The sequence below is a fragment of the Mesorhizobium sp. BR1-1-15 genome, assembly GCF_020165475.1.
Lineage (GTDB): Bacteria > Pseudomonadota > Alphaproteobacteria > Rhizobiales > Rhizobiaceae > Mesorhizobium.
In genome coordinates this window covers 57128-279249 of record NZ_JAIUIF010000003.1, presented here as the reverse complement: position 1 = coordinate 279249, position 222122 = coordinate 57128, and the positions used below count along the sequence as shown (strand labels likewise).

231 protein-coding genes, 1 tRNA gene, 1 other RNA gene and 2 pseudogenes (2 of these 235 running past the window's edge) are annotated in these 222122 nt (G+C 64.1%); 128 read left to right on the top strand and 107 right to left on the bottom strand.

Annotated features, from left to right (window positions below; genetic code table 11):
* The 6 genes from LB541_RS07565 to LB541_RS07540 form a co-directional block, all read left to right on the top strand.
* Positions 1 to 691 carry the 3' portion of a glucan 1,4-alpha-glucosidase gene (locus LB541_RS07565; RefSeq protein WP_140650142.1) on the top strand. Its footprint begins 1730 nt before the window's first position, so only the last 691 of its 2421 coding nucleotides appear in the window; its start codon lies off the left edge, out of view; its stop codon occupies positions 689 to 691.
* Between the two features lie 42 nt (positions 692 to 733).
* Complete coding sequence (gene gnd, locus LB541_RS07560; RefSeq protein ID WP_140492606.1) at positions 734 to 1750, top strand: phosphogluconate dehydrogenase (NAD(+)-dependent, decarboxylating); 1017 nt, start codon at positions 734 to 736, stop codon at positions 1748 to 1750.
* 22 nt (positions 1751 to 1772) lie between these two features.
* Complete coding sequence (gene zwf, locus LB541_RS07555) at positions 1773 to 3149, top strand: glucose-6-phosphate dehydrogenase (protein WP_140492609.1); 1377 nt, start codon at positions 1773 to 1775, stop codon at positions 3147 to 3149.
* A 16-nt stretch (positions 3150 to 3165) separates the two neighbouring features.
* Positions 3166 to 3870: an ROK family protein gene (locus LB541_RS07550; protein WP_140492612.1), complete on the top strand. Its 705-nt coding sequence runs from the start codon at positions 3166 to 3168 to the stop codon at positions 3868 to 3870.
* A gap of 216 nt (positions 3871 to 4086) precedes the next feature.
* The gene (locus LB541_RS07545; RefSeq protein WP_140492615.1) at positions 4087 to 4548 is read left to right on the top strand and encodes a MucR family transcriptional regulator; all 462 of its coding nucleotides are present in this window, start codon (positions 4087 to 4089) and stop codon (positions 4546 to 4548) included.
* 110 nt (positions 4549 to 4658) lie between these two features.
* On the top strand, positions 4659 to 4853 hold the full coding sequence (locus LB541_RS07540) for a hypothetical protein (protein ID WP_224618118.1): 195 nt from the start codon (positions 4659 to 4661) through the stop codon (positions 4851 to 4853).
* Positions 4854 to 4894: 41 nt separating this feature from the next.
* On the opposite strand, the gene LB541_RS07535 is transcribed toward LB541_RS07540, so the two are convergent.
* From LB541_RS07535 to LB541_RS07525, 3 genes are read right to left on the bottom strand one after another with little or no spacing between them, the layout of a single operon-like run.
* Positions 4895 to 5302: a lysozyme inhibitor LprI family protein gene (locus tag LB541_RS07535; protein WP_140816392.1), complete on the bottom strand. Its 408-nt coding sequence runs from the start codon at positions 5300 to 5302 to the stop codon at positions 4895 to 4897.
* Between the two features lie 33 nt (positions 5303 to 5335).
* On the bottom strand, positions 5336 to 5761 hold the full coding sequence (locus LB541_RS07530; protein ID WP_140554826.1) for a hypothetical protein: 426 nt from the start codon (positions 5759 to 5761) through the stop codon (positions 5336 to 5338).
* Positions 5762 to 5796: 35 nt separating this feature from the next.
* Positions 5797 to 6132 carry a hypothetical protein gene (locus LB541_RS07525; RefSeq protein WP_140625404.1) on the bottom strand — a complete coding sequence of 112 codons (336 nt, stop codon included), beginning with the start codon at positions 6130 to 6132 and terminating at the stop codon, positions 5797 to 5799.
* Positions 6133 to 6975: 843 nt separating this feature from the next.
* Here LB541_RS07525 and LB541_RS07520 point away from each other — a divergent pair.
* On the top strand, positions 6976 to 8214 hold the full coding sequence (locus LB541_RS07520; protein WP_140580174.1) for an MFS transporter: 1239 nt from the start codon (positions 6976 to 6978) through the stop codon (positions 8212 to 8214).
* A gap of 85 nt (positions 8215 to 8299) precedes the next feature.
* Positions 8300 to 8530 carry a hypothetical protein gene (locus LB541_RS07515; RefSeq protein ID WP_140492627.1) on the top strand — a complete coding sequence of 77 codons (231 nt, stop codon included), beginning with the start codon at positions 8300 to 8302 and terminating at the stop codon, positions 8528 to 8530.
* Positions 8531 to 8551: 21 nt separating this feature from the next.
* On the opposite strand, the gene LB541_RS07510 is transcribed toward LB541_RS07515, so the two are convergent.
* From LB541_RS07510 to hemC, 6 genes are all read right to left on the bottom strand, one after another.
* Positions 8552 to 9289, bottom strand: a complete 738-nt coding sequence (locus LB541_RS07510; protein WP_411961444.1) for a glutamine amidotransferase — start codon at positions 9287 to 9289, stop codon at positions 8552 to 8554.
* Positions 9290 to 9302: 13 nt separating this feature from the next.
* Positions 9303 to 9782, bottom strand: a complete 480-nt coding sequence (locus LB541_RS07505) for a TerB family tellurite resistance protein (RefSeq protein WP_140492633.1) — start codon at positions 9780 to 9782, stop codon at positions 9303 to 9305.
* 36 nt (positions 9783 to 9818) lie between these two features.
* Positions 9819 to 11420 (bottom strand): heme biosynthesis protein HemY, encoded by a 1602-nt coding sequence (locus LB541_RS07500; RefSeq protein WP_140739134.1) that lies wholly within the window; start codon positions 11418 to 11420, stop codon positions 9819 to 9821.
* Positions 11421 to 11430: 10 nt separating this feature from the next.
* Positions 11431 to 12909 carry a COG4223 family protein gene (locus LB541_RS07495; RefSeq protein WP_224618117.1) on the bottom strand — a complete coding sequence of 493 codons (1479 nt, stop codon included), beginning with the start codon at positions 12907 to 12909 and terminating at the stop codon, positions 11431 to 11433.
* An 89-nt stretch (positions 12910 to 12998) separates the two neighbouring features.
* Positions 12999 to 13718, bottom strand: a complete 720-nt coding sequence (locus tag LB541_RS07490) for a uroporphyrinogen-III synthase (protein WP_263488019.1) — start codon at positions 13716 to 13718, stop codon at positions 12999 to 13001.
* Positions 13718 to 14644 (bottom strand): hydroxymethylbilane synthase, encoded by a 927-nt coding sequence (gene hemC / locus LB541_RS07485; protein WP_140625408.1) that lies wholly within the window; start codon positions 14642 to 14644, stop codon positions 13718 to 13720. Before hemC ends, LB541_RS07490 begins: the two co-directional genes overlap by 1 nt.
* Positions 14645 to 14746: 102 nt before the next feature.
* Between hemC and tsaD the strand changes: the two genes are divergently transcribed.
* From tsaD to LB541_RS07455, 6 genes are read left to right on the top strand one after another with little or no spacing between them, the layout of a single operon-like run.
* The gene (gene tsaD / locus LB541_RS07480) at positions 14747 to 15835 is read left to right on the top strand and encodes a tRNA (adenosine(37)-N6)-threonylcarbamoyltransferase complex transferase subunit TsaD (RefSeq protein ID WP_224618116.1); all 1089 of its coding nucleotides are present in this window, start codon (positions 14747 to 14749) and stop codon (positions 15833 to 15835) included.
* Positions 15832 to 16869, top strand: a complete 1038-nt coding sequence (locus LB541_RS07475) for an NAD(P)H-dependent glycerol-3-phosphate dehydrogenase (RefSeq protein WP_224618115.1) — start codon at positions 15832 to 15834, stop codon at positions 16867 to 16869. The genes tsaD and LB541_RS07475 overlap by 4 nt, the downstream gene beginning before the upstream one ends.
* A 23-nt stretch (positions 16870 to 16892) precedes the next feature.
* Positions 16893 to 17189 (top strand): YciI-like protein, encoded by a 297-nt coding sequence (locus LB541_RS07470; protein ID WP_140492651.1) that lies wholly within the window; start codon positions 16893 to 16895, stop codon positions 17187 to 17189.
* 28 nt (positions 17190 to 17217) lie between these two features.
* Positions 17218 to 17643: an EVE domain-containing protein gene (locus tag LB541_RS07465; protein ID WP_140492656.1), complete on the top strand. Its 426-nt coding sequence runs from the start codon at positions 17218 to 17220 to the stop codon at positions 17641 to 17643.
* Positions 17598 to 18311, top strand: coding sequence for a class I SAM-dependent methyltransferase (locus LB541_RS07460; protein WP_263488018.1), 714 nt, complete (start codon positions 17598 to 17600; stop codon positions 18309 to 18311). Before LB541_RS07465 ends, LB541_RS07460 begins: the two co-directional genes overlap by 46 nt.
* 51 nt (positions 18312 to 18362) lie before the next feature.
* Positions 18363 to 18779: a DUF1761 domain-containing protein gene (locus LB541_RS07455; RefSeq protein WP_224618113.1), complete on the top strand. Its 417-nt coding sequence runs from the start codon at positions 18363 to 18365 to the stop codon at positions 18777 to 18779.
* A gap of 32 nt (positions 18780 to 18811) precedes the next feature.
* Here LB541_RS07455 and gcvA read toward each other — a convergent pair whose 3' ends face one another.
* A complete protein-coding gene (gcvA, locus tag LB541_RS07450) occupies positions 18812 to 19744 on the bottom strand; it encodes a transcriptional regulator GcvA (protein ID WP_140492662.1) in 933 nt (310 codons plus the stop codon).
* 165 nt (positions 19745 to 19909) lie between these two features.
* Between gcvA and LB541_RS07445 the strand changes: the two genes are divergently transcribed.
* On the top strand, positions 19910 to 20155 hold the full coding sequence (locus tag LB541_RS07445; RefSeq protein WP_140524660.1) for a hypothetical protein: 246 nt from the start codon (positions 19910 to 19912) through the stop codon (positions 20153 to 20155).
* A gap of 44 nt (positions 20156 to 20199) precedes the next feature.
* Here LB541_RS07445 and LB541_RS07440 read toward each other — a convergent pair whose 3' ends face one another.
* Positions 20200 to 20796: a L,D-transpeptidase gene (locus LB541_RS07440; RefSeq protein ID WP_140492667.1), complete on the bottom strand. Its 597-nt coding sequence runs from the start codon at positions 20794 to 20796 to the stop codon at positions 20200 to 20202.
* Between the two features lie 84 nt (positions 20797 to 20880).
* Between LB541_RS07440 and LB541_RS07435 the strand changes: the two genes are divergently transcribed.
* On the top strand, positions 20881 to 21564 hold the full coding sequence (locus tag LB541_RS07435) for a response regulator transcription factor (protein WP_091576052.1): 684 nt from the start codon (positions 20881 to 20883) through the stop codon (positions 21562 to 21564).
* Between the two features lie 121 nt (positions 21565 to 21685).
* Entirely contained in the window at positions 21686 to 22141 is a 456-nt protein-coding gene (locus tag LB541_RS07430) for a cyclic nucleotide-binding domain-containing protein (protein WP_140524662.1), read from the top strand.
* Positions 22142 to 22263: 122 nt separating this feature from the next.
* Here LB541_RS07430 and LB541_RS07425 read toward each other — a convergent pair whose 3' ends face one another.
* The 7 genes from LB541_RS07425 to tesB all read right to left on the bottom strand — a co-directional run bounded on the left by LB541_RS07425 (position 22264) and on the right by tesB (position 30311).
* Entirely contained in the window at positions 22264 to 23070 is an 807-nt protein-coding gene (locus LB541_RS07425; RefSeq protein ID WP_140492674.1) for an exodeoxyribonuclease III, read from the bottom strand.
* 130 nt (positions 23071 to 23200) lie between these two features.
* Positions 23201 to 23881 (bottom strand): outer membrane lipoprotein carrier protein LolA, encoded by a 681-nt coding sequence (locus LB541_RS07420; RefSeq protein ID WP_140513951.1) that lies wholly within the window; start codon positions 23879 to 23881, stop codon positions 23201 to 23203.
* A 136-nt stretch (positions 23882 to 24017) separates the two neighbouring features.
* A complete protein-coding gene (locus tag LB541_RS07415) occupies positions 24018 to 26684 on the bottom strand; it encodes a DNA translocase FtsK (protein WP_224618112.1) in 2667 nt (888 codons plus the stop codon).
* A gap of 213 nt (positions 26685 to 26897) precedes the next feature.
* Positions 26898 to 27173 (bottom strand): hypothetical protein, encoded by a 276-nt coding sequence (locus LB541_RS07410; RefSeq protein ID WP_140492681.1) that lies wholly within the window; start codon positions 27171 to 27173, stop codon positions 26898 to 26900.
* A gap of 304 nt (positions 27174 to 27477) precedes the next feature.
* Positions 27478 to 28659, bottom strand: a complete 1182-nt coding sequence (locus LB541_RS07405; protein ID WP_411969768.1) for an ammonium transporter — start codon at positions 28657 to 28659, stop codon at positions 27478 to 27480.
* A gap of 203 nt (positions 28660 to 28862) precedes the next feature.
* The gene (locus LB541_RS07400) at positions 28863 to 29201 is read right to left on the bottom strand and encodes a P-II family nitrogen regulator (RefSeq protein ID WP_013528889.1); all 339 of its coding nucleotides are present in this window, start codon (positions 29199 to 29201) and stop codon (positions 28863 to 28865) included.
* Positions 29202 to 29450: 249 nt separating this feature from the next.
* Entirely contained in the window at positions 29451 to 30311 is an 861-nt protein-coding gene (gene tesB / locus LB541_RS07395; protein ID WP_140524665.1) for an acyl-CoA thioesterase II, read from the bottom strand.
* Between the two features lie 99 nt (positions 30312 to 30410).
* On the opposite strand from tesB, the gene LB541_RS07390 reads away from it, so the two are divergent.
* A complete protein-coding gene (locus tag LB541_RS07390) occupies positions 30411 to 31670 on the top strand; it encodes a ubiquinone biosynthesis hydroxylase (protein WP_140670632.1) in 1260 nt (419 codons plus the stop codon).
* Between the two features lie 13 nt (positions 31671 to 31683).
* Here LB541_RS07390 and LB541_RS07385 read toward each other — a convergent pair whose 3' ends face one another.
* Complete coding sequence (locus tag LB541_RS07385) at positions 31684 to 32040, bottom strand: YciI family protein (protein WP_140492691.1); 357 nt, start codon at positions 32038 to 32040, stop codon at positions 31684 to 31686.
* Positions 32037 to 32264 (bottom strand): hypothetical protein, encoded by a 228-nt coding sequence (locus LB541_RS07380; protein WP_140554839.1) that lies wholly within the window; start codon positions 32262 to 32264, stop codon positions 32037 to 32039. The genes LB541_RS07385 and LB541_RS07380 overlap by 4 nt, the downstream gene beginning before the upstream one ends.
* A 213-nt stretch (positions 32265 to 32477) precedes the next feature.
* On the opposite strand from LB541_RS07380, the gene LB541_RS07375 reads away from it, so the two are divergent.
* Positions 32478 to 32903, top strand: a complete 426-nt coding sequence (locus tag LB541_RS07375; RefSeq protein WP_140492697.1) for an OsmC family protein — start codon at positions 32478 to 32480, stop codon at positions 32901 to 32903.
* Between the two features lie 48 nt (positions 32904 to 32951).
* Here the strand turns inward: LB541_RS07375 and LB541_RS07370 are convergent, their stop codons facing one another.
* The 5 genes from LB541_RS07370 to sdhC form a co-directional block, all read right to left on the bottom strand.
* Positions 32952 to 33578: a YceH family protein gene (locus LB541_RS07370; RefSeq protein ID WP_140559263.1), complete on the bottom strand. Its 627-nt coding sequence runs from the start codon at positions 33576 to 33578 to the stop codon at positions 32952 to 32954.
* A gap of 105 nt (positions 33579 to 33683) precedes the next feature.
* Positions 33684 to 34463, bottom strand: a complete 780-nt coding sequence (locus LB541_RS07365) for a succinate dehydrogenase iron-sulfur subunit (RefSeq protein WP_140563951.1) — start codon at positions 34461 to 34463, stop codon at positions 33684 to 33686.
* Between the two features lie 39 nt (positions 34464 to 34502).
* The gene (sdhA, locus tag LB541_RS07360; RefSeq protein WP_224618111.1) at positions 34503 to 36338 is read right to left on the bottom strand and encodes a succinate dehydrogenase flavoprotein subunit; all 1836 of its coding nucleotides are present in this window, start codon (positions 36336 to 36338) and stop codon (positions 34503 to 34505) included.
* A gap of 4 nt (positions 36339 to 36342) precedes the next feature.
* Entirely contained in the window at positions 36343 to 36738 is a 396-nt protein-coding gene (gene sdhD, locus LB541_RS07355; RefSeq protein ID WP_224618110.1) for a succinate dehydrogenase, hydrophobic membrane anchor protein, read from the bottom strand.
* A gap of 2 nt (positions 36739 to 36740) precedes the next feature.
* Positions 36741 to 37160 (bottom strand): succinate dehydrogenase, cytochrome b556 subunit, encoded by a 420-nt coding sequence (sdhC, locus tag LB541_RS07350; RefSeq protein WP_140518100.1) that lies wholly within the window; start codon positions 37158 to 37160, stop codon positions 36741 to 36743.
* A gap of 444 nt (positions 37161 to 37604) precedes the next feature.
* Here sdhC and LB541_RS07345 point away from each other — a divergent pair, with 444 nt between their 5' ends.
* Positions 37605 to 37967, top strand: coding sequence for a hypothetical protein (locus LB541_RS07345; RefSeq protein ID WP_140518099.1), 363 nt, complete (start codon positions 37605 to 37607; stop codon positions 37965 to 37967).
* Here LB541_RS07345 and LB541_RS07340 read toward each other — a convergent pair.
* Positions 37951 to 39153: a sensor domain-containing diguanylate cyclase gene (locus LB541_RS07340; protein WP_140518098.1), complete on the bottom strand. Its 1203-nt coding sequence runs from the start codon at positions 39151 to 39153 to the stop codon at positions 37951 to 37953. The genes LB541_RS07345 and LB541_RS07340 overlap by 17 nt on opposite strands.
* A gap of 188 nt (positions 39154 to 39341) precedes the next feature.
* Positions 39342 to 40538, bottom strand: a complete 1197-nt coding sequence (locus LB541_RS07335; protein ID WP_224618109.1) for a sensor domain-containing diguanylate cyclase — start codon at positions 40536 to 40538, stop codon at positions 39342 to 39344.
* 160 nt (positions 40539 to 40698) lie between these two features.
* On the opposite strand from LB541_RS07335, the gene LB541_RS07330 reads away from it, so the two are divergent.
* Positions 40699 to 41013, top strand: a complete 315-nt coding sequence (locus LB541_RS07330; protein WP_140492726.1) for a hypothetical protein — start codon at positions 40699 to 40701, stop codon at positions 41011 to 41013.
* 87 nt (positions 41014 to 41100) lie between these two features.
* On the opposite strand, the gene leuC is transcribed toward LB541_RS07330, so the two are convergent.
* The 7 genes from leuC to rplS form a co-directional block, all read right to left on the bottom strand.
* A complete protein-coding gene (gene leuC / locus LB541_RS07325; protein ID WP_140518096.1) occupies positions 41101 to 42510 on the bottom strand; it encodes a 3-isopropylmalate dehydratase large subunit in 1410 nt (469 codons plus the stop codon).
* 314 nt (positions 42511 to 42824) lie between these two features.
* A complete protein-coding gene (locus LB541_RS07320) occupies positions 42825 to 43460 on the bottom strand; it encodes a class I SAM-dependent DNA methyltransferase (RefSeq protein WP_140554845.1) in 636 nt (211 codons plus the stop codon).
* A 56-nt stretch (positions 43461 to 43516) separates the two neighbouring features.
* Entirely contained in the window at positions 43517 to 44329 is an 813-nt protein-coding gene (locus tag LB541_RS07315; protein ID WP_224618108.1) for an amino acid ABC transporter permease, read from the bottom strand.
* Positions 44330 to 44589: 260 nt separating this feature from the next.
* Positions 44590 to 45387: a transporter substrate-binding domain-containing protein gene (locus LB541_RS07310; RefSeq protein WP_224618107.1), complete on the bottom strand. Its 798-nt coding sequence runs from the start codon at positions 45385 to 45387 to the stop codon at positions 44590 to 44592.
* A gap of 178 nt (positions 45388 to 45565) precedes the next feature.
* Positions 45566 to 46075: a MarR family winged helix-turn-helix transcriptional regulator gene (locus tag LB541_RS07305; protein ID WP_140518092.1), complete on the bottom strand. Its 510-nt coding sequence runs from the start codon at positions 46073 to 46075 to the stop codon at positions 45566 to 45568.
* Positions 46072 to 46491 (bottom strand): organic hydroperoxide resistance protein, encoded by a 420-nt coding sequence (locus tag LB541_RS07300; RefSeq protein ID WP_140492746.1) that lies wholly within the window; start codon positions 46489 to 46491, stop codon positions 46072 to 46074. The genes LB541_RS07305 and LB541_RS07300 overlap by 4 nt, the downstream gene beginning before the upstream one ends.
* Before the next feature lie 154 nt (positions 46492 to 46645).
* Positions 46646 to 47185, bottom strand: coding sequence for a 50S ribosomal protein L19 (rplS, locus tag LB541_RS07295; RefSeq protein WP_140625663.1), 540 nt, complete (start codon positions 47183 to 47185; stop codon positions 46646 to 46648).
* Between the two features lie 305 nt (positions 47186 to 47490).
* Between rplS and LB541_RS07290 the strand changes: the two genes are divergently transcribed.
* Positions 47491 to 48243: a sulfite exporter TauE/SafE family protein gene (locus LB541_RS07290; protein ID WP_140492752.1), complete on the top strand. Its 753-nt coding sequence runs from the start codon at positions 47491 to 47493 to the stop codon at positions 48241 to 48243.
* Here the strand turns inward: LB541_RS07290 and trmD are convergent.
* The gene (gene trmD, locus LB541_RS07285) at positions 48225 to 48926 is read right to left on the bottom strand and encodes a tRNA (guanosine(37)-N1)-methyltransferase TrmD (protein WP_140492755.1); all 702 of its coding nucleotides are present in this window, start codon (positions 48924 to 48926) and stop codon (positions 48225 to 48227) included. The two genes, LB541_RS07290 and trmD, sit on opposite strands and share 19 nt — an antisense overlap.
* Positions 48923 to 49522, bottom strand: coding sequence for a ribosome maturation factor RimM (gene rimM, locus LB541_RS07280; RefSeq protein ID WP_140492758.1), 600 nt, complete (start codon positions 49520 to 49522; stop codon positions 48923 to 48925). Before rimM ends, trmD begins: the two co-directional genes overlap by 4 nt.
* Before the next feature lie 282 nt (positions 49523 to 49804).
* On the opposite strand from rimM, the gene LB541_RS07275 reads away from it, so the two are divergent.
* The gene (locus LB541_RS07275; protein ID WP_224618106.1) at positions 49805 to 50743 is read left to right on the top strand and encodes a tyrosine recombinase XerC; all 939 of its coding nucleotides are present in this window, start codon (positions 49805 to 49807) and stop codon (positions 50741 to 50743) included.
* A 174-nt stretch (positions 50744 to 50917) separates the two neighbouring features.
* Complete coding sequence (locus tag LB541_RS07270; protein WP_140492766.1) at positions 50918 to 51985, top strand: TraB/GumN family protein; 1068 nt, start codon at positions 50918 to 50920, stop codon at positions 51983 to 51985.
* 505 nt (positions 51986 to 52490) lie between these two features.
* On the opposite strand, the gene lpdA is transcribed toward LB541_RS07270, so the two are convergent.
* The 12 genes and pseudogenes from lpdA to mdh form a co-directional block, all read right to left on the bottom strand.
* The gene (gene lpdA, locus LB541_RS07265) at positions 52491 to 53894 is read right to left on the bottom strand and encodes a dihydrolipoyl dehydrogenase (RefSeq protein ID WP_140566666.1); all 1404 of its coding nucleotides are present in this window, start codon (positions 53892 to 53894) and stop codon (positions 52491 to 52493) included.
* Between the two features lie 26 nt (positions 53895 to 53920).
* Positions 53921 to 54676, bottom strand: coding sequence for an SDR family oxidoreductase (locus tag LB541_RS07260; protein ID WP_140662757.1), 756 nt, complete (start codon positions 54674 to 54676; stop codon positions 53921 to 53923).
* Positions 54673 to 55118: pseudogene (locus tag LB541_RS07255) on the bottom strand (hypothetical protein). The gene LB541_RS07260 and the pseudogene LB541_RS07255 overlap by 4 nt, the downstream one beginning before the upstream one ends.
* A gap of 86 nt (positions 55119 to 55204) precedes the next feature.
* The gene (odhB, locus tag LB541_RS07250; RefSeq protein WP_140566671.1) at positions 55205 to 56485 is read right to left on the bottom strand and encodes a 2-oxoglutarate dehydrogenase complex dihydrolipoyllysine-residue succinyltransferase; all 1281 of its coding nucleotides are present in this window, start codon (positions 56483 to 56485) and stop codon (positions 55205 to 55207) included.
* A 47-nt stretch (positions 56486 to 56532) separates the two neighbouring features.
* On the bottom strand, positions 56533 to 59517 hold the full coding sequence (locus LB541_RS07245; protein WP_140686688.1) for a 2-oxoglutarate dehydrogenase E1 component: 2985 nt from the start codon (positions 59515 to 59517) through the stop codon (positions 56533 to 56535).
* A gap of 138 nt (positions 59518 to 59655) precedes the next feature.
* Complete coding sequence (gene sucD / locus LB541_RS07240) at positions 59656 to 60558, bottom strand: succinate--CoA ligase subunit alpha (protein ID WP_140518080.1); 903 nt, start codon at positions 60556 to 60558, stop codon at positions 59656 to 59658.
* A 26-nt stretch (positions 60559 to 60584) separates the two neighbouring features.
* Complete coding sequence (locus LB541_RS07235) at positions 60585 to 61001, bottom strand: PIN domain-containing protein (protein WP_033838548.1); 417 nt, start codon at positions 60999 to 61001, stop codon at positions 60585 to 60587.
* Positions 60928 to 61233 (bottom strand): hypothetical protein, encoded by a 306-nt coding sequence (locus LB541_RS07230; RefSeq protein ID WP_140492797.1) that lies wholly within the window; start codon positions 61231 to 61233, stop codon positions 60928 to 60930. The genes LB541_RS07235 and LB541_RS07230 overlap by 74 nt, the downstream gene beginning before the upstream one ends.
* Positions 61234 to 61316: 83 nt before the next feature.
* The gene (locus tag LB541_RS07225; RefSeq protein ID WP_140518079.1) at positions 61317 to 61814 is read right to left on the bottom strand and encodes a DUF1579 family protein; all 498 of its coding nucleotides are present in this window, start codon (positions 61812 to 61814) and stop codon (positions 61317 to 61319) included.
* Between the two features lie 4 nt (positions 61815 to 61818).
* Positions 61819 to 62190 carry a cupin domain-containing protein gene (locus LB541_RS07220; protein ID WP_140686687.1) on the bottom strand — a complete coding sequence of 124 codons (372 nt, stop codon included), beginning with the start codon at positions 62188 to 62190 and terminating at the stop codon, positions 61819 to 61821.
* A gap of 4 nt (positions 62191 to 62194) precedes the next feature.
* Positions 62195 to 63388: an ADP-forming succinate--CoA ligase subunit beta gene (sucC, locus tag LB541_RS07215; RefSeq protein ID WP_140492804.1), complete on the bottom strand. Its 1194-nt coding sequence runs from the start codon at positions 63386 to 63388 to the stop codon at positions 62195 to 62197.
* Between the two features lie 30 nt (positions 63389 to 63418).
* Positions 63419 to 64387, bottom strand: coding sequence for a malate dehydrogenase (gene mdh, locus LB541_RS07210; RefSeq protein WP_140492808.1), 969 nt, complete (start codon positions 64385 to 64387; stop codon positions 63419 to 63421).
* Positions 64388 to 64623: 236 nt separating this feature from the next.
* Here mdh and LB541_RS07205 point away from each other — a divergent pair, with 236 nt between their 5' ends.
* Positions 64624 to 65052, top strand: a complete 429-nt coding sequence (locus tag LB541_RS07205; protein WP_140492811.1) for a GNAT family N-acetyltransferase — start codon at positions 64624 to 64626, stop codon at positions 65050 to 65052.
* A 21-nt stretch (positions 65053 to 65073) separates the two neighbouring features.
* Here LB541_RS07205 and zapE read toward each other — a convergent pair whose 3' ends face one another.
* From zapE to LB541_RS07190, 3 genes are all read right to left on the bottom strand, one after another.
* Positions 65074 to 66333, bottom strand: coding sequence for a cell division protein ZapE (gene zapE, locus LB541_RS07200; protein ID WP_224618105.1), 1260 nt, complete (start codon positions 66331 to 66333; stop codon positions 65074 to 65076).
* A gap of 27 nt (positions 66334 to 66360) precedes the next feature.
* The gene (locus tag LB541_RS07195) at positions 66361 to 66900 is read right to left on the bottom strand and encodes a protease inhibitor Inh/omp19 family protein (RefSeq protein ID WP_140492818.1); all 540 of its coding nucleotides are present in this window, start codon (positions 66898 to 66900) and stop codon (positions 66361 to 66363) included.
* 136 nt (positions 66901 to 67036) lie between these two features.
* The gene (locus tag LB541_RS07190) at positions 67037 to 67480 is read right to left on the bottom strand and encodes a VOC family protein (protein ID WP_140492821.1); all 444 of its coding nucleotides are present in this window, start codon (positions 67478 to 67480) and stop codon (positions 67037 to 67039) included.
* A gap of 129 nt (positions 67481 to 67609) precedes the next feature.
* Here LB541_RS07190 and LB541_RS07185 point away from each other — a divergent pair, with 129 nt between their 5' ends.
* The 8 genes from LB541_RS07185 to LB541_RS07150 all read left to right on the top strand — a co-directional run bounded on the left by LB541_RS07185 (position 67610) and on the right by LB541_RS07150 (position 74939).
* Positions 67610 to 68629 (top strand): MBL fold metallo-hydrolase, encoded by a 1020-nt coding sequence (locus LB541_RS07185; RefSeq protein WP_140492824.1) that lies wholly within the window; start codon positions 67610 to 67612, stop codon positions 68627 to 68629.
* A gap of 89 nt (positions 68630 to 68718) precedes the next feature.
* Positions 68719 to 68880: a DUF1328 family protein gene (locus tag LB541_RS07180; RefSeq protein ID WP_140492827.1), complete on the top strand. Its 162-nt coding sequence runs from the start codon at positions 68719 to 68721 to the stop codon at positions 68878 to 68880.
* A 72-nt stretch (positions 68881 to 68952) separates the two neighbouring features.
* Entirely contained in the window at positions 68953 to 69837 is an 885-nt protein-coding gene (dapF, locus tag LB541_RS07175; protein ID WP_140518073.1) for a diaminopimelate epimerase, read from the top strand.
* The gene (mtaB, locus tag LB541_RS07170; protein WP_140559282.1) at positions 69837 to 71162 is read left to right on the top strand and encodes a tRNA (N(6)-L-threonylcarbamoyladenosine(37)-C(2))-methylthiotransferase MtaB; all 1326 of its coding nucleotides are present in this window, start codon (positions 69837 to 69839) and stop codon (positions 71160 to 71162) included. The genes dapF and mtaB overlap by 1 nt, the downstream gene beginning before the upstream one ends.
* 12 nt (positions 71163 to 71174) lie before the next feature.
* Positions 71175 to 73007 (top strand): signal recognition particle-docking protein FtsY, encoded by a 1833-nt coding sequence (gene ftsY / locus LB541_RS07165; protein WP_224618104.1) that lies wholly within the window; start codon positions 71175 to 71177, stop codon positions 73005 to 73007.
* Positions 73008 to 73058: 51 nt separating this feature from the next.
* Positions 73059 to 73733 carry a septation protein A gene (locus tag LB541_RS07160; protein ID WP_140524974.1) on the top strand — a complete coding sequence of 225 codons (675 nt, stop codon included), beginning with the start codon at positions 73059 to 73061 and terminating at the stop codon, positions 73731 to 73733.
* A 24-nt stretch (positions 73734 to 73757) separates the two neighbouring features.
* On the top strand, positions 73758 to 74378 hold the full coding sequence (locus LB541_RS07155; protein WP_140518070.1) for a pyridoxamine 5'-phosphate oxidase family protein: 621 nt from the start codon (positions 73758 to 73760) through the stop codon (positions 74376 to 74378).
* Between the two features lie 30 nt (positions 74379 to 74408).
* Positions 74409 to 74939: an NADPH-dependent FMN reductase gene (locus LB541_RS07150; RefSeq protein WP_224618103.1), complete on the top strand. Its 531-nt coding sequence runs from the start codon at positions 74409 to 74411 to the stop codon at positions 74937 to 74939.
* A gap of 3 nt (positions 74940 to 74942) precedes the next feature.
* On the opposite strand, the gene LB541_RS07145 is transcribed toward LB541_RS07150, so the two are convergent.
* Complete coding sequence (locus LB541_RS07145; protein ID WP_013892236.1) at positions 74943 to 75149, bottom strand: tautomerase family protein; 207 nt, start codon at positions 75147 to 75149, stop codon at positions 74943 to 74945.
* A gap of 23 nt (positions 75150 to 75172) precedes the next feature.
* Positions 75173 to 76090, bottom strand: a complete 918-nt coding sequence (locus tag LB541_RS07140; RefSeq protein WP_140518068.1) for an SMP-30/gluconolactonase/LRE family protein — start codon at positions 76088 to 76090, stop codon at positions 75173 to 75175.
* 308 nt (positions 76091 to 76398) lie between these two features.
* Between LB541_RS07140 and LB541_RS07135 the strand changes: the two genes are divergently transcribed.
* Positions 76399 to 76566, top strand: coding sequence for a hypothetical protein (locus LB541_RS07135; protein ID WP_140492852.1), 168 nt, complete (start codon positions 76399 to 76401; stop codon positions 76564 to 76566).
* 115 nt (positions 76567 to 76681) lie between these two features.
* Here LB541_RS07135 and LB541_RS07130 read toward each other — a convergent pair whose 3' ends face one another.
* The gene (locus LB541_RS07130; RefSeq protein WP_224618102.1) at positions 76682 to 77275 is read right to left on the bottom strand and encodes a hypothetical protein; all 594 of its coding nucleotides are present in this window, start codon (positions 77273 to 77275) and stop codon (positions 76682 to 76684) included.
* A 44-nt stretch (positions 77276 to 77319) separates the two neighbouring features.
* Positions 77320 to 77937 carry a TetR/AcrR family transcriptional regulator gene (locus LB541_RS07125; protein ID WP_140524978.1) on the bottom strand — a complete coding sequence of 206 codons (618 nt, stop codon included), beginning with the start codon at positions 77935 to 77937 and terminating at the stop codon, positions 77320 to 77322.
* A gap of 74 nt (positions 77938 to 78011) precedes the next feature.
* Between LB541_RS07125 and LB541_RS07120 the strand changes: the two genes are divergently transcribed.
* Positions 78012 to 79295 (top strand): MFS transporter, encoded by a 1284-nt coding sequence (locus LB541_RS07120; protein WP_140880322.1) that lies wholly within the window; start codon positions 78012 to 78014, stop codon positions 79293 to 79295.
* 87 nt (positions 79296 to 79382) lie between these two features.
* On the opposite strand, the gene LB541_RS07115 is transcribed toward LB541_RS07120, so the two are convergent.
* Positions 79383 to 79610 (bottom strand): hypothetical protein, encoded by a 228-nt coding sequence (locus tag LB541_RS07115; RefSeq protein WP_224518939.1) that lies wholly within the window; start codon positions 79608 to 79610, stop codon positions 79383 to 79385.
* A gap of 253 nt (positions 79611 to 79863) precedes the next feature.
* Here LB541_RS07115 and typA point away from each other — a divergent pair, with 253 nt between their 5' ends.
* Complete coding sequence (gene typA, locus LB541_RS07110; protein WP_140492867.1) at positions 79864 to 81693, top strand: translational GTPase TypA; 1830 nt, start codon at positions 79864 to 79866, stop codon at positions 81691 to 81693.
* A gap of 61 nt (positions 81694 to 81754) precedes the next feature.
* On the opposite strand, the gene LB541_RS07105 is transcribed toward typA, so the two are convergent.
* Positions 81755 to 82381 carry a DUF1062 domain-containing protein gene (locus LB541_RS07105; RefSeq protein ID WP_140492870.1) on the bottom strand — a complete coding sequence of 209 codons (627 nt, stop codon included), beginning with the start codon at positions 82379 to 82381 and terminating at the stop codon, positions 81755 to 81757.
* Between the two features lie 398 nt (positions 82382 to 82779).
* On the opposite strand from LB541_RS07105, the gene LB541_RS07100 reads away from it, so the two are divergent.
* On the top strand, positions 82780 to 83394 hold the full coding sequence (locus LB541_RS07100) for a LysE family translocator (RefSeq protein ID WP_140654890.1): 615 nt from the start codon (positions 82780 to 82782) through the stop codon (positions 83392 to 83394).
* Between the two features lie 3 nt (positions 83395 to 83397).
* On the opposite strand, the gene LB541_RS07095 is transcribed toward LB541_RS07100, so the two are convergent.
* Together LB541_RS07095 and LB541_RS07090 are read right to left on the bottom strand one after the other, a co-directional pair.
* Positions 83398 to 83721 (bottom strand): hypothetical protein, encoded by a 324-nt coding sequence (locus tag LB541_RS07095; RefSeq protein ID WP_224618101.1) that lies wholly within the window; start codon positions 83719 to 83721, stop codon positions 83398 to 83400.
* 126 nt (positions 83722 to 83847) lie between these two features.
* Positions 83848 to 84411: a peroxidase-related enzyme gene (locus tag LB541_RS07090; RefSeq protein WP_224618100.1), complete on the bottom strand. Its 564-nt coding sequence runs from the start codon at positions 84409 to 84411 to the stop codon at positions 83848 to 83850.
* Positions 84412 to 84546: 135 nt separating this feature from the next.
* Between LB541_RS07090 and LB541_RS07085 the strand changes: the two genes are divergently transcribed.
* The gene (locus LB541_RS07085) at positions 84547 to 89379 is read left to right on the top strand and encodes an NAD-glutamate dehydrogenase (RefSeq protein ID WP_224618099.1); all 4833 of its coding nucleotides are present in this window, start codon (positions 84547 to 84549) and stop codon (positions 89377 to 89379) included.
* A gap of 254 nt (positions 89380 to 89633) precedes the next feature.
* Positions 89634 to 91010, top strand: coding sequence for an MFS transporter (locus LB541_RS07080; RefSeq protein WP_224618098.1), 1377 nt, complete (start codon positions 89634 to 89636; stop codon positions 91008 to 91010).
* A 40-nt stretch (positions 91011 to 91050) separates the two neighbouring features.
* Here the strand turns inward: LB541_RS07080 and purH are convergent, their stop codons facing one another.
* The 4 genes from purH to htpX all read right to left on the bottom strand — a co-directional run bounded on the left by purH (position 91051) and on the right by htpX (position 97124).
* Entirely contained in the window at positions 91051 to 92667 is a 1617-nt protein-coding gene (purH, locus tag LB541_RS07075; protein ID WP_140662786.1) for a bifunctional phosphoribosylaminoimidazolecarboxamide formyltransferase/IMP cyclohydrolase, read from the bottom strand.
* A 90-nt stretch (positions 92668 to 92757) separates the two neighbouring features.
* Positions 92758 to 94482 carry a heparinase II/III family protein gene (locus LB541_RS07070; protein WP_140518222.1) on the bottom strand — a complete coding sequence of 575 codons (1725 nt, stop codon included), beginning with the start codon at positions 94480 to 94482 and terminating at the stop codon, positions 92758 to 92760.
* Between the two features lie 249 nt (positions 94483 to 94731).
* The gene (locus LB541_RS07065; RefSeq protein WP_140518223.1) at positions 94732 to 96153 is read right to left on the bottom strand and encodes an RsmB/NOP family class I SAM-dependent RNA methyltransferase; all 1422 of its coding nucleotides are present in this window, start codon (positions 96151 to 96153) and stop codon (positions 94732 to 94734) included.
* Positions 96111 to 97124 (bottom strand): zinc metalloprotease HtpX, encoded by a 1014-nt coding sequence (gene htpX, locus LB541_RS07060; protein ID WP_140560732.1) that lies wholly within the window; start codon positions 97122 to 97124, stop codon positions 96111 to 96113. The genes LB541_RS07065 and htpX overlap by 43 nt, the downstream gene beginning before the upstream one ends.
* Positions 97125 to 97242: 118 nt before the next feature.
* On the opposite strand from htpX, the gene LB541_RS07055 reads away from it, so the two are divergent.
* A complete protein-coding gene (locus LB541_RS07055) occupies positions 97243 to 97461 on the top strand; it encodes a DUF1674 domain-containing protein (protein ID WP_140524986.1) in 219 nt (72 codons plus the stop codon).
* 60 nt (positions 97462 to 97521) lie between these two features.
* Here LB541_RS07055 and LB541_RS07050 read toward each other — a convergent pair whose 3' ends face one another.
* Complete coding sequence (locus LB541_RS07050; protein ID WP_140566723.1) at positions 97522 to 98196, bottom strand: HAD-IA family hydrolase; 675 nt, start codon at positions 98194 to 98196, stop codon at positions 97522 to 97524.
* Between the two features lie 213 nt (positions 98197 to 98409).
* Here LB541_RS07050 and LB541_RS07045 point away from each other — a divergent pair, with 213 nt between their 5' ends.
* From LB541_RS07045 to LB541_RS07035, 3 genes and pseudogenes are all read left to right on the top strand, one after another.
* Positions 98410 to 99279: a transglutaminase-like domain-containing protein gene (locus LB541_RS07045; protein ID WP_140524987.1), complete on the top strand. Its 870-nt coding sequence runs from the start codon at positions 98410 to 98412 to the stop codon at positions 99277 to 99279.
* 287 nt (positions 99280 to 99566) lie between these two features.
* On the top strand, positions 99567 to 101045 hold the full coding sequence (locus LB541_RS07040) for a TadE/TadG family type IV pilus assembly protein (protein WP_224618096.1): 1479 nt from the start codon (positions 99567 to 99569) through the stop codon (positions 101043 to 101045).
* Positions 101046 to 101411: 366 nt separating this feature from the next.
* Positions 101412 to 102673, top strand: a pseudogene (locus LB541_RS07035) (class I SAM-dependent methyltransferase).
* Between the two features lies 1 nt (position 102674).
* Here the strand turns inward: LB541_RS07035 and LB541_RS07030 are convergent.
* Together LB541_RS07030 and acs are read right to left on the bottom strand one after the other, a co-directional pair.
* Positions 102675 to 103415, bottom strand: coding sequence for an MOSC domain-containing protein (locus tag LB541_RS07030; protein WP_140624946.1), 741 nt, complete (start codon positions 103413 to 103415; stop codon positions 102675 to 102677).
* Positions 103416 to 103423: 8 nt separating this feature from the next.
* Positions 103424 to 105379: an acetate--CoA ligase gene (acs, locus tag LB541_RS07025; protein WP_140518231.1), complete on the bottom strand. Its 1956-nt coding sequence runs from the start codon at positions 105377 to 105379 to the stop codon at positions 103424 to 103426.
* A 303-nt stretch (positions 105380 to 105682) separates the two neighbouring features.
* Here acs and LB541_RS07020 point away from each other — a divergent pair, with 303 nt between their 5' ends.
* Entirely contained in the window at positions 105683 to 105955 is a 273-nt protein-coding gene (locus tag LB541_RS07020) for an usg protein (RefSeq protein WP_140492921.1), read from the top strand.
* A 237-nt stretch (positions 105956 to 106192) separates the two neighbouring features.
* Here the strand turns inward: LB541_RS07020 and LB541_RS07015 are convergent, their stop codons facing one another.
* Complete coding sequence (locus tag LB541_RS07015) at positions 106193 to 107227, bottom strand: aldo/keto reductase (protein ID WP_224618095.1); 1035 nt, start codon at positions 107225 to 107227, stop codon at positions 106193 to 106195.
* Between the two features lie 58 nt (positions 107228 to 107285).
* Positions 107286 to 108467, bottom strand: a complete 1182-nt coding sequence (locus LB541_RS07010) for an MFS transporter (protein WP_140649921.1) — start codon at positions 108465 to 108467, stop codon at positions 107286 to 107288.
* A gap of 124 nt (positions 108468 to 108591) precedes the next feature.
* On the opposite strand from LB541_RS07010, the gene LB541_RS07005 reads away from it, so the two are divergent.
* Positions 108592 to 109497 carry a LysR family transcriptional regulator gene (locus LB541_RS07005; protein WP_140492931.1) on the top strand — a complete coding sequence of 302 codons (906 nt, stop codon included), beginning with the start codon at positions 108592 to 108594 and terminating at the stop codon, positions 109495 to 109497.
* A 154-nt stretch (positions 109498 to 109651) separates the two neighbouring features.
* Here the strand turns inward: LB541_RS07005 and LB541_RS07000 are convergent, their stop codons facing one another.
* From LB541_RS07000 to LB541_RS06990, 3 genes are all read right to left on the bottom strand, one after another.
* Entirely contained in the window at positions 109652 to 110701 is a 1050-nt protein-coding gene (locus LB541_RS07000; protein ID WP_224618094.1) for an aldo/keto reductase, read from the bottom strand.
* 250 nt (positions 110702 to 110951) lie between these two features.
* Positions 110952 to 111128: a type II toxin-antitoxin system prevent-host-death family antitoxin gene (locus LB541_RS06995; RefSeq protein WP_224618093.1), complete on the bottom strand. Its 177-nt coding sequence runs from the start codon at positions 111126 to 111128 to the stop codon at positions 110952 to 110954.
* 46 nt (positions 111129 to 111174) lie between these two features.
* Complete coding sequence (locus tag LB541_RS06990; RefSeq protein WP_140624951.1) at positions 111175 to 111837, bottom strand: YggS family pyridoxal phosphate-dependent enzyme; 663 nt, start codon at positions 111835 to 111837, stop codon at positions 111175 to 111177.
* A 153-nt stretch (positions 111838 to 111990) separates the two neighbouring features.
* On the opposite strand from LB541_RS06990, the gene leuS reads away from it, so the two are divergent.
* The 3 genes from leuS (at position 111991) to LB541_RS06975 (ending at position 118005) form a co-directional block, all read left to right on the top strand.
* Positions 111991 to 114615, top strand: coding sequence for a leucine--tRNA ligase (gene leuS, locus LB541_RS06985; RefSeq protein WP_140518238.1), 2625 nt, complete (start codon positions 111991 to 111993; stop codon positions 114613 to 114615).
* On the top strand, positions 114602 to 115180 hold the full coding sequence (gene lptE, locus LB541_RS06980) for an LPS assembly lipoprotein LptE (protein ID WP_224618092.1): 579 nt from the start codon (positions 114602 to 114604) through the stop codon (positions 115178 to 115180). Before leuS ends, lptE begins: the two co-directional genes overlap by 14 nt.
* 263 nt (positions 115181 to 115443) lie before the next feature.
* A complete protein-coding gene (locus LB541_RS06975) occupies positions 115444 to 118005 on the top strand; it encodes a DNA translocase FtsK (RefSeq protein WP_224618091.1) in 2562 nt (853 codons plus the stop codon).
* 73 nt (positions 118006 to 118078) lie between these two features.
* Here the strand turns inward: LB541_RS06975 and fsa are convergent, their stop codons facing one another.
* Positions 118079 to 118735 (bottom strand): fructose-6-phosphate aldolase, encoded by a 657-nt coding sequence (gene fsa / locus LB541_RS06970; protein WP_140518241.1) that lies wholly within the window; start codon positions 118733 to 118735, stop codon positions 118079 to 118081.
* 90 nt (positions 118736 to 118825) lie between these two features.
* Between fsa and LB541_RS06965 the strand changes: the two genes are divergently transcribed.
* Positions 118826 to 121009, top strand: a complete 2184-nt coding sequence (locus LB541_RS06965; protein ID WP_224618090.1) for a primosomal protein N' — start codon at positions 118826 to 118828, stop codon at positions 121007 to 121009.
* A gap of 6 nt (positions 121010 to 121015) precedes the next feature.
* Here LB541_RS06965 and LB541_RS06960 read toward each other — a convergent pair whose 3' ends face one another.
* Positions 121016 to 121696 (bottom strand): hypothetical protein, encoded by a 681-nt coding sequence (locus LB541_RS06960; RefSeq protein WP_224618089.1) that lies wholly within the window; start codon positions 121694 to 121696, stop codon positions 121016 to 121018.
* 4 nt (positions 121697 to 121700) lie between these two features.
* Entirely contained in the window at positions 121701 to 121925 is a 225-nt protein-coding gene (locus LB541_RS06955) for a type II toxin-antitoxin system Phd/YefM family antitoxin (RefSeq protein ID WP_224618088.1), read from the bottom strand.
* A 72-nt stretch (positions 121926 to 121997) separates the two neighbouring features.
* Here LB541_RS06955 and LB541_RS06950 point away from each other — a divergent pair, with 72 nt between their 5' ends.
* From LB541_RS06950 to LB541_RS06920, 7 genes are all read left to right on the top strand, one after another.
* Positions 121998 to 122693 carry an aspartate/glutamate racemase family protein gene (locus LB541_RS06950; protein ID WP_224618087.1) on the top strand — a complete coding sequence of 232 codons (696 nt, stop codon included), beginning with the start codon at positions 121998 to 122000 and terminating at the stop codon, positions 122691 to 122693.
* A gap of 95 nt (positions 122694 to 122788) precedes the next feature.
* Positions 122789 to 123184, top strand: a complete 396-nt coding sequence (locus tag LB541_RS06945) for a DUF4345 family protein (protein WP_140518245.1) — start codon at positions 122789 to 122791, stop codon at positions 123182 to 123184.
* 235 nt (positions 123185 to 123419) lie between these two features.
* Positions 123420 to 123980, top strand: a complete 561-nt coding sequence (locus LB541_RS06940) for a F0F1 ATP synthase subunit delta (RefSeq protein ID WP_140492968.1) — start codon at positions 123420 to 123422, stop codon at positions 123978 to 123980.
* A complete protein-coding gene (gene atpA / locus LB541_RS06935) occupies positions 123980 to 125509 on the top strand; it encodes a F0F1 ATP synthase subunit alpha (protein WP_140492971.1) in 1530 nt (509 codons plus the stop codon). The genes LB541_RS06940 and atpA overlap by 1 nt, the downstream gene beginning before the upstream one ends.
* Positions 125510 to 125555: 46 nt before the next feature.
* Positions 125556 to 126440 (top strand): F0F1 ATP synthase subunit gamma, encoded by an 885-nt coding sequence (locus tag LB541_RS06930; RefSeq protein WP_140492974.1) that lies wholly within the window; start codon positions 125556 to 125558, stop codon positions 126438 to 126440.
* Positions 126441 to 126510: 70 nt separating this feature from the next.
* Entirely contained in the window at positions 126511 to 128097 is a 1587-nt protein-coding gene (gene atpD / locus LB541_RS06925; RefSeq protein ID WP_181165201.1) for a F0F1 ATP synthase subunit beta, read from the top strand.
* Between the two features lie 112 nt (positions 128098 to 128209).
* Positions 128210 to 128617, top strand: a complete 408-nt coding sequence (locus tag LB541_RS06920; protein WP_140492977.1) for a F0F1 ATP synthase subunit epsilon — start codon at positions 128210 to 128212, stop codon at positions 128615 to 128617.
* Positions 128618 to 128670: 53 nt separating this feature from the next.
* Here the strand turns inward: LB541_RS06920 and LB541_RS06915 are convergent, their stop codons facing one another.
* A complete protein-coding gene (locus LB541_RS06915; protein WP_140676221.1) occupies positions 128671 to 130161 on the bottom strand; it encodes a mannitol dehydrogenase family protein in 1491 nt (496 codons plus the stop codon).
* A gap of 364 nt (positions 130162 to 130525) precedes the next feature.
* Here LB541_RS06915 and LB541_RS06910 point away from each other — a divergent pair, with 364 nt between their 5' ends.
* The 7 genes from LB541_RS06910 to LB541_RS06880 all read left to right on the top strand — a co-directional run bounded on the left by LB541_RS06910 (position 130526) and on the right by LB541_RS06880 (position 136184).
* The gene (locus LB541_RS06910; RefSeq protein WP_224618086.1) at positions 130526 to 131503 is read left to right on the top strand and encodes a TRAP transporter substrate-binding protein; all 978 of its coding nucleotides are present in this window, start codon (positions 130526 to 130528) and stop codon (positions 131501 to 131503) included.
* A 79-nt stretch (positions 131504 to 131582) separates the two neighbouring features.
* Positions 131583 to 132134, top strand: a complete 552-nt coding sequence (locus LB541_RS06905) for a TRAP transporter small permease (protein ID WP_140550947.1) — start codon at positions 131583 to 131585, stop codon at positions 132132 to 132134.
* On the top strand, positions 132135 to 133415 hold the full coding sequence (locus tag LB541_RS06900; protein ID WP_140560745.1) for a TRAP transporter large permease: 1281 nt from the start codon (positions 132135 to 132137) through the stop codon (positions 133413 to 133415).
* Between the two features lie 8 nt (positions 133416 to 133423).
* Positions 133424 to 134200, top strand: coding sequence for a FadR/GntR family transcriptional regulator (locus LB541_RS06895; RefSeq protein WP_140670687.1), 777 nt, complete (start codon positions 133424 to 133426; stop codon positions 134198 to 134200).
* Between the two features lie 22 nt (positions 134201 to 134222).
* Entirely contained in the window at positions 134223 to 135074 is an 852-nt protein-coding gene (kduI, locus tag LB541_RS06890; protein ID WP_140670689.1) for a 5-dehydro-4-deoxy-D-glucuronate isomerase, read from the top strand.
* On the top strand, positions 135071 to 135835 hold the full coding sequence (kduD, locus tag LB541_RS06885; RefSeq protein WP_224618085.1) for a 2-dehydro-3-deoxy-D-gluconate 5-dehydrogenase KduD: 765 nt from the start codon (positions 135071 to 135073) through the stop codon (positions 135833 to 135835). Before kduI ends, kduD begins: the two co-directional genes overlap by 4 nt.
* Before the next feature lie 10 nt (positions 135836 to 135845).
* The gene (locus LB541_RS06880; protein WP_140676224.1) at positions 135846 to 136184 is read left to right on the top strand and encodes a cupin domain-containing protein; all 339 of its coding nucleotides are present in this window, start codon (positions 135846 to 135848) and stop codon (positions 136182 to 136184) included.
* A gap of 238 nt (positions 136185 to 136422) precedes the next feature.
* Here the strand turns inward: LB541_RS06880 and LB541_RS06875 are convergent, their stop codons facing one another.
* Entirely contained in the window at positions 136423 to 137844 is a 1422-nt protein-coding gene (locus tag LB541_RS06875) for a coniferyl aldehyde dehydrogenase (protein ID WP_140676227.1), read from the bottom strand.
* A gap of 187 nt (positions 137845 to 138031) precedes the next feature.
* Between LB541_RS06875 and recQ the strand changes: the two genes are divergently transcribed.
* Positions 138032 to 139873, top strand: a complete 1842-nt coding sequence (gene recQ / locus LB541_RS06870; RefSeq protein WP_224618084.1) for a DNA helicase RecQ — start codon at positions 138032 to 138034, stop codon at positions 139871 to 139873.
* 146 nt (positions 139874 to 140019) lie between these two features.
* Here recQ and LB541_RS06865 read toward each other — a convergent pair.
* Positions 140020 to 140109: transfer RNA gene (locus LB541_RS06865), tRNA-Ser, on the bottom strand.
* A gap of 573 nt (positions 140110 to 140682) precedes the next feature.
* On the opposite strand from LB541_RS06865, the gene LB541_RS06860 reads away from it, so the two are divergent.
* The 3 genes from LB541_RS06860 (at position 140683) to LB541_RS06850 (ending at position 142446) form a co-directional block, all read left to right on the top strand.
* Entirely contained in the window at positions 140683 to 141351 is a 669-nt protein-coding gene (locus LB541_RS06860) for a 50S ribosomal protein L21 (protein WP_140517511.1), read from the top strand.
* 100 nt (positions 141352 to 141451) lie between these two features.
* A complete protein-coding gene (rpmA, locus tag LB541_RS06855; RefSeq protein ID WP_140493012.1) occupies positions 141452 to 141721 on the top strand; it encodes a 50S ribosomal protein L27 in 270 nt (89 codons plus the stop codon).
* A gap of 137 nt (positions 141722 to 141858) precedes the next feature.
* Complete coding sequence (locus LB541_RS06850; protein WP_181173480.1) at positions 141859 to 142446, top strand: GNAT family N-acetyltransferase; 588 nt, start codon at positions 141859 to 141861, stop codon at positions 142444 to 142446.
* Between the two features lie 194 nt (positions 142447 to 142640).
* Here LB541_RS06850 and LB541_RS06845 read toward each other — a convergent pair whose 3' ends face one another.
* The gene (locus LB541_RS06845) at positions 142641 to 143510 is read right to left on the bottom strand and encodes an endonuclease/exonuclease/phosphatase family protein (protein WP_140517513.1); all 870 of its coding nucleotides are present in this window, start codon (positions 143508 to 143510) and stop codon (positions 142641 to 142643) included.
* Between the two features lie 128 nt (positions 143511 to 143638).
* Between LB541_RS06845 and obgE the strand changes: the two genes are divergently transcribed.
* The 5 genes from obgE to LB541_RS06820 all read left to right on the top strand — a co-directional run bounded on the left by obgE (position 143639) and on the right by LB541_RS06820 (position 149343).
* Positions 143639 to 144670, top strand: coding sequence for a GTPase ObgE (gene obgE / locus LB541_RS06840; protein WP_140649958.1), 1032 nt, complete (start codon positions 143639 to 143641; stop codon positions 144668 to 144670).
* A gap of 7 nt (positions 144671 to 144677) precedes the next feature.
* Positions 144678 to 145817, top strand: a complete 1140-nt coding sequence (gene proB, locus LB541_RS06835) for a glutamate 5-kinase (RefSeq protein ID WP_140517608.1) — start codon at positions 144678 to 144680, stop codon at positions 145815 to 145817.
* Between the two features lie 3 nt (positions 145818 to 145820).
* Positions 145821 to 147107, top strand: a complete 1287-nt coding sequence (locus LB541_RS06830; protein WP_224618083.1) for a glutamate-5-semialdehyde dehydrogenase — start codon at positions 145821 to 145823, stop codon at positions 147105 to 147107.
* Positions 147108 to 147355: 248 nt separating this feature from the next.
* Complete coding sequence (locus tag LB541_RS06825) at positions 147356 to 147943, top strand: nicotinate-nucleotide adenylyltransferase (RefSeq protein WP_140493506.1); 588 nt, start codon at positions 147356 to 147358, stop codon at positions 147941 to 147943.
* A 101-nt stretch (positions 147944 to 148044) separates the two neighbouring features.
* On the top strand, positions 148045 to 149343 hold the full coding sequence (locus LB541_RS06820; protein WP_224618082.1) for an MFS transporter: 1299 nt from the start codon (positions 148045 to 148047) through the stop codon (positions 149341 to 149343).
* Here LB541_RS06820 and LB541_RS06815 read toward each other — a convergent pair whose 3' ends face one another.
* Positions 149344 to 150195 carry a mechanosensitive ion channel family protein gene (locus tag LB541_RS06815; RefSeq protein WP_140525015.1) on the bottom strand — a complete coding sequence of 284 codons (852 nt, stop codon included), beginning with the start codon at positions 150193 to 150195 and terminating at the stop codon, positions 149344 to 149346.
* Positions 150196 to 150437: 242 nt separating this feature from the next.
* Between LB541_RS06815 and rsfS the strand changes: the two genes are divergently transcribed.
* From rsfS to LB541_RS06765, 10 genes are all read left to right on the top strand, one after another.
* Positions 150438 to 150815, top strand: coding sequence for a ribosome silencing factor (rsfS, locus tag LB541_RS06810; RefSeq protein WP_135902362.1), 378 nt, complete (start codon positions 150438 to 150440; stop codon positions 150813 to 150815).
* 83 nt (positions 150816 to 150898) lie between these two features.
* A complete protein-coding gene (gene rlmH / locus LB541_RS06805; RefSeq protein ID WP_140525017.1) occupies positions 150899 to 151381 on the top strand; it encodes a 23S rRNA (pseudouridine(1915)-N(3))-methyltransferase RlmH in 483 nt (160 codons plus the stop codon).
* A 166-nt stretch (positions 151382 to 151547) separates the two neighbouring features.
* Positions 151548 to 152957, top strand: coding sequence for a murein hydrolase activator EnvC family protein (locus LB541_RS06800; RefSeq protein ID WP_224618081.1), 1410 nt, complete (start codon positions 151548 to 151550; stop codon positions 152955 to 152957).
* Between the two features lies 1 nt (position 152958).
* The gene (locus LB541_RS06795; RefSeq protein ID WP_181165202.1) at positions 152959 to 154290 is read left to right on the top strand and encodes a S41 family peptidase; all 1332 of its coding nucleotides are present in this window, start codon (positions 152959 to 152961) and stop codon (positions 154288 to 154290) included.
* Positions 154291 to 154487: 197 nt separating this feature from the next.
* On the top strand, positions 154488 to 155663 hold the full coding sequence (locus LB541_RS06790) for a divergent polysaccharide deacetylase family protein (RefSeq protein WP_224618080.1): 1176 nt from the start codon (positions 154488 to 154490) through the stop codon (positions 155661 to 155663).
* A 30-nt stretch (positions 155664 to 155693) separates the two neighbouring features.
* A complete protein-coding gene (locus tag LB541_RS06785) occupies positions 155694 to 156215 on the top strand; it encodes an RNA pyrophosphohydrolase (protein WP_140517610.1) in 522 nt (173 codons plus the stop codon).
* A 92-nt stretch (positions 156216 to 156307) separates the two neighbouring features.
* Positions 156308 to 157447, top strand: coding sequence for an alanine racemase (alr, locus tag LB541_RS06780; protein WP_140880342.1), 1140 nt, complete (start codon positions 156308 to 156310; stop codon positions 157445 to 157447).
* 275 nt (positions 157448 to 157722) lie between these two features.
* Positions 157723 to 158145 (top strand): nucleoside diphosphate kinase regulator, encoded by a 423-nt coding sequence (gene rnk, locus LB541_RS06775; protein ID WP_140880343.1) that lies wholly within the window; start codon positions 157723 to 157725, stop codon positions 158143 to 158145.
* A 14-nt stretch (positions 158146 to 158159) separates the two neighbouring features.
* A complete protein-coding gene (locus tag LB541_RS06770) occupies positions 158160 to 158702 on the top strand; it encodes a nucleoside-diphosphate kinase (protein ID WP_140880344.1) in 543 nt (180 codons plus the stop codon).
* A 123-nt stretch (positions 158703 to 158825) separates the two neighbouring features.
* On the top strand, positions 158826 to 160082 hold the full coding sequence (locus LB541_RS06765; protein ID WP_140493047.1) for a D-amino acid dehydrogenase: 1257 nt from the start codon (positions 158826 to 158828) through the stop codon (positions 160080 to 160082).
* Positions 160083 to 160306: 224 nt separating this feature from the next.
* Here LB541_RS06765 and LB541_RS06760 read toward each other — a convergent pair whose 3' ends face one another.
* The gene (locus LB541_RS06760) at positions 160307 to 161188 is read right to left on the bottom strand and encodes a LysR family transcriptional regulator (protein WP_140517524.1); all 882 of its coding nucleotides are present in this window, start codon (positions 161186 to 161188) and stop codon (positions 160307 to 160309) included.
* 222 nt (positions 161189 to 161410) lie between these two features.
* Here LB541_RS06760 and LB541_RS06755 point away from each other — a divergent pair, with 222 nt between their 5' ends.
* Together LB541_RS06755 and LB541_RS06750 are read left to right on the top strand one after the other, a co-directional pair.
* On the top strand, positions 161411 to 162907 hold the full coding sequence (locus LB541_RS06755) for a CoA-acylating methylmalonate-semialdehyde dehydrogenase (protein WP_140493051.1): 1497 nt from the start codon (positions 161411 to 161413) through the stop codon (positions 162905 to 162907).
* Between the two features lie 340 nt (positions 162908 to 163247).
* On the top strand, positions 163248 to 163547 hold the full coding sequence (locus tag LB541_RS06750) for a hypothetical protein (RefSeq protein ID WP_140517526.1): 300 nt from the start codon (positions 163248 to 163250) through the stop codon (positions 163545 to 163547).
* Between the two features lie 85 nt (positions 163548 to 163632).
* On the opposite strand, the gene LB541_RS06745 is transcribed toward LB541_RS06750, so the two are convergent.
* The gene (locus LB541_RS06745; RefSeq protein WP_224518934.1) at positions 163633 to 164277 is read right to left on the bottom strand and encodes a GntR family transcriptional regulator; all 645 of its coding nucleotides are present in this window, start codon (positions 164275 to 164277) and stop codon (positions 163633 to 163635) included.
* Between the two features lie 116 nt (positions 164278 to 164393).
* Here LB541_RS06745 and LB541_RS06740 point away from each other — a divergent pair, with 116 nt between their 5' ends.
* The 13 genes from LB541_RS06740 to LB541_RS06680 all read left to right on the top strand — a co-directional run bounded on the left by LB541_RS06740 (position 164394) and on the right by LB541_RS06680 (position 179268).
* Positions 164394 to 165287 carry a dihydrodipicolinate synthase family protein gene (locus tag LB541_RS06740; RefSeq protein WP_140517527.1) on the top strand — a complete coding sequence of 298 codons (894 nt, stop codon included), beginning with the start codon at positions 164394 to 164396 and terminating at the stop codon, positions 165285 to 165287.
* A gap of 48 nt (positions 165288 to 165335) precedes the next feature.
* On the top strand, positions 165336 to 166628 hold the full coding sequence (locus LB541_RS06735; RefSeq protein WP_181181923.1) for an NAD(P)/FAD-dependent oxidoreductase: 1293 nt from the start codon (positions 165336 to 165338) through the stop codon (positions 166626 to 166628).
* A gap of 15 nt (positions 166629 to 166643) precedes the next feature.
* Positions 166644 to 167645: a 4-hydroxyproline epimerase gene (locus tag LB541_RS06730; RefSeq protein WP_140525023.1), complete on the top strand. Its 1002-nt coding sequence runs from the start codon at positions 166644 to 166646 to the stop codon at positions 167643 to 167645.
* A 335-nt stretch (positions 167646 to 167980) separates the two neighbouring features.
* Positions 167981 to 168883, top strand: coding sequence for a branched-chain amino acid ABC transporter permease (locus tag LB541_RS06725; protein ID WP_140493067.1), 903 nt, complete (start codon positions 167981 to 167983; stop codon positions 168881 to 168883).
* Positions 168884 to 168935: 52 nt separating this feature from the next.
* Positions 168936 to 170486: a high-affinity branched-chain amino acid ABC transporter permease LivM gene (gene livM, locus LB541_RS06720; protein WP_404928016.1), complete on the top strand. Its 1551-nt coding sequence runs from the start codon at positions 168936 to 168938 to the stop codon at positions 170484 to 170486.
* A complete protein-coding gene (locus LB541_RS06715; RefSeq protein WP_224618078.1) occupies positions 170486 to 171988 on the top strand; it encodes an ATP-binding cassette domain-containing protein in 1503 nt (500 codons plus the stop codon). Before livM ends, LB541_RS06715 begins: the two co-directional genes overlap by 1 nt.
* The gene (locus tag LB541_RS06710; RefSeq protein ID WP_140628060.1) at positions 171988 to 172716 is read left to right on the top strand and encodes an ABC transporter ATP-binding protein; all 729 of its coding nucleotides are present in this window, start codon (positions 171988 to 171990) and stop codon (positions 172714 to 172716) included. Before LB541_RS06715 ends, LB541_RS06710 begins: the two co-directional genes overlap by 1 nt.
* 17 nt (positions 172717 to 172733) lie before the next feature.
* On the top strand, positions 172734 to 173081 hold the full coding sequence (locus LB541_RS06705; protein ID WP_140493080.1) for a DUF6867 family protein: 348 nt from the start codon (positions 172734 to 172736) through the stop codon (positions 173079 to 173081).
* Between the two features lie 137 nt (positions 173082 to 173218).
* Positions 173219 to 174337 (top strand): branched-chain amino acid ABC transporter substrate-binding protein, encoded by a 1119-nt coding sequence (locus LB541_RS06700; RefSeq protein ID WP_140493083.1) that lies wholly within the window; start codon positions 173219 to 173221, stop codon positions 174335 to 174337.
* 266 nt (positions 174338 to 174603) lie between these two features.
* Entirely contained in the window at positions 174604 to 178062 is a 3459-nt protein-coding gene (pyc, locus tag LB541_RS06695) for a pyruvate carboxylase (protein ID WP_140685978.1), read from the top strand.
* A 165-nt stretch (positions 178063 to 178227) separates the two neighbouring features.
* Positions 178228 to 178488 carry a DUF2312 domain-containing protein gene (locus tag LB541_RS06690; protein ID WP_140493089.1) on the top strand — a complete coding sequence of 87 codons (261 nt, stop codon included), beginning with the start codon at positions 178228 to 178230 and terminating at the stop codon, positions 178486 to 178488.
* A gap of 32 nt (positions 178489 to 178520) precedes the next feature.
* Positions 178521 to 178961 carry a hypothetical protein gene (locus LB541_RS06685; protein ID WP_140566798.1) on the top strand — a complete coding sequence of 147 codons (441 nt, stop codon included), beginning with the start codon at positions 178521 to 178523 and terminating at the stop codon, positions 178959 to 178961.
* Positions 178962 to 178968: 7 nt separating this feature from the next.
* Positions 178969 to 179268: a hypothetical protein gene (locus LB541_RS06680; RefSeq protein ID WP_140525026.1), complete on the top strand. Its 300-nt coding sequence runs from the start codon at positions 178969 to 178971 to the stop codon at positions 179266 to 179268.
* A gap of 63 nt (positions 179269 to 179331) precedes the next feature.
* On the opposite strand, the gene msrB is transcribed toward LB541_RS06680, so the two are convergent.
* From msrB to LB541_RS06655, 5 genes are all read right to left on the bottom strand, one after another.
* Entirely contained in the window at positions 179332 to 179733 is a 402-nt protein-coding gene (msrB, locus tag LB541_RS06675) for a peptide-methionine (R)-S-oxide reductase MsrB (protein WP_140525027.1), read from the bottom strand.
* Positions 179734 to 179846: 113 nt separating this feature from the next.
* Entirely contained in the window at positions 179847 to 180644 is a 798-nt protein-coding gene (locus tag LB541_RS06670; protein WP_224618077.1) for an MBL fold metallo-hydrolase, read from the bottom strand.
* A 24-nt stretch (positions 180645 to 180668) separates the two neighbouring features.
* Positions 180669 to 181859 carry a vWA domain-containing protein gene (locus LB541_RS06665; RefSeq protein WP_140649970.1) on the bottom strand — a complete coding sequence of 397 codons (1191 nt, stop codon included), beginning with the start codon at positions 181857 to 181859 and terminating at the stop codon, positions 180669 to 180671.
* Positions 181860 to 181866: 7 nt separating this feature from the next.
* Positions 181867 to 182313 (bottom strand): GNAT family N-acetyltransferase, encoded by a 447-nt coding sequence (locus tag LB541_RS06660; RefSeq protein ID WP_140517536.1) that lies wholly within the window; start codon positions 182311 to 182313, stop codon positions 181867 to 181869.
* Between the two features lie 65 nt (positions 182314 to 182378).
* Positions 182379 to 183242 carry a LysR family transcriptional regulator gene (locus LB541_RS06655; RefSeq protein ID WP_140649972.1) on the bottom strand — a complete coding sequence of 288 codons (864 nt, stop codon included), beginning with the start codon at positions 183240 to 183242 and terminating at the stop codon, positions 182379 to 182381.
* Between the two features lie 143 nt (positions 183243 to 183385).
* On the opposite strand from LB541_RS06655, the gene LB541_RS06650 reads away from it, so the two are divergent.
* Positions 183386 to 184948, top strand: coding sequence for an MFS transporter (locus LB541_RS06650; protein WP_224618076.1), 1563 nt, complete (start codon positions 183386 to 183388; stop codon positions 184946 to 184948).
* Positions 184949 to 184988: 40 nt separating this feature from the next.
* Here LB541_RS06650 and LB541_RS06645 read toward each other — a convergent pair whose 3' ends face one another.
* A complete protein-coding gene (locus LB541_RS06645; RefSeq protein WP_140493116.1) occupies positions 184989 to 185828 on the bottom strand; it encodes an AAA family ATPase in 840 nt (279 codons plus the stop codon).
* A 159-nt stretch (positions 185829 to 185987) separates the two neighbouring features.
* Between LB541_RS06645 and ssrS the strand changes: the two genes are divergently transcribed.
* The 6 genes from ssrS (at position 185988) to LB541_RS06615 (ending at position 189186) form a co-directional block, all read left to right on the top strand.
* Positions 185988 to 186143: non-coding RNA, 6S RNA (ssrS, locus tag LB541_RS06640), on the top strand.
* Between the two features lie 95 nt (positions 186144 to 186238).
* The gene (locus tag LB541_RS06635) at positions 186239 to 186826 is read left to right on the top strand and encodes a 5-formyltetrahydrofolate cyclo-ligase (RefSeq protein WP_140517540.1); all 588 of its coding nucleotides are present in this window, start codon (positions 186239 to 186241) and stop codon (positions 186824 to 186826) included.
* A gap of 61 nt (positions 186827 to 186887) precedes the next feature.
* Positions 186888 to 187712, top strand: a complete 825-nt coding sequence (locus tag LB541_RS06630) for a YmdB family metallophosphoesterase (protein ID WP_140493122.1) — start codon at positions 186888 to 186890, stop codon at positions 187710 to 187712.
* 70 nt (positions 187713 to 187782) lie between these two features.
* Positions 187783 to 188550 carry a TerC family protein gene (locus LB541_RS06625; protein ID WP_140517541.1) on the top strand — a complete coding sequence of 256 codons (768 nt, stop codon included), beginning with the start codon at positions 187783 to 187785 and terminating at the stop codon, positions 188548 to 188550.
* Between the two features lie 80 nt (positions 188551 to 188630).
* Positions 188631 to 188918: a BrnT family toxin gene (locus LB541_RS06620; protein ID WP_140525035.1), complete on the top strand. Its 288-nt coding sequence runs from the start codon at positions 188631 to 188633 to the stop codon at positions 188916 to 188918.
* On the top strand, positions 188899 to 189186 hold the full coding sequence (locus LB541_RS06615; protein WP_140525036.1) for a BrnA antitoxin family protein: 288 nt from the start codon (positions 188899 to 188901) through the stop codon (positions 189184 to 189186). The genes LB541_RS06620 and LB541_RS06615 overlap by 20 nt, the downstream gene beginning before the upstream one ends.
* 6 nt (positions 189187 to 189192) lie before the next feature.
* On the opposite strand, the gene LB541_RS06610 is transcribed toward LB541_RS06615, so the two are convergent.
* The 3 genes from LB541_RS06610 to LB541_RS06600 form a co-directional block, all read right to left on the bottom strand.
* Positions 189193 to 189660 carry an SRPBCC family protein gene (locus tag LB541_RS06610; RefSeq protein WP_140554908.1) on the bottom strand — a complete coding sequence of 156 codons (468 nt, stop codon included), beginning with the start codon at positions 189658 to 189660 and terminating at the stop codon, positions 189193 to 189195.
* Between the two features lie 218 nt (positions 189661 to 189878).
* A complete protein-coding gene (locus LB541_RS06605; RefSeq protein WP_224618075.1) occupies positions 189879 to 190268 on the bottom strand; it encodes a VOC family protein in 390 nt (129 codons plus the stop codon).
* 17 nt (positions 190269 to 190285) lie between these two features.
* Positions 190286 to 190768 (bottom strand): SRPBCC domain-containing protein, encoded by a 483-nt coding sequence (locus LB541_RS06600; RefSeq protein WP_140493137.1) that lies wholly within the window; start codon positions 190766 to 190768, stop codon positions 190286 to 190288.
* Between the two features lie 51 nt (positions 190769 to 190819).
* Between LB541_RS06600 and LB541_RS06595 the strand changes: the two genes are divergently transcribed.
* From LB541_RS06595 to LB541_RS06585, 3 genes are all read left to right on the top strand, one after another.
* Entirely contained in the window at positions 190820 to 191143 is a 324-nt protein-coding gene (locus LB541_RS06595) for an ArsR/SmtB family transcription factor (protein WP_140566820.1), read from the top strand.
* 211 nt (positions 191144 to 191354) lie between these two features.
* Complete coding sequence (locus tag LB541_RS06590; protein ID WP_140493143.1) at positions 191355 to 192104, top strand: YebC/PmpR family DNA-binding transcriptional regulator; 750 nt, start codon at positions 191355 to 191357, stop codon at positions 192102 to 192104.
* Positions 192105 to 192116: 12 nt separating this feature from the next.
* Positions 192117 to 192413: a SelT/SelW/SelH family protein gene (locus LB541_RS06585; RefSeq protein WP_140493146.1), complete on the top strand. Its 297-nt coding sequence runs from the start codon at positions 192117 to 192119 to the stop codon at positions 192411 to 192413.
* A gap of 21 nt (positions 192414 to 192434) precedes the next feature.
* Here the strand turns inward: LB541_RS06585 and LB541_RS06580 are convergent, their stop codons facing one another.
* Positions 192435 to 192596: a hypothetical protein gene (locus LB541_RS06580; protein WP_181168316.1), complete on the bottom strand. Its 162-nt coding sequence runs from the start codon at positions 192594 to 192596 to the stop codon at positions 192435 to 192437.
* 63 nt (positions 192597 to 192659) lie between these two features.
* Positions 192660 to 193139, bottom strand: coding sequence for a DUF1772 domain-containing protein (locus tag LB541_RS06575; RefSeq protein ID WP_181167604.1), 480 nt, complete (start codon positions 193137 to 193139; stop codon positions 192660 to 192662).
* A gap of 221 nt (positions 193140 to 193360) precedes the next feature.
* On the opposite strand from LB541_RS06575, the gene LB541_RS06570 reads away from it, so the two are divergent.
* The gene (locus LB541_RS06570) at positions 193361 to 193996 is read left to right on the top strand and encodes a TetR/AcrR family transcriptional regulator (protein ID WP_140624972.1); all 636 of its coding nucleotides are present in this window, start codon (positions 193361 to 193363) and stop codon (positions 193994 to 193996) included.
* 208 nt (positions 193997 to 194204) lie between these two features.
* Here LB541_RS06570 and rpmE read toward each other — a convergent pair whose 3' ends face one another.
* Positions 194205 to 194426 (bottom strand): 50S ribosomal protein L31, encoded by a 222-nt coding sequence (gene rpmE, locus LB541_RS06565; RefSeq protein ID WP_006327661.1) that lies wholly within the window; start codon positions 194424 to 194426, stop codon positions 194205 to 194207.
* A 208-nt stretch (positions 194427 to 194634) separates the two neighbouring features.
* On the opposite strand from rpmE, the gene LB541_RS06560 reads away from it, so the two are divergent.
* Positions 194635 to 196434 (top strand): ABC transporter transmembrane domain-containing protein, encoded by a 1800-nt coding sequence (locus LB541_RS06560; RefSeq protein ID WP_140493152.1) that lies wholly within the window; start codon positions 194635 to 194637, stop codon positions 196432 to 196434.
* Between the two features lie 18 nt (positions 196435 to 196452).
* On the opposite strand, the gene LB541_RS06555 is transcribed toward LB541_RS06560, so the two are convergent.
* On the bottom strand, positions 196453 to 197940 hold the full coding sequence (locus tag LB541_RS06555) for a carboxypeptidase M32 (protein WP_140525040.1): 1488 nt from the start codon (positions 197938 to 197940) through the stop codon (positions 196453 to 196455).
* A gap of 142 nt (positions 197941 to 198082) precedes the next feature.
* Between LB541_RS06555 and LB541_RS06550 the strand changes: the two genes are divergently transcribed.
* Positions 198083 to 198436 (top strand): DUF1304 domain-containing protein, encoded by a 354-nt coding sequence (locus LB541_RS06550; protein ID WP_140493158.1) that lies wholly within the window; start codon positions 198083 to 198085, stop codon positions 198434 to 198436.
* A gap of 77 nt (positions 198437 to 198513) precedes the next feature.
* Here LB541_RS06550 and LB541_RS06545 read toward each other — a convergent pair whose 3' ends face one another.
* The 11 genes from LB541_RS06545 to LB541_RS06495 all read right to left on the bottom strand — a co-directional run bounded on the left by LB541_RS06545 (position 198514) and on the right by LB541_RS06495 (position 206987).
* On the bottom strand, positions 198514 to 198939 hold the full coding sequence (locus LB541_RS06545; protein WP_140493161.1) for a hypothetical protein: 426 nt from the start codon (positions 198937 to 198939) through the stop codon (positions 198514 to 198516).
* A gap of 250 nt (positions 198940 to 199189) precedes the next feature.
* The gene (locus LB541_RS06540) at positions 199190 to 200221 is read right to left on the bottom strand and encodes a peptidoglycan -binding protein (RefSeq protein WP_140493164.1); all 1032 of its coding nucleotides are present in this window, start codon (positions 200219 to 200221) and stop codon (positions 199190 to 199192) included.
* A 1-nt stretch (position 200222) separates the two neighbouring features.
* Positions 200223 to 201248, bottom strand: a complete 1026-nt coding sequence (locus tag LB541_RS06535) for a MotA/TolQ/ExbB proton channel family protein (protein ID WP_140493167.1) — start codon at positions 201246 to 201248, stop codon at positions 200223 to 200225.
* 105 nt (positions 201249 to 201353) lie between these two features.
* Positions 201354 to 202040 (bottom strand): PAQR family membrane homeostasis protein TrhA, encoded by a 687-nt coding sequence (trhA, locus tag LB541_RS06530; protein WP_140493526.1) that lies wholly within the window; start codon positions 202038 to 202040, stop codon positions 201354 to 201356.
* Between the two features lie 124 nt (positions 202041 to 202164).
* On the bottom strand, positions 202165 to 202965 hold the full coding sequence (locus LB541_RS06525) for an inositol monophosphatase family protein (RefSeq protein WP_140493170.1): 801 nt from the start codon (positions 202963 to 202965) through the stop codon (positions 202165 to 202167).
* 87 nt (positions 202966 to 203052) lie between these two features.
* On the bottom strand, positions 203053 to 203619 hold the full coding sequence (efp, locus tag LB541_RS06520; RefSeq protein ID WP_140493174.1) for an elongation factor P: 567 nt from the start codon (positions 203617 to 203619) through the stop codon (positions 203053 to 203055).
* A 112-nt stretch (positions 203620 to 203731) separates the two neighbouring features.
* Positions 203732 to 204049, bottom strand: coding sequence for a UBP-type zinc finger domain-containing protein (locus LB541_RS06515; protein ID WP_140525042.1), 318 nt, complete (start codon positions 204047 to 204049; stop codon positions 203732 to 203734).
* A gap of 1 nt (position 204050) precedes the next feature.
* Positions 204051 to 204224, bottom strand: coding sequence for a hypothetical protein (locus tag LB541_RS06510; RefSeq protein ID WP_181165380.1), 174 nt, complete (start codon positions 204222 to 204224; stop codon positions 204051 to 204053).
* A 36-nt stretch (positions 204225 to 204260) separates the two neighbouring features.
* Positions 204261 to 205301: a tetratricopeptide repeat protein gene (locus LB541_RS06505; RefSeq protein ID WP_140517548.1), complete on the bottom strand. Its 1041-nt coding sequence runs from the start codon at positions 205299 to 205301 to the stop codon at positions 204261 to 204263.
* 1 nt (position 205302) lies between these two features.
* Complete coding sequence (locus LB541_RS06500; RefSeq protein WP_140566831.1) at positions 205303 to 205950, bottom strand: thiamine phosphate synthase; 648 nt, start codon at positions 205948 to 205950, stop codon at positions 205303 to 205305.
* Positions 205951 to 206081: 131 nt separating this feature from the next.
* A complete protein-coding gene (locus LB541_RS06495) occupies positions 206082 to 206987 on the bottom strand; it encodes a DMT family transporter (RefSeq protein ID WP_140676675.1) in 906 nt (301 codons plus the stop codon).
* A 131-nt stretch (positions 206988 to 207118) separates the two neighbouring features.
* On the opposite strand from LB541_RS06495, the gene LB541_RS06490 reads away from it, so the two are divergent.
* The 3 genes from LB541_RS06490 to LB541_RS06480 all read left to right on the top strand — a co-directional run bounded on the left by LB541_RS06490 (position 207119) and on the right by LB541_RS06480 (position 209262).
* On the top strand, positions 207119 to 207559 hold the full coding sequence (locus LB541_RS06490; RefSeq protein WP_140525044.1) for an Lrp/AsnC family transcriptional regulator: 441 nt from the start codon (positions 207119 to 207121) through the stop codon (positions 207557 to 207559).
* 87 nt (positions 207560 to 207646) lie between these two features.
* Positions 207647 to 208375, top strand: a complete 729-nt coding sequence (locus LB541_RS06485; protein ID WP_224618074.1) for a class I SAM-dependent methyltransferase — start codon at positions 207647 to 207649, stop codon at positions 208373 to 208375.
* A gap of 116 nt (positions 208376 to 208491) precedes the next feature.
* Entirely contained in the window at positions 208492 to 209262 is a 771-nt protein-coding gene (locus tag LB541_RS06480; RefSeq protein ID WP_140493196.1) for a sulfite exporter TauE/SafE family protein, read from the top strand.
* Positions 209263 to 209283: 21 nt separating this feature from the next.
* Here LB541_RS06480 and LB541_RS06475 read toward each other — a convergent pair whose 3' ends face one another.
* Complete coding sequence (locus LB541_RS06475; protein WP_140525046.1) at positions 209284 to 209835, bottom strand: DUF2269 family protein; 552 nt, start codon at positions 209833 to 209835, stop codon at positions 209284 to 209286.
* Between the two features lie 321 nt (positions 209836 to 210156).
* Between LB541_RS06475 and LB541_RS06470 the strand changes: the two genes are divergently transcribed.
* The 7 genes from LB541_RS06470 (at position 210157) to ruvB (ending at position 214507) form a co-directional block, all read left to right on the top strand.
* Positions 210157 to 210537, top strand: a complete 381-nt coding sequence (locus LB541_RS06470; RefSeq protein ID WP_140493202.1) for a cbb3-type cytochrome c oxidase subunit I — start codon at positions 210157 to 210159, stop codon at positions 210535 to 210537.
* Between the two features lie 383 nt (positions 210538 to 210920).
* Complete coding sequence (locus tag LB541_RS06465) at positions 210921 to 211454, top strand: DUF1465 family protein (protein WP_140493205.1); 534 nt, start codon at positions 210921 to 210923, stop codon at positions 211452 to 211454.
* Between the two features lie 92 nt (positions 211455 to 211546).
* Positions 211547 to 212056: a crossover junction endodeoxyribonuclease RuvC gene (gene ruvC / locus LB541_RS06460; RefSeq protein ID WP_140560793.1), complete on the top strand. Its 510-nt coding sequence runs from the start codon at positions 211547 to 211549 to the stop codon at positions 212054 to 212056.
* Positions 212057 to 212111: 55 nt separating this feature from the next.
* Entirely contained in the window at positions 212112 to 212381 is a 270-nt protein-coding gene (locus LB541_RS06455; protein WP_140493211.1) for an AbrB/MazE/SpoVT family DNA-binding domain-containing protein, read from the top strand.
* The gene (locus tag LB541_RS06450) at positions 212359 to 212778 is read left to right on the top strand and encodes a type II toxin-antitoxin system VapC family toxin (protein WP_140493214.1); all 420 of its coding nucleotides are present in this window, start codon (positions 212359 to 212361) and stop codon (positions 212776 to 212778) included. The genes LB541_RS06455 and LB541_RS06450 overlap by 23 nt, the downstream gene beginning before the upstream one ends.
* A 27-nt stretch (positions 212779 to 212805) precedes the next feature.
* Positions 212806 to 213426, top strand: coding sequence for a Holliday junction branch migration protein RuvA (gene ruvA, locus LB541_RS06445; protein ID WP_224618073.1), 621 nt, complete (start codon positions 212806 to 212808; stop codon positions 213424 to 213426).
* A 43-nt stretch (positions 213427 to 213469) separates the two neighbouring features.
* Positions 213470 to 214507 carry a Holliday junction branch migration DNA helicase RuvB gene (gene ruvB / locus LB541_RS06440; RefSeq protein WP_140895984.1) on the top strand — a complete coding sequence of 346 codons (1038 nt, stop codon included), beginning with the start codon at positions 213470 to 213472 and terminating at the stop codon, positions 214505 to 214507.
* A 110-nt stretch (positions 214508 to 214617) separates the two neighbouring features.
* Here the strand turns inward: ruvB and LB541_RS06435 are convergent, their stop codons facing one another.
* Positions 214618 to 215886: a glycoside hydrolase family 5 protein gene (locus LB541_RS06435; protein ID WP_224618072.1), complete on the bottom strand. Its 1269-nt coding sequence runs from the start codon at positions 215884 to 215886 to the stop codon at positions 214618 to 214620.
* 57 nt (positions 215887 to 215943) lie between these two features.
* On the opposite strand from LB541_RS06435, the gene ybgC reads away from it, so the two are divergent.
* From ybgC to ybgF, 8 genes are all read left to right on the top strand, one after another.
* On the top strand, positions 215944 to 216414 hold the full coding sequence (gene ybgC, locus LB541_RS06430) for a tol-pal system-associated acyl-CoA thioesterase (protein ID WP_140517557.1): 471 nt from the start codon (positions 215944 to 215946) through the stop codon (positions 216412 to 216414).
* 267 nt (positions 216415 to 216681) lie between these two features.
* Positions 216682 to 217392, top strand: a complete 711-nt coding sequence (gene tolQ, locus LB541_RS06425; protein WP_140493236.1) for a protein TolQ — start codon at positions 216682 to 216684, stop codon at positions 217390 to 217392.
* Between the two features lie 11 nt (positions 217393 to 217403).
* Positions 217404 to 217856, top strand: coding sequence for a protein TolR (gene tolR / locus LB541_RS06420; protein ID WP_140493239.1), 453 nt, complete (start codon positions 217404 to 217406; stop codon positions 217854 to 217856).
* Between the two features lie 7 nt (positions 217857 to 217863).
* Positions 217864 to 219018 carry an energy transducer TonB gene (locus LB541_RS06415; RefSeq protein ID WP_140493242.1) on the top strand — a complete coding sequence of 385 codons (1155 nt, stop codon included), beginning with the start codon at positions 217864 to 217866 and terminating at the stop codon, positions 219016 to 219018.
* A gap of 41 nt (positions 219019 to 219059) precedes the next feature.
* Positions 219060 to 220370, top strand: a complete 1311-nt coding sequence (gene tolB, locus LB541_RS06410) for a Tol-Pal system beta propeller repeat protein TolB (protein ID WP_140493245.1) — start codon at positions 219060 to 219062, stop codon at positions 220368 to 220370.
* Between the two features lie 37 nt (positions 220371 to 220407).
* Positions 220408 to 220785 (top strand): four helix bundle protein, encoded by a 378-nt coding sequence (locus tag LB541_RS06405; protein WP_224618071.1) that lies wholly within the window; start codon positions 220408 to 220410, stop codon positions 220783 to 220785.
* A 245-nt stretch (positions 220786 to 221030) separates the two neighbouring features.
* Complete coding sequence (pal, locus tag LB541_RS06400) at positions 221031 to 221537, top strand: peptidoglycan-associated lipoprotein Pal (RefSeq protein ID WP_140493251.1); 507 nt, start codon at positions 221031 to 221033, stop codon at positions 221535 to 221537.
* A 212-nt stretch (positions 221538 to 221749) separates the two neighbouring features.
* Positions 221750 to 222122, top strand: partial view of a tol-pal system protein YbgF gene (ybgF, locus tag LB541_RS06395; RefSeq protein WP_140525051.1) — the beginning only. It continues 749 nt past the right edge of the window; only the first 373 of its 1122 coding nucleotides appear in the window; its start codon is at positions 221750 to 221752; the stop codon falls past the right edge of the window.

Sequence of the window (222122 nt, the reverse complement as noted above, 5' to 3'; positions counted from 1 at the left end):
ACTGCCGCAGGGGCCGCTCTGGTATCGCTACACCGGCGACGGCTATGGCGAGCATGAGGACGGCGCGCCATTCGACGGCACCGGCCAGGGCCGCCCCTGGCCGTTGCTCGCCGGCGAACGGGCCCATTACGAGCTGGCGGCCGGACGCAAGGACAAGGCGACCTCGCTGCTGGCGGCAATGGAGGGCTCGTCCGGACCGGGCGGCCTGTTGCCGGAGCAGATCTGGGACGGCGCCGACCTCCCCGAGCGCGAACTGCTGCATGGCAAGCCCTCGGGCAGCGCCATGCCGCTGGTCTGGGCGCATTCCGAACATATCAAGCTGCTGCGCTCGCTGCGCGACGGCGCGGTGTTCGACATGCCGCCCCAAGGCGTCGAACGCTATATCGACAATAGGACCGTCTCGCCGTTCCGGACATGGCGCTTCAACAACAAGATCCGTTCCATGCCGGCCGGCAAGACAATGCGCGTCGAGCTTTTGGCGAAGGCAACCGTTCATTGGAGCGTCGACAATTGGGCGACCGTGCATGACAGCGCGACCAGCGAGAATGCCTTCGGCGTCCATGTTGCTGATCTGCCGGTCGCCGGCCTGCCCGAGGGGAGCACGCTGATCTTCACTTTTTTCTGGCCCGGCAGCGGCGATTGGGAGAATGTCGACTTCTCCGTCATCATTGGTGAACAGGACAGACTGTAGATCCTTCCCGGCAGATCCTCTTCAAGACACAAGGATGAGACCATGCAGATCGGAATGATGGGACTGGGCCGAATGGGCGCCAACATGGTCCGGCGCCTGATGCGTGACGGCCACGAATGCGTCGTCTACGACATCAACCCGGCAAGCGTCGCGGCCCTGGTCGGCGACGGCGCCTCGGGGGCTGCATCGATGGCGGAATTCGTCGGCAAGCTCGCCAAGCCGCGCTGCGTGTGGCTGATGCTGCCTGCGGCCATCACCGGCAAGATCGTCGATCAGGTGGCGGCGCTGATGGAACCCGGCGACATCATCATCGACGGCGGCAATTCCTACTATCACGACGACGTCGACCGGGCCGCCAAGCTCGCCGCCAAAGGCCTCAACTATGTCGATGTCGGCACCAGCGGCGGCGTCTGGGGCCTGGATCGCGGCTACTGCCTGATGATCGGCGGGCCCGATGACGCGGTCCGGCATCTCGATTCGGTCTTCGCCACGCTGGCGCCCGGCGCGGATGCGGGTGCGCCCGCTCCCGACAAGACGGCCGGCACGGCGCCCTTCGGCTATCTGCATTGTGGCCCGAGCGGCGCCGGCCACTTCGTCAAGATGGTCCATAACGGCATCGAGTACGGCGTCATGGCCGCCTATGCCGAAGGCATGAATATTCTCAAGGCCGGCAATGCCGGCAAGGTCAAGCGCGAGGCCGATGCCGAGACCAGCCCGTTGCAGAACCCCGAATACTACCAGTTTGACATCGACCTTGCCGAGGTGGCCGAGGTCTGGCGGCATGGCAGCGTCATCGGCTCGTGGCTGCTTGATCTCACCGCCGGCGCGTTGAAGAGCGATCCCGGCCTGACCCAGTTTGGCGGCCGGGTGTCCGATTCCGGCGAAGGCCGCTGGACCCTGAAAGCGGCCATCGACACCGGCGTGCCGGCGCCGGTGCTGTCCTCGGCCCTCTTCGACCGCTTCTCCTCGCAAGGCGAATCCGAATTCGCCGACAAGCTCTTGTCGGCCATGCGCTATGCATTCGGCGGCCATGTCGAAAAACCGAAGGCCGGCAAGTGACGGCGGCAGGGGAGACGCGCTCATGAGCCCGGAACGGTCCGATACGCTGGTGCTCTTCGGGGCGACCGGCGACCTCGCCCACAAGAAGATATTTCCTTCCCTCTATGCCATGGTCGCCAAGGGAACGCTTACCGAACCGGTGATCGGCGTCGCCTTCGACGCCTGGGATTTGAGGAAATTGCAGGACCGCGCGCGCGACGGCATCGTCAATACGCTCGGCAAGATCGACGAGAAGGTGTTCGCCAAGCTCGCTTCGCTGCTGCGCTATGTCAGCGGCGACTATCGCGACCCGGCCACGTTCGAGAAACTGAAGAGCGCGCTGGGCACCGCCCAGCGGCCGCTGCACTACATGGCGGTGCCGCCGACCATGTTCGAGACGGTGGTCCAGGGCCTGGAGCAATCGGGCACGGCGCGCGGCGCGCGGCTGATGGTGGAAAAGCCCTTCGGCCATGACCTGCAATCGGCGCGCTGGCTGAACCGAGTGCTGCATCTGGTGTTCGACGAACAGTCGATCTTCCGCATCGATCACTATCTCGGCAAGGAGGCGATCCAGAACCTGCTCTATTTCCGCTTCGCCAATTCCTTCCTGGAACCGATCTGGAACCGCAATTTCGTCGAGAGCGTGCAGATCACCATGGCCGAGGATTTCGGCATCGATGGGCGCGGCCGCTTCTATGACGAGGTCGGCTGCGTCAGGGACGTCATCGAGAACCATCTGCTCAACATCCTCCTGCTGCTGGCGATGGAACCGCCGGTCGGCCGTTCCGCCGACGACCTGATCGACGAGAAGGTGCAGGTGCTGCGCGCGATCCGCACCCTGACCAAGGACGATATCGTGCGTGGCCAATTCGACGGCTATCTCGCCGAGCCCGGCGTGGCGCCCAACTCGCCGGTCGAAACCTTCGCGGCGGTGCGCTTCCTCGTCGACACCTGGCGCTGGCGGGACGTGCCGTTCTTCATCCGCGCCGGCAAGAACATGCCGGTGCATGCCACGGAGGTGATCGTGCGGCTGAAGCGGCCGCCGCTCGATGTCTTCGACCCGATTAAGCCGAACGACGCCAACTATGTGCGCTTCCGCATCGACCCGCAGGTGGCGATCTCGATCGGCGCCCAGCGCAAGGCAGCGGGCGACGACATGGTCGGCGAACAGGTCGAACTGACGGCGCTCGACGACAGCAAGGGCGATATGCCGCCCTATGAACGGCTGATCGGCGATGCCATGAACGGCAATGGCCAGCTTTTTACCCGCCAGGACGCCAGCGAACTTGCCTGGCGCATCGTCGGGCCGGTCCTCGGCGACACCACGCCGCCGCATCTTTATGAACCGAAGACCTGGGGGCCGGCAGCCGCCATGAACGGCTTCGGGCCGCCGAACGGCTGGATCAATCCATCGAAATAGGCTGGGAGAGGGCAGCATGGCCAGGACGGCAAGGCCGAAAGCGGCGAGCGGCGATCCGATCGTGCTGTCGATCGACATAGGCGGCTCGCACGTCAAGATCCTCACCAGCTCAGGCGGTGCTGAGCGCCGCGCCGATTCCGGGCCGGACCTGAGGCCCCAGCAGATGATCGATGCGGTGAAGGCGCTGGCCGACGGACTGTCCTACGACGTCATCTCGATGGGCTATCCCGGCCCGGTGCATCACAACAGGCCCTTGTTCGATCCCGCCAATCTCGGCAAGGGCTGGGCCGGCTTCGACTTCGCCGCGCAGTTCGGCAAACCGGTCAAGGTGGTCAACGACGCGCTGATGCAGGCCATCGGCAGCTATGAAGGCGGTCGCATGCTGTTCCTGGGGTTGGGAACCGGCCTGGGTGCGGCGATGATCGTCGACAACGTCGCCCAACCGATGGAACTCGCCCATCTTCCCTATAAGAAGGGCAAGAGCTTCGAGGACTATGTCGGTGAGCGCGGCCTGATAAAACGCGGCAAGAAGAAATGGCGAAAATCCGTTTTCGACGTCGTCGACCGGCTGCGCGCCGCCATGCAGCCCGATTATGTCGTCATCGGCGGCGGCAATGTCGACAAGCTCGGCGATTTGCCCGCCGACAGCAGGCGCGGCGACAACACACGCGCCTTCGAAGGCGGATTTCGTCTGTGGCGAGACAAGGCCCTGATCGTCTGATAGTATTACAGTTCAGTATAGTTATTCAAAATAATGTGTGACGCGGGGCCAAGTCGTTGCATTGCGCAGATTTGCCGACTAGGAATTCCGGCGCACTACATCGCGACGAACCGCGAGGGACGTGCAAAGACGCCGCCGCACTTTAACTTTGCGCATCATCCCATCCGAAACTGTGCCGATTTCGGGCCCCATACGCCATAGACGGAGGAAAATAGATTGACCGACGACAGCAACGACGCTCGCAAGGATATCGACCTTCTCGAGCTGACCGCCCATATCGTGTCGGCTTACGTCGAGAAGAACCGCCTGCCCGCCTCCGGCCTGGCCGACCTCATCGCCAGCGTCAGCGCTTCGATCAGCGGGCTCGGCCAGCCGGCCGTACCCGTGGCGGCGCCGCTCGTGCCGGCGGTCAATCCCAAGAAGTCGGTGACGCCGGATTTCATCATCTGCCTGGAGGACGGCAAGAAGTTCAAATCGCTGAAGCGTCATCTGGGCGTGCATTTCGGCCTGACGCCGGACGCCTACCGCGCCAAATGGGGCTTGCCGTCGGACTATCCGATGGTCGCTCCCAATTACGCGGCCTCGCGTTCGGAACTGGCTAAGTCGATCGGTCTCGGCCGCAAGGCCGTCGCCCCGAAAGCGCCGGCCAGGGGCAGGAAAGCCAAGGTCTCGGCCTGAGCGCGCATTCCGGCGCTGAGCCAATGGTTTGATTGAGGCCTGCCGGCGGTCCGTCTTGGCAGGCTTCATGCTTTTGTGGCTTGGATGTGCAGACAGGCCTTGGGAAAGCCATGAACTACACCAGGCTGGTGATCGAGAAAGAGGCGCCGCAGGAATACGGCTACGACCGCATCCGTTACAATCTCTCCGAAATTCGATCGCCGACCAGAAGCTATTCGACCTCGGCCTGTCGCTGCCCGATCTTGCGCTCTTCCACGGCGAGCGCGCAATTGCAGGGGGGCTCGACGCCATCTCCGCCGCGCTGAGGGAATGATTTTCCACCCCGCCTGCAGGCAGGCAGGAAAGCTCAGTTCGCTGCCGGAACGGAACAGCTCAGATCGCCTTCCTTGCAGTTCAGGTAACCGTCGAAATCCTTGACCCGGGATTGCGTCAGGCCATCCATGCACATCGAGAGGAGCATGGGGACCACGCTGCCTCCGGCCGCTCCCGCGGTCTGGAAATTGCACTCAGCGTCGCGGAACTTGATCCAATCCTGCTGCGCTTGGACAAGAAGCTTCTTGGTATCCGCGTCGTCCTTCAGGCGGGTTTCGATCTGCTTGTAAAGTTCGTTGAGCTTCTTGTCGGATTTCCTGAACGAAGCATCGGCGCACTGGTTCATGGTGGCCTGATCCTTGGCGCCGGCGCACTTGTCCTTGGCAAAAGCGAAAGCCGGCATGGCCAGAACCACGGCGGTGGTCAGAATTGCGGTTTTCATTGGTCTCGTCCTCTTTGCAGGTGAGCGGCATCGTCATTCCGTAACGGTTTCGGCGAAGCACCTGGCCAGCTTTTCCGGTGCTCCAAGCTTCTTCGCCCAGGATACCAGTCCAGGCTTTTCCGATGGATCGGCATAGCCGCCCCATACGTCACGAAACTGCTTCTTTCCGTCGACGGTCTGGAAGAACATCACGCCGTCATCGCTCACAGGCGTGGAGACATAAGCGGCGCTCCAGTTGCCGCTTTCCAAGATGGTGATGAACTTGGCGCGGGCGGGCTTGAACTTATTGTCCATCGCCGAAGCGACGAGCGGTGCATATTCCTGTTTGCGCGCCTTCGTCACTTCGACCTTGACGCCGTCGCAGGCATCGTTCGCGAAAGCAGATGTCGGTATCAACCCCGCCAGCCCGATCATGACGATTTTGGCGTGCCGTCGAACCAAGTCGCCGAATTCAGACATAGGTGGTTTTCCTCTTCCTTTGCGGAGTGTGGCTGTCAGTCGGAATCGTCGTCACCCGATGAATTGTCATCGTCAGGCGCATCGACCTGGCAGCCAATGCCATTGCACCCCTGATAGTTGCCCTGCGTATCGAAGTTTGGATTGCCTTGCCTGTCGTATTGCGGCCTGTCGTCGATGCTTTGATCCCCATCGCCAGGGTCATCGACTTTGCATCCGATCCCATGGCAGCCAATGTATCTGCCTCGCGTATCGAAATTGGGATTGCCTTGCTTGTCGTATTGCGGCCTGGTGTCGATGGTCTGATCGTCGGTGGTGCAGCCGGCGACCGCCAGTAAAACACTGGCGATGACCGAATAGACTATATGTTTCACGGTTTATTCTCCTCGCTCCCCGGCGGCAGCGATTCATCCGTCGATCGGGGGACGATCCGAAGAGGACAAAAGCTTCGCGGACCACGAAACGCCCGGGCTGTGGTCCAGGCATTCGACGACTTTGCTGCCGGCTGTCGCAATTCCTCAAGTCGAGGGGAACGCTCCCAGCGGGAGCCGCCTTGGCGAATGTCCATTTCCCTCTCCATGCCTAGCGCCCATCCGCCCAAGCATGCCAACGATCCGCCGGCGCGGTTGATGTATCCATAGGTTGTAGCCGATGTCGCCGGCTAGCAAGGGAAAATTGCCAGATCTTGAGTTCTGTTTTGAGAATGCTTAATAACCCAGTAAGCACCCTGCTTGATTTAGCAAGTACTTAAATATGATTGACAGAAAGGCTCCAGCAAAAAGATTGCTGGGTTACGCCTACGCTTTTCGACTATTCCAGCATAAAATGGTCTATTATTCCAATTCACAAGGGACGACGATATATAAGGGTGGAGTTACGCTCGACATTATCGCCAGAACCCCAATGTATTGGTAGGTTTCGGCCAGGCCAGTGGGCAGGCCGAAAGAATGCTGCTCACGGATCGGCTTTCAAGGTTATCGCGTGCACGATGGGGGGGCATGCGGTCTTCGAGACACCCGATAGGCTTTCCTGTCCCGCCGGGTCTTGGCGGGTGAGTTTCGTGTGCGTTCGATGGAACACGTCAGAAAATCCTTGATCCAGAACCTGTTTTTTGCGCGCGTCATACGTCGAACTGGGCTAAAGGGCTCCCCGGCCGGACCAGCGTCCATCGTGGAAGTGCCCCGCCGGCCTCCATCCTTCTAACGGGGCCTCGTTCCATGACCTCCGAACAGATATCACCGGACCAGCGCTATGCCGCGTTCCGCCATCGCTCCTTCCTGAGCTATTGGGCGGCGCGCTTCCTCACCACATTCGCCACCATGATCGTGTCCGTCGCGGTCGGCTGGCAGATGTACGATCTGACCCGCGACCCGCTCGATCTCGGGCTTGTCGGCATCGTCCAGTTCCTGCCTGCGCTGCTCCTGGTGCTGGTCACGGGGGTCGTTGCCGACCGTTTCGGCCGCCGGCTGATCATGGCGCTGGCGGTGCTGCTCGAGGCGATCTGCGCGCTCGCGCTGCTCATCCTGACCCTGCGCGGCATCAGTGGCCCGCTGCCAATCTTCATCGTGCTCGCCATGTTCGGCATCGCCCGCGCCTTCTTCGGACCGGCCTCGTCGTCGCTGTTCGCCAATCTGGTGCCGCCCCGGGATTTCGCCAACGCCATTGCCTGGAACTCGTCGGCCTGGCAGACGGCGACCATCGTCGGGCCGGTCGCCGGCGGCCTTCTCTACGGCGTATCGGCCGAGGTGGCCTATGGCACGGCCACGGCGCTGATGCTCGTCGCCGGGCTGCTGATCTTCACCATACCGAGGCCGGCACAGCGCAGCGAGACCGACAAGCCGACCATGCAGACCCTGTTCGCCGGCTTCGGTTACATCTGGGGCGAGAAGATCGTGCTTGGCGCCATCTCGCTCGATCTCTTCGCCGTGCTCCTGTCCGGCGCCTCGGCGCTGCTGCCGATCTATGCCCGCGACATATTGCAACTCGGTCCCTGGGGACTTGGTTTGCTGCGCTCGGCGCCAGGGGTGGGTGCCATCTGTGTCGCCATCTGGCTCGCTGGTCATCCTATCCGCAACCACGCGGGCCTGATCATGCTCGGCTTCGTGGCCGCGTTCGGCGCCTTTACGGTGCTGTTCGGCCTGTCGACCATCGCCTGGCTGTCGATCCTGGCATTGGCCTTCCTCGGCGCCACCGACATGTTCAGCGTCTACATCAGGGAAACCTTGATCCAGCTCTGGACCCCCGATCATGTCCGCGGCCGCGTCAACGCCGTCAATCAGGTCTTCGTCGGCGCCTCCAACGAGCTCGGCGAATTCCGCGCCGGCACCATGGCGGCGCTGATCGGCACGGTGCCGGCCGTCGTCATCGGCGGCGTCGGCGCCATCGCCGTTGCCGGCCTGTGGGCCTACCTGTTCCCGGCGCTCCGAAGGGTGCGGCACCTCAATGGACGAAACTGACGGGGCATCGAATTCAGGTCCACCGGTATCGGCGGGCTGCGAATCCGTGCTAAGCCGCCGCCCGACCAACCAAAGGACGATACCTGTGAGCGAACCGACCGTGGCTGAGGCAACCGAGAGTATCTATGTGTCGCTGCGGGCCGACAATGCCGATCTCGACGCCCATATCGCGACGCTTAAGGCAGCGCTGGCACGAGAGGGGATGAAGCAGGCGGTGTTCGATCCCACCAAACTGGCGCAGAACAACCGCTCGGGCCGCAAATTGATGCAGGCTTATTTTCGTCAGCGCGGCGTGAGCGTGACGTTTTCGAACTAGCAGGCGTTAAACGACCCGCCATCAGGGGATGGTTGTGCCGCGACCGCGCCGTCGGCCGCCGAAAATCAGCACCAGGAACTCGTCCAGCCAGCGCTTGAGGTGCATGTCCCAGATCAGCCTGCCGCCGAGATGGTCGCGGCCGGGCTGGGCGCCCGGCAATTCGAAGCGGTGCGCGCCGCGCACCACCCAGCGCTGCATCATCAGCCTGGTCAATTCGCCGTGGAACTGGATGCCCCAGGCATTGTCGCGGTAGCGGAAAGCCTGGTTGGGATAGGTCTCGGCGGTCGCCAGCAAGGTCGCGTCGCTGGGCAGCGAAAAACCTTCGCGGTGGAACTGATAGACCATTTCCGGCCAGCGCATCAGTTTCTGGCCCGCTTCCGTCGCCTTCAACGGATACCAGCCGATCTCGACAAGCCCTTCGCCATGCCCCTCGACCTTGCCGCCCAAATGGTTGACCAGCATCTGCGCGCCAAGGCAGATGCCCAGCAGCGGCCGGTTCTCGCGCAGCGGAACCTCAAGCCACTCGGTCTCGCGGCGGACGAACTCGTCCTCGTCATTGGCGCTCATCGGCCCGCCGAACACCACGGCCCCGGCATGGCCGTCGAGCGTCTCTGGCAAGGGATCGCCAAGCGGCGGGCGGCGGATGTCGAGATCGAAGCCCTCTTCGAGAAGCATGTGGCCGACGCGCCCGGGGCTCGAATTCTCCTGATGCAGCACGATCAGGATTCTCGGCTTCGAACGCGGCGGCATCGGCGGCATCGGCGGATGGATCCTATTCGTCGCTCGACGTTCCACGGGCCCCCGGCGCCGCGGCCGCCGCCTTGCGGCGCGCCTCGATGCGATCCTGGCGTTCGACGCCGATCAGCTCGGCAACGCGCCAGACCGTGTTGTCTTCCAACTCGTGCAGCTCGCCATCGGCATAGACGATCTCCCACATCAGGCCGATGAAAGCCTTGCGGCCTTCGGCATCGAGGTGGCGCTTCAGCACGCTGGTGAAGGCATAGAGGTCGATCGCCTCGTTGTCGGCGCGCTCGCCGGCGGCGGCCAGCGCGTCGAGCTCGTTGCCGCTGACCGAATAGGCCTGCGCCAGCACTGCCTTGAACCGTTCCCACTCGACGTCCTGGCGCACGCCGTCGGCGCTCATCACGTGGTAGAGCAGCGCCGAGGCTGCCACGCGCGGATCATCGGCGCTGGCGCGGGCGCCGGTGCCGGTCGGCAAATCCCTCAGAAACGACAAAACGCGTTCGAACATCGATCCATTCCCAAACGGCCGGGCCACCCAGCCAACTCAAAACAACCGGAACCGGCGCGGCGACTTTTCCGCCGCATCGTCCGGATCGACGCCGGGATCGTCCGGCAGGCGTGCCAGTTCCTGCGCCGGTTCGACGGCCTCGGCATCGGCGGGCACCGCGGCGAAAGCCTGCGCCGTCACCGGCCTGACGTGGTCCTGATCGTTCTCGGCCTGCTTGCCGGCCGTCTCGCCGCCCGGGCCAGCGTGATCGATCACCTCGACCGACTCTTCCTGCGCCGGCCTGCCCGGCGCCTCGATCGCCACCGCCGGGGCGTCCGGCGCATCGTCACGGCTGTCGATCAGCTGGCCGAGACGCTCCATCGGGGCGCGCCACTCGAAGGCGTCAAGCCGGCCGGTGACCGGCGATACCGGCGCCCAGCGCTCCGAGACGACGCCGTCGGCGACCCAGGCCGGGTCGCGCGGCGCCCGCACCGCCTTGGACAAGAGCTGTCGCACCTTGCCCTGGTCGCCCGTCTCGGCTTCTTCGATGTCGGCCAAAAGCAGATAGGCGCCCTCGCGGCGGTCCATCCGGATCGCCGCCTCGGCTTCGCGGCGGGCAGTCGCAAAATCCTGTGCATCGAGCGCGGCGCGCGCCACCGTCATCGAGGATTCGGCGTGGTTCTTCCTCATCTCCTGCAATTTCTTCGCCCGGTTGAGGCGATCGAGCACGGCGTCACCTGGCCTTGCATGGGTATAGAGCTCCGCTATCTCCGGATGCGGTTCGGCCCTCCAGGCCGTCTCGAGGATCTTCGAGCCCTTGCGCACGTCGTTTTGGCGAAACAGCAGCGTCGCAGCCGCGACCGCGGCCGGCGCGAACTCCGGCTGCAGCCGATTGGCCTCTATCGCCGCCGTGCGGGCGGCTGCGGGATCGCTGTCGGCGAGTGACTGCGCCTTGGCGGTCAACAGCACGGCGCGTCGGCGGTTGGCGGCGTCACGTTCGATCTGGCGGGTCGCCTTCTGCGCCTCGACCAGCTTCAGCGCGCCGTCCCAGTCGCCGCGCCCGGTCAGCTCTTCAAGCGTCGATTCGGCCGCCCAGGCCAGTTGCGGCGCCATGCCGGCGGCGCGCCCGGCATAGTGCCTGGCGGCATTGCGGTCCCCCAGGCGCTCGGCTTCGAGATAAAGCCCGCGCAGGCCGAGCAGCCGCATTTCGGGATCGTCGAGCATGCTCTCGAATTTCTGGCGCGCGCCTTCGTGGTCGCCTTCGAGCAGCGAAGCCTGGGCCTCGAGCAGATGGATCAATGGCTCCTGGTCGGAGCGGATCAGCTTGGCCGCTTCCTTGGTCTTCTTGCGGGCCAGCGCGCCGTCGCCGGCGCCGGCGGCGATCATGCCAGTCGACAGCGCCTGATAACCGCGGTCGCGGCGCCGCACCCGGAAATAGCGCGAAATGGTGTAGGGGCTGTTCCAGACCGACTTGATCAGCCACCACAGGATCATCACCGCCGCGACGACAGCGACCACCGCCACCGCCGCCACCATCAGGCTGACCTGATACTGGTAGCCGTTGAAGGTGATGACCATGTCACCCGGCCGGTCCGCCAGCCAGGCAAAGCCTAGGCCCAGCGCGAAGACGACGGCGAGGAAGAGCAGGATTCGGATCATCGCCAGTTCCTCACGCCTTCATCGCGCCTGATATCAGCGCATCGATCAGCGTCTCGACCTCGATGCGTGCCTTCAGCTTGCCGGCAAAATCGGCGCCGGCCGCCTTTGCAGGCGCGGGCAGCGTCTCATATTCGGTGAGCGCCTTGGCATAGTCGCCCTGATTGACCGCCACCTCCATGCGCGCAATGGTTTCCGGCGCGCCGGCGCCCTGGACAGCGCCGATCGGCCGGACCTTGACCAGCGATTCGGCGCTCGACAGAAGGTTCTGCAGCAGCCCGGCATTTTCGTCGACCGGCGTGGCCGCCGCGACCATGGCGTTGGCGGCGGCATCCATCTGCGATGCGATCTCGGTGCGGGTCTGGACGCCCTTTTGCGCGTAGGCACGCAGAGCCACAAGCTGCGGCGCGTCCGGCGCGATCGCGGCGAAGGTCTCAAGCTCGGCACCAAACGGCGCGCCACGGTCGAGCGCCGCCTTCAGTGCCGAAGCGGCGATGGCGAGCGCGACCTTCGGCTGTCCGGCCTGCGCCTCGACTTTCCCAGAAAGCTGCGACACCGACTGCTCCAGCGCGGTGAGCCGACTGTCCTGCTTCGCCGCCGCCTCGCCGGCCGATTTCACCAGCGCATCGAGGCCGGCCACCCTTTCATTGAGCGGACCGAGATCGACTGGGGCCGAGTTGCCGGCCTTACCGAGCGCCGTAACCGCCGTCTCGATCTGCCTGACCTTGTCGCCAAGCGCGGCCAGCCCGGCATTGTCGCCCGCTCCGCCTTGCTCGACCGCCGATTTGAGCGCTGCGACATCCGTCCTGACCTGATCCAACGCCGCGGACAACCCGTCGACCTTGGCCGACGCACCGCCGTCGCCGGCTTGCCTCAGATCCGCGATCTCGGTTCTGAGCGCGCCGATTTCGCCGTTGACGCCTTCGAGCGAGACGCTGGGAGCGGACCCCGGCGCGCCGAGCAGGCCGGCGAACTGCAATCCGCCGGCGCCGACCAGTGCGATGACACCGCCGATGATGCCGGCCGCGATGCCGTTGACCCGCTTCGGCGGCGGTGCGGATGCGGTTTTCCCGTTCCCCGCCGAGGCGCCGGTCACCCGCCCGGCCGGTTCAGGTTCGGCGCGCTTCGCCGAAGCGTCCTCGAAACTGTAGTCGAAGGCGCCGGCCTTGCCAGCGGCGTCCTCCGGGGAACCGGGGTAGGCTGCCGCCGGTTCGTCCGCCTTGGCGGCGCTTTCCGCGGATCGTTCCGATCGGGGCGCTGTCGCCTCGGCGTGCTCCCAGGGTTCTAGATCGGTCTGGTCGGCGTGCACAGGCTCTTCGGGCGCCTCCGGCTGCGAGGCGTTCGCGGCTTCCTCCGCCTTGGCCTCATCGGTTTGCGCCCCGGCCCTGGCGGCATTCTCGTCGGCGATGCGGGAAACGGCGCCGGGCTCAAGTTCGATGGTCACCGGCTCGCGGCGGCTTTTCGAATGTCGCATCTTCGGCGTCTTCACCATGCTTGGGCTCCGCAAATTCGCTTGGGGATGGTTCAAAGAGGGTCTAGCACATCACCAAGCGGTGAAAAGGGGCGGTGTGATGACGCGGCTCAGGACCCGGGCCGCAAAAGCGAAAGCAGCGCACCCTCGTCGGGCCGCGCGGCTATGTGGATGCGGTCGCCAGCGACGTCGCCAAGGACGGCGGCGATGCGATGCGACAGGGCAAAAACCCGCGTCTTGTCAAAGGCTTCATGCAGCGCAGGCCGCCTGACCAGGGCCTGCAGCGCGGTAGCCGCCCTGGCGGAATAGAGCAGCACCGCATCCGCGGTTTGCCCCGACAGACGGGCAAGCACGGCCTCGTCCGAATAGGTCACGGCGAGCGTGTCGTATGTCTCGACGGGGCGGACCCCGACGTCGGCAGCTTGCAGCCGCTGCTCGAATGCCGGGAAGCGCACGCGTCCGCAGAGATAGACAATGGTCTTGCCCTGGAATTCGCCGGCAAGACTGCCGGCAAGACCTTCGGCATTGCCGGGACCTTCGCTGACGGACAAAAATCCTGCTTCACGCGCGGCTTGCGCGGTCCTCTTGCCGACGGCATGGCAAGGCAAGTCCGAAAGCCGGGCGACGACCTCCTTAGGCGCAAAGCGCACGCCATTGGCGCTGGTCACCGCAACGGCCACGGCATTGCCGATGACGAGGTCCGCATCGATCGGCAAGGTCACCGTCTCGGTCAGCGGCAAAAGCACCGGTAGAAACCCCATGTCCTTGAGCAGTCGCGCGGTGCGGGAGGCGCTCGGTTCAGGCCGCGTCACCAGAACGCGCTGCACCATCAGGCCCAGCCGTCGAAGAATGTCTCGCCGGCCCTGGCCCGCACCGTCCTTGCCGCCTCTTCACCGATGCGGGCGGCATCCAGCGCCGGGCCTTTCATCTCGACCATGTGCGACTGCGTGCCATCAGGCGAGATGATCAATCCCGCGAAAGAAAGGTCCGCGCCGTCTATCACGGCATGACCGGCAATCGGCGTGCGGCAAGAGCCGTCGAGGGCCGCCAGGAAAGCGCGCTCGCAAGCCAGCGCCTGTCCGGTCGGCAGGTCGTGGATGGCCGCCAGCATCTGTTCGACGTCGCCATCGCCTATGCGGGTTTCGATGCCGATCGCGCCTTGGCCCGGCGCCGGCGGAAAGATGTCGAGCGGGATCAGATCGGTGACCACGTGGCCGAGCCCGAGCCGCTTCAGCCCGGCATGGGCGAGGATGGTGCCGGCGGCGACGCCTTCATCGAGCTTGCGCAGCCGCGTCTGCACATTGCCACGAAACATCACCACGTCGAGATCCGGCCGCATGCGGCGGATCAGCGCCTGCCGCCTGAGCGACGACGAGCCGACTTTGGCGCCACGCGGCAGGTCTGCAATCGTCTTAGCCGCCCTGCCGACAAAGGCGTCGCGTGCGTCCTCACGCGGCAAAAAGGCTGAGAGCTCCAGGCCGTCGGGCAACTGCGTCGGCATGTCCTTCGAGGAATGCACGGCAATGTCGATCGCGCGGGCGAGCAGCGCCTCCTCGATCTCCTTGGTGAACAGGCCCTTGCCGCCAGCTTCCGACAGCGGCCGGTCCTGGATGCGGTCGCCGCTGGTCGAGATGACGACGATTTCGAACGCTTCTTGCGGCAAACCATGCGCCGCCATAAGCCGCGCCTGGGTTTCCTGCGCCTGCGCCAGCGCCAGCGGGCTGCCGCGTGTTCCGATCTTCAAGATTGTTTGCATGGCGCGCGGTCCGTGATAACCCCCCGGCAAGCGAAGTCGCCTTTTCCGGGCGTCTCCTACCGGGGAATGCCCCGATACACAATCCTTGGGGACAGCGACCAATTGATCCGCGTTCTGGGCATTGAAACGAGTTGTGACGAGACCGCCGCCAGCGTCGTGGCGTTGGAGGGCGATGCCGCGCCCAAAATCCTGTCCAATATCGTGCTGTCGCAGATCGAGGAGCATGCCGCCTTCGGCGGGGTTGTGCCGGAGATCGCCGCGCGCGCCCATGTCGAGGCGCTGGACGGCATTGTCGAGGCAGCCCTTGCCGATTCGGGCGTGGCGCTGGCCGACATCGACGCCATCGCCGCGACCGCAGGTCCGGGCCTCGTCGGGGGCCTCATCGTCGGGCTGATGACGGCCAAGGCGATCGCGGCCGCAACCGGCAAGCCGCTGATCGCCGTCAACCATCTCGAAGGCCATGCCTTGACGGCGCGGCTGACCGATGGGCTCGACTTTCCCTATCTCCTGCTGCTGGTCTCCGGCGGCCACACACAGATCCTGGCCGTGCGTGGCGTCGGCGACTACCAGCGCTGGGCGACGACCATCGACGACGCGCTCGGCGAAGCATTCGACAAGACGGCCAAGATGCTTGGCCTGCCCTATCCCGGCGGTCCCAATGTCGAGAAGGCGGCGGCATCGGGCGATGCGGGTCGTTTTGCCTTCCCGCGTCCGATGAAGGGATCGGCGCAGCCCGATTTTTCGTTCTCCGGCCTGAAGACCGCCGTGCGCCAGGCGGCGAGCGCTATCGAGCCCTTGAGCGACCGGGACGTCGCCGACATCTGCGCGTCCTTCCAAGCGGCGGTGGCCGACGCGCTGGGCGACCGTGTCTCGCGCGCGCTCGCCCGGTTCCGCCGGGAATTCCCCGGCACGGCCGCGCCGGCGCTGGTCGTCGCCGGCGGCGTCGCCGCCAACCATACGATCAAGGCGACGCTGGAACGGCTGTGCGCCGAGGCGCGCTTCGCCTTCGTCGCGCCACCGCTGAAACTTTGCACCGACAATGCGGCAATGATCGCCTGGGCCGGCATCGAGCGGATGCGCGAAGGCCTGGCGCAAGAAAACGGCTTCGATTTCGTGCCGCGCTCGCGCTGGCCGCTGGACAGCATCTCCGCGCCGATGATCGGCTCGGGCCGGCGCGGGGCCAAGGCATGAACAAGGAGGGCATGAGCAAGGAGGGCATGAGCGGCATTGAGACCGCGCCAACCGGCTGGCGCGTTGCCGTGCTCGGTGGCGGGGCCTGGGGTACCGCTCTGGCGCTGGCCATGCTGCGCGCCGGCCATTTCGTCCGCCTTTATGCGCGCGACCCGGAGACCGTCGCCGCGATCGATCACGGCGAAAATCGACGCTATCTACCTGGCATCGCGCTCCAGGCCGGCATCGTGGCGACGAGCAACATCCAAGCCGCGCTCGACGGTGCCGATTGCGTGCTGGCGGTGACGCCGGCGCAATCGTTGCGGGCCATGCTTGCTCACGCCAACGGCCATATGCCGGCCGGCGTCCCGCTGGTGCTATGCGCCAAGGGCATCGAGCGCGATACCGGCGCCTTGCTGTCGGCGATCGTCGGGGAAATCCTGCCTGGGAATCCGGTCGCCGCTCTGTCCGGTCCGAGCTTCGCCACGGACGTTGCCCGGGGCTTGCCGACGGCGGTGGTGGTTGCCGCCCGGGACGAGGCGCTGGCGGCCAAGCTTGCCGCGCGCTTCTCGGCGGAAAATCTGCGCTGCTATTCGAATGATGATTTGATCGGCGTCGAGATCGGCGGCGCCTTGAAGAACGTCTTCGCCATCGCCGCGGGTGCCGTCACTGGCGCCGGGCTTGGCGCCAGTGCCCAGGCCGCCATGGTGACGCGCGGCTTCGTCGAACTGCGCCGCATCGGTGCCGCCTTCGGCGCCAGGCCCGAGACGTTGATGGGGCTTTCCGGCCTTGGCGACCTGCTGCTCACCTGCTCGTCCACGCAATCGCGCAACTTTGCCTACGGATTGGCGCTCGGCCAGGGCAAGCCGCTTGATGTGCTGCCGCTGGCGGAAGGCGTGCCGACGGCGGCGATCGCCGCCCGCATCGCCACCGAGCGCGGCATCGACGCGCCTATCATCGCCGCCGTCGCCGCCATACTGGACGGCACCATCACCATCCGGCAGGCTGTGGCGGCCTTGATGACCCGGCCGCTGAAGACCGAAACCGACGATTGATTCCAGCATCAGGAGACAGAGACATGTTGTTCGCGTTGATTTGCAAGGACAAGCCCGGAAGCACGCAAGTGCGCATCGATACGCGGCCGGAGCACCTCGCTTTTCTCGAAGGGCTGAACAGCGACAAGAAGCTGGCCTTCGCCGGTCCGTTCCTCGACGCCGACGGCAAGTCCAACGGCAGCCTCGTCGTCGTCGAAGCGCCTGACATGGCAGGCGCGCAGGCGCTGTCAGCCGCCGATCCCTATGCCAAGGCGGGACTGTTCGAAAGCGTCGAGGTCCGCCAGTGGAACTGGACCTTCAACAAGCCGGCGGCTAACTAATCGGCACAAGGCTGGAGGAGCAATACGAATGAACTACTGGCTGTTCAAATCCGAACCCTCGGTCTTCTCGTTCGAGGCGTTGAAGGCCAAGGGCAAGGCAGGCACGCAATGGGACGGCGTGCGCAACTATGCGGCGCGCAACAACATGAAGGCCATGCAGATCGGTGATCTCGGCTTCTTCTACCACTCCAACGAGGGGCTGAACGTGGTCGGCATCGCCGAAGTGTGCGCACTGGCTCATCCCGACACCACATCGGACGATCCGCGCTGGGAATGCGTCGACATCCGCGCCTTCAAGGATGTGCCGAACCCGCCGACGCTGGAGCAGGTCAAGGCCAATCCCAAGCTCGCCGACATGGCGCTGGTGCGGCTCGGGCGGCTTTCCGTGCAGCCGGTGACGCCGGCCGAATGGAAGGAAGTCTGCCGCATGGGTGGCCTGACGCCGGCTCCGTGACGGTTCTCACGAGCCGTAGCGCCGAACGCTTCATCCTCGAAAATACGGCGCTGATGGCGCCGCCGCATGTGCCCGAGATTGCGCTGTATCTTGCCGACGAGGCGCATGATCTGTGGCAGCGGACGGAGGACGAGCTGGTCGAGATCGGGCTGCCGCCGCCTTTCTGGGCCTTTGCCTGGGCCGGCGGCCAGGGGCTTGCCCGCCATATCATCGACAACCCGGCCATGGTGCGGGGCAAGCGCGTGCTCGACTTCGCCTCCGGCTCCGGTCTCGTCGCCATCGCCGCGGCCAAAGCCGGCGCGGCAGGGGTGACCGCCGCCGACATCGACCCGTTCTGCGCCACGGCGGTTCGCCTCAATGCGCAAGCCAATGGCGTCGCGGTCGAATTCGTCCAGAATGACTGCGTCGGAACGGATGCGGACTGGGACGTGGTTCTTGCCGGCGATGTCTTCTACGACAAGCCGTTCGCAGACCGGCTGACGCCCTGGTTCGCGGCTCTGAAGCGGCGCGGCGCCGATATCCTGATCGGCGATCCCGGCCGCTCCTATCTGCCGCGGTCGGGGCTGGAACCGCTTGGCGTCTACCAGGTGCCGGTGACGCGGGCGCTCGAGGATGCCGAAATAAAACGCACCACCGTCTGGCGGTGGAGCATCGCGCGCCCGGCTTGACGCCGCCACTGAACAGGCGTTTCCATGAGCTCCGTATCAGAGGGGGATATCATGGATTTTTCAGCGGTTAACTGGCTGGCGGTGATCGTCGCCGCAATCCTGGCGTGGCTGTTCGGCGCCGGCTGGTACACCGGTTTGAGTAAGCCATGGCTGAAGGCTGCAAAACTCGATCCGGCGACCATGAAGAGATCGTTGCTGCCGTTTCTCATCTCTTTCATCGCCGAGTTGGTCATGGCGCTTGTGATGGCCCTAGTCGTCGGCGCGGTGACTGGCGGCGAGCCGACATTGCTGGCGGGACTGGTCTTCGGTTTCGTGCTTTGGCTCGGCTTCGTCGCAACCACGCTGTCGGTCAATCATCGCTACGAGAATTTCGGCTGGGACCTGACCGTCATCGACGGCGGCCACTGGCTTGGCGTGCTGTTGATCATCGGCGCCGTGGTCGGCTGGTTCGGTGCCGCGGCGAGTTGAACGCAGCGGCGCCTGCAGGGTGGCGGCCTCCGCTACACCCTGTCCGCGGTTTGGGATTTTGCCATTTCCTCCAGAATCCACGTGCGAAAGGCAACGATACGCGGATCGTTCACCAGTTCCTTGGGATAGACCAGGAAATAGGCGAATTCCGGCGCGACCTTGATGCCGAGTTCGAAAGGCCGCACCAACCTACCTTCGGAAAGGTCGTTGGCCACCATGGCGAAATCGGCGAGCGCCACGGCGCTGCCCTCCATCGCCGCCTGGACCGCGTCGGCCGAGGTGCCGAAAACGATGGTGCGGCTGTCGTCGAAATCGTCGACGCCGGCTGCCGCCATCCACATGCGCCAGTTCGGCCAGGTCACGCCCTGACGCGCCCATTCGATATGGGCAAGCGTGTGATGGAAGAGATCGCGCGGTTCGCGCAGCGGCGGACCTGACGCCAGCAGGCTCGGGCTGCACACCGGGATGATGACGTTGTCGAACAGCCGATGCGCGCAAAGTCCCGGATATCTGCCGGCGCCGAAGCGGATGCCGACATCGACATCGTCAAGGTCGAAATCCCGCAATCCGTAGGCGATGTCGAACCTGAGTTCGATGCCTTCATGTTTTTTTCGAAAATCCTCGACCCGCCGCATCAGCCATTTCGTCGCGAATTGGGCGTCGAGCGTCACTTTCAGCAGCGTCGTGCCGCGCGTCATCTTCTGTGCCCGCGAGACGGCCTTGCCAAGCAGATCGAGCGCATCGGCAGAGGCCTCGAACAGCACCGTTCCGGCCTCCGTCAGCCGGATGCTGCGGCTGGAGCGCGTGAACAGGACGATGCCGAGCTGGTCTTCGATCTCCTTGATCTGGTGGCTGACGGCGGCTGGCGTCAGGCCGAGTTCGTCGGCGGCCCGGGTGAAATTGAGATGCCGGGCCGCTGCCTCCAGCGTCCTCAGCGCCCGGGTTCCCGGCACCAGGCGGGCCATCAGCGCGGCCCCAGAACAGACGCGGTCATGGCGTCCTGATCCTCAAAGAAAACTTGATAATCCGGAAAGAACTACTCGTTTCTCTCCAATCTTTCAATCGGGCATGATGCGACCATCGAACCAATATCAAACCGGATTTTATGTCCGGATGGAAGGAACCGTATCATGTCTCACATAGCTTTGAGAGCTCCCGCGAGCCGGCTGAACTGGCTGACCGCCGCGTTCGACTGGCTCCGCCAGGCCAAGGTCGCGGCAAGCCTGCCGCAGGACGACATCGAGGACCTGTCGGATCGCCAGTTGCGCGATGTCGGCGCCACGCGCAAAGACGTCTCCCGCGCCATGGCCCGCGAACTCGGCCGGCTGGGCCTGCTCGACATCGGCTGGCAGGTAAGGAAAGGGAATAGGAATTAGGAGTAGGCAATAGAAAGAGAACCCTACTGCCTACTGCCTATTCCCTACCTTACCACCCTCACCACCGTCCGGTCCGACAGCAGCGGCAAAAGGCGCGCCATCGTGCGTGCGGTCACCGCGACGCAGCCTTGCGTGGGCGTGAAGCCCGGGCGCGCCAGGTGGAAGAAGATGGCGCTGCCGCGTCCGCGGCGGCGCGGCGTTATATTCCAGTCGAGCACAAGGCAGGCATCATAGAGCCTGTCGTCGCGCCGCATGCGTTCGTGGCTGGCGCCGTAGGGGATCTTGACTGGCCTGTTATAGTTTCGGTCGTCGGGCACTTCGCACCAGCCGAGATCAGGCCCGATCGGCGTCATCGCCAGCCGGGTGATGCGGCCGCTGGAGAAGTGGTCTCCCCGGAAATAACCCGACAGGATCCGCATTTGGCCAAGCGGCGTGGCGCCGTCGCCTTCGCGCTTGCCCGCCGAGATGCCGCCACGCCCCAGCGCGCAGGCAAACACCGTTCTGCCCGCCTGCAGCAGCCCCTGGCTGGGACGGCCGGGCCTTGCCCGCACGGTCAGCACCCGCAGTCCTTTTCGCAAAATTGCGCCGGCTGCATTGCGATCGTGTTTTTTCTTGTATGATCGTGCCACGGAACAAATCATTGTGATCGGCTGTTGTGCCGGTCAGCTTCCGCATAAACAGGCAGCGGTCAACTGAATTTTCTTTTCAAAACAACGGATTGATCCATGACTTCACGAACCATCCTGATCGTCGACGACGATGACGACCTGCGCGGCACGTTGGTCGAGCAATTGTCTCTTTATGAGGAATTCGACGTGCTGCAGGAGTCCACTGCGGCAAAAGGCGTCGCCGCGGCGCGTGGCGGCCTCATCGACCTGCTGATCATGGATGTCGGCCTGCCCGACATGGACGGCCGCGAAGCGGTGAAGATCCTGCGCAAGGGTGGCTACAAGGCGCCCATCATCATGCTGACCGGCCACGACACCGATTCGGACACGATCCTTGGCCTCGAAGCCGGCGCCAACGACTACGTGACGAAGCCGTTCCGCTTCGCGGTGCTTTTGGCGCGCATCCGCGCGCAGCTGCGCCAGCACGAGCAAAGCGAGGACGCCACCTTCTCGGTCGGCCCCTACACCTTCAAGCCAAGCCAGAAGCTGCTGATCGACCCGCGCGGCGCAAAAGTGCGGCTGACGGAGAAGGAGGCCTCGATCATCAAATATCTCTACCGCGCCGACCAGAAGGTGGTGACGCGGGACGTGCTGCTCGAGGAGGTGTGGGGCTACAATTCCGGCGTTACCACGCACACACTAGAAACCCATGTGTATCGCCTGCGCCAGAAGATCGAGCGCGATCCTTCCAATGCGGAAATTCTTGTGACAGAAAGCGGTGGCTACAAGCTGGTTCCTTAAACATTTTATTATCCAATAAGCGGTCTGGGCGGGGCTGCTTTTGGGTGCGATCCTGTTGGAGCGGGATTCTGGATCGCACCGCAGAGGAGGGATTGGACTGACCGTTCGGGGACACAGCTAGATGGCGCTGGATGACGACATCCGCATCCTGTCAGCCGTGAGGCTTTTCGAGGGCTTCACGCAGGAACAATTGCGCCTGCTCGCCTTCGGCGCCGAGACCATGCTGCTGCAGGCAGACCACAAGCTCTATCGCGAGGACGATATGGCTGATTCGGCCTATATCGTGGTCAGCGGAGAGATCGTGCTCTACCGCGAACAGGCAGGCGGACGCATCCCTATCGGCACGGCCAGCCCCGGCACCATGCTGAGCGAACTGGCGCTGATCGCCGACACCAACCGGCTGACCAGTGCATCGGCCGCGGTCGATTCGGAGGTGATCCGGCTCAGCCGAAAGATGTTCCGCCGCATCCTGGAGGAATATCCGGATTTGGCGGCACAGCTCCACCAGCGCATCCTGGAAGACTTTCAGGCAATGATCCACCGCATCGAGAAGCTGGCGCCGCGCTTTTCCGAGTGAACGGGAGAGACAGGTGGAGTTCCGGCTGGTTCGCGCCACCGAAAATGACCTGCCCTTCATCATGGCGACCGAGCGGCTTGACGCAATTGTCGCCGGAGTGGGAAAAGCGCCGGCCCGGCTGATCAGTCCAGGTTGAACCGCGCGATGACCGGAACATGATCCGAGGGACGTTCCCAGCCACGCGCCGCCCGCAGGATTTCGTAGCCGGTGAAATCAGGCACCAGGTTCGGTGACGACCAGACATGGTCGAGCCGCCGGCCGCGGTTGGATGCCTCCCAGTCCTGCGCGCGGTAGCTCCACCAGGTGTAGAGCTTCTGTTCTGATGGCACGTTGAGCCGCATCAGGTCGACCCAGTCGCCGGCCAGCCGCATGGCCTCGAAACTCTCCGTCTCGACCGGTGTATGGCTGACCACGTTGAGCAGTTGCTTATGCGACCAGACATCGTGTTCGAGCGGCGCGATGTTGAGGTCGCCGACCAGGACCGAGGCGGACACTTCGCTGTGTTCGGCGCGGATTGCGTTCATCTCGGCGACGAAATCGAGCTTGTGCCTGAACTTGCGGTTGACCTCCGGGTCCGGTTCGTCGCCGCCCGCCGGAACGTAGAAATTGTGCAGCAGGATCGTCTTGCCGCCGGCCCGCACGGTCACCGACAAATGCCGGCTGTCGTCGATGTCGCAGAAGCGGCGCTTCTCGACCACCGCGATCGGCCGGCGCGCGACCGTCGCCACGCCGTGATAGCCCTTCTGACCGTGAAAGGCGATGTGCCCGTAGCCGAGCCTGCGGAAGGCCTTTTCGGGGAACAGCTCGTCGGGAACTTTTGTTTCCTGCAGGCAAAGCACATCGGGCGCGTATTCATCGAGCAGGCGCTCGATGATCGGCATGCGCAGGCGAACGGAATTTATGTTCCAGGTGGCGATGGAAAAGGGCATTTGGCGGGTCCGGCGAAAGATCGCCGAACTACTGCCAGCCCCGCGCCATAAAGACAAGCATTGCAGCAGTTGCGGAGGTCGGCGCCGCGCCGCCGAAACTGCACGAAAGGCTTCGCCAGCGCGAGGAAAGCTATCTGGTTTTCGTATTCAGCTCGCGATTGGCCGTATAGTCGATGGCAAACGTGTCGGGAGCGAAGCTGACGCCTTCCTTGGTGTTGAAGATCATCACCGTGGTGTCCTTGCCCTGCGCATCGGTGATCGTCCACTGGCGCAGATCATAGGTCTTCGGATCGAACATCATGGTGATCCGCGCATTGCCGAACACCGACTTGTCCGAGAGCTGGATGGTGGTGAGGTCGTCCTCTTCCTTGACGCTCTTGACGCGGTTTCCGGAGAGGTCGATCCGGTCGTCGAGCAACAGTTTCAGCGGCGTCTTCGACAAGGGATAAAGATCGGACGTGTTCAGTTTCTTGTTGAGGATGACCACCGACTTGCCGTCCGAAATCACCCGGAAATTCGAGGATCCGTCATAATTGAAGCGGATCTTGCCCGGCCTTTCCAGGAAGAACTTGCCGCCGGTCTGTTCGCCCTTGGGGCCGAACTGCACGAATTCGCCGCTCATCGACTTAACCGAGGAAAAATGATCGGCGATCTTCTGCGCGGCTGCCGGCACGGCCGCCTGCGCGGACGCCAGCAACTCGAATCCGGGCACCACGTTGAGGGCGGCAGCGCCCGCGAGCACCAGGCCGAGGCCAAGCAACTGGCGGCGCGTCGGGGCAAGATCGCCGAGCGCGGAAAGATCGTTTTTCATGTCGGTCACTCTCATCTTGAGTCCTGATTTGTTGTTGTCCTGAACCCCCAGTTGGGCTGAAGTTTGACGGCGCGAACACTGCTTGACCGCTTGAACGCGCCAGAAGGTTCAAAGTTGCCGCCGGTATTTGTCGCGATCAGAATTTGTCCTCTTCGGTCGGCACCAGGATCTCGCGTTTTCCGGCATGGTTGGCGGGGCCGACAATGCCTTCTTTTTCCATCTTCTCGATGATCGAAGCGGCGCGGTTGTAGCCGATGCCCAGACGCCGCTGGATATAGCTGGTCGAGGCCTTGCCGTCGCGCAACACCACGGACACCGCCTGGTCGTAAGGATCGTCGGAATCCTCGAAATTGCCGCCGCCGCCGCCCGAGCCGCCCTTGCCGGAGGGCTCGTCCTCGTCCTCATCATCGTCCTCGGTGATGGCGTCGAGATATTCCGGCACGCCCTGCAGTTTCAGATGCGCGACGATCTTCTCGACCTCGTCGTCGGAGACGAACGGGCCGTGCACGCGCTGGATGCGGCCGCCGCCGGCCATGTAGAGCATGTCGCCCATGCCGAGCAGCTGCTCGGCGCCTTGCTCGCCCAAGATGGTGCGGCTGTCGATCTTCGACGTCACCTGGAAGGAGATGCGGGTGGGGAAGTTGGCCTTGATGGTACCGGTGATCACGTCGACAGACGGACGTTGCGTCGCCATGATGACATGGATGCCGGCGGCGCGCGCCATCTGCGCCAGGCGCTGGACGGCACCCTCGATGTCCTTGCCGGCAACCATCATCAGATCGGCCATTTCGTCGATGATGACGACGATGTAGGGCATCGGCTCGAGGTCGAGATTCTCGGTCTCGTAGATCGCCTCGCCGGTCTGGCGGTCGAAGCCGGTCTGCACCGTGCGCGAGATCTTTTCGCCCTTCTTCTCCGCCTGTTGGACGCGTGCGTTGAAACCGTCGATATTGCGCACGCCGACCTTCGACATCTTGCGGTAGCGGTCTTCCATCTCCCGCACGGTCCATTTCAGCGCAACCACCGCCTTCTTCGGGTCGGTGACGACAGGCGTCAAAAGGTGCGGGATGCCGTCATAGACCGAGAGCTCCAGCATCTTGGGATCGATCATGATCAGCCGGCATTCCTGCGGCGTCAGCCGGTAGAGCAGCGACAGGATCATGGTGTTGATGGCGACCGACTTGCCCGAGCCGGTGGTGCCGGCGACCAAGACGTGCGGCATCTTGGCGATATCGACGATGACCGCCTCGCCGTTGATGGTCTTGCCCAGCGCCAGCGCCAGCTTGGCCTTGGTGGTCTCGAAATCGCGGCTGGCCATGATTTCCCTGAGATACACCGTCTCGCGCTTGGCGTTCGGCAATTCGATGCCGATGGCGTTGCGGCCCGGCACCACGGCGACGCGGCAGGCGATGGCGCTCATCGAGCGGGCGATGTCGTCGGAGAGGCCGATGACGCGCGATGATTTGATGCCTGGCGCAGGCTCCAGCTCATAGAGCGTGACGACGGGGCCGGGGCGGACATGGATGATCTCGCCCTTGACGCCGAAATCCTCCAGCACGCCTTCGAGCAGGCGGGCGTTCTGTTCCAGCGCGTCTTTCGAGAGGCTCGGGTCGCGCGCGATGTTCTTCGGTTCGGACAGGAAATGCAGCGACGGCATCTCGAATTTTTCCGAGCCGATCAACGAGGTCTGCGCCTCGCGCTGGACGCGCGCACCCGGAGCCGGGCGCGGCGCCGGCGCTTCAACGCGCGTGGCGGCATCCGAGCGGAACGGCTGGACCTTTGCGGTGGAAGCCGCGCGACGCTGGACGAGGGGTTCATCGTCGAAATCGACATCGCCATCGCCGGTGTCGAAGCGATCGTCGAAGACGTCATCGTCCGGATCGACGGAAACGCTGCGGTCGTTGACCATGGCGGCGAAGAATTCCGGTTCGACGCGGGCACGGCCATCCGGGCTCATCCGCTGCTCGGCGAACTCGGCCGATTCGACCCGTTCGGCGGCACGCCGCCAGGCGCTGGCGCGCGGCTCCATTCCCGGCTCGAATTCGTCCCGCCGCTGCCTGCGGCGCACGGCGCGGCGGTGCATCCACGCGCGGAACGAAAGCCACCAATGGGTCATTGCGCCGAGCGCCAGCATGCCTTCGTCGCCTTCATCCTCGTCATTGTCGAACAGCAGCTCATCCTCACGCGGATCGGCGGCGGCCGGTTCCTCCATGACGGCGAAACCGTTCTTGCGTGCGATCAGCGCCGAACCGTAGGCGAACAGCCATAGCGCCGGACCGGCCATCAGAATGGCGAGCACGCTGGCCACCAGCCCGGTCGGATAGCCACCGATGACGACGCCCGGAATCTTCAGTACCATGTCGCCGAACACGCCGCCGAGCCCGGTCGGCAGCGGCCAGGTCTTGGGCGGCACCACGCAGCCGGCGATCGCGGCGGCCAGCAGGGCAAAGCCGAACCAGAACAGACCGCGCCTGGGCAGCCTGTCGACGCCGCGCGCCGAAAACAGGAGATATCCCCAGATCACGGCCGGAACCAGCGCCGCCACGGCGGCAAGGCCGAAGAACTGCATGGCGATGTCGGAGAAGACAGCACCCGCATAGCCCATGGCATTGGTGATGGTGTTGGCTGTGGCGTGCGAGAAGCTCGGGTCGGCGACATTCCAGGTGGCCAGGCTGGCGACGCCGAAAGCGGTGAACGCGAACATGCCGGCGCCGACAAGCCGGCCGACCTGGCGTCGCGCGAATGCCTGGATGCCGTGCCCCGTATCGGTCAGCGCGAGCGGTGCTGAAGCCCCTGAACGCATGCTCTTCCCCGTCAGTGATTGCCTGGCCCGAGCGCGTGACGCACTTCGGCAGATTTGGCTGCCAGACTATGCGTGGGAAGGTTAAGGCCGCATTAACCATGGCAAGGGCCCCACCCGCCTGCCGCAAATAACAATGGCGAGCCTCACGGCCCGCCATTTCTGCATCGGCAACGGCAGGGTGATCAGGCTCGGTGGGCCTGATCCGCTGCGGTCTCAGTTGGCTCCGCCGAGCGCCTGGACGTTGGCGCAGAACTCGGCGTGCGGCTTGCTCATCGCCGCGTCCTGGCATTCCTTCTTCATCGTATCCTGTTTTTCCATTGGCATGGCCATGAAAGCGGTCTTGAATTCCGCCATTGGCTTCATGGTTTTCATGCTGGAATCGGTGAAGAACGGGGCCATATTGTCGGGTTCGTCGAGAGCCCCGGCAAATGCCATGCCGCTGACCATGGAAAGAGCGAGCGCGCCGAGGCAGATATTCTTGACGTTCATTGGATAGTTTCCTTCCCTATTGTTTGCAACGACCGCCGAACAGTGGTCGTGCCCGGGAGTTCGATGCCAAGACGTCCGATGTTTCCTCGAAAATCTCAATCACGCGAACGTGATTGCGCTCGTTCAATCAAACGGGCTCCAAAAAAGAGGCCCGGAGCGATCCGGGCCTCAAGGCGTGAGCACCTTGCGGAGCGTCACGACGGGATTTCAAGTTCCAGAAGACGTGCAGCGGTTTTCCGTACGCGATTACAGAAAGAGATGGGACCGGCGGGAGGAGGTCCGCCGGTCCCATGGCAAAGAGGCCTTACGGCACCACTTCGCCGTGCTGGCTGATGTCGAGACCCTCGACCTCTTCCTGGGTCGATGGACGCAGGCCGACGAGCGCCTTGACGATGTAGAGGATGACGAAGGTGGCGATTGCCGTCCACAGGATGGTGAAGACGATGCCGTAGAGCTGCTTGCCGATCGACGCGCCCGAGGACAGGCTGTTGATTGCCGGGTCGGCGAGCACGCCGGTCAGCAATGCGCCGACCACGCCGCCGACGCCATGGACGCCGAAGGCATCGAGCGAGTCGTCATAGCCGAACATGTGCTTTACCTTGACCGCCGAGATGTAGCAGACGACGCCGGCGACGATGCCGACGATGAAGGCGCCCGTCGGGTTGACGAAGCCGGAAGCCGGCGTCACCGCGACAAGGCCGGCGACGGCGCCGGAGATGATGCCGAGCACCGAGGGCTTCTTGGCGACGATCCATTCGGCGAACATCCAGGCCAGCGCCGCTGCCGCGGTGGCAACCTGGGTGTTGAGCATCGCGGCACCGGCGAGGCCGTCGGCGGCGAGTTCCGAACCGGCGTTGAAGCCGAACCAGCCGACCCACAGCAGCGAAGCGCCGATCACGGAATAGACCAGGTTATGCGGCGCCATGTTGGTGGTGCCGTAGCCTTCGCGCTTGCCAAGGACCAGGGCGCAGACGAGACCCGCGACACCGGCATTGATATGGACGACCGTGCCGCCGGCGAAGTCGAGCACGCCGGCAGCGCCGAGGAAGCCGCCGCCCCAGACCCAATGCGCGATCGGCGCATAGACGACCAGCAGCCACAGCGCCATGAAGATCAGCAGGGCCGAGAACTTCATGCGCTCGGCAAAGGCGCCGGCGATCAGGGCCGGGGTGATGATGGCGAAGGTCATCTGGAACATCGAAAAGACGAATTCAGGAATGTTGGCCACGCCCGGCGCCCACAGCGTCGAGGTGGTGATGCCGTGATGGAAGAACTTCGAGAAGCCGCCGAGATAGGCATTCATGCCGCCGCCGTCGGAAAAGGCCAGCGAATAGCCGAACATGAACCACAGCACCGTCACCAGGCAGGTGATGGCGAAGCTCTGCATGACGGTGGCAAGCACGTTCTTCTTGCGCACCATGCCGCCGTAGAACAGTGCCAGGCCGGGGATGGTCATCATCAGCACCAGCGCCGTCGAAGTCAGCATCCAGGCGGTGTTGCCGGTGTCGAGCGCCGGGGTGGGAGCGGCCGGCGCGGCGGCAGCCGCGGCCGGAGCCGCTTCCTGCGCGAAGGCGGCGACGCTGCCCAACGCTGCGAGAGCGAGCGAGCCAAAAAGGGCGGCGCGTCCCGTCTTCTTCAAGGTGGAAGGAATATTCATTGAACTCTCCATTGGAATACGTGTTCGCCGCTTCAGAGCGCGTCGGTGTCTGTTTCGCCGGTGCGGATGCGCACCGCCTGGTCGATGCCGAAAACGAAGATCTTGCCGTCGCCGATCTGACCGGTCTTGGCGGCTGCGGTGATGGCCTCCACGGCCTTGTCGACCATGTCGGCGCTGACCGCGACCTCGATCTTGATCTTCGGCAGGAAACTGACCGCGTATTCCGCCCCGCGATAGATTTCCGTGTGCCCCTTCTGACGCCCGTAGCCTTTGACTTCGGTGACGGTCAGGCCCTGGATGCCGACGGCGGTAAGCGCTTCGCGTACCTCGTCGAGCTTGAACGGCTTGATGATTGCCATCACGATTTTCATAAGGTTTCACCCTTTTGCTGTTGCGGTCCCCCGCGTTTGCACACCTTCACCGATCCCGAGGAGCCGGAGAGTGCCGACGAGGATTCAAGCTCCGTGCCAATTGCCGAAGCAGCGTGTTAACTGGTTGTAAACAAAGGAATTGACGCACCGGCGATCGCACCGTACCGATGAGCGCGGCACAGCTTCTGCTCAATAATTAAGCAGTTTTCAGAAAACGCCTATTTGGCGGGCTTTGGTCGAAAGGACTGCTCAACGCTTGAGCCGGATCAAGCCTTCCTGGGCCATCGAGGCGATCAGCGTGCCGTCGCGGGCATAAAGCGTGCCGCGGCTGAATCCGCGCGATCCCGAGCTCGAGGGGCTGTCCTGCGCGTAGAGCAGCCAGCCGTCGAGCGAATGCGGGCGGTGGAACCACATCGAATGGTCGAGGCTGGCCGCCTGGATGTCGGGATCGAACAGCCCGCGCCCATGCGCGAAGGTCGAGGTGTCGAGCAGCGTCATGTCGGAGAGATAGGCGAGCAACACCGATTGCAGCGCGCGGTCGTCTGGGACGGGACCGGCGAGGCGGATCCAGACATTCTGCCGGGGCGGCAGCTTGTCACGGCTTTCATAGTGCTGGAGATTGACCGGCCTGAGCTCCAGCGGTCGCTCGCGCGCCCAGAAGCGTCGCACCGCTTCCGGCACCCGGTCGGCCTTTTCGAGCAGTTGGCGCTGCGTCTTCAGCCCTTCCGGCGGCGGCACGTCGTCGGGCAAAGCGAACTGGTGCTCCAGCCCCTTCTCATCGACCTGGAACGAGGCTTCCAGCGAGAAGATCGCGTTCCCGTGCTGGATCGCCAGCACCCGGCGGGTGGTGAAGGAGCCGCCGTCGCGGATGCGGTCGACCTCGTAGATGATCGGCACCTTGATGTCGCCCGGCCGCATAAAATAGCCGTGCAGCGAATGCACGTAGCGGTCGGGCTCGACGGTCCGCTGCGCCGCCACCAGCGCCTGGGCGATGGTCTGGCCGCCGAACACGCGCTGCCACTCCACCTGGGGGCTGCGACCACGATACAGATTGTGTTCCAGCCTCTCGAGGTCGAGAATGCGCAGAAGCTCGTCCATGGCCGCCGTCATGTGTCGTGACCTCGCCTCAAGATTTCCTCGGCGGGTTTCCGACAGGAAGGACGGGCCGTCAAGAGCGGATGGCAGGCTGGCTTGCAAGGAGCGAAGACCATGGAAGGCAAGGCAGAGGCGAAAACCAGGTCCGGGCTCGATGTTCTGGTCGCCGGCGCCGGCTATGTCGGCCTGGCTGCCGCCGTGTCGCTGAAACAGGCGCAACCGGAGCTTGCCGTGGCCCTGGTCGATGCCGCACCCGCCGGCTCCTGGCAAAGGGACGGGCGTGCCTCGGCCATTGCGGCGGCCGCCTGCCGCATGCTCGAGCGGCTCGGCGTCTGGGCCGAGATCGCGCCGGAAGCGCAGGCGATCACCGAGATGATCATCACCGATTCGCGTACCGCCGATCCGGTGCGCCCGGTCTTCCTCACTTTCGACGGCGAGGTGGCGCCGGGCGAGCCCTTCGCGCATATGGTGGCCAACCGGGTGCTGAACGGCGCCTTGCGCCGCAGCGCCGAAAAGCTCGGCGTCGACATCATCGAAGGCGTTGCCGTGCAAGGGTTCGAAACCAATGGTGCGGGCATCACCGTGCATCTGGCCGACGGCGCGACGCTGAAGGCGCGGCTGCTGGTCGCCGCCGACGGCGTCAACTCGAAGCTGCGCGACATGGCCGGCATCAAGACGGTGAAATGGGAATACGGCCAGTCCGGCATCGTCTGCACCGTGGCACATGAACGGCCCCACAACGGCCGTGCCGAAGAGCATTTCCTGCCCGCCGGCCCCTTCGCCACGCTGCCGCTGAAGCCGGGCGAGGACGGCTCCAACCGCTCGTCGATCGTCTGGGTCGAGCGGTCGGAAGATGCTCAGACGCTGGTCGCCGGCGACGACCTCCTCTTCGAGCATGAGCTGGAACAGCGTTTCGGCCTCAAGCTTGGCGAGATCCGCGTCGCCGACAAGCCGCGCGCCTGGCCGCTGGGTCTTACCATCGCGCGCGCCTTCGTCGCGCCGCGCGTGGCGCTTGCCGGCGATGCCGCCCACGGCATCCACCCGATCGCCGGCCAGGGCCTCAATCTCGGCTTCAAGGATGTCGCCGCCCTGGCCGAGGTGATCGTCGAAGCCGACCGGCTGGGCCAGGATATCGGCGCGCTCGACGTGCTCGAGCGCTACCAGCAATGGCGTCGTTTCGACACGGTGCAGATGGGCGTCACGACAGATGTGCTGAACCGGCTGTTTTCCAACGATATCGGCCCGCTGCGCGCGGTGCGCGACATCGGCCTCGGCCTGGTCGAGCGCATGCCACGGCTGAAGGAATTCTTCATCCGCCAGGCGTCGGGGCTTTCAGCCGGCACGCCGCGCCTTTTGAAGGGCGAGGCGATCTGACCCGCCGCGCCGCTTATGACCCGGGCACGTCATAGATCGCCCGGACCTCGATCGTGCCGAGTTCGGCCAGCGGAATGCCGCCGGCGATGTCCAGTGCCTCCTGGAGGTCCTTCGCCTCGATCATGACGAAGCCGAGCAACTGCTCCTTGGTTTCGGCGAACGGGCCGTCGGTGACCAGCCGCTTGCCCTTGCGACGGCGCACGGTTTTCGAGGTCTTCACCGATTGCAGCGCCTGCGCGACGATGAGCTTGCCTTGTTGGTCCAAGGACCGGTCATAGGCCAGCGAATCGGCGTCGAGCTTGGCCGATCCTTCCGGGGTGAGCGCGTAGAGGTCTTTCTCCTCACCATAGACCAGGCAGACATATTTCATTTCGCGCTCCCTTGCTGCGATGAATCATAGGATGCGGTGACGAGCGTGTCAGCCTTGCCTTCGACCGCTGCCGCATGGTCGAGAAGGCATGCCGCGACCGCGATGATGGCGACAGCCGCCAGCAGCCTGCGGACGCCGGACGGCGGTGGCTCCAGCCAGAAGTCTTGCCGTCGTTGAGCCTTGCGGCCCGGGGTCTTCCATATTGCGAAAAACAGATTGTCCATGTGAACCTCCATCCGGCCACAATCCCGTGGTCGCCCGCAGGACGGCCGGGCCGAATGGAAGCCGACATTTTTGCACGCGGTTTTTTTTCTAAAGGAATGAACCGTCATCACGCCGTGGTCCAAACAGCGCAGTGGTCTTCGCGCATGCCCGCGTTATAGTTGGCCGGACGCTGGGCTCACCTGGACAAGTTCACGACAACCAAGGAGGAATTCATGGACCGCACCGCAACCGCCGTCTGGAAGGGCAATCTGAAGGACGGCAAAGGCACGCTCGACAGCCAGAGCGGGACCCTGAACGGCACGCCCTATTCGTTCAAGGCACGCTTCGAGGACGAGAGCGGCAAATCCGGCACCAATCCGGAAGAGCTGATCGCGGCCGCGCACGCCGGCTGCTACGCCATGCAGCTGTCGCATTTCCTGGCCGAGAACGGCACCCCGGCGGCCGAGCTCGACGCCAAGGCCGTGGTGACGCTGGTTCCCGGCACCGGCATCACGGGCAGCGCGATCACCCTTGTCGGCAAGGTGCCCGGCATCGACGCCGCGAAGTTCAAGGAATTGGCCGAGAAGGCCAAGGCCGAATGCCCTGTTTCCAAAGCGCTGGGCGCCATCAACGTATCGCTCGACGCCAGGCTCGGCTGAGACCACGGCATCCCGGCGCGCATGGTCGCGCCGGACACGCCCGACCGCTCAGGCGCCCAGCGCGTCGAGCCGGGCGCGAAGGGCTGCGACTTCCTGCTCCAGCGCCTCCACTCTCGCTTCGAGGTCGGAAGCGGGCACGGCCGATGCAGTGCGCTGCGCCGACAGGGCGGCAACGTCAACCGGCCCGGCGAGGAGATGCACATAGCGGTCCTCGCGTTGGCCTGGACCGCGCGGGATTTCCTGAACGAGCGGCGGTCGACGGCCGATCAGCATATCGAGTTCACCGCGCAAATCCTCGATCGATGAAAACCTTGCCATGCGCTCGCTGCGTGCCAACAATTCATGCGCCGTCTGCGGCCCGCGCAGCAAAAGCAGACCGACCAAGGCGGTCTGAGGCGTGGTCAGCGAGAAGCGCTGCGCCATCTGGTGCTCGTAGCGCTCGACGCGGGAGCCGAACATCTGCCGCACCAGCCCCTTCTGCTCGAGCAGCTTCAGCGCCCGGTGCACCTCTGTCTGCTCCAGCGCCATGACGGGCTCGCGCGCCGTCTTCTGGTTGGCGGCGGCAAGCGCTGCGTTGAGGGTCAACGGATAGACGTCCGGCGTCAGCTCCTTCTTCTCGATGAGGCAGCCGAGCACACGCGCTTCGGGAGGAGACAGGATGGGGAGGTCCGTCATTGGATTGCAATCCTTTTTGAAGCTGGCAAGACAGCGCCCCTTTTGTCCTGCCGGAGAAAGGGGGCGCGAAGGATCGCTGCGTTCAAGATTGCCGCGAGCGAGCGCCTAAACCCTTCTCTCCACCATCATCTTCTTGATTTCCGCGATCGCCTTGGCCGGATTCAAGCCCTTGGGGCAGGTCTGCGCGCAGTTCATGATGGTGTGGCAGCGATAGAGCCGGAAGGGGTCCTCGAGATTGTCGAGCCGCTCGCCCTTGGCCTCGTCGCGGCTGTCGATCAGCCAGCGATACGCCTGCAGCAGGGTTGCCGGGCCGAGATAACGGTCGCCGTTCCACCAATAGCTCGGGCAAGAGGTCGAGCAGCAGGCGCACAATATGCATTCGTAGAGCCCGTCGAGCTTCTCACGCTCCTCATGGCTCTGCAGCCATTCCTTGGCGGGCTGCGGCGAGACCGTCTTCAGCCACGGTTCGATCGAGGCGTGCTGGGCGTAGAAATTGGTGAGGTCGGGCACCAGGTCCTTGATGACGGGCATATGCGGCAGCGGGTAGATCTTGACGGCACCCGATATGTCGTCGCAGCCCTTGGTGCAGGCGAGCGTGTTGGAGCCGTCGATATTCATGGCGCAGGAGCCGCAGATGCCTTCCCGGCAGGAGCGGCGCAAGGTCAGCGTCGGGTCGATCTTGTTCTTGATCCAGAGCAGCGCATCCAGCACCATCGGCCCGCAATCGTCCATGTCGACGAAATATGTGTCCATGCGCGGGTTCTCGTCATCATCCGGCGACCAGCGGTAGATGCGATATTCCCTGAGATTGGTCGCGCCTTCCGGCTTCGGCCAGGTCTTGCCCTGCTGGATCTTCGAGTTCTTGGGGAGCGTGAGTTCGACCATTACCTCAGGTCCTTTCGGATGACGCGGCTGGACGTCATTTCAATACACCCTGGCCTTGGGGGCGATCTTGGCGAGACTGATGCCGCCGTCCTTTTCGGCCAGCAGCGGTTCGGTGTGCACCGGACGATAGGAGAGCGTCACCTCACCGGTCTCGCTCAGATGGGCGAGCGTGTGCTTGCGCCAGTTGGCGTCGTCGCGGGCCGAGAAATCCTCCCGCGCGTGCGCGCCACGGCTCTCCTTGCGGGCCTCGGCGCCGTAGACCGTGGTGATGGCGTTGGCCATCAGGTTTTCCAGCTCCAGCGTCTCCACCAGGTCGGAGTTCCAGATCATCGAGCGGTCGAAAACCTTTATGTCCTTGAGCTCGCCCCAGATCTGCGAAATGCGCTTGCAACCGTTCTCCAGCGATTCCTGCGTGCGGAACACCGCCGCGTCTTCCTGCATGGCGCGCTGCATCTTTTCGCGCAGAACCGCCGTCGACGTCGAGCCGTTGGCGTGGCGCAGCCGGTCGAAGCGGTCCATGATCTTGTCGACCGAGGCCTGGTTGGGCGACGGGATTGCCGATTTGCGGTCGATGACCTGGCCGGCACGGATCGCCGCCGCGCGGCCGAACACGACCAGGTCGATCAGCGAGTTCGATCCCAGCCGGTTGGCGCCGTGCACCGAGGCGCACCCGGCCTCGCCTACCGCCATCAAGCCGGGCGAGACCCGATCGGGATTAAGGATCGTCGGGTTGAGCACCTCGCCCCAGTAATTGGTCGGCACGCCGCCCATATTGTAGTGCACCGTCGGCAGCACCGGAATCGGCTCCTTGGTGAGGTCGACGCCGGCGAAGATCTTTGCCGATTCCGAGATGCCGGGCAGCCGCTCGTGCAGCACCGCCGGATCGAGATGATCGAGGTGCAGGAAGATATGGTCCTTGTTCTTGCCGACGCCGCGGCCTTCGCGGATTTCCAGCGTCATGCAGCGCGAGACGACATCGCGCGAGGCAAGGTCCTTGGCCGACGGCGCGTAGCGCTCCATGAACCGCTCGCCCTCGGAGTTGACGAGATAGCCGCCCTCGCCGCGCGCGCCTTCCGTGATCAGGCAGCCGGCGCCGTAGATGCCGGTCGGGTGGAACTGCACGAACTCCATGTCCTGTAAGGGGAACCCCGCCCGCGCGGCCATGCCGCCGCCGTCGCCGGTGCAGGTGTGGGCCGATGTGGCCGAGAAATAAGCGCGGCCATAGCCGCCTGTCGCCAGCACAACCATCTTGGCCGAGAAGCGGTGGATGGTGCCGTCGTCGAGGTTCCAGGCGACGACGCCGGTGCATGTGCCGTCCGGCTCCATGATCAGGTCGAGCGCGAAATACTCGATGAAGAACTGCGCGTTGTTCTTAAGCGACTGGCCGTAGAGCGTGTGCAGGATGGCGTGGCCGGTGCGGTCGGCGGCCGCGCAGGTGCGCTGCACCGGCGGGCCATCGCCGTAATTCATCATGTGGCCGCCGAACGGCCGCTGGTAGATCTTGCCCTCTTCCGTGCGCGAGAACGGCACGCCGTAATGCTCGAGTTCGTAGACGGCGGCCGGCGCTTCACGCACCAGATATTCCATGGCGTCGACATCGCCCAGCCAGTCCGAACCCTTGACGGTGTCGTACATGTGCCACTGCCAGGAGTCCGGGCCCATGTTGGAAAGCGAAGCGGCAATGCCGCCCTGCGCCGCCACCGTGTGCGAGCGGGTCGGGAAAACCTTGGTGATACAGGCGGTGCGCAGGCCCTGTTCGGCCATGCCCAGCGTAGCGCGCAGTCCCGCGCCCCCGGCACCGACGACCACGACGTCGAATTTGTGGTCGACATAGGTATAGCCTGCCGTATTGGCTTCTTTCGCGTCCTTGGCCAAAACGTCAGCCTCCGAATGCCAGTTTGAGCAGGGCGAAGAGCGAAGCCACGCCGACCGCTACGGTGAAGAAAGTGTTGAGGGCGATCAGCGCCAGCTTCATGCCTTCGCCATGCACGTAATCCTCGATGATCACCTGCATGCCGATCCGCATGTGATAAAGCGGCGAGATGAGCACAAGGGCCATCATCAGCGCCACGAGCGGGTTGGCGAGCGCTGCCCGCACCTCCGCATAACCGGCGCCGTTGAGCGCGACCAGGAACCCGCTGAAGAACAGGATCAGCGGGATGTTGGCGATTGCCGTGAGGCGCTGGCGCCAGAAATGCCCGGTGCCTTCGCGGGCCGAGCCCAGGCCGCGGACTTTCGCCAGCGGCGTGCGCATGTCGGTCTTTCCAGTGCTCATGGTCAGGCTCCTCGCGCCATATAGCCGGCGATCCAGATCAGCAGCGTGAGCAGGACCGAGCCGGCCAGGGTCGCCCAGGCGATCTTGGAGGCGGTATGCTTTTCGAGACCGGCGCCGGTATCCCAGATCAGGTGGCGCACGCCGCCCAGCATGTGGTGCATGAGCGCCCAGGTGTAGCCGAACAGGATCAGCCGTCCGAGCCAGGTTCCGAAGGCCCAGCTCACCCAATCGAAAGTGGCTTGCGAGCTCGCCGCCGCCATCAGCCATATCGCGACCAGGAGCGTGCCGAAATAGAGCGCGCCACCGGTGATGCGATGGATGATCGACATCGTCATGGTGATCGGCGGCCGGTACACGCTGAGGTGCGGCGAAAGCGGCCGTTCACGTCTGGCGAATTCGCGGGTGGCTGGTGATTTGCTCATGGCTCCCCCAGTTCGGCGTTCCTGGAGCCTCAGGTGGAAATGCGGCATTGCCGCTTCCGGTTGCGACTTCGGACAGCCGGTTTCTAATGCTCTTTTTGCACCGCGTCAAAGCCAGAAAACCGTTTCGAAAACGTAATTTAGTCTGATTAAAAGGCAGGTCCGGGCTTCAATCGATTAGGCGTCGGCGATGCCAAGCCGGCCCGTTCTCGCTGCGGTGCAGCATATATGTGGCCGGCGCGGGCTTCGGCTCAGCGGGTGCAGGTCAGCGGCGCCGAGCCCGCCTTCATCACCAGCGCCTCGCGACCGTCGATCACGATCGCGTCATGTGCCTCGTTAACCATGTTTATCAAGACATGGGTGAGAACCGCGCCAGCCTCTTAACAAAGGTTAAGAAAAGGTTAATTTCCGATTCGAGGAGGCTTTGTCTCCAACATGGAGGACGCCATGCGTTCGAATTCGGGCAGATCGCGCCTTGCGGCGTTCACAGTGGCGGTATTGGCCGTCGGCTTCGCCGCGCCGGCGCTGGCGGACGGACGCCACCAGGATCGGGTCTACGCCGATTCCTTCGGCAATCTCGTCATCGACAGTGCCGCCGGCTACAAGCGCATCCTCGTCGGTGAAGGCAAGCTCGCCAAGCAACTGTCCGACTATACCAGCGCCGGCCAGCCCAAGGTGATCTACGAGAACGGGGCTGACGAGATGTCGGGCTATGGTGACTGCTATCGGCCGCCGGTGTTCGTGAAGGGGCGCAGTTATATGTATGGCCTCTCCGACGGCGAAATGCCCGAGCTCAGCCCCTGCCGCTGAACAGCGCCACGGCCTCTGGCCTGGCTGGCCCGGCGGAAACGCGCACGCAGTCGCGCCCGGCATCCTTGGCCTGATAGAGCGCTTCATCGGCACGCCGCATCAGATCGGAAAAATGCTCGCCGGCATGAAGCTCGGCGACGCCGAAGCTTGCCGTGCAGCGATTGTCGGCGGGGAGCCCGTCGATGGGCAGCGTCCCGAAGGCGCTGCGCGCGCCTTCGGCGAACAGCCGCGCGGCGGCAAGGTTGGTGCCTGGCAGGATGATGGCGAACTCCTCGCCGCCTATACGACCGGCGACATGGTGGTCGGCCGCGGCCTCGCGCAGGAAGCGGGCAAAGGCCTCGATGACCCGGTCGCCCGAGGCATGGCCGTAATTGTCGTTGATGGACTTGAAGTGGTCGAGATCGGCGATGACCAGCGCGACTGGGACGCCCCGGCGCGCCGCTTCCCCCAGCGCCCTCTCGGCGTGATGCTCGAAGCCGCCGCGGTTGAGGAGCCGCGACAGCGTGTCCGTTTCCGATTTCGACGTCGCCTCGGCGAGCACGTCGCGCACCAGTATGGCCAGCGCCAGCAAGGCCAGCGCCACGCCGAACACGGTGCCGAGCGATTGCGATACCAGGGCATAGCTGGTCTGCAGATAGGATTGTGGGGCGGCGCCGCGGCCGCCAAGCGCATCGGCGATGAATGGCTTGCTGGCGAACTGCATGGCGCTGGCCGCCAGCACCGCCATCAGCATCCGATCGAGCCGGCCACGCCTTTGCCTGGACGACCAGACAATGCCGAACCCGGTAAGCTGCATGACGGCGTAGGGCAGTTGGTAGGCCATCTTGCTGACTAGGGACTGGCGCGGCAGATCCTGGGCGAAATAGACCGCGACAGACGCAACGGCCAGGATCAGGAGCATCGCCGACCAGGGCGGCGTCACGCCGTATCTATGCGCAAGCCCGCCGTTGAAGGCGATGGTGGCGCCAAGGAAAACGGCAAAGGCTGCGACGACCACCAGCCGCGCATTGTCGAAGGCGGGAATGCTGAATTCCACGACGAAATAGGCCATGCCCAGCACATAGCCGAACGCCAGCCAGCGTGCCGAGACGCGTCCGATGTCATAGACGGCGATCGCCATGAAGGCCGCCGCCAGCAGCCCGGCAACGAACAGATTGATGACAAGGATGAAGTCCGCGCCGCCCATGATTTCCCAAGCCCCTGACGGCAGCAAACCATCGACGGGCGAAAAAGAAGTTAACGTCAGGTCATACCGGAGGCTCGCGCACGCCTCGGACATTGGCCGAACGATGTTTGCCATCGCCTTTCAGGGAAGCAAGGAACGAAGCGGTGCGGCGCGGGTCCTGGATGATGAAGGCGTCAGGCCGATCGCCTTCAGCCGGCTTTGAGCGGCTCCGGCACGAACAGCGTTTCCGGCCGCTCATAGGACAGGCGCACGCTGTCACGGCCGTTTTTCTTGGCCTTGTAGAGGGCCTCGTCGGCGCGGCGCATCAACGGCTCCAGCGCTTCGTCGCCGCTGCGCGCCGCCACGCCGAAACTGGCGGTGACCTTGGTGCCGGGCGGAAGTCCGTCGACGCCGCCGGCCGAGTAGGCCACGCGCACGGCCTCTGCGAACAGCCGCGCGGCGGCAAGATCGGTCAAGGGCAGGAGCACCGCGAATTCCTCGCCGCCGATACGTCCGGCCTCACCGCGCGCACCGGCGGCGGCGCGAAGCTTGGCGGCGAAGTCGGCGATCACCCGGTCGCCCGCGGCATGCCCATGCAGGTCGTTAAGCGCCTTGAAGTGGTCGAGATCGGCCAGCACAAGGGCCACCGGCAATTTCGCCGCCGCGCAGCGTTGCAAGAGCAGTGCCGCCCGTTGCTCGAAGCCGCGCCGGTTGAGGAGGCGAGACAGCGGATCGGTGTAGGTTTCGACCTTCAACGCCTTCATCACGTCGAGCGCGGCGGCGGAGAACAGGCAAAGCGCGATCAGCAGCGACAGCAGCGCATGCGACAGCAACGCCGTCGTCCAATAGGATGATGTATAGAGCTCGTCATAAGTCGCGAAAGGCCCGTGCGCGACGATGACGGCAAGGGTGCGCACGAAGAAATTCAGCCCCGCGAGCAACGCCAGGACGAACAGGATATTTTCCGTCGGGCCATTGCCACGCACCTTGCGCAATTCGGCGGCCGCCACCAGGCTGATGCCGCCGAGCGCGAAATTGATGACGAGGACCCGCCATGTCAGGTCCGGCTGGACGAACAGGAACCAGCAAAAGGCGGCCATGCCGCCGCTCGCCAAGACGCAAAGCCCGGCATAGGGCACTCGCCGGCCATGCCGCGCCACGATCGCGCCGGCCAGGCAGGATCCGGCAACGCAGAAGCATAGATTGGAGAGCAGCTTCGACGGTGCCAGGCCAACGGGCAGCGTGAAATGCTGGAACAGGAACCCGGCCGCCGCAAGCGAATAGCTTACCGCCAGCACGGCCAGATAGGGACGGTGGCGCTGATAGAACCAAAGCACGAGGAACGCCGCGCCGAGGGCCAGCGCGATCGTCGGGTTTAACAACGCTATCAGCAGGCCGGTGTCCAAAGGACCGTGACTTCCCCTCGCTTGACGTCGGGGAAGACCTTAGGGCGCAAGCCCAAACAAGCGGTTAAGCGAAAGCGAATATGTGTCACGCGGGTGCGGAGCGTGACGTGGAACCGGCGCGCCGGACCTGCGTTTGTCCAGCGCAGAAGAGGAACCGATAATGGCCGATACAATCACCCTGACCGATCACGAGGCAATCCGTTCATGGGCCGCGTCACGCGCCGGCTTTCCGGCCATTGTCGACGTGTCGCCCGAAGCCGGCACGCAGGCGATGCTGCGGCTGGTATTCGGCCAGCACGCCTATGAGGACGAAGACCAGCCGGAGCGCCCGATCAATGCCGGAGGTTATGAGCTGGTCGAGTGGGACGAATGGTTCAAACTCTTCGATGAACGCGGGCTGGCCCTGGTGGTCGCCGCCGAAGAACCGGGGCGCCGCGAGCAGTTCCACGAGATCATCCGCCGCGACGACCGGTGAAGCTCCAACATGCTCTGGACGCTCAAGCAGAAGGCCCGGATCGCATCGCGGTCCGGGCCCTTGCGTTTCGATCGAACCAGCCGCGGTTTACTTCCAGTCGCGAATATCGACGAAATGGCCGGCGATCGCCGCCGCCGCAGCCATGGCCGGCGACACCAAATGGGTGCGCCCCTTGAAGCCTTGCCGGCCCTCGAAATTGCGGTTCGAGGTCGAGGCGCAGCGCTCATGTGGCTTCAGCCGGTCGTCGTTCATGGCAAGGCACATCGAGCAGCCCGGCTCGCGCCAGTCGAAGCCGGCGGCGAGGAAGATCTTGTCCAGCCCTTCGGCCTCGGCCTGTTCCTTGACCAGGCCGGAGCCCGGCACGATCATGGCGTTGACGCGCGGATTGACTTTTCTGCCCTCGACCACCTTGGCGGCGGCGCGCAGATCCTCGATGCGGCCGTTGGTGCAGGAGCCGATGAAGACACGGTCGAGGGCGATGTCGGTGATCTTCGTTCCCGGCGTCAGGCCCATATAGTCGAGCGCGCGCTGCTTTGAGGTGCGCTTGTTTTCGTCGGTGATGTCTTCCGGGTTCGGCACAATCCCTTGCACCGAGACAACATCCTCCGGGGAAGAGCCCCAGGAGACGATCGGCGGCAGTTTGGCCGCATCGAGCACGATCACCTTGTCGAAATGCGCGCCTTCGTCGGATTGCAGTGTCTTCCAGTAGGCGAGCGCGGCGTCCCAGGCGGCGCCCTTGGGCGCGCGCGGCTTGTCCTTGACATAGGCGAAGGTCGTCTCGTCAGGTGCGATCAGGCCGGCGCGCGCGCCGCCCTCGATCGACATGTTGCAGATCGTCATGCGGCCTTCCATCGACAGCGAGCGGATCGCCTCGCCGGCATATTCGATGACATAGCCGGTGCCGCCGGCGGTGCCGATCTCCCCGATGATGGCGAGGATAATGTCCTTGGCGGTGACGCCTTCCGGCAACTGGCCGTCGACGCGCACCAGCATGTTCTTGGCCTTACGCTGGATCAGCGTCTGCGTCGCCAGCACGTGCTCGACCTCCGACGTGCCGATGCCGTGCGCCAGCGCGCCGAAGGCGCCGTGGGTGGAGGTGTGGCTGTCGCCGCAGACGATGGTCATGCCGGGCAAGGTGAAACCCTGCTCCGGCCCGATGATGTGGACGATGCCCTGGCGGATGTCATTCTCGGAATAATATTCGACGCCGAAATCCTTGGCGTTCTTGGCCAGAGCCTCGACCTGGATGCGGCTTTCCTCGTTCTTGATGCCGAACTTGCGCTCGGGCGAGGTCGAGACGTTGTGGTCGACCACGGCCAGCGTCTTTTCGGGATGACGGACTTTGCGGCCACTCATGCGCAGGCCCTCGAAGGCCTGCGGGCTGGTCACCTCATGGACGAGGTGGCGATCGATATAGAGCAGGCAGGTGCCGTCGTCCTGGCGGTCGACGACGTGGTCGTCGAAAATCTTGTCATAGAGGGTGCGCGGTGCGCTCATGTGCGTAAATCCGTCGATATGAGAAAGGGAAGGGCAGACGCCGAGATGTCAGGCGAAACGAGTTGATCAGTCGGCCCGCGTAAGTCGGCTGGTCGGCGCGCCACAGACGCGCGCGGAGAAGCGCGACGGCAGGCGTTTTCTGTCCTGCAGCACGAACCCCTTGTAGGCCGGATCGCCAAAAAGCTCTTCCATGGCGGGGTAGATAGCAATGTTTTGGCTTTTCGGCAATTGGCGGTGGCTGCGCGGGACCTGGGTTCCTCGTCCTCGCGTCCACGCCTCCGGGGGATGCGCACCAAGCTTGGCGGACCCGCGGTTCAAAGCACCTCGAAGACAAACGTCTTCACCAGCGCATCCGGCTCGGCAATCGCATAGCAGCGGAACCACGGGCTTTGCTCCATCAGCCGCCATTTTCCCGTCCGTTCCAGCTCGTCGAAGACGGCCTGGAAACCACCGCTCTCGAACACCTGGTCGCGCACGGTGAAGATGGCGTGGCCGCCTTTCTTCGTGACGCGCACCAGTTCGTGCAGGCCGGAAGCCGGCGCATGGCTGATGGTGAACACGCCGGTCGAGAAGAAGGCGCGGAAATGGCCGTCGGGCCAGGGCAGCGGGCCGCCCAGCATTGCCTGCTTCAGCTCGCCATAGGCGTTGCGGCTGCCGGCGATCTTCAGCATGTCGTCCGACAGGTCGAGCCCGGCGATATCGCCGTAGCCCAGCGCTTTCAGCGACGGCCCGGACAGGCCGGTGCCGCAGCCGGCGTCGAGCAGCGGCCCTTCGCCCGCAGGCACGTGGCGCGCCACCCAGGCGGTGATGAGGAACGGCAGGAGATAGCCGAGCGAGGCGGTCTCGCTGTCATAAGTCGCGGCCCATGCGGCATAGGCCTGCGCCAGGGTTTCGGGCGTATCGGCCGTATAGACCGAATCCAGCGCAGCATTGGCCTTGTCGACGTTCATGGGCATGCTCCTCCTCCAGTGCGCAACCGGAGCGTAACGCCGTCCTTGCCGAAACACTATTCCTGATGCTGGCGGCGCAACCGCCGTTCCAGCGCCCGGAGCGCCAAAGACAAGCCGACGGTCAGGATGAGATAGATGTAGGCTGTTATCGAATAGGTCTCGAAGAAGCGGAAGGAACCGGCGGCATAGACCTTGCCCATCTGCGTGATGTCGGCGACACCGAGCACCGAGACCAGCGAGGAATCCTTGACCAGGGCGACGAAGTCATTGCCGAGCGGCGGCAGGATGGTACGGATCGCCTGCGGAAAGACGATGAGCCGGAAACGTTGCGCCCGCGTGAGCCCGAGCGCCTTGGCCGCTTCGACCTGGCCCTTCTCGACCGCCTGGATGCCGGCCCGGAACACTTCGGAGATGAAGGCGGAATAGCCGATGGTCAGCGCCATGACGGCGCGCCACAAGAGCGAGACGTCGCGCACCTGCAACTCGCCGAGATAGCCGGTGCTCTGCAGCGGCGCGGTCAGCGCGTTCCAGGCTGCGACGAAAGCCGGTGCGCCGGCAAACGCGATCCAGAACAAAAGCACCAGGATCGGTACGCCACGGATGATCTCGACATAGAAACGCGCGATCTGCCGCAGCCACTGCGAACCCGACAATCCCATCAGCGCGATGCCGAGGCCGATCATCGAGGCCAGCGCGAAGGCGACAATGGTGACGAAGACGGTGACGCCGATGCCCTTGGCAACAGTGGCGAAGACCTGGGCATAAAGATCGGTGGCGGCGATGGCGAGCGCGGCGGCCAAGGCAAGGACAAGGGCGGCGGCCAGCCACCAGGGGAATTCAGGTTTGACGGAGGATGGTGGGGGGGCCATCAGGCGTGGCCGGCGAGGTGCATAGTGCGCAAGGCAGGCCCCAAGGCGCCCCCCTCTGTCCTGCCGGACATCTCCCCCTCAAGGGGGGAGATCAGATGTCTCGTCGGCCTTCGCCAATCTTCATCGATGCTGCATGTGGGACGAAGGCCAAGCTGCCAATCTCCCCCCTTGAGGGGGAGATGCCCGGCAGGGCAGAGGGCGGCGTTCAAGCGCAAACTCAGCGCGAGTTCCCGCACGCGCACCGCCCGCATCAAGACGAACTACTGCCCCATCTTGTAATCAAGAAACCATTTCTTGTTCAGCGCATCGAACGTGCCGTCGGTCTTGAGCGCGGCGATCGCGGCGTTGACGGGCTTCACCAGGTCGGAGCCCTTGGGGAAGATGAAGCCGAAATCCTCGGTGCCGAGCGGGCCGCCGATCAGCTTCAGCTTGCCCTCGGAAGCGTCGACATAGCCCTTGCCCGCAGTGCCGTCCGTGAGCACCACATCGACGTCGCCAGTCTTCAGCGCCTGCACGGTGGCACCGAACGTCTCGAACAGCTTTATGCGCGGGTTCTGCTCATTGCCGTCCAGCACGCTGTAGACAGCGGTGTAGAAGGGCGTCGTGCCGGCCTGCGCGCCGATCAGCCCGTCCTTGAAGGCGCCGAAGGTCTTGGCGTCGGTGAAGCGGCTCTCGTCGCCGCGCACCAGCATGAACTGTTCCGAGCGCATATAGGGGTCGGAGAAATCCACCTTCTGCTTGCGGTCGTCCTTGATGGTGATGCCGGTCATGCCGATGTTGTACTGGTTGTCGGAAACCGCCTGGATCATCGCGTCCCAGGAGGTGTTCTGATACTCGACGGTGAAATTCAGCCGCTTGGCGATCTCGTTCATCGCGTCATATTCCCAGCCGATCTGTTTTCCGGTCTTGGCATCGATGAACTGTAGCGGCGGATAGGCGTTTTCCGTCACCACCACCACTTTCTTGCCGCCGAGATCGGGCAGCGCCTGGGCGAAGGCGGCAACGGGCGCAAGCATGACGGCAAGCAGGCCGGCCAGCAGCAGTTTCGATTTTGGCATGACACACTCCCCGGAAGTGAAAGCGCCCGGACACGGGCCGGGCTTGCAAAGGAAATCCGGCGCCGACTTTAGCTCTCCGCAAGCGCCATGCAAGACGCTCCGCTGCGCCACGGCCGGCGAAAAACGCAAATAGATACTTTCGGCCGGGATTTTGGGGAACGATCCTTGCCGTGGCCGATCAGCCGCGCTGCGGCGCTCCGGCATCGGCCTCGCGCAGCCCGGCGACGAAGCGGGTCAGCGTGCCATGCAGCGACTTCAACTCGGCTGGGTCGAGCGGCATGCTGCAGAGCATGGCGGCGGGGATGTCCCTGGCGCGCTCGCGCAAGGCTTGGCCCTTGGCTGTCGGCTCGACCAGCACGCGGCGCTCGTCGGCAGGATCGCGCCGGCGCGTAACCAGGCCGCCGGCCTCGAGCCGCTTGAGCAGCGGCGTCAGCGTCGCCGAATCGAGGCCCAGCGCCTCGCCGAGTTCGCCCACCGTGCTCGGCGCGCGCTCCCACAGCGCCAGCATGGCCAGATATTGCGGATAGGTCAGGCCAAGCGGATCGAGCAACGGCCGGTAGAGCTTCGTCATCAATCCGCTCGCCGAATAGAGCGCGAAGCAGAGCTGGTCGCTGAGCCTTGGGACCGCGCTTGTCCCGGCGTCACCCGCCGGGACCTGGTTGGCCGTGTCTTTGGTTTTCGCCGTCATGTCGCCTTTGCCGAAATCGCCACCTCGATATTGCCCCTGGTTGCGTTGGAGTAGGGGCAGATCTGGTGCGCTGCCGATACAAGCGCTTCGGCGGCCGCCTGATCAAGACCTTTCGTCTCGGCCGCCAGGGAAACGCCGAGCAGGAAACCGCCCTGACCGTTGGGATGGAGGCTGACAGTGGCCGTCACCGAGGCATCGCGCAGCGGCAGTTTCTGCTTGCCGGCGAGAAACCGCATGGCGCTTTCGAAGCAAGCGGCATAGCCGGCGGCGAAAAGCTGTTCGGGATTGGTGGCGCCACCCTTGCCGCCAAGCTCCTTCGGCATTGCGAGGTCGAGGCTGAGCAGGCCGTCATCGGTCTGGACGTGGCCGGCGCGGCCGCCGACGGCACGCGCCTGGGTCGAATAGAGTGCGGTCATATCAAGTCTCCAAAATTAGCTTGTACACGATTAATTAGTGTACCGTATGATAGAAATCAATCCCGCTTTGGAAGCCTGCATTTGGCAAAAGGCGGGCTCCGAAACGAAAAAAGGCGGCCGAAGCCGCCTTTTTCAGAATGTCTGTCCAAAGCCTTTATTCGGCGGCGGCGGCTTCCGCAGCCTTGGCGGCCTCGTCGTCGGCCTTCTTCTCGGCGGCTTCCTTGGCGGCCGTCTCGGCGGCCAGCGCCTGCGCGGCGGCAACCTTCTCGGCCTCGATGCGCGCCTTCTCGGCGTTCAGCGCGTCGCGCTCCTCATCATTGAGCTTGCGGGCGCGCACGCCGGTGTTTTCCGAAATACGGGCCGACTTGCCGCGACGGTCGCGCAGATAATAGAGCTTGGCACGACGCACCTTGCCGCGACGCACGATCTCGACGCCTTCGACCATTGGCGAAAACACCGGGAACACGCGCTCGACGCCTTCGCCGTAGGAGATCTTGCGGACGGTGAAATTTTCCTGGAAGCCCGAACCGGCACGGGCGATGACGACGCCTTCATATGCCTGGACGCGGGTGCGGGTGCCTTCGGTCACGCGGACCTGGACGCGCACGGTGTCGCCGGGCTGGAATTCGGGAAGCTTGCGCTTTGCTTCGATCTTGGCGGCCTGTTCGGCCTCGATCTGACGGATGAGATCCATCTCAATAATCCACTTCTTGTTCTTCCGACAGTCAGAGCGCCCGGCGCTCGCCTTGCAGTTCCAATGACCGCTCGGCTATGCCCTTTGTTCGAAAACATCGGGCAGGGGCGACTACACCGCCATTGTTGACGGGTCCGGCAGATTTCTCCCGGTTCGGCGGGCACATACAGCTATTTCGACGCTTTGTCACGTCTTGGCCGCGTCTTTTTTGCTCGCGTGCACCATCGTATCTGTCCACTACCGGGTTGCAAGGGCCCTTCAAGCTGCCTAAGGCGGGGCAACCATAGTTCTCCGGCGGCATCCTCATGTCCTTTTTCGACGCGGTCCTGCTATTCATGGCGGGTTTTCTTTCCGGCGCCGCCAATGCGGTCGCGGGCGGCGGCACCTTCATCACCTTCGGTGCCATGACCTTGGTCGGCCTGCCGCCGATCGTCGCCAACGCGACCTCCTCGGTGACGCAATTTCCCGGCTACATCACCTCGACGCTGGCCTACCGGGACGACATCCGCCATTTCTGGCGTGGTGCCCTGCTGCTCTGCCTGATATCGGCGCTCGGCGCACTGGCCGGCGCGCTTATCCTGCTGGCGCTGGACAATCCGTCATTTCGCGTCCTGGTGCCATGGCTGCTGCTGGCCGCGACGGCGCTGTTCGCCGCCGGGCCGTGGCTGAAGCCCGCACCCAAGCCGGGGCATGAGGCTTCTGTGGGCTCGTTGGCCGGCTCGCTGGCGCAGTTCGTCACCGCCATCTATGGCGGCTTCTTCGGGGCCGGCATGGGCGTGATGATGCTGGCGACGCTCGGCCTGACCCAGGCCGGCGACTACCACCGCCTGAACGCGCTGAAAAACATGCTGGCCATGGTCATCGCAGCGGTCGCCATCATCGTCTTCGTCTCGGGTGGCGTCGTCGCCTGGCCGCAAGCGATCGTCATGATCCCCGGCGGCGCGTTGGGCGGCTATGCCGGCGTGTGGATCGCCAAGCGCGTGCCGCAGAACGTGGTGCGTGGCTTCGTCGTCGCGGTCGGGCTGTTCCTGGCTTTCTACTATTTCGCCAAGGGCTGAGGAGAGCCGAGCAAGTCCGGCCGCCGTTCTCGAGTCAGCTTCTCCGACTGTGCCCGCCGCCACGCCGCGATCTTGCCGTGGTTGCCCGAGGTCAGCACCTCGGGAATGGGCCGGCCCTCGAAATCCTGCGGCCGCGTGTAATGCGGGTGTTCGAGCAGGCCGTTTTCAAAGCTCTCTTCTTCACCCGACACGGCATTGCCCATGACGCCGGGCAGCAGCCGCACGACCGCGTCGAGCAGCACAAGCGCCGCCGGCTCGCCACCGGACAGAATGAAGTCTCCGACCGAGACTTCCTCCAATCCTCGCGCGTCGATCACCCGCTGGTCGATGCCTTCGAAGCGGCCGCACAGGATGACGGCGCCCGGCCCGGCGGCCAGTTCGCGCACGCGCGCCTGCGTCAGCGGCTTTCCACGCGGGCTCATCAGCAGCCGTGGCCGCAAATCGCCTTCGGGCGAGGCATGGTCGATCGCCCTGGCCAAGACATCGGCGCGCATCACCATGCCGGCGCCGCCGCCGGCCGGCGTGTCGTCGACAGTGCGGTGGCGGTCGGTTGCAAAGTCGCGGATCTGGATTGCTTGCAGCGACCATGTACCCGCCTCCAGCGCCCGCCCGGCCAGCGACAGGCCAAGCAGACCCGGAAACATTTCCGGGTAGAGCGTAAGCACGGAGGCGGAGAAGCTCACCGGTTGCCCCCGGCGTCCCTCGGGCCGCGCGGCCTGCCCTTCGGGTCGAAGCCTTCCTCGCGCGGCGCTTCGCCGTCCTCGTCCTCGACCAGTCCGGCCGCCGCCTGGTTGACGCGCACAAAACCCTCGGCGATGGACACTTCGGGCACAGCGGCCTGCGTGAACGGGATCAACACGCCCTTGCGTCCGGCCAGCGTCACATCGAGGATGTCGCCGCCGCCGAAATTGTGCACGGCGACGACCTTACCAAGGACGGCTCCCGTATCGTCCCGAACCTCCAGACCGATCAGGTCGGCATGATAGAATTCGTCCTCCTCGCCGTCATCGGGCAGCATGGAGCGATCGACGAACAGCTCCGTGCCGGCCAGCGCCTCGGCCGCGTTGCGGTCACTGACACCCTTGAAGCGCACCACGACCACGGTGTTGGCGGGCCTTATGTCGATGATCTGGAAGGCGCGGCCGTCCCTTGCGTAAAGCGGCCCGTAATCGGCGAGCGCCAGCGGATCGCCGGTAAAGGTTTTGACGCGCAATTCGCCCTTGATGCCGTGAGCGGCGCCGATCACGGCCATCTGGACAGGGTTCTGGGGCTTGCTCATGGCGCGCTTTTACCTTCGTCATCCACGGGCGGAGCAGGCGCGAAGCGACTGCGCAGACCCGAGGACCCATTCGTTACGGTGATCAAACCCACGGCAGTTCAGAAAGGCTCACGGGTTTCGTTCCTGCAACTCTCTATTTGCGGATACCCCGTTTGGCCAATCACCACGGTTTTGACTTGCCGCCGGTCGACTCCTAGCCCCACCGGATTGTCATTTCAATGACGCCTCTTCACCGCTTCCTAACCCGGCTGCCGGAAAATGACGGCGAACCGGAACGACGCCATGCAGGAATTCCTTATCCCGGCAAAGCCCGACCTCCAGGCGGCGCGCGAAAGCTGGCTCAAGATGCTCGCGCGAGAACGTCGGCTGTCGCCCGAGACGGTGGAAGCCTACGAGCGCGACACCAGGCAGTTCCTGCATTTCCTGACGGGTCATAATGGCGGCCCGCCCGGCATAGCCGACATCGCCGATCTGCGCCCGGCCGACCTGCGCGGCTTTCTGGCCGCCCGCCGCAATGAAGGCGCAGGCGCCCGCACGCTCGGCCGGGGGCTGGCCGGCATTCGCTCACTCTTGCGCTTTCTGGAACGGCGTGGTCTCGCCAACGCAGCGGGCGCGGCGGCCCTGCGCGCGCCTCGCCAACCAAAGTCACTGCCGAAACCGCTGACGGCCAGTGACGCAAAACATGTCGTTTCCGTCGAGGGTCAATTGGCGGAGGAACCCTGGATCGCCGCCCGCAACGCCGCCGTGCTGACGCTGCTCTACGGCTCGGGCCTGCGCATTTCCGAGGCGCTCGGCCTTGCCGGCGCCGAACTGGCGTCGGAGGCCGACACGGTGCTGCGCGTCACCGGCAAGGGCGGCAAGACGCGGCTGGTGCCGGTGCTGCCGGTGGCGCTCAGGGCGGTTGCCGAATACCGCCGGCTGTGCCCCTACCATCTCGACCCCAAGGGCCGGTTGTTTCGCGGCGCGCGCGGCGGCCTGCTCAACCCGGCCATCGTCCAGCGCGAGATGGCCAAGCTGCGCTCGGCGCTCAACCTGCCGGACACCGCAACGCCGCACGCCTTGCGCCATTCCTTCGCCACGCATCTGCTCGGCCGCGGCGGCGACCTGCGCACCATCCAGGAACTGCTCGGCCATGCCAGCCTGTCGACCACGCAGATCTACACCGGCGTCGATACGTCGAGGCTGTTGGAGATCTATGAATCGGCTCACCCGAGGGCGTGAAGTATTGGGGTTGCGCGAGGCTTCCGGACTTCGCCACGGGATGATGAGGGGTGGGCGGCTCAACCAACCGCAAGCCGTTCAGTAATTCGAGCGATAGTCAAAACTGATTGAATCGAAGACAATTTCGTTCTCCGGGTTAACCGTTTTGCCGTTTTTCCAGCTTAGGAAAGGACCATGAAACGGGTCATCGTCATCGCCGACCGCGCTGCGCTCTTCTCGCTGAAGCTGCTCCTGGCGTTCCATGTGCTGTTCTTCCTGTCTCTGCTCGCCGTCCTGTTGTTTGCGGCGGGCAAGGCGCATGCCGAAATCCCGTCCTGCACCGGCGCCGACATGCTGTCGGCGTTGCAGAAAAGTGACCCGTCCACCTACCGCAAGATCGAGGCGGAAGCCGCCGCAACGCCGAACGGCAAGGGCCTGCTGTGGAAGCTGGAGAAGACGGGCGAACAGCCGTCCTTCCTGTTCGGCACCATGCATATGACCGACCCGCGCGTCACAGCGCTGCCGCCGGCGGCGCAGAAGGCCTATGACGGCGCCGGCACCATCGTCATCGAGACCACCGAAGTGCTCGACCAGCAGAAGATGATGGCGGCCCTGCTCAAGCAGCCGGAGCTGATGATGTTCACCGACAGCACCACGCTGTCGTCGCTGCTGTCGCCCGACGACGCCGCGGCGGTCGACAAGGCGCTCGACGAACGCGGCATCCCGCCGGCAACCGTCGCCAAGATGAAGCCGTGGATGCTGTCGGCCATGGTGGCGCTTCCAGCCTGCGAGCTCGCCCGCAAGGCGGGCGGCGCGCCGGTGCTCGACGTCAAGCTTGCCGAGGATGCCAAGGCCTCCGGCAAATCCGTCGAAGGGCTGGAAACCGTCGTCGACCAGCTGCGCGCCATGGCTTCGCTGCCGATGGCGTTCCACATGAAGGGACTGGTCGACACGCTGAAGCTCGGCGACAAGATGAACGACGTCAACGAAACCATGATCGTGCTCTACCAGCGCGGCGAGACCGGCATGTTTTGGCCGCTGTTTCGCGCCGTGCTGCCCGGCGAGACGGGCGACGCGACAGGCTATGCGGCGTTCGAGCAGACCATGATCACCAGCCGCAACAAGGCGATGGTCGATCATGCCGGACCATTCCTCGCCAAAGGCAGTGCCTTCATCGCCGTCGGCGCGCTGCATCTGCCCGGTCCCGAGGGCCTGGTCGAGGATTTCCGCAAAGCCGGCTATACTGTCACCGCTGTCGATTGAGTCGCGTGGGCAGCGGAGGAATCAGGCGCCGCGTTTTCGGCGCTTTCCTTCCCTAGCGTGAAACCCCATCAACGGTTGCGCGTTGATGGCTGTTGATTGATCATTTTCATCCACGGAGGACACTTTTATGGCGAATCCATCAAACGACACGCCCAGATCAGGTGGCGGCGGCAGCCCTTGGCTGATTGCATTGGTCGTCGTTATTCTGGCGATTGTCGCGTATTATGTTTTCGGAAGAAGTGGTGAGCATCCGGCGACCGAACCGCCCGCCGCGAGCACACCGGCCCCGGCGCCAGCGCCCGCAGAGCCGATGAAGCCCGCCGAACCGGCTCCTGCCCCGGCCCCAGCTCCCGCACCGGCCCAGTAATCGGGCCACGGCTTTCAACGAAGAACGGCCCGCCTTCCGGTGGGCCGTTCTGTTTGGGGCAGGCAAGGAGGCAATTCCCTCAAGGGAAGCGTTACGCGCTTTCCCGGGAAAACCGTTTCACGGTTTTCCTGGCTCGTTCTAAATATGGATCGGCTTGAAGAACGTCGCCAATGCCGCTTCCTTCACTGCTTCGGACATGGTCGGATGGGCATGACAGGTGCGGGCGAGATCTTCCGACGAGCCGCCGAATTCCATCAGCACCGCCGCCTCGTGGATCATCTCGCCGGCGCCGAAGCCGACGATGTGAACGCCGAGCACGCGGTCGGTGGCCTTGTCGGCCAGGATCTTGACGAAGCCGTCGGTGTGCAGCATGGCGCGCGCCCGGCCATTGGCGGTGAACGGGAATTTCCCGACCTTGTAGTCGATGCCGGCCTTCTTCAATTCTTCCTCGGTCTTGCCGACCGAAGCGATCTCCGGGCTGGTGTAGACGACGCTCGGAATGACGTCATAGTTCACATGGCCGGCCTGGCCGGCAATGGTCTCGGCCACTGCCACGCCCTCATCCTCGGCCTTGTGCGCCAGCATCGGCCCGGCGATGACATCGCCGATGGCATAGATGCCTGGTACGTTGGTCCTGAGGTGCGCGTCGGTCTTGACCCGGCCGCGCTCATCGACCTCGACGCCCGCTTCCTTCAGGCCCAGGCTGTCGGCGAAAGCGCGGCGGCCGGTGGCGATCAGCACCATGTCGGCCTCGATCGTCTCGGCCGCGCCGCCTTTCACAGGCTCGAAAGTGACGCTGGCGCCCTTCTTAGCCTTGGCGACGCCGGTGACCTTGGCGCCGAGCCTGAATTCGAAGCCCTGCTTGGAGAGCAGCCGCTGGAATTGCTTGGAGACCTCACCGTCCATACCGCCGAGGATGGTGTCGAGGAATTCGACCACGGTGACCTTGGCGCCGAGCCGCGCCCAGACCGAGCCGAGCTCGAGCCCGATGACGCCGCCGCCGACCACGACGAGATGGCCGGGCACCTTGTCCAGCGACAGCGCGCCGGTCGAGGACACGATGACTTTTTCGTCGAAGTCGACCGTGACGCCAGGAATGCCGGCGACATCCGAGCCGGTGGCGATGACGATGTTCTTCGTCTCGATTTCCTCGACCTTGCCGTCCTCGCTCGTCACCGACACCTTGCCCGCCGCGACCACCGTTCCGATGCCGCGAAAACTATCGATCTTGTTCTTCTTGAACAGGAAGGCGACGCCGTTGACGTTCGCCGTCACCGTGGCGTCCTTGTGCGCCATCATCTTCTTCAAATTGAGCTTCGGTGTCACTTCGACACCCAGTGTGTCGAAGGAGTGGCCGGCTTCGGCGAACATCTCGGAGGCATGCAGCAACGCCTTGGATGGAATGCAGCCGATGTTGAGGCAGGTGCCGCCGAAGGTCGGGTTCTTCTCGACCACCGCGACCTTCAGCCCGAGCTGCGCCGCCTTGATGGCGCAGACATAGCCGCCCGGTCCCGAGCCGATGATTACGACGTCATAAGCCATGTTTGTTTCCCTTTTTCTTGGGGCGCTCAGCGGCCGCCGCTGACATTCAGGATCGCGCCGGTCGTATAGGACGCGGCATCGGACAACAGGTAGAGAACCGCGCCCGCGACTTCATCCGCGGTGCCGGCTCTTTTCATCGGCAGAAGATCGCGGAACCGTTCTATCCGGTCCGGCTGTCCACCCGAGGCATGGATTTCGGTATCGATGATGCCCGGCCGCACCGCATTGACGCGGATGCCTTCCAGCGCCACCTCGCGGGCGAGCCCCATGGTGAAGGTGTCGATCGCGCCCTTGGACGCGGCGTAGTCGACATATTCGCCCGGCGAGCCCAGAACTGCCGCAGCCGACGAGATGTTGACGATGGATCCACCCGACCCACCGTGACGGCTCGACATCCGCTTCACCGCTTCGCGGGCGCAGAGGAACGACCCCACGACATTGATGCGCATCATGCGCTCCAGCCGTGAAACATCCATCTCATCGACCCGCGCCTTGACGTCGACGATGCCGGCATTGTTGACGAAAGCATCGAGCCGGCCATAGCCGCGGTCGACGGCTTCAAACATGGCAACGATATCGGATTCGACGCCGACATCGCCCCTGACCGCAAAGGCCTCGCCGCCTGCGGCCTTGATTTCGCCGACCAGTGCCTCGGCGGCGGTCTGGTTGGAGGTGTAGTTGACCGCTACGCGATAGCCAGCCTTCGACCCGAGCCGGCAGATCGCGGCGCCGATGCCGCGGCTGCCACCGGTGACCAGCAGCACCTTTTGCGTTCCGCTCATTCCTGGCATCCCTTCAAGGCAAACACATCGAAAACCCGGCGCCGCCATAGGCGGTGGATTGATGCAACACCGGACCGAGATCGGGCAGGATCAGCGTCTTCGGTGCTTCGACGCCTTCGGCCGGCAACAGGCCGATGCTGCCCTTTTCATCCGACGTATAGATGATGCCGTTCCACAAGGTGCAGGCGGCAAGCTCGGTGCCGGTAACGTCGCCTCCCGGGCATTTGTACATCAGCGCCCCGTTCGGCCGCGAAACACCTTCGTTCCATTGGACGATGCCGTTCAGCACCACATCGTTGTCGAGGATCAAGCGGAACGTGTTGGTGACGGTCGCCGACGTGCCGGTCGGGGCAAAATTGATCTCACTGCCGCTCTGGGCATCGCCGTAGACGGCGAGTTCGGCCGGGCATGCGGCATTAGCGTGGACAGCGGCGAATGCCATACCGGCCGCCAGCGCTATCGGTCTGGCAGGCCCAGGGAACAGGGCCATTATTGGCTACTCCGACCGCGAGCCGCCATCCGACCGCCTCACAGATCAAGCACCAGCCGTTCCGGATCCTCCAGGCTTTCCTTGACGCGCACCAGGAAGGTCACCGCTTCCTTGCCGTCGACGATGCGGTGATCGTAGCTCAGCGCCAGATACATCATCGGCCGGATCACGATCTGGCCGCCGACCACCACGGGCCGGTCCTGGATCTTGTGCATGCCCAGAATACCCGACTGCGGCGCGTTGAGGATCGGCGTGGACATCAGCGACCCGTAGACGCCGCCATTGGAAATCGTGAACGTGCCCCCCTGCATGTCGGCGACCGACAGCTTGCCGTCGCGCGCGGCGATGCCGAGCCGGCCGATCTCCTTCTCGATCTCGGCGATAGACATCTGGTCGGCATCGCGCACCACCGGAACGACCAGACCCTTCTCGGTGCCGACGGCGACGCCGATATGGGCGTAGTTCTTGAAGATGATATCGGTGGCGTCGATCTCGGCGTTGACCGACGGGATTTCCTTCAGCGCGTGCGTGACGGCCTTGGTGAAGAAACCCATGAAGCCGAGCTTCACGCCGTGCTTCTTCTCGAACACGTCCTTGTACTTGGTCCTGAGCGCCATCACCGCTGACATGTCGACCTCGTTGAAGGTGGTGAGCATGGCGGCGGTCGACTGCGCTTCCTTGAGCCGGCGCGCGATGGTCTGGCGCAGCTTGGTCATGCGCACGCGCTCCTCGCGCGCCGCGTCGTCGCCTGAGGACGGCGCACGGGCAGCAATCGGCGCTGCCGGGGCCGCCTTCGGCGTTTCGGCCGGCTGCGACGGCGCACCCTTGGTGATGGCGTCGAGCACGTCGCCCTTCAGCACCTGGCCGCGCTTGCCGGAGCCGGACAATTGGTCGACCGACAGATTGTTCTCGGCGATCAGTTTCGCCGCTGCCGGCGCCGGCGGCATGGTGCGCGGCTCGACCGGACCGGCGTCGCCGGCGACCTTGGCGGTCTCGGCGGCGGCCTGTTTGGTGGTCTGCGCGGCGTCGGGGCTCGATGCCTGCGCCACGGCTTGCGGCTTGGTGACCGGTGCGGCGGCGCCACCGGCCGAAATCGAGCCCAGAAGAGCGCCGACCCCGACCGTCTCGCCCTCCTTGGCGGCGATCTCGCCCAAGGTTCCGGCGCCTGGCGAGGGAACCTCGACCGTCACCTTGTCGGTTTCGAGCTCGACCAGCGGCTCGTCGGCGGCAATGGCATCGCCCACCTTCTTGAACCATTTGCCGATGGTTGCCTCGGTGACGGATTCGCCGAGAGTGGGAACGCGGATTTCGGTAGCCATTGTGCCTGTCCGTTTGTTGTCTGTCTGTTCTATTCGCTCAACTCTGCCTACTCGCCGAGCGCGTCTTCGAGCAAGGCGGCGAGCTGGGCGAGATGCTTGGACATAAGCCCGGTCGCCGGCGAGGCGGATGCCGGCCGGCCGGTGTAGCGCACCCGCTGGTGCTTGGCGTCGATATGCGCCAGCACCCATTCCAGATACGGGTCGATGAACGACCAGGCGCCCATGTTCTTGGGTTCCTCCTGGCACCACACCATTTCGGCATTGCGGAAGCGCGACAATTCGGTGATCAACGCCTTGGCCGGGAACGGGTAGAGCTGTTCGACGCGCAGCAGATAGATGTCGTTGATGCCACGCTTCTCACGCTCCTCGTAGAGGTCGTAATAGACCTTGCCCGAGCACAGCACGACACGGCGGATCTTGGAATCCTTGGTCAGCTTGATGGCCTGGTTGGGCAAGAGCTGGGCATCGTCCCACAGCAGCCGGTGGAACGAGCTTTCGCCCGACATTTCCGGCAGCGTCGACACCGCCCGCTTGTGGCGCAGCAGCGACTTCGGCGTCATCAGGATCAGCGGCTTGCGGAAGTCGCGCTTCAACTGCCGGCGCAATATATGGAAGTAGTTGGCCGGCGTCGTGCAGTTGGCCACTTGCATGTTGTCCTCGGCGCAGAGCTGCAGGAAACGCTCGAGCCGGGCAGACGAATGTTCCGGTCCCTGGCCTTCATAGCCATGCGGCAGCAGGCAGACGAGGCCCGACATCCGGAGCCACTTGCGCTCTCCGCTGGATATGAACTGGTCGAACACCACCTGGGCGCCGTTGGCGAAGTCGCCGAACTGAGCTTCCCACAACGTCAGCGCCTTAGGCTCGGCCAGGCTGTAGCCATATTCGAAGCCGAGCACGGCTTCTTCGGACAGCATTGAGTTGATGACCTCATAGCCGGCCTGCGCCGCCGACAGATTGTTGAGCGGGATGTAGCGGGTCTCGTCGCGCTGGTCGTAGAGCACGGAATGGCGCTGCGAGAAGGTACCGCGCTCCGAATCCTGCCCGGAGAGGCGGATCGGGTTGCCGTCGAGCAGGATGGCGCCAAAAGCCAGCGCCTCGGCCGTCGACCAATCGATGCCTTCGCCGGATTCGATGGCCTGGCGGCGGTTTTCGAGGAAGCGGATGATCGTCTTGTGCGCCTCGAAATCTTTCGGCACTTCGGTCAGCTTCTTGCCGATCTCCTTCAGTGTCTTGGCCGGCACCGCGGTCTTGCCGCGCCGCTGTTCGTCCTGGTTGTCGGCCGTGCGCAGGCCCGACCAGGCGCCGTCCAGCCAGTCGGCCTTGTTGGGCTTGTAGTGCTGGCCGACTTCCCACTCGGATTCCAGATGCTCCCGCCAGTCGGCCTTGAGCTTGTCGAACTCGGCCTGCGTCATGTGCCCTTCGGCGATCAGCCGGTCTGCATAGATCTGCACCGTCGTCTTGTGGGTGCGGATGTTGCGATACATGATCGGCTGCGTGAAGGCCGGCTCGTCGCCCTCATTGTGGCCGAAGCGGCGGTAGCAGAACATGTCGACCACGACAGGCTTGTGGAACTTCATGCGGAATTCGATCGCCACCTTGGCGGCGTGCACCACGGCCTCCGGATCGTCGCCGTTGACGTGGAAGATCGGCGCCTCGATCATCTTGGCGACGTCGGACGGGTAGGGCGACGAGCGCGAGAAGCGCGGATTGGTGGTGAAGCCGATCTGGTTGTTGATGATGAAATGCAGCGTGCCGGCAACGCGGTGGCCGCGCAGGCCGGACAGGCCGAGGATTTCGGCAATGACGCCCTGGCCGGCAAAGGCGGCGTCGCCATGCAGCAAAAGCGGCAGCACCTTGGCCCGCTCTTCCAGCGGCACGATCTCCTCGCGGCCACGGCCGAACAGATAATCCTGCTTGGCGCGCGCCTTGCCCATCACCACCGGGTCGACGATTTCAAGATGCGAGGGATTGGCGGTCAGCGACAGATGCACCTTGTTGCCGTCGAACTCGCGGTCCGACGAGGCGCCAAGATGGTATTTGACGTCGCCCGAGCCCTCGACCTCGTCGGGTGCGGCCGAGCCGCCCTTGAATTCGTGGAAGATGGCGCGATGCGGCTTGGCCATCACCTGGGAGAGCACGTTGAGGCGGCCGCGATGCGCCATGCCGAGCACGATCTCCTTCAGCCCGAGCTGGCCGCCGCGCTTGACAATCTGTTCCAGTGCCGGGATCAGCGCTTCGCCGCCGTCGAGGCCGAAGCGCTTGGTGCCCTTGAACTTGACGTCGGCGAACTGCTCGAAGCCCTCGGCCTCGATCAGCTTCTGCAGGATCGCCTTCTTGCCGGTCGCGGTGAAGGAGATCTCCTTGTCGGCGCCCTCGATGCGCGCCTGGATCCACGCTTTCTCTTCCGGATCGGAGATATGCATGAACTCGACGCCCAGCGTCGAGCAATAGGTGCGGGTCAGGATGTCGAGCATCTGGCGGATGGTGCCGAATTCGAGCCCGAGCACATTGTCGAGGAAGATCGGCCGGTCGTAGTCGGCTTCGGTGAAGCCGTAATTCTCCGGCGACAGCTCGTTGTAATCCTCGAGCGTGGCGATGCCGAGCGGGTCGAGATTGGCGTGCAGATGGCCGCGCATGCGATAGGCGCGGATCATCATGATGGCGCGCACGGAATCGCGCGTCGCCTGGTGCACGTCGGCGTCGGAGGGGACGGCGCCGTTGACGGCTGCCTTCTCCTTGACCTTCTTTTCGATGTGCTTCTCGACCAGGCCCCAATTGCCGTCGAGCGCCGACACCAGCTCGCCATTGGCCTGCAGCGGCCAGGAGGGCTTGGCCCACGAGGCGCCCTTGGCGTTCTTGCGGACATCCCCGGCATCGTCCTTCAGGCCGGCGAAGAACTCCTGCCATTCGGGATTGACCGAGGCTGGATCGTCCTCATACGCCGCATAGAGCGCGTCGATATAATCGGCATTGCCGCCATAGAGGAAAGAGGTGAGCGAAAATTGGTCATTGGCCTGATCTTGTCGTGCCATTTTGTCTGCGGAGCCTGGCTCCGTCTCCTTTCGAGGGGAATAGTGAGTAGTCCAGTAGGGAGTAGGAAAATGAAGACTTTCCCGTTCAGCTGCTACTCACCCGTTCTTCCCTTTTCACTACTCACTATTGACTACTCACTAGCCCTTAATTGCCTCGACCAGCGTCGTGCCCAGCCGGGCCGGCGATGGCGAAACTTTTATCCCGGCCGATTCCATTGCCGCGATCTTGTCTTCGGCGCCGCCCTTGCCGCCCGAGATGACCGCGCCCGCATGGCCCATGGTGCGGCCGGCCGGCGCCGTGCGTCCGGCGATGAAGCCCGCCATCGGCTTGCGGCGGCCGCGTTTGGCCTCGTCCTTGAGAAACTGCGCGGCGTCTTCCTCGGCCGAGCCGCCGATCTCGCCGATCATGATGATCGACTTGGTCTCGTCGTCGGCGAGGAACATTTCGAGCACGTCGATGAATTCGGTGCCTTTGACGGGATCGCCACCGATGCCGACAGCGGTGGTCTGGCCGAGGCCGACATTGGTGGTCTGGAACACGGCTTCATAGGTAAGCGTTCCCGAGCGCGAAACAACACCGACCGAACCCTTGCGGAAGATGTTCCCGGGCATGATGCCGATCTTGCATTCGTCGGGGGTGAGCACGCCGGGACAGTTCGGGCCGATCAGCCGCGACGTCGAACGGTCGAGCCGCGCCTTGACCTTGATCATGTCCATGACGGGAATGCCTTCGGTGATGCAGACGATGAGCGGGATTTCGGCCTCGATGGCCTCGATGATGGCTTCGGCAGCACCCGCCGGCGGCACATAGACGACGGAAGCGTTGGCGCCGGTCTTGGCCTTGCCCTCGGCGACGGTGGCGAAGATCGGCAGGTTCTCGCCCTTGGCGCCGGTCCAAGTCTCGCCGCCCTTCTTGGGATGGATGCCGCCGACCATCTTGGTCCCGTGATAGGCCAGCGCCTGTTCGGTGTGGAAGGTGCCGGTCTTGCCGGTCAGGCCCTGCACGAGCACCTTGGTGTTCTTGTCGACGAGAATGGACATGGTGAGAACGCCTCTGAATTCAGCGATTACAAGAAAGGATTGACGGCTCGCACCGAGCCATAAACCTGGTTGTGGTTGAGATCTTCGGTGTAGAAAATCGGCGCGCCGAGATATCCGGCTGCGGCAAGAAGCGCGGCGTCGTAGTAGTGAATTCCGTAGCGGCGTGCGAGGTCCAGTCCTGCGCGAACATAGCTTTCGTCGACAGGCACCAGCGGACAAGTGCCGAGGAGGACCAGCCATTGGTCGAGCAGATCATCCCCCAGAAGGGATTTTCCTCGCGCCACCGCTGTGAATTCGGCCAAGGTTTGCCCCGACACGCCAAAGACAGTGCTCGATACCAGGTCTTCTGCGATTGGCGCGCGACGTGGGTCACGATTCTTCTCCGAAGCCGCGTAGATCAGGACGTTCGTGTCGAGAAAGCAGTCGATCTTCCCGGTCGGCATAGGCGTCCCTTCGATCCCACTTGTAGGGGGTGTCGGCGCTGTCGCTCCGTTTCGCAGCCTCGTCCATAAGCCGCTTCATTCCCGCCTTGGCCCAGGCAATCCGATCTTCCTGCTCGACTTCATGCGCAAGCAGTGAACGAATGAGGGCGTTGAGCGTCGTCTTGCGACGTCCGGCAAGGCCTCGCGCTTTCTCAAGCAGTGCCTCGTCCATGGCCAGGGTGACGTTCTTCATCGCTCGTCTCCACATAAACACACAGCCAATATATGTGTGATTATGTGTCTTTCTTCAACCGCTTTGCCCAGGATTTCCATCGCTCAGCCATCCCCCAAAACGGAAGGCGGGACGCGCCGGTAAAGGCCGCTCATCATGTCTTGCCAGCCGTCGCTGCCGACGGGCTGGAATTGCAGTCGCATGCGATAGCTGTCGCTGCCGTCGAAAGCGTAGGTCACGCGTGCGGCCCCGCGCGGCGACGAGCGCAACAGCGTCAGTGTGTTGCCCTCCCACGTGCCGGAGGCCGGCGAGGCCGGCACAAAGCCCATCGAATCGAACTGATGCATGGTGACAAGGCTGTTTTGCCGGTCGAAGCCGAACACGCTGTGCGCGCCGAACGAAATCGTCCCGTCGCGGCGCTGGCGATAGCGTTGCACTACGAACAGGCCGCCGAACTGTGCCTCTGCCAGTACTTCCGAAGTCGCTGAGCCGCCATCGGCCCATTGTGTGTCCGCGACCTCTTCCTCGCCACGCCACGCGCCGACCAGAGCCTGCAGGCGCTGGTGATCGGCCGAGAGCGAGGAGAAAGGCGCAGCGTTCATGGGTTCACAGCCGCTTCAGGTCGGTGACGGTGAGAGCGCTCTTGGCGTTGCCGGTGTTGAGCGTCGTCGCCGGCTCGAACATCAGCACCACCGGTTCCGGTGTCAGCGAACGCGGCCGGTGCTCGACGCCGCGCGGCACGACGATGAAATCGCCTTCGCCGAGCTCGACCGGACCGTCGCGGAAATCGATGGCGATGCGGCCGCGCAGCACGAGGAAGGCTTCGTCTTCGTTGTCATGGGCGTGCCAGTCGAAAACCGCGCCGAACTTGGCGACCTTCGCCTGGCTGTAATTGACGTCGCCGGCGATATGCGGATCGAAAACATCCGCGATCTTCGCATCCGCAGCCTCGACGAGGTTTATCTTGCGTGGAGGCACTTGATCAGCCCTTCACCGCCGCCACGATTTTCTTGGCCGCGTCGTCAAGATCGTCGGCTGACACGACGTTGAGGCCGCTGTCGTTGATGATCTTCTTGCCGAGTTCGGCATTGGTGCCTTCCAGGCGCACGACCAGCGGCACTTTCAGGCCGACTTCCTTGACCGCGGCGATGACGCCCTCGGCGATGATGTCGCATTTCATGATGCCGCCGAAGATGTTGATCAGGATGCCCTTGACCGCCGGATCCCTGGTGATGATCTTGAAGGCCGCCGTCACCTTTTCCTTCGACGCGCCGCCGCCGACATCGAGAAAGTTGGCCGGCTCGGCGCCGTAGAGCTTGATGATGTCCATCGTCGCCATGGCGAGGCCGGCGCCATTGACCATGCAGCCGATATTGCCGTCGAGCGCGACATAAGCGAGGTCGTATTTCGACGCCTCGATCTCCTTCTCGTCCTCTTCGGTGGTGTCGCGCAGCTCGAGCACATCCGGATGGCGAAACAGCGCGTTGTTGTCGAACGACACCTTGGCGTCGAGGACGCGCAGCCGGCCGTTTTTCATGACGATCAGGGGATTGACCTCGAGCAGGCTCATGTCCTTCTCGACGAAGGCCTTGTAGAGGATCGGGAACAGCGTGCCGCCGTCCCTGGCAGCATCGCCGTCGAGCTTCAGCGCGCCATTGAGTTTCTTCACGTCATCCGCGGTAACGCCCTTTTCCGGATCGATGGCGACGGTGATAATCTTTTCCGGCGTGTCGTGGGCGACCGCCTCGATGTCCATGCCGCCTTCGGTCGAGACGACGAAGGCGATGCGGCCGACCGAACGGTCGACCAGAACAGACAGATAGAGCTCGCGCTCGATGTCGGCGCCATCCTCGATATAGAGCCGGTTGACCTGCTTGCCGGCCGGGCCGGTTTGCTTGGTCACCAGCGTGTGGCCGAGCATCTCGTTGGCGTTGGCGACGACGTCGGCGACCGACTTGGCCAGCCGCACGCCGCCCTTGGCGTCAGGCCCGAGCTCCTTGAACTTGCCCTTGCCGCGGCCGCCGGCATGGATCTGGCTCTTCACCACATAGAGCGGGCCGGGCAGCGCCTTGGCGGCGGCTTCCGCCTCATCCGCCTTGAACACCGGCACGCCTTGGGCCACCGGCGCGCCAAAGCCCTTCAGCAGCGCCTTGCCCTGATATTCATGAATGTTCATCTGGATCGTCTCCGGATCAGCTGCTGGGGTTCACTTCGAGGCGAGTTGCGGCGCGATCTTGACGCAGGCCTCGGTCAGGCCTTGCACCGCCGCCACCGAGCTATCGAACATCTTCTGCTCTGGCTTGGAAAGCTCGATCTCGATGACGCGCTCGACGCCACCGGCGCCGATCACCACGGGAACGCCGACATAGGTGTTCTTCACGCCATACTGGCCGGAAAGATGGGCCGCGCAAGGCAGCACACGCTTCTTGTCCTTGAGATAGGCTTCGGCCATCGAGATCGCCGATGCGGCCGGCGCATAATAGGCCGAGCCGGTCTTCAACAGGCCGACGATCTCGGCGCCGCCGTCGCGGGTGCGCTGCACGATTTGGTCGAGCTTCTCCTTCGAGGTCCAGCCCATCTTGACGAGATCGGGCAGAGGAATGCCTGCAACCGTCGAATAGCGGATCATCGGCACCATGGAATCGCCATGGCCGCCGAGCACGAAGGCGGTGACGTCCTCGACCGAGACCTTGAACTCCTCGGCCAGGAAATAGCGGAAGCGAGCGCTGTCGAGCACGCCGGCCATGCCCACGACATGGGTGTTGGGCAGGCCGGAAAACTTCTGCAGCGCCCAGACCATCGCATCCAGCGGATTGGTGATGCAGATGACGAAGGCCTTCGGCGCGTACTTCTTCAGGCCGGCGCCGACCTGTTCCATGACCTTGAGGTTGATGCCGAGCAGATCGTCGCGGCTCATGCCCGGCTTGCGCGGCACGCCGGCGGTGACGATGCAGACGTCCGCCCCTTCGATCCCGGCATAGTCGTTGACGCCGGTCAGCCTGGAATCGAACCCGTCGACCGGCGACGATTGCGCGATATCGAGCCCCTTGCCCTGCGGGATGCCTTCGGCAATATCGAACAGAACCACGTCGCCGAGGTCCTTGAGGCCGATCATGTGAGCGAGCGTGCCGCCGATCATGCCAGAGCCGATAAGCGCTATCTTGTTGCGTGCCATGTCAGGATAGTTTCCCTTTGTTCGTGATGTCGCTCAAATCGCTGACGATCTGATGACGGCGTCGAGGAAGAGACCGGAATGCTGCGGGGATCCCGCGAGATTTCGCCGCACCCAATAGCCCCGGCGCCGCGTAAATTCAAACGATTATTTTGGAGCGAGCGTTTTCAATCGGTTAGAGTGACCGGGAATTACGTAAACGTAAAAGTTTGAAAACTCGACTGGGGAAAATCTACACGATGAAGATGGAGATCGTAAGACTTGATGCCGGCAATGACGCCCTTGTGATGCGGGTCGCCGAGGATGTGTTCGACGAACCGGTCAGGCCAGATCGATTGGCAGTCTATCTCAGGGAACCCGGCCACTTCATGGTCGTGGCGCTCGCCGACGGCGTGACCGTCGGTCAATGCGCCGCCATCATTCACCGTCATCCCGACAAGGCGACGGAGCTCTACATCGACGAGGTCGGCGTATCGCCGGCCTTCCAGCGCCAGGGCATCGCGCGAAAGATGCTCGACGCGATGTTTGCGATCGGCAGGGAGAATGGCTGCGAAGAAGCCTGGGTCGGCACCGAGCCGGACAACCGTGCCGCCCGCGCGCTTTACGAGTCGCGCGAGGAGACGCACGAGTCAGCAGAGAGCTTCCTCATGTATGTTTATCAACTGTAGCGAGGCTGACAGGAGTTCGGCCTATCTTCGTCCTAGGGTGCGCGCTTCGCTTTGCGTCGCTCCGCCCTGGGACGAAGGCGGCGTAGCCGGCGCCTGCCGCGCCTCCGGCGTCGTCTTCGCCTTCCGCCGCTCCGCCCAATCCTCCAGCCAGTCGCGGCTCTGCATCTCGATCAGCCGCGAAGCCGTGCGTTCGAACTCGAACACCTCGACGCCGCGCTTGGCCACATAGAGTTGCTGCGGCGGCGCTTCCGCGCTTACCACCAGCCTGATGTGATGGTCGTAGAGCGTGTCGACCAGCAGGATGAAGCGCTTGGCCTCGTTGCGCCGGCCTTCACCCAGCACCGGAATGTGGTCGATAAAGATGGTCGAGAAGCGGTCGGCAAGGGCCAGATAGTCGCGCGCGCCGAGTGGCTTCTCGCACAGATCGGCGAAGGAAAAACGCGCCGCGTCGCCGGCGGCGCGCGGAACGGCCAGCTGCCGGCCCTTGACGGCAAGCAACGTCTCGGCCGTCGGCGCGCCGCGCGTCATCGTTTGCCAAGCCGCGTCCATCGCCTCATCGGCCGCCGCATCGGTGGGCGTGACATAGACCGGCGTACGGGCAAGCTTTTCCAGCCGATAGTCCTTGTCGGCATCGAGCGAGAGCACCTGCGCGTGCCGTTCCAATATGCCGATGAAGGGCAGGAAAAGCTGACGGTTCAGCCCGTCGCGATAGAGATTTTCCGGTGCCACGTTCGACGTCGCCACCAGCACCACGCCGCTGGCGAACAGCGCCGAAAACAGCCGGGACAGGATCATCGCATCGGCGATGTCGGTGACCGAGAACTCGTCGAAACACAGTACCCAGGCCTGTTCGGCAAGCGCCCGCGCCACCGGCGGAATCGGATCGTCTTCCCTCACCGTGCCGTCCTTGCGCTCCTGCCGGTGCTTCTGGATGCGGTCCTGCACCTCGGCCATGAAGTCGTTGAAATGCACGCGGCGCTTGCGCCGCACCGGCAGCAGCTCGAAGAACAAGTCCATCAACATGGTCTTGCCGCGGCCGACGCCGCCATGGATGTAGAGGCCCTTGACCGCCTCGTGCGTCTCGCGCCTTCGGGCGAAGAGCCAGCCAAGCGCGCTCGATTTGTGCGCCAGCCGCTTCACCGAAATCTCTGATATCAGCCGGTCGAGAGCGGTGACGATCCGCTCCTGCGCCGGATCGCGCTCGATGGCACCGGTGTCGACCAGATGCTCGTAACGCTGCCTGACGGTCACATGGGTCTGGAGGCCGTCACGCAGATGCATAGGTCACGTCGTTGTCGAGGGATTGGCTTACCTTGTAAGCGAGATCGGCAGGCCATTGGAAGTCTGGCCGTCGAATTTCGAGCCGCCCGAGGAATAGAGCCGTGCCAGCGTGCCGCCATTCTCATCGTAAAGCGTCAACTGCTTGCCGGCGACGTTCCATGACTTGATGCCGTCGATCGGCGCCGGGCAATGCAGCGGTCCGGCGCGGAAACCGGCGCCGAATTTGGTCTGCGGCGTCGCCACCTTGCAGCTCTGGCCGGAAACGCTGGCGTTCCATACGCCGGCGACACTGGCCGCGGTCAGGTCCGGCGCACCCGCCGGCGCCGAACCGTCCGGCGGCAAGGAGGCGACCTGGCTGTTCTGCGGGGCGGTCGGGAATTGCGAAGGATCCGTGGTGCCGGGGGAGGCCGGGGGCGGCAACTGGTTGGCCGTCACCTGACCGGACGGCGCCGGCTGCAGCGGCGCCGGCTGCTGGTCGTCCATCGAGGAAAACCGTGAGGTTGAGCAGCCGCTCGCAACGAGCGCCGCCAGCGATACGGCCACCAGGGCTGTTTTCGAAAAAGTCATTTCAACCTCCGTCGGATCCGGCGGGGCTGCCGTCCGCACAATGTCGCCCTCCACCAAGATGGAGAAGGTGGCGAAATTTCAACCCGATATGGTTAAAATAGGGTTTGCGCCAAGAATTGTTGCAAATTTGTCGCTATCATCCGGCCAGCGGAGCGCTCGGCACGAATATATAGCCGTCCGGTCCGACGACATAGCTCTCGCGCAGGCCGTGCGGCTTGTCGATCGCTCCGGCCAGCACGATGTGGCCGTGATCGCGCGCGGCGGCCTCGACCGCATCCGGATTGGCGCCGTAAAGGCGCAGTTCGATGCCGGCGCCGCGTGTCTCGGCGCCGGCGATCGTCCCTGTCATGGCATTGTCGAGATAGGAATGGTCGGCGTGCAGCATGAACACCGAGCCCAGCAGCTCGATCGCCGCGAAATCCTCGTCGGCATAGATGATATCGGCGCCGAGCACGTCGCGGCAGAAGGCTTCCATGGCCGCCATGTCGCTCACCAGCAGGTTGACGCCGATGCCGCGCGCCAGCGAGCGGCCGAAATCCCCGGCCTTCATCCATGGTGTCCTGGTCCGCTTCATCGCCATGGCATCGTCCTCCCCAATCCGATCCTACTCAAGCCGGCCGCCCGGGCCGTTGGCATTCGGCCGGCAAACGCTTGCGCCAGCCGGCACAAGGGCTATGTCTATCAAGACGAAATTCGCTGGAGCCGCAAATTGGCTGCGAGACCGAAAGCCGCCAATCGCTACTATAACGGCCCGCCCAGCGATCATTTCGACGGAATCTTGTTCTTCAATCCCGGCGGCCAGCCGCCGGCGCGTTTCGCCGATCTGCTGAAATGGCAGTTCAATGGCCAACGCTCGAAATGGCCGGCCACCAATCCGAGCCCCTTTCCGCAGGCAAAGCCGCCTGCACGTGTCGAGGGCGCCGGCCTGACCGTGACCATGGTCGGTCATTCCACGCTGCTGGTCCAGACCGCGGGCCTGAACATCCTCACCGATCCGGTATGGTCGCTGCGGGCCTCGCCGTTCTCCTTCGTCGGGCCGAAACGCGTCAACGCGCCGGGCATCGCCCTGGCCGACCTGCCGCCGATCGATCTCGTGCTGATCAGTCACAATCACTACGACCATCTCGACATCGCGACGCTGAAGCAGCTCAAGGCCAGGCACGACCCGCTGGTGGTGACCCCGTTCGGCAATGACGTCCTGATTGGCGGGGCGGTTCCCGGCATGCGGCTCTCGGCGCATGACTGGGGCGACAGGGTCGACATCGGGGATGGCGTGGCCGTCCATGTCGAGCCGGCGCATCACTGGTCGGCGCGCGGCACACGCGACCGGCGCATGGCGCTGTGGGCCGGCTTCGTCATCGAGACGCGGGCCGGCCGGATCTATTTCGCGGGCGATACCGGCTTCCATGATGGCATCAACTACCGGCTCATAGCTCACAAGCACGGCGGCTTCCGCTTCGCCATCCTGCCGATCGGCGCCTATGAGCCGCGCTGGTTCATGGCCTCGCAGCATCAGAACCCGGAGGAGGCGGTGCAAGGCATGAAATTGTGCAACGCCGCCTATGCGGCCGGTTGCCATTGGGGCACGTTCCAGCTCACCGACGAGCCGATCGACGAGCCCGCACGCAAGCTCGACGAGGCGCTGGAGGCCGAGGGCCTGCCGCGCGAACGTTTTCGCGCCTTGCGGCCGGGCGAGGTCTGGGACGTGCCGCAGGAAGCGGCGCTCTGACCGGGGCCTGCCGCGGCAGGCGGAACCCGAGCGCCACCGGCGCGTTTGTTGAAGGGGCTTCGATTTCTATCGCTTTGCGAGGCATTTCCATGCTCAGATGGATCATCATTCTCCTGATTATCGCCGCCGCTGCGAGCCTGCTCGGCATGCCTGCATTAGCGGGTGCGGCGGCCACCGGCGCGCGCATCCTGATCGGTATCGTGCTGATCATATTCCTGCTGATCGTGCTCGGCGTCTTCGCCGTCACCTGAAGGCGCGATGCACTGGTAATTCCCGCCCTTTTCCGCCATATAGCGGCAAACAGTACGGAATGACCGGAAGAAATGGCAGGCACCGCCCCCTTCGCCAAGATGAACGGCATCGGCAACGAGATCATCGTTGCCGACATGCGCGGCCGTGCCGACCGGGTGACGCCGACAGCGGCGATCGCGCTCAACGCCGATGCCTCGACGCGATTCGACCAGATCATGGCGATCCATGAGGCGCGGACGCCGGGTACGGCCTATTTCATCGACATATTGAATTCGGACGGCTCGGGCGCGCAGGCCTGCGGCAACGGCATGCGCTGCGTCGTCCAGGCGCTGGCGGCCGAGACCGGACAAAAGACATTCACCTTCGAGACCGTCGCCGGGATCCTCAACGCGCAGGAACATGCCGACGGCTCGATCTCGGTCGACATGGGCACGCCGCGCTTCGGCTGGCGGGACATTCCGCTTGCCGAGGAATTCCGCGACACCCGGATGATCGAATTGCAGGTCGGGCCGATCGACGCTCCGGTGCTGCATTCGCCCTCGGTCGTCTCCATGGGCAATCCGCATGCCATCTTCTGGGTCGACCGCGACGTCTGGTCCTACGAACTCGACCGCTTCGGACCGCTGCTCGAAAACCATCCGATCTTCCCCGAGCGCGCCAACATCACCATCGCGCAGGTGACCTCGCCCGACAGCATGATCATCCGCACCTGGGAACGCGGCGCCGGCCTGACCAAGGCTTGCGGCACGGCATCCTGCGCCGCCGTCGTGGCTGCGGCCCGCACCCGGCGCACCGGGCGCAGCGTCAATCTACTGACCCCCGGCGGCGGCTCGCTGCACGTCGAATGGCTTGAAAACGACCATGTCATCCTGACCGGTGCGGCCGAATGGGAGTTTTCCGGCAGCTTCGATCCCTCGAGCGGCGCCTGGGCGCGCGACACCGAAAGCGCGGCCTGATGCCCGCTCCTTTCAAGGATGGCGATGTGGGGAAGGGCCCCAATCGCATCGAACTGGTGACCTTCGGCTGCCGGCTGAACACCTATGAATCCGAGGTGATGCGGCGCGAGGCCGAAACTGCGGGCCTCGGTGGGCTGGCTGGCGGCGCCGTCATCTTCAACACCTGCGCCGTCACAGGTGAGGCGGTGCGCCAGGCCAAACAGGCGATTCGCAAGGCGCGCCGCGACAACCCCGAGGCTCGCATCATCGTCACCGGCTGCGCGGCGCAGACCGAGCCGCAGAATTTCGCTGCCATGGACGAGGTCGATCTCGTTCTCGGCAATGAGGAGAAGCTGAAGGCCAATTCCTATCGCGCGCTGCCGGATTTCGGTGTCAACGACAGCGAGAAGGCGCGCGTCAACGACATCTTCTCCGTACGCGAGACCGCCGGCCATATGGTCGATGCCATCGAGGGCAGGGCACGCGCCTTCGTGCAGGTGCAGAATGGCTGTGACCACCGCTGCACCTTCTGCATCATCCCCTATGGCCGCGGCAATTCACGCTCGGTGCCGATGGGCGCCGTGGTCGAACAGGTCAAGCGGCTCACCGGCAATGGCTATGCCGAGATCGTGCTGACCGGCGTCGACATGACGAGTTTCGGCGCCGACCTGCCGGGCGCACCGAAACTCGGCAGGCTGGTGAAGACCATCCTGCGCCAGGTGCCGGACGTGAAGCGCCTGCGCCTCTCCTCCATCGATTCCATCGAGGCCGACGACGATTTGCTCGACGCCATCGCCACCGAGCCGCGGCTGATGCCGCATCTGCATCTGTCGCTGCAATCCGGCGATGACATGATTTTGAAGCGCATGAAGCGTCGGCATCTGCGCGATCAGTCGATCCGCTTCTGCGAAGACGTGCGCAAGCTGCGCCCTGACGTCGTCTTCGGCGCCGACATCATCGCCGGCTTCCCGACCGAGACGGAGGCGATGTTCGAAAATTCGGCAAAGATCGTCGAGGAATGCGGGCTGACCCACCTGCACGTCTTTCCGTTTTCGCCGCGCGAAGGCACGCCCGCCGCGCGCATGCCGCAGGTCCGCCGCGAAGTGGTCAAGCAGCGGGCAGCCCGCCTGCGCGCCGCCGGCGAGACCGCATATCGCCGCCATCTGTCGTCGCTCTCCGGAACGCGCCAGTCGATCCTGATCGAGCGCGACGGGCTCGGCCGCACCGAAGGGTTTACGCTCGCCGCGCTCGCCACCGGCGCGCCGGGCGAGATCGTCGAAGCAACAGTCACCGGTCATGACGGCGCCCGGCTGATCGCGGCCCCGCTTGCCGCCCGCGCCGCCTGAGAAACGCAAGAGATGGCCGGGTTCTTCAAGAAGATATTTTCGTTCGGCAAGAAGGAGGTCGTCGAGGAGCGCGTCGACGAGACCGCCCCGCTGCCGCCGATCAAATGGGATCAGCTCGACACGCTGAAGCCGGCGGCCGAGCAGGCCGTTCCGGAATTCCTGAAGCGGGAGGAGACCCAGGCTCAGCCTCCCGTCGAGCCCGCGCCGCCCGAGGAGCCGACACCCGAGCCTGCCCCGGCCATTCCGCCGGTGCCGGAGCCGACTGTTCCGCCCGAGCCGGAACCGCTGCCGGAGCCGCGGCCGGAGGAGGAACCGGCACCGACGCCCGAGCGCCCGGAGCCGCCGGCACCTGAGGAAGTTCCGACACCTCCGGCCATTCCGGAGCCTGCGCCCGAACCGCGGCCGCAGGAGGTACCGCCGCCAGCGCCCGCCGAGCCGGAAATTGTCCCGTCGCGCCCGGAGCAGCTGCCGGAACCGGCACCCGCCGAAGTACCGACGCCCGCCGAAGTTCCGGTCGAGACGCCGGCGCCAATCGAGATTCCTACGACACCGTCTTCGGCGCAGCCGTCACAGGCCGGCGCCCCCCCTCATCCGCCTGCCGGCGCCTTCTCCCCGTATAGTGACGGGGAGAAGGAAGAAGTTCCATCGCCAACGCCTCCCTCTCTCCGTCCTTCATGGGGAGAGGGTAAGGGTGAGGGGCGCCAGCCTGTCGAGAACCTGGCACCCAGTGCCGAAACTGCCGCCGAAATCTCGCCGCCAATTCGCCAGCCTGCGCCGATCGAGCCGCAGCCTGTGCGCGCCGAGATCGCGCCGGAACCTGAGGCAGTTCCCGCGCCGCCGAAGCCCACGCCCGCTCCCGTCAAGGTGACGGTCGCCAAAAAAGTGGAGCAGAAGGCCGAGCCGCAGAAGGCGCCGGAGCCGGCGCCGCGGCGCTCCTGGTTCCAGCGCATGCGGGACGGGCTTGCCCGTTCCTCGCGCGAATTGTCGGGCAACATTGCTGGCGTCTTCACCAAGCGCAAGCTCGACGACGACACGCTGCAGGATCTGGAGGACGTGCTGATCCGCGCCGATCTCGGGCTGGAGACGGCCTTGCGCGTCACCGATTCGCTGGCCGCCAGCCGCTACGGCAAGGATGTCTCCGACGCCGAGGTCCGCACCGTGATGGCGCAGGAGGTCGAGAAGGTGCTGACCCCCGTCGCCCTGCCGCTGGAACTCGACCTCAGCCACAAACCGCATGTCATCCTGGTGGTCGGCGTCAACGGCACCGGCAAGACCACGACCATCGGCAAGCTGGCGGCCAAACTGACCGATGGCGGCCTGTCGGTGATGCTGGCCGCCGGCGACACCTTCCGAGCCGCCGCCATCGAGCAGCTCAAGATCTGGGGCGAGCGGACGAAATCGCCGGTCATCGCCTCCAAGCTCGGCGCCGATGCCGCCGGCCTCGCCTACGATGCCTTCGAGAAGGCGAAGGAAGCGGGTTCCGACGTGCTGATCATCGACACCGCCGGCCGATTGCAAAACAAGGCCGAGCTGATGGCCGAGTTGGAAAAGATCGTGCGCGTGCTGGGCAAGCTTGATCCGGAAGCCCCGCACACCGTGCTGCAGACGGTCGACGCCACCACCGGCCAGAACGCGCTCAACCAGGTGGAGATCTTCCGCAACATCGCCGGCGTCAACGGCCTGGTGATGACCAAGCTGGACGGCACGGCGCGTGGCGGTATTCTGGTGGCGATCGCGGCAAAACACAGATTGCCGGTCTATTTCATCGGCGTCGGCGAACAGGTCGACGACCTCGAACCGTTCTCGGCAAGCGAATTCGCCAGGGCGATCGCTGGCGTTGCGTAACGGCATGATCCCGGAAGTTGCTTCAACCGGATCGTGCGTAAGAAGGAAGATATGAACCCACCCATTCTCGAACGCGATCCGTCCGACCCGCAGAAAGAGAAGAAGGAAGGCGTCAACCCGCTGCTCAAGCTCGTTCTCGAGCTAGGGCCGCTGCTGGTGTTCTTTTTCGCCAATGCGCGAGGCGAATGGCTGACGCAGAAATTCCCGGCGCTGGCTGAATTCGGCGGCCCGATCTTCGTCGCCACCGGCCTGTTCATGGCCGCCACCGCGATCGCGCTGGTCGCGTCGTGGCTACTCACCCGCACCCTGCCGATCATGCCGATGGTGTCGGGCGTCGTCGTCTTCATCTTCGGCGCGTTGACGCTCTACCTGCAGGACGACATCTTCATCAAGATGAAGCCGACCATCGTCAACACGCTGTTCGGCGGCGTGCTGCTCGGAGGGTTGTTCTTCGGCAGATCTCTGCTTGGCTACGTCTTCGATTCCGCCTTCAGGCTCGATGCCGAGGGCTGGAGAAAACTCACCTTCCGCTGGGGTCTGTTCTTCCTGTTCCTGGCCCTCGTCAACGAGGTGGTGTGGCGGAATTTTTCGACCGATGCCTGGGTTACCTTCAAGGTCTGGGGCATCATGCCGATCACGCTTCTGTTCACCTTCAGCCAGATGCCGCTGATCCTGCGCCATTCGCTGGACGACAAGACCGGCGGCGAAGAGAAGGCCCGCAAATAAGGCCTGCAAATTGGGGGGAGTGCCATGGAATTCGTCACCACGCGCGAAGAGCTGCGGACGATCTACAAGACGCCGCGTCCGACGGATGGTTCGATCCGCAAAGAATTGAAGGCGCTGGACGGCCATTGCCGCTCCTTCATCGGCAAGAGCCCCTTCGTGCTGATCGGCTCCTCCGACGGCGAAGGCAATGCCGATGTGACACCCAAAGGCGACAAGCCAGGATTCGCCGCCGTGCTTGACGACAGGACCATCGCCATCCCCGACCGGCCCGGCAACAACCGGCTGGATACGCTGGAGAACATCCTGCTCAACCCGTCGGTCGGGCTGCTGTTCCTCATTCCCGGCATGAACGAGACGCTGCGCGTCAATGGCGACGCCCGCATCACCGTCGACGCGGGTTTGCGCGAACGGCTGGCCGTCGACGGCAAGGAGCCGCAGAGCGTCGTCGTGGTCGCCGTCAAGGCCGCCTACATGCATTGCGCCAAGGCCTTCATGCGCTCCGAGCTTTGGAAGCCGGAGAGCTGGCACGATCGCGCCACGCTGCCGACGCTCGGTCAGATCCTGCGCGACCAACTGGCGCTCGCCGATTCGGCCGAGGCGACCGACCGCTGGCTGGACGACGAATACAAGCAGACGATGTGGTAGCGTGCGCGGAAGATTCGTCCGAGCGTCGCCTTGCTGAACCTCCTTGCCATTTCCGGCAGCCTGCGGGCAGCCTCCACCAACTCGGCCCTGGTCGCGGCACTGGCGTGGAACGCGCCAGAGGGCTGCCGCGTCGCCATCCATGAAGGACTCGGCCTGCTGCCGATCTTCAACCCCGACGACGAGGGTGAGCGGACACCGTCCGAAGCGTCCAGGCTGATCGATGCCGTCACCGCCGCCGACGGCGTCATCATCTCATGCCCGGAATATGCGCATGGCGTGCCGGGCGGCCTGAAGAATGCGCTCGACTGGCTGGTGTCGCGCGATGCCGCCGTCGACAAGCCGGCCATGCTGGTGCACGCCTCGCCGCGCTCGCTCTATGCCCGCGCCGCATTGGCGGAGATCATGCGCACCATGTCCTTCGCGCTTCATGACGGCGGGCTGGAGATCGGGCTGCTCGGCAAGAAGCCAGCTGAGGTGGAGGCCGTCCTGGGGGAGCAGGCGAACGCGTTGGCAATGCGCGATGCGTTGTCCGCTTTCGCGGATTTCATTCGCGCGCGTTAGCGCCTACCCTTTTCTCAGCGTCTCGACATCGGTCTTGCCGACGTACCAGTCGCGGGCGTTGACCTCCTCGAAGACCACCCAGACATCGTCATTGCCGAGCCCGGTGGCGTCCATGATCGCCGCCGTGACTTTTTTGGCGATGTCGGCTTTCTTGCCGGCCGGATCGGCGGCGATCACTTCCTTGACGATGCGGATGTTGACGAATGGCATGACGTCCTCCCCTTTAATTCAGCTCAGTAGGTTTTGGCGCCGTTCACCATCAGCCGGACCATGTAGAGCGAGGTGGTGCCGGCGATGTAGAGACAGTTCAGCTTGGCGCCGCCGAACACGCAATTGGCCGTCACCTCGGGCACCTTGACCTTGCCGATCAGCGTTCCGTCCGGATCGTAGCAATGGATGCCGTCGGCGGCGCTGGTCCAGATGCGCCCGGCATCGTCGAGCCTGAAGCCGTCGAACAGGCCTGCGGTGCAGTCGGCGAAGACTTTTTCACCCGAGACCTTCTTGCCGCCCTCGCCGACATTGAATACCCGCATATGCGCCGGGTTCTGCGCGCCATGCGTGCGGCCGGTGTCGACGACATAGAGCTTGCTCTCGTCGAGCGAGAAAGCGAGCCCGTTCGGCCTGACCATGTCGGTGATGACAGCCTCGACATCGCCGGTACCGGGATCGACCCGGTAGACATGGCAGGCGCCGATCTCGCTCTCGGCCCTGTCGCCCTCGTAATCGGTGTCGATGCCGTAGGTTGGATCGGTGAACCAGATCGAGCCGTCCGACTTGACCACCACGTCATTGGGCGAATTCAGCCGCTTGCCCTTCCATTTGGCGGCAATGGTGGTGACCGACCCGTCGAACTCGGTGCGGCTGACGCGGCGCCCCGAATGCTCGCAGGTCACCAGCCGGCCCTGCCGGTCGACGGTGTTGCCGTTGGAATTGCCGCATGGCTGCCGAAACACGCTGACGCTGCCGTCGGTCTCGTCGTAACGCATCATGCGGTTGTTCGGGATGTCGGACCAGACGACATAGCGGCCGGCGGCGAACCAGGCCGGCCCTTCCGCCCATCGGCAGCCGGTGAAGAGCTTATCCACTTGCGCATTGCCGTTGAACAGCCGCGCAAAACGCGGATCGAGAATTTCGTAGTCGGCGGCGGCCATTCTTTCCTCCCGGTAACGTTGGCAATCCGGCGGCGATCAAGCCAGCAGGAGATCGATATGGCAAGGTCGGCGGCGATGACATTTCCGCAATTTGTAAGACAAAACGACAGGAACCGGCATTCCCATCACGGAAGGGCAATGCGCCGGCGCCGGGGGTGGCGTTCAGGCGCCATTAACCGGCTATGCACATAGCGCAATGGTGCATTGCAACATCTTCTTTTTGCGATGCACTATTCCTATGTCATGCTCCGTATCGATCAAGGGAGGAAGAAACCGGCCGCCAAATGCGGCCCAGAAGGAAACTCGCTATGATCCTCGACAGCCTCTTGACCCGCGCCCGCAGCAGCATCGCCAAGCGCAAGAACTACAACCGCCTCGTCGCTGAAATCGACAGCTTCTCCAGCCGCGATCTGGCCGACATGCGCGCCGACCGCTCGGAAATGCTTTATCAGGTCCACAAGCAGATCTACGGCTGAGCCCACAACAAGCAGATTCGCGCGCTCCGGGACATTGCTGTTCCTCAACGGTGATGACGAGGGCGCGTGAAAACAGAAGCATTTGACACGTCGGCGAGCGGCGAACGCTTGTCCTTCAATTGTCGACGCGCCCGAAAGCCGGCACCTCGCCGATGACGGTGCGCCGGTCCTTGCCGCAGGCGAAGGACCGTGCTTTCTCGTCGGCAAGCTTGCGCGCCTGATCGTTGGCGGCAGGATTTCCTGTAGCCAGCACCAGTGCGACCGTGCAGCCGTCGCGCGCATCCATTTGCGCGACCTTGGAGACGAGCAGCACGTCGGTGGGTTTCTTCTCGTCTTCCGGATTGCTGATCGAGCGGCGGTGAATGACCGCGAACGGCACCGCCTTGTCGCCGTCGGTCTCGATGCGCCACTCGATCCTGGCGCCTGAGGAATTGAAGCCGGAGAAACTTTCCCAGACCGATGTCATGTCGCCGCCGGGCGGGAAACCATAAAACAGCGATTCGCGCGCATCGGCATAGGCGATCAGCACCGGATAGCCACGATAGCCCGAACAGGCGAGGTCGGCCCAGTCGCCATCACCGTCCCCGGCCTGCGCATAGGTGACGCAGTCGTTCTTCCAGTCGAGATCGGTGTAGGCGCTCGATATCTCGCCGGCATGGGCTGCCCGGCAGACGCTGGCGAGAACGAGCGGAAGAACCAGGCTGCGCATCGCGGACATCTCCGTTGAAGGTCGCAGCAGCCTATCGCCAAACACTATTTCTTCAAGCTCGCCTCGATCAGCAGATCGGCGTTGATCGCCACCGACGCCGCCGGGCCACCGGCGCCGAACAACTGGCCGCTGATATAGGCGCCTTCGATCAGAAGCAGCAGACCGTCGCCCAGCGTGTCGGCGTCGGCGGCATTCATCGCGGCGGCCATGGCGCGCAGGCGGCGGCGCAGTTCCTGCTTGTTGTCCTCGCTCACCACGCGCGCCGGATGGCCGCGCTCGGGATATTCTACGGCCGCATTGGTCATGCCGCAGCCGCGATAGTCAGGCTTCTGCGTGCGCTTGCCGACGCGGGTCAGGAAGGCTCGGATTTGCGCGCGCGGATCGCCGGGATGGGCGTTCACCGCCTCGTCGAAGCGTTCCCAGAATTCGAGGTCGTATCGGCGCAGATAAGAGGCGGCCAATTCGTCCTTGGAGGGAAAGCTGCGATAGAGGCTGGGCTTGGTGACCCCTGCGCGCCTGACGATCTCATCGACGCCAATTGCCCTGATGCCTTGCCGGTAAAACAGATCGCGCGCCACGCCGAGTATCTTTTCCGCCGCCTTTGGCGGAGCCGACGCGTGAGCGCTGCTGATGGACGGTTCAATTTTATTGTCTGGTGGCATTCGCGGTCTCGGTTGACACTGTTACCGATCGGTACGTATACATGTTTCCACCCTGCAACGTACCGGTCAGTAACATGCTAGCTCAATCCCGTCCGTTTGGCCAGCGCTACGCTTTCGTCGTGGTCGCCGTCATCTTTCTCTGCCTGCTGATCGCGGCCGGCTTGCGCTCCGCGCCAGCCGTCATGATGCTGCCGCTGGAGGAAAGTTTCGGCTGGCGGCGCGACGTGGTGTCGCTGGCTGCCGCGGTCGGCATCTTCCTCTACGGCCTGACCGGGCCGTTTGCCGCCGCGCTGATGGAGCGGATCGGGCTGCGGCGCACGCTGCTTGCCGCGCTTGTCGTGATGTCGGCCTCCACCGCGCTCAGCCTGCTGATGACCAAGCCATGGCATCTGCTGATTACCTGGGGCGTGTTTTCCGGCGTCGGCTCCGGCGCGGTCGCCACCGTGCTCGGCGCCACCATCGTCAACCGCTGGTTCAAGACCAACCGCGGCCTCGTCATGGGCTTGATGTCGGCCTCCAGCGCCACCGGTCTGCTGGTCTTCCTGCCGCTGCTGGCCTCGCTGGCGCAGTCGGGCGGCTGGAAGCCCGTCGTCACCGCCATCTCCGTCGCAACGGCCTGTCTCGTGCCGCTGGTGCTGCTGCTGGTGCCGGAACGCCCGGCATCGATCGGCATGGTGCGCTATGGCGCGGAAGCCGATGACGTGCCGCCGGTACCGCCGGCGGCACAAGGCAATTTCCTGACCCACACGCTGACCACGCTGCGCCGCGCCGCCGGCACGCGCGTCTTCTGGTACCTGTTCGCCACCTTCTTCGTCTGCGGTTTCACCACCAACGGGCTGGTCGGCACGCATCTCATCGCATTTTGCGGCGATATGGGCATCAACGAGGTGCAGGCGGCTGGCCTGTTGTCGATGATGGGCATTTTCGACCTGATCGGCACCACGCTGTCGGGCTGGCTCACCGACCGTTTCGATCCGCGCAAGCTGCTCGGCGTCTATTATGCAATCCGCGGCCTTTCGCTGATCTATCTGCCCTATTCCGGCTTTTCGGCGACTAGTCTGATCATCTTCGCCGTGCTTTACGGTCTCGACTGGATCGCCACCGTGCCGCCGACGCTGCGGCTCGCCAATGAAGCCTTCGGCGACCGCAGCGGCCCGATCGTGTTCGGCTGGATCGTCGCGGGCCATCAGGTGGGCGCGGCAACCGCCGCCTTCTTCGGCGGCACCATGCGCGAACTGCAAGGCAATTACGAACTGGCCTTCCTGATCGCCGGCATGACCGCGATTGCCGCCGCCTGTATCTCGCTCCTGATCAACACCAGCCGGCCGGCGTTCGACCCGGAGCCGCAGGCGGCGTAGTGCGCCTTCGGACGAGGGGCCGTCGGTCAGATTGGCGATCTTTCAATAAGGGGGAGATCGGCAGCTTCGCCAACGGCGCGCAGCCGATCAGTCGGGATAGCAGACTATCGGAACGTTGGGCCAAACCGCGCTATCGCAGTTGGCGCTTTGCTGCCTTTGCTTGAAGGCCGCGCTGACCGGCCCCGTCACCACCGGATCGACGCCATCGGGCGCATCCGCAAAGACCTGTTCGGCGCTCGGGATATCGCTCGGCAGAGCGGGCCGCGCTTCCTTGAGCGTCGCCGCGGATTGAGCGGCGCCGGCAGCCAGCAGCACGGCGAGAGCCGCAGTTGCGAGAATCGGCCGAAATTTGACGACTGCGTTGGTCATGGTGTTCGAACTGCCCGGGCCCGCAAAAGGTTCCCGCCTTGGTTAACAAAACCATTTCACATGGCGATGCTTAAGATTTGATGATTATTTGGTGTCGCGCTTCCTCTTTCGCAAATGCGAAAAACCCTGTATGAGCCGCGCAACATGAAAGAGGCGGCGCCTTTTGGCCTGCTGCCTGCAACGCTCCCGAGACCAGATCATGAACCTCCGCAATATCGCGATCATCGCGCACGTCGACCATGGAAAGACCACCCTTGTCGACCAGCTTCTGAAACAATCCGGCGCCTTCCGCGACAATCAGCGCGTCGCCGAACGCGCCATGGATTCCAACGACCTCGAAAAGGAACGCGGCATCACCATCCTGGCCAAGGCGACCTCGGTCGACTGGAAGGGCACCCGCGTCAACATCGTCGACACCCCCGGCCACGCCGATTTCGGCGGTGAGGTCGAGCGCATCCTGTCGATGGTGGATTCGGCGATCGTGCTGGTCGACGCCGCCGAAGGCCCGATGCCGCAGACCAAGTTCGTCGTCGGCAAGGCGCTCAAGGTCGGCTTGAAGCCCATCGTCGTCATCAACAAGATCGACCGGCCGGACGCCCGCCATGTCGAGGTGGTCAACGAGGTGTTCGACCTGTTTGCCGCGCTCGACGCCACCGACGAGCAGCTCGACTTCCCGATCCTTTATGGTTCGGGGCGCGACGGCTGGGTCTCGGAAAATCCGGAAGGTCCCAAGGACCAGGGCCTGTCGCCGCTGTTCGACCTCGTCCTCAAGCATGTGCCCGCGCCGACCGTGCATCCCGGCCCGTTCCGCATGATCGGCACCATCCTGGAAGCCAATCCGTTCCTCGGCCGTATCATCACCGGCCGCATCGAGAGCGGCACGCTGAAGGCCAACCAGGCGGTCAAGGTGCTGCATCATGACGGCACCCAGATCGAAACCGGCCGCATTTCCAAGATACTGGCCTTCCGCGGCCTCGAGCGCCAGCCGATCGAGGAAGCGCAGGCGGGCGACATCGTGGCCATTGCCGGCCTGTCCAAAGGCACCGTCGCCGACACGTTCTGCGACCTAAGCGTGAGCGAGCCGCTGCACGCGCAGCCGATCGATCCGCCGACCGTGACCATGTCTTTCCTCGTCAACGATTCGCCGCTGGCCGGCACGGAAGGCGACAAGGTGACCAGCCGCGTCATCCGCGACCGCCTGCTGCGCGAAGCCGAGGGCAATGTCGCGCTCAAGATCGAGGAATCGCCTGACAAGGATTCCTTCTTCGTGTCGGGCCGTGGCGAATTGCAGCTTGCCGTGCTGATCGAGACCATGCGCCGCGAGGGCTTTGAAATCGCCGTGTCGCGGCCGCGCGTGGTCATGCAGAAGGGCGAGAACGGCGAATTGCTGGAGCCGGTCGAGGAAGTCGTCATCGACGTCGACGAGGAGCATGCCGGTGTCGTCGTGCAAAAAATGTCCGAGCGCAAGGCCGAGATGGTCGAATTGCGCCCCTCCGGCGGCAACCGCCAGCGCCTCGTCTTCCACGCGCCGACGCGCGGCCTGATCGGCTACCAGTCGGAACTCTTGACCGACACGCGCGGCACCGCCGTGATGAACCGGCTGTTCCATGCCTATGAGCCCTATAAGGGCGAACTGCCCGGCCGCACCAACGGCGTGCTGATCTCCAACGAGCAGGGCGAGTCCGTCGCCTACGCCATGTGGAACCTGGAGGATCGTGGCCCGATGGTCATCGATCCGGGCGTCAAGGTCTATCAGGGCATGATCATCGGCATCCACTCCCGCGACAACGACCTGGAAGTGAACGTGCTGAAGGGCAAGAAGCTGACCAACATCCGCGCCGCCGGCAAGGACGAGGCGGTCAAGCTGACACCGCCGATCCGCATGACGTTGGAGCGCGCGCTGGCCTGGATCCAGGACGACGAGCTGGTCGAGGTGACACCGAAGACCATCCGCCTGCGCAAGCTTTATCTGGATCCCAACGAGCGCAAGCGCTTCGAGAAATCGTCCAAGGCCGTCGGCGCCGCGTAATTTCTGCTTTCTGATCGTATCCGGGAGGGGCGGAGCACCAGGTGCTTCGCCCCTCTGCCGTTCATCCCCTGGCGGCAGATATGATGGCCTGCCGGTCGGGTTTGCCGGCCAGATCGACGCGGACCGTCGTCCCGTCGCGTGCCGGCTTGCGCAAAGCCTTGGCCCCGTCGCAATCGACAACCAACAGGCCTTTCTCCTCCAGGGCTTGAAGACGCGACCGTGAGATGCCGAGTTCGTTGGCGAGCAAACGATCGAGCCGCAGCGATATCGGCATTTCGAGCCCGAGCCGGAGCTCCAGCACGCTTGCAGCTTCGCTTGTCCCGCCAAGCGCCGTCTTGTGCACGTCGACGTCGGGAAACTCCTCGACACGCCCCACCTGGCCGCGCAGTGCGGTCACATCGAATGCATGGCGCCGGGCAAGTGCTGCATCGTTGCTCTCCAGCGCCCGCAGCAGCGCCGGCTCGATGTCGCGGCGGTTGCGGCGCTCAAAAATGCCGAAATTCCAGGAATTGTCGCAGTTGATACAACGATAAATCAGCCAGGCGTCAATGCGCTTGCCGTTGGCGTTGACGCGGAACTTTCCGCTGCTGCGATAGGCTTTGATGCCGCCGCAGCGATTGCAGGTGGTGAGGGGACGTGGTGCGATTTGAGGCGCGACCGTCCAGCGGATGCGCAGAATAGAAGACATGCCGATAAGCCCTTCCCATCGGGAAGTTCATCAGGTCGGCGATGTCGAGATGCCCAGGCGGGCACGGCGTGGCGGTAGGCTGCGGTTCTTGGGATCAGGCGTCGCGGCGCATGCGACAGCGGTTCAGCAGTGCCAAACCGGTCTCGAACCGCCGCCCAGAGGAACACATGAAATGGAAAAGGCACCGTTGTGGCGGCGCCATGCATTGTGTCGGGGGAGTTGACGAGACCGGCGGTTACGTAGGCAAACTGAAGCTCGAAATTGTTTCGCGGCGATCTATCTAGCCGCGAGATGCCGGGCCGGCAAGCATGTTGATGCTACCGAAGCTCGATCGCTTGCGCTAATGTCTGGCATTGCTAATGTCTGGCATTGAAGGTTTTCAAGCCGAGATCCTCACCATGCATCTCACCTCGCTCCTGATCTTCGCCGGCGCGCTCTTCGTGGCCGCCGGTTCGCCGGGTCCTTCGATCGCGGCACTCGTCGCCCGCGTCATCGCCAAAGGATTTCGCGACGTGTTCCCGTTCCTGCTCGCCATGTGGATCGGCGAGGGCATCTGGCTGTCGCTGGCCGTGTTCGGGCTGGCGGTGGTGGCGCAGACTTTCCATTTCGCTTTCGTCATCGTCAAATGGGTCGGCGTCGCCTATCTCGCTTACCTCGCCTGGAAGATGTGGACCGCGCCTGTCGAAGCGAATGAAGGCGAGATGCCGCGCGAGGACTCGCCCGGCAAACTGTTCTTCGCCGGCATGGCCGTGACGCTCGGCAACCCCAAGATCATGATGTTCTACCTGGCCTTGCTGCCGACCATCATCGACCTTGCTTCGGTGACGGTGGTTGGCTGGATCGAGCTGACGGCGACCATGGCGGTGGTGCTTGTTATCATCGACCTTGCCTGGGTGCTTGCCGCCGCCCAGGCGCGCAAGCTCCTGAAGAGCAAGCGCGCCATGAGAATTGCCAACCGCGTCAGCGCCACCACCATGGCCGGTGCAGCCGCGGCGATCGCGGCGCGCTCGTGACCGTCACATCATTTCGACGATCGGCGCGATCTCGACGCTGAAGGCCGGGTTCGTCAGGATCGGGCAATCCCTGGCCTTAGCGACGGCATCGTCGATGTCCCTGGCTTCCACGATCGTGTAGCCGGCGGTCGGGTTGCTGCCGCCATTGTTCTCGACCTTGCCGTCGGGCAGCACCGTCTTCGACATGCCGACCGGATTGCCGCCGTCAACCACGGCCGAGCCGAGCTTGCCGTACCAGCCGTTCCAGGCATCCATCGCGGCTTTGCGTTCGGCCTCCTCGGTCGGCATCTTGCCGGAGCCGTGATAGACATAGAGAAATTTCGCCATGTTCTCCTCCCTTGTCGGCGGCATCGAACCGGCATGCGGTCATGCCGCCCGGCGATCATCGGACCAAACCGGCAAACAAGCAATGAGAATGAGAGGTGGCTAATATATGAGCAGGTAGCCTGCTCGTCACCTTGCCATGGCGTGGTACTCGGAGTTCGGGCGCATATCGATTGCCGCCGCCACCCGGTTCGACATGTTGAAGAAGGCGGCCGTGGAGGCGATGTCCCAAATGTCGCGATCGGTGAAGCCGGCCATACGCAGGGCCGCGCGGTCGGCTTCGACGATCTTGGCCGGCTCCTCTGTCAGCTTGACCGCGAATTCCAGCATCGCGAGCTGCTTCGATGAAAGATCGGCGGCGCGGAAATTCATTACCATCATCTCGCCGAGCGAAGGGTCGCCCGACAGCTGCCGCACGGCGGCGCCATGCGCCGTCAAGCAGTAGTAGCAATGGTTGATGGAGGAGACAGCGACCGCGATCATCTCGCGCTCCAGCTTCGACAGGCCTGAATCACCCAGCATCAGATCATTGTACATGTCGGTGAAGGCACGCAGCTTCTTGTCGTCGAAGGCATAGGCGCGCAACACGTTGGGGACCAGGCCGAGCTTCTCCTCGCATTTGGTGAAATAGGTCCTGGTCGCATCGCTCAGCTCAGCGGCGGCGAGATCGAGCGCGGTGATCTTGTCGGTCATGGGCATTCCTCCTCGTTTGTCGCCGGCTGCCGCCGAATTGCGATAATTCTTGGCACGCCGTCAAACCTTTGTCGCCAAATAGCGGTCATCTGCTACATAGTCCGCAAAAGCATACGACGGGAGGAAAGAAGCGTCATGGCCAGCGTGAAATCGGCGAGCAGGTCGAAGAAGAAAGCCACGGCGATGCCGAAGACGCAGGAAAGGCCAGCCAGGCTTGCCGACTACCTGCTCGCCCGCGCGCCGGCGGAAGACATTGCCGCCTATGAGGTGGCGGACCTCGAACGCGCCGCGGATCTCGCCGGCCGCGCGGTCGCCGGTCACAAGAAGGGCGCGTGCGCCGTCGCCGTCGATACCGATTCCGGCGTCGTTCGCGAGGGCCGACCTGTCACGATCGTCACCGTCGTCAACGACAATATGCCTTTCCTGTTCGATTCCATACTCGGCGAGATCACCGAGAGTGCCGGCGAGCCGACCCTGGTCACCCACCCCGTCATCACCGTCCGCCATGGCAAGGACGGCGTCGAGGAAATTCTCGGCGACGGCAATTTCGCCAGGGACGACGGCAGCCACGACCGGCTGAGCGTCATTCACGTCCATATTCCCCGGCTGACCCCGGAGCAGGCGAACGGCTTGGCCGAGCGGCTGCGCAAGATACTCGGCCAGGTCCATTCAGCCGTCAGCGACTGGAAGCCGATGCTGGCCCGCCTCGACCAGGCGATCTCGGAATTCCGCTATTCGGCGGTACCCCTGGACAAGAAGAGCGTGGCCGAGGCGATCGCCTTCCTGGAGTGGCTGCGCGACGACAATTTCACTTTCCTCGGCATGCGCGAATTCACATATATCGGCGGCGAGGAAAGCGGCACGCTGGAGCGTGCCGACAAGCCTGGCCTGGGCATATTGTCCGACCTGGACGTGCTGGTGCTGCGGCGCGGCACCGAAGCAGTGACGACAACGCCGGAGATCCGAGCCTTCCTGCATGGGCCGGAGCCGCTGATCGTCACCAAGGCCAATGCCAAGTCTTCCGTGCACCGGCGCATCTATCTCGATTATATCGGCATCAAGACCTACACCGCCAAGGGCGCTCTGGCGGGCGAACTGCGCATTGTCGGCCTGTTCACATCGACCGCCTACACGCGCTCGGTGATGAAGATCCCCTATCTCAGGTCGAAGGCCGAAACCGTCATCGCCAAATCCGGTTTCGACCGGCACGACCACTCCGGCAAGGCGCTGATCAACGTGCTGGAGAGCTATCCGCGCGACGAGCTGTTCCAGGTACCGGTGCCGATCCTGAGGAAGCATGCCGCGGCCATTCTGGGCCTCGTCGAGAGGCCGCGCGTGCGGGCACTTGTGCGCGCCGACCAGTTCGACCGCTTCGTCTCCATCCTCGTCTTCGTGCCGCGCGACCGTTACGACAGCGTCGTGCGCGAGAAGGTCGGCACCTACCTCAAGACGGTGTTCGAAGGCCGACTGTCGGCCTACTACCCGGCCTTCCCGGAAGGCGGGCTGGCGCGCGTGCATTTCATCATCGGCCGCTCCGGCGGCAAGACGCCGAAGGTCGAACAGGCAACGATCGAGGCGGCGATCCGCGACATCGTGCGCACCTGGGAGGACGCCCTTTCCGAGGCGGCGGAAACCAGCGGCAGCGACCCGGCGCTGAAGAGGATCGCGGCACGATTTCCGGAAAGCTACCGGGACTCCTTCAGCGCCGGTGTGGCGCTGGTCGATGCCGGGCGTATCGCCAAGATCAGCGCCAGCAATCCGATCGCCATCGATTACTATCGCCATGCCGAGCAGAAGCCGCACCAGGCGGCGCTGAAAATCTATCACCATGGCAGCCCCGTGGCGCTGTCGCGGCGCGTTCCGGTGCTGGAAAATATCGGCTTCCGCGTCATCAGCGAGCGCACCTTCGAGGTCGGCGACGACAAGGCCGGCAATAGGGATCAGCCCGGCATGATCAATAGTGATCAGCCCGGCACCGTCTTCATCCACGACATGGAGCTGGAGAACAGCTACGGAAAGCCGATCGACCTCAGCAATGGCGGCGCGCTGTTCGAGGACGCGTTCCTGTCGGTGTGGCGCGGCGACGTCGACAATGACGGCTACAACGGCCTTGCCCAGACCGCCGGCCTGTGGTCGGGCGAAATCACCATCCTGCGCGCCTATGGGCGGTATTTGCAGCAGGCCGGAATTCCGCAGAGCCAGGATTTCATCGCCGCGGCCCTCAACCGCTATCCCGAGATCGCACGCGGCCTGCACGCGCTGTTCATCGCCCGGCTCGGCCCGACAGCCGAGACGGAAGGCGTGGTGGCGGCAAAGCATCTCAAGGCCAAGATCAGGGACGCGCTGGAAGACGTTCCCAACATCGACGACGACGCCATCATCCGCCGCTACCTCAATCTCATCGAAGCCTCGCTGCGCACCAATCATTTCGTTGCCGATACGAAAGCCAAGGGCCAGTCGCTGGCGATCAAACTCGATTCGCGTTCGGTCGACGGATTGCCCGAGCCGCGACCGTGGCGGGAAATCTTCGTCTACGGCTCTGAGGTCGAGGGCGTGCATCTGCGCTTCGGTCCGGTGGCGCGCGGCGGCCTGCGCTGGTCGGACCGCGCCCAGGATTACCGCACCGAGGTGCTCGGCCTGGTCAAGGCACAGCAGGTCAAGAACGCGGTCATCGTGCCGGTCGGCGCCAAGGGCGGGTTCTATCCGAAGAAGCTGCCGATGAGCGCCGGCCGCGACGCCATCTTCGAAGCCGGCACATCGGCCTACAAGAACTTCGTTTCCAGCCTTTTGTCGATCACCGACAATATCGGCCTCGACGGCGTCATCCCGCCGGCCGGCGTTGTCAGGCGCGACCAGGACGATCCCTATTTCGTCGTTGCCGCCGACAAGGGCACGGCAACTTTCTCGGACACCGCCAACGCCATCAGTGAAAGCCATGGCTTCTGGCTTGACGATGCCTTCGCCAGCGGCGGTTCGGCCGGGTACGACCACAAGAAGATGGGCATCACCGCCAAGGGCGCGTGGGAGGCGGTCAAGCGGCATTTCCGCGAGATGAACCGCGACATCCAGACCACGCCCTTCTCCGTCGTCGGGGTGGGTGACATGTCGGGCGACGTGTTCGGCAACGGCATGCTGTTGTCACCGAAGACAAGGCTGATCGCAGCCTTCGACCACCGCGACATCTTCATCGATCCCGATCCCGACATGGCGGCATCGATGGCCGAGCGCCAGCGCATGTTCGCTCTTCCCCGTTCGAGCTGGCAGGACTACGACAAGAGCAAGCTCTCCGAGGGCGGCGTCATCGTCTCGCGCGGCCAGAAATCGATCACCTTGCCGGCCGCCGCTGCTGCTGCGATCGGCCTCAACAAGACGACCGCCACGCCGGTCGAGATCATGAGCGCCATCCTCAAGGCGCCCGTCGACCTCTTGTGGTTCGGCGGCATCGGCACGTATTTGCGGGCCTCGACCGAGACCAACGCCGAGGTCGGTGATCGCGCCAACGACGCCGTCCGCATCACCGCGCTCGACGTGCGCGCCAAGGTGATCGGCGAGGGCGCCAATCTCGGGGTGACGCAGCGCGCGCGCATCGAATTCGGCATGAATGGCGGGCGTTGCAATTCCGACGCCATCGACAATTCGGGCGGGGTCAACTGTTCCGATGTCGAGGTCAATATCAAGATCGCGCTGGCGTCCGCCATGCGCAAAGGGTCGTTGACCCGGCCTGCGCGCGACAAGCTTCTCGCCGAGATGACCGGCGAGGTCGGCGAGCTGGTCCTGTCCAACAACTACCAGCAGACGCTGGCGCTCTCCATCGCCCGCAAGCGCGGCCTCGCCGACATCGCCCACCAGGCCCGCTTCATGTCGGCGCTGGAAGCGCGCGGCCTGCTCGACCGCACGGTCGAGACGTTGCCTTCGCCGGCGGTCCTTGCCGAGCGCGAGGCGCGCGGCGAGCCGCTGACCAGGGCCGAGCTCGGCGTGCTGCTCGCCTATGCCAAGATCGTGCTGTTTTCCGACATCGTCGCAAGCGACGTGCCTGACGAGCCGCATTTCGACCGCGACCTGATGGGTTATTTCCCCGACCGGATGGCGAAGAAATATGCCGCCGAGATCCACGGCCATCGCCTGCGCCGCGAGATCATCGCCCGCGTCGTCGCCAATGAGCTGGTCAACCGCGGCGGTCCCTCCTTCGGCAACCGGTTGCGGGAAGCGACGGGGCGCACCGTCGCCGACGTGGTGCGCACCTTCGCCGTGGTGCGCGACGGCTTTGCCTTGCCGGCGCTTTACCGCGAGATCGACGCGCTCGACAATCAGATCGACGGCCAGATGCAGCTCGATCTCTACCAGGCGGTCAGCCGGCTGATCTACGTGACCAGCGGCTGGTACTTGAAGAACCACGCCGGCACGGCGCCGCTTGCCCAGCGCATCGCCGAATTGCAGGAGGCCCGCAAGGCGCTGGAGCCGAAACTCGTTTCGCTGCTCCCCGATTATTCGCGCGAACGGATCGACGAGAAGCGGCATGGACTGGTCAAGGCCGGGGCGCCGGACAGGCTGGCAGCGCAACTGGCGCTGGCCGATGTGGCGGAGCTGATCCCCGACATCGCGCTGACGGCGCGAACGGCAGGCGCCGACATCGTCGCCGCGGCGAAGGCCTTCTTCGCGGTCAGCGACGCCTTCCGTATTCCGCGCGTCGAGGAGGCGGCCCGCTCCATCACACCGGCGGACTATTACGACCAGCTCGCCCTGTCGCGCGCCACCGACACGATCGGGACCGCGCGGCGCGGCATCGCGGTGGCGGCACTCGTGAACCACGCCGGGGCAGCCGACCCGGTGGCGGCGTCGCTGGAGGCCGGCGGGGAGAGGATCGGCCGCACCCGCGAACGGCTGCAGGCGCTGACCGAGGGCGGCGACATCACCGTGTCGCGGCTGTCGGTGGCATCGGGCCTGATGAGCGATCTGACAGGGATGTGAGCCATCGCCTGACTTACCCTTCCCAGGCGGGGGGGCCCTGCGAAGCAGCGGGAGGGGCGGCGCCGGACGCCCACCCGGACCTTCGGTCCGACCTCCCACAAGGGGGGAGCTAGGGTCGGCGCCCTTGCTCTCGTCGGAATGAAGGCGGGTAAGCCAAAGAACGGCCGCGCGACTCGTGTTCGTTTGCATGACCAGCGGAAAACATGCAGACATGGGGTGAACCGCCCAACGAAACGAAGGCGACCGGAGGGGACATGGCCGAAGTAGCAGTGCAGCGGGCGTCCGGGCGCGGCATCTGGGGGTGGATGTTGTTCGACTGGGCGGCGCAGCCCTTCTTCACGGTCGTCACCACCTTCATCTTCGGCCCCTATTTCGTTTCGCGCATGGCCAGCGATCCGACCACCGGCCAGGCCGTCTGGGGCTACGGCATCGCCGCGGCCGGACTGGTCATCGCCGTGCTGTCGCCGATCCTCGGTTCGATCGCCGACCAGACCGGGCCGCGCAAGCCGTGGATCGCCTTCTTCGCGGCGATCAAGATCGCCAGCCTGGCGCTGCTGTGGCTCGCCGCGCCCGGCTCGAACCTGTTCCTGATCGTGGCATTGTTCTCGCTGGCCTCGGTGGCGGCTGAATTCTCCACCGTCTTCAACGATTCCATGATGCCGCGCCTGGTGCCGAAGAGCGAGATCGGCCGCATCTCCAACATGGCCTGGGGGCTTGGCTATCTCGGCGGTATGATCGCGCTGATCTTCGTCGTGCTGTTCCTGGCCGGATCGCAGGAGACCGGCAAGACCATCATCGGCCTCGACCCGCTGTTCGGGCTGGACCCGAAGCTCGGCGAGGATGCCCGCGCCACCGGGCCGCTGTCGGCCGGCTGGTATTTCCTGTTCATCCTGCCGATGTTCCTCTTCACTCCCGATGCCATCAAAGGCATCCCGATCAAGCCTGCGGTGCGCGAAGGCCTGTCGGAGCTGAAGTCGACCCTGGCCGAGGTGCGCAGGCGCGGCGGCATCTTCCGCTTCCTCGTCGCCCGCATGATCTATCAGGACGGCGTCAACGCGCTGCTGGCGCTCGGCGGCACGTTCGCTGCCGGCATGTTCCACTGGTCGATCACCGAAATCGGCATGTTCGGCATCATCCTCAACGTCGTCGCCATCTTCGGCTGCTGGATCGCCGCGCGGCTCGACACCGCGCTCGGCTCCAAGGCGGTGGTGATGATCGCGCTGGTCATGCTTTCGATCGCTACCATCGGCGTCGTCTCGACCGGCCCCGGCTTCACGCTGCTCGGGCTTGTCCAGCTCTCGACCACCGATTCCGGGGGCCTGTTCGGCACCGCCGCGGAAAAGGCCTACATCCTCTATGGATTGCTGATCGGGCTCGCCTTCGGGCCGGTGCAGGCGTCATCGCGGTCCTATATGGCGCGCAGCGTCACGGCGTCGGAATCCGGCCGCTATTTCGGCATCTATGCGCTGGCCGGGCGCGCGACCAGTTTCCTGGCGCCGTTCCTGGTGGCGACCATCACGGCGGTGAGCGATTCGGCGCGGCTCGGCATGGCGGTTATCATCCTGTTCCTGGCCATAGGCATGGCGATCCTGATCAGGACGCCGTATCCGGCGGACCGGGCGGCGGAGTAGCACTCTTCCTTCTCCCGCAAGGGGAGAAGGGAAGAAGTGCTCAATGCCTGAAGTGTCTCACGCCGGTGAACACCATCGCAATACCGTGTTCATCCGCAGCGGCAACCACATCGTCGTCGCGCATCGAGCCTCCGGGCTGGATGACGGCGGTGGCGCCGGCCTCGATGGCCGACAGCAGGCCGTCGGCGAAGGGGAAGAAGGCGTCGGAGGCAACGACAGAGCCCTTGGTCAGCGGCTCGGCCCAGCTTGCCGCTTCCGCGGCGTCGAGTGCCTTGCGGGCAGCGATGCGCGAGGAATCGACGCGGCTCATCTGCCCGGCGCCGATGCCTACCGTGGCGCTGTCCCTTGCGTAGACGATGGCGTTCGACTTGACGTGCTTGGCGACGCGGAAGGCGAATTTCAGGTCGGCCAGTTCGGCCGGCGTCGGCGCCCGTTTCGTCACCACCTTCAGTTCGAGGTCGTCGACGACGGCGTTGTCCCTGCCCTGCACCAGCAGGCCGCCGGCGACGGATTTGACGGTTGTGCCGATCGCGCGCGGATCCGGCAGGCCGCCCGCGACCAGCAGGCGCAGGTTCTTCTTCGCGGCCACGATCGCTGCCGCCTCGTCGGTGGCGCCGGGCGCGATAATGACCTCGGTGAAGGTCTTCACGATCTCTTCGGCGGCCTCGGCGTCAAGGATGCGATTGACAGCGACAATGCCGCCATAGGCCGAGACCGGGTCGCAGGCCAGCGCCCTGGCGTAGGCCGCCTTCAGCGTCGAACCCTCGGCGACGCCGCACGGGTTGGCATGCTTGATGATGGCGACGGCGGCCGAGCGCGCCGGGTCGAACTCGCCGGCCAGCTCGAAGGCGGCGTCGGTATCGTTGATGTTGTTGTAGGAAAGCTGCTTGCCCTGGAGCTGGCGCGCGGTGGCCACGCCCGGCCGCTTGTCGCCATTGACATAGAAGCCGGCGCCCTGGTGCGGGTTCTCGCCATAGCGCATCACGGTCTCCAGCCTGCCGCCGAAGGTGCGCCAGGTCGGGTGCTCGATCTCCAGCGCCTCGGCGAACCAGCCCGAGATTGCCGCGTCGTAGCTGGCGGTGCGGGCAAAAGCCTTGGCCGCGAGCTTCTTGCGGAAATCCAGCGAAAGCGAGCCGATATTCATCTCCAGCGCATTGAGCACGGAGGCATAGTCGCCGGGATCGGTGACGATGGCGACATAGGCGTGGTTCTTGGCCGAGGCGCGGATCATCGCCGGGCCGCCAATGTCGATGTTCTCGACGATCGCCGCGTAGTCGGCGCCGGAGCGGCGGACTTCCTCGAACGGATAGAGATTGCAGACGACCAGGTCGATCGGCTCGATGCCATATTTGTGCATCGCCGCGGCGTGATCGGGATCATCGCGAACGCCGAGCAGGGCGCCATGCACCGACGGGTGCAGGGTCTTGACGCGGCCATCCATGATCTCGGGAAAGCCGGTGAGCTCGGAGACGTCGCGGACCGCCAGGCCCGCATCGGCGATCGCTTTTGCCGTGCCGCCGGTCGACACCAGCTCGACGCCGGAAGCGGCGAGCGCCCTGGCGAGATCGATGAGGCCGGTCTTGTCGAAGACGGAGAGCAGCGCGCGACGCACGGGAACGAGGTCGGGAGCGGGAATGTTCTTGGCGGCGACGGCCATGGGCGTGCTTTCACGGCTGGAGGGGCAGGCCCGCGCCGTATCATATGAGATCAGGAAATCAAGGCGCAAGCTCGGTCAGCGCAGGCGCGGTCAGTTGTTTTCGGGATAGCCGGCGATAGAGGTGCGGGTGAGCTGCCAGTGGACTTCGGCGATGTCGGACGGCTTGAAGGCAAGCACGATCTGCCGGCTTCGGCGCGGGCCGCCGAGACCGGCGAAGTAGATCGATTCCTCGACCTCCGGCACCATCTCGGTGCAGGTGAACACCCAGCTGTCGGCCTGCTCGGCGGTCAGCACCAGGCGGTCATGCTCGTCCTGCAAAAGGTTGATGTCGGGATGGACGTGGAAGCGCACGGTGACGAAATCGCGGCCATTGTTGCGGATCGCCGCACCTCCAGGACGCTGGAAGCGGTCCCTGCCGGTCAGCACATTGCCGTTCGAGGACAGTTTCAGCTCGCGCTCGTGCAGGAAACCGAAGCGCTGGATATAGCCGTCATGGCGGGCGATGAAGCCTTGAACGCCCTTCTGGTCGATACGCTTGCACTGCACATGCTGCGGGCCGCCGATCAAAGGCGACCCCAGAAGATCGTTGATGCGCAGCGAATGGCTGAACCGCGCCGACGAGGTGTCGTTGATGGTGGCGGTCGAATGCGCGGCGGTGGCGCGGGCCAGGGGCCGGAATTCGGCGGCGCCATAGGTGTCGATGCCGGCATTGACGATGTAATGCTGGCGGCCCGACGACAGCTCGAACGCAAGGCAGCTGGCATGGGCGGCATTGGAGACGTGGACGGGCGGCGGCAGGCCGGTGTCGGCGATGACGGTGACGCCACCCATGGACAGCCGCTCATAGCCTGAATGCGGTGCGTGCAGCAACGGCGAGCCGGCGGTGTCGTCGTGGCGCAGGATGCTGGCGATGCGGTCATGGATGGTGGCGCCCATGCCGTTGAAGCGGGCGAGGCTGCCGTCCTGGTGGCGAAAGAAGCGCAGCGCCGGCAGCATCCTGTCGATGGCGCCGATCAGGGCCTGTGGCGGCGCTTCCGCCTGGTTGGCGTAGGTCTGCCGCAGCGGCAAAAGGTCGGCGAGGATTTCCAGCACCGCCATTGGGTTGCGCGAGATGTGGCCGCCATCAGGAAGGATCTGGCGGTCCAGTTCCTCGGCGAGATTGCGGGTGGCGCCGCGCAGCGCCGATGCGGGCGCCGGCAGCGACAGGGCGGCGAAGGCGAGGGCGATGCGGGCGCGCAGCCTGTCCTTGCCGTCAGGCATTTCGCGTGCCATCGACCTGAGGTAGCGGATCTGGACGGCCAGCGATTTCAGGAAGGCGCGGTAGAACGGGAATTCAGCGCCTTGCAGCACGATCGAGGAATGCTGCAGCCAGGCGATAATGCGCTTGGCGGCCGTGCCGGGCTCCCAGGCGATGCCGGAAATGTTGTTTCCATGCGTGGCGATCCAGTCGGACACCAGCGCACGCGCATTGGCGGCGGCAAGCTCGGTGCCGGCGGCGCGCATGTGACGCAGCCAGCGAAAGCCATGCAGCGTCTTCTGCCAGCCGTAATTGGGAACGCTGATCTGGAAGGGCGACTTGCCGCCGGTCTCGACCATATGTCCCGACAGGGGATAGCGGCCATAGTAGATCTCGAGCGCGATCTGCGGGTCGGCCAGCCGCAGGTCCGGCGGCGCGATCAGCACCCGTTCGGGCGTGCGGCCGGAATAGCGCCAGCGATAGACCGGTCCGGCACGCAGGCGCCGGCGCGTTTTGCGCCAAAACTCCTTCGCGACAAGCGCCCACAGACGCGTCGTGTTGCCGGCAGCAAGTGCCAAAACCCCTCCTGATCGTCCTCTATCCCAAGGGCAAGCTTATCTGATTCAACGATTCATGCGAAGGCGAATTCCCGCGAGCGGTGACGCTGCGCCTGGCTTGGCCGCGGTGGCTCCCCAAAAAAGTCAGCAGCTTCCTATGCTTAAACCTTGGAGCGGTTCAGTGCCCTATGGGCATCCATACTCCGCTCCAGATCCTTGTTCCACGCAATTCCGGACGGAGAATCATCACGCAGCTTTCGTGGAATTGCCCTAGCCGGCGCGACGCATGCGCGCGGCGAAAAAGCCGTCGAGACCGGAACGTTCCGGCGAGCCCAGATCGAGGTCGGCAGGTGTGGTGCGCAACGTGCCTTCCTGCGTCAGGAAGGGATCGATGCCGACGATCTCGCCGGCGCGAAGCGGGTCGGCAACGACGCCAGGCGTCGCGGCGAGGAAGCCACGATAAAGCTCCTCGCCTTCGAGTGGGTCGAGCGAACAGTTCGAAAAGACGATCCTTCCGCCCGGCTTAACCAGGGTGACGGCGCGCGCGAGCAGCCGGCGCTGGAGATCGGCGAGCTTCTCGACATCAGCCACAGTCTTGGTCCATGGCACGTCGGGATGCCGCCGCACCGTGCCGGTCGAGGAGCAGGGCGCGTCGAGGAGGACGGCGTCGAACAGCTCGTCCGGCTCGTACTGGAGGAGGTCGGCCTGCACGATATCCGCCGACAGGCGGAGGCGTTCGAGATTCTGCGCCAGCCGCGCCAGCCGGTTCTTCGAGGTGTCGATCGCGGTGACGCGTGCGCCGGCCACGATCAATTGGGCGGTCTTGCCGCCGGGCGCGGCGCAGAGATCGGCGACGCGAAGCCCGCCGACATCACCGAGCAACCGGGCAGGCAGGCCGGCTGCGGCATCCTGGACCCACCAGGCGCCTTCGGCGAAGCCAGGCAGTTCGGTGACCGGGCCGGCAAGCTTCTCCACCCGAATCGTGCCGGTCGGCAGGGCAATGCCGCCGAGCCTTTCGGCCCAGTGCTCCGGATCGGCCTTGACCGAGAAATCGACAGGGGCCTCCTGGCGGTGGGCGGCGAGTATCCGTCCGGCCTCGTCCACGCCATAGGCGGCCTTCAAACGGTCGGAAAACCATTTCGGCGCTTCGTCGGTGGTAGCAAGGGCCTCTGGAAGTTCAGCCTCCTTGATCCGCGCGAGCGTGCGCAGCACACCGTTGACCAGGCCGGCAAAGCGCAATGTGCGGGGATCGGACTTGGCATGGGTGACGGCGAGGTCGACCGCGGCGCTGTCTGGAATGTCGAGGAACAGGATCTGCGCGGCCGCCACATGCAAAATATGCGACAGCGCGGTGGCATTGGCCGGCAGCGGTTTTTCCAAACGCCGCGCCAGCAGCCCGGCAATGGTCATGCGATAGCGCAGCGCGGTGACCAGAATGGCGCGCACGAGACCGCGATCGCGCAGGTCCAGCGCCTTGTACTGCGGATGGCCGTTTTCATGGTCGGTCAGGCCGTCGAGCGGCGTCCTGGCATCGATGACGGCGGCCAGCAGCCGCGCAGCCGCCTTGCGGGCGGCAAGGCCGGCAACGAACTCGCCGTCCTTTTTGTGTTCCTGACCACCTGTGCGTCGAGGTGCTCTGCCCGCCGCGCTCACGACCACGGGCCCTTGGGCCCGGTCGGATTGCGACCCCATGGATTGGATTTGGGCTCTGCCGGCGGTTCCGGCGCGGCCGGCTTGCCCCACGGTCCTGCCGATTGCGGCTCGTCGGCCTGCGGCGGCACTGGCGCCTGGCGCTGCGGGGACCGCGATACACCACCGTCCATGCGCTGCGCCATCGCTTGCAGCGCGGCGATGCGGTTCTCGGTGCTCGGGTGGGTGGAGAACAGACTGTCCATGCGCTCGCCGTGCAGCGGGTTGATGATGAAGAGATGAGCCATCGCCGGGTTACGCTCGGCATCCGGATTGGGTATGCGTTCGGCGCCCCGGGCGATCTTGTCAAGCGCCGAGGCCAGCCACAGCGGGTGTCCACAGATTTCAGCGCCACGCCGGTCGGCCTCGTATTCGCGGGTGCGGCTGACCGCCATCTGCACGATCATCGCCGCAAAGGGCGCCACGATCATCGCCGCCAGCACGCCGACAAAACCGAACGGGCTGTTGTTGTCGCGGTTGCCGCCGAGGAAGAAGGCGAAATTGCCAAGCATCGAGATGGCGCCGGCGAAGGTGGCGACGATCGTCATGGTCAAGGTGTCGCGGTGCTGGACGTGGGCGAGCTCGTGCGCCATCACCGCGGCCACTTCCTCATGCGTCAGCCGTTGCAAAAGGCCGGTGGAAGCGGCGACAGCCGCGTTCTGCGGGTTGCGGCCGGTGGCGAAGGCGTTGGGCTGCGGATTGTCGATCAGGTAGGTCCTGGGCATCGGCAGGCCTGCCTGCTTGGCCAGTGCCTGCACGATGGCGTAATATTCGGGCGCGTTCTTCTCGTCGACCTCGACGGCGCGGTTCATCGACAGCACCATCTTGTCGGCGTTCCAATAGCTGAACAGATTGGTGGCGGCGGCGATCAGGAAGGCGATCATCATGCCGCCCGTGCCGCCGATCAGGAAGCCGACGCCCATGAACAGCGCGGTCATCGCGGCAAGAAGCATGGCGGTGCGAAGTGTGTTCATCGTCTGCTCCCGTCCTGGTCGTGATGTAAGGGGGTCGATCCTCGTGGGCTCATCGCTATATGATGGGAAACGCCGGTACCCGTTTCAATCGGCCTGTTTCAATCCGCCGGAATATCGCATGAACGACGAGACCAGTAAAACACCTGCCACTGATGACGAAGCGCGGCTGAAGACGCTGACGCCCGCCGCCCACCGCGCGCTTGAAGAGGCCGCGGCGCGGCGCGAGGACTACCGCCGCAAGGAAGCCGCGGTGCCGAAGGAAGTCGGCGGCCGCGGCGGCAAGGAGCCCGGCCGCTACGGCGACTGGGAGATCAAGGGCCTGACCAGCGATTTCTAATATGCCGGCCCAGCAAACAGCTAATTTGCTGGCAATCGGGTGTTTGATTGTCGCCAGAGCCTAGAAGGCCGCTGCCGCCGCTCGCTGCGGCTGGAGCGCGATCCAGCCGCGCTCGTCGACGGTGACGCCGATGGCGTCGTAGCCAGCGATCGCGGCATGCCGCGTCGCCAAGGGATGCCGGTGGGTGGCGTTTATGACCATGACCGCTGCGCCCGCCGCCTCGGCCGCCGTGATGCCCGCCGGGGCATCCTCGAACACGAGGCAATCGCGCGCATCGACACCGAGCCGCGTCGCGCCGAGCTGAAAGCAGTCGGGCGCCGGCTTGCCGCGTGAAACATCTTCCGCCGCGATCAGCACGGCAGGGACGGGGATGCCGGCGGCCTTCATGCGCAAGAGCGCCAGTTCGCGCGGTGCCGAGGTTACGATCGCCCAGCGCCCCGGCGGGAGCGCGTTGAGAAACGCGGCGGCGCTGGCGATCTGAACAATGCCCTCCAGATCGGCGGCTTCGGCCTTGAGCAAGAGGTCGGCCTCATGCGCCGGATCGACGCCCGGGAGCGCCAGACCGGCGATCGTCTCGATCGCCCGCACGCCATGGATCGTCGGCAGGAAGGCGGCGACGTCGAGCCCTTGCCGCCGCGCCCAGTCGCTCCACACCCGTTCGGCCGAGGCAATGGAATTGATGAGCGTGCCGTCCATGTCGAAGAGGAAGGCGGCGAATTTTCTGCCTGCGTACATGATTTTCCTTGATTTCGGGGAGGTCTTTCGAGGGAGCGCCGATGGTAACGTCCCGGCGCCGGCATTGGAAGCCGCGCGGCCACCTTTTCGGCATTTCCCCTTTTCGGCCATTTCCCTTTTCGGCAAGTCCCCTTTTCCGCAAGTCAGGGAACCGCGATCCGCCTCCGGCGTTTCAACTTCGCTGCTTTTCCACGACCATCGAAGGGGGACGCGATGCTGATTCGGCTCGGCTACGAAATGGCCATTGAATGCGCTGGAGCCACGCCGGTGATTTCAATGCTCGAGATCCACAGGGACAGGCAGGCCGACATCAAGCGGCAGACGCGCATGCTGACGTCGCCCGCGGTTCCGACCAGGCTCTACAGCGATTTGCATGGCAATTCGTGCCGCCGCTTTACCGCACCCGCCGGCACTTTTCGCATCCTCTACGATGCCGTGGTCGAGGACAGCGGCGAGACGGACGAGGTCAACACGCTGGCACGCGAGGTGCCGGTGGCCGAGCTGCCCGACGAGGTGCTGTTTTATCTGCTGGGCAGCCGCTATTGCGAGACCGATCACCTGAGCCAGCTCGCCTGGGAGCTTTTCGGCCGTTTGCCGTCCGGCTGGGCGAGGGTGCAGGCGATCGTCGATTACGTCCACAACCGGCTGTCCTTCGGCTATGGCTATGCCCGCTCGACCCGCACCGCGGCGCAGGCGCATGAGGAGCAGGTCGGCGTCTGCCGAGACTTCGCCCATCTGGCGATCACGCTCTGCCGCTGCATGAACATTCCGGCACGCTATGTGAATGGCTATCTCGGCGACATCGGCGTGCCGGCCGATCCGGCGCCGATGGATTTCTCGGCCTGGATGGAAGTGTTTCTCGACGGCAAGTGGTACACGTTCGACCCCCGCCACAATGTTCCGAGGATCGGCCGCATCGTCATCGCGCGCGGACGCGATGCCACCGACGTGCCGTTGCTGCACAGTTTCGGGCCGCACCGGCTCAGCCTGTTCAAGGTATGGACCTACGAACAGGAGAACAATCTGTTCAACCCGCCCTACCACGCCATCGACAGGACGGTCACCGCGCAGATGCTGGCCTGATCCGGGTTTCCATGCATCCCCATACTGCCTCGCTCTGGCACAGGTGCCGCTGTGCCGCGGCGGGACACGGCCGCGCGCCCTGTGCCGCGACATGCAGGATCTTGGTAAGCGCTTCGTAAATGCCGCGCGAACGCAGCATTGGCGTTTACCGGCCATTCACCTTTCCATCCTTGAAAGCGAAGTAAAAACAAGAGTCTAGTCCCTGGTGCGCGGCCGCTGGCCGCGCCCGGCCGGAATCCTGCATCGATCCGCCCGGCGACGAGGCCGGGGCGAGCGGAGAGAGAACGATGCGGATTTTCGGGGGTCTTGTGGACGCGGCCGGCGACTTTGCCAGGCATCGCGGCGGGAATTTCGCCATCCTGTTCGGATTCGCCGCCTCGGTCTTGGTGCTGGGCGTCGGCTTCGCCGTCAACATCACCCAGCTCTACAACGCCAAATCGAGCCTGCAGAGCGTGGTCGACGCCGCGGTGACGTCGACGGCGCGGGACCTGACGACCGGCGTCATCAAGGAGGCCGATGCCAACAAATCGGTGCAGGCCTTCCTCGACGCCAACAGCACGGCCGGCATCCTGCAGGCCAACCAGATCGTGCTCGACAGGCTGACGGTCGACAGGACCGCCAGGACGGTGCAGGCGGAGGCCCATGCCGACGTCGCCTTCTATTTCCCGCTGTTCGGCACGCGCGACATGCAGCGCGTTCCCGCCTCGACGACAGCGCTCTATTCGGACAAGCAGATCGAGGTGGCCATGATGCTCGACATAACAGGCTCGATGGCGAAGCGGGGCAAGGTCGACAAGATCGGCGATCTGAAAGCAGCAGCGAAAAACGCCGTTCGGACGATGCTCCGGAACCAGGATCCGAAGAACCCCCGCATCCGCGTCGCGATTGTGCCTTACGCATCCGGCGTGAACGCCGGCAAGCTGGCCGAAAACGTCTATGCCGAGAAGCCAGGGAGCTCTGAGCTGCCACCCGTCGCCGGCAGTTCGCTTCTCGTCGCCAAGACGGGCAAAAATTTGCTGCCGTCCTTCAGCGACTACATCTCCATTGTCGGCGCGGCGATGCCACGCCCCGATAATTGCGCCACGGAGCGCAAGGACAAAAATGGCGATGCGGATTTGACTGCCGACGGCCCAGATACGGTTCGCACGGATAAGAACGGCAAGAAGTACTATGCCCTGGTCAACCGGGATGATCATCTCAATGGCGGCGGAATGAACAAGTGTCCCGATGCGGAAGTGATCCCGCTGACCGCCGATTCCGGCGCATTGCTTGGTTCGATCGACGACTTCCAGGCTGACGGTTATACCGCCGGCGCGATCGCCATTCAGTGGACTTACTATATGCTGTCGCCGCAATGGCGCGCAGCGATCAAGAATGCCGGCCTCGGCAACGGCGCCTCGGACGTCAACGCGAAGAAGATCGCCAAGGTCGCGATCCTGATGACCGATGGCCAGTTCAATACCGCCTTCGCCGGTGCCGGGGGCCGCTACAACAGCCAGGGCAATCTTGCGCGCGGCAACGCCGAAACGCTGTGCGGCAACATGAAAAATGACGGCATCGAAATTTTCACCATCGGCTTCGACCTGAACAACAAGGACATGTCGGCAACCGAGCGGGATCAGGCAAAGGCGGTGCTGAAGGACTGTTCGTCGAAAGATGCCTCCACCGCTCAAAAACACTATTTCGAGGTGTCGACCGGGGTGGAATTGGACGCCGCCTTTCAGGAAATCATCCGCAACACCGAAAAGGTCGCGCTGACGCAGTAAGCCGCACAAGGAAAAGGCCGCCGCTTCTTTCGAAGCCGGCGGCCTTCCGTGTTTCCGTCCATGGCGCGGCTCCTGGCGGCAACCCGATGGGTCGCCCGCCGCGCATCTCGCGCCTTAACGGGAAGACTGCTTCCCGAAAGTGCAATCCGCTGAGGCCACGTTCTGGAAAACGAAATCACTCGACATCGGATCACCTCCTTTCAGTTTGTTGAACACGCACTGATGATGGGGTGCGTTGCAGCAAAAGACAAGACGCCAGATGGAAAAAGACGTTTTTCCGGCTTGGCCGCGTCCTTTCGTGCAATCGGGTTGCGGCCAGGGGTTCAAGCGGACAAGATCGGCCTACCGAATGTGGTGGGGGACGGCATGGACGCTACCGAAAGAGCAGCACGCATCGTTCGCACGGTCGTCCAGGCGCTGAAGCCGGGCTTTGCCGTCAGGCTTTGGACCGGCGAGCGCATCGGTCCGGCCGGCGGCCCGGTGCTTGCCATCAACGACCAGGACATTGTCTGGCAACTGGCCCGCCGGCCAAATTTCTCGACGCTGGTCGAGATGTGGATTTCCAAGGCGGTCGATGTGGAGGAGGGGTCGCTGTTTGACCTCTACGCGCTGCCTTCACGAGGCAAGCTGCGGTTCAAGGCGCTGCCGAAGCTCGCGATCATGCGCGACCTGCCGGCCGTGCTGTTCTCGCGAAGGCAGATGACGCAACGCGCCGACCTCGCCGGGCAAAATCCCTTTGTCAGCGGCTCCAACAAGCAGGCGATCCAGCATCATTACGACATATCGAACGCCTTCTACCGGCTCTTCCTCGACGAGCGCATGGTCTACAGCTGCGGGTATTTCAAGGATTTCGCCAATGACATCGACCAGGCCCAGGCCGACAAGCTCGAGCATATCTGCCGCAAGCTCCGGCTGAAGCCTGGCGACCGCCTGCTCGATATCGGCTGCGGCTGGGGCGCGATGCTGATCCATGCGGTGAAGCATCATGGCGTCGTCGGCCATGGCGTCTCGTTGTCGGAGGCCCAGACCGGACTCGCCCGCGACGCATTCGGGCCGAGGGGCTGGAGGACCGGATCACAATCGAGATAAAATCCTATGCCGAGCTCACCGGAAGTTTCGACAAGATATCCTCGATCGGCATGTTCGAGCATCTGGGGCTGGCCAACCACGCCGCCTACTTCTCGACCGTCCATCGCCTGCTCAAGCCGGGCGGCATCTATCTGCATCATGCCATCACCAGGCGCAGCAAGGGCAGCATGAAGAAGACCTTGCGCAAGGGCTCGGAATACAAGGCGCTGATCAAATACATCTTCCCGGGTGGCGAGATCGACACGATCGGCATGACGTGCGGCAATCTGGAAGCACACGGCTTCCTCGTCCACGACGTCGAGAATCTACGCGAGCACTACGCCCGCACCTGCCGGCTGTGGGCAGAGCGCCTGCATGCGCGCTTCGACGAGGCCATCGCCGAAGTGGGAGAAGCCAAGGCGCGGCTGTGGCTGCTTTACCTGGCCGGCTGTTCGATCGCCTTCGATCGTGCCTCGGCGCAGATTTTCCAGACGGTCGCCACCAAGCGGACGCGGGGCCCGAGCGGCCTGCCGCCGACTCGGGCGGACCTCTACCGGTAATTCAGGCGAATCGCATCCCGTCGCCGACCTTGACGCTGGCGGCGCGGTCGACGGTGCAGTAGACGCCGAGATTGTGCGCGTTATGACGCACCAGATTGCGCAGGATCGCCGGATCGTCGTCGAAACCGTCCTGGGCGATGATGGTGAAGCCGCAGCGGCGGCACGGCTCGGAGATGGTCAACAGCAGGTCGCCGACGGCGAGCTTCCTGCCGATCCATTCGGTTTCGGGGAAAGTGCCTTCGACCGACGCCATGTCGATGACGATGTTGGGACGAAAGCGGCGCGGGTCGGGAGTGCCTTGCGGATGCAGCGCCTTCAGGCGCGCCAGGGAGGCGGTGGTCAACAGATGGATCGGCGCCTTGCGGTAGCGCGCCTCGGTCAACGGGCCGGCATAGGCCGGCGGGGCGTTCTCCAGGCCGAACGGACGGATCGAGGCCGGAAAGCCTAGATAGTCGGAAACGGCACGGTCGCTTTCGGCGCCGGGCGCCGCCAGCCAATCTGCGCCGGGAATCGCGATCTCGAGCCTGCGGTCGCCAGTCAGCCGGGTGCGGATGCGCGGCACCTTGTGCCACTTCGGCTCGCGATCGGGACGGGCGATCTCATTGTCGGAGGCATCGACCAGGCCGAACATGCGGTCGCCCTCGATGCTCTCGGTGCCGACCGCGATCGTCTCCAGGCGTTCGCCGGCGAGCGAACTCGCCGGATAGCGCCAGAGTTCGGCAACGCTGCCTATCGCGGCCATGGCCGGTGTCAGCCTTTCTTGTTCTGGCGGTTGGCGACGAGGTCGTCGACGACGGCCGGATCGGCGAGCGTCGAGGTATCGCCAAGGGCGCCGAAATCGTCCTCGGCAATCTTGCGCAGGATGCGCCGCATGATCTTGCCCGAGCGGGTCTTGGGCAGGCCGGGTGCGAACTGGATCTTGTCGGGCGTGGCAATGGCGCCGATCTCCTTGCGGACATGGGCGAGGAGCTCCTTGCGCAAGTCCTCGCTCGGCGTCTCGCCGGCCATCAGCGTGACGTAGCAGTAGATGCCCTGGCCCTTGATGTCGTGGGGATAACCGACGACGGCGGCTTCCGAAACCTTGTCGTGGCTGACCAATGCGGATTCGACCTCGGCCGTGCCCATGCGGTGGCCGGAGACGTTGATGACGTCATCGACCCGGCCGGTGATCCAGTAATAGCCGTCGGCATCGCGGCGGCAGCCGTCGCCGGTGAAGTACTTGCCCTTGTAGGTCGAAAAATAGGTCTGCACGAAGCGGTCGTGATCGCCATAGACGGTGCGCATCTGGCCGGGCCATGACTCGGTGATGCATAGATTGCCGTCGGCGGCTCCTTCAAGCACCTTGCCCTCGCCGTCGACCAGTTGCGGCTTGACACCGAAGAAGGGCCGCGTGGCCGAGCCAGCCTTGAGGTCGGTGGCGCCCGGCAGCGGCGTGATCATGATGCCGCCGGTCTCGGTCTGCCACCAGGTGTCGACGATCGGCACCTTGGCGTTGCCGACGACGTTGAAATACCACTCCCAGGCCTCCGGATTGATCGGTTCGCCGACCGACCCCAGCACGCGCAGCGATTTGCGCGACGCCTTTTTCACATGATTGTCGCCGGCGCCCATCAGGGCGCGCAGCGCCGTCGGCGCGGTGTAGAAGATGTTGACCTGATGCTTGTCGATGACTTCCCAGAAGCGCGACTGCGAGGGGTAGTTGGGCACGCCCTCGAACATCAGCGTGGTGGCGCCGTTGGCGAGCGGCCCGTAGACGATGTAGCTGTGGCCGGTGACCCAGCCGACATCGGCGGTGCACCAGTAGATGTCGCCATCATGATAGTCGAAGACATATTGGTGCGTCATCGAGACGTAGACGAGATAACCCGCCGTGGTGTGCAGCACGCCTTTCGGCTTGCCGGTCGAACCCGATGTATAGAGGATGAACAGCGGATCCTCCGCCTTCATCTTCTCCGGCTTGCACTCAGCCTTAACGGTCGCGGCCTCTTCGTGGTACCAGACGTCGCGGCCCGGCGCCCAGCCGATCTTGCCGCCGGTGCGGCGGACCACCACTACCTTTTCGACCCTGGTACCGGCTTTTGCCGCGATCTCGATCGCCTTGTCGGTGTTCTCCTTCAACGGGATCGGCTTGCCGCCGCGCAGGCCCTCGTCAGCGGTGATGACGATGGTCGACTTGCAATCGTCGATGCGGCCGGCGAGCGCGTCGGGCGAAAAGCCGCCGAAGACGACCGAGTGGATGGCGCCGATACGCGTGCAGGCGAGCATCGCATAGGCCGCTTCCGGGATCATGGGCATATAGAGGGTGACGCGGTCGCCCTTCTTGACGCCGTGCTTCTTCAGCACGTTGGCGAAGCGGCAGACATGCGCATAGAGCTCATTGTAGGTGATCTTGCGGTCGTCGTAGGGGTTGTCGCCTTCCCAGATGATGGCGGTCTGGTCGCCGCGCTTCTTCAGGTGGCGGTCGATGCAGTTGTAGGAAACATTGGTCTGGCCGTCCTCGAACCATTTGATTGAGACCTTGCCGTCGAAGGAGGCGTTCCTGACCTTGGAGAAGGGTTTGAACCAGTCGATGCGCTTGCCGTGCTTGCTCCAGAACCTGTCCGGATTCTTCACGCTGTCGGCGTACCATTTGAGATAGGTGTCGTTGTCGATCAGCGCATTCTTCTTCCAGGCCGGCTGAACGCGGTGGACATGAACCTCGGACATTTCCTGCTTTTCCTCCCGAAACTAACGCCGGCTTGAACCGCCAGCGGGATCGCGGCGACGCGGCCGCGAATTCGCGCGCATTATTAACAGTTCCGCGATGACGGCAACATTAGACGTTGGGTTTGCGCGGCGGGATGCCGCACATGGGTCCGCGGCTGCTGTCAGCACTTGCACCGGACCGCTGCTAACTTCATGTTTTCGCGTGCTAAAGCCGGTTCGATCAAGAAAAAATCAATAGACGGTTAAGCAACCGCGCGCACAATCCATTGTTGGGAGGAAGGAGAATCAACCCGGGGAGCAAAAATGCGCGACCAGCTTGAAATGGACCTGATGCTGCGGGGCTATGGCCTGACTACGGCCAATATCCTTTATCATTTCCCAGACCATCCGCATCTGTTGCAGAGCTTCATATGGCAGGACTACGACATCGCGCCGAAGTTTCCGGTGCTGATCCGCTTCATCGAGTTCTGGAAGACCAAGCTCGAGGGGCCGCTGCATTCGGTCAGCTACACGCACCAGAAGCTCATCGCGCCCAACGAGTGGCGCAAGGTCGACGGCGAATTCGTGCTGCATTAGGGGCCGCTGCTTCGAGGTCGTGACATCGGCGCTCTACGGCGCCCCCCTCCGTCCTGCCGGCCATCTCCCCCACATGGGGGGAGATCGGCAGCTTCGATGACGGCACCATTCCTTTATTACGTTATTACGTTGGAAATTGGCGAAAGCCGAGGTGACATCCCCCTCGTGGAGGAGATGTCCGGCAGGACAGAGGGGGGCGCTGCCCCGCTAACCTTCGGCTCTAGCGGTCGGACACGCTCAAACCGCCGGCGGGCTCAGCCGGGCAAAGCCCTCCTGGCGGCGGTAGGGAAAATAAGGGTAGGGCGCGGTGACCTCGCTTGCCGCATCGAGCTTCCCGATCTGCTCCGGCGTCAACGTCCAGCCGACGGCGCCGAGGTTCTGGCGCAACTGCTCCTCGTTGCGGGCGCCGATGATGACGGACGACACGGTCGGGCGCTGCAACAGCCAGTTGATGGCGATCTGCGGCACGGTCCTGCCTGTCTCCTGCGCCACCGCATCGAGGGCCTCCATGACCCGGTAGAGATGCTCGTCCTCGACCGGCGGTCCGAAGCTCGCGGTGTCGTGCAGCCGGCTCTTTTCCGGCACGGGCTGGCCGCGACGGATCTTGCCGGTCAGGCGGCCCCAGCCGAGCGGACTCCAGACCAGCGCGCCGACGCCCTGATCGAGGCCGAGCGGCATCAACTCCCATTCATAGTCGCGGCCGACCAGCGAATAGTAGACCTGATGCGCGATATAGCGCGGATAGCCGTGCCTGTCGGCCAGCCCGAGCGACTTCATCACCTGCCAGCCGGAGAAATTGGAGACGCCGACATAGCGCAATTTGCCGGCGCGCACGAGGCCGTCCAGCGTCGACAGCACCTCCTCGATCGGCGTGCCGGCATCGAAGGCGTGCAGTTGCAACAGGTCGATGTAATCGGTGCCGAGCCGCTTCAGCGCGGCGTCGACGGCCTTGATCAGCCGCGAACGCGAGGAACCATAGCCGGCCGGCCCGTCGCCCATCGGCAGCGAGGTCTTGGTCGAGATCAGCACGGCATCGCGCCGGCCCTTGATCGCCTCGCCGAGCACCTCTTCCGAGGCGCCGTTCGAATAGACATCGGCGGTGTCGAACAGATTGACGCCGGCCTCGAGGCAAATGTCGACCAGCCGCCGCGCTTCCCTGGCGTCGCTGTTGCCCCATGCGCCGAACAGCGGGCCGGAACCGCCGAAGGTTCCCGCTCCGAACGAGAGCACCGGCACCTTCAGGCCCGATGCGCCAAGATTTCGATAGTCCATTTTCTTACTCCTTGTGATTTTGAAAGAAGTCGAATCGATCCGGCTTTGCCGGCGAGCTTCACGACCGAACGCAGACGGGCGCGCCGAGCGCGGTGCCGCGGTCGAGACGCAGGGCCAGTCCCGCCACGGCGAGTGCCGCGACCGGCAGCAGCGCGGCGACCCAGGTGAGCGAACCCAGGCCAAGACCTTGGGCAATGACCGCGCCGCCGAGCCAAGCGCCGGCCGCGTTGCCGAGGTTGAAGGCGGCGATGTTGAAGGACGAGGCGAGGCTCTGGCCAGCACCTTGGGCCTTTTCCAGCACCCACATCTGCAAAGGCGCCACGGTGGCGAAGGCGGTGGCGCCCAGCAGGCCGACATAGATCACGGCCAACACCTGGCTGTGGATAGCAAAGCTCATGGTCGCCAGAACCAGGGCGAGCACCACAAGACTGCCGAGCACCGCCGACACCACCCAGCGGTCGGCGATCTTGCCGCCGGCGATATTGCCGGCGATGAGGCCGCCGCCGAAGACGAGCAGGATCGGCGAAACGGCCGCTTCCTTGAAGCCGCTGATCTCGGTCAGCAACGGGGCGATGTAGGTGAAGACGGCGAAGACGCCGGCATAGCCGAGAACGGTGGTGGCGAAGCCGAGCAGGACGGGCGTACGGCGCAGCACGGCGAGATCGGCGCGCAGGTCGCTCTTCTCGGGAGCTGTCCGATTGCGCGGCACCAGTGCCAGGATGACGGCAAAGGCCGCGAGACCGACCGCGGTCACCGCCCAGAAGGTGGCGCGCCAGCCGAAAGCCTGGCCGAGCCAGGTGCCGAAGGGAACGCCGAGAATGTTGGCGATGGTCAGGCCGGTGAACATGAGCGCGATCGCCGACGCCTTCTTGTTGGGCGCGACCAATCCGGTGGCGACCACCGAGCCGACGCCGAAGAAGGTGCCATGGGCAAAGGCGGTGATGACGCGCGCGCCCATCAATGTCCAATAATCAGGCGCCAGCGCACAGGCCAGGTTGCCAATGGTGAAGATCGCCATCAGCGCCAGAAGCACCGTCTTGCGCGGCCAGTTGCCGGTGGCGATCGTCAGCAGAGGTGCTCCGATGACGACGCCCAGCGCATAGCCGGAAATCAGTTGGCCGGCGGCCGAGATCGAGACGCCGAGATCTTTGCTGACGTCGATGAGCAGGCCCATGATAACGAATTCGGTGACGCCGATGCCGAAGGCGCCGGCGGCGAGAGCATAGAGAGCGAGAGGCATGATGTTTCCACTTCGGCGGTGACGGGCGCCCTGTCCAGGCCGCGCCCCGACCGGGAAGATCGTGTGGCCATGCGATGTGAACCAGACTTGCTCCAGGCATACTTTCTGTGAAATAGATTCACAGATGGCGAGATCCGACATCAATCGTTCCGGCGAGATCGAAGTGTTTGTGCGCGTCGTCGAGGCGGGCAGCTTTTCGGCGGCGGCACGTGCCTTGCGCATGACCCCGTCCGCGGTGAGCAAATTGATCGCGCGGCTGGAGGCTAGGCTCGGCGCGCGGCTGGTCACCCGCTCGACGCGCAAGCTGCAACTGACGCCGGAAGGCACTGCTTTCTACGACAGCGGCATGCGCATCCTCGCCGACATGGACGCGGCCGAGCGCGAGGCGGCCGCCGGGGCGGCGCCGCGCGGCCGGTTGAGGGTCAACAGCTACGTGCCGTTCGGCCACCACCGGCTGATGTCGCTGCTGCCTCGGTTTCTGGAGCGTTATCCCGAGATTTCCGTCGACGCCGTGCTGACAGACAGCGTGATCGACCTTCTGGAGGAGCGCGCCGATGTGGCGATACGCGCCGGGCCCTTGCGCGAGTCACGGCTGGTAGCGCGCAAACTGGGGCAGAGCCGGATGGTGCTGGTCGCGGCACCCTCCTATGTCGAAGCGCGTGGGACGCCGCGCACGCTGGCCGATCTCGGGCGTCACAATATGCTGGCCTTCGGCTTTGCGCGGCATATAGACGGCTGGCCTTTTGTCGATGCGGCAGGTGCGCCGGTCATCGTCCCGGTTGTCGGAAACGCAACGCTGACCGACGGCGAGGCGATGCGGCGGATCGCGCTGGCGGGAGGCGGAATCGCTCGGCTGGCGCGCTGGCATGTCCAGCCGGACATCGACGCCGGGGCATTCGTCCCGTTGCTGGAGGAATTCAACCCAGGCGACGAGGAGGCCACCCATGCCGTCTATGTCGGCCAGGGCAAGCATCTGCCTGCGCGGGTGCGGGCTTTTCTCGATTTTCTCTCGGAGGCCGTTCGCCTCTAGAGCAGTTCACCGTTTCATGGAAACGGCGAACCGCTCTAACTCTTTGTTTTGACGCAATTCTGGACAGAAAACCGCACACACTTTTCTTGGAATTGCTCTAACTGAGAAGCCGCGTACCTAAGGCACGCGGCTTCGAAGCAGGCTCGAAAAGCGATCAGGCCTTCGGCACGAACGGCGCCGGACGCCGGCCGGCGGCCTGCCGCTCCAGCATCCAGCCGGGATATTCGGCCGGCAGCGCGCTCACCTCGTCCAGTCTGGCGAGATCATCGGTATCAAGTTTGAGGTTCGTGGCGGCAAGGTTCTGTTCGAGCTGATCCATGCGGCTGGCGCCGATGATCACGCTCATCACGAAGGGCTTGGCCAGGACATAGCCGAGTGCCACGGTAGCGACGCTGACGTCATGCTTTTTGGCGATCTCGCGCATGACCGCGACCGCCGCCCAGGCGCGGTCCTCGTTGACCGGTGGGAAGTTGAAGGAGGTGCGGCGGCCCTCGCCATTGCCGGGCGCACCAGGGCCGTATTTGCCGGACAGCAGGCCGCCGGCCATTGGCGACCAGACCATCAGGCCGAGCTTCTCATCGTTGATCAGCGGTACGATCTCGCGCTCGAGATCGCGACCGGCGATCGAGTAATAGGACTGGATGGTCTCGAAACGGGCAAAGCCCTTGCGGTCGGCGACGCCGAGCGCCTTGGCGATGCGCCAGGCCTGCCAGTTGGAGACGCCGACATAGCGGACCTTGCCGCTGGCAACGAGATCGTCCAGTGCCCGCAACGTTTCGTCGATTGGCGTCACCGCGTCGGTTCCGTGCAGCTGATAGAGATCGATATGATCGAGCTGCAGCCGTTCCAGGCTGGCATCGACCGAATCCATGATGTGGCCGCGCGAGGAGCCGCGCTGGTTCGGGCCCTCGCCCATGGCACCATGGACCTTGGTGGCGATGACCACGCTCGACCTGTCAACGCCGAGATCCCTGAGCGACTGGCCGAGCAGGCGCTCGGATTCGCCGAAGGAATAGACATCGGCCGTGTCGAAGAAATTGACCCCGGCGGCGAGCGAGCGGCCGACGATCTCGTTGACGCCTTTCTGGTCGAGACTGGCGATCAGGCCCCATTGGGCATTCTGGCCGGCTGCACCGAAGGTCATGGTGCCGAGGCAGAGTTCGGAGACGAACAGGCCGGTATTTCCAAGCTGGTTGTAACGCATGGCGAAGGCTCCAAAGATTTGTGATGACACAGATCAAATAGGAACGGTACGTTTCGTTTCCAGCGCTGGCGTAATCAGCCGGTAGAACTGGACCATCTTGCCGGTGACAGAAACTTGTCAGAGATGGACCGCTCGGATCATTGTGTTCGGGCGGCGATTGACCTCCTCGACAAACTCGTCATCCCAGACGGGGCCGGAGAGAAGATATTGCGCAAGGGAGGGCTTTGCGCCAACCCACCGTTCGTAGTCCTCAACCCGCTAGCACCACGGCAGATGGCTGCCCTCGCACCGTAATGGTTTGCGGCCCTTTTTCGCGCGACTGTCTTACCAGCTTCGAGAGGTTGTTTCTTGCGTCCCGCAGCTGCCAGCTCAAGAAGACTACTCCTCGCTTAACTCGCAAGATGTGTTCAGTCCGTCTGTGTATCATGGGCTTAGAACTCACAGACGACAGGGCCAACCCAGGGCGGACGGCTTTATCGACTGCCGAAGATCGCCGAACCGACCCTGACACTGGTGGCGCCGAAGGCGATGGCCGTCTCGTAATCGCCGGACATGCCCATCGACAGTTTGGCGACGCCTGCCTCCCGCGCCAATTTTTGCAGCAGGGCGAAATGCGGGCCAGGGTTCTCGTCCGCCGGCGGAATGCACATCAGGCCTTCGATGGCGAGGCCGTGGACATCGCGGCAGCGGGCGACGAAGGTCACGGCCTCGCGCGGCTCGATGCCGGCCTTCTGCGGCTCGGAGCCGGTGTTGACCTGGACGTAGAGTTTCGGTGCCCGGCCTTGCCGGGCGATCTCCTTGGCGAGTTCGGCGGAAATCTTCTCACGATCGACCGTCTCGATGACGTCGAACAGCGCCACGGCTTCCCTGGCTTTGTTCGATTGCAGCGGTCCGATCAGATGCAGTTCGACATCGGGGAAAGCCTCTTTCAGCGCCGGCCACTTGCCCTGCGCTTCCTGCACCCGGTTCTCGCCGAAGACGCGCTGGCCGGCCTCGATGACGGGCCTGATGTCGGCGGCGTCAAAGGTCTTGGAAACGGCGACCAGCGTCACCGCGCCAGCGTCGCGCCGGGCTTCGCGCTCGGCGGCGGCGATCTTCGCCTTGACCGCTAAAACCTGCTGAACGGCGTCGCCCATGTCCAAATCCCGCTGTTTTGACCGCGTTTTTTCCAGACGCGATACCCATATGGTTGACGGGTTTGCCAAACCATGGTGAACACCCGGACCACATCCAATGGACTGCCGAGCTGTCGCCCGCAGTCCGCATGCTTTTTAAGTGAAAAACGTCCCATGGCAACCGAACGATACAATCCGCGCGCGTCAGAGCCCAAATGGCAGAAGGCCTGGGCCGACAGGAAGCTGTTCGAGGCGCACAACGATGATCCGCGCCCGAAATACTACGTGCTGGAGATGTTCCCCTATCCATCGGGACGCATCCATATCGGGCATACGCGCAACTATACGATGGGCGATGTGGTGGCGCGCTACAAGCGGGCCAAGGGTTTCAACGTGCTGCATCCGATGGGCTGGGACGCCTTCGGCATGCCGGCCGAGAACGCGGCGATGCAGAACAAGGTCCATCCCAAGGAATGGACCTACCAGAACATCGCCACCATGCGCGAACAGCTCAAGGTCATGGGCCTGTCGCTGGACTGGGCGCGCGAATTCGCGACTTGCGATGTCGACTACTACCACCGCCAGCAGATGCTGTTCCTCGACTTTGTCGAGAAGGGCCTGGTGACGCGCAAATCCTCGAAGGTCAATTGGGATCCGGAGGACATGACGGTGCTCGCCAACGAGCAGGTCATCGACGGGCGCGGCTGGCGCTCGGGCGCGCTGGTCGAACAGCGCGAGCTGACGCAATGGTTCTTCAGGATAACCGACTTTGCGCAGGATCTCCTGGATTCGCTCGATCGCCTCGACGAATGGCCCGAGAAGGTCAAGCTGATGCAGCACAATTGGATCGGCCGTTCGGAAGGCCTGCTGATCCGCTGGCCGCTGGCGGCTCCCGTCGCCGGCGAGCAAGAGCTGGAAGTCTATACGACGAGGCCCGACACCATCTTCGGCGCCTCCTTCATGGCGGTCGCCGCCGACCATCCGCTGGCCCGGAAGGCCGCCGAGACCAATCCGGCGCTGGCGAGCTTTATTGACGAAGTCCGCCATATGGGCACTTCGGTGGCGGCGCTGGAGACGGCCGAGAAGAAGGGCTTCGACACCGGCATCCGCGTCGTGCATCCGTTCGACGAGAACTGGACGCTGCCGGTCTATGTCGCCAATTTCGTGCTGATGGACTACGGCACCGGCGCCATCTTCGGCTGCCCGTCCGGCGACCAGCGCGACCTCGATTTCGCCAACAAATACGGCCTGCCGGTGATCCCGGTGGTGATGCCGGAAGGTGCTGATCCCAAGACCTTCCAGGTCATCGACGAAGCCTATGTCGACGACGGCGTGATGATCAATTCGCGCTTCCTCGATGGCATGAAGCCAGAGCGGGCGTTCGACGAGGTGGCGAAGCTGCTGGAGCAGAAGACGATCGGCAACCGGCCGATGGCCGAGCGCAAGGTCAACTTCCGCCTGCGCGACTGGGGCATTTCGCGCCAGCGCTACTGGGGCTGCCCGATCCCGATGATCCATTGCGAGGATTGCGGCGTGGTGCCGGTGCCGAAGGCAGACCTGCCGGTGAAGCTGCCCGACGATGTCGAGTTCGACCGCCCAGGCAACCCGCTGGACCGCCACCCGACCTGGCGGCATGTCAAATGCCCGCAATGCGGCAAGGATGCGCGGCGCGAAACCGACACGATGGACACGTTCGTCGATTCGTCCTGGTATTTCGCCCGCTTCACCGCGCCCTGGGCGAACGAGCCGACCGACCCGAAGGCGGCGAACGAGTGGCTGGCCGTCGACCAGTATATCGGCGGCATCGAGCACGCGATCCTGCATCTGCTCTATTCGCGCTTCTTCACCCGGGCCATGCGCGAGACCGGCCATCTCGACCTAGCCGAGCCGTTCAAGGGCCTGTTCACGCAAGGCATGGTGGTGCACGAGACCTATCGCGTGGGATCGGCATCGAACGGGCGCTGGCTGGCGCCGACCGAGGTGCGGCTGGAGGACGTCGACGGCAAGCGCCGCGCCGTCGAAATCGCCACGGGCGAGACGGCGGAGATCGGCTCCCTGGAAAAGATGTCGAAGTCGAAGAAGAACACGGTCAGCCCGGAAGACATCACCGACGGCTACGGCGCCGACACCGCGCGCTGGTTCATGCTGTCGGATTCGCCGCCCGAACGCGACGTCGAATGGACCGACGATGGCGCCGCCGGCGCGCATCGCTTCATGCAGCGCATCTGGCGCCTGGTCTCGACCGCGGCCGAATCGCTGGCCGGCATCGCACCCATAGCGGGCGGTGGCGGTGAAGCCGGGGCGGTTTCCAAGGCCACGCACAAGATCCTGAAAGCGGTCGGCGAGGACATCGAGAAACTCGCATTCAACCGCGCCATCGCCCGCATCTACGAACTCGCCAACGCGCTGACCACGCCGCTCAATGAGGTGGCCGAAGGCAAGGCCGATGCCGCGCTCAAAGGCGCCTGCCGGGAGGCCGTGGAGGTGCTCGTGCACCTGATCGCGCCGATCATGCCGCATCTGGCCGAGGAATGCTGGGAGGCGCTCGGCGGTGCCGATCTGGTCGCCGAACGGCCGTGGCCGATCTTCGACCCGGCGCTGGTCGTCGACAATGAGGTCACCTACCCGGTCCAGGTCAACGGCAAGAAGCGCGGGGATTTGACAATTGCCCGCGACGCGGACCAAGGTGCGGTCGAAAAAGCCGTGCTCGCTCTCGACTTCGTGCAGAAGGCGCTCGAAGGCAAGGCTCCGCGCAAGGTGATCATCGTGCCGCAGAGGATCGTCAATGTCGTTGCCTGATCGGGAGAAGACAGAGCTGAGCCGTTTGCTGCGCCGTGTCGCGCTTGCCGGCCTTGTCGGCTCGCTTGCGCTCGTTTCGGCCTGCCAGGTGCGGCCGCTCTACTCGAGCGCGCCGCTGTCGACCGGCTTGAGCGCCAATGCCGAACTGGCGTCGATCGCCATCAAACCGGTCAGGACGCGTTACGGCCAGCAGGTGCGCAACAATTTGATCTTCGGATTTGGGCGCGGCGCCGGCGAACCGGCATCGCCGGCCTACTCGCTCGACCTCGGCGTGACCGAAGCCGTTGAATCCTCGGCGCTCGTGCAGGTCGGAACCGACCAGGACGAGCCGACCGCCGGTTCGGTGACGCTGACCGCCGGCTACAGGCTGACCGATGCCAAAACCGGGGCGGTGATCGCGACCGGCAAGCGGGCGATCACTTCGTCCTTCGACAGGCCGCGCCAGGAATTCGCCGCGTACCGGGCACAGATCGATGCCGAGAACCGCGCCGCGCGCGAGCTTGCCAACGCGCTGCAACTGTCCATCGCCCAGGATCTCGCACGGCACGGCAAGACGGCCGGTTAGCGCCGCTCTCCGTTTCATGGTGGCATAACAATCTGGTGCCTGAAGGCCGCCTTTGCCACGACTCCGGAGCCGGTTCTCCGTTCGCCTTTAGCCGAAGCACGCGGGTGTGTTGACGATCGTGGGATGACGATCGGCCGCACGGGTCCGATCGTCCGACACCGCTGTGAAAGTCACGCTTCGCCGCTCTTGGGGGGCCGACGGGAAGCAACTGTTAACCACTCGCTCTCTATTGCTCAGCAGACATTTCAGCGTGAGTCTTGAGCATGGAATCCAAGCGTTTTCCTCGGGTCAGTTCATTGAAGGCAGCGTCGCCCGATGACCCTGGGGTGAAGCGTTTCACGGGTGTGGACAACAAGGCGGACAGCCAGCGGGCGAGAGCAGCAGGAGCCGGCCCTTCCCCATCCCCTGTCGATCTCGGCGGCAACGAAAGCCCTGCCTGGCAAGACTATTTCTTCCTGGCGCCCAATGTGCGGTTTACGCGCACGCCGGACTATGAAGCCAGCACGCGCCGTCCGCGGGACGAGGCGATTGCCGTCGAGCAAAGCGAATCACCAGTACCGCAGGCACCTGGCCAATCCACCGCGGCTGGGACGTCTTCATCGGTGCCAATACCAAGCCGAAACCTTTCTTCGGGCGCCGCCAGGCCGCCCGTCGGCAACAGAGCCGTGGTGCAACCGGCCCCGGCGCCGGTTCCGTCAGGGCATGCCGGCGAAAAGGCGCGGGCCGCCGCTACGCCTGCGGGCCACAGGATGACTGCGGCGGCGCGGGCATCCGCACCGGCAGCGTCCGCCCAAGCAGCGACAGCCCCGGTCAAGACGACGGGGCGCGAAAATGTGCGCTGGCCCTATCTGTCGGATCACGTCTTTTTCGAGATCATGGCGCCCTATTTGGTCGAAGGCCCGTCACCCGCGCCTCGGGCCGTTTCGGTTGCACGCATGACCGCGCCTGTGGTCACCGAGCGGATCGACAACCGCCCCGCGCCAACGGCCGATCCGACCGCGTTGTTCCGTGTCATCGAATGCCTTCCCGGGTCGCCAGCTCCGTCCGCCGTGCCGGATGTCCGTCCGGCCAACTCCAACCAGGCCGCGGTTCAGCCGGCGGCGAACCGCGTGCCGCAGCAAGCCCGGGCTCCGGCCGCAATTCCCGCCGTCGCAAGCAATGCCGTTCCGGCACTGGTCACGCAAAGTTTGGAGCAAGCCGTACCGGCTCCGGCTGCGCGCGCATCGTCGCGAGCGCCACTGGTCGGCAGGATCGTGCCGACCGCGACGGGCGAGACGTACGAACTCCCCTCAGAAGAATTGTTGCAGCAGCCGCCGGAGGGACAAGGCTTCTACATGTCGCAGGAGCGGCTCGAGCAGAATGCCGATCTTCTGGAAAGCGTGCTCGAGGATTTCGGCGTGCGCGGCGAGATCATCCATGTTCGCCCCGGTCCGGTCGTCACTCTCTATGAATTCGAGCCGGCGCCGGGCGTCAAATCCTCCCGCGTCATCGGTCTCGCCGACGACATCGCCCGCTCCATGTCGGCGATCTCGGCGCGCGTCGCCGTCGTGCCGGGCCGCAACGTCATCGGCATCGAGCTTCCGAACGAGGCGCGCGAAACCGTCTATTTCCGCGAGCTGATCGAATCGGAGGGCTTCCGCAAGACCGGCTGCAAGCTGGCGCTCTGCCTCGGCAAGACGATCGGCGGTGAGCCTGTCATCGCCGAACTGGCAAAGATGCCCCACTTGCTCGTTGCCGGCACCACCGGTTCCGGCAAGTCGGTTGCCATCAACACGATGATCCTGTCGCTGCTCTACCGGCTGAAGCCGGAGGAATGCCGGCTGATCATGGTCGATCCCAAGATGCTCGAACTCTCCGTCTATGACGGCATCCCGCATCTTCTGACCCCGGTCGTCACCGATCCAAAAAAGGCCGTTACCGCGCTCAAATGGGCGGTGCGCGAGATGGAGGACCGCTATCGCAAGATGGCGAGGCTCGGCGTGCGCAATATCGACGGCTACAATCAACGCGCCGCCCAAGCCCGCGAAAGCGGCGAGACGGTCGTCATGACCGTGCAGGCGGGCTTCGAAAAAGGCACCGGCGAGCCGCTCTTCGAGCAGCAGGAAATCGACCTCGCGCCAATGCCTTACATCGTCGTCATCGTCGACGAGATGGCCGACCTGATGATGGTCGCCGGCAAGGAGATCGAAGGCGCCATCCAGCGCCTGGCGCAGATGGCGCGCGCGGCCGGCATTCACCTGATCATGGCGACGCAGCGCCCCTCGGTCGATGTCATCACGGGCACGATCAAGGCCAATTTTCCGACGCGGATTTCCTTCCAGGTCACTTCCAAGATCGACAGCCGCACCATCCTTGGCGAGCAGGGCGCCGAGCAGCTGCTGGGTCAGGGCGACATGCTGCATATGATGGGCGGCGGGCGCATCGCCCGCGTGCACGGCCCCTTCGTCTCCGACGTGGAGGTCGAGCATGTCGTGGCGCATCTGAAGGCGCAGGGTCGCCCCGAATACCTGGAAACCGTGACGGCCGACGAGGATGAAGAGGAAGACGAAGGCGATGAGGGCGCGGTCTTCGACAAGGGCGCCGTTGCGTCGGAGGACGGCGATACCAGCTATGACGAGGCGGTCAAGGTGGTGTTGCGCGACAAGAAGTGTTCGACGTCCTACATTCAGCGCCGCCTCGGCATCGGCTACAACCGCGCCGCGTCCCTGGTCGAGCGCATGGAGAAGGAGGGTTTGGTCGGTGCACCAAACCATGTCGGCAAGCGCGAGATCATCATGGGCCGGCGCCCGCCGGTAACCGCAGTTGAGGATGACGGCACGGATTGACCGGGCCTCTTGATCCGCAGCGCATGAAAAAGGCCGGTTGCCCGGCCTTTTTTCGTGTCGGATATAAGCTCGCTCAGCCGATTTTCTGGCCGGTCTTGGCCCAGTCGGCGAGGAAGGCGGCAAGACCCTTGTCAGTCAGCGGGTGATTGACCAGCGCCTTCAGTGTCGCGGGCGGCGCGGTGACGATATCGGCGCCGATGAGCGCCGCCTGCTTGACGTGGTTCACGGTGCGCACGGAAGCCGTCAGGATCTCGGTCTGGAAATCGTAATTGTCGTAGATCTGACGGATCTCCTGGATCACTTCCATGCCGTCCGAGCCGGTATCGTCGATGCGGCCGACGAAGGGCGAGATGAAGGAGGCGCCTGCCTTGGCGGCGAGCAGCGCCTGGTTGGCCGAGAAGCACAGCGTGACATTGACCATGCGGTTCATCTGGGTGCGGATCGTCTTGCAGGCCTTCAGTCCGTCCAGCGTCAACGGCACCTTGATGGCGACATTCGGCGCGATCTTGGCCAGCACCTCGGCCTCCGCCATCATCTGCTTGTATTCGGTCGCCACGACCTCCGCGGAGACCGGGCCTTCGACGATGTCGCAGATTTGCTTGGTGACCTCGGAGATCTTGCCGCCCGATTTGAGAATCAGAGAAGGATTGGTGGTGACGCCGTCGAGCAGCCCCAGATCAATCAGTTCGCGGATTTCCTTGATGTCGGCGGTGTCGGCAAAAAATTTCATGGCGGTCTCCTGACGATTTCCTCGTGCTTGGGAAGGCACGTTCAGCGTTGCCCTTTGATCTAGAGCAAAGTCGGGGCAAGGTCACGCCTCATGATCGAAGATTCGCCCTTTGTCGCAGCCGCACCGGTGCTGGTGCCGATGCCGGCCGAACGCCCCTACACCTATGCCGTGCCCGCCGGCATGCGGGTGGTGCCGGGCTCGATCGTGCGCGTGCCGCTCGGCCCCCGCCAGGTCGCCGGCATCGTGTGGGACGGCGCGGTCGAGACGGTCGACGCGAAAAAGCTGCGCCCGATCGAACAGGTCTTCGACTGTCCGCCGATCGATCGGGCGATGCGCCGTTTCGTCGACTGGGTGGCGCAGTATACGCTGTCGGCGCCGGGCATGGTGGCGCGCATGCTGCTGAGGGCGCCGGAGGCCTTCGATCCGGAACCGTGGATCGAGGGATTGCAGCGAACCGCGGCCGTTCCGGACCGGATGACGGATGCGCGGGCCCGCGTGCTGGAGACGGCCGAAGGCGGACTGGCCTGGACGCGATCCGGCCTTGCCCATGCGGCTGGCGTGTCGTCGACGGTAATCGAGGGGCTGAAGGCGCAAGGCGTGTTCGAAACGGTGATGATCCCGCCGCGGCCCGTGGTGGCGGAGCCTGATCCAGCCTACGCCGCGCCGGAATTGATGCCCGACCAGAACGAAGCCGCACGGCTGCTGCGCGCCAATGTCGCGGGCGGCGGCTTCAACGTCGCACTGCTCGACGGCGTCACCGGTTCGGGCAAGACGGAGGTTTATTTCGAGGCGGTGGCGGCGGCACTGGACCGGGGCAAGCAGGTGCTGATCCTGCTGCCCGAAATCGCGTTGACCCATGCTTTCCTCGAACGCTTCCAGCAGCGCTTTGGCGCCAAGCCCGCCGAATGGCACTCCGACCTGCCGCCGAGGATGCGCGAGCGGGTCTGGCGGCAGGTGGCGGAAGGCGGCGTGCGGGTTGTGGCCGGCGCGCGCTCGGCGCTGTTCCTGCCGTTCAAGGAGCTTGGCCTGATCGTCGTCGACGAGGAGCACGACCCCGCCTACAAGCAGGAAGACCGCGTCTTCTACAATGCCCGCGACATGGCTGTCGTGCGCGGCCATATAGGTGGCTTCCCCGTGGTGCTGGCATCGGCGACGCCATCGGTCGAGAGTCGCGTCAATGCCAGCCAGGGCCGCTACGCCAGGGCGGTGCTGTCCGCCCGCTTCGCCGAGGCGGCACTTCCCGATCTGAAAGCGATCGACATGCGCCGCGCGCCGCCGGCGCGCGGCGGCTTCCTGTCGCCGGTGCTGCTCGACCACATGCGACGGACGCTGGAGAGGAAGGAACAATCGCTTTTGTTCCTCAACCGGCGCGGCTATGCGCCGCTGACGCTGTGCCGCGTCTGCGGTCACCGCTTCGGTTGCCCGGTCTGCTCGGCCTGGCTGGTCGAGCACCGCTTTCGCGGCCAGCTCGTCTGCCACCATTGCGGGCACAATGAGCGCCGTCCGGAAGCCTGTCCGGAATGCGGCACGCTCGATCATCTGGTCGCCTGCGGGCCGGGCGTCGAGCGCATCGCGGAGGAAGTCGTCACCTATTTCCCGGATGCGCGCACAATCGTTTTGTCGTCGGATCTGATGGGCGGCGTGCGGCGGCTGCGGCTGGAGCTGGAAGCCATCGCCAATGGCGAGGCCGATATCGTCATCGGCACGCAACTCGTCGCCAAGGGCCACAATTTCCCGAACATGACCTTGGTTGGTGTCGTCGATGCCGATCTCGGCCTTGCCAATGGCGATCCGCGCGCCGCCGAACGCACCTTCCAGCTGCTCAGCCAGGTGACCGGCCGCGCCGGGCGCACCGGCAAGAAGAGTCTCGGCCTGCTGCAGACCTTCCAGCCCGACCATCCGGTGATGCGGGCGATCGTCTCCGGCGATGCCGATGCGTTCTACGAGCGCGAGATTTCCGAGCGCGAGCGGGCGGCTCTGCCACCCTTCGGCCGGCTCGCCGGCGTCATCGTCAGCGCGGTGACGCGGGCGGAAGCCGAGGGCCATGCCCGCGCCCTGCGCCGTGCCGCGCCCGAGGCATCCGACCTGTTCGTGCTCGGGCCGGCCGAAGCGCCGCTGTCGCTGCTCGGCGGCCGTCACCGTTTCCGCCTGCTGATCCAGGGCGAGCGCCGCGCCGACATGCAAGGGTTTATCCGGACCATGCTCGCCAACGGGCCGAAGCAGCGCGGCTCGGTCCGGGTGCAGGTCGACATCGATCCGCAGAGCTTTTTGTAAGAGAGACTATTCGCCGCCCTTGGCCTTTTTTACATATCGATCGTCAAATTCGGTAATGTCCACAAATGCGGAAAACTTAACGGACTGTCTGGCGACGGTGCTAAGATGATGTTCTATTTTTTCCATTGAATCGGCAATTTTTCGCTCGGCTGATTTGGCCAGAACTCCCCGAATCCCGGCAAATTGTTTTATGTCGATCGCTCGCTTCCTAGACGATTTCTTCCCCAGAACATCAAAGTAGTCTAAGCACACTTGGAATGGTTTTAGAGGGCCAATGTCTGTTCCGTCCATCTGGCCATATAGCTGAAAGCTGATGCCAAAGAGGGAATATATCCTTTCGTCTTGAGGTATGACGGACATCGGCATGCGATCTTTGTCGTTCACCAGCATCACGTCATGATTTTTGAAATCGAGCTCATCGTATAAAAGCTCGAACGTTACATCGAACGCTGGTCCCTTTCCTACATTGGCCAGCACAAAATTAATTGCACCGCTCCCATCTGAATGCGGTGAGAGATAAGCTACGAGCTCCGGCGCGTTGCCGGCCTTCCTAAGGCGTCGATTCTCGAACCATAGAAAGGCCGTGAGAAGTGCAATAAAGACCGTAGCGGCGGCAGATATAACTGTTGCAAGTGCGGAGATTGCGGTGCCTGTATTCGCGCTGAATAAGTTCAGAAACTCACTCATGGGTTCACTCTGCCCGGGGGGCATTGGTGCCTGCAAGTAGAAATTCGGCGAGGCTTCGCTGCTTCGCCTGATCAGGTTCTGGATAGAGCTTTCGTGCATCGTTGATTGGCACGATGGCGGCCGCTGGTTTTCCATTTTTTATGATGACGGTGGGTTGGCCATTCTCGGCAGCATCGATCACTTCCGAGAATTTTGTCTTCGCCTCTCGAAGTCGCATCGTTCTCATCATCGTGTCTCTACAATTCAATGCGGGTTAAATTTCAGTATAAGATAGTAAGAATAGGAAAGGGAACAGCCTCCTATGAAAACGCTTGGCCTTCTGGGCGGCATGAGCTGGGAATCGACGGCGATCTATTATCGCCTGCTCAACGATCTCGTGCGCGAGCGCATGGGCGGGCTGCATTCGGCGAAATTGCTGTTGTGGTCCTTCGACTTCGCCGAGATCGCCGAGCGCCAGCACAATGGTGATTGGGCCGGCGCCGGCGCGCTTCTGGTCGATGCCGCGCGCAAGCTCGAGTCAGCTGGCGCGGAAGGCCTGCTTTTGTGTACCAACACCATGCACAAGCTCGCCGACCAGGTGCAGGCCTCGGTGTCGGTCCCGCTGACCCACATCGCCGACGCCACCGCAGCCGCTGTCAAGGCGGCCGGCATGCGGCGCCCGGCGCTGCTGGCAACACGGTTCACCATGGAGCAGGATTTCTACAAGCGCCGGCTTGCCGACACATATGGATTGCAGCCGATCGTGCCGGACCAGGCAGGACGCGACATGGTCCATCGCATCATCTATGACGAGCTCTGCCAGGGCATCGTCACCGAGCCATCGAAAACCGCCTATATCGCCGAGATCAACCGCCTGCGGCGCGATGAAAATGCCGACAGCGTGATCATGGGCTGCACCGAAATCACGATGTTGATCGGCCAGCAGGATTTCGACATTCCGGTCTTCGACACGACGCGCATCCATGCCGAGGCGGCGGTCGCCTTCGCGCTCTCCTGATGGGTTTGGCCTAAAGTGCCGGCCGCCATCTGGCGCGCGGCTTTTCCTCCGCTAGAATGCCCGCGATTTCAGAGCGGCATTTACGAGGGGACATTATGGATTTTGCGTTTCCCTGGCCGGTGAGCCAGGGCGAATGGCTGGCCTGGTCGAGCGCCGTCGTCACGGTGCTGCTCGGCCTGGTGCTTTTCCTGGCGCCGGGGCTTGCCTTCCGCATTCTGCGCTTGCAGGTCAAGCCGGAGAAGGCGGCGGCGATCGCCGAAGGGCGCGGCCGCATGTCGGGCTTCTATCTCGGCGTCGGCCTGTGCTGCATCCTGCTGGCGCAGCCGCTGATCTACATGGCGCTCGGCTTCTCCTGGCTGTTCACCGCCTTCGGCCGGTTGCTGTCGATGATGTCGGATGGCGCCAACACGCCCTTCAACTGGGTTTCCATCGTCGTGGAACTGGCGCTGGCGGCGTTGCCGCTTGCCTTTGCCTTCGGCTTCCTGCCCTGAATCCGCAGGCAATCCAGGGACTTCGTCCCCGGATGCGACAATAGTGCCTGAAAACCATGCGGAACGACGCATTGCGGTCTTAAAAGGCCTGTGCTAGACGGCAATCGACTTTCGGCCGGGGATAGCGGAAGCCGCGCCTCCGTGCTTGAAAAAATGCAGTAAGGTCAAAGATTTAGCCAGAGTTTTCGCTCGCGCCAACAATCTGCGGCCTGTCAGACAAGAGAAAAGACGGTCCGTGGCCCAATCGTCATCGCCAATCTCAGGTGTCGCAGAACGCTATGCGGGTTCGCTGTTCGAACTGGCATCGCAGGCGAATTCCGTCGCCAAGGTCGAAGCCGACCTCAACAGTTTCGAGGCGATGCTCGCGGGCAGCGCCGACTTGACCCGGCTGATCAACAGCCCGGTGTTCTCCAGCGAGGACCAGGCCAAGGCCATCGCGGCGATCGCCGACAAGGCCGGGATCACCGGCCTGACCGGCAATTTCCTGCGCGTCGTCGCCAAGAACCGCCGGCTGTTCGCCGTGCCCGGCATGATCAGGGCATTCCGCCAGATCGCCGCCGAACATCGTGGCGAGACGACCGCCGAGGTAACATCGGCTCACCAATTGAGCGCTGCCCAGCAGACTGAACTCAAGGCGGCGCTGAAGAGCGTTGCCGGCAAGGACGTTTCCATCTCCGTCACCGTCGATCCGTCGCTGCTCGGCGGTCTGGTGGTCAGGATGGGCTCGCGCCAGATCGATACGTCGCTCAAAACCAAACTCAATTCGCTCAAGCTTGCACTGAAAGAGGTCGGCTGATGGACATCCGCGCCGCGGAAATTTCCGCAATTCTGAAAGACCAGATCAAGAATTTCGGCAAGGAGGCCGAGGTCTCCGAAGTCGGACAGGTGCTGTCCGTCGGTGACGGTATCGCCCGCGTCTACGGCCTCGACAATGTCCAGGCCGGCGAGATGGTCGAATTCCCCGGCGGCATCCGCGGCATGGCGCTCAATCTCGAAGCCGACAATGTCGGCGTCGTCATCTTCGGCGCCGACCGCGACATCAAGGAAGGCGACACCGTCAAGCGCACCGGCGCGATCGTCGACGTTCCGGTCGGTCCGGGCCTGCTCGGCCGCGTCGTCGACGCGCTCGGCAACCCGATCGACGGCAAGGGCCCGATCAAGGCGACCGAACGCAAGCGCGTCGACGTCAAGGCGCCCGGCATCATTCCGCGCAAGTCGGTGCATGAGCCGATGTCGACGGGCCTCAAGGCCATCGACGCGCTGATCCCGGTCGGCCGCGGCCAGCGCGAGCTGGTCATCGGCGATCGCCAGACCGGCAAGACCGCCATCATCCTCGACACGATGCTCAACCAGAAGTCGGTGCACGACAACGGCCCCGAGAAGGAAAAGCTCTACTGCGTTTATGTCGCCGTCGGCCAGAAGCGCTCGACCGTGGCGCAGTTCGTCAAGGTGCTGGAAGAGCGCGGCGCGCTCGAATATTCGATCATCGTCGCCGCCACCGCTTCCGATCCGGCGCCGATGCAGTTCCTGGCGCCGTTCGCCGGCTGCACCATGGGCGAGTATTTCCGCGACAACGGCATGCATGCGCTGATCAGCTACGACGATCTGTCGAAGCAGGCCGTCGCCTATCGCCAGATGTCGCTGCTGTTGCGCCGCCCGCCGGGCCGCGAAGCCTATCCGGGCGACGTCTTCTACCTGCACTCGCGCCTGCTCGAGCGCGCCGCCAAGCTCAATGACGACATGGGCAACGGTTCGCTGACGGCGTTGCCGGTCATCGAAACCCAAGCCAACGACGTGTCGGCCTATATCCCGACCAACGTGATCTCGATCACCGACGGCCAGATCTTCCTCGAAACCAACCTGTTCTTCCAGGGCATCCGTCCGGCCGTCAATGTTGGCCTGTCGGTGTCGCGCGTCGGCTCCTCGGCGCAGATCAAGGCGATGAAGCAGGTTGCCGGCTCGATCAAGGGCGAGCTCGCGCAGTACCGCGAAATGGCGGCCTTCGCGCAGTTCGGCTCGGATCTCGATGCCGCCACGCAGCGCCTGCTCAACCGCGGTTCGCGCCTGACCGAGCTCCTGAAGCAGCCGCAGTTCTCGCCGCTGAAGACGGAAGAGCAGGTCGCGGTGATCTTCGCCGGCGTCAACGGCTATCTTGACAAGCTGCCGGTCAACCAGGTCGGCAAGTTCGAGCATGGCCTGCTCAGCCACATGCGTTCGGCCGGCAAGGACGTCCTCGACGCCATCCGCAAGGAAAAGGCGCTGTCGGACGATCTGCGCGGCAAGCTGAAGGCCGAGATCGACGCTTTCGCCAAGACCTTCGCCTGAGCGAAGCGCCAGTCCGGATGAGACAAGACGGGATCAGGTTTGAAGCATGCCTTCATTAAAAGACCTTCGTAACCGTATCGCCTCGGTCAAGGCGACGCAGAAGATCACCAAAGCGATGCAGATGGTCGCCGCGGCGAAGCTGCGCCGTGCACAGGAGGCCGCGGAAGCGGCGCGCCCCTATTCGGAGCGCATGGGTTCCGTGCTGGCCAACATCACCCAGGCGATCGGCGGCGGCGGCGATGCCCCGGCGCTGATGACCGGCACCGGCAAGGACGACGTGCACCTGCTCGTTGTCTGCACGGCCGAGCGCGGCCTGTGCGGCGGCTTCAATTCGCAGATCGCCCGTCTTGCCCGTGACCACATCCGCAGGCTCCTCGCCGACGGCAAGCAGGTCAAGATCATCTGCGTCGGCAAGAAGGGTTTCGATATCCTGCGCCGCGACTATGCCTCGATGATCCTCGACCGGATCGACCTGCGCGAGGTCAAGACGCTCGGCTTCGTCAATGCCGACACGATCGCCCGCAAGGTCATCCACCTGTTCAACGAGGGCGGCTTCGACATCTGCACGCTGTTCTATTCGCAGTTCAAGTCGGTGATCAGCCAGGTTCCGACCGCGCAGCAGATCATTCCGGCCGCTGCTTCGTCAGCTCCGGCCGAGGCTGCTGACGGCGCCAGCGCCGTCTACGAATACGAACCCGAGCCGGGTGAAATCCTGTCCGAGCTCATTCCGCGCAACATCGCGGTGCAGATTTTCCGCGCGCTGCTCGAAAACGCGGCTGGCGAAATGGGCGCCAAGATGAGCGCGATGGACAACGCCACGCGCAACGCCGGCGAGATGATCAACAAGCTGTCGATCACCTACAACCGCCAGCGCCAGGCGCAGATCACCAAGGAACTGATCGAAATCATTTCGGGCGCCGAGGCGCTCTAGGCACGGTTTCCCGGGGTCAACGACCTCGATCCGACCGCGCGAGAAACAAAGGACGAAAAGGGTAAAGACGATGGCGAAAGCAGCGACCCCCAAAACGGCGGCTCCCAAGGCAGCAGCCCCGGCCAAGGCGGCACCGGCAAAGGCTCCGGCCGCAGCAGCTAAGGCGGCTCCGGCCAAGAAAGCGGCAGCGCCGACCAGGGCCGCCGCGGTAAAAACCCCGGCCGTGGCCAGCAAAGCCACCGGCATCGTCGGCAAGGTCCGGCAGGTCATCGGCGCCGTGGTCGACGTGCAGTTCGGCGATCACCTGCCGCCGATCCTGAATGCGCTCGAGACCACCAATGTCGGCAACCGCCTGGTTCTCGAAGTTGCCCAGCATCTGGGTGAAAACACCGTGCGCTGCATCGCCATGGATTCCACCGAAGGCCTGGTGCGCGGCCAGGAAGTGCGCGACACCGGCGGCCCGATCGCCGTGCCGGTCGGTCCGGGCATGCTCGGCCGCATCATCAACGTCATCGGCGAGCCGGTCGACGAAGCAGGCCCGGTCGACGCGGTCGAGTTGCGCTCGATCCACCAGCCGGCCCCGGCCTATATCGAACAGTCGACGGAAGCACAGATCCTGATCACCGGTATCAAGGTGCTCGACCTGCTCGCACCTTACGCCAAGGGCGGCAAGATCGGCCTGTTCGGCGGCGCCGGCGTCGGCAAGACGGTGCTGATCCAGGAACTGATCAACAACATCGCCAAGGCGCACGGCGGCTATTCGGTGTTCGCCGGCGTCGGCGAGCGCACTCGCGAGGGCAACGACCTCTATCACGAGTTCATCGAATCCGGCGTCAACAAGAAGGGCGGCGGCGAAGGCTCCAAGGCGGCGCTGGTCTATGGCCAGATGAACGAACCGCCGGGCGCGCGTGCCCGCGTCGGCCTGACCGGCCTGACGGTCGCCGAATATTTCCGCGATCAGGGCCAGGACGTGCTGTTCTTCGTCGATAACATCTTCCGCTTCACGCAGGCCGGTTCGGAAGTGTCGGCGCTGCTTGGCCGTATCCCGTCGGCCGTGGGCTACCAGCCCACGCTCGCCACCGACATGGGCGCCCTGCAGGAACGCATCACCACCACCACCAAGGGCTCGATCACCTCGGTGCAGGCCATCTACGTGCCGGCCGACGACTTGACCGACCCGGCGCCGGCGACCTCGTTCGCCCACCTTGACGCGACGACGACGCTCAACCGCTCGATCGCCGAAAAGGGCATCTATCCGGCCGTCGATCCGCTGGACTCGACCTCGCGCATGCTCGACCCGCTGGTGGTCGGCGAAGAGCATTATGCCGTCGCGCGCCAGGTGCAGTCGATCCTCCAGCGCTACAAGTCGCTGCAGGACATCATCGCCATCCTGGGCATGGACGAGTTGTCGGAAGAGGACAAGCAGACGGTGGCTCGCGCCCGCAAGATCGAGCGCTTCCTGTCGCAGCCCTTCTTCGTCGCCGAAGTGTTCACCGGCGCGCCGGGCAAGCTGGTCGACCTCGCCGACACCATCAAGGGCTTCAAGGGCCTCTGCAACGGCGACTACGACCACCTGCCGGAAGCCGCCTTCTACATGGTCGGCGGCATCGAGGAAGCGGTCGAGAAGGCACAGCGTCTCGCGGCTGAAGCGGCTTAATCAAGGGAATAGGGAGTAGTCAGTAGTCGGTAGTGAATGGCAGGCAGGTGACCGGGCGCAATTGCCCTTTCCCCTACTTCCCTACTCACTATTCCCTACTCGCTAAATCGACATGGCAGAAGCTTTCAAGTTCGAACTGGTCTCGCCGGAGCGCCTGCTGGTTTCCGCAGAGGTCGAGGCAGTCGTCATTCCGGGTGCGGAAGGCGAGATGACTGTCATGGCGCATCACGCACCGGTCATGACCACGATCAAGCCGGGCGTCGTCACGGTGAAGGCCGCATCGGGCGGTGAAGAGCGTTACGTCGTCTTCGGCGGTTTCGCCGACATCGTTCCGGCCGGCTGCACGCTGCTGGCGGAATCGGCTGTCGCGGTGAAGGATGTCGACCGCGCCGATCTCGCGCGCCGCATCCAGGAAGCCAGGGAAGACGCCGCCGACGCCAAGGACGATCGGTCGCGCACGAAGGCCGAACAATTCCTCAGCCAGCTCACCACGCTGGAAGGCGCCATCCTGCCGGCTTGAGGCTGGCACCAGTAGTCGACTGAAAAGCGGGGCCTTGCCTCGCTTTTTTGTTTTTAAATGCCCAATGCCGCGAAGGCCTGAGCCGGTCCGCCACGGCGCAACTGCTCGAGATGGACGGCCGCAAGGTCCATCAATCCTGGCCGTTCAGGCGCCCCGGTCGCGAAGCCGGCGAGATCGAACACTGCCGCGACGGTTTCGGCAGCGGGCAGATTCCGGTCAATGATCGCCGTCATCGGCATGTCGAGCGGGTCGGTAAAATGGCCGTCGGGCAGGGATTTGCCGCGCGCTTCGCAGGCGGCGATCCAGGCGGCAACCGCCAGCATGAGATGTCCGGGCGCGGCGCCTGAATGGAGGCGCTCGATCGCGGAGGCCATGATGCGCTGCGGCAGTTTCTGGCTGCCGTCATTGGCGATCTGCGCGGTGCGGTGGGCAAGTGCTGTGTTGGAGAAACGCTGGGCAAGCTCTGCCGTATAGCTCGCGGTGTCCAGCCCGGCATCGGTGGGCAGCGTCGGGATTGCCTCGGCCCACAGCGCATCGACAAAGCGCCTGATCGCCGGATCGGCGAAGGCGCGGTCGACGGTGGCGTGTCCGCTGAGCAGGCCGAGATAGGCAATGGCCGAATGCGCACCGTTGAGCAGTCTCAGCTTCATGTCCTCGAAGGGCCTGACATCCCCGACCATGGTGACGCCGAACTTTTCCCAGGCCGGGCGGCCTGCCGGAAAATTGTCCTCGACCACCCACTGGCGGAACGGCTCGGTCATGACCGGCCAGGCGTCGTCGACGCCGAGCTCGAGAGCGATCCGCGCCCGGTCGGCATCGGTCGTGGCCGGCACGATGCGATCGACCATGCTCGAGGGAAACGCGACCTCGTCGGCGATATGGCCGGCAAGCCTGGTAGCGCCCTTCTCACCGAGGCTGGCATCGCGCAGCGCGGCGAATTCCACCAGCAGCCTGTGTAAGGTCGCCCCGTTGGCAGGCAGGTTGTCGCAGCAGAGCACGGTGAAGGGCTGCAAGCCGGCCGCGCCACGGCGTGCAAGCGCCTCGGCCAGAAAACCGTGCGCGGTCTTCGGCAGATGCGGGTTCGCCAGATCGTGGGCGATGTCAGGGTGGGCTGCGTCGAGCCCGCCGCCGGCGGCCCGCAGATAGGCTTTCTCGGTGATGGTCAGCGTCACGATGCGGGTGCGCGGATCGGTCAGCGCGGCCAGCACGGCGGCGGGATCTTCCGGCGCCACCAGCATCGCGCCGATGGAGCCGATGACATGAAGACTTTCCTCGCCCCCGCTGCGGATCGCCAGCGTGTAGAGCCCGTCCTGCGGCGCAAGCGCATCGCGCGTGTCGGCACTGCGCAGCGACACGCCGACGATGCCCCAATCCGTCTCTCCGGCAGCCAGGCAATCGTCGACATAGGCTGCCTGGTGGGCGCGATGAAAGGCGCCGACCCCCAGATGCACGATGCCTTGCGTGACCGATGCGCGATCAAAACGCGGCACGGCGATCCTGGCCGGCAACGTCGCGATCGTATCCTTCGAAAGACGCCTGTTCATTGCTGTGCGAAGTCCCCGATTGGCCTTTGGGAGCCGCCCCGTAGGGTCGGCGAAGGAAAACGGCAGCGGCGTAACATCCACTGCCGTCCGGCACAATGGCCGGTTCCCGGGTCAAAGTCATCATACAACAATCAATTTTTTGTATGTTGACATTATTTCCTTGCGACCCTACCGATAACGCCTCATGGGGAGGATCACCGTGGCAGTGACAGATGCGGATTTGCTGCTTAGCACCGACGCGCGTCCACGCTCGCTCGCCCGCACCGGATGCTGACCGAAATGGCCAAGATTGAGCAGGGATGACGGGCTGGTGATGCGCCGGCTCTGAGCCGGCGCCTTGATTTTTGAAAAAGGGAGGAAAGTCATGTTGCATTTTTCGAAATTGACGGCGGCTACATTCGCGTTCGGCTCGCTGCTGATTGGCATCGCCAACGCGCAAACCGTGCTGCGGTCGGCCGACACGCACCCCGACGGCTATCCGACGGTCGAGGCGGTGAAATACATGGGCGAGTTGATCAAGCAGCGCACCGATGGCCGCTATTCGGTCGAGGTCTATCATTCGGCGCAGCTCGGCGAGGAGAAGGACACGATCGAGCAGACCCAGACCGGCGTCATCGACCTCAACCGTGTCTCGATGGGGCCGTTCAACGGCATCGTGCCGGAAACCGCGGTGCCGTCGCTGCCCTACATATTCCGCTCGGTCGAACATATGCGCCATGTCATGGACGGGCCGATCGGCGACGACATCCTGAAAGCTTTCGAGGCACATGACCTGGTCGGTCTGGCCTTCTACGATTCCGGCGCGCGCTCCTTCTACAACACCAAGAAGGACATCGCCTCGATCGCCGATCTGAAGGGCATGAAATTCCGCGTCATCCAGTCGGACGTGTTCGTCGACATGGTCAACGCACTGGGCGCCAACGCCACGCCAATGGCTTATGGCGAAGTCTATTCGGCACTTGAGACCGGCGTCATCGACGGCGCGGAAAACAACTGGCCGAGCTTCGAATCCGCCAAGCACTATGAGGTCGCCAAGCACTACACGCTCGACCAGCACCAGAGCGTTCCGGAGGTGCTGGTGATGGCGAAGGCGAGCTGGGACAAGCTCTCGCCGGAAGACCAGGCGATCGTGCGCCAGGCGGCCAAGGACAGCGTCGTCAAGATGCGCGAACTGTGGGACGCGCAGGAGAAGAAATCCCGCGATATCGTCGAAAAGGCAGGCGTCAAGGTCAGCGAGATCGACAAGCAGCCGCTGATCGACGCGATGAAGCCGGTCTACGACAAATACCTGTCGACGCCGGCGCTGAAGGACCTCGCCGCCCGCATCCAGGCGACCAAGTGAAGTCGGCCGCGGGGCGGGCAATGCATGCCGTCCCGCGCCTTCGTGACCGGCCGGCGATCGGGAGGATCAGATGGCGATAATGACAAGCAGCGCGGCGCCGCCGCGGTTCAGCGTCGTGCTTTCGAGGATTTGCGACGGAGCGCTCTATCTGGCCGGCATCGGGCTGGTCGCCATGACCGCGCTCGTCGCCTATCAGGTCTTCTTCCGCTTCGTGCTCAATTCGTCGCCGAGCTGGACCGAAACCAGCGCCATCATGCTGATGAACTGGTTCATCTTCCTTGGCGCCGCCGTCGGCGTGCGGGAGAACTACCATATGGGGTTCGACGTGCTGCTTTATATCCTGCCGAAAGGCAGCAAGGGAGCGTTGCGCACGCTGTCCGACCTGATCGTGCTCGGCTTCGGGTTCGGCATGGTCTGGTACGGCTGCAAGCTTGTCGGCCTGACCTGGCACACCATCATCCCGGCGCTCGAGCTGCCGGGTGGCTTCGACTATCTGCCGCTGGTCGCCGGCGGCGTGCTGATCTGCCTGTTCTCGGCCGAGCGCATCGCGCTGCGCTGGTCGGGCGTCGATATCGACAAGGACATCAATCTCGAGGACGTGCCGGAGATGCCGGCGGTGCAGGAGGCCTAGATGGAGCTCTGGATCCTGTTCGGCGTCTTCACACTGCTGATGTTCGGCGGCACGCCGATCGCGTTCTGTCTTGGTGCGGCCTCCTTCGCCACCGTCCTCTATCTCGGCCTGCCGCCCCTGGTCGTGTTCCAGCAGATGAAATCGGGCATGAGCGCGTTCTCCCTGATGGCGATCCCGTTCTTCATCTATGCCGGCGATCTGATGGTGCGCGGCGGCATCGCGCAGCGCATCGTTTCCTTTGCCGGCTCCCTGGTCGGCCATGTCCGGGGCGGCCTCGGTCAGGTCAACATCATCGCCGGCACGCTGTTCGGCGGCATTTCCGGCTCGGCCGTGGCCGAGGCCGCGGCCGTCGGCGGGCTGATGATCCCGCAGATGAAGGCACGCGGCTACGGCGCCGACTATGCCGTCAACGTCACCTCGATGGCGGCGCTGATCGCGCTGCTTTTGCCGCCATCGCAGAACATGATCATCTATTCGATCGCAGGGGGCGGCAAGATTTCGATCGCCGACCTGTTCACCGCCGGCATACTACCGGGCCTTTTGTTCGCCGCCTCGCTGATGGTCACCGCCTATTTCGTCGCCCGCAGCCGCGGCTACCCGGTCGAGGCCTTCCCCGGTTTTTCGCGTGTCGGGCAGCTGGCGCTCATCGCTATTCCGGGACTGCTCTTGATCGGCATCATCTTCGGCGGCGTCCGCTCCGGAATCTTCACAGCGACGGAGAGTTCGTGCATCGCCATTCTCTACGCCTTGCTTGTTACCGTCCTCGTTTACCGTTCGATGGGCTGGAGCGATTTCGTCCACGCCACCAAGGGCGCCGTGCGCACCACTTCGATGGTGCTGTTGATCATCGGTACGGCGGCTTCTTTCAGCTGGCTGATGGCCTATCTCAAAGTGCCGGTGCTGCTGATCGCCGGCATGAATGCGATCTCCACCGATCCGCTCGTCGTGCTGCTGCTGCTCAATGTCCTGATGCTGGTGCTCGGCACCTTCATGGACATGGGACCGATGATCATCATCTGCACGCCGATTTTCCTGCCGCTGGTCACGCATTATGGCGTGGATCCCGTGCATTTCGGCGTCATCACCATCCTCAATCTTGGCATCGGGCTGAACACGCCGCCGGTCGGCACGGTGCAGTTCGTCGCCTGCGCCGTCGGCAAGATCACCGTCTGGGAAGCGATGCGCTCGATCTGGCCGTTCTATGGTGCCGGTATCGTGGTTCTCGGGCTGGTGACGTATATTCCGGCCATCTCGCTCTGGTTGCCGAGCGTGTTCAAATAGAGGACGACATGGCATTGGATAGCGCAGCCGACCTCAGGGTCGAGAGAAAACCCAAACTGTCGGAGACCGTCGTCGCGGCAATCCGCAGGCAGCTTCAGGCCGGCGAGATCCTGCCAGGCCACAAACTGCCGACCGAGGGCCAGTTGACCGAAACCTTCGGCGTCAGCCGCACCGTCATCCGCGAAGCCCTGGCCAAGCTCGCCGCCGACGGCCTGGTCGAGCCGCGGCAGGGTGCCGGCGTCTTCGTCACCGAGCACATCTCGACGATGTTCGGCGCGCTCGCGGCCGATATGGGCAGCAAGGATTCGATCGCGCTCAACGTGCTCGAAGTGCGGCTCGCCATCGAGATCGAATCGGCCGGGCTCGCCGCGATCCGCCGCAACGCGGCCCAGGAGGCGGCGATCCAGGAAGCCTTCTTCGACTTCGAACGGCTGCTGCTCGCCAGCGAGCCGACCGGTCCGGCCGACCTCGCCTTCCATCGCGCCATCGCCAGCGCCACCAACAACCCGTTCTATGTCGAGATGCTCGACGTGCTCGGCCGGCGCGCCATTCCGTGCGACGTGACCTCGCCCTGGTCGACCGAGATTGTGCAGTCCGACAGCTATCAGCGTGGGCTGCAGCGCGAGCATCTGGTGATCCTGAACGCGATCACATCAGGCAATGCCGAAGCCGCGCGCGAGGCGATGCGCACGCATCTCTCGGCCAGCCAGCAGCGCTATCGCGAGCGCCTGCATGCGCGGCAGGTCTATTATTCCGACTCGGTCAAGGCGGCCGGCGGCGAATGATCCATCTCAAGTCAGGACAGCAATGAGCCAGAACCATACCGACTATACATCGCGTTTTGCCATCGACCCCGCCGCCGCCGCGGCCATGGGGACCGACGAGTTGCGCCACAATTTCCACATCGAAGACCTGTTCCAGCCCGACCGCGTCAGCCTGACCTACACACATTACGACCGCATGATCGTGGGCGGCGCGATGCCGGCCGGCGCGCCGCTTCGGCTGGAGGCAATCAAGCCGACCGGAACGAAAGGCTTTCTCGAGCGCCGCGAGTTGATCGCCGTCAATATCGGCGGCGCCGGCACGATCGAAGCCGGCGGCCAGCTCCATGAGCTGCAGGCGCGCGACATGCTCTATCTCGGCATGGGCACGCAGGATGTGTCATTCGCCTCAGTCGACAAGGCGGCGCCGGCAAAGTTTTATCTGCTCAGCGCGCCGGCGCATCAAACCTTTCCCAACCGGCTGATCCGCATCGGTGACGCCCGGCGTCTCGATCTCGGCAGCAAGGAGGCCTGCAATGAACGCTCGATCTTCCAGTTCATCCATGCCGACGGGGCCAGGACCTGCCAGCTCGTCGTCGGGATGACGCAACTCGCGCCGGGCTCCATCTGGAACACCATGCCGTGCCATGTGCACGACCGGCGCATGGAGGCCTATCTCTATTTCGACCTGCCGGAGGCGGCGCGCGTCTTCCATTTCATGGGCGAGCCGGACGAGACCCGACACATCGTCATGCGCAACGAGGAGGCCGTGCTGTCGCCGGGCTGGTCTATCCATTCAGGCGCCGGCACCTCCAGCTATGCCTTCATCTGGGCGATGGCCGGCGACAATGTCGACTATACCGATGTCGATCCGGTGGCGATGGAAGACCTGCGGTGAGCGATCTTTCCGCCTTCAGCCTGACCGGCCGGCGCATCCTCGTCACCGGCGCCAACACCGGCATCGGCCAGGGCATTGCCGTCTCGATCGCGCGCGCCGGCGGCACGGTCGTCGGTGTCGGCCGTTCCTCGATGGATGAGACGGCCGCAAGGATCGCCGCGGCGGGCGGTCGGTTCGAGGCGGTCGCGGCCGACCTTGCCGACACATCCGCCGCAGGTCCGATGCTGGAGCGCGTCTGGGACGAAAGCGGGCCGCTCGACGGGCTGGTCAACAATGCCGGCATCATCCGGCGCGCCGACGCCGTCGATCTCTCGGAAGCCGATTGGGACGAGGTGCTCGACCTCAACCTGAAGACGGCTTTTCTGCTCTGCCAAGGCTTTGCCAGGCGCGTCCTTGCCGGCGGACGCAAAGGCAAGATCGTCAACATCGCCTCGGTGCTGAGCTTCCAGGGCGGCATCCGCGTCGCGTCCTACACCGCCTCGAAGCATGGCGTGCTCGGCATCACCCGGCTGCTCGCCTGCGAATGGGCAGCGAAAGGCATCAACGTCAACGGCATCGCGCCGGGCTATATCGAAACCAACAATACGCAGGCGCTGCGCGCCGATCCCGACCGCAGCGCCTCTATCCTGGCGCGCATTCCGGCCGGCCGCTGGGGCCGGCCGGAAGACATTGGCGATGCGGCGGCCTTCCTGCTGGCGTCGGCGTCGGACTATATGCATGGCGCGGTGGTGCCGGTGGACGGCGGCTGGCTGGCGCGATGAGGATATTGGGATGAGCGAAACGAAAATCTTCTCCCAGGCCGGCGCGGGCGCCTGGACGGCGACGCCGGACGGCAACAGGCGGCGCGTTCTCTTGCACACGGATGAACTGATGATGGTCGAGTTCGCCTTCGACAAGGGCGGCGTCGGCGCCCTGCATTCGCATCCGCATGTACAGGCAAGCTACGTCGCCGAGGGCCGCTTCGAAGTGACCATCGGCGGCCGGACCGAAATCCTCGAGACGGGCGGCAGCTTCATCGTGCCGTCCGGCCTGGTGCACGGTGTCAAGGCGCTCGAGGCGGGCCGGCTCGTCGACAGCTTTACGCCGCACCGGGCCGATTTCCTTGCCTGAGGGGCGGCCATGCGATGAGCGATGGACGCTCGTTTCGGCGCGCTGTTTCCAAATGAAAAACCCGCGCCTCCGGAGAGGCGCGGGTCTGTTGCCTGGGCGCTTGCGCGCCGCGGTACTCGAAACGTGGCCGCAGGAGATGGAGCCTGCCGAATCATGGTGAAGATAGGCTTAACGCGCGGACGCCATGTGATAGCGCCGCCATGTGATCGCGTCGCCGGCGGCGGGCGCCGCACGGCGTTCAAGTGATGTGCCTGAGCAGGCCGAAAAGCCGTTCGAAGGTCTTGCCGTAGGGCGGACGCAGAAGGCTCCCCGCGCTCAAGCGCGACTGCAGGAAAACCGGCTTCACCTTGCTGAAGGTGTGAAAGCCCCATTCCCCGTGATAGGCGCCCATGCCGCTGGCGCCGACGCCGCCGAAGGGCTGGTTCTCCTGCACCAGATGCAGCATGCAATCGTTGATGGTGACGCCGCCGGCGATGGTCTCGTGCAGGATACGTTGCCGGTTGCCGCCGTCTCGCCCGAACCAGTAGAGCGCCAGCGGCCGGTCGGCCCGGTTGACATGGGCGATGGCGTCGTCGATCCCGGCATATTCGAGGATCGGCAGCACCGGCCCGAAAATCTCCTCGCGCATCAGCCGCAGGTCGGGATCGGCGTTCCTGACCAGGGTCGGCGGCAATTTGCGGCCTGCGGCGCCGAACGCCTCGCCGGCCGGGTTGATTTCGGTGACATCGGCGCCGGCGTCGCGGGCTTCCGCGATCATGGCCCGCAGGCGCTGATAATGCCGGTCGCTGACGATGGCGGTATAGTCCGGATTGTCGCGCAGGCTGGGGTAGAGCTTCGCCATAGCCGCCGCGAGTTTCTCTGCCACGATGCCTGACTGTCCCTTGGGCACCAGCAGGTAGTCCGGCGCGATGCAGGTCTGCCCGGCATTGAGGAGCTTGCCATAGGCGACGCTGGCCGCCGCCGCATCGAGGTCGCATGAGGGGTCGAAGATCGCCGGCGACTTGCCGCCGAGTTCCAGCGTGACCGGGGTCAGGTTGGCCGCGGCGGCCAATGCGACCTGGCGGCCGACGGCCGTCGAGCCGGTGAACAGCAGGTGATCGAAAGGCATCGACACGAATGCCTTGCCGACCTCAGCGTCGCCGGTGATGACGCTGAGTTCGTCCGGCGCGAAATGCTCGGCGGCCAGGCGCGCCAGCAGCGCTGAAAAGGCGGGCGTCAATTCGGAGGGTTTGACCAGCACGCGATTGCCGGCGGCGAGCGCCGCGGTGACCGGCGCGACGGCGAGCTGGAAAGGGTAATTCCAGGGCGATACGATGCCGACGACACCGAGCGGCTGCGGGACGAGGCGGTTCCTGCCCGGCAGAAACGGCAAGGTGGTGGCGACGCGGCGTTCCCGCATCCAGCCTGTTAGGTGGGACAGTGCGTGGCGGATGCCGGCCCGCACCACGAACAGTTCGGCAAGGCGGGTCTCATGCGCCGAGCGGCCGCCGAAGTCGGTGTCGATTGCCGCGCAGATGTCGGCCTCATGCCTCTCCGTGAGCGCCAGCAGCCGGGCGAGGCGATCCTTGCGGACATCGAGGCCCGGAAAGGGCTGCGCCTCGAAGGCGGCGCGCTGCTGCTTGAAGCGTTCGCCGAGAGCATCCTGTCTGGTCTGCAGCATCGCTCTCTCCCTGGTCGTCCCGGGCAAGCTTACATCGCAGCACGTGAGAATCCAGCAGGGGTGCTGATGTCGGAAGGGAAGGCACGAATTGGGGCCGGTGGACATGCCACCCCGCGCATCCGCGGATAGCGTTCCGGCGATCTTCGCTTTAAGAACGTTGCCTCAGCCAAACGGGGACCATTGCGAGATGCCAATATCGACGGCGAGCGTTCCGCCGGATGCACCAGACCCCAAGCAACGCGTGTTGAAGGACGTGTTCGGCTTCGACGATTTTCGTCCCGGCCAGGCCGAAATCATGGACGCGCTGCTGGGCGGACGCCATGTGCTGGCCGTCATGCCGACGGGTGCGGGCAAATCGCTCTGCTACCAGGTTCCGGCGCTGGTCCTGGGCGGCCTTGCCATCGTTGTCTCGCCGCTGGTTGCGCTGATGCAGGATCAGGTCGCAGCATTGCGCCTTGCCGGCGTGGCAGCCGATACGATCAACTCCTCGATCGAGCGCGAGGCCAATGTCGCGGCATGGCGCCGTGTCGCCTCCGGCCAGACGCGCCTGCTCTACCTCGCGCCGGAGCGGCTGATGACGGAGCGGATGCTCGACGCGCTGGCCAGGCTCGACGTCAGCCTGATCGCCATCGACGAGGCGCATTGCATCTCGCAATGGGGTCCGGCGTTCCGGCGCGAATATGAGGATCTGTCGCGGCTGCGCTCCATTTTCCCGCAAGTGCCGATCATCGCGCTGACGGCGACGGCGGACGAGGCTACCCGCATCGATATCGAAGCGCGTCTGTTCGCCGGGCGCGCGGAAACCGTGGTGCTGGGTTTCGACCGGCCGAACATCAAGCTTGCCCTTGAGGCCAAGCAGGACAGCAAGCGCCAGTTGCTGCGCTTCGTCGAGCGTCACGCAGGCAAAAGCGGCATCGTCTACTGCCTGTCGCGCAAGAAGACCGAGGAGATGGCGGCCTTCCTCGAGAAGAACGGCGTCACCGCGCTCGCCTATCACGCCGGGATGAGCAAGGAGGCGCGTGAGGCGAACCAAAACGCTTTCATGACGCTCTCCGGCGTCGTCATGGTGGCGACCATCGCCTTCGGCATGGGCATCGACAAGCCCGACGTCGCCTATGTCTTCCACACCGACCTGCCGGGCAGCCTCGAAGCCTACTATCAGGAGATCGGCCGCGCCGGCCGCGACGGGCGGGCAGCCGAGGCGCATATGCTTTACGGGCTCGGCGATATCCGCATGCGGCGCCTGTTCATCGACGACGAAGAATCATCACCTGAACACAAGAGGCGCGGGCATCGCCGGCTCGATACGTTGATCGGCTATTGCGAGGCGGTACAGTGCCGCCGGCAGATCCTGCTCGGCTATTTCGGCGAACAGGCAGCGCCCTGCGGCAATTGCGACAACTGCCTCGACCAGGCGCCGCGCGCCGATGGCGGAGCGGAAGCGCGGATCATCCTGACGGCAGTCGCGCAGACCGGCGAGCGCTTCGGCGCCGCCCATGTCATTGACATCCTGCTCGGCCACGAGACCGAGAAAGTACTGGCGAGAGGCCATCAAACGCTGACCAGTTTCCGGGCCGGCGCGGCGCATAGGAAAACGGTCTGGCTGTCACTTATCCGGCAACTGGTCGCCGGCGGGTTCCTTGTGCCGGATCCGGACGGCCATGGCGGCCTCGCCATTTCCGAAAGCGGCCGCGCCCTCGGGCGCGGCGAGGTTGCGTTCCATTATCGCGTCGAGACGCGGGACCCTCTCGCGCGCGGCAGGAAGCGTTCCGGGGAAGGCTCCGCCGCCAGCACCGAGGGCGTGGATGGATCGCTGCTGGGCGCGCTCAAGGCGCTGCGGCTGCGGCTGGCCAAGGAGCGGCAGGTCCCGGCCTATGTCGTGTTCTCCGACCGCACGCTGATCGACATGGCCGAACGCCGCCCGCGCGACCTCGACGCGTTCGCCGAGGTGAATGGCGTGGGAGCGGCAAAGCTTAGGGAATTCGGGGAAATTTTTCTGGGCGCAATCGCGGGACATCATCCGAATTGAGCTGAACCGGTTGGCGCGTCACGCCCAGGCTACAGCGGGCGAAGCTGTTACCCATCTCTCCGGACCTACAAAGCAGAAATTCGAACCCGCCCTGCTTCGCTCCGCTGACTGAACCGCTCCTGCGAAGCTCGAAGAGCGAAGCAGGATGGCGGAGAGGGAGGGATTCGAACCCCCGATGGGCTTGCACCCATGCCGCATTTCGAGTGCGGTGCATTCGACCACTCTGCCACCTCTCCGCGGTCATGGTCGGCCGTTGCCGGCGCGGCGCACTAGATAACGGCTGAACGGGCAGGTTACAAGGCCAAATCCGCCGGAAACTCAGCTTGCGTCACGGGCTGGCCCGGAGTGACGCGGTCCCGACCACGGTGGACGATGCCAGCCACTTCGCCGGCCATCAATCCGGCCAAGATTTCGAAGTCGGGTTAACGAGGCGTGGGGACGCCAGTCCGGCAGTGCCGGCGACCTCCTGATAGGAATTTTTTCTTGACGGGGTGAAGGCAACTATGGTAGAGATCTGGTTATGGTGCTGAGTTGCGCCAGGGACCCGCCGCACAGGCGGGTTTTTCCGTTCAAGGCTCCATCACCAGCGCGCCGACGAAGCTCCGAAGGAACCCGTTAGCCCGGATTCGTTGCCCTGAGAATCTGGCCGTTTGCCTTGACTCGCAACAAACCTTCGGTTAGGGACAGCGCGCAATCGGCGTGGAGGGTTCTTCCGCGCCGCTTGTTTTTTGAACCCGCAGACTGACAAAAAGACGGCCGAACCGCCACAGGCGGTTCATCGAGGCCGACCGAACAGCGAAAGGCAAAAAATGTTCGCAGTCATCAAAACGGGCGGCAAGCAGTATCGCGTCGCCGCCAACGATCTCCTGAAGATCGAAAAAGTCGAAGCCAATGTCGGCGATATCGTCGAGATCGGCCACGTGCTCGCGCATGGCGAGGGCGAGAATGTCACGTTCGGCGCACCGTTCGTCGACGGCGCGGTTGTCACCGCCGAGGTCGTCGAGCAGGGCAAGAACCGCACGGTCATCGCCTTCAAGAAGCGCCGCCGCCAGAATTCGCGCCGCAAGATCGGCCATCGCCAGTTGCTGACCACGGTCAGGATCTCCGAGATCCTGCTGGGTGGCGCCAAGCCGGCCAAGAAGGCCGCTGCCAAGGCGGAAGCCAAGGCCGAGGTAGCCGCCGACGCGGCGCCGAAGGAAGCCAAGGCCAAGAAGGACGCCCCGAAGGAAGAGGCAAAGGCCGAGACCGCGGCAGCGCCGCTGTTCAAGGCGCCGAAGGGCGAGCCGGACGATCTGACCGTGATCAAGGGCATTGGCCCGGTCGCCGCCAAGGATCTCAACGAACAGGGCATCATCACCTTCGCGCAGCTCGCCAAGCTGACCGAGAAGGATGTGGCCAAGATCGACGAGAACATGCCGTTCAGCGCCGACCAGATCAAGGACTGGCGCGAGCAGGCCAAGGAACTGGCGAAGAAGTAAGGCCAACCGGCGCGAAACGTCGCCGGATCGGACTTGAAACGGAACGCGAACGCGTTCATAAGACCATTCAAGCGCCCCTGGGCGCATCGGAGTTAGTTAGATGGCACACAAGAAAGCTGGCGGCTCGTCGCGCAACGGTCGCGACTCGCATTCCAAGCGTCTGGGCGTGAAGAAGTTCGGCGGCGAAGCCGTCATCCCGGGCAACATCATCATTCGTCAACGCGGCACCACCTGGCATCCCGGCGTCAACGTCGGCATGGGTACGGATCACACGCTTTTCGCGCTTGAAGCCGGCGCCGTGACGTTCAACAAAAAAGCCAACGGCCGAACCTACGTATCGGTCAACCCGATTACCAAAGCAGCGGAGTAGCCGGTTCCGCACCACAACACCGGCAGCCCATCTCGGGAACCGGTGTCTGGAAGCCAGAAGGTTTGGCAAAGCCAGGAAAAGGATCAGGGGAGATGGGTTTCCATCTCCCTTTTTTCTTGTGCCTGGAGGACTTTGACATGGTTGCCGAAGCGGAAGACTCAGAAGACGAAAGTTATGCGATCGATTGCCCGGTGCTGGCCACCGAGCGGCTGGTGATGCGGGCTCCGCGCGAAAGCGATATCGCGCAATTGGTCGAGCTCGCCGACAATCGTCATGTCGCCGAGATGCTGGCGCGCATGCCGCATCCCTATGGCGAGGCCGAGGCACGCGCTTTCCTGGCCATGACCAAGTCGCGCCGCGCCGGCATCGCATATGCGCTGACGCTGGCGGGCACCGAAACCTTCGTTGGCTGCGCCGGATTGAATACCACCGACCGCGGACTGGAGCTCGGCTACTGGATCGGTGAGCCCTATTGGAAGCGCGGCTTCGCCACCGAGGCGTCGCACGCCCTGGTCGATCTCGCGTTCCAGCGGACAAACATCCAGGTGCTGCATGCCTCGACGCGGGTCATCAATCCGGCCTCGCGCCGGGTGATCCACAAATGCGGCTTCCAGTATGCCGGCCAGGGCATGCTGAACTCGATCGTCGCCGGCCAGGTGCCGGTCGAGCGTTACCGCCTCGACCGGAAGACATGGACCAGCCTGCGCAACTGGGTACATTTTTGATGTGTGCCGATATTCAGGTGAGGCCGGCCTGCAAACGCTGATTTTCTGCGCTTCCGGTGCTCGCGTACCTTAAGTACGCTCCGCTCCGGTTCTCGAAAACCAACGTTTTCGGCTCGGCCTGACCTGAATCTCAGCACACATCGGCGCTGGGCCTCTGGTCAAAGGTTCGGAAAGAATCGTGCATCGATTTGGGCTCAGCCCAGTTCGGCCCATACCGGCAGATGGTCCGAGCCAACAGCCTTTCGGTCGACCCACAGGCGCTTCAGCGACCGGGCAAGCGAGGCGCTGGTGAAGATATAGTCGATACGCTTGTGGCGGTCGGTATTGCCGGGGTCCTTGGGGTCGACCCAGCTGACGAGATCGTCGCCGGCGACATTGAGGCGCAGGGCGGCGTCGACGGCGAAATCAGCGGTCAGCGGCATGCCGAATTCGTGGTCCGGCCGGCCGGCGAGTTCGACATATTCGGGCGATCCGGCCAGCATGTTGAAGTCGCCCATGCCGACGAAAGCCTCGGGATGCGGCAATTCCGGCAGGCCGATCTCGGCGACGCCGGACAACGCGCCGCCTTCGAGCGCATAGTTCAACAGGCGCCGGCGCAGGAACTGGATCTGGCTGGCGCGCTCGACCGGGCTGCGGTGATCGAGATGGATGGAATAGAAGCGGATGAAACCAAGCGGCGTCTCGATCAGCGCCTCCAGCGCGCCGCGCTGGAAGTTCATCATCTCGAAGCTGCGGCTGCGCGGCAGGAGCAGGTTGCGCGACAGATGAATGGGCGTCTTCGACAACACCATGTTGCCGAGCTGGAAGGTGGTGGTGATGGCGCGGCCGTTCTCGATGCGCGAGCCGATATTGGCCTCGAAATTGCTGCCGTAGACGGCGAAATAGTCGGGCAGCGCTTCGCCGATCTCGGCGACCATGTCGCGTCCGCCGTTCCTGGGATTGTTGCGGGTGACTTCCTGCAGCGCGATGACGTCGGCGCCGCGCACGGCATCGGCGATGCGCGCGACATCGTACTGCCCGTCAAGGCCGATGCCGTACTGGATGTTGTAGGTTACAAGCTTCATCCGTCATCTCCGGCCAACCCCGCGCGGCCATTGTCATAAAACGGCCTCGCCCTTCGCCGCGCCTTGGTTTAGAGCAAGGCGCAAGGTTTAGAGCAATGCCGCAAGGCCAATAAAGAAACTGCTGTCCGATGAAATTTCTCGATCAAGCCAAGGTCTATGTCCGCTCCGGCGACGGGGGCGCCGGTTCGGTGTCGTTCCGGCGCGAGAAATTCATCGAGTTCGGCGGACCGGACGGCGGCGATGGCGGCCGCGGCGGCGACGTCTGGCTGGAAGCGGTCGACGGGCTGAACACGCTGATCGACTACCGCTACCAGCAGCATTTCAAGGCCAAGACCGGCACCCATGGCATGGGCCGCAACATGACCGGCGCCAAGGGCGCCGACGTCACGCTGAAAGTGCCGGCTGGAACGCAGGTGTTCGAAGAGGACAACGAGACGCTGATCTGCGACCTCACCGTGGTCGGCCAGCGCTTCCTGCTAGCCAAGGGCGGCAATGGCGGCTTCGGCAACCAGCACTTCAAGACCTCGACCAACCAGGCGCCGCGCCGCGCCAATCCGGGTCAGCCCGGCGAGGAGCTCAACATCTGGCTCAGGCTGAAGCTGATCGCCGATGCCGGGCTGGTCGGGCTGCCCAACGCCGGCAAATCGACCTTTCTCGCCGCCGTCACCGCCGCCAAGCCGAAGATCGCCGATTATCCCTTCACCACGCTGCATCCCGGCCTGGGGGTGGCACGCATCGATGCGCGCGAATTCGTCATCGCCGACATTCCCGGCCTCATCGAAGGCGCGCATGAGGGCGTCGGCATCGGCGATCGCTTCCTTGGCCATGTCGAGCGCACGCGCGTGCTGCTGCACCTGGTCTCGGCGCAGGAAGAAAATCCTGGCAAGGCCTACAAGACGGTGCGCGCCGAACTCGAAGCCTATGGCCATGGCTTGACCGACAAGGCCGAGATATTGGCCCTTTCACAGGTCGATACGCTCGATGCGGATGAGCGCAAGAAAAAGATCGCCTCGCTGAAGCGCGCCGCCGGCCGTGCGCCGATGCTTCTGTCGGCGGTCACCGGCGAAGGGGTCGAAGCGGTGCTGCGCGCGCTGATGGCGGTGGTGGCCGAAGCGCGCGACGCGATCGCGGCGCCGGTCGACACGCGCTGGGAAAAATAGCATGACCGTGCAGTCGCTGAAGAAATACCGGCGCATCACCGTCAAGATCGGTTCGGCGCTTCTGGTCGACCGCACCGCCGGGCTGAAGCGCGACTGGCTGGCGTCGCTGGCCGACGACATCGCCGTGCTGGCTCAAGGCGGCGCGGAAATCCTGGTCGTGTCGTCGGGCGCCATCGCGCTGGGCCGTACCATTCTGGATCTTGGAAAAAGGGCGCTGAAGCTCGAGGAGAGCCAGGCGGCCGCAGCCGTCGGCCAGATCGCGCTGGCCGGCGCCTGGTCGGATGCGCTTGGCAAGGGCGGGTTGAAATCGGGCCAGATCCTGCTCACGCTTGGCGACACCGAGGAGCGCCGCCGCTACCTCAACGCCCGGGCGACGATCTCGACGCTCTTGAAGATGAAGGCGGTGCCGGTCATCAACGAGAACGACACCGTGGCGACCTCCGAGATCCGCTATGGCGACAATGACCGGCTGGCCGCGCGGGTGGCGACGATGATGGGCGCCGACCTTTTGGTGCTGCTCTCGGATATAGACGGTCTCTACACCGCGCCGCCGGCGCGTGACCCGGAGGCCAAATTCGTCGCGGTGGTCGATCGCATCACGCCTGAGATCGAAGCGATGGCGGGTGCCGCGGCTTCCGAACTGTCGCGCGGCGGCATGCGCACGAAGCTCGACGCCGGCAAGATCGCCACTGCGGCCGGCACGGCCATGATCATTACCGCCGGCACGCGGCTTTCGCCGCTGATGGCGATCGAGCGCGGCGAGCGCGCCACCTTCTTCCGGCCGAGCGCCAACCCGGTGAAAGGCTACAAGAGCTGGATCGCCGGCCAGCTCGAACCGGCGGGAAGGCTCACCGTCGATGCCGGCGCCGTCGGGGCGCTGACATCGGGCAAGTCGCTGCTGCCGGCCGGTGTCAAGCTGGTCAGCGGCAATTTCTCGCGCGGCGATACGGTGGCGATCCTGTCGCCCGAGGGTCGCGAGATCGCCCGCGGGCTGGTTGCCTATGATGCCGCGGATGCCGTAAGGATCGCAGGCCTGAAGACAACCGAAATCGAGACCGTGCTCGGCTACGAGGCGCGTTCGGCGATGATCCACCGCGACGACCTTGTGGTCAGCCTCGCGGGCGACCAAGTAACGAGCGGAGGATGAGCCATGCTGAAGCTGCATGAAAAATCCCGGAACGATACAGTGGCGACGATGGCCGACCTCGGCCGCCGTGCCCGCGCCGCCGCACGACCGCTGGCCATCGCTACGACAGCCGCCAAGAACGCGGCACTTGCCGCCATGGCGGAGGCGATCATCGCCCGCGAGCGAGCCATACTTGACGCCAATGCCATCGACATCGCGAACGGGCATGAAGCCGGCCTGTCGGCGTCCTCCATGGACCGGCTGAAGCTCAATCCAGCCCGCATCCGCGCCATGGCCGACGGCATTCGCGAAATTGCCGAACTCGGCGATCCCGTCGGCGACGTGATCGCCAGTTGGGAGCGGCCGAATGGCCTCAGGATCGAACGCGTGCGCACACCGCTAGGCGTCATCGGCGTCATCTATGAGAGCCGGCCGAACGTCACGGCGGATGCCGGCGCGCTCTGCCTCAAGGCCGGCAACCCGGTGATCCTGCGCGGCGGCTCGGATTCGCTGAACTCGTCGTCGGTGATCCACGCCTGCCTGGTCGACGGCTTGAAGGCAGCCGGCCTGCCTCAGGACGCCATCCAGCTTGTGCCGACCGCCGACCGCGCCGCCGTTGGCGAAATGCTGAAGGGCCTCGGCGGCAATCTCGACGTCATCATCCCGCGCGGCGGCAAGAGCCTGGTCGAGCGGGTGCAGACCGAGGCGCGGGTGCCGGTCTTCGCGCATCTCGAAGGCATCTGCCATCTCTATATCGACCGCTCGGCCAAGCTCGACATGGCGGTCGGCATCGCCGTCAACGCCAAGATGCGGCGCACCGGCGTCTGCGGCGCTGCCGAAACGCTGCTGGTCGACCGTGCGGTTGCCTCCACCCACCTGATGCCGATCCTCGACGCCTTGCGCGCCGCCGGCTGCGAGATCCATGCCGATGCCGAGGTGCTGAAGCTGTTCTTCGACGCCAAGCCGGCGACCGATGCCGACTGGGTCACCGAATATCTGGACGCCGTCATCGCGGTGAAGCTGGTCGACGGTGTCGACGGCGCGATCGAGCATATCGAGACTTTCTCCTCGCATCACACCGAGGCGATCGTCGCCGAGGATGCGCAGGCGGTGGAACGGTTCTTCAACGAGATCGACTCGGCGATCCTGCTGCACAACGCCTCAACGCAGTTCGCCGATGGCGGCGAGTTCGGCATGGGCGCCGAGATCGGCATCGCCACCGGCAAGATGCACGCGCGCGGACCGGTTGGCGTCGAGCAGCTGACCTCGTTCAAATACCGCGTGCGCGGCTCGGGACAGGTGAGGCCTTGACGCTTTTCGTCCAAAGGGCCTGAAGCTTGCGCCCAGCCACCCCCCTCTGTCCTGCCGGACATCTCCCCCGCAAGGGGGGAGATTGGCTGACATTTTTGGTTTCGCCGATCTTCAATGCTCCAAGATTTGTGCCTTCACCGAAGCTGCTAATCTCCCCCCTTGCGGGGGAGATGTCCGGCAGGACAGAGGGGGGTGCCTAGCGAATGCTTTCCCTGCTTGAGCAACCTATCCCGTCCAGCTACCTCAAAATGCCGCATGCCGGCAAAGGCCTTGCCGTCGGCCTGTTCGGCGGCTCGTTCAATCCGCCGCATGCCGGCCACGCGCTGGTCGCCGAGATCGCGCTCAGGCGGCTGGCGCTCGATCAGTTGTGGTGGATGGTCACACCAGGCAATCCGCTGAAGAACACGCACGAGCTGGCGCCGCTGGCCGAACGGCTACGCCTGTCCGAAAAGATCGCCAAGAACCCGAAGATCAAGGTCACCGCCTTCGAAGCGGCGCATCATGTGCGCTACACCGCCGACGCGCTGGCGCTGGTCAAGGCGCGCAATCCCGGCGTCGACTTCGTCTGGATCATGGGCGCCGACAGCTTGCGCGATTTCCACCGCTGGCAGCGCTGGCGCGAAATCGTCATGACCTTCCCGATCGCGGTCATCGACCGTCCGGGCGCGACGCTGTCGTTCCTGTCGTCGGTCGTGGCCAAGACCTTCGACTATGCCCGCATCGACGAAGGCGATGCGCCAAGGCTCGCCCGCATGAAGGCGCCCGCGTGGACCTTCATCCACGGCCCGCGCTCGTCGCTGTCGTCGACGGCTATCCGCGAGCAGGCGAAGGGCTGATCGGTACGCACAGCGCCCTTTCTTCGCAAGGAGGAAGGCAAGTCCGGCAATGTCGCTTTTGCGGCGGCTTTTCGTCATCGAATGGGTGATCTTGCGCTGATATGACCACTTTCGTGAAAAACCAAACCGAAGCGGAACCGAGGCACGGCGACACGCCCACGCCGCTGATCGCGATTGCCAGCGTCGTGGTGTCGATGGCGCTGATCGCCATCGGCAACGGGCTGATGTTCGCCTACATCCCCGTCCGGCTCGGCGTGGAAGGCTTCGATCCGACCTGGGCCGGTCTGATCGTCACCGGCCTGTCGGCGGGTGGTCTCGCCGGCTGCATCCTGACCGGACCGCTGGTGCGCAGGGTTGGCCATGCCCGTGCCTTCATGGTGCTGTCGGCGCTGATCGCGCTGTCGAATGCCGCAATCGGCGCCGGGCCGCACCCCCTGTTGTGGATCGCGGCGCGCGCGCTCTACGGCTTTGCAATATGCGGGCTTTTCATCGTCGCGCAGAGCTGGCTCAACGATGCCGTCGCCAACGCCATACGCGGCAGGGTAATGGCCGTCTTCTACGTCGCCTATGTCGGCGGGCTCGGCATCGGCTATGCGACGCTGGCGCTGGTCGACATCAGGACGGCGGATGCATCGCTGATCGGCATAGCCTTCACCGCGCTATCCATCCTGCCCGTCGGGATGACCCGGCTGGCCCAGCCGCCGGCGCCTCAGGCGGCATCGGTGGCGCTGCGCCGGGCCTGGCGGATTTCGCCGGTCGGCGTCGCCGGCATGCTGGCGGTCGGCGGCCTGTCCATGTCGATTTCCGGTTTTGCGCCGATCCACGCCACCGCGAAGGGGTACAGCCAGGCCGACGTGGCGCTGCTGCTTTCGGTGATGCCGCTCGGCACGCTGATCCTGCAGGTTCCGCTCGGCTGGATTTCCGACCGCACCGATCGCCGCTATGTGCTGGTCGCGGCATCCGCGATCGCCGCGGCGGCAGGGATGTTTGCGCTCGGCTTCGACGGCGGCACGCTGGCGGTGCTGCTGGTGATCTATGTGATGTGGGACGGCGCCTCGGAATCGATCTACTCGTTGGCCAGTGCCCACGCCGCCGACCGCGCCGGCAAGGACGACATGGTAGCGCTGTCGAGTTCGCTGTTGTTTGCCTGGTCGCTGTCCGGCTTCATCGTGCCGGGCATCGTGACCGCGCTGTCAGCCGTCTTCGGCACGCAGGCCTTCATCTATGTAACAGTGGTCATCGCCTGCGTCTTCTGCCTGTTCGTGCTTTTGCGCGTGTTCACCGCGCGGCCGGTGCCGGCAACCGAAACCGGCAGCTTCGCGCCGATGACGGCGCAAGCGCCATTGCCGGTGGAACTCGCCTTCGCGCCGGACGAACAGCACCGGCACAGGGGCGATTGACTATTGCCGGCGGGTTTCCGGCGCCGGGACCTGCGGTGGCGGCAGCGGGATCGATATGCGTTCGCGGTCGAACTCCTGCTTGGCCCGCTTGGTGAGGTCGGCCTGGGCGGCGAAGAAATCCGCCGATGATGTCCAGTAGCGCAAGGTGATCGAGACGGTGCTTTCGCCCAATGCCGCGACAAAGGCGGTCGGCGCCGGCTCACGCTTGACGCGGCGCTCGGCGGCGGCGATCGCAAGCAGCGTCTTCTGGGCGCGGTCGATGTCGTTCCAGGAGCCGATCGAGAGGGTGATGTCGCCGCGCCGCACGCCGTTGCGCGAAAAATTGCGCACCGGCTGGTTCCACAGCGTCGAGTTGGGCGCCAGGATGTAGACGCCTTCGGCGCTCCGGAGCTTGGTGGCGAAAAGGCCGATTTCCTCGATCGAGCCGGCAATGGACCCGACTTCGACGGATTCGCCGATGCGGAACGGCCGCAATGCCAAAAGCATGATCCCGGCGGCAATGTTCTGCAGCGTGCCTTGCAGCGCCAGGCCGATGGCCAGGCCGATGGCGCCGATCGCGGCGATGATCGAGGCCGTCTGCACGCCGAACTGGCCGAGCACCATGATGACGACCAGGACGAGGATGGCATAGCGGACGATCTTGGAAAAGAAGTGCCGCAGCGTCTGGTCAAAGCCATGGATGTGGCCCAGGCCGGCAAAAATCGAACGCTCGGCAAAGCCGGCGACGATGTAGCCGACAACCAGAAGGATGACGGCGCCGACCGCCGAAAGGGAATAGGAGACAATGAGCGCGCTGAGCTGAGAGAGCCCCGCCTGCACGGTCAGGAGGGCATTTTGCGGGTCGATCGGCATAATGGGATTCCGGTTGATCAATCAGCCGATAACCCCTGCGGAACGCCTGGGTTCCGATCTTTTGCGTGTCGCGCGGAACAAGCGGAGCCTCAATGAGTTCGCATGGAAGCGGGGCTCCGTCTTGAAACTGCAACGGAACTCTGCCTATCTAAGCGGTGTCACCCGCTTTCAGGGGTGATTTGGTTGTTCTTGCTGCGAAAGGAAATACACTGAGAACAGCACTGCGGAAGAAGGCCGACATCGTGCCTTCGCCGGCCGGGATCAGCGTAAACGACGCCGTGTCCCGCGCCATCAAGACAGTCCTTGCCAGTCTGGAAGACTCCAAGGCCGAAAACATCGTCTCAATCGACATTCAGGGAAAATCGAGCCTCGGCGACTACATGGTCGTCGCGTCGGGTCGATCGCACCGTCATGTCTCGGCTGTTGCCGATCATCTCCTCAAGGCGTTGAAGGATGCCGGCCTCGGCACGGCGCGCGTCGAGGGGCTGTCCGGCGCCGACTGGGTCCTGATCGATTCAGGCGACATCATCGTCCATGTCTTCCGCCCCGAAGTCCGCGAATTCTACAATCTCGAAAAGATGTGGCAGGCGCCGGACCTCGAGGAAGAGACCTTGCACTGAGCCGGTTGGTTGGATGCGTGCCGTGGTTCCAGGCCCAATGACGATTTGCGGGCGACACGCATCGGCGGCCCTCTGAGGCGAGGATGAAGATTACCGTTCATGCCGTGGGCCGGATGAAAAGCGGCCCCGAGAGAGAACTCGCCGACCGCTATTTCGAGCGTTTCTCCAAGAGCGGCCCGGCTGTCGGCCTCGAATTCTCCGGCATCGCCGAGATCGCCGAAGGCCGCGCCCAGAACGCCGATGAACGCCGGCGCGATGAAGGCGCGAGGCTGCAGGCGCAGTTGCAGCCCGGCTCGGCGCTGATCCTGCTCGACGAGCGCGGCAAGAACCTGTCCTCGGAAGATTTCGCCGGCCGCATCGGCCAGTTGCGCGACGCCGGCCGCAAGGCGCTGGCGCTGGCCATAGGCGGCGCCGACGGCCATGATCCGTCGTTGCGCGCCCAGGCTGAGCTGGTGATGTCTTTCGGTGCGCTGACATGGCCGCACCAATTGGTGCGGGTGATGCTGGCAGAGCAGCTCTACAGGGTCTCGACGATCCTGTCCGGCCACCCCTATCACAGAGCCTGAAGGTCGCATCGCACCGAATTCCGCCCCAATGCCGCGCAAGATCACGGCTTCGGCCCGGCTTTCCCTATTTTGCTCACCGGTGTGCGAAACCGCTGCATAGTTTGGGCGATGCGCATTAATATGGTTGATGGTTCGTTAACGAAGCCGCAGATAGAGTCCGTCCCGCATGGCTGAAGGCTGGAAATCGACGACGGGCTCATCGACAGCGGGCTCCTGGCGCACGCGCTGCGGCATCGCGGCGGCGGTGGTCATCCTGTCGCTCAATGCCGCGTGGGCCGAGAACACGCTCGACACGGCCCCCGATCCGGACCAGAGCCGCGCCGAATACGAACAGATCTCCAAGGAGATAAGCCTGTCGTCCGAGCGGCTGGCCAAGCTGGCCGCCGACATCGCCGCAGTCAAGAAGGACCACGCCTCGATCACCGCCGCGCTGATCCAGTCGGCAATGACCGAGCAAAAGCTTGGGCAGGACATCGAGGACATCGGCGCCAAGCTGGAGGGGCTGAAGACCCAGCAGCAGAAGATCCGCGCCTCGCTGATGGCGCGGCGCGACGTGCTGGCGGAGGTGCTGGGCGCATTGCAGCGCATGGGGCTGAACCCGCCGCCGGCGATCCTGGTCAAGCCGGAGGACGCGCTGTCGTCGGTGCGCAGCGCCATCTTGCTTGGCGCCGTGGTGCCTGAATTGCGCCAGCAGACCGACAGGCTCCTGGCCGACCTCAAGGAGCAGACACGAGTGACGGCCTCGATCGAGGCCGAGCGGGCACGGCTGACGGCGGCAGTCGGCGAGCAGACTGCGGAAAAGAAGCGGCTCGGCATGCTGCTGGAAGCCAAGCAGAAGCTCGAAGCCGACACGCAGGCGCAGTTGTCGGCCGAGCGACAGCATTCCGAGGCGCTCGCGGCCAAGGCCAGCAGCCTGAAGGAATTGATCGCCTCGCTCGAAGCCCAGGCCGAACGCAACCGCAAGGCCGCGGATGCCGCAAAGGCCGCGGAGGCCGGCCAAGCCGGTGGCGACAAGGCGGGCGGCGACAAGGCGGGCAGGGATAAGGCGGGCAGGGATAAGGCGGGCAGGGATAAGGCGGGCGGCGATATGACGGCGTCGCTGCCGGTTCCCGAGGCCAACCGGCTTGCCGCTGCGGCACCCTTCTCGGCGCTGCAAGGACAGATCGCGCTGCCGGTCATCGGCCGCATCAAACGCCGGTTCGGCGCCGAAGACGGTAACGGCGCGGTGATGCTTGGGGACATGGTTGCGACACAATCGGGCGCCATCGTCACCGCACCGGCGGATGGGAATGTGCTTTATGCGGGGCCGTTTCGCTCCTACGGTCAACTCTTGATCCTGAATGCCGGCGACGGTTATCATGTCGTCTTGGCGGGGATGAGCAGAATCAGCGTCGCAACCGGCCAATCAGTGCTCGCAGGAGAGCCGGTCGGTGCGATGGGAGAGGCCCGGGTGGCAAGCACCTCGGCTTCGAAGAATGGAAATGCCACGCCGGAGCTCTATGTCGAGTTCCGCAAGGATGGAAAACCCGTCGATCCGGCCCCATGGTGGGCGGACCGTTTTTCTGGAAGGACGTGAAATGATGCGGAAACTGTCGCTTCTGTTTGCCGGTGCGCTGATGGGCGCGTCCGCCATGAGCCTGGTCTATGGCGCGCCCGGCTCGGCAGCGAACGCTGCGGGGTCGGAGACCTACAAGCAACTGGCGATCTTCGGCGATATCTTCGAGCGCGTGCGGGCGCAGTATGTGACGCCCCCCGACGACAAATCGCTGGTCGAGAACGCCATCAACGGCATGCTTGCCTCGCTCGACCCGCACTCCTCGTACATGAACGCCGAGCAGGCGCAGGACATGCGCGTGCAGACCAAGGGTGAGTTCGGCGGCCTCGGCATCGAGGTCACCATGGAGAACGATCTGGTCAAGGTGATCACGCCGATCGACGATACGCCGGCCGCCAAGGCGGGCGTGCTGGCAGGCGATTACATCGCCAAGATCGATGGCGAGGAGGTTCGCGGCCTGACCCTGAACGACGCGGTCGACAAGATGCGCGGCCTGGTCAACACGCCGATCAAGCTCACCATCCTGCGCCAGGGCGCCGACAAGCCGATCGAGCTGACGGTGGTGCGCGACATCATCAAGGTCAAGGCGGTCAAGTTCCGGGTCGAGAACGACATCGGCTACATGAAGATCACCTCCTTCACCGAAAAGACCTATGACGACCTCGAGAATGCCATCGACACCATCAAGAAGCAGGTGCCGAACGACAAGCTCAAGGGCTATGTGCTCGATCTGCGCCTCAATCCCGGCGGTCTGCTCGATCAGGCGGTAAGCGTATCGGACGCCTTCCTCAACCGTGGCGAGATCGTTTCGACGCGCGGCCGCGATCCCAAGGACGTTACCCGCTTCGACGCCAAGTCCAAGCAGGTCGACGATATCGGCGGCAAGCCGCTGATCGTGCTGGTCAATGGCGGATCGGCGAGCGCGTCCGAAATCGTCGCTGGCGCGCTGCAGGACCTACGCCGCGCCACGGTGGTCGGAACGCAGTCCTTCGGCAAGGGTTCGGTGCAGACCATCATCCCGCTTGGCGAGAACGGCGCGCTCAGGCTGACGACGGCGCTCTATTACACGCCGTCCGGCAAGTCGATCCAGGGCAAGGGCATCACGCCCGACATCAAGGTCGACCAGCCGCTGCCGCCGGAACTGCAGGGCAGGGACCTGACGCGCGGCGAATCCGACCTCAAGGGCCACATCAAGGGTGCCGACGAGAGCTCGACCGGTTCGGGCTCGGCAGCCTATGTGCCGCCGGATCCGAAGAACGACCTCCAGCTCATCTATGCCGAGCAGCTTCTGCGCGGCCAGAAGACCGATCCGTCCTTCCCGCCCAATCCGCAGAAGGCTGTCCTCAACCAGTAACAGGTGGCGGCCAACAACGGGTCTGGCCGCCCGATGGAAGCAATGCGATGCTGCCGGGACCGAAAGGTTCCGGCAGTTTGATTCGGGGGTAACGCGAATCCCTCGATACAGGGCGCCAGGGGTGCGCCGGCATGAAGAATTCGCGCATGTCTCTTCGAAAGGTTCCATGTTCGAAGCCATGCGGACGGGGACAGGGCTTGGCTGATATCGGCAAGGACATCGAACGACCGCTCGGACTGACTGTCCGTCCGCCGCGCGCCGCCGGCAAGGTCAGCGTGGGTGCGCTCGTGGCTGCGTTCGTCGTGCTGGCCGTTGTCGGCGTCTCCGGCGCGATCGCGCTCAGGGACAAGCCGTTTCGCAAGCCGCAGGAAGTCGCGGTTTCGACGCCGAAAGTGGTGCCGGAGCCGACCGCTGCGCCGTCCGCTCTAGCGCCGGTCACGACGCCAAAGGCGGAAATGCCGGCCAAGGCTGGAGGCCCGCAGATCATCCATGTGCAGACAGAGGAAGGCGATGGTCCGCCCAAGGCGGCAATCGTCATCCGCGATCCGTCGACCATCGGCCAAAACCTGAAGATCGCGCATATTCCCGACAGGGCGCTGATCGAGGCCAGCGATGCCGGCCCCTTGCCGGTGCGCGCCGCAGACGGCCGGCGGCCCTTCGATGTCTATGCGCGGCCGTGGTCAGGCGCGCGCGGCGCCCGCGTGGCGATCGTCATCGGCGGGCTCGCGGTCTCACAGACCGGCACCCAGGCGGCCATCGCCAAGCTGCCGGCGGAAGTGACGCTGGCGTTCGCGCCGCAAGGCAACAGCATCGGCCGCTGGATGCAGGCCGCCCGGCAGAGCGGCCACGAGATCGTCATGCAGGTGCCGCTCGAACCGTTCGACTATCCCAATGTCAACCCCGGTCGCAACACGCTGACGGTGGCGGCGAGCGCGGAAGAGAACCTGAAGAACCTGCGCTGGGCACTGTCGCGGACGACGAACTATACCGGTGTCATGAACTATATGGGCGCGCGGTTCTCCGCTGACCCGGCGGCAATGGAGCCCTTCATGGCCGAGCTCGGCAAGCGCGGGCTCGCCTATATCGACGACGGCTCGTCGGCGCGCAGCCTGGCGCCGGATCTGGCGCTGAAGGACGGCGTGCCCTTCGTCGCCGGCGATACGGCGATCGACGCCGTGCAGGATCGCGGCGCCATCCTGAAGAAACTGGACAGCCTGGAGGCGACCGCCCGTGCCAAGGGCACCGCGGTCGGCATCGGCTCCGCTTTCGACCTGACGGTCGACACGGTGTCGTCATGGGTGGCCGAGGCCAAGAAACGCGGCATCGAGATCGTGCCGATTTCAGCGGTGGCGATCGATCCGCAAAAGGGTTAGCCACCGGGAAACAGCTTGAAAGACTGAATGATGCCGAAGACGAAGAAGGTCGACCGCGAGACGCTGCCCTACCGTCCCTGTGTCGGGCTGATGATCCTCAACGCCGAGGGCCTGGTCTGGGTCGGCCATCGCATCGCCGAGCCGGACAGCGAATTCGCCGGCACCACGCAGCTCTGGCAGATGCCGCAAGGCGGCATCGACAAGGGCGAGGAGCCCCTGCAGGCGGCGGAGCGGGAGCTCTATGAGGAGACCGGCATGCGCAGCGTCTCGCTGCTCGCCGAGGCGCCGGACTGGATCAACTATGATCTGCCGGACAACCTGGTCGGCGTCGCCTTCAAGGGGCGCTATCGGGGTCAGACGCAGCGATGGTTCGCTTTCCGCTTCCATGGCGATACCAGCGAGATCCAGATCAATCCGCCGCCCGGCGGCCACACCGCCGAATTCGACAAATGGTCGTGGCGGCCGATGCAGGAGCTGCCCGACCTGATCGTGCCGTTCAAGCGCAAGGTCTATGAAGACGTGGTGACGGCGTTCCGTCACCTTGTGCCATAGCCGGACGGGCCGCGGCCGCGGTTCAAACGCCAGCGGTTGCCGCGCCGGTTCGACCGTCTTATTGATGTCCATCCGCCACAAGAAGGGCCGCCATGCACGACGCCCCCAAAAGATCGCTGCCCGAGGAAGCCGACGCCACAAGCGAGGCTGCTGCCGGGGCCATCCTCACCATCGACCTTGGCGCGATCCGCGAAAATTACCGGCGGCTGAAGGCACGGCTGGGCGGCGTGCGCTGCGCGGGCGTGGTCAAGGCCGACGGCTACGGTCTCGGCGCCGCGCAAGTGGCATCGGCGCTGATGAAGGAAGGTTGCGACATCTTCTTCGTCGCGCTGCTGTCCGAAGGCATCGCGCTGCGCAAGGCGGTGGGGGCCGGACCGGACATCTACGTGCTGAACGGGCTGCCGCCGGGTTCCGAGCCGGAAGCGGTGGCGGCTGGCTTGTGCGCTGTCATCAACAGTGGCGCACAGTTGCAAGCCTGGCGCGCAGCGGCACACCGCGCCGGGCGCCGGCTCCCGGCTGCCGTCCAGGTCGACAGCGGCATGTCGCGGCTTGGGATGGCGCCAGCCGAGGTCGAGGCGGTGGCCGGGGATGTCGGCGCTTTCGATGGCATCGACGTCAGATATGTGATGAGCCACCTGGCCTGCGCCGATGAACCGCGCCACCCGGCCAATGAACAGCAGAGGCTGGCATTCGCGCGGTTGCGTGCCATGCTACCCGTGGCGCCGGCCTCGCTCGCCAACTCCTCCGGCATCTTTCTAGGCCCGCTTTATCATTGCGATCTCGCCCGGCCCGGTGCCGCCCTCTACGGCATCAACCCGACGCCTGGCGAAGCCAACCCGATGCTGCCCGTGGTCGGGCTGCAGGCCAAGGTGGCGCAGACGCGCAGTGTCCAAAAGGGCACTGGCGTCGGCTATGGCCACAGCTACCATGCGCAGGGCCCGCTCAGCCTGGCGACGATTTCATTCGGCTATGCGGACGGCTGGCTGCGCCGCTCCGCTTCGGCCGCATGGTTCGAGGCGGTGCGCCTGCCTTTCGTCGGGCGCGTGTCGATGGACTCGATCATTCTCGACATTTCCGCCTTGCCGCCCGGCCGGCTCGGAGAGGGCGACCTGGTGGAGTTGCTAGGGCCCTCACAGAGCGTCGACGATGCTGCCGACCATGCCGGCACCATCGGGTATGAAATCCTGGCCAGCCTCGGAACGCGTTTTCACCGGCGCTATCTGGGCGGTTGAGTGGTTTGGCCGCGCTTGACAAGCGGGCGCCATTCGGCAAGCTTTGGCACATGAGCAAGCTCGCTTATAGCAAAACCTTCTTCAGGGTCTGCCCGATCGCGGGATCGTAGCCCCGGCGCGGCCGCCTTCCGGCGTCCGTCCGTACCGGGGCATCCATACATCCACAATCGCCATCAAGCCGAACAGCCCTTCGCGGCTGCCGGCCTTTCATCACGCCGCCGCCAGCGCGCCGGCAGGCGCGCATCCGCTCGATGCGCCGGTCCATGAGGTTTGCCATGCAACACGCGAAAGAACTGCGTCCAAACAGCCATCTTCTGATCAGCGACGCCGACCATGACAGGCTGACGGGCCTGGCCAGGGCTTTGCTCGATCGCGCGCCCGAGATGGCCGAGGAGCTGCTTTCGGAAATGGACAGGGCCGTCGTCACGAACGCGGCGGCGATGCCGGCCGGTGTGGTGCGAATGGGTTCGACGGTGATCGTGCGCGGCGAAAGCGGCGACGCCCAGCGCATCATGCTGGTCTACCCGGGTGAGGCCGACATAGCCGAGAACCGCATTTCGGTGCTGACGCCGATGGGAACCGCGCTTATTGGCGTCAGCGTTGGGCAGTCGGTTTGCTGGAACGGTCGTGGCGGTCGGGAACTGTCGGTAACCGTCGAGGCCGTCGATGCGCCGGCTTCCGGCCCGCGACGAGCTTGATGGCGGAGGCGGTGATGACGAGCACGAATTGCTGCCTGACGACGAAGGACTTCGCCGTCCTCGAAGTCATGCTGGAGCGCCGGCGGGCGTTCGCGGATCCGATCGTGCGCATGCTCGAACACAAGCTTTCACGCGCCGATGTCGTGCCGATCGATTCGGTCGGCCCCGACATCGTTACGCTGAACAGCAGGGTGGTGTTCGGCGTCGATGCCGGTCCCGCCGAGACGCGAACCCTGGTGCAGCACGAGGTGCGCGGGCCGGTCGGCTCGAGCCTGTCGGTCGCAACGAGGCGCGGGCTCTGCATGCTTGGCATGGCGCAAGGCCAGACGGCAACGGTCGAACACGCCGACGGCAGGCGGGAGTCGATCCTGATCAAGGCCGTGCTTTACCAGCCGGAAGCTGCCCGGCGCACGGTCAGGCAGAAAGACCAGGCTGACGCGCGGCGACCGCACGGGCCCAGGCTCGTCTACAGTGCCGCAGCCGATTGGCGGCCTCTTGGCGAGACGGCCGGAATGCGGCAGACAGAAGAAGACGACCCCGGTCCCTCGGCGGCGTGAATGGGCAACGGCGCGTGGTCTCGAAGATCGACATCGATTTTCGCTCGGGATCATGCGCAAATCAAAAATACGGCCGCGTCCACGGGCGTCCTGAGGACGCTCGGCGCGGCAAGGAGTGAATGAATGAAAATCATGGTGCTGGGCAGTGGCGTGATCGGGGTGACCACGGCCTATTATCTCGCCGAGGCTGGCCACGAGGTGACCGTGATCGACCGCCAGAAAGGGCCGGGACTGGAAACCAGCTTCGCCAATGCCGGCGAGATTTCGCCCGGCTATGCCTCGCCTTGGGCCGGGCCCGGTATCCCCCTCAAGGCGATCAAATGGCTGCTGATGAAGCATGGTCCGCTGGTGGTGCGGCCGGCCTTCGATCCACATATGTGGACGTGGCTGGTCAAAATGCTGCGCAACTGCACCGCCGAACGCTACGCGGTCAACAAATCGCGCATGGTGCCGCTGGCCGAATACAGCCGCGACACGCTGAAGGCGCTGCGCGAGGCAACCGGCATAGCCTATGACGAGCGGACGCAGGGCACGCTGCAGCTGTTTCGCACGCAAAAGCAGCTCGACGGCACATCAGGCGATGTCGAGGTGCTGAAGAGATATGGCGTGCCCTACGAAATTCTCGACCAGGACGGCTGCATCGCGGCGGAACCGGCTCTGGCCGCGGTGCGCGAAAAATTCGTCGGCGGCCTGAGGCTGCCGGGCGACGAGACCGGTGACTGCAAGATGTTCACCGACAGGCTGGCCGAGCTTTGCGTGGCACGCGGGGTCAAGTTCGAATACGACACGACGATATGGCGCGTCATCCGCAGCCGCAACCGCGTCAACAATATGAGCACCAGCAAGGGCTGGCTGACCGCCGACGCCTATGTGATGGCGCTGGGCAGTTATTCGTCGGACTTCATGCGCCGGATGAAGCGGCCGATCCCGGTCTATCCGGTCAAGGGCTATTCGATCACGGTGCCGATCAAGGATGCCGCCGCCGCGCCGGTGTCGACGGTGATGGACGAAACCTACAAGGTCGCGATCACGAGGCTCGGCGACCGCATCCGCGTCGGCGGCACGGCCGAGATTTCCGGGTTCGACCTCCGGCTGCACGAATCGCGACGGCGCACGCTCGAACACTCGGTCGGCGACCTGTTCCCGGGAGCCGGCGCCATGCGGGAGGCGACGTTCTGGTGCGGCCTGCGGCCGATGACGCCGGACGGGCCGCCGCTGATCGGGCGCACGGAGCTTTCCAATCTCTACCTCAACACCGGCCATGGAACGCTCGGCTGGACCATGGCTTGCGGCTCGGCCAAGGTGCTGGCCGACATCATCTCGAACAAAGTGCCCGATATCGACGCCCGCGCGCTGGCGCAGGAGCGCTATCTGAAATAGACGCCGCCCGCTCGCCATCGGCGGGCGCGGCCGGGGGATATCGCGTCAGAACGCCTGTTTCACCCAGCCCTCGTAGAACAGCAGCCGGTAAGCCCACCGGATGGTCACTTCGGTGGCGACCGATTGGAATGGGCGAGATACTCGTCATCTGGCGAAGAAGGCGGGGTCGAGCACCATCATGCCGTTCTCCGTGTCGTGGAAGAAGCTGCGATGGCCGACATGCGTCAGACGAAAAGATTTCTCTCCCGCTCCACCGCCTTTGTAATGAAGGAGGCAACGATCTGGACGCGGCGCAGCGGCCTGACCGATTCGTGATAGACCAGCCAGTAGGCACGGCGGATGGGAGCCACCACGTCGACGGCCACCAGTTCCGGCATCGAGCGGGCGACGAAAGTGTGCAGGATGCCGATGCCGGCGCCCGACCGCACCGCTTCGGCCTGCCCGAGCGCGGAGGAAATGGCGAAGCTGGTGCGCCAGTCCGCGCTGAATTCGGCGGCGTAGTCGAGCGATGGGCTGACGATGAGGTCCGGCACATAGCCGATCAATGTGTGCCGTCCCAGCTCGGCAGCGGTCTGGGGCAGGCCGTGGGCTTCAGCATAGGCACGCGAGGCAAACAGGCCGAGCGAGTAGTCGACCAGCTTGCCCGCTACCAGCCGGCCCTCGGTCGGCCGCTCGACGGTGATGGCAATGTCGGCCTCGCGGCGAGACAGGGAGAAGGAGCGCGGCACCGGTACGAGCTGAATCGTCAATTCACGGTGCAGCGCGGTCAGTGCGCCGAGGCGCCGGGCGAGGAACGCGACGCCAAACCCGTCCGGCGCGCCGATCCGCACCGTGCCCGAAACGTCGTCGCCTTCGCCTGATATTGTCGAGCGGGCGGCGATCATGTCGCCCTCCATGCGCTCGGCAATGTCGAGGAAGCGCTCGCCGGCGGGCGTCAGCTCGCTGCCGGTGGTCAGCCGGCGAAAGAGTTTCGTGCGCAGCGCGTCTTCAAGTGCGGCGATGCGGCGCGAGACGGTGGCGTGATTGAGTTCCAGGCGCCTCGCCGCGCCAAGGATTTGCCCGGCGCGCGCCACGGCGAGAAAGATGCGGACGTCATCCCAGTTCATGGGGATGGTCCGGATGACAATTTTCAATGTCGCGTTCTGTGGTGAAGGAACTCAACCTGCCAATCCTTGGGCGTCGTCTTCGTGATCCTTCCCATTTGCGAGAATTGATGCTCTCCCGTCAACCGTTGTCTATTTTCCGCACAACGGTTGCGTTCTCCCTCGCGTTGCCATCGGCGTGCCAAAGGCGGACAATGCACCATCACAAACCCAGGGAGAGACATCATGATCGAATACGGTCATTTCATCGGCGGCAAGCGTGTCGCCGGCACCAGCGGTCGCAAGCAGGACGTGATGCAGCCGATGGACGGCTCTGTGCGCGGCACGGTGGCGCTGGCCTCGCAGGCGGAACTGCGCGCGGCGGTCGAGAACGCCAAGGCGGCGCAGCCGAAATGGGCCGCGACCAACCCGCAGCGCCGCGTGCGCGTCCTTATGAAGTTCCTTGAACTGGTCGCCCGCGACTATGACGAACTGGCCGACATCCTGGCGCGCGAGCACGGCAAGACGATCGCCGATGCCAGGGGCGACATCCAGCGCGGCCTCGAAGTGGTCGAGGTCTGCATCGGCGCGCCGCACATGATGAAGGGTGAATTCACCGACGGTGCCGGCCCCGGCATCGACGTCTATTCGATGCGCCAGCCGCTCGGCGTCGTCGCCGGCATCACGCCGTTCAACTTTCCGGCGATGATCCCGCTGTGGAAGATCGCGCCGGCGATCGCCTGCGGCAACGCCTTCATCCTGAAGCCTTCCGAGCGCGACCCGGGCGTGCCGATCCGCATCGCCGAGCTGTTCATCGAGGCGGGCCTGCCTGCCGGTATCCTCAACGTCGTCAACGGCGACAAGGAAGTCGTCGACGCCATCCTTGACGACCCCGATATCAAGGCTATCGGCTTCGTCGGCTCGACGCCGATCGCTCATTACATCTATTCGCGCGGCACTGCGTCGGGAAAACGCGTGCAGTGCTTCGGCGGCGCCAAGAACCACATGATCATCATGCCCGACGCCGACATGGACCAGACCGTCGATGCACTGATCGGCGCGGGCTACGGATCGGCCGGCGAGCGCTGCATGGCGATCTCGGTGGCGGTCCCTGTCGGCAACGACACCGCCAACCGGCTGATGGAAAAACTGGTGCCGCGCGTCGAAAGCCTGAAGGTCGGCCCCTCGACGGATTCCGCCGCCGATTTTGGCCCGCTGGTCACCGCTCAGGCGCTGGAGCGGGTGAAGGGCTATGTCGATATCGGCGTCAAGGAAGGCGCCAAGCTGGTCGTCGACGGTCGCGGCTTCAAGATGCAGGGCTACGAGAACGGCTACTATATGGGCGGCTGCCTGTTCGACAACGTCACGTCGGACATGCGCATCTACAAGGAAGAGATCTTCGGGCCGGTGCTGTCGGTGGTGCGCGCGCCGACCTACGAGAACGCCATCAAGCTCGCCAATGACCACGAGATGGGCAATGGCGTCGCCATCTACACGCGCGACGGCGACGCCGCGCGAGACTTTGCTTCCAGGGTGCAGGTCGGCATGGTCGGCGTCAACGTGCCGATCCCGGTGCCGATCGCCTACTACACGTTCGGTGGCTGGAAGGCGTCGTCCTTCGGCGATCTCAACCAGCACGGTCCGGACGCGTTCCGCTTCTACACCAAGACCAAGACGGTCACCTCGCGCTGGCCGTCCGGCATCAAGGACGGGGCCGATTTCGTCATCCCGACGATGAACTAGCCGGACGCTTGTCCGATAGCGCGTCCTCGCCTTCGGCTGCGGGCGCGCGGGCCGGCATTAAGGACGGGGCCGAGTTCGTCATCCCGACGATGAACTAGCCGGACGCTTGTCCGCTTGCGCGTCCTTCGGCTGCGGCCGCGCGGGCCGGCAGGACCACCCAAAAATCTACGGCCCGAGTCCCCTGGCTCGAGCCGTTTATTTTGCAAACGCTAATGTGATGGAACCGGCGAGGGCGCCAGGACTTAGAGCTACGATCCTGCCCTGGAGGAGGCATGGCAGGCAACCAGAGCGCCGACGGCTGACCGTTAGCATCGCATCGTCGGGCGCAAGGAGGTGTCCGATGGCACAACGTCTTATGTCCATGCTGCTATGCGCCGCGGCGGCGCTATCGATAGGGCCGGCGAATGCAGCCGGCCAATGTGCGGCACGCGCCGACATCGTCAAGGCGCTCGGCGAGAATTTCCACGAAAGCGAGGCCGGGCGTGGTCTGATCAATCCCAACGTGGTGCTTGAGGTGTTCGTTTCCGAACAGGGCAGTTGGACCGTCCTCGCCTCCGACACCAAGGGCCAGAGTTGCATCCTGTCCGTCGGCGAGGGCTGGGACAGCCCGACGATCAAGGCGGCCTTGCCAGGAGCCTGAGCCTCATCGCGTCGAAGCGGTTCAGGCGACGCGTAGTCTTGGGGGTGCACTGTCCTGAACCGAGGTCGGTGTCGGTCGGTATGCTTCAACGTGTGGCGGCCGCCTCGGCATGGGCGCGCAGCAATGCCATCAGCCGCTTGGCATCCTTCGCGGCGGCTTCCTCGTCACCGTCGACAATCGAGCGGATCAGCGCGACGTGATGTTCGGCCGATTCCGCCAGGCCGGTATCGGCCTTGTAGCGGAACCAGAAGCGGCGGCTATGGGTCTGCAGCGGGGCAGCCAGCCTGGCCGCGAACGGGTTGTCGGCAGCCCGCGCCAGCGCCTCGTCCAGCGTCTTGTCGGCCTGGATGAAGGCAAGCACGTTGCCGGAGATGACAGCCTTCTGCATGGCAAGCGCGGCATCGTGGAAGAGGTCGGCTGCGTCGCGGGTGACGAAGCGCGCCGCGGAGCGGGCCAGCACCACCTCGACGCCGCGGCGCGCGTCGAGGACGCGCAGCCAGTCGCCGGGGTGCAGCGGCGCGATGGCGATGCCTGCGCGCGGCCGCACGTCGAGCAGTCCTTCCCAGGCCAGCCTCTGGATCGCCTCGCGCACCGGCGTACGGCCGAGCGCCAGCTTCTCGATCAGGCCGCCTTCAGTGACGAAACTCGCCGGCGCCAGTTCGAGCGTGACAATCATATGCTCGAGCATGCGGTAGGCCTTGGTCGCAGCCGGCTCGAACGCAGCGCTCATTTGCATGGATATCAAAGGCAGTCTCCTGATATATTTTGCATATATCATAGGAGAATCCGTGTTGACAGCGGCTTTCTTAATAGATATACGGCTGATATATCAGAGGAGCGATGACCATGTGGACCGGAGTTTTCCCAGCCGTCACGACTAAATTCACCACGGACGACCGCCTCGACCATGCCGAGATGGAGCGCTGCTTCGGCTTGCAGATGGAGGCCGGCTGCGACGGCATCATCGTCTGCGGATCGCTCGGCGAAGGGCCGATGCTGTCCCATGACGAAAAGATTGAAGTGCTGAAAACCGCGCAGAAGGTGGCTGGCAAGAAACCGGTGCTGCTGACGGTGAACGAGGCCGGGACACGCGAGGCCGCCAGCATCGCCCGCCGCGCCGCCAAGGAAGGCGCCAACGGCCTGATGGTGGTGCCCAGCCCGATCTACCATACCAATGCGGAAGAGACGGTGGCGGCGCTGCGCGCCGTCGCGGAGGCCGGCGACTTGCCGGTCATGATCTATTCCAACCGGCTCGCCTACCGCGTGGATGTCACCGTCGACCAGATGGAGGAGCTGGCGTCGGACGAGCGCTTCGTCGCCATCAAGGAATCCTCCGACGACATCAGGCGCTCGACCGAGATCATCAATCGCCTGGGCAGCCGCTACGACCTGTTTACCGGCGTCGACAATCTCGCTTTCGAGGCGCTGTCGGTGGGCGCCATCGGCTGGGTGGCCGGTCTCGTCACCGCCTTCCCGCGCGAGACGGTGGCGATCTACCAGCTGATGCAGCGGGGCCGCCGCGAAGAGGCGCTCGCCATCTATCGCTGGTTCCGGCCGCTGCTTGATCTCGACGTCTCGACCTATCTGGTGCAGAACATCAAGCTTGCCGAGGTGTTCGCCATTCAAACCAACGACCGCGTCCGCATGCCGCGCCAGCCGCTGTCGGGCGAGCGCCGCAAGGCGGTCGAGAAGATCGTCAAGGACGCACTGGCGGTGCGGCCGACACTACCGGCGTTCTGAGGCTTTCTTCCGAGAGGCGGCGCCCAGGTGACAGGAAGTTCCAAATCGATGGAAGCGCGGCGGCGCCCCGCCCTGCGGGCGTCTTCTCCCCGTGAACAGGGAGAAGAAATAGATATCGCCATCGTCGGCGGCGGCATCATCGGCATCTGCGCGGCGGCGTTTCTTGCCGAGGCGGGGCGAAACGTCACGGTCTACGACCGCACCGGCATCTGCGAGGAGACGAGCTCCGGCAATGCCGCCGCCTTCGCCTTTTCCGACGTGCTGCCACTGGCGCACAAGGGCATGCTCCGGCAATTGCCGAAATGGCTGGCCGATCCGCTCGGCCCGCTCGCCATCCCGCCCGCCTACCTGCCGAAGCTGCTGCCCTGGCTGATCCGCTTCTGGCGTGCCGGCTCGGCGAAGCACTACGAGGCTGGCCTGGTGGCGCAGGCCGCAATGATGGCGCTCGCCGAGGCCGAATGGATGGGCCTGCTCGACCGCTCCGGCACGAGGCGGATGCTGCGCGAGGATGGCTCGCTCGAACTCTACGAAAGCGGGGCCGAATTCCAGGCCTCGCTGTCCGGCTGGGCGGCGCGCCAGCGCTTCGGCATCGGCTTCCGCCATGTCGGCGGCGAGGAGCTGGCGGAGCTGCAGCCCGGCCTGTCGCCGCGCTTCGGCAAAGGCACGTTCGTGCCGGGCTGGAAGACAATCGCCGATCCAAAACTGCTCGGCAAGGCGATCTGGGACTATGCGCAATCCAAGGGCGCGCGGTTCGAGAAGGCCCGCATCGCCGGCGTCGCCGCGGACGGGAACGGCGCGACGTTGACGCTGGCCGACGGCACGACGCGGCAAGCCCGGCACCTGGTCGTCACCGCCGGCGCCTGGTCGCATCTGCTGGCGCGGCAGCTCGGCGATCGCATTCCGCTCGAAACCGAGCGCGGCTACAACACGACGTTGCCAAAGGCCGCCTTCGAGGTGAAGCGGATGCTGATCTTCTCCGGCCAAGGCTTCGTCATCACGCCGCTCGACACGGGCCTGCGCATCGGCGGCGCGGTTGAGCTCGGCGGCATCGAGCGGCCGCCCAACTACGCGCGCTCGAAGGCGCTGCTGCGCAAGGCGCAAGACTTCCTGCCGGGCCTCGATCCTTCGGGCGGACGCGAATGGATGGGGTTTCGTCCCTCGCTGCCGGATTCATTGCCTGTCGTCGGCCGCGCATCGGGAAGCCGGCCGGTGGTCTACGCTTTCGGCCACGGCCATCTTGGCCTGACTCAGGCTGCTGCGACGGGACGGTTGATCCGCGAGCTTGTCCTGGGGCAGACTCCGCCGATCGACGTGGCCCCCTTCAGTCCACAACGGTTTTGATTTTCGAGGAGCGTCATGGCCAGGAAATCCTTCTTCTGCATCGACGGCCACACCTGCGGCAACCCGGTGCGACTGGTCGCCGGCGGCGGCCCGCTGCTCCAGGGTTCGACGATGATGGAGCGGCGCGCGCATTTCCTGGCCGAATATGACTGGATCCGCACCGGCCTGATGTTCGAGCCGCGCGGCCACGATGTCATGTCCGGCTCGATCCTCTACCCGCCGACGCGCGAGGATTGCGACATCGCCATCCTGTTCATCGAGACCTCGGGCTGCCTGCCAATGTGCGGCCACGGCACCATCGGCACGGTGACGATGGCCATCGAGCACGGGCTGATCAAGCCGAAGACGCCCGGCGTGCTCAGGCTCGACACACCGGCCGGCCTGGTCATCGCCGAATACAAACAGGTCGGCGAATATGTCGAGGAGGTGCGCATCACCAACGTGCCCTCCTTCCTCCATGCCGAGGGGTTGACGGTCGAATGCCCCGGGCTCGGCGAGATCGTCGTCGACGTCGCCTATGGCGGCAATTTCTACGCCATCGTCGAGCCGCAGAAAAACTATCGCGACATGGCAGACCATTCGGCGGGCGACCTCATCGCCTGGAGCCCGGTGGTGCGGCAGCGGCTCAACGAGAAATACTCTTTCGTGCATCCGGAGAATCCGGGCATCAACCGGCTGTCGCACATGCTGTGGACCGGCGAGCCGACGGTGGCGGGTGCGGACGCGCGCAACGCGGTCTTCTACGGCGACAAGGCGATCGACCGCTCACCGTGCGGCACGGGCACCTCGGCGCGCATGGCGCAGCTCCATGCCAAGGGCAAGCTCAAGGCCGGCGATGCGTTCGTCCATGAATCGATCATCGGCTCGCTGTTCAAGGGCAAGGTTGAAAAAGACGTCACGGTCGCAGGCAAGCCGGCGATCATTCCCTCGATCGGCGGCTGGGCGCGCATGACCGGGCTCAACACGATCTTCATCGATGACCGCGATCCGTTCGCGCACGGCTTCGTCGTCAAATAGGCGATTCATCACGCTGCGGAAGGTCGGGAAGGACAAAAAGGATTGCTGTCACGAGCGCAACGAATCGTCTCATCAACTTATTTTGACGGCGATTTCTTCGAAATGGAGCGCATGATGACGCTTAATCGTCAAAGACATTGCGTTATGCCAATGATAGGGTCCGCGATAGTCCAGGGGGCGGGTGCGAAAAAACGGGCAATCGAACGGCGTGCAGTCGGAAACACGCATGACGATCAAAAAATGACGTTGCAATCCCGTCTCGAAACCTTACGACTAGGGGAAATACGAAAAGGAATGCGTCTGCATGGGCGACATTCCAGGGGAGCCATGTACACATGCAGTATTTTGTCCAGCAGCTTATCAATGGGCTGACGCTGGGATCGATCTATGGGCTGATCGCGATCGGCTACACGATGGTCTACGGCATCATCGGCATGATCAACTTTGCTCATGGCGATATCTTCATGGTGGGCGCTTTCACGGCGCTGATCGTTTTCCTCATCCTGGGCGCCCTGTTCTATTCGGTTCCCGTGGTCATCGCGCTGTTGGTGATGATGATCGTGGCGATGCTGCTGACCAGCCTCTACAACTGGACGATCGAGAAGGTGGCCTACCGGCCGCTGCGCGGCTCGTTCCGGCTGGCGCCGCTGATCACCGCCATCGGCATGTCGATCGCGCTGTCGAATTTCGTGCAGGTGACGCAAGGCCCGCGCAACAAGCCGATCCCGCCGATGGTGTCGAAGGTCTACAACATCGAAGGCATCAGCGTGTCGCTGAAGCAGATCATCATCGTCGTCGTCACCGCGTTGCTCTTGGTGTTGTTCTGGTACCTGGTCAACAAGACCTCGCTTGGCCGGGCGCAGCGCGCCTGCGAGCAGGACCGCAAGATGGCGGCGCTGCTCGGCATCGATGTCGACCGCACCATCTCGATCACCTTCATCATGGGCGCGGCACTTGCCGCCGTCGCCGGCACGCTGTTCCTGATGTATTACGGCGTCATCGCCTTCTCGGACGGTTTCGTGCCCGGCGTGAAGGCATTCACCGCAGCGGTGCTGGGCGGCATCGGTTCGTTGCCGGGCGCGGTGCTGGGCGGTCTTTTGATCGGCTTCATCGAGAGCATGTGGTCGGCCTATTTCTCGATCGACTACAAGGATGTCGCCGCCTTCTCGATCCTGGCCATCGTGCTGATCTTCCTGCCTTCCGGCATTCTCGGCCGGCCAGAAGTCGAAAAGGTCTGAGATCATGGCCGTCACCGTATCTCCCGAGCGCGACACCGTCGCAGCCACGCCCATGCAGCGCGCCTTGCGCGAGGCCTTCTATGCCGGTGCCATCGCGCTCGGCCTGTTCGTGCTGTTCATCGGGCTCAAGACCGACCAGAACATCTCAAACGAGCTGATCCTGGTGCAGCGCTGGGGCCTGCTCGCCGCAGTGGTCATCGCCACGGCCGTCGGCCGCTTCCTCTATGTCGCCTACGGCCAGCCCTTTTTGGCCAACCAGAAGATCGCCGACGTCGCCACCGGCTTGCTGCCGGCCAGCGTGGCGTCGCGCTTCTTCCTCTTTCCAGCCTTCATCGTGGCCGTCATCGTCGCGGCGCTGCTGTTCGTCTTCAGCAGGTCTCTCGCCGGCTGGGTAGGGGCGGAGCCGGCCGGCTATCTGCAATTCCTGCGCGCCCTTGCGGTCATCTACGCGCTGGCTTGCGTGATCTACTATTTCCGCGGCTTCATCCATGCCAACTTCACAAAACTCGGCATCGCCGCACTGGTGCTCTATCCGATCATTGTCGTGGGCATGCTGTCGCTGATGTCGTGGTCGCTCGTCGGCGGGCTGCAAGGGTCGCTGAAATGGGTCGATAATTTCGGCATCCAGATCCTGATCTATGTCATGCTGGCCTGGGGGCTGAACATCGTCGTCGGCCTGGCCGGCCTGCTCGACCTCGGCTATGTCGCCTTCTATGCCGTCGGCGCCTATGCCTATGCGCTGCTCGGCACGCATTACGGCCTCTCCTTCTGGATCCTCCTGCCGGCCGCAGGCGCCATGGCCGCCTTCTGGGGCGTGCTGCTCGGCTTTCCGGTGCTGCGCCTGCGCGGCGACTACCTGGCCATCGTGACGCTTGCCTTCGGCGAGATCATCCGGCTGGTGATCATCAACTGGCGCGAGGTGACCAATGGCTCGGCCGGCATTTCCGGCATCCCGAAGGTCACCTTCTTCGGCCTGATGAGCTTCAACGTCTCGGATCCGAACTACATCGGCAAGGTGCTGAACATCGCCACATCGAGCGCCTATTACAAGATCTTCCTCTATTACCTCATCCTGGGGCTGGCGCTGCTCACCGCCTTCGTCACGGTCAGGCTGAGGCGCATGCCGGTCGGCCGCGCCTGGGAAGCCTTGCGCGAGGACGAGATCGCCTGCCGCTCACTCGGCATCAACACCACGACCACCAAGCTGACCGCCTTTGCCACCGGCGCCATGTTCGGCGGTTTTGCCGGCTCGTTCTTCGCCGCCCGGCAAGGCTTCGTCAGCCCCGAATCCTTCGTCTTCCTGGAGTCGGCCATCATCCTGGCCATCGTCGTGCTTGGCGGCATGGGATCACTGGTCGGCATTGCCGTCGCGGCTCTGGTCATGATCGGCGGCACCGAGGTGCTGCGCGAACTCGACTTCCTCAAGCAGGTCTTCGGACCCGACTTCACGCCGGAACTCTACCGTATGCTGCTGTTCGGCATGGCCATGGTGATCGTCATGCTGTGGAAGCCGCGCGGCTTTGTCGGCAGCCGTGAGCCGACCGCCTTCCTCAAGGTGCGAAGGGCTGTCTCCAGTTCCTTCACCAAGGAGGGGCACGGCTGATGAACGCGAACCCCTCCATGAACGACGCCATCCTGAACGTCGAACACCTGTCGATGAAGTTCGGCGGCCTGGTCGCGATCGGCGACCTGTCCTTCACCGCCAGGCGCGGCGAGATCACCGCGCTGATCGGGCCCAACGGCGCCGGCAAGACCACCGTGTTCAACTGCATCACCGGCTTCTACAAGCCGTCGGAAGGCATGATCACTCTCACCCGGCAGGACGGCTCGATCTACCTGCTCGAACGGCTGCCCAACCATGAGATCCCGGCGCGCGCCAAGGTGGCGCGCACCTTCCAGAACATCCGCCTGTTCTCGGGCATGACGGTGCTCGAGAACCTGCTCGTTGCCCAGCACAACAAGCTGATGAAGGCTTCGGGCTATACGGTGCTCGGCCTGTTCGGCTTCAGCGGTTACCGCAAGGCCTCGGCCGAATCCGTCGAACTTGCCAAGCACTGGCTTGAGAAAGCCGATCTGGTCGACCGCGCCGACGATCCGGCCGGCGACCTGCCCTATGGCGCGCAGCGGCGCCTCGAGATCGCGCGCGCCATGTGCACCGGCCCGGAGCTTCTGTGCCTCGACGAGCCCGCCGCCGGTCTCAATCCAAAGGAATCGGCCGCGCTCAACGACCTGCTGATGGACATCAAGAACAACACCGGCACCTCGATCCTGCTGATCGAGCACGACATGTCGGTGGTCATGCAGATCTCCGATCACGTCGTGGTTCTGGAATACGGCCGCAAGATCTCCGACGGCAATCCGCAGTCGGTGCGCACCGATCCGCGCGTCATCGCCGCCTATCTCGGCGTCGACGACGAGGAGGTCGAGACCGTGCTGACTGAAGTCGGCGACGAGGACGTCATCGAGCAACTCGATACCGGTCCCGATGCCGCGCATGGTCCGGGAACATCGTCGTCCTATCTCGCCGGCCCGGTGAGCGACACGGTCGGCCACAGCGAAGGCGAGCGCATCACGGTGTCGAAGGGCGCCTCGAAGGCGGCGCAGGTCGATGCGCGGGCGGCGAGCGTTGCGGCCAAGGCTGTCGCGCCAGCACCTGCTTCGCGGACCAAGCCGGCGGCGAAGCCGGCCACCAAGGCGAGTGTCAAGACAGGGGCCAAGACGCCGGCCGCGAAGGCCGCGGGCATCTCGAACCGCCTCACGGCGCCCCGCGGCGGCAAAGCCGACAATCTCACCCGCATCAAGGGGATCGGCGCGGTCAACGAGAAGAAGCTCAACGAACACGGCATCTTCCACTTCGACCAGATCGGCGCCTGGAAGAAGGCCGATGTCGAGGCCGTCGAAGCGTATCTCGCCTTTGACGGACGCATCGCCCGCGAAGAATGGGTCAAGCAGGCCAGGCTGCTTGGCCAGGGCAAGGACACGGAATTCTCGCGCCGCGTCGACGCCGGCAAGGTGGCGACGAGCCATGCTTCCGGTAAGCAGGCAGCAAAGCCCGCGACAGGAGCGGGCAAGCCCGTTCGGGCCAAGCGCGGAGGGGGCAAGTGATGGCCGGGAAGACGCTGCTCGATATCAAGGGCGTGCAGACCTATTACGGCAACATCCGTGCGCTGAACGGCGTCGACGTCACCGTCAACGAGGGCGAGATCGTGGCGCTGATCGGCGCCAACGGCGCCGGCAAATCGACGCTGATGATGACCATTTTTGGAGCGCCGCGCGCCCGCGCGGGCACCATCACCTTCGCCGGCGCCGACATCACCCAATTGCCGACGCACGAGATCGCGCGCTTGCGCATTGCCCAGTCGCCGGAAGGCCGGCGCATCTTCCCGCGCATGACGGTGATGGAAAATCTGCAGATGGGCGCCAGCCTCGACAACCTCAAGCACTATGACGAGGACGTCGAGAAGGTGTTCACACTGTTCCCGCGCCTGAAGGAGCGCATCGCCCAGCGCGGCGGCACGCTGTCGGGCGGCGAGCAGCAGATGCTGTCGATCGGGCGCGCGCTGATGGCGCGGCCGAAGCTGCTTCTGCTCGACGAGCCGTCGCTCGGTCTTGCGCCGCTGATCGTCAAACAGATCTTCGATGCCATTCGCGAGCTGAACCGCACGCAGGGGCTGACCGTGTTCCTGGTCGAGCAGAACGCCTTCGGCGCGCTGAAGCTGGCGACGCGCGGCTATGTCATGGTCAACGGCAATGTGACCATGAGCGGCACCGGCAAGGAACTGCTCGCCAATCCGGAAGTGCGCGCCGCCTATCTCGAAGGCGGCCATCACTGAGTTCAGGAGTCCTTACCATGCAAGGCATTCTCTACGAGGAACCGTCCATCTGGCAGTTCTTCTTCGTCACCTGCCTGCTCGGCGGCTGGGCGGCATGGATGACCGGCAAGGCCAGTGCCCAGACCTGGCGCAGCTTCGTCCAGCTGTTCGCCTATCTGCTGGGTCTCGGCATCGGCATCCGCTTCATCCATCACGCGCTGTTCAACGGCACGATGTTCTCGCTGCATTACTATGTCGTCGACACCATCGTACTGATGATCCTCGGCTTCGTCGGCTATCAATACACACGAACCAACCAGATGGTGACACAGTATAATTGGCTCTACGAAAGAGCTTCAATCTTGAGCTGGAAACCGAAAGGTTGACGTTCATCATTAACGCCGTTTCGGGGATGAATCGGCGTGACAAGTGCCTGAAAATCGGCAAACTATGCTTTCTGCGATAAGGGTGGGCATCGCATGAAAGCTTCATCCACGCCCACTCCGTTAATGGGAGCGTTTAAATGAAAAAATCACTTTTGTCCGCCGTCGCCCTGACCGCGCTGATCGCGTTCAGCGGCAATGCGTGGGCTGATCTAATGGTCGGCGTTGCTGGCCCGATCACGGGTCCGAATGCCGCCTTCGGCGCACAGTTGCAGAAGGGCGCGGAGCAGGCGGTCGCCGACATCAATGCGGCGGGCGGCATCAACGGCGAGCAGATCAAGCTCGAAGTCGGCGACGACGTCTCCGATCCGAAGCAAGGCATCTCGGTCGCCAACAAGTTCGTCGGCGACGGAGTCAAGTTCGTGGTCGGCCACTTCAACTCGGGCGTCTCCATTCCGGCGTCGGAAGTCTACGCGGAAAACGGCATCGTCGAGATCACGCCTGCCGCGACCAACCCCCAGTTCACCGAGCGCGGCCTGTGGAACGTGTTCCGCACCTGCGGACGCGATGACCAGCAGGGCGGCATCGCCGGCGGTTATCTGGCGGCCAATTTCAAGGACGCCAAGATCGCCGTCGTGCACGACAAGACCACCTACGGCCAGGGCCTTGCCGACGAGACCAAGAAGGCTATGAACGCCAAGGGCGTGAAGGAAGTCATGTATGAAGGCGTCAATGTCGGCGACAAGGACTTCTCGGCGCTGATCGCCAAGATGAAGGAAGCCGGCGTCTCCATCATCTACTGGGGCGGCCTGCACACTGAAGCCGGCCTGATCATCCGCCAGGCGGCCGACCAGGGCCTCAAGGCGACGCTGGTTTCCGGCGACGGCATCGTGTCGAACGAACTGGCCTCGATCGCTGGCGACGCGGTCGCGGGCACGCTCAACACGTTCGGTCCGGACCCTCGCCTGATTCCGGCCAACAAGGAACTGGTCGAGAAGTTCCGCGCGCAGGGCTTCGAGCCGGAGGCCTACACGCTCTACGCCTACGCGGCCATGCAGGCGATCGCCGAGGCAGCCACCTCTGCCAAGTCCAATGACCCGCAGGAAGTTGCCAAGGCGCTGCACGAGAAGGGTCCGTTCAAGACCGTGCTCGGCGACCTCTCCTACGACGCCAAGGGTGACCCGACGCTGCCCGGCTACGTCATGTACGAGTGGAAGAAGGGCGACGACGGCAAGTACACCTACGTCCAGAAGATGTAAGCCTGTCCGCATTGACTTCACGGAAATGCCCGGCGCCTCGCGCCGGGCATTTTCTTTTACGGAAGCAGCGATCGCGCGTTTATTATCTGGCAAAGATCCTCGTTTTGAGGACAGCGGCGGCTTTCCACTGATGTTCAGCCGTTTGGGGCCACGCTCAAGGCGAAGACTCGGGTTTAAATCGGTTTAAACGCGCGTCAAATTTTGTTTGCACTGCAGCATTTTCACGCTAATCATGGCGCTTCCCTTCCGCTGCTGGAGCCCAATCCTTGGCCATCACGAAGATCCTCGTCGCCAACCGGTCCGAAATCGCCATCCGCGTGTTTCGCGCGGCCAATGAACTCGGCCTCAAAACGGTGGCGATCTGGGCCGAGGAGGACAAATATTCGCTGCATCGCTTCAAGGCCGACGAGAGTTACCAGGTCGGGCGCGGGCCGCATCTCAACAAGGACATGGGGCCGATCGAAAGCTATCTCTCGATCGAGGAGGTGATCCGCGTCGCCAGGCTGTCGGGCGCCGATGCGATCCACCCCGGTTACGGGCTGCTTTCGGAAAGCCCCGAATTCGCGGAGGCCTGCGCCGAAGCCGGGATCACCTTCATCGGGCCCAAGCCGGAGACGATGCGCCGGCTTGGCAACAAGGTCGCGGCGCGCAATCTGGCCATCGAGGTCGGCGTGCCTGTCATTCCCGCCACCGATCCGTTGCCGGACGACATGGAGGCGGTCAAGAAACTTGCCACGGAGATCGGCTATCCCCTGATGCTGAAGGCTTCGTGGGGCGGCGGCGGCCGCGGCATGCGCGCCATCCGTGCCGAGGCCGATCTCGCCCGCGAGGTCACCGAGGGCAAGCGCGAGGCGAAAGCCGCCTTCGGCAAGGACGAGGTCTATCTCGAAAAGCTGATCGAGCGCGCCCGCCATGTCGAAGTGCAGATCCTGGGCGATACCAGTGGCAATGCGGTGCATCTGTTCGAGCGCGACTGCTCGATCCAGCGCCGCAACCAGAAGGTCGTCGAGCGGGCGCCCGCGCCCTATCTCAGCGAGGAGCTGCGCCAGGAGCTGTGCGGCCATGCGCTGAAGATCGCGCGCGAAACCAGCTATATCGGCGCCGGCACGGTCGAGTTCCTGCAGGACGCCGACACCGGCAAGTTCTATTTCATCGAGGTCAATCCGCGCATCCAGGTCGAGCACACCGTCACCGAACAGGTGACGGGCATCGACATCGTCAAGGCGCAGATCCACATTCTCGACGGCTTCGCCATCGGCACGCCGGAATCGGGCGTTCCGGCACAAAAGGACATCAGGCTGAACGGCCACGCGCTGCAGTGCCGCATCACCACCGAGGATCCCGAGCACAATTTCATCCCGGACTATGGCCGCATCACCGCCTATCGTGGCGCCACCGGCTTCGGCATCCGCCTCGACGGCGGCACCGCCTATTCGGGCGCGGTCATTACCCGCTTCTATGACCCGTTGCTGGAAAAGGTGACCGCATGGGCGCCGACGCCGGCCGAGACCATCGCACGCATGAACCGGGCGCTGCGCGAATTCCGCATCCGTGGCGTGGCCACAAACCTGACTTTCCTCGAAGCGATCATCAATCACCCGAGCTTCGCCGACAATTCCTACACGACCAAGTTCATCGACACGACGCCGGAGCTGTTCGAGCAGGTCAAGCGCCAGGACCGCGCCACGAAGCTGCTCAACTATCTTGCCGACGTCAGCGTCAACGGCCATCCCGAGACGCGCGGTCGGCCGCAGCCGAAAGCCGATGCCGCCGCACCCGTGGTGCCCTACCTCAACGGCAATGTGCCCGGCGGCAGCAAGCAGAAGCTTGACGTGCTCGGTCCGGAAAAATTCGCCGCCTGGATGCGCACGCAAAAAGAGGTGCTGGTCACCGACACGACGATGCGCGACGGCCATCAATCCCTGCTGGCGACGCGTGTGCGCACGCACGACATCGCCGGCATAGCGGGCACCTATGCGCGTGCCCTGCCGCAGTTGCTTTCGCTTGAATGCTGGGGCGGCGCCACTTTCGACGTCGCCATGCGCTTTCTCACCGAGGATCCCTGGGAGCGGCTCTCGCTGGTACGCGAGGCGGCGCCCAACCTCCTGCTGCAGATGCTTCTGCGGGGCGCCAACGGCGTCGGCTACACCAACTATCCCGACAATGTCGTGCAGCATTTCGTCAAACAGGCGGCATCAGGCGGCATCGACCTGTTCCGGGTGTTCGACTGCCTGAACTGGGTCGAGAACATGCGCGTCGCCATGGACGCGGTCGGCGCCGAGGGCAAGCTGATCGAGGCGGCGATCTGCTATACCGGCGATATTCTCGATCCCACGCGGGCGAAGTACGACCTGAAATATTATGTCGGGCTGGCGAAAGAGCTCGAGGCGGCCGGCGCCCACATCATAGCGGTCAAGGACATGGCCGGGCTGTTGAAGCCGAGCGCCGCGCGCGTGCTGTTCAAGGCGCTACGCGAAGCGACAGACCTGCCCATCCATTTCCACACACACGATACATCGGGGCTCTCAGCGGCAACGGTTCTGGCGGCGGTGGAGAGCGGCGTCGACGCCATCGACGCAGCGATGGATGCGTTCTCCGGCAACACCTCGCAGCCCTGCCTCGGCTCGATCGTCGAGGCGCTGAAGGGCACCGAGCGCGATCCCGGGCTCGACCCGCAATGGATCCGGAGGATCTCCTTCTACTGGGAAGCGGTGCGCAACCAGTATGCCGCCTTCGAAAGCGACCTCAAGGGGCCGGCGTCGGAAGTCTACCTGCACGAGATGCCGGGCGGACAGTTCACGAACCTCAAGGAACAGGCGCGTTCGCTTGGGCTGGAGACGCGCTGGCACGAGGTGGCGCAGACCTATCATGACGTCAATCTGATGTTCGGCGACATCGTCAAGGTGACCCCGTCGTCCAAGGTGGTCGGCGACATGGCGCTGATGATGGTCAGCCAGGACCTCACCGTCGCCGACGTCGAGAACCCGGCGAGGGATATCGCCTTCCCGGACTCGGTCGTCTCGATGCTGCGCGGCGATCTCGGCCAGTCGCCTGGCGGCTGGCCGCAGGCGCTGCAGAAGAAAGTGCTGAAGGGCGACAGGCCGATCACGGCGCGGCCGGGCTCGCTGCTCAAGCCGGCAGACCTCAAGGCCAGCCGCAAGGAGATCGAACGGAAGCTCGAGCGCAAGCTCAGCGAATACGAGTTCGCTTCCTGGCTGATGTATCCGAAGGTCTTCTCGGACTTCGCGGCCGCGCAGGAAACCTACGGTCCCGTCAGCGTGCTGCCGACGCCGACCTATTTCTACGGCATGAAGCCGGAAGACGAAGTGTTCGTCGACATCGAGAAGGGCAAGACGCTGGTCGTACGCTGCCAGGCGATCGGCGACGTGGACGACAAGGGCATGGTCACCGTGTTCTTCGAACTCAACGGCCAGCCGCGCCGCGTCAAGGTGCCCGACCGGGCGCATGGCGCGTCCGCCGCGAAGGCAAGGCGCAAGGCCGAACCCGGCAACGAGGCGCATGTCGGGGCGCCGATGCCGGGCGTCGTCTCGGCGCTCGCGGTGGCCGCCGGCCAGGCCGTCAAGGCCGGCGACGTGCTGCTTTCCATCGAAGCGATGAAGATGGAAACGGCGCTGCATGCCGAGCGTGACGGCACGGTCGCCGAGGTGCTGGTCAAGGCCGGCGACCAGATCGATGCCAAGGACCTGCTGATCGCCTTCAATTGAGATCTCGCAAGAGAGAGCCACAGACTGTCGGCTTCTGTCGGCAGCCCTGCCAGCCTGTTCGATAACCGCTTGACCCGCCGTCCCCGGTCGGGCATCGAACCGCAGAAATTTGCGGCGGCACGGTTGCCGAGTCGCGGCGAAGCATCGATTTTTTTGGAGAAAAACATGGCCGACGATATCACAGAGACCAGCCAGACTGTTGCCGCCGGCCAGTTGCGTGCCTTCATCGAGCGCATCGAGCGGCTCGAGGAGGAGAAGAAGACCATTTCTGACGACATCAAGGAAGTGTTCGCCGAGGCCAAGGGCACCGGCTTCGACACCAAGGCGATGCGCGCGATCATCCGGCTGCGCAAGAAGGACCAGGCCGAGCGCCAGGAGGAGGAGTCCATCCTGGACCTCTACAAGGCCGCTCTCGGCATGGTGTAAGGCGAGGCATCTCGTGATGTCCGGGGTCGGCGATGAGTGAGTTCGACTTCGGTGGCCGAAGGGCCTCAGAGTTCCGCCAACGCGGCTTCTGGACGCTGTTTGCCGGGCGTCACCCGGAAGAAAGAACCCGGCTGGCGAGGCGAGGGCCCTGGTTCTGGCAGCGCGGGCTGCCGGAATTCGCGCTGGTGCTGTCCATGTATGTGGCGCCGAGCGAGAATGTGGTCGGCGTCTTCTTCGGCCGTAACGAGAAGCTTGGCGCAACCGACGTCTGGGTGCGCCTCAAGCCGTTTCAGCCGGCGATCGAGGAACGGCTGAAGCTCAGGCCGGAGCAGAGCGCACAAAACCTCGGCATCAATTCACAGTGGCGGGTCAACTGCTTTGCCGAGGACAATTGGCCGGCCATGACCGACTGGCTGGTGACCGAATGCTCGCGGTTCGAGTGCGCCGTCACCGAAGTTCTGGGACAGGGATAGACCGCCGATGCTCGCGGATTTCTTCCGCTCGCGTTGGGATGGCCAGGTGCGGCTCGACCGGCTGTTCTGGCGCGATATGGTGCTCGTCGGCACGGCGATCAACGTTGCATCGTCCGTGGCGGCGCTCATTCTGCTGGGGTTGAAGATGCCGCTCGGTCTTGTGCTGGCGGTGCATTTCGCGCCGGTGCCCTACAACATCTTCCTGACTTCGGCCGTCTGGCGGACGGCGGAGCGAACCGGTGGCGCCAAGGCCTCCCTTGCTATGCTGGGTTCGGCGCTCTGGCTGATCGCAACAGTCGTCGTCTGACAATGCTGCACGAAAAAGGGCGGCCGAGGCCGCCCTTCGCAGAAAACATTGGCGAGGCCTCGCTCAGGCCGGCTCGAATCTCAGCGCCACGCCGTTGATGCAGTAGCGCAGCCCGGTCGGCGGCGGGCCGTCCTCGAAGACGTGGCCGAGATGGCTGCCGCAGCGAGCGCAATGGCATTCCGTGCGGACCATGCCGTAGCTGCGGTCGGTCGTGGTCTCGATGGAACCGGGAACGGGGTCGTTGAAGCTCGGCCAGCCGGTGCCGCTCTCGAACTTCAGCTTGGATTCGAACAGCGGCTGGTCGCAGCCGACGCAAAAGAAGGTGCCGGCGCGCTTTTCGTGAAGCAGCGCACAGCTGCCCGGGCGTTCGGTGCCATGGTTGCGCATGACGGCATATTGCTCAGGCGTCAGCCGGGCGCGCCATTCGGCGTCGGTGCGGGTGACAGGATAGGTGTGGGTGTCCATGCAGAAAACTCCTCGGCCTTGACGGCTCATTGTTGATTGCACTCTCTATTCGCAACAAGATAGGCGTTTGTTACGAGATTTGCCCGCATTTTCGAGCGTGCCGTCTGCAATCCTCACGCGATCGCCGTGAGATAGCGCGCAACGGAGGCCGCCAGCGCCTGTTTCGCGCCACCGATAACGTTCTGGTTCCACCACGCGCCGTAGATGTCATCGAATGTGAAAGGCTCCAGCGCGGCCGCGATGCGGCGCACGGCGGCCGCATTGAGCGGGATGTAGTTGGGATAGCTGTACATGAAGCTGACGTGGCGGCGGGTCGGCGTCACCTGCAAGATATCGCCGGCCAGGAGAGCATTGCCGCCTTCGCGCTTCCAGTGCAGCACCTGGCCGCCAGCAAAGTGGCCGCCGCAGCGGATGAGCGTCAACGCCGGGTTCAGGTCCAGTGTCTCGCCTTGCCAACTGACGATCGACGGGTGCGGCCGCATGATCCACTGCCGGTCGTCGTCATGGAGATAGATCGGCACGCCGCCAAACGCCTCGCTCCATTCGACCATCACCGAATAGTAGTGGCAGTGCGAGATGGCGATCGCGGCAAGGCCGCCGCGGCGCTTGATCTCGGCCACCGCCTCGTCGGTCACAAGCGAGATACAGTCCCACAGAACGTTGCCGTGCCGCGTCTGCGCCAGCAGCGCCCGCTGACCGATGGCGAAGCGCGGCTCAATGCCGAAGGCGAGAACGCCGGCATCATCCTTCATCACGAGCCGATGCCCGGCGGCGAGCTCTTCCGGTGTGATCCAGGCCTGGCCTTCCCAGCGCACATATTGCCGCTCGTCCTCGCAGATAGGACAATGCCGAGGCGGCGCTTCGCTCTGCGCGAACTGGACGCCGCATTGCAGGCACAGGAAACAGGTCATGGAACCTCCCGTCATTGTCCCGGCTTAGTGCTTGCGCGACAATTGCCTCGTTGCGCCTTCCAGCCCGGCCAGCGTCAGCGGAAACATGCGGCCGCCGAACATGTCGCGGATCATAGCAATCGAATGGGTGAAATCCCAGTTCTTCTGGCTCTCGGGGTTCACCCATACCGCGTTCGGCCACTGCCGCAGCAGACGGCCGAGCCAGACGGCGCCCGCCTCCGGGTTCCAGTGCTCGACCGAGCCACCGGGATGCGCGATCTCGTAAGGACTCATCGAGGCATCGCCGACCACGATCACCTTGTAGTCAGGCCCATATTTGTGGAGGAGATCGAAGGTCGGGATCGTCTCGGCATGGCGACGGCGATTGTCCTTCCACACGCCCTCGTAGAGGCAGTTGTGGAAATAAAAATATTCGAGCTGGCGGAATTCGGCGCGGGCGGCCGAGAACAATTCCTCGACGCTTCTAATGTGGTCGTCCATCGAGCCGCCGACATCGAAGAACATCAAAAGCTTCACCGCGTTGCGCCGCTCTGGCCGCGTCTTGACGTCGAGATAACCGTGCTCGGCGGTGGCGTGGATGGTGCCGGGCAGGTCGAACTCCTCCTCGGCGCCTTCACGCACCCAGCGGCGCAGCCGCTTGAGCGCGATCTTGATGTTGCGGGTGCCGAGCTCGACGGCGTCGTCGAAATTCCTGAACTCGCGCCTGTCCCAGACCTTCACGGCCCGGCGGTTGCGGCTCTCATGCTGGCCGATGCGCACGCCTTCGGGATTGTAGCCATAGGCGCCGAAAGGCGAGGTGCCGCCAGTGCCGATCCATTTCGAGCCGCCTTGGTGGCGGCCTTTCTGTTCCTCGAGCCGCTGCTTCAGCGTCTCCATCAGCTTCTCGAAACCGCCGAGCGCCGCGACCAGCTTTTTCTCTTCCTCGGTCAGGTGCTTTTCGGCGAGCCGGCGCAGCCATTCCTCGGGGATATCAGCGACGTTGACGGCATTCGGACCGCTGAGCGCCTCCACACCCTTGAAGATATGCGCGAACACTTGGTCGAAGCGGTCGATATGGCGTTCGTTCTTCACCAGCGCGGCGCGAGCGAGGTAGTAAAAACCTTCGACGTCGTAGTCGACCAGCCCGGCTTCCAACCCCTCCAGCAGCAACAGGTATTCCCTGAGCGAAACGGGAACGCGCGCTGCCTTCAGTTCGAGGAACAAGGGGATGAACATTTTCTATCTATAGAAGATCATATTCGATGAAGCCGGTGCGGCGCGCGACATAGTCATAGAGCTTGCGCGCCGTGGTGTTGGTTTCGTGCGTCATCCAGTAGACGTTCCTAACGCCGATCTTGCCGGCTTCCTGCTTCACGGCTTCGATCAGCGCAGCGCCAATCCCCTTGCCGCGCACTTCGGGGTCGGCGAACAGATCCTGCAAGTAGCAGTTGTTCTTCTCGGACCAGCAAGAGCGATGGTACAGGTAATGGGTGAGGCCGACAGCCTTGCCGTCGAGGACGGCGATAAAGCCCTTCGGTTCGAACTCGCCTTGCGTGAACAGGCGCTTCCAGGTGACCTCGTAGACCTCTTGGGGCAGCTTCGTCTCGTAGAAAGCAAGGTAAGCGGTCCAAAGCCGGCGCCAGTCGGCGTGGTCGGATTCTGTGAGCGGGCGGATAGTGATCTCGGCCATTTCGTTCCCTCTGAAGTCTGGAACCCAATCCATACCAACAGAATCGGGATCAGGAACACCCTTGCCTATCCCGCCGGCGAATTATACTCGCGAAAAGCGGTCGCGAGCATGTGCAGCGCCTCTCGTGCCCTTGGCGCCAAGCCGTGCGAATGCAAAACGATCTCGGAAGGGGGAATTGGCGGCAGGCCGAGTTTGCGGCCCACCTCGACCAGGCCGGGCGGCGCGACACGGTAGGCGAGCGCAGCGACGGCGAAGCCGGCCGACACCGCGATATTGACGGCTGCGCCGCCGCCGCCCACGAAAGCCTCGTTCCAGGCAATGCCTGCCTTATCCAGCGTCTCGACAGCTCTCACGCGGTCAGGGCAATTGCATACGGTGCTTAGCAGCGCCAAGCGCAATGGCGTTCCCGGCCGCCATTCGAAGGCCGGGGCGGCGAACCAGCCATAATGGGTGCGCGACAAGGCTTCGCCGCGGCGGCTGTCGTCTTCCTGATGGACAATCACCGCATCGAGCTCACCGCGATCGAAAGCCTCCTCCAGCATGGAGCTCGTATCGATCCTGATGTTGAGCGCGAGCGACGGATCATGGGCATGCAACTGGGCTATCAATATGGACAGCTCGGGCCCGGCGACGTGATCGACAAAGCCGAGAGCAAGCCGACACGGCGCGTCGGAAAATTCCGTGACGGCTCGTTCGTGGGCGGCAAGGAATTCACGCGCCGCCGGGAGAAAAGCCGCTCCCCTTGCCGAGAGGGCCACGCGGCGCGGCGTTCGTTCGATCAGACGCGCGCCGAGCTTCTCTTCCAGCCGACGCAGCTTGACGCTGATCGTCGCCTGGGTGCTGCCCAGCGCGGCAGCCGCACGCGTGAAGCTCTGCAGGTCGGCCACCATGACGAAGGTCCGCACGGCATCGACATCAAGACTGGTCATCTCTAATCATTCCATTTTGTCATTTCTGAAATAGAAATGCATAGTCTTTTTTCATGATCGGAGGCCATTTAAGTCATGTCGACCGCTGTGTGAAGAGCGACGCTCGCAGCCACTTCCGAATGCTCCGACTGAAAGTGACCGACATGACGTTTCCAATCGACCGAAACACCGTTGCTCTTGCGGGGGTCTGCCTCGCCTCGCTGCTGTTCGGCCTCGAAATCTCCAGCGTCCCGGTGATCCTGCCGAAACTGGAAACCGTGCTTGGCGCTGATTTCAAGGATCTGCAATGGATCATGAATGCCTACACCATTGCCTGCACCACGGTGTTGATGGTGACGGGGACATTGGCCGACCGTCTCGGCCGCAAACGCGTGATGGTGGGCACCACCGTCGCCTTTGGCCTCGCCTCCCTGCTATGCGGTCTCGCAACGAGCGCTCCGCTGCTGATCATCGCCCGGTTTCTTCAGGGCCTGGCGGGCGGAGCGATGTTTACCTGCAGCGTGGCGGTGTTGTCCCACCAGTTTCAAGACGGCAGTGAACGCGGCAAAGCCTTCGTCGCCTGGAGCGTCGTCTCGGGCATCGGCCTTGGCTTCGGCCCCGCCATTGGCGGATTGATTGTGACGCTGTCGAGTTGGCAATGGGTGTTCCTCATCCATGTGCCGCTTGCCGTTCTTGCCTTGGCTTTCATCGGCGCCGGTGTCACCGAATCGCGCGATCGCAACGCGCAGAAGCTTGACCGGGCCGGCATATTGACGCTGTCGTTCGCGGTGTTCGGCTTCTCCTATCTGATCACGCAAGGGGCCGATCTGGGCGCTGGCGCGCGCATCGGCGTGGCAAGCGCGGCCGTGCTGGCCTTCGTCGCGTTCCTCGTAGCCGAGAAGATCAATCCCTATCCGATGTTCGATTTCTCCGTTTTCCGCATCCGCCAATTCTCGGGAGCGATCATGGGCGGCATCGGCATGAATTTCAGCTACTGGCCGTTCATCATCTATCTGCCGATCTATTTTTCGGGGGTCCTCGGTTACGACAGCACCACGACCGGGCTGTTGCTGCTCGTCTACACGCTACCCTTCATGCTGATGCCGTCGATCGCCGAGCGCCTGCGGGCACGCTATCAGGCGCGGGTGGCGATCCCGCTCGGCTTGTTGACATTGGGGGTCGGTTTCATCGCCATGTGGATAGGTTCCGGGCTCGAGGGCAACTGGCTGACCATGCTGCCCGGCACGCTGATCGCCGGCATCGGCATCGGCCTGACCAATTCGCCGACCACCAACACCACGACCGGCTCGGTGTCACCCGATCGTGCCGGCATGGCGTCCGGCATCGATATCAGTGCGCGGCTGATCACCCTTGCCATCAACATCGCGGTGCTGGGACTGCTGCTGACGCAAGGGATCGTTTCTTATCTGCGCAATGCCTTCGGCACGGCTATCGACCCGAACGAACTGCGCGCCCTGGCAGAGAAGATCGCAGCCGGCAATCTCGACGGCCTGGCGCAATACTCGCCCAAGCTTGCGACCCTCGACCCGACGGGCGCCATCGTTCATGCCTCCCTGGTCAACGGTTTTGGCTGGGTCATGCTCTATAGCGGGATCGGCGTTCTGGCTCTTGCCGTCATCAGCTTTGCTATCTTCGGTCCAAAACATGTCGCGCCGCAGCAGCGAAGCGGGCGTCCTGCGCAGGGTGCTGGCGAGGTGCGCTCCTAGCAATGCCTTGCGGCTCGGCCTCAGGACGCCGAGCCGCTCGTCACCCTTGCCGTCTCGCCATGAAGGCCAGCCGTTCGAACAGATGCACGTCCTGCTCGTTCTTCAGCAGTGCGCCATGCAGCTTGGGCAGCGCGTTCTTCGGGTCGGCGCGCAGATCCTCGGGCGCGATGTCGTCGGCGACCAGCAGCCTTATCCAGTCGAGCGCCTCGGAGGTCGACGGCTTCTTCTTCAGCCCCGGCACGTCGCGGATTTCGTAGAACTGAGTGAGCGCCGCCCGCACCAGATTCTGCTTGATGCCGGGATAGTGCACATCGACTATCCTGTGCAGCGTCTCGACGTCGGGAAAGCGGATGTAGTGGAAGAAGCAGCGGCGTAGGAAGGCGTCCGGCAGCTCCTTCTCGTTGTTGGAGGTGATGATGACGATCGGCCTCACCGCGGCGCGGATCGTCTCGCCGGTCTCGTAGACGAAGAACTCCATCCGGTCGAGTTCCTGCAAGAGGTCGTTGGGAAATTCGATATCGGCCTTGTCGATCTCGTCGATTAGGAGGACGACCTTCTTGCCGGCGGCGAAGGCTTCCCACAATTTGCCGCGCTTGATGTAGTTCTTGATATCGTTGAACCTGGTATCGCCAAGCTGACTGTCGCGCAGCCGCGACACGGCATCGTACTCGTAGAGGCCTTGCTGCGCCCGCGTCGTCGATTTGACGTGCCATTCGATGAGTTCCAGCCCGAGTGCCGCCGCCACTTGCCTGGCAAGCTCCGTCTTGCCGGTGCCGGGCTCACCTTTGACCAGCAAGGGCCGTTCCAGCGCGATCGCCGCGTTGACCGCCACCATCAGATCCTTGTCGGCGACGTAGGCCGCAGTGCCTTCGAAACGCATTTTTGCTCCTTGGTTCAGTACGGACGACCGTAAGGAGACGGCTTGGCCCATGCAAGGGTGGGTTGGCGGCGGCGAAGTGTGAAGTCGGCAGGGCAAGAGCGCCAACTCTCTGGCGCCAAGTCTCTGGCGCTTGGGAGGGCATCGGCCTATATTGGGGCTGACGGTCTGCGCTTCCCGGCAGGAGACACTTTTCCCCGGGGCCTTAACGATCCTTAGGGAGCTGTCCCTGGGAAGACCCGTGGGTTTTCTCACACGGCGCCCACCTACTTTGTAGGCACCCGGGATCGACTTCTCCACCGGTTGTGTGGATCGTCACTTATTCGCCACATCCACGTATTTCGTGGATCATGCGATGGAAAACGTCGCTCCCAAAACGTCCATTCAGGTCTGGCTTTTTCTAGCGTCTGCGCATGGCATCCTCAAAAGACCTGAAAAAACAGCTGCGCAAGGAAGCACTTGGCCGCCGCGACGCGCTCGATGAATTCTGGCGGGTGGAAGTCGCGCTCGATATGGCCGAAACCGCGCGCGACCAGCTTGCCATCGAGCCAGGCCAAATCGTGTCCGGCTTCTGGCCAATGCGCTCGGAAGTCGATGTCCGGCCGCTGATGTTCGCCTTGCGCGAAAAGGGCGCACGGCTCTGCCTTCCGGCGATCCTCGACAAGACGACCATCGTCTTTCGCGAATTGGTACGCGGCGCGCCGATGATCGATATGGGATTTGGCACCGTCGGGCCGCATGAGGAGGCCGAAGTTCTTGACCCCTCCGTCATGCTGGTGCCGCTCGCCGGCTTCGACGCGCGCGGCCACCGCATCGGTTACGGCGCGGGCTATTATGACCGTGCGATCGCCAAGCTTGTCGACAAGGGGCATGCGCCCCGGCTGATCGGCATTGCTTTCGACTGCCAGGAAGTGACGATGGTTCCCAATGAGGACCATGACGTCATCATCCCGGAAATACTCACCGAGAGCGGGTTGCGCCGGTTCGAGCCAGAATTGTAGATAGTTCTTTGGAACGCATGATCTTTGCCGAAAGTCATGCCACTTTTCGGGGTCAAGCGTGATGAGACTTCTCTTCCTCGGCGACATGGTCGGCAAGACAGGCCGCACGGCGGTGTGGGAGCAATTGCCGGGCCTGATCTCGGACTTCAAGCTCGATTTCGTCATCGTCAACGGCGAAAACGCGGCCGGCGGCTTCGGCATCACCGAGGAGATTTTTCGCGAGACCATCGCGGCCGGCGCCGATGTCGTCACCACCGGCAACCATGTCTGGGACCAGCGCGATGCGCTCGCCTTCGCGCCGCGCGAAGAGCGCTTCCTGCGCCCCTCCAATTTTCCCAAGGGTACGCCAGGGCGCGGCTCGGGCGTCTACATCGCCAGGAGCGGCGCGCGCGTGCTGGTCGCCAACATCATGGGCCGGGTGTTCATGCATCCCGAGCTCGACGATCCCTTCCAGGCTGGCGAGCGCGAGCTTGCCGCCTGTCCGCTCGGCGAGCAGGCGGATGCCGTGGTCATCGACTTCCACGCCGAGGCGACCTCCGAAAAAATGTGCTTCGCGCATTTCGTCGACGGTCGCGCCAGCCTCGTGGTCGGCACTCACACCCACCAGCCGACCGCCGATCACCATATCCTCAATGGCGGCACCGGCTACATTTCCGACGCGGGCATGTGCGGCGATTATGATTCGTCGCTCGGCATGGACAAGGAGGAGCCGCTCAACCGGTTCCTGTCGAAAGTGCCGAAGGGGCGTTTCGAGGCGGCGACCGGACCCGCGACCTTGTGCGGCGTCGGCGTTGATATTTCCGACCGCACGGGGCTGACCGAGAAGATCGCGCCGTTTCGCCGCGGGCCGCGGCTCGAGGAAACGGCGCCGTCCTTCTGGACGTGACATTGATATAGGGGCTCTCAATACCTAACTGCCGGCGACACTGCTCTAGATCGTAGAGGGGACGACCTCCATGCAGCTTATCGAGTTCCTGGCGCCGCACTTCGCCTTCGTGTCCGATCCCACCGCCTGGGTCGCGCTGTTGACCCTGGTGGTGCTCGAGATCGTGCTCGGCATCGACAACCTGATCTTTATCTCGATCCTGACCAACAAGCTGCCGGAAGCACAGCGAGCCCGCGCCCGCCGGCTCGGCATCTCGGCGGCGCTCGTCATGCGGCTGGTGCTGCTCGCCACCATCTCGATCATCGTCCAACTGACGGCGCCGGTCTTCACCGCCCTTGGCCACGGCTTTTCCTGGCGCGACCTGATCCTGATCGCCGGTGGCCTGTTCCTGGTGTGGAAGGCGACCAAGGAGATCCATCACACGGTCGACCCCGACGACCACCAGGACACGATGCTGGGCGAGACCGTGCAGATGAGCCTTGCCGGCGCCATCTTCCAGATACTGCTTCTCGACCTTGTCTTCTCCATCGATTCCATCATTACCGCCGTCGGCATGACCGACGAGATCGCCATCATGTACATCGCCGTCATCGTGGCGGTTACGGTGATGATGCTGGCGGCTACGCCGTTGGCGAACTTCATAGCCAGGAACCCGAGCATCGTCATGCTGGCGCTGGGCTTCCTGTTGATGATCGGCATGACGCTGATCGCCGACGGCATGGGCTACCATGTGCCCAAGGGTTATATCTACGCGGCGATGGGTTTTTCGGCGCTCGTCGAAGGCCTCAACATGCTGGCGCGGAACCGCAAGAAGGCGAAGTCCGGCGGCGGGCATTGAGCCTGACGACATGGCCAATGCCGAGTTCAGGCTGACTCTTACGAAATTGTACGTACAATATCGTAATCGATGGTGCTGCTTTGCGGTTCGAATGGGATGCTGAAAGAGCCAGGCGCAAACTTGCCAAGCTCGGCATCGGATTCGATCTCGCGCAGAAGGTGTTCGATGATCCGCTTTATCTCATCGTGCCCGACCGGTTTGAAGATGGTGAGCAGCGTTGGCACGCTATCGGGACGATCGATGCCGTAGTGGTCATGCTGGTTGTCCACACATATCCTGATCGCGAAGATGAAGGACGAGTTAGGATTGTTGGTGCCCGGAAAGCGACAGCGCATGAAAGGAGGCGCTATGAGCAAGAAGGACCTTAGTCAGGATCAGCGCAACCAGCTCGCCAAGCTGGCTGGTTTGCCTGACAGCGAAATTAATACTTCCGACATCCCAGAAGTTCCGGCGGAGAATTGGATTCATGCTCGTCGTGGACATCTTTACAGACCACTCAAGCAGCCAGTGACAATCAGACTCGATACTGACGTGCTATCGTGGTTCAAGGAGCATGTCGGGGGTGGTGGTTACCAGACCGAAATCAATCGTGTGCTCCGCCATCACGTGATCGAGCAGGAAAAGCGTAAAACCTGAGCCGGTTCAACTCCCCGGTGCGCCCTTCGGGTGACGGTCGCCGATCAGGCCTAGTGTCAGGCCTTGTTCGAGCCAGGCCTTGGCGCCGGCCAGAACGAGCGTGAAGCCGCCGGTTGAATCGACCGCCTGTTTCGCCTGTTCGTCGCCATTGCCGGCAAAGCCGAAATTGTGGACCTCCAGGAAGGTCGCGTCACCTGGCATTTCGGTGAAGGTCCAGATCACCGTGGTCGGCGGATCGCTCCATTGCATGACGATCTTTTCGTTGACGACGATCTCGCTGGCGACCACCGTCGTCGAGACGCCATACATGCGCCACTCCCATTGAACCGGCTTGCCGCCGTCCAGCCTGCCGCTGGAATGGGTGAACCAGAATTTCGTGGTGATCTCCGGGTCGACGATGGCCTCGAAAACGTCGGAGACCGGCCGCCGGATCAGCATGGCGGCTTCGGCCGTCGGTGTCTCGCGGATTTCCATAGCGTTCTCCCCTGCCGAACACGCCTTCACCAGGCGTCGGGCTCCCGCACCATGTGAACGATGTTGGCGGGGCTGGTGATCCAGAAACCACGGAAGCCCTCTCCCCGCGGCTCGATGACGTCGCATCGCTCGACGCCGGCCTTGGCGAGATGATCGGCGGCGCCCGGGAAATCCCCGGTGAACAGTCCCAGCCAGGATCTCGGCCTGGCCCGGTCCTGCTACGGTAGATTGATCTGCCAGGAAACGCCGAACCTGTCGTTCAGCCAGGCGAAACGGCGGCTGAAGCCGTAATTGCCGGTCGGCATCAGAAACGTGCCGTTTTTGGACAGGGCCTCGACGATGCGTTCCAGCTCTTCTTCGGTGGAACAGTCGACGAAGAGCGAGACCGACGGCGTGAAGGTGAAGGCGTGGTGCACAGGGCTGTTGAAGATCATGACCTCCGTGCCGCCGATGGATGCGCGGGCCAGCTTGACTGCCCCTTCGAGTCCGTCCTCGCCTGCACCGTAGCGCGTGAGGTCGAGGACACGGCTCTCCGGGATGGTTTCGCAATAGAAGGCCATGGCCTCCTCGGCCTTGCCTTCGAACATCAGGAACGGAGTTACTTTCACGGCAGGCCTCCCTTCGCTCAAATGTTGGTCTCGTTGGCAGGCTCGCCCTTCATCTCGCTGCGGTAGTAGCCTTCGCGCAAATTGATGCCGTGTTCGACATAGGCCTTCATGCAGGCCAGCATCTGCGACCAGCCCTCGCAATTGAGATAGGACTTCTTCAGGCCGACCGCGTCCTCGTGCCAGCCGGCCTCGGCGATGGTGACGAAGGTGCCGCCGTCGTCGAGCGGCTCGAAATTCATCTCGATGCGGGTCTTGTAGGCCGGCTTTCCCTCTTCATCGGTGGCATCCCAGCGCAGCACGATGCGGCTGTCCCTGACGATTTCGTCTACTTCGACCGGCACCTTGCCCCACCACACGACATTGGCGCCCGGCACCAAGGGCGCGCTGGCACCGCCGATGGTGGTGAAATAGGAGCTGAGCTTCTTCGGATTGACGACCGCGTCGAAGACGTCGGCGACCGGTTTGCCGATGCGTCCTGAAACCCTGAAACCAAGAGACATATCCACAGTTCCTTCCTTGATTGATAGGAGCTTATGTTATAAAAACATAACATGTCAAGCCGATCGCAAGACGACAATGTTTTCAAGGCGCTGGCGCATCCGCGTCGGCGCGAGATGCTGGATCTGCTGAAGGACGCGCCAAAGACGACCGGCATGCTGTGCGAGGCGTTTTCCGACATCGACCGCTGCACCGTCATGCTGCATCTCAAAGTGCTGGAAGAGGCCGATCTCATCGTGGCGCGGCGCGAGGGGCGCGAGCGCTGGAACCATCTCAATGCGCTGCCGATCAAGCAGATACACGACCGCTGGATCAGCCAGTACGCAGGCCATGCGCTTAGTATCATAGACCGGCTGAAGTCGGATCTGGAGGGGTGAACAGCCGTCACGGCTTTTGCCGTGCGTGGTAAAGCGCGGCGCGGCTGGACGAATTGAGCCGATTTATCTATAAGCCGGCCATTCCGACAAAGAGCGCCATACGTCCATTCGGACGCAGCAGGGACGTTCTGACATTTTGAATTCGAGCATTGCGGAAGGCGGGTCATGCATCTCGCCGCGCGATGCTCTAGCCGAACACGACAGGGGTGCCATGGCTGGCCATTCACAGTTCAAGAACATCATGCACCGCAAGGGCCGTCAGGACGCGGTGCGGTCGAAAATGTTTTCCAAGCTGGCGCGCGAAATCACCGTCGCGGCCAAGAGCGGGACCCCCGATCCGTCGATGAATCCGCGCCTGCGCCTTGCCGTGCAGAACGCCAAGGCGGTGTCGATGCCGAAGGACAACATCCAGCGCGCCATCAACAAGGCGTCGATGGGCGACGCCGAAAATTACGAAGCCGTGCGCTACGAGGGCTACGGTCCCGGCGGCGTCGCCGTGATCGTCGAGGCGCTGACCGACAATCGCAACCGCTCGGCTTCGAATGTGCGCGCCGCCTTCACCAAGGCCGGTGGGGCGATGGGCGAAACCGGCTCGGTGTCGTTCATGTGGGATCGGGTCGGCGAAATCTATTATCCGGCATCGGCCGGCAGCGCCGACAAGGTCATGGACGCGGCAATCGAAGCCGGCGCCGATGACGTGGAGTCGGACGAGGAAGGCCACACCATCTATTGCGCCTTCGAAAACCTCGGCGAGGTGTCGAAGGCACTCGAAGCCTCTCTCGGCGAGGCGGAATCGGTGAAGCCGATCTGGAAACCGCAGAACAATGTTCCGGTCGATGAAGAACGCGCCCAGTCGCTGATGAAGCTGGTCGCCACGCTCGAGGACGACGATGACGTTCAAAGCGTCTACGCCAATTTCGAGGTCGACGAGGAGACCATGGCCAAGCTCAGCGCTGCGTGAGCAAAGCCTGACATGATCGAAAAACCGCTGCCCACCATCCGCATCACCTATTGCACGCAGTGCCAGTGGCTGCTGCGTGCCGGCTGGATGGCGCAGGAACTGCTATCGACATTCGGCACCGATCTGGGCGAGGTGACGCTGGTGCCCGGCACCGGCGGCGTCTTCACCATATCGTGCAACGAGGTGCTGGTCTGGGACCGCAAGCGCGACGGCGGCTTTCCGGATGCGGCAAAACTCAAGCAACTGGTGCGCGATGTCATCGACCCGGACCGCGATCTCGGTCATTCCGACCGCAAGGCGAAGAGCTGAGACTTCCGCAGAAGCCGGACGTCATTTTCCTCGCCTCTGCCCGAAAATCGCGCCGATCCCCGCGCCGATTGCTATGCCCATGCCGATGCCGACGGCAGGGTCATCCATCGCTGCGCCACAGACAGCGCCGAGGCCGATCCCCGCGGCAATGCCCAAGGCCATGGTGGAATGCGGGTCGTTCACGGCGCTTCTCCCGACAAACACGCCTCGGTTGCCGCGATGCCGAACGCGGCGGACCGAGACATGTCAACGCGCGGCGAACCAGAAGGATGCCAGCGCGGTGATGGCGGTGATCGCGCGCACGTGGTTCCACATCACCCAGTCCCTGAGATAGGTGGTCCATACAGCAGCGCCGTTGCTGCTGGCCGGATCGATGGCGGCCAGCGCGTCGTTGAGCGGCACGTTGAAAACCATCGTCACGATCGGGTTGCCGACGAGATAGATGACTGCGCCGGCCAGCAGCCAGAAGGAGCCTGGCTGCTGCCAGCCGATGATGGCGCCGGCGATCAAGACAAGGCAGATCAGGCCGGTGCCGAACAAGGCGGTCATGAACATCGGCGTGATGACGGTGATGTTGATCGAGTTCATGGCGGCGATACCGCCCGCGGCAGGCAGGCGAGCCATTGCCGGCATGACGAAGTTGGAAAAGGCGAAGAACACGCCGCCAACAACGCCCGAGCCGATAGCGGCGATGAAGATGAGGGTGGGAAGTAATTTCGGGATCATGTCAGTTGCTCCAGATGCCGGTTGCGGCGGTTTCAGTCGCAATGGGCAGAAAAGTTTTGGGGGGTGGCCGGGCACCTGTTCGACGCCTTCAAATCAATTATCCCGTCTGCTTCTTTCAAAACATGAGAAATCCTCATATTTGCAAAACGTGATAAACCCTCGTATTTTGCGAGTCAAGTCATTTCTGGGTGGCATTGCCGCCCGGCATCTGTTGAAGAGCCATGGAAAAAACCGCCACGTCCCCACCGGAACAGGTCGCCACGCCACGCCGCGCGCCGAGCCAGCAGCGCAGCCGTGAACGGGTCGAGCGCATGCTCGCCGCCGCCTCGGCGCTGATTGCGGAGCAAGGCAGCGATGCCATGCGCATGGGCGAGGTGGCGGAGCGGGCTGGGGTGTCGATCGGCTCGCTCTACCAGTTCTTCCCCGACAAGCGGGCGATCGTCTGGGCGCTGGCCGAGCGCTACACCGCCGAAAGCCAGGCCTGCATTTCAGCCGCGCTCAAGGACGTCGGCGACGCCGAGGGCCTTCGGCGGGCGTTCTCGGAACTGGTGGACATTTATTACCACCTGTTCCTGGCGGAGCCGGTGATGCGCGATATCTGGTCGGGCACGCAGGCCGACAAAGCGCTGCGCGAACTGGAGCTTGCCGACAGCCGTGCGAACGCCGAATTTCTCACTGCGGCGCTCAAACGCCTGCGGCCCGATGCCGATGCCGTCGCGCTGGAGACGACGGCGTTTCTCGTCTGGCAGATGGGCGAGGCCGCCATGCGGCTGGCGATCTCGGTCGAGCGGAAGGAGGGCGACAGGCTGGTCGCCGCCTACAAGCGCATGGCGCTCAGGGAATTGCTTGCGGAATAGGATGCTCTCACCCGCCCCCTCGTGGGGAGGGTCGCTGCGAAGCAGCGGGGTGGGGGCAGCGCCGACCCACCCGACCTTCGGTCCGACCTCCCACACGGGACCGACAAGGGGGAGGTGGAGGCAAGCGCCAGCGTGAAGGGACGTGCATTGGCCAACAAAAAACCCGCCACGGGGGCGGGTTCTCTGGTCTGCGAAAAGCTGATGAGGCCTAGAGGCCGAAACCTTCGAAGCGCTTCTTGAACTTCGACAGGCGGCCGCCGCGGTCGAGCAGGGTCTGCTGGCCGCCGGTCCAGGCCGGGTGCGTGGTCGGGTCGATGTCGAGGTTCATCGTATCGCCTTCCTTGCCCCAGGTCGAACGGGTCATGTACTCGGTGCCGTCGGTCATGACGACCTTGATGGTGTGGTAGTCGGGATGGATATCGGTCTTCATGGCTCGGTTCCTGGTTTGCCGGGTGCGGCTGACGGGCTGAAAGCCTGCGTCGATGCGCCCCTTTTTAAAACTCGAAGCCGCAGCTATTGAGGAGCCACGGCTTCTAAAACGGTCGGCGAGCCTATACATCAGCCGGAATTGAATCACAAGGCCGCGGCAAGCGCATATTGAGGCGCATAGCTGAAGGCGGCCAAGAGGAAAGACCAGGATGGCGCAAACCAGCAGCGCAGACGAGCGCCGGCGCTCGCTCAAGCCGCTCAGACGCCTGTTTCCCTACATCGGCCGCTACCGCACATTGGTGGCGGGCGCCGTCATCTCGCTGATCGTCGCGGCGGTGACGACGCTGGCGCTGCCGCTGGCGGTACGGCGCATGATCGATCATGGGTTCACGCCGTCCGGTTCCTCCTTCATCGCCGAATATTTCGCCGCGCTGGTGGCGATGGCCGCGCTGCTGGCGGCGGCATCGGCGGGCCGCTACTATTTCGTCATCACGCTCGGCGAGCGCGTCGTCGCCGATATCAGGCGCGATGTCTTTGCCCATGTGACGAAACTGTCGCCGGCCTTCTTCGACACTGCCCAGTCGGGCGAGATCGTGTCGCGGCTCGCCGCCGACACCACGCAGGTCAAATCGGCGGTCGGGGCGACCGCTTCGGTGGCGCTGCGCAATGTCATCCTTGGCCTCGGCGCGGTCGCGATGATGGTTTTCACCAGCCCGAAACTGTCCGGGCTGGTCATCGCAGCCATTCCAATCATCGTGCTGCCGCTGGTCGCCTTCGGCCGCTCGGTGCGGCGCAAGTCAAGGCAGGCGCAGGACACGCTGGCCGATGCCACCGCCTATGCCAGCGAGCAGATCGGCGCGGTGCGCACATTGCAGGCCTTCACCAATGAGACGCTGGTCACCGGGCGTTTTTCGGGTGCCGTCGAGGCTGCCTTCGAAGCCGCGCGCGCCTCGATCTTCGCGCGCTCGTTCCTCACCTTCTTCGCCATCTTCACGATTTTCTCCTCGGTCGTGGCGGTGCTGTGGTTCGGCTCGCGCGACGTGCTCGACGGCAATCTGTCGCCGGGCACGCTAGGCCAGTTCCTGCTCTATTCGGTATTCGCCGCCGGTGCGCTCGGCGCGCTATCGGAGGTCTGGGGCGAATTGGCCCAGGCAGCAGGTGCCGCCGAACGGCTGACCGAAATCCTGGCCGAGGAGCCGGCGATCGTGGCGCCTGCCAATCCCAGGCCGCTGCCGGTGGCGAGCAAGGGAGCGATCAGCTTCGAGGCCGTGTCCTTTTCCTACCCGGCCCGGCCCGACCGCGCCGCCGTCCACGGCCTGAGCTTCTCGGTCAAGCCTGGCGAGACGGTGGCGATCGTCGGTCCCTCGGGAGCGGGCAAGAGCACGGTGTTCTCGCTGATCCTGCGCTTCTACGATCCGGAGACCGGCAGGATCCTGATCGACGGCGTCGACATCCGCGAAGCCGACCCCCTTTCGATACGGCAGCGCATCGCCATCGTGCCGCAGGACGTCACCATCTTCGCGGCCAGCGCGCGCGACAATATCGGCTTCGGCCGGCCGGGCGCCAGCGAGTCAGAGATCGAAGCGGCGGCAAAGGACGCGCTGGCCGACGAATTCATCCTCAAGCTCGAGAAGGGCTATGACAGCCAGGTCGGCGAGCGCGGCGTGACGCTGTCGGGCGGGCAACGCCAGCGGGTGGCGATCGCCCGCGCCATCCTGCGCGACGCGCCGATCCTGTTGCTCGACGAGGCGACCTCGGCACTCGACGCCGAAAGCGAGACGCTGGTGCAAATGGCGCTGGAGCGGCTGATGCGGGGCCGCACCACGATCGTCATCGCGCACCGCCTGGCGACGGTGCTGAAGGCCGACCGCATCCTGGTGATGGATGGCGGCCGCATCGTCGAGGAAGGCACGCATCAGAGCCTGGTGACCAAGGGCGGCATCTATGCCCGGCTGGCCAAGCTGCAGTTCGAGACCGGCGCCAGCGCCTTCAGGGGCGCGGCTGAGTAGCGGCGACGCTGGGCGTGCTCACGCGGCTCCATACCGTTTGCGCAGGTGGTCGGTGAAATAGACGGCATTGAGCTTTTCACCGGTGGCGCGTTCGAGCAGGTCGGGCGTCGACCAGCGCGATCCGTGCGACCATATGTTCTTGCGGCGCCAATCGTTGATGGCACCGAAATTCCCCATGGCAAGATCGTCATCGGCCGACGGATGCTCCCGCGTCAGCGCCGCCCATTGCTGCGCCGCCATTATCGCGCCCAGCGTGTAGGAGGGAAAGTAGCCAAAGGCGGCAGCAGGCCAATGCACGTCCTGCATCGGCCCGTCCGCGGGGTTGTCGATGGTTGAGAGGCCGAGATAGTCGCGCATCCTGGCGTCCCAGGCCTCGGGCAGTTCGGCCACCTCGAGCCTGCCGGAGACGAGCTCCTGCTCCAGTTCATAGCGCAGGATGACATGCAGCGGATACGTCACCTCGTCGGCATCGACACGGATCAGGCCGCGCTCGACATGGTGGACATGCGGCAGGATGTCGTCGAGCGACCAGATTTCGCCGAGATGCTTTTCCACGACCGGCAATGCCCAACGCCAGAAGGCGGGATTGCGCCCGATCTGCTTTTCAACGAACAGACTCTGGCTTTCATGCACGGCCATGCCGCGCGCCTTGCCGAGCGGCCAGTGCGACCAGGCCTTCGGCAGGTTCTGCTCGTAGAGTGCGTGGCCGGTCTCGTGCAGCACGCCCATCAGCGCCGACAGGAAATCGGAAGTCTTGTAGCGGGTGGTGATGCGCACGTCGCTCGGCACACCGCCACAGAACGGATGGTGCGACACCGACAGCGAGCCGTGCGTCAGGTCGAAGCCGACCGCCGCCATCATGGCAAGGCCGAGTTCACGCTGCCTGTCGATCGCGTAGCTGCCCGCAAGCGGCTTCAGCGGATGCTTGCGCAGCCGCGCTTCCTGCGCCGCCAGCGCTTCCGGCACGAACCCCTTGAGGAAAGCCTTCAAGTCGGCGAACACCGGGGTGATGTCGGCGGTGCGGTTGCCGGGGTCGTATTGCTCCATCAGCGCGTCGTAGGGGGCGAGGCCGAGGATGTCGGCGCGCAGGGCCGCCTCTTCGCGCACCAGCGCCACCACGCCTTCAAGCGCCGGCAGGAAGCCCGCCCAGTCGTTCTTGGCCCGCAGGTCGCGCCACAGCTGCTCGCAGCGCATGCGGGCGGTCGTCTGGCGTTCGACGAATTCGACCGGCAGGCAGGTCAGGTTGGTGTATTGCCGCCGCAGTTCGGCCAGCGCCGCCCGCTGTTCATCGTCAAGCGCCTCGCCTTCGGCGGCGGCGATCCAGTCCGCTATTTCCGGCGCGGTCGCCCTGGTGTGGTACATGCCGGCAAGTGCCGCCATGGCCTCGGCGCGCTTCTCGCCGCCACCGACGGCCATGTGGGTCGCTTCATCGGCGCCGAGGATGGCCAGCGCGTGCTCCAGGGCTTCGAGCTTGTGGCCGAGGTCATCGAGTTTTTGAAAGGACATGGCGGCTTCCGTGATTGGGAAGGGCGAAAAAGATACCAACGCCGGCGCGTTTGCAACCCTCACGCGCCGTCCGGCAGATGCGCCTTGCGCTGGCGAGCCGACGCGTGAAATGCTGCCCGACGATACATCACGAGGGAATACGATGATCGGCAACATCCTGGTCGGGCTGGTGGCTTTGATCCATGTCTATATCGTCTATCTGGAGATGGTGCTCTGGGATACGCCGCGCGGGCACAAGGCATTCCGGCTGACGCCGGAATTCGCCAGCGCCTCGAAGGTGCTTGCCGCCAATCAGGGTCTCTATAACGGCTTTCTCGCCGCCGGCCTGATCTGGGCCCTCTACCTCGGCACGGCCGGTTTCCAGGTCAAGGTTTTCTTCCTGCTCTGCGTGGCCGTTGCCGGGCTCTACGGGGCGGCAACGGTCGGTCGCAAGATCCTGTTCGTGCAGGCCGCGCCGGCAGCGGCTGCCTTGGTAGCGGTCTGGCTCGGCTGGTGAGGAAAAGAGGCGCCTGCGGGATTGGGTCCCGTAGACGCCAGGTGGTCCCTTCCTTTTGGGCCGCGATCAGAATGGCCTCAGCCGTTCGGATAGTTCCCGCCGTCGGCGCCGTCGCCCATCAGGAAACCGCTACCGATGTCGACCCTCAGCCGCTGGTCGACATTGTCGAGACGGCGCAGCAGGTCATGATATTGTGCGGCCGGTATCCTGCCGTGATCCGACGAGGCTATCTTCTCCGCCGCCTGACCTATGCGAGCGGTGCGCATCTCCAGGCGCTCCGCCGCGGCCGGGGTGATGTTGTTGGCCTGTCTGGCGGTGATTATGCCCTGATGCACGCCTTGAACCTGTTCAATGAGAGCCTCGACACGCGGGCCGGTCATGTCGGTTGGGTCGGTCGCGTCGAGCGCGCCCTTGTGGTGACCCGCGGCGTAGGCGCCGGCAAGCGGGGCGGCGACAAGAATCGCGGCAAGGGTTGCAGTCTTGAGAGATGCTGAAGAGCGCATGACGGCGCCTCCTTTTGCTGCGGAAAAGAACGGCTCTGCCGTTCCGCTTCCGGACGATGCGGGCCGTCCAGTTCCGTCGCGTCGCGATGGGAGGCATCGCCGGCGGTTCTCGGCCCTGCGCAGCACGCTAGGAGCGCTTTGCGGCGAAGTGTAATTAAAAAAAGATAATCTTTTCAGGCCTTGCCGGTGCACAACTGCGCCCTAGAGTTGAGCCGGCGAACAAATTCGCGTGAGATCGCGTGATGATGGATCACCGTTCGGTGAGCTTCAGTTCGATCCGGCGGTTCTTGTTGCGCGCCTCTTCGGTGTCGGCGGGATCGAGCGGCTGGAACTCGCCGAAGCCGGCGGCGACCAGCCGGTTGGCCGGCACGCCGTTCTCGATCAGGAACTTCACCACGGAAGTGGAGCGCGCCGTCGACAGCTCCCAATTGTCGCGATACCGACCGGTGCCGGACAGCGGCTTGTTGTCGGTATGGCCGTCGACGCGCAGCACCCAGTTGATCTCCGGGGGAATCTCCTTCTGCAACTCGATGATGGCGTCGGCAAGTTTCTTCATCTCGACCTTGCCGGCATCGTTGATCACCTCCGAGCCGGTCGGAAACAACACTTCCGACTGGAAGACGAAGCGGTCGCCGACGATGCGGATGTTCTCGCGGTCGGCGAGGATTTCGCGCAGGCGGCCGAAGAAGTCGGAGCGGTAGCGGTTGAGTTCCTGCACGCGCTGCGCCAGCGCCACGTTGAGGCGGCGGCCAAGGTCGGCGATCTTGGTGTTGGAATCCCGGTCGCGGGCCTCGGAGACGTTGAGCGCGTCCTCGAGCGCGCCGATCTGCTTGCGCAAGGCCGCGATCTGCTGATTGAGGATCTCGACCTGGCTCAGCGCCTGCTGGCTGATCTGGCGCTGGCTGTCGAGCTCGCCCGTCAGCGCCGCCGCGCGCTGGTTGGCCGCGTCGCCGGCGCCCGCACCTTGCGCCAGCAGCTGCTGGAGCCGGCTCTTCTCCGCTTCGGCCGCCGACAGCGATGCCTGCAGATTGGCGAGCGAATCCTCCTTGTCCTGTGTCGTGGAACGCTCCAGCGCCAGAAGCTGCGTCAGTTCGTTGATCTGCGAATTGAGACGCGACAGCACGGCGTCCTTGCCGGAGATTTCGCGGCCGAGCAGGAACTGCGCCAGCACGAAGACGGTGAGCAGGAACATGATGGCCAGAAGCAGCGTCGACAACGCGTCGACGAAGCCCGGCCAATAGTCGATGCGGCGGTCGGCGCGCCGGCTCCTGGCGAGCGCCATGCTAGTGCACCCCGGTCTTCTTCAGGGCGTCGGCGATCTTTTCCAGCGTGTTGCGCATCGCCTTTTGTTCATCCGACTGTGCTTCGACCCAGTCGCGCATGATCTGCTGCTCGGAGCGCATGTTCTTGACCAGGCCGGAAATGCCGTCGGCGAGATTGGCCATGGCGGTGGCGACGCGCGGATTGGAGCCGCCGCCATTCTCCTGCATGCTGCGCAGCCGCTCCGACAGCAGGCGGATTTCATCGGAAGGCTCGGTCCGGACCGCGTCGGAGACGACGATGTCGGACGACAGGTCGGTGACCGAGGACAGCCAGTTCTCCAGTTCGGTGTAGAAGCGCGTCTGCGCGCGGCCGGCCTGCAGGTCGAGGAAACCGAGAACGAGCGAGCCGGACAGGCCGAACAGCGACGACGAGAAGGCCGTGCCCATGCCGGCGAGCGGCGCCGACAGCCCTTGCTTCAGCGAATCCAGCACAGCGGCGGCATCGCCCGTGCCGGGATCGAGCGACTCGATGGTCTCGCGGATGGAGCCGATCGTGTTCAGCAGGCCCCAGAAGGTGCCGAGCAGGCCAAGGAACACCAGGAGGCCGACGAGGTAGCGCGAGGTGTCGCGGCTTTCATCGAGCCGCGTGGCGATGGAGTCGAGCATGGTGCGCATCGAGCTGGTCGAAAACGCCATGCTCGACGAGCGGCCGATCATCGCCTTCATCGGCGCCAGCAGCACCGGTTCGGTGATCTCGGAACCGGCGCGGAAGGAGTTGACCCAGCGCACTTCGCGAAACAGCCGCCCGACCTGGACGAAGGCCAAAAGGATGCCGACGGCAAGCACGCCGATGATCAGGCCGTTGAGCCCGGGATTGGTGACGAAGGCGGTCGAGATCTGCCGTGTCAGGATCGCTGCGATGAAGGCGACGATGGCCAGGAAGATGACCATGGTCAGGAGAAAGACCTGCGGGCTCGACAATTTGTGTGGATCGTAGATCAGCACGTCGGAGCGCCTGCCCATGCCGAAGGATCTGAGAAAAGCCATCCGTGCCCCGTTTCCGATGCCGCTGCCGCCGATCACGTCGTCGGCGACTCTAAACGGAATTGTGACCAAATTGAATGGTGCTTGGCAATATTGCCGCCAGCAGTTTCAGAGACGGTTGATGACCAGGCAATCGACCATCGCCGCCAGATGCAGGCCTGCGCCGGTGACCACGAAACCATGCCACAGCGCGTTGTGGAAGCGCAGCCCCTTCCAGGCGAAGAAGATCACGCCGCAGGAATAGACGACGCCGCCGGCGACGATGAGCACGATCGCCGTCGTCGGCAAGGTAGCGACGAGCGGCTCGACCAGGACGATGCCGCTCCAGCCGATGGCGAGATAGAAGACGATCGCCAGCCGGTCGAAGCGGCCGGGGAAAAACACCTTTATGGCGATGCCGATAATGGCCGCGGTCCAGACCAGGACGATCATCCAGCCGGCCAGCGCCGAGCCGTCGAGCTGCGCGAGAAAGGGCGTGTAGGTGGCGGCGATGAGCAGATAGATCGCAGCGTGGTCGAAACGCCGCAAAATCCATTTCACCGGCGAAGTCACCGGCCATAGATTGTAGGTCAGCGACACCGAGAGCACGGTGAGCAGCGACACGACATAGAAGGCGGCGGCGATGTATTCGCCCGGTCCGACCCGAAAGGCGGCCAGCGCCAGCAGCGCCGAACCGGCCGCGATCGCCAGCACGATGCCGACGGCATGGACGATGCCGTCGGCGATCATCTCGGCACGCGAATAGTGCCATCGTCCGACAAAGGGGATCTCGATCTGCGGCGGCGTCTTGATCATCATCGTCCTGCGTCAACCCTATCTGGGCAAGCGCCGGACAGTATTTCAAGCTTTGTTTGCCGTTTTGCGACTGCGGCGCTTCAGCGCGGCGGGGATTTGATATTACTCCGCGCTTATTCCTGCTTCAGCGGGCAGCGAGCGGCTTTTTCACGGCCTTCAGGAGGGCGCGCTGGATGATCTCGTTGCCGGCGACGACCGAACCGTTGTCGAGCATGTCCTGGCCGCCGTCCATGTCGGAGGCGAACCCTCCTGCTTCACGGATCAGCAACAGGCCGGCTGCGATGTCCCAGGGCGACAGGCCGACTTCCCAGAATCCGTCCATGCGGCCGGCGGCGACGTAAGCGAGATCGAGCGAGGCCGAACCCAGGCGCCGGACGCCGGAAACCTCGGCCATGACATTGCGTAATTCGATCAGGAAATTGCCATGCTGGCCACGCCCCAGATGCGGCACCCCGCAGCCGATGACGGTGTCGATGAGCTTGGTGCGGCCGGCGACACGCAGGCGGCGGTCGTTCATGAAGGCGCCGCCGCCGCGCTCGGTCGTATAGAGCTCGTCCATGGCCGGATTGTAGATCACGCCGGCCACGATCTGGCCCTGGCGCTCGAGCGCGATCGAGACAGCGAAAAGCGGAATGCCGTGCAGGAAATTGGTGGTGCCGTCGAGCGGATCGACGATCCAGCGGTGCTGGCTGTCATCGCCGGCGATCGTGCCGCGCTCTTCCATCAGGAAGCCGTAACCGGGCCGCGCCTTCGACAGTTCGGCAAAGACAATATCCTCGGCCTTGCGGTCGGCCTGGCTGACATAGTCGCCCGGTCCCTTCATCGAGACCTGCAGGTTCTGGACCTCGCCGAAATCGCGCGACAGCGAGCGGCCGGCCTTCATTGCGGCCTGGACCATGACGTTGAGAAGGGCTGAGCGTGCCATCGTAACTCTTCCTGCTGCCCGCGCTTTAACCTTTGTCCTGATGCATGTCGGTGACCCGAAACCTGGGCCACCTCTGGGCGACATGCATCAGTCGGCGCGGCGCATATAAGTGATTTCATTGGTGTCGACGACGATGCGTTCCCCCGCGCCGATGAATGGCGGCACCAGCACGCGAATGCCGTTTTCCAGCACCGCGGGCTTGTAGGAAGAGGCCGCCGTCTGGCCCCTTACCACCGGGTCCGCTTCGGTGATGGTCAGCGTTACCTGGTCGGGGAGCGAAATGCCGATAGGCCTTTCCTCGTAGAGCTGGACCGTCACCATCATGCCGTCCTGCAGGAAAGCGGCGCGGTCTCCGACGAAGTCCTTCGCCAGCTCGAGCTGCTCGTAGCTCTCGGTGTCCATGAACACCAGGGCGTCGCCCTGCTCGTAGAGGAAGGAAAAATCCTTGAGATCGAGCCGGATCTGCTCGACCGTCTCTGCCGAACGGAAGCGCTCGTTCAGCTTTGTGCCGTTGATGAGGTTCTTCAGTTCGACCTGGTTATAGGCGCCGCCCTTGCCCGGCTTGACCGTGTTGGTCTTGACGGCCACCCACAGGCCGCCATCGTGCTCGATGACGTAGCCGGGACGGATTTCGTTGCCGTTGATCTTGGCCATGATGATGTGATCCGGGAATGAGATGTTCGCAAGACAGCGATTTCGGGCCTCCAAGACCACAAATCGCCCGAAGAGGCAAGCTGGCGCTGATCGGGTGTCCCGTGGCGGCGGCTCAATCGAAGCGCACGATGGTGCCGCGTTGCGGCGTCTTGTCCTGCGAGAAATCGAGCATGACCTCGTCGACATAGCACCAGCCCCACGTCTCGGGCGGGTCGTAGGCCTCGATGACCGGATGGCCGGTCGCCCGGTAGTGGCCGGTGGCGTGACGGTTCGGAGAACTGTCACAGCAGCCGACATGGCCACAGGTGCGGCACAGCCGCAGATGCACCCACCAGGAACCGGTCTTCAGGCACTCCTCGCAACCTTCGGCGCTTGGCGTTACCTCGAGGATGAAGCTGCCATGCGTGCATCGTTTGTCGGGCGAAGCCATTTCATTGCCTCCTTGGAGAAGCGATGCCGCGATATAAACCCTCAACCGCTCTCATCGAAACCGCGGCGACCGCTTCGGTAATGATATCGAAGACTTTTGCCAGCCGACGGATCTGCGACGACCGCATGATAGCCATCTGCATGGAAAGATCGAGGTCACTTGCCTCGACGAGCATCGCGCGATGACTTCCGCTGGATTTCCGCTGATCGCGTCAGGGCAGGCGGTTTGCCTTCTGCAGTGCCTGCTTGGTCTGGTCGTCGCTCAATCCTTGCAGGAAATCGTCCATCTCGGGGTCGATGAGGCCGGCGCGGCGGGCGACGATGTACCAGGCGCCGGCAAGCACGAGGTCCGGCTCGGTGCCGATGCCTTGCATATAGAGTTTCGCCAGGCGGTTCTGGGCGGCGACATTGCCGCCTTCGGCGGCCTGCTTCATCCAGCCGAAGGCGGATTTCAAATCACGCCCGCCGCCGCGGCCCTCGATCATCCAGGTGGCGAGGTCGAGTTGCGCGGTGTCATAGTTTTGCCGCGCGGCCTGAGCCAGCAGGCGCCGGGCCTGGGCGTCGTCGCGCGATTTGCCGCCGACGCCGTTGGCATAGATCTGTGACATCGCATACTGGGCGTCGGCGAGGCCGGTCGCCGCGGCGCGCTCGTAATAGGTCACGGCCTTGGCGATGCCGGCGTCGCCGGGGTCCTGCTGGACCAGCATCTGCGCGAAATTGAATTGTGCCAGCCGGTTGCCCGCTTCGGCGGCGGCCTGCATCAGCGCATAGGCTTCCTTTTCGTCCTTTTTGACGTAGCGGCCGTCGAGCAGCATCAGCGCATATTGGAACTGCGATTCCGGCACCCCTTGCTCGGCGGCGGCTGCGTACCATTTCGCCGCTTCGGCCGCATTGAGGGGCACGCCCAGTCCGCGCGACAGGATCTCGGCCACCAGCGTCTGCGCCGCCGGGTCGCCGTTTTGCGCCCGCACCAGCGCGAGGTTGTAGGCGGTCTTGTAGAGTCCGCGCTGGAAAGCCCCGTAGGCCGCATCCGCCGGCTTGGCGCCGAAGCGGTCGGGATTGATCGCGTCGGCCGAAGGCAATGGCGCTGGCTCGGCGGTGGTGGCGGGCTGCGGCAACTGCTTTTCGATCGGCTTGTCGGTATGCACGCCGGCATCCGGCTTAGGGTGCGGCGAAGGAATCGTTTCGGCGGCAGCGGCCTGGATCATGACCGCAGCAAGCAGGGCCTGAAGGGGAAGCCTTGCCGAAGACACGTCAGTCCTCGAAACGCGGTGCGGTTTCGTCGAGCAGCGCATTGGCCCGCGCGATCGCCGCCTTGGGATCGACGCCGTCGGCGAACACCGCACTCGACAGGGCGACGAACTCGGCGCCCGTATCTGCGACGGTTTCGATCGAAGCGAGCTCCGATCCGGCCATGACAATGCAGGGGATCTGAATCATCTGCGCCCACCATTGTCCCAGCGCCAGGTTGCGCGGATGCGGATCGGGCTTGTTGTCGTAGCCGAAGCGGCCGAAGAAAATATAGTCGGGCCTGACTTCGCCGAGTTCGAGCGCGTCATCACGTGTCTTGGCGCCGCCGGCGCCGACCATCATTTTTGCCTGGAAATGCTCGACCGTCTCGGCGAGCTCGGCCTTGGAGACCTCGACATGAATGCCGTCGGCCTGGACACGCCCGGCGATGCGCGTATCGCCGGCAATGACGACCGCGATGCCGGCCGCCTGTGCCGCCGGTACGATTTCGGCGGCGAAGGCCTGGAAGGAAGCTTCGTCCATGTCGTTCTGCGGCAGGATGAGCGAGGCGACGTCGCCGCCCTCGAAGGCCGAGACGATACGGGCGGCCGGCACGCCAGATGGCGCGATCAGCACGATGCGGCAGCGATTGGGGGGCGTTGCGTCGTTCATGGTCTTCGATCCCGGGTTTCGCCTATGCCGGGCGAAGATGGTTGGATTGCGGCATAGAGCAAAGTGCCCGCTTTGAACAGGCGGGCAGGCGGGATCACTATTTTTGAGCGCCGAAGCGCCGGCGATTGGCGTTACTCGATCGGTTGCGCACCTGCCGCGGCAGGCCTTGGCTTCCACAATGTCCAGCCGAGATTCATGCCGGCGGCCGCGATCAGGATGGCGGCGGCGCCGACGAGTTGGCTGAGATGCAGGCGATGGCCGAATGCCGTGACGTCGACCAGGATCGCAACGATCGGGTAGATGAAGGACAGCGACCCCTGCAGGTGCGTCGGCAGCTTCTGGATGGCGCCGTACATCAGGATGTACATCAGACCGGTGTGGACGATGCCGAGCGTCGCCAGCATGGCCCAGCTCCTTGCGTCGGTCGGAAGATGCGAGAGATTGGCGAAGGGCGCCAGCATCAACACGCCGACGCAGACCTGGACGAGCGCGATGAGATGCGGCGGTGTGCCCTTGAGCTTCTTGGTGACGATGGCGGCGACGGCCCAGAAGAAGGCAGCGGCCAGCGCCATGACGATGCCGGCGAAATAGTTGGTGCCGATATCGCCGGCGTCAGGGGCGGCCTGGACGATCAGCACCATGCCGGCGAAGGCGATTGCCAGCCAAGTCGATTTCGTCAGGGTCAGCCGCTCGCCGAAGAAGAGCGCGCCGAAGCCGACCAGCATGAAAGGCTGGGTATTGTAGACAGCGGTGGCGATCGAGATCGACGCGCGCGAGAATGCACTAAACAGCAGCAGCCAGTTGACGACGATAGCGGCGCCACCGAGGGCCGCGATGGCGAAAACGCGAAGCGACAGCCTGTTGCGCAGCAGGCCGAGGCCGGCGCAGATGAAGAGCAGCGTCACCGCGCCGAAAGCGCAGCGCCAGAACACCACATCCATGATAGGCTGGCCGGACAGGACGACGAACCATCCGATCGTTCCCAGGATCGCCATTGCGGCGGACATTTCGATCGTCCCACGTGCTGTATCGCTCACGACAAATCTCCAGATCATTGAGCGTGCATAATCTCATGCTGATCCTGGGCTTTCCATCCAATGAGAAAGGTGACATGCTAGTTTCGCCTATTTAAACATGGGCAAAGATCCGGAAATCCTGAGAATGTGAAATGCTTGACGATCTCGACCGACGTCTCCTCGAAATCCTGGTGAGGGATGCGCGGACTTCATTGAAGGAGCTGGCCGGCCAGGTCGGGCTGTCATCGCCGAGCGTTTCGGAGCGGCTGAGGCGGCTCGAGGAGCGCGGGGTTATCAGGGCTTTCACCGTCGAGATCGACCCGCTGGCGCTCGGCTATACATTGCAGGCGATCGTGCGCATCAAGCCGCTGCCGGGCAAGCTGCACATCGTCCAGAAGCTGATCGAGGAGATCCCTGAGTTCGGCGAATGCGACAAGGTCACGGGGGACGACTGCTTCGTGGCCAGGCTGTTCGTGCGCTCGATCGGCGACCTCGACGGTATCCTCGATCGCATCGCCGACAAGGCCGAGACCAGCACCGCCATCATCAAGGCGCAGCCGATCCGGCGGCGGCCGCCACCGCTCGGCGCATGACCGGTCGGCCTTTCTTGACTCTGCTTGGCGGTGGTGGAAATGCGTGGCGGCTCCGCCAGTCAGGCATATGAACAACGAGGAAAGAACATGGCGCAGAATGTCTACGATCAGCCGGATTTCTTCGCAGGCTACAGCCAGCTCGGCCGGTCCATCCAAGGGCTGGACGGCGCCGCCGAGTGGCCGGCGTTGCGCGCGATGCTTCCCGACCTCGGCGGCTTGCGAATCGTCGATCTTGGTTGCGGTTTCGGCTGGTTCTGCCGCTGGGCTCTTGAACACGGGGCCAAGGAGGTTCTGGGTCTCGATCTCTCGGAAAAGATGCTCGCCCGGGCGCGTGCCGCCGGCCCGGACGCCGGCATCGTCTACGAGCGCGCCGATCTCGACGAACTCAGCCTGCCGCGGACGGCTTTCGATCTCGCCTACAGCTCGCTTGCCCTGCACTATGTCAGCGATGCCGCACGGCTGTTCCAGACCGTGCACCAGTCCCTGATCCCCGGCGGGCATTTCGTCTTCTCGACGGAGCATCCGATCTATATGGCGCCGACCCATCCCGGCTGGTCTGTCGATGCCGAAGGCCGCAAGACATGGCCCGTCGACCGGTATCTGGTGGAGGGACCGCGCAAGACAGACTGGCTGGCCAAGGGAGTTGTGAAACACCACCGCACCATCGGCACCACGCTCAACACGCTCATCCGGTGCGGCTTCACCATCGAGCATGTCGAGGAATTCCGTCCGACGGACGCGCAGATCGCGGCCAAGCCCGAACTGGCGGAAGAGCTCGAGCGGCCGATGTTCCTGCTGGTCTCGGCCCGGCGATAGGCAGAGCAGAATGGGCCGGCCTTGCTGTGGCGACGCCCACATTTGCTGTCGCTCCGCTCGGGAATCTGGGCTATTCAGGCGTTGACTCGCTTTCCCTCCAGACCAGTCCCTCCTCCATGTCAGGCCTGCTTTCCGATCCGTGGTTCTATGCGGCCGCCGTCCCGGCGGTCATTCTGGTCGGCCTGTCCAAGGGCGGATTTGGCGGCGCGGTCGGTTTCGTCGGCGTGCCGCTGATGGCGCTGACCATGCCGCCGGTGCAGGCGGCGGCCATCCTGCTGCCCATCCTGTGCCTGATGGACATCGTTTCGGTATGGACATGGTGGGGCGTCTATAACAGGAAGATGCTGGTCGACATGATGCCCGGCGCGGTGATCGGTATCGGTCTCGGTTGGCTGACGGCCGCACTGGTCACCGAGGAGGCCGTGCGGCTGATCGTCGGCGCCGTCGCCATCATTTTCGTGCTGCGCTGGCTCTATCTGAAGTACCGCCACGGCGCCGATCATGCGGCGCAGCCCAACCGCGTCGCCGCGGCCCTCTGGGGCACGGTCGCCGGCTTCACCAGCTTCGTCGCCCATGTCGGCGGCCCGCCCTTTCAGGTCTACGCGCTGCCGATCCGGCTCGACCCGAAGGTGTTGTCCGGCACGGCGGCGATCTTCTTTGCCGCCACCAACGCGCTGAAGCTCGTTCCCTATTTCGCGCTCGGCCAGTTCGACAGCACCAATCTGACCGCGTCGGCGGTGCTGATGCCGCTGGCGCCGCTATCGACCATCGCCGGCGCCTGGCTGGTGCGCCGCATGCGTCCGGAGATCTTCTATCCCTTCACCTATGCGACGGTGGCCGTCGTCGCGGTGAAGCTTCTGTGGGACGGGATCGCCGGCCTGATGTAGCCGGGACCGTTTTCGCCTGCCTCAGGCGACGCTCGGCACCATGCGCCTTGGTCGGCCGAGCGCCAGGGTGGCGCCAGCCGCCAACACAAGCCCCATGGCGGCAAGGACCGTGAAGTCGTCGATGGTCGGCTTCAGCACCATGTCGGCGATGATGATCAGCATTACCGCATAGTCGAAGCGCGCCGCCCGCAAGATGCGCTGGCCAGAGGCAAGGGCGGCCGGCGTCACGCCATCCCTGGCGATCATCGCGCCCATGTGGTCGGCGCTCGGCTTGAAGACGAACATGCCGATTGAAAAGGTGGTGGCGTAGCCGGCAAGGCCGATCAGGATCCACAGTTGCGAGAAGCCGACCCAGAACCAGCACATGATCAGTCCGAAGGCCAATGTCAGCATCGACATCGGCGCGAAGAAGCGGTTTCCCAATTCGCCCGTAGCCCGCATTGCCTGCAGCGTTCCCTGGATGTTTCCCGACCGATCGGCGAGCGTCGCCAGCACCATCAGCGCGAAACCGCCGCCGACCCATAGGGTCGCCGAAAGAATGTGCAGCAATTTAACGATCGAATACCAGTCCATGCTTCTCCCCGGCGCCTGATGTAGCGGAAGGAGCGAATCCTCGCCTGCCGCTTCGATGGCCAAGCGTTTATCGCCGCGCCTGTTTCGGAACGATGTCGTGAAAAAACCAGTTCTGTTTCAAGTGCCGGCTAACGTAAGGAGCCACTGATATTGCGAGCGCGCCATTCGGTTTTCTGCTATTATGAGGGGCGTCCGGGGGCGCGACATCGTCCAGAAACAGTGCCGATGCTAGTGCGCCCGCGCCGGGAGCCCGGTGGCGAGAGCAATCGCCTGACGATCAACCCTTTCCCGAACACGGGAAAGGCAACTCGGGGGAAAGATATGCAAGGGGTAGCACGGAATTTCTTCACGCTGGCCGTTATCTATGCGCTGTGCGGCATGGCGCTCGGCCTGTACATGGCGATCAGCCAGGACCATGGCCAGATGCCGACCCACGCCCATACGATGGTCGCTGGCTGGCTGATGTCGGCGGTCTTCGCCTTCTTCTATCACCTGTTTCCGGCGGTCGGACAGAAGACGGTTGCCGTCGTTCACTTCTGGCTGACCGCAATCAGCGGCATCGGCCTTTTGATCGGGCTCTACTTCCTGCTTGGGGGCGATGCCGCGATCGAACCGCTGGTGGCGGCGTCTTCGATGGGTTTCTACGCGGCCTTGCTGCTGTTTGCCTTCATTGCCTTGCCGGCGGTTTGGAAAACGGCCTGAGCCGAGGCTCGGCACATCCTTCAGGAACTGTGCTGTTACGGCACAGTGGCGCGGGGTTCGCTCAAAAAACATCGGCGCCGTTAAGGGTTCATTAAGCTTTACAGGCGTTTACTATGCGCATCCAGTGATCTGGATTCTTACCGAGTGGTTGGAGCCACTTTGTTTGACGCCTCCCTGTTAAACTCCTGAGAGCCGCCTTATCCGCGGCTCTTTTTTTGTCCGCTTTCCAGCGACACGGTCCGCACCGGATCACGTTAACCTTCTGTTAAACATGTGCTTGCCTTCACCCCGGACGAGGCGCATTTTCAAGCTTCAGTTATGTAGGGTTCCGGGTGTATCGGCAGTAAGCCGAATCGGCCGGTTGCAAGTGCAGGGGCGTATCGATGAACGAGCCTTCGAAGGGCAGCGCGAAAACCGTCAAGCTGGCGGAACGTCGGGTCTTTTCGCACTCCTTCAAACCGCTCTACCAGGAAGGCATGGGGCTAGTCGAACAGGCGGCGGAGTATCTCGACGGCAAGGGCCGGGCCGAGGCCAAGAAGCTGTCGCGGCTGGCGGCCACGCTCTATGCGGCCGAATCGATGCGGCTGACCACCAGGCTGATGCAGGTCGCCTCGTGGCTGCTTCTGCAGCGCGCCGCGAATTCCGGCGAGATGACCCGCGACCAGGTCGCATCGGAAAAGTCCAAGGTGCGCCTCGACACCGCCTCCGCCCATGACGAGGCGGCCGGCTGGGCCGAACTGCCCAAGGATTTCCTCGACCTCGTCAACCGGTCGCTGCGCCTGCAGGCACTGGTGCGCCGCATGGACGAGGAGATCTACGGCGCCGGCGCGGTGGTCGACATGCAGCCCATGAGCCGCCGGCCCAATCCGGTCTCGGACCAGATCAGCCTGCTCAACACGGCTTTCGCCCGAAACTGAACTATTCTGGAACGTTCCCGGTCAGCGCGTTACTGTTTCCGGTTTGTTCACATTTCGCTGGCATGGCTGTCTCCGGGAGATAGAGTAACCGGATGAGGGACGCGATTCGCATCATCGGGATCGATCCGGGGCTCAGGCGCACCGGCTGGGGCATTGTCGAAAGCCTCGGCAATTCGCTGCGCTTCGTCGCGTCCGGCACGGTGCGTTCCGAAGACAAGGCGGCGCTGGCGACGCGGCTGTGCCAGCTGCATGACGGGTTGGCTGAAATCCTGCATACGGCCATGCCGCATGAGGCGGCCGTCGAACAGACCTTCGTCAACAAGGATGCGGTGGCGACGCTGAAGCTTGGCCAGGCGCGCGGCATCGCCATGCTGGTGCCGGCACGCGCCGGCCTGGTCGTTGCCGAATATGCACCCAATGCCGTCAAGAAGGCGGTGATCGGCGTCGGCCATGGCGACAAGAAGCAGATCCACATGATGGTGAAGGTGCTGCTGCCGAAAGCGACCTTCGACACCGAACATGCCGCCGACGCGCTCGCCATAGCCATTTGCCATGCGCATCACCGGCAAAGCGTCGCCTATCGGATGGCACTTGCCGGTTGACGATGTTCTTGACTTGTTCCCTTGTCTGTCGTAGGTAATACTTTGAGGTATTACCATGCGCGTCACCACCAAAGGCCAAGTCACGATCCCCAAACAGATAAGGGATCACCTGGGTATCCGCCCGGGCTCCGAGGTGGAATTCGTGGCCACCGATGAGGGTGCTCGGCTTGTGGCCGTCAACGAGAATCTCCCCGAGGAGGAGAAATTGCGCAGGTTCAGTAATGTCCTTGACCGGATGGAGGGGACGTTGGATCTGGGTGGCATGACGACCGACGAGTATATGGAGTGGCTGAGGGGGCCGCGTGAAGATCTCGACGTTGATTGACACAAATGTCCTGATCGACGTTTGGGGGCCGGCCGGACCGCTGACAAAATGGTCGGCGTCTGCAATCGCCTCATGCCGCCGCGACGGCGACTTGGTGGTCAATACGATCATCTGGTCTGAATTGGCGCCGCTGATCGCCTCGGAGGCAGCGCTTCGAAAAGCGGTCGACATGCTCGAGATTGATCGCGAGTTTCTGCCCTGGGATGCGGCCTTCCTTGCAGGTGTGACGCATTCCCGTTATCGCCGTGCTGGTGGAATCCGCGAACGAACCTTGCCGGACTTCTTTATTGGCGCTCATGCGACCGTTGCCGGACATCGTCTTTTGACGCGCGACGCCGCGCGTTATCGCAGTTATTTCCCGGACCTTGACATCATTTCTCCTGAAACGCACCCATGAGGGCCTATCTTCCATGAAAGATTTGGCATGATCGGCAAGCTCAAGGGTATGCTCGACGAGATCGACGAGGATCATTGCCTGGTCGACGTGCATGGCGTCGGCTACGTCGCCTACTGCTCGGCGCGGACGCTGGCCGCGCTGCCTTCGCCCGGCGAAGCGGTGGTGCTGTTCATCGAGACCTATGTGCGCGAGGACATGATCCGGCTCTACGGCTTCCAGTCGGTGCTGGAGCGCGAATGGTTCCGGCTGTTGATGAGCAATGTGCAGGGCGTCGGCGCCAAGGTGGCGCTGGCCATCCTGTCGACACTGGCGCCGGCCGACCTTGCCAACGCGATCGCGTTGCGCGACATCGCCATGGTTTCCCAGGCGCCGGGCGTCGGCAAGAAGGTGGCCGAGCGCATCGTTACCGAATTGAAAAACAAGGCGCCGGCCTATGCCGGTGCCGCGTCGGGCACGATCGGCTTGAAGCAGGAGCTCGGCGAAGGCGTGGCAGCCGCGCCGATCACAGACGCGGTCTCGGCCCTAGTCAATCTCGGCTATTCCCGCGACACCGCCGCCAATGCGGTGGCGGCGGCACTGAAGACGGCGGGCGAGGAGGCGGACGCGTCGAAGCTGATTCGCTTCGGGCTCAAGGAACTGGCGCGATGAGCGCACGCTTGTCCGGTTCCCGGCCATATGCAAGGAAGGCGGCATGAGCCTTTCCCCCCGTCTGATCGCTCCGGAAAAACGCGGCGAGGATGCCGACCAGAGTTTGCGGCCGCAGACGCTTGACGATTTCGTCGGCCAGGCGGCGGTGCGGGCCAACCTCAAAGTGTTCATCGAGGCCGCCAAGGGGCGCAAGGAAGCGCTCGATCATGTGCTGTTCGTCGGGCCGCCAGGTCTAGGCAAGACGACGCTGGCGCAAATCATGGCGCGCGAGCTCGGCGTCAACTTCCGCTCAACCTCCGGACCGGTCATCGCAAAGGCCGGCGATCTCGCTGCACTCTTGACCAATCTCGAAGAAGGCGACGTCCTGTTCATCGACGAGATCCACAGGCTGAATCCTGCGGTGGAAGAGATCCTCTATCCGGCGATGGAGGATTTCCAGCTCGACCTGATCATCGGCGAGGGGCCGGCGGCGCGCTCGGTCAAGATCGACCTTGCCCGTTTCACCCTGGTCGCCGCCACCACGCGGCTCGGCCTGCTCACCAATCCGCTGCGCGACCGCTTCGGCATCCCGGTGCGGCTCAACTTCTACACGGTCGAGGAACTGGAGCAGATCGTGCGGCGCGGCGCACGCATCCTGCAAATGCCGCTCGGCGACGACGGCGCGCTGGAGATTGCGCGGCGCGCGCGAGGCACGCCGCGCATCGCCGGCCGGCTGTTGCGCCGCGTGCGCGATTTCGCTTCGGTCGCCGGCGATGGTCATGTGGACCGCTTGATCGCGGACGAGGCCTTGACCCGGCTGGAGGTCGACGCGCTCGGCCTCGATGCGCTCGACCGCCGGTATCTTTCGATGATCGCGCGCAATTTCGGCGGCGGGCCGGTCGGCATCGAGACGATCGCCGCCGGCCTGTCCGAGCCGCGCGACGCCATAGAGGACATTATCGAGCCCTACCTGATCCAGCAGGGCTTCATCCAGCGCACGCCGCGCGGCCGCGTGCTGACGGCCAATGCCTGGCGCCATCTCGGCCTCGACGCGCCGAAGGACCTGGCGCAACAGCAGATCAATTTGTTTCAGGAAGAATAGCGGCCCCGGCGGCGGCGTTCGGGCCGGCGATCAAGCGTCCGTAACCGCTTTGCGGCGTGCGACCGGAGATCTCGCTGATCGATCCCGGCGGCGGCGTGGAGCAACGGCGCTCAGTGAAGCGACCGGATCACGTCCAGCACATCGGGTTCGGCCTTTTCGCCGTTGAAAGCATCGACAATGCCGAAAGCGCCGCCGTAACTCCACACCGACCAGGAGAAGCCATGCGCCTCGGCGCGCGCGATCATGTCCCGGACATAGGCGGCACGATAGCCGGCCGGCATCACATAGGGATTGCCGTATTCCTGGCGGATCATGCCGAACTCGCCCAGCGTGACGTTTTCCGGCCTGATGCGGTTGGCCTTCGCCCAGGCATCGACGGCCTTGAACGGGGCGTCCATGAGACCAAGCAGCTTGGCGTCGGTGTCCATGCTGGCTACCTGCTCGTCGAGATAGGCAAGCAGCCCGCCCTGCCGCGCCCAAGGTGCCTCGGTCTTGATCCTGGCGCGGATGGCGTCGAGCGTGACGTCGAGCTCAGCCGGCGGCACCGCGGTCAGCGGGTAGGGCAGGCCGGTCACATAGGGAATGAAATCGCCGGCCCAGGTCGCGCCCTGATGGGTAAGCAGGAACGGATCGTAGGAATGGAAGGTCCAGATGACGTTGTCGTTCGGGATCGCCATCGGATCGATTTTTTCCAGCGACGACGCCGCGGAATAGCAGGCCCCGGTCAGCACAAGCGTCAATCTCGTCGCCGAAGAACGCGCCGCGGCGAACAACCTCTGCTGGCGTTGCGGCCACAGGCTGGTGCCGTCGGCGTCGCAGTCGACGATCGGTTCGTTCATCGGTTCGAAGGCCACTTGCCCCGGATCTTCCCCGGCGAGCGTGTGCGCCATCTTGCGCACCACCTCGACATAGGCATCGAATGTCACCGGGTTGTTCATCACCTCGGCCATGCCGATCTTGCGCCCACTGCCGGCGGGGATCAGATGCATGTCGACGACAACCTTCAGGCCGGCGCGGTTGATCATGCGGACAGAGTCCAGCACGCTGGCATAGAGATCCTCGCGCAAGGCCATCGTATTTTCGGAAAGGAAGGGCGAAGGATCGACCGGCATGCGCAGGAAATCGAAGCCTGCATGCTTCAGAGCCTCGAGATCGTCGTCCTTGAGAAATTTGCGCCATTCCGGGTAGGGCAGGATGGCCTTGGCGTTGCCCCATTGGTCTTCGCCCGGCCAGGTCACCCACTGGTCGAGATTGAGCCCGCGCTTCATGGAGAAGGTCGCGGCTTGGCCCGGCCGGGCCAGAGCCATAACGACGAACAGAGCCATCACCACGAACAGCGCCGTCGCCAAGGTCTTGATCATCGCCGTCAACAGTGCCATCCGATGCCATGTCACGCGCGGCACAGGTGCCTTGCCGCGACTGAAAAAGGAAGCGCAATGGACGATCATGGTGAATCCGCGACCTTGCTGGCGGGGATTTCCGGTGCGCTGACGGCGTTCGGCCATCGGCTGATGGCGCGGGTCTATTATGCCGACACCGATTTCTCCGGCGTCGTCTACCACGCCCGCTATCTCGAATTCCTCGAGCGCGGCCGCTCCGACTATCTGAGGCTGAGCGGCGTCCACCACACCGAACTTGCCGATGGCAAGCATGGCGAAAGAATAGTCTGGGTGGTGCGTCGCATGGAGATCGACTTCCGCATGCCGGCCCGCATGGACGACATCCTGACGATCGACACCCGGACCGAGGAAATCTCCGGCGCGCGCATCTTCATGGCCCAGCAGCTCAGGCGCGGCGACGAGATGCTGGTCGAGGCCAGGGTGGAGGCGGCGATCATCGGCGAGAATGGCCGGCCACGCCGCTTCCCCAGGGAGTGGATAGCAGCGTTCATACCCAAGGCAGGCTAAAAGGTCGGCCTCGTAGGTATCGCCGGCGCCGGCTTGAAGCGCGGCAATGCGCCGCGCCTGATCGACTAACCCATCCTTAACCATAACGGTTCATGAAGAGATTGGTGAAGATTGGCGCTATCCAGCGCCTTCCTTTCACCAACATTTGCCCCGAAAAGGCCGCGAAAGGCACGTTTTGGGGTTGTTCCGGTAGCTTTGCGCGAACCGACCACAAGGGATGCCAGGGGCCAGCCGCCAGCTTCGCCCGGAAATCTTAAGGACGTTACGATGGAAAATATCGCACTCGCCGAACCGGGCGCGCAATTGTCGATTTGGGCGCTGTTCATGCAGGCCAGCTGGGTGGTCAAGCTGGTCATGATCGGGCTGCTCTGCGCCTCGGTCTGGACCTGGGCGATTATCGTCGACAAGCTCGTATCCTATGCCCGCATGCGGCTGGCGCTGAACCGGTTCGAGCAGGTGTTCTGGTCGGGGCAGTCGCTGGAGGAGCTTTACCGAACGTTGGCCGACCGCAAGACATCGGGCATGGGCGCCATCTTCGTCGCCGCCATGCGCGAGTGGAAGAAGAGTTTCGAAAAAGGCGCCAAGACGCCGCTCGGCTTGCAAACCCGCATCGATAAGGCGATGGACCTGGCGCTGACCCGCGAGATGGAGAAGCTCGAAGGCCGCCTCGGCTTCCTCGCAACCACGGGCTCGGCGGCCCCGTTTATCGGCCTGTTCGGCACCGTCATTGGCATCATGACGTCGTTCCAGGCGATCGCCGGCTCCAAGAACACCAGCCTGTCGGTGGTCGCGCCCGGCATCGCCGAGGCGCTGCTGGCGACCGCCATCGGCCTGCTCGCCGCCATTCCGGCCGTCATCGCCTACAACAAGCTGTCATCGGATGCGAGCAAGATCGCGGTGCGCATGGAAGGGTTCTCCGACGAGTTCTCCGCCATACTCTCGCGCCAAATCGATGAAAAAGTAGCGCCGAAGGCCTGAGGAGTAAGCCGATGGGAATGTCCGTAGGCATGGCTGGACGCGGCGGACGCGGCCATAGGCGGCGCGGCCGCCATCATGGCCTCATCGCCGAGATCAACGTTACGCCGATGGTCGACGTGATGCTGGTGCTGTTGATCATCTTCATGGTCGCCGCGCCGCTTTTGACGGTCGGCGTGCCGATCGATCTGCCGGATACGCAGGCCAAGGCGATGAATGCCGACACCCAGCCGATCACCGTTTCGATCAATGCCGCCGGCCAGATCTATCTCCAGGAAACCGAAATCCCGATCGAGGAATTGGTGGCGAAGCTGCAGGCGATCTCGAAGACCGGCTATGACGAGCGCATCTTCATCCGCGGCGACAAGTCCACCGACTACGGCACGGCGATGAAGGTGATGGCCCGCATTTCGGCCGCCGGCTACAAGAATATCGGTCTGGTTTCACTGCAGGAACAGGATCAATAGACCCACTATGAGGACCGGCCTCACCACATCGGTGATCATGCATGCGGCGCTGATTGGCTTCGGCCTGTTCACGCTGTCGGCACCGGCCGCGCTTCCGTCGGCCGACGTCGAGTCGGTCGCTGTCGACATCGTGCCGATCGAAGCCACTGCCCAGGTGCTGCAGGGCGACAAGAAATCGGTGGTGCATGAAAAGCCGGCGCCCTTGCCCACGCAGCGTCCCGATGTGGTGCCGGACGCGCAGAAGGTCGGCGAGAACAGCGTCGATACCGACAAGCCGATAACGCCCGAGGCCAAGCCGAAGCCGGTCGACATGACGTCGGCTCCGCCGCCGGCGCCAACGCCGATCGAAAAGCCGAAGACCGAGGACGTACCGAAGCCGCAGGAAAAGCCCAAGCCGACGCCGGCCACGGAAGTGGCTCCCGCGCCGCAGCCCAAGGAAGAGGTCAAGCCCGAGCCGGTCAAGCAGACCGAGCCGAAGCCGGCGCCGGCCAAGGAGCCGACGCCCGCACCGCCACAGGACAAGACCGCGGCCATCGAGCCGACGCCCGAGGTGAAGCCGGACGCGGTCGCCCAGGCGATCGCCAAGGACCAGCCTGACGATGCCCAACTGCCGGACTCCGCGCCCGCGCCTCAGGCGCGGCCGAAGCCGCAGCCGGCACAGGCCGAAAGCGCCAAGGCGCCGGAGCGCAAGGACGCCGACAAACCGGTCAAGGAGGCTTCATCCAAGCCGAAATCGGAGGACAAGCAGTTCAATTCCGACGAGATCTCGGCCCTGCTGGACAAGCAGAAGCCCTCCGGCGGCGGCGCCAAGCGTTCGACACAGCAGGCTTCGCTCGGCGGCGAGAAGGACCAGGGCCAGAAGCTGTCGAGATCAGAACTGGGCGCCCTGTCGGATCAGCTTGGCGGTTGCTGGACATTGCCGGCGGGGCTGGAGGGCTCGGAGAATTTCGTCGCCGTGGTCATGTTCAACCTCGACCCCTCGGGCAAGCTGGATGGCCGGCCCACCGTCGAGAAATCGAGCGGGAATCGCCAATTCGATGAAAGCGCCGTGCGTGCGGTTCAGAAATGCAACATGGCCGGCCTTCAGGTTCCGGCGGGCAAACAGGACATCTGGGCCCAGGTCCGTGTCACTTTCGATCCGAGGGAAATGCTTGGCCTTTGAGGCCTGCCCTCCGCAGAATCAGTGAAGAGAAGCGAGAAGACATGAAATTCATCCTCAAGCCGCTCCTGATGGTCGCGACAATGGCGCTGGGCTCGATGGCCGGCGCCGTCATGCCTGCGTGGGCGCTCGTCGAGATCAACGTCAACAAGGGCAATGTCGAGCCGCTGCCGATCGCTATCACCGATTTCCAGTCGGGCGATGGGCTTGGCGCGCAGATTTCCGGCATCGTCACCGCCGACCTGAAGCGCTCGGGCCTGTTCGCACCGATCGACAAAAGCGCCTTCATCGAGAAGATCGCCAATCCTGACGCAGCGCCTCGCTTCGACGACTGGAAGGTGATCAATGCCCAGGCTCTGGTCACCGGCAGCGTCAGCAAGGAGGCCGACGGGCGCATCCGCGCGCAGTATCGGCTGTGGGACACGTTCGCTGGACAGCAGATGTCGGGCGAACAATTCTTCGCCAACGACGCCAATCAGCGACGCGTCGCTCACATCATCGCCGACGCCATCTACGAGCGGCTGACCGGCGAGAAGGGCTATTTCGACACGCGCGTCGTTTTCATCGACGAGTCCGGCGCCAAGAATGCGCGCAAGAAGCGCCTCGCCATCATGGACCAGGACGGCGCCAATGTGCGCTATCTCTCGGACGGCAGGGCGATCGTCTTGACGCCGCGCTTCTCGCCGAACCGGCAGGAAATCACCTACATGTCCTATGAGAGCGGCCAGCCGCGGGTGTATCTCCTGCAGATCGAGACCGGCCAGCGCGAACTGGTCGGCAATTTTCCGGGCATGACGTTTGCGCCGCGCTTTTCGCCGGATGGCCAGAAGGTGATCATGAGCCTGCTGCGCGACGACGGCAATTCCAACATCTTCGCCATGGACCTCAGGAGCCGCTCGACGACCCGGCTCACCAACTCGACCGCCATCGACACTTCGCCTTCCTATTCGCCCGACGGCAGCAAGGTGGTGTTCACCTCCGACCGCGGCGGACGCGCGCAGATCTATGTGATGGGCGCCGACGGTTCGGGCCAGACCCGCATCTCCTTCGGGGACGGGGTCTATTCGACGCCGGTGTGGTCGCCGCGCGGCGATCTCATCGCCTTCACCAAGCAGACCGGCGGCGAATTCCAGATCGGCGTTATGAAGACCGACGGTTCGGGCGAGCGCATCCTGTCATCCGGCTTCCAGCAGGAAGGACCGACCTGGGCGCCGAACGGCCGCGTGCTGATGTTCTTCCGCGATTCCGCCGGCGGCCCGAAACTGGTTTCTGTCGATCTCACCGGCCGCAACGAGCAGTCGATCCCGACCGCGAACTTTGCCTCCGATCCGGCCTGGTCGCCGCTGCTGGAGTGAGAGGAATTGGAGAAATGAAGAAATGAAGAATTGAGGGATGGAGAGAGAAGCGGGCTACATCAAGCGCGCGAAGGATTTGGATGTCTATAGGCATGCTTATGGGGTTTCCCTCGACGTCCACAAGGCCACGCTTGTTTTTCCGAAAATGGAACAATACGCGTTGGCTGACGAAATGCGGCGATCCAGCAAGGCGATCTGTGCCAATCTGGCTGAAGGATTTGCCAAACAGACCCATTCCAGGCCCGAATTTGCGCGTTTCATTTCGATGGCCATGGGATCATGCAGCGAAGTAGAGACGTGGATTTCGTATGCGTTCGACCTTGGCTACATCACCCACGCGCAGCGCGATGAATGGCTTCAATCCTATGTCCATATCTATGGAATGCTGGTGAATCTCAGGAAGAAGTTGAAATGACCCTTTTCCTCAATTCCTCAATTCCTCAATTCCTCAATTCCTCAATTCCTCAATTCTCCATTTCCACCTCTTTGTCGCGTTTTGGCCGCATTTCCGCCTAGGGTCCGCGCCAACTGTGGCCCGGATCAAAGGGCTGCGGACGGGCGGCCTAAACCAAATTTTAACCGTGTTTCTTGAATGCCGGTTAACCCAAACGTGGTTACTGGGTGATCAACGAAATCACTCGAATGCGAAGGAGAGGCGGCATGAGCCGTATCGCAGCACTTACCAGAAATCCCGTCATGATCGCGCTGGTGGCGATGCTCGCCATTGCCGGTTGCGCTTCGAAGAAGACGCCCAACAGCGCCGCCGATCTCGGCCTCAACGGCGCCGGTGCCGCAACGCCCGGATCGGCGCAGGACTTCACCGTCAATATCGGCGACCGCATCTTCTTCGACACGGACTCCTCCTCGATCCGCGCCGACGCCCAGACGACCCTGTCGCGCCAGGCGCAGTGGCTGAACCAGTACAAGCAGTATGCGATTGTCGTTGAAGGCCATGCCGACGAACGCGGCACGCGCGAATACAATTTGGCGCTCGGTGCCCGCCGCGCCGCCGCCACGCGCGACTTCCTGGTCTCCAAGGGCGTCTCCGCCAACCGCCTGAAGACCATTTCCTACGGCAAGGAACGGCCGGTCGCGGTTTGCGACGACATCTCCTGCTGGTCGCAGAACCGCCGCGCGGTCACCACGCTCAGCGGCGCCGGCTCCTGACATTTTTCGCGCGTCGAGCGACGCGCGAAAAACACGACGGCAAAAATGCAACACAGGCTTGCGAAAGGCGGCTGAAAGGCCGCCTTTTTCATGTTTGGTCCCTTCAAACAAAATTTGGCCGAAGTCTCGCGTCCTGCTATGAGCCGAGGGCGCTTGGCTGGTCCCATACCGATTGGAAGGCGCGAACAAGCTAACGACACGGCGAGAGGCATATGCATTTGAGATCAGTTCTGAGCGGCACGCTTGCGCTGCTGCTCCTTTCAGGCGTCACCGCGATGGCGGGTGGCTTAGGGACTGATGGCACGGGACAGCCAGCCGACAGCGGCTTCTCGTTCCATCTGCCCAGCATCGAGTTGCCTGGCGTTTTCGGCGAAAAGAAGAAGTCGGACCAGGTTCAGTTCGCGCAGCAGTCGACTGGCACAGGCGCCACCGGGCTCGAGGACCAACTGCGCCAGATGAACGGCAAGATCGAGGAACTGAACTTCCAGATCCTGCAAATGCAGGAGCAGATCCGCAAACAGCAGGAAGACAACGAGTTCCGCTTCCAGCAGCTCGAAGGCGGTACGCAGGGTGCGCAGCAGCCGG

What these genes read in the sequence shown, in the direction of transcription:
- LB541_RS07005 (WP_140492931.1), top strand. Translation starts at nt 108,592, where the DNA reads ATGGCGAGATCCGACATCAATCGTTCCGGCGAGATCGAAGTGTTTGTG.
- LB541_RS07160 (WP_140524974.1), top strand. Translation starts at nt 73,059, where the DNA reads ATGAACCCACCCATTCTCGAACGCGATCCGTCCGACCCGCAGAAAGAG.
- LB541_RS06525 (WP_140493170.1), bottom strand. Translation starts at nt 202,965, where the DNA reads ATGGCACGCTCAGCCCTTCTCAACGTCATGGTCCAGGCCGCAATGAAG.
- LB541_RS06680 (WP_140525026.1), top strand. Translation starts at nt 178,969, where the DNA reads ATGCTCGCGGATTTCTTCCGCTCGCGTTGGGATGGCCAGGTGCGGCTC.
- LB541_RS07045 (WP_140524987.1), top strand. Translation starts at nt 98,410, where the DNA reads ATGCTGATTCGGCTCGGCTACGAAATGGCCATTGAATGCGCTGGAGCC.
- LB541_RS06570 (WP_140624972.1), top strand. Translation starts at nt 193,361, where the DNA reads ATGGAAAAAACCGCCACGTCCCCACCGGAACAGGTCGCCACGCCACGC.
- LB541_RS07500 (WP_140739134.1), bottom strand. Translation starts at nt 11,420, where the DNA reads ATGATCCGAATCCTGCTCTTCCTCGCCGTCGTCTTCGCGCTGGGCCTA.
- LB541_RS06550 (WP_140493158.1), top strand. Translation starts at nt 198,083, where the DNA reads ATGATCGGCAACATCCTGGTCGGGCTGGTGGCTTTGATCCATGTCTAT.
- rplS (WP_140625663.1), bottom strand. Translation starts at nt 47,185, where the DNA reads ATGGATCTCATCCGTCAGATCGAGGCCGAACAGGCCGCCAAGATCGAA.
- LB541_RS06715 (WP_224618078.1), top strand. Translation starts at nt 170,486, where the DNA reads ATGAACGCGAACCCCTCCATGAACGACGCCATCCTGAACGTCGAACAC.
- LB541_RS07140 (WP_140518068.1), bottom strand. Translation starts at nt 76,090, where the DNA reads ATGGCCGCCGCCGACTACGAAATTCTCGATCCGCGTTTTGCGCGGCTG.
- rimM (WP_140492758.1), bottom strand. Translation starts at nt 49,522, where the DNA reads ATGAGCAAGCCCCAGAACCCTGTCCAGATGGCCGTGATCGGCGCCGCT.
- LB541_RS06585 (WP_140493146.1), top strand. Translation starts at nt 192,117, where the DNA reads ATGATCGAAAAACCGCTGCCCACCATCCGCATCACCTATTGCACGCAG.
- LB541_RS07190 (WP_140492821.1), bottom strand. Translation starts at nt 67,480, where the DNA reads ATGGCGATGAAGCGGACCAGGACACCATGGATGAAGGCCGGGGATTTC.
- LB541_RS06990 (WP_140624951.1), bottom strand. Translation starts at nt 111,837, where the DNA reads ATGGGCGACGCCGTTCAGCAGGTTTTAGCGGTCAAGGCGAAGATCGCC.
- LB541_RS07490 (WP_263488019.1), bottom strand. Translation starts at nt 13,718, where the DNA reads ATGGTGCAGCGCGTTCTGGTGACGCGGCCTGAACCGAGCGCCTCCCGC.
- LB541_RS06950 (WP_224618087.1), top strand. Translation starts at nt 121,998, where the DNA reads ATGAAAACGCTTGGCCTTCTGGGCGGCATGAGCTGGGAATCGACGGCG.
- LB541_RS06540 (WP_140493164.1), bottom strand. Translation starts at nt 200,221, where the DNA reads ATGGCGCTCGCCAGGAGCCGGCGCGCCGACCGCCGCATCGACTATTGG.
- LB541_RS07380 (WP_140554839.1), bottom strand. Translation starts at nt 32,264, where the DNA reads ATGGACAATCTGTTTTTCGCAATATGGAAGACCCCGGGCCGCAAGGCT.
- LB541_RS06745 (WP_224518934.1), bottom strand. Translation starts at nt 164,277, where the DNA reads ATGAGCGCTGCGTTCGAGCCGGCTGCGACCAAGGCCTACCGCATGCTC.
- LB541_RS06475 (WP_140525046.1), bottom strand. Translation starts at nt 209,835, where the DNA reads ATGGACTGGTATTCGATCGTTAAATTGCTGCACATTCTTTCGGCGACC.
- LB541_RS06455 (WP_140493211.1), top strand. Translation starts at nt 212,112, where the DNA reads ATGCGCGTCACCACCAAAGGCCAAGTCACGATCCCCAAACAGATAAGG.
- LB541_RS06435 (WP_224618072.1), bottom strand. Translation starts at nt 215,886, where the DNA reads ATGGCACTGTTGACGGCGATGATCAAGACCTTGGCGACGGCGCTGTTC.
- LB541_RS06470 (WP_140493202.1), top strand. Translation starts at nt 210,157, where the DNA reads ATGCAAGGGGTAGCACGGAATTTCTTCACGCTGGCCGTTATCTATGCG.
- LB541_RS06670 (WP_224618077.1), bottom strand. Translation starts at nt 180,644, where the DNA reads ATGACCTGTTTCCTGTGCCTGCAATGCGGCGTCCAGTTCGCGCAGAGC.
- tolB (WP_140493245.1), top strand. Translation starts at nt 219,060, where the DNA reads ATGAAATTCATCCTCAAGCCGCTCCTGATGGTCGCGACAATGGCGCTG.
- trhA (WP_140493526.1), bottom strand. Translation starts at nt 202,040, where the DNA reads ATGATCAAGACGCCGCCGCAGATCGAGATCCCCTTTGTCGGACGATGG.
- LB541_RS07095 (WP_224618101.1), bottom strand. Translation starts at nt 83,721, where the DNA reads ATGGCGAAATTTCTCTATGTCTATCACGGCTCCGGCAAGATGCCGACC.
- zapE (WP_224618105.1), bottom strand. Translation starts at nt 66,333, where the DNA reads ATGCATCTGCGTGACGGCCTCCAGACCCATGTGACCGTCAGGCAGCGT.
- LB541_RS06705 (WP_140493080.1), top strand. Translation starts at nt 172,734, where the DNA reads ATGCAAGGCATTCTCTACGAGGAACCGTCCATCTGGCAGTTCTTCTTC.
- LB541_RS07315 (WP_224618108.1), bottom strand. Translation starts at nt 44,329, where the DNA reads ATGGCCCCCCCACCATCCTCCGTCAAACCTGAATTCCCCTGGTGGCTG.
- LB541_RS06955 (WP_224618088.1), bottom strand. Translation starts at nt 121,925, where the DNA reads ATGATGAGAACGATGCGACTTCGAGAGGCGAAGACAAAATTCTCGGAA.
- LB541_RS07425 (WP_140492674.1), bottom strand. Translation starts at nt 23,070, where the DNA reads ATGCCCTTTTCCATCGCCACCTGGAACATAAATTCCGTTCGCCTGCGC.
- LB541_RS07460 (WP_263488018.1), top strand. Translation starts at nt 17,598, where the DNA reads ATGGAAGGAAGTCTGCCGCATGGGTGGCCTGACGCCGGCTCCGTGACG.
- LB541_RS06650 (WP_224618076.1), top strand. Translation starts at nt 183,386, where the DNA reads ATGACGTTTCCAATCGACCGAAACACCGTTGCTCTTGCGGGGGTCTGC.
- LB541_RS06965 (WP_224618090.1), top strand. Translation starts at nt 118,826, where the DNA reads ATGATCGAAGATTCGCCCTTTGTCGCAGCCGCACCGGTGCTGGTGCCG.
- LB541_RS06760 (WP_140517524.1), bottom strand. Translation starts at nt 161,188, where the DNA reads ATGAACTGGGATGACGTCCGCATCTTTCTCGCCGTGGCGCGCGCCGGG.
- LB541_RS06500 (WP_140566831.1), bottom strand. Translation starts at nt 205,950, where the DNA reads ATGAACGACGCAACGCCCCCCAATCGCTGCCGCATCGTGCTGATCGCG.
- LB541_RS07155 (WP_140518070.1), top strand. Translation starts at nt 73,758, where the DNA reads ATGGAATTCGTCACCACGCGCGAAGAGCTGCGGACGATCTACAAGACG.
- LB541_RS07365 (WP_140563951.1), bottom strand. Translation starts at nt 34,463, where the DNA reads ATGGTCGAACTCACGCTCCCCAAGAACTCGAAGATCCAGCAGGGCAAG.
- LB541_RS06750 (WP_140517526.1), top strand. Translation starts at nt 163,248, where the DNA reads ATGGCACAACGTCTTATGTCCATGCTGCTATGCGCCGCGGCGGCGCTA.
- LB541_RS06915 (WP_140676221.1), bottom strand. Translation starts at nt 130,161, where the DNA reads ATGAACAGGCGTCTTTCGAAGGATACGATCGCGACGTTGCCGGCCAGG.
- htpX (WP_140560732.1), bottom strand. Translation starts at nt 97,124, where the DNA reads ATGAACACACTTCGCACCGCCATGCTTCTTGCCGCGATGACCGCGCTG.
- LB541_RS07400 (WP_013528889.1), bottom strand. Translation starts at nt 29,201, where the DNA reads ATGAAAATCGTGATGGCAATCATCAAGCCGTTCAAGCTCGACGAGGTA.
- LB541_RS06655 (WP_140649972.1), bottom strand. Translation starts at nt 183,242, where the DNA reads ATGACCAGTCTTGATGTCGATGCCGTGCGGACCTTCGTCATGGTGGCC.
- LB541_RS07550 (WP_140492612.1), top strand. Translation starts at nt 3,166, where the DNA reads ATGGCCAGGACGGCAAGGCCGAAAGCGGCGAGCGGCGATCCGATCGTG.
- LB541_RS06910 (WP_224618086.1), top strand. Translation starts at nt 130,526, where the DNA reads ATGTTGCATTTTTCGAAATTGACGGCGGCTACATTCGCGTTCGGCTCG.
- LB541_RS06465 (WP_140493205.1), top strand. Translation starts at nt 210,921, where the DNA reads ATGAACGAGCCTTCGAAGGGCAGCGCGAAAACCGTCAAGCTGGCGGAA.
- mdh (WP_140492808.1), bottom strand. Translation starts at nt 64,387, where the DNA reads ATGGCACGCAACAAGATAGCGCTTATCGGCTCTGGCATGATCGGCGGC.
- odhB (WP_140566671.1), bottom strand. Translation starts at nt 56,485, where the DNA reads ATGGCTACCGAAATCCGCGTTCCCACTCTCGGCGAATCCGTCACCGAG.
- LB541_RS06560 (WP_140493152.1), top strand. Translation starts at nt 194,635, where the DNA reads ATGGCGCAAACCAGCAGCGCAGACGAGCGCCGGCGCTCGCTCAAGCCG.
- LB541_RS07510 (WP_411961444.1), bottom strand. Translation starts at nt 9,289, where the DNA reads ATGCCGCCGATGCCGCCGCGTTCGAAGCCGAGAATCCTGATCGTGCTG.
- LB541_RS06830 (WP_224618083.1), top strand. Translation starts at nt 145,821, where the DNA reads ATGCTGAAGCTGCATGAAAAATCCCGGAACGATACAGTGGCGACGATG.
- LB541_RS07290 (WP_140492752.1), top strand. Translation starts at nt 47,491, where the DNA reads ATGTCCTTTTTCGACGCGGTCCTGCTATTCATGGCGGGTTTTCTTTCC.
- LB541_RS06600 (WP_140493137.1), bottom strand. Translation starts at nt 190,768, where the DNA reads ATGTCTCTTGGTTTCAGGGTTTCAGGACGCATCGGCAAACCGGTCGCC.
- sucC (WP_140492804.1), bottom strand. Translation starts at nt 63,388, where the DNA reads ATGAACATTCATGAATATCAGGGCAAGGCGCTGCTGAAGGGCTTTGGC.
- LB541_RS07275 (WP_224618106.1), top strand. Translation starts at nt 49,805, where the DNA reads ATGCAGGAATTCCTTATCCCGGCAAAGCCCGACCTCCAGGCGGCGCGC.
- LB541_RS06630 (WP_140493122.1), top strand. Translation starts at nt 186,888, where the DNA reads ATGAGACTTCTCTTCCTCGGCGACATGGTCGGCAAGACAGGCCGCACG.
- obgE (WP_140649958.1), top strand. Translation starts at nt 143,639, where the DNA reads ATGAAATTTCTCGATCAAGCCAAGGTCTATGTCCGCTCCGGCGACGGG.
- LB541_RS06785 (WP_140517610.1), top strand. Translation starts at nt 155,694, where the DNA reads ATGCCGAAGACGAAGAAGGTCGACCGCGAGACGCTGCCCTACCGTCCC.
- LB541_RS07340 (WP_140518098.1), bottom strand. Translation starts at nt 39,153, where the DNA reads ATGGGCGGCGCGGACTTCATCCTTGTCATCAATCTGTTCGTTGCCGGG.
- LB541_RS06880 (WP_140676224.1), top strand. Translation starts at nt 135,846, where the DNA reads ATGAGCGAAACGAAAATCTTCTCCCAGGCCGGCGCGGGCGCCTGGACG.
- LB541_RS06645 (WP_140493116.1), bottom strand. Translation starts at nt 185,828, where the DNA reads ATGCGTTTCGAAGGCACTGCGGCCTACGTCGCCGACAAGGATCTGATG.
- recQ (WP_224618084.1), top strand. Translation starts at nt 138,032, where the DNA reads ATGCCAATATCGACGGCGAGCGTTCCGCCGGATGCACCAGACCCCAAG.
- ybgC (WP_140517557.1), top strand. Translation starts at nt 215,944, where the DNA reads ATGGACGATCATGGTGAATCCGCGACCTTGCTGGCGGGGATTTCCGGT.
- LB541_RS07390 (WP_140670632.1), top strand. Translation starts at nt 30,411, where the DNA reads ATGGAAGGCAAGGCAGAGGCGAAAACCAGGTCCGGGCTCGATGTTCTG.
- rlmH (WP_140525017.1), top strand. Translation starts at nt 150,899, where the DNA reads ATGAAGATTACCGTTCATGCCGTGGGCCGGATGAAAAGCGGCCCCGAG.
- LB541_RS07420 (WP_140513951.1), bottom strand. Translation starts at nt 23,881, where the DNA reads ATGAAAAACGATCTTTCCGCGCTCGGCGATCTTGCCCCGACGCGCCGC.
- LB541_RS07305 (WP_140518092.1), bottom strand. Translation starts at nt 46,075, where the DNA reads ATGACGGCGAAAACCAAAGACACGGCCAACCAGGTCCCGGCGGGTGAC.
- LB541_RS07405 (WP_411969768.1), bottom strand. Translation starts at nt 28,659, where the DNA reads ATGCTGACTTCGACGGCGCTGGTGCTGATGATGACCATCCCCGGCCTG.
- LB541_RS06815 (WP_140525015.1), bottom strand. Translation starts at nt 150,195, where the DNA reads ATGCCGATCGACCCGCAAAATGCCCTCCTGACCGTGCAGGCGGGGCTC.
- rpmE (WP_006327661.1), bottom strand. Translation starts at nt 194,426, where the DNA reads ATGAAGACCGATATCCATCCCGACTACCACACCATCAAGGTCGTCATG.
- LB541_RS07270 (WP_140492766.1), top strand. Translation starts at nt 50,918, where the DNA reads ATGAAACGGGTCATCGTCATCGCCGACCGCGCTGCGCTCTTCTCGCTG.
- LB541_RS07050 (WP_140566723.1), bottom strand. Translation starts at nt 98,196, where the DNA reads ATGTACGCAGGCAGAAAATTCGCCGCCTTCCTCTTCGACATGGACGGC.
- LB541_RS07195 (WP_140492818.1), bottom strand. Translation starts at nt 66,900, where the DNA reads ATGACTTTTTCGAAAACAGCCCTGGTGGCCGTATCGCTGGCGGCGCTC.
- LB541_RS06900 (WP_140560745.1), top strand. Translation starts at nt 132,135, where the DNA reads ATGGAGCTCTGGATCCTGTTCGGCGTCTTCACACTGCTGATGTTCGGC.
- kduI (WP_140670689.1), top strand. Translation starts at nt 134,223, where the DNA reads ATGAGCCAGAACCATACCGACTATACATCGCGTTTTGCCATCGACCCC.
- leuS (WP_140518238.1), top strand. Translation starts at nt 111,991, where the DNA reads ATGGCAACCGAACGATACAATCCGCGCGCGTCAGAGCCCAAATGGCAG.
- LB541_RS07430 (WP_140524662.1), top strand. Translation starts at nt 21,686, where the DNA reads ATGGCGCTGGATGACGACATCCGCATCCTGTCAGCCGTGAGGCTTTTC.
- LB541_RS06685 (WP_140566798.1), top strand. Translation starts at nt 178,521, where the DNA reads ATGAGTGAGTTCGACTTCGGTGGCCGAAGGGCCTCAGAGTTCCGCCAA.
- LB541_RS07455 (WP_224618113.1), top strand. Translation starts at nt 18,363, where the DNA reads ATGGATTTTTCAGCGGTTAACTGGCTGGCGGTGATCGTCGCCGCAATC.
- hemC (WP_140625408.1), bottom strand. Translation starts at nt 14,644, where the DNA reads ATGCAAACAATCTTGAAGATCGGAACACGCGGCAGCCCGCTGGCGCTG.
- LB541_RS07530 (WP_140554826.1), bottom strand. Translation starts at nt 5,761, where the DNA reads ATGTCTGAATTCGGCGACTTGGTTCGACGGCACGCCAAAATCGTCATG.
- sdhD (WP_224618110.1), bottom strand. Translation starts at nt 36,738, where the DNA reads ATGAGCACTGGAAAGACCGACATGCGCACGCCGCTGGCGAAAGTCCGC.
- LB541_RS06800 (WP_224618081.1), top strand. Translation starts at nt 151,548, where the DNA reads ATGGCTGAAGGCTGGAAATCGACGACGGGCTCATCGACAGCGGGCTCC.
- purH (WP_140662786.1), bottom strand. Translation starts at nt 92,667, where the DNA reads ATGGCCGTCGCCGCCAAGAACATTCCCGCTCCCGACCTCGTTCCCGTG.
- LB541_RS06690 (WP_140493089.1), top strand. Translation starts at nt 178,228, where the DNA reads ATGGCCGACGATATCACAGAGACCAGCCAGACTGTTGCCGCCGGCCAG.
- LB541_RS06930 (WP_140492974.1), top strand. Translation starts at nt 125,556, where the DNA reads ATGCCTTCATTAAAAGACCTTCGTAACCGTATCGCCTCGGTCAAGGCG.
- LB541_RS07055 (WP_140524986.1), top strand. Translation starts at nt 97,243, where the DNA reads ATGAACGACGAGACCAGTAAAACACCTGCCACTGATGACGAAGCGCGG.
- LB541_RS07415 (WP_224618112.1), bottom strand. Translation starts at nt 26,684, where the DNA reads ATGCGTTCAGGGGCTTCAGCACCGCTCGCGCTGACCGATACGGGGCAC.
- LB541_RS07130 (WP_224618102.1), bottom strand. Translation starts at nt 77,275, where the DNA reads ATGCGCAGCCTGGTTCTTCCGCTCGTTCTCGCCAGCGTCTGCCGGGCA.
- LB541_RS06590 (WP_140493143.1), top strand. Translation starts at nt 191,355, where the DNA reads ATGGCTGGCCATTCACAGTTCAAGAACATCATGCACCGCAAGGGCCGT.
- LB541_RS06615 (WP_140525036.1), top strand. Translation starts at nt 188,899, where the DNA reads ATGAGCAAGAAGGACCTTAGTCAGGATCAGCGCAACCAGCTCGCCAAG.
- LB541_RS07020 (WP_140492921.1), top strand. Translation starts at nt 105,683, where the DNA reads ATGCGCGACCAGCTTGAAATGGACCTGATGCTGCGGGGCTATGGCCTG.
- typA (WP_140492867.1), top strand. Translation starts at nt 79,864, where the DNA reads ATGAACCTCCGCAATATCGCGATCATCGCGCACGTCGACCATGGAAAG.
- livM (WP_404928016.1), top strand. Translation starts at nt 168,936, where the DNA reads ATGCAGCGCGCCTTGCGCGAGGCCTTCTATGCCGGTGCCATCGCGCTC.
- leuC (WP_140518096.1), bottom strand. Translation starts at nt 42,510, where the DNA reads ATGAGCGCACCGCGCACCCTCTATGACAAGATTTTCGACGACCACGTC.
- LB541_RS06820 (WP_224618082.1), top strand. Translation starts at nt 148,045, where the DNA reads ATGACCACTTTCGTGAAAAACCAAACCGAAGCGGAACCGAGGCACGGC.
- LB541_RS06535 (WP_140493167.1), bottom strand. Translation starts at nt 201,248, where the DNA reads ATGGCTTTTCTCAGATCCTTCGGCATGGGCAGGCGCTCCGACGTGCTG.
- LB541_RS07010 (WP_140649921.1), bottom strand. Translation starts at nt 108,467, where the DNA reads ATGCCTCTCGCTCTCTATGCTCTCGCCGCCGGCGCCTTCGGCATCGGC.
- LB541_RS07125 (WP_140524978.1), bottom strand. Translation starts at nt 77,937, where the DNA reads ATGCCACCAGACAATAAAATTGAACCGTCCATCAGCAGCGCTCACGCG.
- LB541_RS06825 (WP_140493506.1), top strand. Translation starts at nt 147,356, where the DNA reads ATGCCGCATGCCGGCAAAGGCCTTGCCGTCGGCCTGTTCGGCGGCTCG.
- acs (WP_140518231.1), bottom strand. Translation starts at nt 105,379, where the DNA reads ATGTCCGAGGTTCATGTCCACCGCGTTCAGCCGGCCTGGAAGAAGAAT.
- LB541_RS07105 (WP_140492870.1), bottom strand. Translation starts at nt 82,381, where the DNA reads ATGTCTTCTATTCTGCGCATCCGCTGGACGGTCGCGCCTCAAATCGCA.
- LB541_RS06555 (WP_140525040.1), bottom strand. Translation starts at nt 197,940, where the DNA reads ATGTCCTTTCAAAAACTCGATGACCTCGGCCACAAGCTCGAAGCCCTG.
- LB541_RS07085 (WP_224618099.1), top strand. Translation starts at nt 84,547, where the DNA reads ATGGCCAGCGTGAAATCGGCGAGCAGGTCGAAGAAGAAAGCCACGGCG.
- efp (WP_140493174.1), bottom strand. Translation starts at nt 203,619, where the DNA reads ATGGCCAAGATCAACGGCAACGAAATCCGTCCCGGCTACGTCATCGAG.
- LB541_RS06945 (WP_140518245.1), top strand. Translation starts at nt 122,789, where the DNA reads ATGGATTTTGCGTTTCCCTGGCCGGTGAGCCAGGGCGAATGGCTGGCC.
- LB541_RS07345 (WP_140518099.1), top strand. Translation starts at nt 37,605, where the DNA reads ATGCGTTCGAATTCGGGCAGATCGCGCCTTGCGGCGTTCACAGTGGCG.
- LB541_RS06975 (WP_224618091.1), top strand. Translation starts at nt 115,444, where the DNA reads ATGGAATCCAAGCGTTTTCCTCGGGTCAGTTCATTGAAGGCAGCGTCG.
- LB541_RS07245 (WP_140686688.1), bottom strand. Translation starts at nt 59,517, where the DNA reads ATGGCACGACAAGATCAGGCCAATGACCAATTTTCGCTCACCTCTTTC.
- LB541_RS06545 (WP_140493161.1), bottom strand. Translation starts at nt 198,939, where the DNA reads ATGCGCTCTTCAGCATCTCTCAAGACTGCAACCCTTGCCGCGATTCTT.
- LB541_RS06920 (WP_140492977.1), top strand. Translation starts at nt 128,210, where the DNA reads ATGGCAGAAGCTTTCAAGTTCGAACTGGTCTCGCCGGAGCGCCTGCTG.
- LB541_RS06660 (WP_140517536.1), bottom strand. Translation starts at nt 182,313, where the DNA reads ATGGCCGAGATCACTATCCGCCCGCTCACAGAATCCGACCACGCCGAC.
- LB541_RS07330 (WP_140492726.1), top strand. Translation starts at nt 40,699, where the DNA reads ATGGCCGATACAATCACCCTGACCGATCACGAGGCAATCCGTTCATGG.
- ruvA (WP_224618073.1), top strand. Translation starts at nt 212,806, where the DNA reads ATGATCGGCAAGCTCAAGGGTATGCTCGACGAGATCGACGAGGATCAT.
- LB541_RS07505 (WP_140492633.1), bottom strand. Translation starts at nt 9,782, where the DNA reads ATGTTCGAACGCGTTTTGTCGTTTCTGAGGGATTTGCCGACCGGCACC.
- LB541_RS07225 (WP_140518079.1), bottom strand. Translation starts at nt 61,814, where the DNA reads ATGAACGCTGCGCCTTTCTCCTCGCTCTCGGCCGATCACCAGCGCCTG.
- LB541_RS06480 (WP_140493196.1), top strand. Translation starts at nt 208,492, where the DNA reads ATGTCAGGCCTGCTTTCCGATCCGTGGTTCTATGCGGCCGCCGTCCCG.
- LB541_RS07475 (WP_224618115.1), top strand. Translation starts at nt 15,832, where the DNA reads ATGAACAAGGAGGGCATGAGCAAGGAGGGCATGAGCGGCATTGAGACC.
- LB541_RS06700 (WP_140493083.1), top strand. Translation starts at nt 173,219, where the DNA reads ATGAAAAAATCACTTTTGTCCGCCGTCGCCCTGACCGCGCTGATCGCG.
- LB541_RS06875 (WP_140676227.1), bottom strand. Translation starts at nt 137,844, where the DNA reads ATGCTGCAGACCAGACAGGATGCTCTCGGCGAACGCTTCAAGCAGCAG.
- LB541_RS07495 (WP_224618117.1), bottom strand. Translation starts at nt 12,909, where the DNA reads ATGGTGAAGACGCCGAAGATGCGACATTCGAAAAGCCGCCGCGAGCCG.
- ftsY (WP_224618104.1), top strand. Translation starts at nt 71,175, where the DNA reads ATGGCCGGGTTCTTCAAGAAGATATTTTCGTTCGGCAAGAAGGAGGTC.
- LB541_RS07470 (WP_140492651.1), top strand. Translation starts at nt 16,893, where the DNA reads ATGTTGTTCGCGTTGATTTGCAAGGACAAGCCCGGAAGCACGCAAGTG.
- LB541_RS07040 (WP_224618096.1), top strand. Translation starts at nt 99,567, where the DNA reads ATGCGGATTTTCGGGGGTCTTGTGGACGCGGCCGGCGACTTTGCCAGG.
- sucD (WP_140518080.1), bottom strand. Translation starts at nt 60,558, where the DNA reads ATGTCCATTCTCGTCGACAAGAACACCAAGGTGCTCGTGCAGGGCCTG.
- LB541_RS06960 (WP_224618089.1), bottom strand. Translation starts at nt 121,696, where the DNA reads ATGAGTGAGTTTCTGAACTTATTCAGCGCGAATACAGGCACCGCAATC.
- lpdA (WP_140566666.1), bottom strand. Translation starts at nt 53,894, where the DNA reads ATGGCTTATGACGTCGTAATCATCGGCTCGGGACCGGGCGGCTATGTC.
- LB541_RS06765 (WP_140493047.1), top strand. Translation starts at nt 158,826, where the DNA reads ATGAAAATCATGGTGCTGGGCAGTGGCGTGATCGGGGTGACCACGGCC.
- LB541_RS07535 (WP_140816392.1), bottom strand. Translation starts at nt 5,302, where the DNA reads ATGAAAACCGCAATTCTGACCACCGCCGTGGTTCTGGCCATGCCGGCT.
- LB541_RS07120 (WP_140880322.1), top strand. Translation starts at nt 78,012, where the DNA reads ATGCTAGCTCAATCCCGTCCGTTTGGCCAGCGCTACGCTTTCGTCGTG.
- LB541_RS06730 (WP_140525023.1), top strand. Translation starts at nt 166,644, where the DNA reads ATGGCCAGGAAATCCTTCTTCTGCATCGACGGCCACACCTGCGGCAAC.
- atpD (WP_181165201.1), top strand. Translation starts at nt 126,511, where the DNA reads ATGGCGAAAGCAGCGACCCCCAAAACGGCGGCTCCCAAGGCAGCAGCC.
- LB541_RS07435 (WP_091576052.1), top strand. Translation starts at nt 20,881, where the DNA reads ATGACTTCACGAACCATCCTGATCGTCGACGACGATGACGACCTGCGC.
- LB541_RS07180 (WP_140492827.1), top strand. Translation starts at nt 68,719, where the DNA reads ATGCTCAGATGGATCATCATTCTCCTGATTATCGCCGCCGCTGCGAGC.
- sdhC (WP_140518100.1), bottom strand. Translation starts at nt 37,160, where the DNA reads ATGAGCAAATCACCAGCCACCCGCGAATTCGCCAGACGTGAACGGCCG.
- LB541_RS06770 (WP_140880344.1), top strand. Translation starts at nt 158,160, where the DNA reads ATGACGAGCACGAATTGCTGCCTGACGACGAAGGACTTCGCCGTCCTC.
- LB541_RS06845 (WP_140517513.1), bottom strand. Translation starts at nt 143,510, where the DNA reads ATGAAGCTTGTAACCTACAACATCCAGTACGGCATCGGCCTTGACGGG.
- LB541_RS07320 (WP_140554845.1), bottom strand. Translation starts at nt 43,460, where the DNA reads ATGAACGTCGACAAGGCCAATGCTGCGCTGGATTCGGTCTATACGGCC.
- LB541_RS07440 (WP_140492667.1), bottom strand. Translation starts at nt 20,796, where the DNA reads ATGATTTGTTCCGTGGCACGATCATACAAGAAAAAACACGATCGCAAT.
- LB541_RS07260 (WP_140662757.1), bottom strand. Translation starts at nt 54,676, where the DNA reads ATGAGCGGAACGCAAAAGGTGCTGCTGGTCACCGGTGGCAGCCGCGGC.
- LB541_RS07100 (WP_140654890.1), top strand. Translation starts at nt 82,780, where the DNA reads ATGCATCTCACCTCGCTCCTGATCTTCGCCGGCGCGCTCTTCGTGGCC.
- LB541_RS06515 (WP_140525042.1), bottom strand. Translation starts at nt 204,049, where the DNA reads ATGGCTTCGCCCGACAAACGATGCACGCATGGCAGCTTCATCCTCGAG.
- LB541_RS06905 (WP_140550947.1), top strand. Translation starts at nt 131,583, where the DNA reads ATGACAAGCAGCGCGGCGCCGCCGCGGTTCAGCGTCGTGCTTTCGAGG.
- dapF (WP_140518073.1), top strand. Translation starts at nt 68,953, where the DNA reads ATGGCAGGCACCGCCCCCTTCGCCAAGATGAACGGCATCGGCAACGAG.
- LB541_RS06860 (WP_140517511.1), top strand. Translation starts at nt 140,683, where the DNA reads ATGTTCGCAGTCATCAAAACGGGCGGCAAGCAGTATCGCGTCGCCGCC.
- tesB (WP_140524665.1), bottom strand. Translation starts at nt 30,311, where the DNA reads ATGACGGCGGCCATGGACGAGCTTCTGCGCATTCTCGACCTCGAGAGG.
- LB541_RS07465 (WP_140492656.1), top strand. Translation starts at nt 17,218, where the DNA reads ATGAACTACTGGCTGTTCAAATCCGAACCCTCGGTCTTCTCGTTCGAG.
- LB541_RS06735 (WP_181181923.1), top strand. Translation starts at nt 165,336, where the DNA reads ATGGAAGCGCGGCGGCGCCCCGCCCTGCGGGCGTCTTCTCCCCGTGAA.
- LB541_RS06610 (WP_140554908.1), bottom strand. Translation starts at nt 189,660, where the DNA reads ATGGAAATCCGCGAGACACCGACGGCCGAAGCCGCCATGCTGATCCGG.
- LB541_RS07370 (WP_140559263.1), bottom strand. Translation starts at nt 33,578, where the DNA reads ATGACGGACCTCCCCATCCTGTCTCCTCCCGAAGCGCGTGTGCTCGGC.
- rnk (WP_140880343.1), top strand. Translation starts at nt 157,723, where the DNA reads ATGCAACACGCGAAAGAACTGCGTCCAAACAGCCATCTTCTGATCAGC.
- LB541_RS06740 (WP_140517527.1), top strand. Translation starts at nt 164,394, where the DNA reads ATGTGGACCGGAGTTTTCCCAGCCGTCACGACTAAATTCACCACGGAC.
- tolQ (WP_140493236.1), top strand. Translation starts at nt 216,682, where the DNA reads ATGGAAAATATCGCACTCGCCGAACCGGGCGCGCAATTGTCGATTTGG.
- LB541_RS06635 (WP_140517540.1), top strand. Translation starts at nt 186,239, where the DNA reads ATGGCATCCTCAAAAGACCTGAAAAAACAGCTGCGCAAGGAAGCACTT.
- tolR (WP_140493239.1), top strand. Translation starts at nt 217,404, where the DNA reads ATGGGAATGTCCGTAGGCATGGCTGGACGCGGCGGACGCGGCCATAGG.
- msrB (WP_140525027.1), bottom strand. Translation starts at nt 179,733, where the DNA reads ATGGACACCCACACCTATCCTGTCACCCGCACCGACGCCGAATGGCGC.
- rpmA (WP_140493012.1), top strand. Translation starts at nt 141,452, where the DNA reads ATGGCACACAAGAAAGCTGGCGGCTCGTCGCGCAACGGTCGCGACTCG.
- gcvA (WP_140492662.1), bottom strand. Translation starts at nt 19,744, where the DNA reads ATGGCCCGCCTGGTGCCGGGAACCCGGGCGCTGAGGACGCTGGAGGCA.
- LB541_RS07445 (WP_140524660.1), top strand. Translation starts at nt 19,910, where the DNA reads ATGTCTCACATAGCTTTGAGAGCTCCCGCGAGCCGGCTGAACTGGCTG.
- LB541_RS06895 (WP_140670687.1), top strand. Translation starts at nt 133,424, where the DNA reads ATGGCATTGGATAGCGCAGCCGACCTCAGGGTCGAGAGAAAACCCAAA.
- LB541_RS07135 (WP_140492852.1), top strand. Translation starts at nt 76,399, where the DNA reads ATGATCCTCGACAGCCTCTTGACCCGCGCCCGCAGCAGCATCGCCAAG.
- LB541_RS06755 (WP_140493051.1), top strand. Translation starts at nt 161,411, where the DNA reads ATGATCGAATACGGTCATTTCATCGGCGGCAAGCGTGTCGCCGGCACC.
- LB541_RS07235 (WP_033838548.1), bottom strand. Translation starts at nt 61,001, where the DNA reads ATGCCGACCGGGAAGATCGACTGCTTTCTCGACACGAACGTCCTGATC.
- LB541_RS06405 (WP_224618071.1), top strand. Translation starts at nt 220,408, where the DNA reads ATGGAGAGAGAAGCGGGCTACATCAAGCGCGCGAAGGATTTGGATGTC.
- LB541_RS06595 (WP_140566820.1), top strand. Translation starts at nt 190,820, where the DNA reads ATGTCAAGCCGATCGCAAGACGACAATGTTTTCAAGGCGCTGGCGCAT.
- LB541_RS06415 (WP_140493242.1), top strand. Translation starts at nt 217,864, where the DNA reads ATGAGGACCGGCCTCACCACATCGGTGATCATGCATGCGGCGCTGATT.
- LB541_RS06510 (WP_181165380.1), bottom strand. Translation starts at nt 204,224, where the DNA reads ATGCTCGTCGAGGCAAGTGACCTCGATCTTTCCATGCAGATGGCTATC.
- LB541_RS06625 (WP_140517541.1), top strand. Translation starts at nt 187,783, where the DNA reads ATGCAGCTTATCGAGTTCCTGGCGCCGCACTTCGCCTTCGTGTCCGAT.
- LB541_RS07385 (WP_140492691.1), bottom strand. Translation starts at nt 32,040, where the DNA reads ATGAAATATGTCTGCCTGGTCTATGGTGAGGAGAAAGACCTCTACGCG.
- LB541_RS07090 (WP_224618100.1), bottom strand. Translation starts at nt 84,411, where the DNA reads ATGACCGACAAGATCACCGCGCTCGATCTCGCCGCCGCTGAGCTGAGC.
- LB541_RS06710 (WP_140628060.1), top strand. Translation starts at nt 171,988, where the DNA reads ATGGCCGGGAAGACGCTGCTCGATATCAAGGGCGTGCAGACCTATTAC.
- LB541_RS06490 (WP_140525044.1), top strand. Translation starts at nt 207,119, where the DNA reads ATGCTTGACGATCTCGACCGACGTCTCCTCGAAATCCTGGTGAGGGAT.
- LB541_RS07030 (WP_140624946.1), bottom strand. Translation starts at nt 103,415, where the DNA reads ATGGCCGCGATAGGCAGCGTTGCCGAACTCTGGCGCTATCCGGCGAGT.
- LB541_RS07065 (WP_140518223.1), bottom strand. Translation starts at nt 96,153, where the DNA reads ATGGGGTCGCAATCCGACCGGGCCCAAGGGCCCGTGGTCGTGAGCGCG.
- LB541_RS07080 (WP_224618098.1), top strand. Translation starts at nt 89,634, where the DNA reads ATGGCCGAAGTAGCAGTGCAGCGGGCGTCCGGGCGCGGCATCTGGGGG.
- lptE (WP_224618092.1), top strand. Translation starts at nt 114,602, where the DNA reads ATGTCGTTGCCTGATCGGGAGAAGACAGAGCTGAGCCGTTTGCTGCGC.
- LB541_RS06995 (WP_224618093.1), bottom strand. Translation starts at nt 111,128, where the DNA reads ATGATACACAGACGGACTGAACACATCTTGCGAGTTAAGCGAGGAGTA.
- LB541_RS07540 (WP_224618118.1), top strand. Translation starts at nt 4,659, where the DNA reads ATGAACTACACCAGGCTGGTGATCGAGAAAGAGGCGCCGCAGGAATAC.
- LB541_RS07410 (WP_140492681.1), bottom strand. Translation starts at nt 27,173, where the DNA reads ATGAACGTCAAGAATATCTGCCTCGGCGCGCTCGCTCTTTCCATGGTC.
- LB541_RS06485 (WP_224618074.1), top strand. Translation starts at nt 207,647, where the DNA reads ATGGCGCAGAATGTCTACGATCAGCCGGATTTCTTCGCAGGCTACAGC.
- LB541_RS07230 (WP_140492797.1), bottom strand. Translation starts at nt 61,233, where the DNA reads ATGAAGAACGTCACCCTGGCCATGGACGAGGCACTGCTTGAGAAAGCG.
- LB541_RS06850 (WP_181173480.1), top strand. Translation starts at nt 141,859, where the DNA reads ATGGTTGCCGAAGCGGAAGACTCAGAAGACGAAAGTTATGCGATCGAT.
- LB541_RS07000 (WP_224618094.1), bottom strand. Translation starts at nt 110,701, where the DNA reads ATGCGTTACAACCAGCTTGGAAATACCGGCCTGTTCGTCTCCGAACTC.
- LB541_RS07205 (WP_140492811.1), top strand. Translation starts at nt 64,624, where the DNA reads ATGAAGATGGAGATCGTAAGACTTGATGCCGGCAATGACGCCCTTGTG.
- mtaB (WP_140559282.1), top strand. Translation starts at nt 69,837, where the DNA reads ATGCCCGCTCCTTTCAAGGATGGCGATGTGGGGAAGGGCCCCAATCGC.
- alr (WP_140880342.1), top strand. Translation starts at nt 156,308, where the DNA reads ATGCACGACGCCCCCAAAAGATCGCTGCCCGAGGAAGCCGACGCCACA.
- fsa (WP_140518241.1), bottom strand. Translation starts at nt 118,735, where the DNA reads ATGAAATTTTTTGCCGACACCGCCGACATCAAGGAAATCCGCGAACTG.
- LB541_RS07375 (WP_140492697.1), top strand. Translation starts at nt 32,478, where the DNA reads ATGGACCGCACCGCAACCGCCGTCTGGAAGGGCAATCTGAAGGACGGC.
- LB541_RS07310 (WP_224618107.1), bottom strand. Translation starts at nt 45,387, where the DNA reads ATGCCAAAATCGAAACTGCTGCTGGCCGGCCTGCTTGCCGTCATGCTT.
- atpA (WP_140492971.1), top strand. Translation starts at nt 123,980, where the DNA reads ATGGACATCCGCGCCGCGGAAATTTCCGCAATTCTGAAAGACCAGATC.
- ruvC (WP_140560793.1), top strand. Translation starts at nt 211,547, where the DNA reads ATGAGGGACGCGATTCGCATCATCGGGATCGATCCGGGGCTCAGGCGC.
- LB541_RS06665 (WP_140649970.1), bottom strand. Translation starts at nt 181,859, where the DNA reads ATGTTCATCCCCTTGTTCCTCGAACTGAAGGCAGCGCGCGTTCCCGTT.
- LB541_RS07015 (WP_224618095.1), bottom strand. Translation starts at nt 107,227, where the DNA reads ATGGACTATCGAAATCTTGGCGCATCGGGCCTGAAGGTGCCGGTGCTC.
- gnd (WP_140492606.1), top strand. Translation starts at nt 734, where the DNA reads ATGCAGATCGGAATGATGGGACTGGGCCGAATGGGCGCCAACATGGTC.
- pal (WP_140493251.1), top strand. Translation starts at nt 221,031, where the DNA reads ATGAGCCGTATCGCAGCACTTACCAGAAATCCCGTCATGATCGCGCTG.
- ruvB (WP_140895984.1), top strand. Translation starts at nt 213,470, where the DNA reads ATGAGCCTTTCCCCCCGTCTGATCGCTCCGGAAAAACGCGGCGAGGAT.
- LB541_RS06575 (WP_181167604.1), bottom strand. Translation starts at nt 193,139, where the DNA reads ATGATCCCGAAATTACTTCCCACCCTCATCTTCATCGCCGCTATCGGC.
- LB541_RS06795 (WP_181165202.1), top strand. Translation starts at nt 152,959, where the DNA reads ATGATGCGGAAACTGTCGCTTCTGTTTGCCGGTGCGCTGATGGGCGCG.
- LB541_RS06725 (WP_140493067.1), top strand. Translation starts at nt 167,981, where the DNA reads ATGCAGTATTTTGTCCAGCAGCTTATCAATGGGCTGACGCTGGGATCG.
- LB541_RS07145 (WP_013892236.1), bottom strand. Translation starts at nt 75,149, where the DNA reads ATGCCATTCGTCAACATCCGCATCGTCAAGGAAGTGATCGCCGCCGAT.
- LB541_RS07520 (WP_140580174.1), top strand. Translation starts at nt 6,976, where the DNA reads ATGACCTCCGAACAGATATCACCGGACCAGCGCTATGCCGCGTTCCGC.
- zwf (WP_140492609.1), top strand. Translation starts at nt 1,773, where the DNA reads ATGAGCCCGGAACGGTCCGATACGCTGGTGCTCTTCGGGGCGACCGGC.
- LB541_RS07300 (WP_140492746.1), bottom strand. Translation starts at nt 46,491, where the DNA reads ATGACCGCACTCTATTCGACCCAGGCGCGTGCCGTCGGCGGCCGCGCC.